The 227040-nt window shown below is 70.9% G+C and carries 213 protein-coding genes, 4 tRNA genes and 1 pseudogene (1 of these 218 running past the window's edge); 88 read left to right on the top strand and 130 right to left on the bottom strand.

All coding sequences use genetic code 11. From position 1 onward, the window contains the following. Positions 1 to 72: 72 nt before the first annotated feature. On the top strand, positions 73 to 621 hold the full coding sequence (locus tag DEJ20_RS06600) for an ArsR/SmtB family transcription factor (RefSeq protein WP_111236702.1): 549 nt from the start codon (positions 73 to 75) through the stop codon (positions 619 to 621). Next, positions 618 to 1847 carry an MFS transporter gene (locus DEJ20_RS06595; protein ID WP_111236703.1) on the top strand — a complete coding sequence of 410 codons (1230 nt, stop codon included), beginning with the start codon at positions 618 to 620 and terminating at the stop codon, positions 1845 to 1847. Before DEJ20_RS06600 ends, DEJ20_RS06595 begins: the two co-directional genes overlap by 4 nt. Here the strand turns inward: DEJ20_RS06595 and DEJ20_RS06590 are convergent, their stop codons facing one another. The 4 genes from DEJ20_RS06590 to DEJ20_RS06575 are packed head-to-tail and all read right to left on the bottom strand — an operon-like array spanning position 1848 to position 5704. Continuing rightward, on the bottom strand, positions 1848 to 2705 hold the full coding sequence (locus DEJ20_RS06590) for a hypothetical protein (RefSeq protein ID WP_111236704.1): 858 nt from the start codon (positions 2703 to 2705) through the stop codon (positions 1848 to 1850). It abuts the gene before it with no gap. A 27-nt stretch (positions 2706 to 2732) separates the two neighbouring features. Then, the gene (locus DEJ20_RS06585; RefSeq protein WP_111236705.1) at positions 2733 to 4481 is read right to left on the bottom strand and encodes an AMP-binding protein; all 1749 of its coding nucleotides are present in this window, start codon (positions 4479 to 4481) and stop codon (positions 2733 to 2735) included. Positions 4482 to 4511: 30 nt separating this feature from the next. Continuing rightward, the gene (locus tag DEJ20_RS06580; protein ID WP_111236706.1) at positions 4512 to 5192 is read right to left on the bottom strand and encodes an HAD-IA family hydrolase; all 681 of its coding nucleotides are present in this window, start codon (positions 5190 to 5192) and stop codon (positions 4512 to 4514) included. Beyond that, complete coding sequence (locus DEJ20_RS06575; RefSeq protein ID WP_111236707.1) at positions 5189 to 5704, bottom strand: GNAT family N-acetyltransferase; 516 nt, start codon at positions 5702 to 5704, stop codon at positions 5189 to 5191. The genes DEJ20_RS06580 and DEJ20_RS06575 overlap by 4 nt, the downstream gene beginning before the upstream one ends. Before the next feature lie 198 nt (positions 5705 to 5902). On the opposite strand from DEJ20_RS06575, the gene DEJ20_RS06570 reads away from it, so the two are divergent. The 5 genes from DEJ20_RS06570 (at position 5903) to DEJ20_RS06550 (ending at position 10089) form a co-directional block, all read left to right on the top strand. After that, positions 5903 to 6586 (top strand): hypothetical protein, encoded by a 684-nt coding sequence (locus tag DEJ20_RS06570; RefSeq protein ID WP_110858642.1) that lies wholly within the window; start codon positions 5903 to 5905, stop codon positions 6584 to 6586. 211 nt (positions 6587 to 6797) lie between these two features. Beyond that, positions 6798 to 7082 carry a hypothetical protein gene (locus DEJ20_RS06565; RefSeq protein WP_111235185.1) on the top strand — a complete coding sequence of 95 codons (285 nt, stop codon included), beginning with the start codon at positions 6798 to 6800 and terminating at the stop codon, positions 7080 to 7082. After that, a complete protein-coding gene (locus tag DEJ20_RS06560) occupies positions 7082 to 8839 on the top strand; it encodes a hypothetical protein (RefSeq protein WP_111235186.1) in 1758 nt (585 codons plus the stop codon). The genes DEJ20_RS06565 and DEJ20_RS06560 overlap by 1 nt, the downstream gene beginning before the upstream one ends. 77 nt (positions 8840 to 8916) lie before the next feature. Then, positions 8917 to 9345 (top strand): hypothetical protein, encoded by a 429-nt coding sequence (locus DEJ20_RS06555; RefSeq protein ID WP_111235187.1) that lies wholly within the window; start codon positions 8917 to 8919, stop codon positions 9343 to 9345. Positions 9346 to 9669: 324 nt separating this feature from the next. Beyond that, complete coding sequence (locus DEJ20_RS06550) at positions 9670 to 10089, top strand: hypothetical protein (protein WP_146245412.1); 420 nt, start codon at positions 9670 to 9672, stop codon at positions 10087 to 10089. Between the two features lie 175 nt (positions 10090 to 10264). On the opposite strand, the gene DEJ20_RS06545 is transcribed toward DEJ20_RS06550, so the two are convergent. The 4 genes from DEJ20_RS06545 to DEJ20_RS06530 form a co-directional block, all read right to left on the bottom strand. Next, a complete protein-coding gene (locus DEJ20_RS06545) occupies positions 10265 to 10486 on the bottom strand; it encodes a cold-shock protein (RefSeq protein WP_306789659.1) in 222 nt (73 codons plus the stop codon). Between the two features lie 4 nt (positions 10487 to 10490). After that, positions 10491 to 11600 carry a fatty acid desaturase family protein gene (locus tag DEJ20_RS06540; protein WP_111235189.1) on the bottom strand — a complete coding sequence of 370 codons (1110 nt, stop codon included), beginning with the start codon at positions 11598 to 11600 and terminating at the stop codon, positions 10491 to 10493. Between the two features lie 134 nt (positions 11601 to 11734). Beyond that, positions 11735 to 12778 (bottom strand): AraC family transcriptional regulator, encoded by a 1044-nt coding sequence (locus DEJ20_RS06535; RefSeq protein WP_111235190.1) that lies wholly within the window; start codon positions 12776 to 12778, stop codon positions 11735 to 11737. After that, positions 12772 to 13104 (bottom strand): hypothetical protein, encoded by a 333-nt coding sequence (locus tag DEJ20_RS06530; RefSeq protein WP_111235191.1) that lies wholly within the window; start codon positions 13102 to 13104, stop codon positions 12772 to 12774. Before DEJ20_RS06530 ends, DEJ20_RS06535 begins: the two co-directional genes overlap by 7 nt. A 185-nt stretch (positions 13105 to 13289) precedes the next feature. Here DEJ20_RS06530 and DEJ20_RS06525 point away from each other — a divergent pair, with 185 nt between their 5' ends. The 4 genes from DEJ20_RS06525 to DEJ20_RS06510 are packed head-to-tail and all read left to right on the top strand — an operon-like array spanning position 13290 to position 16595. After that, on the top strand, positions 13290 to 14078 hold the full coding sequence (locus tag DEJ20_RS06525) for a helix-turn-helix transcriptional regulator (RefSeq protein WP_111235192.1): 789 nt from the start codon (positions 13290 to 13292) through the stop codon (positions 14076 to 14078). Then, on the top strand, positions 14071 to 14784 hold the full coding sequence (locus DEJ20_RS06520; RefSeq protein WP_111235193.1) for a GAF and ANTAR domain-containing protein: 714 nt from the start codon (positions 14071 to 14073) through the stop codon (positions 14782 to 14784). The genes DEJ20_RS06525 and DEJ20_RS06520 overlap by 8 nt, the downstream gene beginning before the upstream one ends. Further along, on the top strand, positions 14781 to 15494 hold the full coding sequence (locus DEJ20_RS06515) for a GAF and ANTAR domain-containing protein (RefSeq protein ID WP_111235194.1): 714 nt from the start codon (positions 14781 to 14783) through the stop codon (positions 15492 to 15494). Before DEJ20_RS06520 ends, DEJ20_RS06515 begins: the two co-directional genes overlap by 4 nt. A gap of 54 nt (positions 15495 to 15548) precedes the next feature. Next, positions 15549 to 16595, top strand: coding sequence for a LacI family DNA-binding transcriptional regulator (locus tag DEJ20_RS06510; protein ID WP_111235195.1), 1047 nt, complete (start codon positions 15549 to 15551; stop codon positions 16593 to 16595). Positions 16596 to 16665: 70 nt separating this feature from the next. On the opposite strand, the gene DEJ20_RS06505 is transcribed toward DEJ20_RS06510, so the two are convergent. The 4 genes from DEJ20_RS06505 to DEJ20_RS06490 are packed head-to-tail and all read right to left on the bottom strand — an operon-like array spanning position 16666 to position 22366. After that, a complete protein-coding gene (locus tag DEJ20_RS06505; RefSeq protein WP_111235196.1) occupies positions 16666 to 19179 on the bottom strand; it encodes a glycoside hydrolase family 31 protein in 2514 nt (837 codons plus the stop codon). A gap of 10 nt (positions 19180 to 19189) precedes the next feature. After that, the gene (locus DEJ20_RS06500; protein WP_111235197.1) at positions 19190 to 20101 is read right to left on the bottom strand and encodes a carbohydrate ABC transporter permease; all 912 of its coding nucleotides are present in this window, start codon (positions 20099 to 20101) and stop codon (positions 19190 to 19192) included. After that, the gene (locus DEJ20_RS06495) at positions 20098 to 21069 is read right to left on the bottom strand and encodes a carbohydrate ABC transporter permease (RefSeq protein ID WP_071405804.1); all 972 of its coding nucleotides are present in this window, start codon (positions 21067 to 21069) and stop codon (positions 20098 to 20100) included. The genes DEJ20_RS06500 and DEJ20_RS06495 overlap by 4 nt, the downstream gene beginning before the upstream one ends. 25 nt (positions 21070 to 21094) lie before the next feature. Further along, positions 21095 to 22366, bottom strand: a complete 1272-nt coding sequence (locus DEJ20_RS06490) for an ABC transporter substrate-binding protein (RefSeq protein WP_111235198.1) — start codon at positions 22364 to 22366, stop codon at positions 21095 to 21097. A 364-nt stretch (positions 22367 to 22730) separates the two neighbouring features. On the opposite strand from DEJ20_RS06490, the gene DEJ20_RS06485 reads away from it, so the two are divergent. Beyond that, on the top strand, positions 22731 to 24560 hold the full coding sequence (locus tag DEJ20_RS06485) for a BCCT family transporter (protein WP_258377150.1): 1830 nt from the start codon (positions 22731 to 22733) through the stop codon (positions 24558 to 24560). A gap of 75 nt (positions 24561 to 24635) precedes the next feature. Here the strand turns inward: DEJ20_RS06485 and DEJ20_RS06480 are convergent, their stop codons facing one another. From DEJ20_RS06480 to DEJ20_RS06470, 3 genes are read right to left on the bottom strand one after another with little or no spacing between them, the layout of a single operon-like run. Next, positions 24636 to 25790: a low temperature requirement protein A gene (locus tag DEJ20_RS06480; protein WP_181431528.1), complete on the bottom strand. Its 1155-nt coding sequence runs from the start codon at positions 25788 to 25790 to the stop codon at positions 24636 to 24638. A 10-nt stretch (positions 25791 to 25800) separates the two neighbouring features. After that, a complete protein-coding gene (locus DEJ20_RS06475; RefSeq protein ID WP_111235199.1) occupies positions 25801 to 26472 on the bottom strand; it encodes a response regulator transcription factor in 672 nt (223 codons plus the stop codon). Beyond that, positions 26469 to 27857, bottom strand: a complete 1389-nt coding sequence (locus DEJ20_RS06470) for a sensor histidine kinase (protein ID WP_181431529.1) — start codon at positions 27855 to 27857, stop codon at positions 26469 to 26471. The genes DEJ20_RS06475 and DEJ20_RS06470 overlap by 4 nt, the downstream gene beginning before the upstream one ends. Here DEJ20_RS06470 and DEJ20_RS06465 point away from each other — a divergent pair. Continuing rightward, the gene (locus DEJ20_RS06465) at positions 27791 to 28657 is read left to right on the top strand and encodes an NADPH-dependent F420 reductase (RefSeq protein ID WP_111235352.1); all 867 of its coding nucleotides are present in this window, start codon (positions 27791 to 27793) and stop codon (positions 28655 to 28657) included. The genes DEJ20_RS06470 and DEJ20_RS06465 overlap by 67 nt on opposite strands. Here DEJ20_RS06465 and DEJ20_RS06460 read toward each other — a convergent pair. Further along, entirely contained in the window at positions 28654 to 29037 is a 384-nt protein-coding gene (locus tag DEJ20_RS06460) for an ArsR/SmtB family transcription factor (RefSeq protein ID WP_111235201.1), read from the bottom strand. The two genes, DEJ20_RS06465 and DEJ20_RS06460, sit on opposite strands and share 4 nt — an antisense overlap. 89 nt (positions 29038 to 29126) lie before the next feature. Here DEJ20_RS06460 and DEJ20_RS06455 point away from each other — a divergent pair, with 89 nt between their 5' ends. From DEJ20_RS06455 to DEJ20_RS06395, 13 genes are all read left to right on the top strand, one after another. Beyond that, a complete protein-coding gene (locus DEJ20_RS06455; RefSeq protein WP_181431530.1) occupies positions 29127 to 29726 on the top strand; it encodes a type 1 glutamine amidotransferase domain-containing protein in 600 nt (199 codons plus the stop codon). After that, positions 29719 to 30666, top strand: a complete 948-nt coding sequence (locus DEJ20_RS06450) for an SDR family NAD(P)-dependent oxidoreductase (RefSeq protein WP_111235203.1) — start codon at positions 29719 to 29721, stop codon at positions 30664 to 30666. Before DEJ20_RS06455 ends, DEJ20_RS06450 begins: the two co-directional genes overlap by 8 nt. Positions 30667 to 30748: 82 nt before the next feature. Further along, positions 30749 to 31708 (top strand): alpha/beta hydrolase, encoded by a 960-nt coding sequence (locus DEJ20_RS06445; RefSeq protein WP_111235204.1) that lies wholly within the window; start codon positions 30749 to 30751, stop codon positions 31706 to 31708. Further along, positions 31701 to 32192: a nuclear transport factor 2 family protein gene (locus tag DEJ20_RS06440; protein WP_181431531.1), complete on the top strand. Its 492-nt coding sequence runs from the start codon at positions 31701 to 31703 to the stop codon at positions 32190 to 32192. Before DEJ20_RS06445 ends, DEJ20_RS06440 begins: the two co-directional genes overlap by 8 nt. 60 nt (positions 32193 to 32252) lie before the next feature. After that, positions 32253 to 32609: a nuclear transport factor 2 family protein gene (locus tag DEJ20_RS06435; RefSeq protein ID WP_258377151.1), complete on the top strand. Its 357-nt coding sequence runs from the start codon at positions 32253 to 32255 to the stop codon at positions 32607 to 32609. Positions 32610 to 32703: 94 nt separating this feature from the next. After that, positions 32704 to 33219, top strand: coding sequence for a MarR family winged helix-turn-helix transcriptional regulator (locus DEJ20_RS06430; RefSeq protein ID WP_111235206.1), 516 nt, complete (start codon positions 32704 to 32706; stop codon positions 33217 to 33219). 54 nt (positions 33220 to 33273) lie between these two features. Continuing rightward, a complete protein-coding gene (locus DEJ20_RS06425) occupies positions 33274 to 36093 on the top strand; it encodes a helix-turn-helix transcriptional regulator (RefSeq protein ID WP_111235207.1) in 2820 nt (939 codons plus the stop codon). A gap of 129 nt (positions 36094 to 36222) precedes the next feature. Next, positions 36223 to 36927 (top strand): hypothetical protein, encoded by a 705-nt coding sequence (locus tag DEJ20_RS06420; protein WP_111235208.1) that lies wholly within the window; start codon positions 36223 to 36225, stop codon positions 36925 to 36927. 83 nt (positions 36928 to 37010) lie between these two features. Then, positions 37011 to 37745, top strand: coding sequence for an ABC transporter ATP-binding protein (locus tag DEJ20_RS06415; protein ID WP_111235209.1), 735 nt, complete (start codon positions 37011 to 37013; stop codon positions 37743 to 37745). 1 nt (position 37746) lies between these two features. Then, positions 37747 to 39114 carry an FtsX-like permease family protein gene (locus tag DEJ20_RS06410; RefSeq protein WP_111235210.1) on the top strand — a complete coding sequence of 456 codons (1368 nt, stop codon included), beginning with the start codon at positions 37747 to 37749 and terminating at the stop codon, positions 39112 to 39114. Between the two features lie 21 nt (positions 39115 to 39135). Next, on the top strand, positions 39136 to 40272 hold the full coding sequence (locus tag DEJ20_RS06405) for a glycosyltransferase (protein ID WP_111235211.1): 1137 nt from the start codon (positions 39136 to 39138) through the stop codon (positions 40270 to 40272). Positions 40273 to 40420: 148 nt separating this feature from the next. Continuing rightward, positions 40421 to 40666, top strand: coding sequence for a hypothetical protein (locus DEJ20_RS06400; RefSeq protein ID WP_146245414.1), 246 nt, complete (start codon positions 40421 to 40423; stop codon positions 40664 to 40666). Then, positions 40663 to 40980, top strand: coding sequence for a hypothetical protein (locus DEJ20_RS06395; RefSeq protein ID WP_146245415.1), 318 nt, complete (start codon positions 40663 to 40665; stop codon positions 40978 to 40980). Before DEJ20_RS06400 ends, DEJ20_RS06395 begins: the two co-directional genes overlap by 4 nt. On the opposite strand, the gene DEJ20_RS06390 is transcribed toward DEJ20_RS06395, so the two are convergent. Together DEJ20_RS06390 and DEJ20_RS06385 are read right to left on the bottom strand one after the other, a co-directional pair. Continuing rightward, a complete protein-coding gene (locus DEJ20_RS06390) occupies positions 40949 to 41869 on the bottom strand; it encodes an NmrA family NAD(P)-binding protein (RefSeq protein ID WP_111235213.1) in 921 nt (306 codons plus the stop codon). The two genes, DEJ20_RS06395 and DEJ20_RS06390, sit on opposite strands and share 32 nt — an antisense overlap. Then, positions 41866 to 42459: a MarR family winged helix-turn-helix transcriptional regulator gene (locus DEJ20_RS06385; protein ID WP_111235214.1), complete on the bottom strand. Its 594-nt coding sequence runs from the start codon at positions 42457 to 42459 to the stop codon at positions 41866 to 41868. The genes DEJ20_RS06390 and DEJ20_RS06385 overlap by 4 nt, the downstream gene beginning before the upstream one ends. Before the next feature lie 93 nt (positions 42460 to 42552). On the opposite strand from DEJ20_RS06385, the gene DEJ20_RS06380 reads away from it, so the two are divergent. From DEJ20_RS06380 to DEJ20_RS06360, 5 genes are all read left to right on the top strand, one after another. After that, positions 42553 to 43734, top strand: a complete 1182-nt coding sequence (locus DEJ20_RS06380; RefSeq protein ID WP_111235215.1) for an epoxide hydrolase family protein — start codon at positions 42553 to 42555, stop codon at positions 43732 to 43734. A 180-nt stretch (positions 43735 to 43914) separates the two neighbouring features. Further along, positions 43915 to 45012, top strand: coding sequence for an ROK family transcriptional regulator (locus tag DEJ20_RS06375; RefSeq protein ID WP_284183381.1), 1098 nt, complete (start codon positions 43915 to 43917; stop codon positions 45010 to 45012). 205 nt (positions 45013 to 45217) lie between these two features. Beyond that, positions 45218 to 46333 carry a sugar ABC transporter substrate-binding protein gene (locus DEJ20_RS06370; protein WP_110864793.1) on the top strand — a complete coding sequence of 372 codons (1116 nt, stop codon included), beginning with the start codon at positions 45218 to 45220 and terminating at the stop codon, positions 46331 to 46333. 129 nt (positions 46334 to 46462) lie between these two features. After that, positions 46463 to 47227 carry an ATP-binding cassette domain-containing protein gene (locus tag DEJ20_RS06365; protein ID WP_110864792.1) on the top strand — a complete coding sequence of 255 codons (765 nt, stop codon included), beginning with the start codon at positions 46463 to 46465 and terminating at the stop codon, positions 47225 to 47227. Next, positions 47224 to 48492 (top strand): sugar ABC transporter permease, encoded by a 1269-nt coding sequence (locus DEJ20_RS06360; RefSeq protein WP_071404281.1) that lies wholly within the window; start codon positions 47224 to 47226, stop codon positions 48490 to 48492. Before DEJ20_RS06365 ends, DEJ20_RS06360 begins: the two co-directional genes overlap by 4 nt. Before the next feature lie 186 nt (positions 48493 to 48678). On the opposite strand, the gene DEJ20_RS06355 is transcribed toward DEJ20_RS06360, so the two are convergent. The 3 genes from DEJ20_RS06355 to DEJ20_RS06345 form a co-directional block, all read right to left on the bottom strand. After that, on the bottom strand, positions 48679 to 49686 hold the full coding sequence (locus DEJ20_RS06355; RefSeq protein ID WP_152377666.1) for an SPFH domain-containing protein: 1008 nt from the start codon (positions 49684 to 49686) through the stop codon (positions 48679 to 48681). A 180-nt stretch (positions 49687 to 49866) separates the two neighbouring features. Beyond that, a complete protein-coding gene (locus tag DEJ20_RS06350) occupies positions 49867 to 50466 on the bottom strand; it encodes a hypothetical protein (RefSeq protein ID WP_146245416.1) in 600 nt (199 codons plus the stop codon). Further along, positions 50463 to 51329 carry an SMP-30/gluconolactonase/LRE family protein gene (locus tag DEJ20_RS06345; RefSeq protein WP_181431532.1) on the bottom strand — a complete coding sequence of 289 codons (867 nt, stop codon included), beginning with the start codon at positions 51327 to 51329 and terminating at the stop codon, positions 50463 to 50465. Before DEJ20_RS06345 ends, DEJ20_RS06350 begins: the two co-directional genes overlap by 4 nt. Before the next feature lie 70 nt (positions 51330 to 51399). On the opposite strand from DEJ20_RS06345, the gene DEJ20_RS06340 reads away from it, so the two are divergent. Together DEJ20_RS06340 and DEJ20_RS06335 are read left to right on the top strand one after the other, a co-directional pair. After that, a complete protein-coding gene (locus tag DEJ20_RS06340) occupies positions 51400 to 51792 on the top strand; it encodes a VOC family protein (RefSeq protein WP_111233756.1) in 393 nt (130 codons plus the stop codon). A 73-nt stretch (positions 51793 to 51865) separates the two neighbouring features. Further along, positions 51866 to 52897, top strand: coding sequence for an LLM class flavin-dependent oxidoreductase (locus DEJ20_RS06335; protein ID WP_111235219.1), 1032 nt, complete (start codon positions 51866 to 51868; stop codon positions 52895 to 52897). A 99-nt stretch (positions 52898 to 52996) separates the two neighbouring features. Here the strand turns inward: DEJ20_RS06335 and DEJ20_RS06330 are convergent, their stop codons facing one another. After that, on the bottom strand, positions 52997 to 54211 hold the full coding sequence (locus DEJ20_RS06330; RefSeq protein WP_027464806.1) for a glycosyltransferase family protein: 1215 nt from the start codon (positions 54209 to 54211) through the stop codon (positions 52997 to 52999). Further along, positions 54208 to 55020 carry an HAD-IIB family hydrolase gene (locus DEJ20_RS06325; RefSeq protein WP_146245417.1) on the bottom strand — a complete coding sequence of 271 codons (813 nt, stop codon included), beginning with the start codon at positions 55018 to 55020 and terminating at the stop codon, positions 54208 to 54210. The genes DEJ20_RS06330 and DEJ20_RS06325 overlap by 4 nt, the downstream gene beginning before the upstream one ends. Positions 55021 to 55221: 201 nt before the next feature. Between DEJ20_RS06325 and DEJ20_RS06320 the strand changes: the two genes are divergently transcribed. After that, positions 55222 to 55761: an RNA polymerase sigma factor gene (locus DEJ20_RS06320; RefSeq protein WP_111235354.1), complete on the top strand. Its 540-nt coding sequence runs from the start codon at positions 55222 to 55224 to the stop codon at positions 55759 to 55761. A 25-nt stretch (positions 55762 to 55786) separates the two neighbouring features. Then, positions 55787 to 56566, top strand: coding sequence for a hypothetical protein (locus DEJ20_RS06315; RefSeq protein WP_111235221.1), 780 nt, complete (start codon positions 55787 to 55789; stop codon positions 56564 to 56566). Between the two features lie 91 nt (positions 56567 to 56657). Here the strand turns inward: DEJ20_RS06315 and DEJ20_RS06310 are convergent. Together DEJ20_RS06310 and DEJ20_RS06305 are read right to left on the bottom strand one after the other, a co-directional pair. Continuing rightward, positions 56658 to 57697 (bottom strand): annotated as a pseudogene (locus DEJ20_RS06310) (magnesium and cobalt transport protein CorA). A gap of 240 nt (positions 57698 to 57937) precedes the next feature. Continuing rightward, positions 57938 to 58501: an SMI1/KNR4 family protein gene (locus DEJ20_RS06305; protein WP_111235222.1), complete on the bottom strand. Its 564-nt coding sequence runs from the start codon at positions 58499 to 58501 to the stop codon at positions 57938 to 57940. Between the two features lie 100 nt (positions 58502 to 58601). Here DEJ20_RS06305 and DEJ20_RS06300 point away from each other — a divergent pair, with 100 nt between their 5' ends. Together DEJ20_RS06300 and DEJ20_RS06295 are read left to right on the top strand one after the other, a co-directional pair. After that, on the top strand, positions 58602 to 59297 hold the full coding sequence (locus DEJ20_RS06300) for a helix-turn-helix transcriptional regulator (RefSeq protein ID WP_111235223.1): 696 nt from the start codon (positions 58602 to 58604) through the stop codon (positions 59295 to 59297). Between the two features lie 112 nt (positions 59298 to 59409). Next, positions 59410 to 59784, top strand: coding sequence for a VOC family protein (locus DEJ20_RS06295; RefSeq protein ID WP_111235224.1), 375 nt, complete (start codon positions 59410 to 59412; stop codon positions 59782 to 59784). Between the two features lie 10 nt (positions 59785 to 59794). Here the strand turns inward: DEJ20_RS06295 and DEJ20_RS06290 are convergent, their stop codons facing one another. Next, a complete protein-coding gene (locus tag DEJ20_RS06290) occupies positions 59795 to 60190 on the bottom strand; it encodes a MerR family transcriptional regulator (protein WP_111235225.1) in 396 nt (131 codons plus the stop codon). Between the two features lie 56 nt (positions 60191 to 60246). On the opposite strand from DEJ20_RS06290, the gene DEJ20_RS06285 reads away from it, so the two are divergent. Further along, positions 60247 to 60957 (top strand): SDR family oxidoreductase, encoded by a 711-nt coding sequence (locus DEJ20_RS06285; RefSeq protein WP_111235226.1) that lies wholly within the window; start codon positions 60247 to 60249, stop codon positions 60955 to 60957. 9 nt (positions 60958 to 60966) lie between these two features. Here DEJ20_RS06285 and DEJ20_RS06280 read toward each other — a convergent pair whose 3' ends face one another. Then, positions 60967 to 61620, bottom strand: coding sequence for an FMN-dependent NADH-azoreductase (locus DEJ20_RS06280; protein ID WP_111235227.1), 654 nt, complete (start codon positions 61618 to 61620; stop codon positions 60967 to 60969). 124 nt (positions 61621 to 61744) lie between these two features. Here DEJ20_RS06280 and DEJ20_RS06275 point away from each other — a divergent pair, with 124 nt between their 5' ends. The 7 genes from DEJ20_RS06275 (at position 61745) to DEJ20_RS06240 (ending at position 71328) form a co-directional block, all read left to right on the top strand. Next, positions 61745 to 62185 (top strand): winged helix-turn-helix transcriptional regulator, encoded by a 441-nt coding sequence (locus tag DEJ20_RS06275; RefSeq protein ID WP_349815000.1) that lies wholly within the window; start codon positions 61745 to 61747, stop codon positions 62183 to 62185. Between the two features lie 245 nt (positions 62186 to 62430). After that, positions 62431 to 63689 (top strand): IS3 family transposase gene (locus DEJ20_RS06265; protein WP_502866596.1). Its coding sequence is split into 2 segments (ribosomal slippage): positions 62431 to 62803 and positions 62803 to 63689, totalling 1260 coding nucleotides; the frame shifts between segments, so codons are not numbered across the junction. 276 nt (positions 63690 to 63965) lie between these two features. Continuing rightward, positions 63966 to 67823 carry a TIM-barrel domain-containing protein gene (locus DEJ20_RS06260; RefSeq protein ID WP_220034983.1) on the top strand — a complete coding sequence of 1286 codons (3858 nt, stop codon included), beginning with the start codon at positions 63966 to 63968 and terminating at the stop codon, positions 67821 to 67823. 220 nt (positions 67824 to 68043) lie between these two features. Continuing rightward, on the top strand, positions 68044 to 68487 hold the full coding sequence (locus DEJ20_RS06255; RefSeq protein WP_220034984.1) for a hypothetical protein: 444 nt from the start codon (positions 68044 to 68046) through the stop codon (positions 68485 to 68487). After that, on the top strand, positions 68484 to 69389 hold the full coding sequence (locus DEJ20_RS06250; protein ID WP_146245419.1) for a hypothetical protein: 906 nt from the start codon (positions 68484 to 68486) through the stop codon (positions 69387 to 69389). The genes DEJ20_RS06255 and DEJ20_RS06250 overlap by 4 nt, the downstream gene beginning before the upstream one ends. After that, on the top strand, positions 69377 to 70669 hold the full coding sequence (locus tag DEJ20_RS06245) for a hypothetical protein (RefSeq protein WP_111235231.1): 1293 nt from the start codon (positions 69377 to 69379) through the stop codon (positions 70667 to 70669). The genes DEJ20_RS06250 and DEJ20_RS06245 overlap by 13 nt, the downstream gene beginning before the upstream one ends. Further along, positions 70666 to 71328, top strand: a complete 663-nt coding sequence (locus DEJ20_RS06240) for an ABC transporter ATP-binding protein (RefSeq protein WP_111235232.1) — start codon at positions 70666 to 70668, stop codon at positions 71326 to 71328. Before DEJ20_RS06245 ends, DEJ20_RS06240 begins: the two co-directional genes overlap by 4 nt. A gap of 16 nt (positions 71329 to 71344) precedes the next feature. Here DEJ20_RS06240 and DEJ20_RS06235 read toward each other — a convergent pair whose 3' ends face one another. Continuing rightward, a complete protein-coding gene (locus DEJ20_RS06235; protein WP_111235233.1) occupies positions 71345 to 71728 on the bottom strand; it encodes a hypothetical protein in 384 nt (127 codons plus the stop codon). A 145-nt stretch (positions 71729 to 71873) separates the two neighbouring features. On the opposite strand from DEJ20_RS06235, the gene DEJ20_RS06230 reads away from it, so the two are divergent. After that, positions 71874 to 72116, top strand: a complete 243-nt coding sequence (locus DEJ20_RS06230) for a hypothetical protein (RefSeq protein WP_146245420.1) — start codon at positions 71874 to 71876, stop codon at positions 72114 to 72116. Between the two features lie 1220 nt (positions 72117 to 73336). Here the strand turns inward: DEJ20_RS06230 and DEJ20_RS06225 are convergent. Both DEJ20_RS06225 and DEJ20_RS06220 read right to left on the bottom strand, forming a co-directional pair. Then, positions 73337 to 73723 (bottom strand): hypothetical protein, encoded by a 387-nt coding sequence (locus DEJ20_RS06225; RefSeq protein ID WP_111235235.1) that lies wholly within the window; start codon positions 73721 to 73723, stop codon positions 73337 to 73339. Positions 73724 to 73878: 155 nt separating this feature from the next. Further along, positions 73879 to 75027, bottom strand: a complete 1149-nt coding sequence (locus tag DEJ20_RS06220; protein WP_146245421.1) for a hypothetical protein — start codon at positions 75025 to 75027, stop codon at positions 73879 to 73881. Positions 75028 to 75636: 609 nt separating this feature from the next. On the opposite strand from DEJ20_RS06220, the gene DEJ20_RS06215 reads away from it, so the two are divergent. After that, complete coding sequence (locus tag DEJ20_RS06215) at positions 75637 to 76068, top strand: hypothetical protein (RefSeq protein WP_146245422.1); 432 nt, start codon at positions 75637 to 75639, stop codon at positions 76066 to 76068. A gap of 596 nt (positions 76069 to 76664) precedes the next feature. Here the strand turns inward: DEJ20_RS06215 and DEJ20_RS06210 are convergent. After that, positions 76665 to 77126, bottom strand: a complete 462-nt coding sequence (locus DEJ20_RS06210; RefSeq protein ID WP_111100753.1) for a hypothetical protein — start codon at positions 77124 to 77126, stop codon at positions 76665 to 76667. A gap of 86 nt (positions 77127 to 77212) precedes the next feature. Then, positions 77213 to 80509, bottom strand: a complete 3297-nt coding sequence (locus DEJ20_RS06205) for an SGNH/GDSL hydrolase family protein (protein ID WP_181431533.1) — start codon at positions 80507 to 80509, stop codon at positions 77213 to 77215. Between the two features lie 1085 nt (positions 80510 to 81594). Between DEJ20_RS06205 and DEJ20_RS06200 the strand changes: the two genes are divergently transcribed. After that, positions 81595 to 82113, top strand: a complete 519-nt coding sequence (locus tag DEJ20_RS06200) for a GNAT family N-acetyltransferase (protein ID WP_111235239.1) — start codon at positions 81595 to 81597, stop codon at positions 82111 to 82113. A 113-nt stretch (positions 82114 to 82226) separates the two neighbouring features. Here DEJ20_RS06200 and DEJ20_RS06195 read toward each other — a convergent pair whose 3' ends face one another. From DEJ20_RS06195 to DEJ20_RS06175, 5 genes are all read right to left on the bottom strand, one after another. Next, positions 82227 to 82574: a hypothetical protein gene (locus DEJ20_RS06195; protein ID WP_181431534.1), complete on the bottom strand. Its 348-nt coding sequence runs from the start codon at positions 82572 to 82574 to the stop codon at positions 82227 to 82229. A gap of 664 nt (positions 82575 to 83238) precedes the next feature. Beyond that, on the bottom strand, positions 83239 to 83445 hold the full coding sequence (locus DEJ20_RS06190) for a hypothetical protein (protein WP_181431536.1): 207 nt from the start codon (positions 83443 to 83445) through the stop codon (positions 83239 to 83241). A gap of 292 nt (positions 83446 to 83737) precedes the next feature. Next, a tRNA-Pro gene (locus DEJ20_RS06185) sits at positions 83738 to 83811 on the bottom strand. Positions 83812 to 83948: 137 nt separating this feature from the next. Next, complete coding sequence (locus DEJ20_RS06180; protein WP_111235242.1) at positions 83949 to 84539, bottom strand: DUF2238 domain-containing protein; 591 nt, start codon at positions 84537 to 84539, stop codon at positions 83949 to 83951. Then, positions 84527 to 85357 (bottom strand): endonuclease/exonuclease/phosphatase family protein, encoded by an 831-nt coding sequence (locus tag DEJ20_RS06175; RefSeq protein WP_111235243.1) that lies wholly within the window; start codon positions 85355 to 85357, stop codon positions 84527 to 84529. The genes DEJ20_RS06180 and DEJ20_RS06175 overlap by 13 nt, the downstream gene beginning before the upstream one ends. Before the next feature lie 70 nt (positions 85358 to 85427). Between DEJ20_RS06175 and DEJ20_RS06170 the strand changes: the two genes are divergently transcribed. Together DEJ20_RS06170 and DEJ20_RS06165 are read left to right on the top strand one after the other, a co-directional pair. Further along, positions 85428 to 86903: a hypothetical protein gene (locus DEJ20_RS06170; RefSeq protein WP_111235244.1), complete on the top strand. Its 1476-nt coding sequence runs from the start codon at positions 85428 to 85430 to the stop codon at positions 86901 to 86903. 75 nt (positions 86904 to 86978) lie between these two features. Then, a complete protein-coding gene (locus DEJ20_RS06165) occupies positions 86979 to 89135 on the top strand; it encodes a RecQ family ATP-dependent DNA helicase (protein WP_258377152.1) in 2157 nt (718 codons plus the stop codon). A 98-nt stretch (positions 89136 to 89233) separates the two neighbouring features. Here DEJ20_RS06165 and DEJ20_RS06160 read toward each other — a convergent pair whose 3' ends face one another. From DEJ20_RS06160 to DEJ20_RS06090, 15 genes are all read right to left on the bottom strand, one after another. After that, a complete protein-coding gene (locus DEJ20_RS06160) occupies positions 89234 to 89755 on the bottom strand; it encodes a hypothetical protein (RefSeq protein WP_111235245.1) in 522 nt (173 codons plus the stop codon). Between the two features lie 141 nt (positions 89756 to 89896). Next, the gene (locus DEJ20_RS06155; protein WP_146245423.1) at positions 89897 to 90523 is read right to left on the bottom strand and encodes a hypothetical protein; all 627 of its coding nucleotides are present in this window, start codon (positions 90521 to 90523) and stop codon (positions 89897 to 89899) included. Positions 90524 to 90637: 114 nt separating this feature from the next. Beyond that, positions 90638 to 92158: a ribosome biogenesis GTPase Der gene (gene der / locus DEJ20_RS06150; RefSeq protein WP_071405612.1), complete on the bottom strand. Its 1521-nt coding sequence runs from the start codon at positions 92156 to 92158 to the stop codon at positions 90638 to 90640. A gap of 109 nt (positions 92159 to 92267) precedes the next feature. Beyond that, positions 92268 to 92963 (bottom strand): (d)CMP kinase, encoded by a 696-nt coding sequence (gene cmk, locus DEJ20_RS06145; protein ID WP_111235358.1) that lies wholly within the window; start codon positions 92961 to 92963, stop codon positions 92268 to 92270. Between the two features lie 209 nt (positions 92964 to 93172). Beyond that, positions 93173 to 94285, bottom strand: a complete 1113-nt coding sequence (locus tag DEJ20_RS06140; protein ID WP_111235247.1) for a prephenate dehydrogenase — start codon at positions 94283 to 94285, stop codon at positions 93173 to 93175. Between the two features lie 58 nt (positions 94286 to 94343). Then, positions 94344 to 95132, bottom strand: coding sequence for a pseudouridine synthase (locus DEJ20_RS06135; RefSeq protein WP_231495626.1), 789 nt, complete (start codon positions 95130 to 95132; stop codon positions 94344 to 94346). Positions 95133 to 96333: 1201 nt separating this feature from the next. Next, complete coding sequence (gene scpB, locus DEJ20_RS06130) at positions 96334 to 97023, bottom strand: SMC-Scp complex subunit ScpB (protein ID WP_181431537.1); 690 nt, start codon at positions 97021 to 97023, stop codon at positions 96334 to 96336. Then, on the bottom strand, positions 97013 to 97816 hold the full coding sequence (locus tag DEJ20_RS06125; RefSeq protein WP_171907825.1) for a segregation and condensation protein A: 804 nt from the start codon (positions 97814 to 97816) through the stop codon (positions 97013 to 97015). The genes scpB and DEJ20_RS06125 overlap by 11 nt, the downstream gene beginning before the upstream one ends. After that, entirely contained in the window at positions 97800 to 98675 is an 876-nt protein-coding gene (locus DEJ20_RS06120; RefSeq protein ID WP_111235249.1) for a ParA family protein, read from the bottom strand. Before DEJ20_RS06120 ends, DEJ20_RS06125 begins: the two co-directional genes overlap by 17 nt. A gap of 126 nt (positions 98676 to 98801) precedes the next feature. Beyond that, positions 98802 to 99617: an SseB family protein gene (locus tag DEJ20_RS06115; RefSeq protein ID WP_111235250.1), complete on the bottom strand. Its 816-nt coding sequence runs from the start codon at positions 99615 to 99617 to the stop codon at positions 98802 to 98804. Between the two features lie 4 nt (positions 99618 to 99621). Beyond that, on the bottom strand, positions 99622 to 100368 hold the full coding sequence (gene priA, locus DEJ20_RS06110) for a bifunctional 1-(5-phosphoribosyl)-5-((5-phosphoribosylamino)methylideneamino)imidazole-4-carboxamide isomerase/phosphoribosylanthranilate isomerase PriA (protein ID WP_017885902.1): 747 nt from the start codon (positions 100366 to 100368) through the stop codon (positions 99622 to 99624). A gap of 97 nt (positions 100369 to 100465) precedes the next feature. After that, positions 100466 to 101104: an imidazole glycerol phosphate synthase subunit HisH gene (gene hisH, locus DEJ20_RS06105; protein ID WP_111030465.1), complete on the bottom strand. Its 639-nt coding sequence runs from the start codon at positions 101102 to 101104 to the stop codon at positions 100466 to 100468. Next, positions 101101 to 101703, bottom strand: a complete 603-nt coding sequence (gene hisB, locus DEJ20_RS06100) for an imidazoleglycerol-phosphate dehydratase HisB (RefSeq protein WP_111235251.1) — start codon at positions 101701 to 101703, stop codon at positions 101101 to 101103. Before hisB ends, hisH begins: the two co-directional genes overlap by 4 nt. Beyond that, a complete protein-coding gene (locus tag DEJ20_RS06095) occupies positions 101700 to 102806 on the bottom strand; it encodes a histidinol-phosphate transaminase (protein WP_111235252.1) in 1107 nt (368 codons plus the stop codon). Before DEJ20_RS06095 ends, hisB begins: the two co-directional genes overlap by 4 nt. Before the next feature lie 64 nt (positions 102807 to 102870). Continuing rightward, positions 102871 to 103248: a LysM peptidoglycan-binding domain-containing protein gene (locus DEJ20_RS06090; protein WP_111235253.1), complete on the bottom strand. Its 378-nt coding sequence runs from the start codon at positions 103246 to 103248 to the stop codon at positions 102871 to 102873. Between the two features lie 236 nt (positions 103249 to 103484). Between DEJ20_RS06090 and lexA the strand changes: the two genes are divergently transcribed. Then, positions 103485 to 104129 carry a transcriptional repressor LexA gene (lexA, locus tag DEJ20_RS06085; protein WP_027464773.1) on the top strand — a complete coding sequence of 215 codons (645 nt, stop codon included), beginning with the start codon at positions 103485 to 103487 and terminating at the stop codon, positions 104127 to 104129. A 221-nt stretch (positions 104130 to 104350) separates the two neighbouring features. Here the strand turns inward: lexA and hflX are convergent, their stop codons facing one another. After that, positions 104351 to 105892, bottom strand: a complete 1542-nt coding sequence (gene hflX, locus DEJ20_RS06080) for a GTPase HflX (RefSeq protein ID WP_111235254.1) — start codon at positions 105890 to 105892, stop codon at positions 104351 to 104353. 61 nt (positions 105893 to 105953) lie between these two features. Between hflX and DEJ20_RS06075 the strand changes: the two genes are divergently transcribed. Next, entirely contained in the window at positions 105954 to 106565 is a 612-nt protein-coding gene (locus DEJ20_RS06075; RefSeq protein WP_111235255.1) for a class I SAM-dependent methyltransferase, read from the top strand. Between the two features lie 101 nt (positions 106566 to 106666). Here DEJ20_RS06075 and dapF read toward each other — a convergent pair whose 3' ends face one another. The 14 genes from dapF to DEJ20_RS06005 form a co-directional block, all read right to left on the bottom strand. Further along, positions 106667 to 107557 carry a diaminopimelate epimerase gene (gene dapF / locus DEJ20_RS06070; protein WP_027464770.1) on the bottom strand — a complete coding sequence of 297 codons (891 nt, stop codon included), beginning with the start codon at positions 107555 to 107557 and terminating at the stop codon, positions 106667 to 106669. Continuing rightward, positions 107554 to 108501 (bottom strand): tRNA (adenosine(37)-N6)-dimethylallyltransferase MiaA, encoded by a 948-nt coding sequence (miaA, locus tag DEJ20_RS06065; protein ID WP_258377164.1) that lies wholly within the window; start codon positions 108499 to 108501, stop codon positions 107554 to 107556. Before miaA ends, dapF begins: the two co-directional genes overlap by 4 nt. Before the next feature lie 22 nt (positions 108502 to 108523). Then, on the bottom strand, positions 108524 to 110023 hold the full coding sequence (miaB, locus tag DEJ20_RS06060) for a tRNA (N6-isopentenyl adenosine(37)-C2)-methylthiotransferase MiaB (RefSeq protein WP_111235256.1): 1500 nt from the start codon (positions 110021 to 110023) through the stop codon (positions 108524 to 108526). A gap of 26 nt (positions 110024 to 110049) precedes the next feature. Then, complete coding sequence (locus DEJ20_RS06055; RefSeq protein WP_111235257.1) at positions 110050 to 110964, bottom strand: regulatory protein RecX; 915 nt, start codon at positions 110962 to 110964, stop codon at positions 110050 to 110052. Next, entirely contained in the window at positions 110961 to 112022 is a 1062-nt protein-coding gene (recA, locus tag DEJ20_RS06050) for a recombinase RecA (protein ID WP_027464767.1), read from the bottom strand. The genes DEJ20_RS06055 and recA overlap by 4 nt, the downstream gene beginning before the upstream one ends. 272 nt (positions 112023 to 112294) lie before the next feature. After that, positions 112295 to 112519 (bottom strand): DUF3046 domain-containing protein, encoded by a 225-nt coding sequence (locus DEJ20_RS06045; RefSeq protein WP_071405602.1) that lies wholly within the window; start codon positions 112517 to 112519, stop codon positions 112295 to 112297. A gap of 86 nt (positions 112520 to 112605) precedes the next feature. Then, positions 112606 to 112914, bottom strand: a complete 309-nt coding sequence (locus DEJ20_RS06040; RefSeq protein ID WP_027464765.1) for a helix-turn-helix domain-containing protein — start codon at positions 112912 to 112914, stop codon at positions 112606 to 112608. Positions 112915 to 113068: 154 nt separating this feature from the next. Then, entirely contained in the window at positions 113069 to 113596 is a 528-nt protein-coding gene (locus DEJ20_RS06035; protein ID WP_111235258.1) for a CinA family protein, read from the bottom strand. After that, positions 113593 to 114237 (bottom strand): CDP-diacylglycerol--glycerol-3-phosphate 3-phosphatidyltransferase, encoded by a 645-nt coding sequence (gene pgsA / locus DEJ20_RS06030; RefSeq protein WP_035807862.1) that lies wholly within the window; start codon positions 114235 to 114237, stop codon positions 113593 to 113595. The genes DEJ20_RS06035 and pgsA overlap by 4 nt, the downstream gene beginning before the upstream one ends. A gap of 5 nt (positions 114238 to 114242) precedes the next feature. Then, positions 114243 to 117170 (bottom strand): FtsK/SpoIIIE family DNA translocase, encoded by a 2928-nt coding sequence (locus tag DEJ20_RS06025; protein WP_111235259.1) that lies wholly within the window; start codon positions 117168 to 117170, stop codon positions 114243 to 114245. A gap of 129 nt (positions 117171 to 117299) precedes the next feature. Then, complete coding sequence (locus DEJ20_RS06020) at positions 117300 to 118976, bottom strand: ribonuclease J (protein ID WP_110859274.1); 1677 nt, start codon at positions 118974 to 118976, stop codon at positions 117300 to 117302. Positions 118977 to 119025: 49 nt separating this feature from the next. Continuing rightward, positions 119026 to 120003: a 4-hydroxy-tetrahydrodipicolinate synthase gene (gene dapA, locus DEJ20_RS06015; protein ID WP_017885921.1), complete on the bottom strand. Its 978-nt coding sequence runs from the start codon at positions 120001 to 120003 to the stop codon at positions 119026 to 119028. Positions 120004 to 120128: 125 nt separating this feature from the next. Further along, complete coding sequence (locus DEJ20_RS06010; protein WP_111235260.1) at positions 120129 to 120629, bottom strand: dihydrofolate reductase; 501 nt, start codon at positions 120627 to 120629, stop codon at positions 120129 to 120131. Next, on the bottom strand, positions 120629 to 121459 hold the full coding sequence (locus tag DEJ20_RS06005) for a thymidylate synthase (protein ID WP_111235261.1): 831 nt from the start codon (positions 121457 to 121459) through the stop codon (positions 120629 to 120631). Before DEJ20_RS06005 ends, DEJ20_RS06010 begins: the two co-directional genes overlap by 1 nt. 38 nt (positions 121460 to 121497) lie before the next feature. On the opposite strand from DEJ20_RS06005, the gene DEJ20_RS06000 reads away from it, so the two are divergent. After that, positions 121498 to 122412, top strand: a complete 915-nt coding sequence (locus DEJ20_RS06000) for a TIGR01777 family oxidoreductase (RefSeq protein WP_111235262.1) — start codon at positions 121498 to 121500, stop codon at positions 122410 to 122412. Between the two features lie 19 nt (positions 122413 to 122431). On the opposite strand, the gene DEJ20_RS05995 is transcribed toward DEJ20_RS06000, so the two are convergent. Together DEJ20_RS05995 and DEJ20_RS05990 are read right to left on the bottom strand one after the other, a co-directional pair. Continuing rightward, on the bottom strand, positions 122432 to 122896 hold the full coding sequence (locus DEJ20_RS05995) for a tetratricopeptide repeat protein (protein ID WP_111235263.1): 465 nt from the start codon (positions 122894 to 122896) through the stop codon (positions 122432 to 122434). Between the two features lie 14 nt (positions 122897 to 122910). After that, positions 122911 to 123657 carry a 4-hydroxy-tetrahydrodipicolinate reductase gene (locus DEJ20_RS05990; RefSeq protein ID WP_258377153.1) on the bottom strand — a complete coding sequence of 249 codons (747 nt, stop codon included), beginning with the start codon at positions 123655 to 123657 and terminating at the stop codon, positions 122911 to 122913. A gap of 23 nt (positions 123658 to 123680) precedes the next feature. Between DEJ20_RS05990 and DEJ20_RS05985 the strand changes: the two genes are divergently transcribed. Next, positions 123681 to 124172, top strand: a complete 492-nt coding sequence (locus tag DEJ20_RS05985; protein WP_111235265.1) for a GNAT family N-acetyltransferase — start codon at positions 123681 to 123683, stop codon at positions 124170 to 124172. Between the two features lie 49 nt (positions 124173 to 124221). Here DEJ20_RS05985 and DEJ20_RS05980 read toward each other — a convergent pair whose 3' ends face one another. Both DEJ20_RS05980 and DEJ20_RS05975 read right to left on the bottom strand, forming a co-directional pair. After that, positions 124222 to 124824: a histidine phosphatase family protein gene (locus DEJ20_RS05980; RefSeq protein WP_027464756.1), complete on the bottom strand. Its 603-nt coding sequence runs from the start codon at positions 124822 to 124824 to the stop codon at positions 124222 to 124224. An 8-nt stretch (positions 124825 to 124832) separates the two neighbouring features. Continuing rightward, a complete protein-coding gene (locus DEJ20_RS05975) occupies positions 124833 to 126167 on the bottom strand; it encodes a M16 family metallopeptidase (protein WP_111235266.1) in 1335 nt (444 codons plus the stop codon). Between the two features lie 251 nt (positions 126168 to 126418). Between DEJ20_RS05975 and DEJ20_RS05970 the strand changes: the two genes are divergently transcribed. Together DEJ20_RS05970 and DEJ20_RS05965 are read left to right on the top strand one after the other, a co-directional pair. Further along, a complete protein-coding gene (locus tag DEJ20_RS05970) occupies positions 126419 to 127066 on the top strand; it encodes a TetR/AcrR family transcriptional regulator (RefSeq protein ID WP_110891918.1) in 648 nt (215 codons plus the stop codon). 159 nt (positions 127067 to 127225) lie between these two features. Further along, a complete protein-coding gene (locus tag DEJ20_RS05965) occupies positions 127226 to 127753 on the top strand; it encodes a YbhB/YbcL family Raf kinase inhibitor-like protein (protein ID WP_111235267.1) in 528 nt (175 codons plus the stop codon). Positions 127754 to 127936: 183 nt separating this feature from the next. On the opposite strand, the gene DEJ20_RS05960 is transcribed toward DEJ20_RS05965, so the two are convergent. Further along, the gene (locus DEJ20_RS05960) at positions 127937 to 130216 is read right to left on the bottom strand and encodes a polyribonucleotide nucleotidyltransferase (RefSeq protein ID WP_110864729.1); all 2280 of its coding nucleotides are present in this window, start codon (positions 130214 to 130216) and stop codon (positions 127937 to 127939) included. A 281-nt stretch (positions 130217 to 130497) separates the two neighbouring features. Here DEJ20_RS05960 and DEJ20_RS05955 point away from each other — a divergent pair, with 281 nt between their 5' ends. Beyond that, on the top strand, positions 130498 to 131715 hold the full coding sequence (locus DEJ20_RS05955) for a coiled-coil domain-containing protein (RefSeq protein ID WP_111235268.1): 1218 nt from the start codon (positions 130498 to 130500) through the stop codon (positions 131713 to 131715). A gap of 34 nt (positions 131716 to 131749) precedes the next feature. Here DEJ20_RS05955 and DEJ20_RS05950 read toward each other — a convergent pair whose 3' ends face one another. The 8 genes from DEJ20_RS05950 to DEJ20_RS05915 form a co-directional block, all read right to left on the bottom strand. Continuing rightward, positions 131750 to 132112, bottom strand: a complete 363-nt coding sequence (locus DEJ20_RS05950) for a ferredoxin (protein WP_502866593.1) — start codon at positions 132110 to 132112, stop codon at positions 131750 to 131752. Then, the gene (locus DEJ20_RS05945) at positions 132109 to 133404 is read right to left on the bottom strand and encodes an NADH-ubiquinone oxidoreductase-F iron-sulfur binding region domain-containing protein (protein WP_111235269.1); all 1296 of its coding nucleotides are present in this window, start codon (positions 133402 to 133404) and stop codon (positions 132109 to 132111) included. The genes DEJ20_RS05950 and DEJ20_RS05945 overlap by 4 nt, the downstream gene beginning before the upstream one ends. Then, on the bottom strand, positions 133401 to 133958 hold the full coding sequence (locus DEJ20_RS05940) for a ferric reductase-like transmembrane domain-containing protein (RefSeq protein ID WP_111235270.1): 558 nt from the start codon (positions 133956 to 133958) through the stop codon (positions 133401 to 133403). The genes DEJ20_RS05945 and DEJ20_RS05940 overlap by 4 nt, the downstream gene beginning before the upstream one ends. Next, the gene (locus DEJ20_RS05935) at positions 133958 to 134932 is read right to left on the bottom strand and encodes an FAD:protein FMN transferase (protein ID WP_111235271.1); all 975 of its coding nucleotides are present in this window, start codon (positions 134930 to 134932) and stop codon (positions 133958 to 133960) included. The genes DEJ20_RS05940 and DEJ20_RS05935 overlap by 1 nt, the downstream gene beginning before the upstream one ends. Then, on the bottom strand, positions 134929 to 135279 hold the full coding sequence (locus tag DEJ20_RS05930) for a hypothetical protein (protein WP_146245425.1): 351 nt from the start codon (positions 135277 to 135279) through the stop codon (positions 134929 to 134931). Before DEJ20_RS05930 ends, DEJ20_RS05935 begins: the two co-directional genes overlap by 4 nt. A 135-nt stretch (positions 135280 to 135414) precedes the next feature. Further along, a complete protein-coding gene (locus tag DEJ20_RS05925) occupies positions 135415 to 136032 on the bottom strand; it encodes a CE1759 family FMN reductase (RefSeq protein ID WP_111235273.1) in 618 nt (205 codons plus the stop codon). A 323-nt stretch (positions 136033 to 136355) separates the two neighbouring features. After that, positions 136356 to 136625, bottom strand: coding sequence for a 30S ribosomal protein S15 (gene rpsO / locus DEJ20_RS05920; RefSeq protein ID WP_017885935.1), 270 nt, complete (start codon positions 136623 to 136625; stop codon positions 136356 to 136358). Positions 136626 to 136725: 100 nt separating this feature from the next. Beyond that, on the bottom strand, positions 136726 to 137175 hold the full coding sequence (locus DEJ20_RS05915; RefSeq protein WP_084741173.1) for a VanZ family protein: 450 nt from the start codon (positions 137173 to 137175) through the stop codon (positions 136726 to 136728). A 182-nt stretch (positions 137176 to 137357) separates the two neighbouring features. Between DEJ20_RS05915 and DEJ20_RS05910 the strand changes: the two genes are divergently transcribed. Genes DEJ20_RS05910 through DEJ20_RS05900 form a run of 3 tightly spaced genes read left to right on the top strand, consistent with a single transcriptional unit; the run spans position 137358 to position 139841 of the window. Beyond that, positions 137358 to 138434 (top strand): glycoside hydrolase family 6 protein, encoded by a 1077-nt coding sequence (locus DEJ20_RS05910; protein ID WP_146245426.1) that lies wholly within the window; start codon positions 137358 to 137360, stop codon positions 138432 to 138434. Positions 138435 to 138492: 58 nt separating this feature from the next. After that, complete coding sequence (locus DEJ20_RS05905) at positions 138493 to 139542, top strand: M4 family metallopeptidase (RefSeq protein ID WP_111235275.1); 1050 nt, start codon at positions 138493 to 138495, stop codon at positions 139540 to 139542. A 29-nt stretch (positions 139543 to 139571) separates the two neighbouring features. Next, the gene (locus tag DEJ20_RS05900) at positions 139572 to 139841 is read left to right on the top strand and encodes a protealysin inhibitor emfourin (protein WP_071405582.1); all 270 of its coding nucleotides are present in this window, start codon (positions 139572 to 139574) and stop codon (positions 139839 to 139841) included. 96 nt (positions 139842 to 139937) lie between these two features. Here the strand turns inward: DEJ20_RS05900 and DEJ20_RS05895 are convergent, their stop codons facing one another. The 3 genes from DEJ20_RS05895 to DEJ20_RS05885 form a co-directional block, all read right to left on the bottom strand. Continuing rightward, complete coding sequence (locus tag DEJ20_RS05895) at positions 139938 to 142181, bottom strand: HelD family protein (RefSeq protein WP_258377154.1); 2244 nt, start codon at positions 142179 to 142181, stop codon at positions 139938 to 139940. A 78-nt stretch (positions 142182 to 142259) separates the two neighbouring features. Further along, positions 142260 to 143096 (bottom strand): aldo/keto reductase, encoded by an 837-nt coding sequence (locus DEJ20_RS05890; RefSeq protein ID WP_111235277.1) that lies wholly within the window; start codon positions 143094 to 143096, stop codon positions 142260 to 142262. Further along, positions 143096 to 143467 (bottom strand): FKBP-type peptidyl-prolyl cis-trans isomerase, encoded by a 372-nt coding sequence (locus DEJ20_RS05885; protein ID WP_173035534.1) that lies wholly within the window; start codon positions 143465 to 143467, stop codon positions 143096 to 143098. Before DEJ20_RS05885 ends, DEJ20_RS05890 begins: the two co-directional genes overlap by 1 nt. Positions 143468 to 143536: 69 nt before the next feature. Here DEJ20_RS05885 and DEJ20_RS05880 point away from each other — a divergent pair, with 69 nt between their 5' ends. Together DEJ20_RS05880 and DEJ20_RS05875 are read left to right on the top strand one after the other, a co-directional pair. Then, positions 143537 to 144856 carry an MFS transporter gene (locus DEJ20_RS05880; RefSeq protein ID WP_111094701.1) on the top strand — a complete coding sequence of 440 codons (1320 nt, stop codon included), beginning with the start codon at positions 143537 to 143539 and terminating at the stop codon, positions 144854 to 144856. 196 nt (positions 144857 to 145052) lie between these two features. Continuing rightward, complete coding sequence (locus DEJ20_RS05875) at positions 145053 to 146138, top strand: YihY/virulence factor BrkB family protein (protein WP_051596533.1); 1086 nt, start codon at positions 145053 to 145055, stop codon at positions 146136 to 146138. Between the two features lie 43 nt (positions 146139 to 146181). On the opposite strand, the gene DEJ20_RS05870 is transcribed toward DEJ20_RS05875, so the two are convergent. The 3 genes from DEJ20_RS05870 to DEJ20_RS05860 form a co-directional block, all read right to left on the bottom strand. Then, positions 146182 to 147642, bottom strand: a complete 1461-nt coding sequence (locus DEJ20_RS05870; protein ID WP_258367025.1) for an aspartate ammonia-lyase — start codon at positions 147640 to 147642, stop codon at positions 146182 to 146184. Positions 147643 to 148116: 474 nt separating this feature from the next. After that, a complete protein-coding gene (locus tag DEJ20_RS05865; RefSeq protein ID WP_111235278.1) occupies positions 148117 to 148413 on the bottom strand; it encodes a hypothetical protein in 297 nt (98 codons plus the stop codon). Continuing rightward, the gene (locus DEJ20_RS05860; protein WP_111023186.1) at positions 148413 to 149669 is read right to left on the bottom strand and encodes an inorganic phosphate transporter; all 1257 of its coding nucleotides are present in this window, start codon (positions 149667 to 149669) and stop codon (positions 148413 to 148415) included. Before DEJ20_RS05860 ends, DEJ20_RS05865 begins: the two co-directional genes overlap by 1 nt. 115 nt (positions 149670 to 149784) lie before the next feature. Here DEJ20_RS05860 and DEJ20_RS05855 point away from each other — a divergent pair, with 115 nt between their 5' ends. The 3 genes from DEJ20_RS05855 (at position 149785) to DEJ20_RS05845 (ending at position 153308) form a co-directional block, all read left to right on the top strand. Continuing rightward, the gene (locus tag DEJ20_RS05855; protein ID WP_110859250.1) at positions 149785 to 151473 is read left to right on the top strand and encodes a cation:proton antiporter; all 1689 of its coding nucleotides are present in this window, start codon (positions 149785 to 149787) and stop codon (positions 151471 to 151473) included. Between the two features lie 229 nt (positions 151474 to 151702). Continuing rightward, positions 151703 to 153004: an ABC transporter permease gene (locus tag DEJ20_RS05850; protein ID WP_111033196.1), complete on the top strand. Its 1302-nt coding sequence runs from the start codon at positions 151703 to 151705 to the stop codon at positions 153002 to 153004. Positions 153005 to 153020: 16 nt separating this feature from the next. Then, positions 153021 to 153308: a hypothetical protein gene (locus DEJ20_RS05845; RefSeq protein WP_027464737.1), complete on the top strand. Its 288-nt coding sequence runs from the start codon at positions 153021 to 153023 to the stop codon at positions 153306 to 153308. Here DEJ20_RS05845 and DEJ20_RS05840 read toward each other — a convergent pair. Further along, a complete protein-coding gene (locus DEJ20_RS05840; RefSeq protein WP_181431539.1) occupies positions 153305 to 153823 on the bottom strand; it encodes an 8-oxo-dGTP diphosphatase in 519 nt (172 codons plus the stop codon). The genes DEJ20_RS05845 and DEJ20_RS05840 overlap by 4 nt on opposite strands. A gap of 64 nt (positions 153824 to 153887) precedes the next feature. Here DEJ20_RS05840 and DEJ20_RS05835 point away from each other — a divergent pair, with 64 nt between their 5' ends. Further along, the gene (locus tag DEJ20_RS05835) at positions 153888 to 154238 is read left to right on the top strand and encodes a tryptophan synthase subunit alpha (RefSeq protein ID WP_111235280.1); all 351 of its coding nucleotides are present in this window, start codon (positions 153888 to 153890) and stop codon (positions 154236 to 154238) included. A 19-nt stretch (positions 154239 to 154257) separates the two neighbouring features. After that, the gene (locus DEJ20_RS05830) at positions 154258 to 155148 is read left to right on the top strand and encodes an aminodeoxychorismate lyase (RefSeq protein ID WP_027464735.1); all 891 of its coding nucleotides are present in this window, start codon (positions 154258 to 154260) and stop codon (positions 155146 to 155148) included. 165 nt (positions 155149 to 155313) lie between these two features. Here the strand turns inward: DEJ20_RS05830 and DEJ20_RS05825 are convergent, their stop codons facing one another. Continuing rightward, positions 155314 to 156513 (bottom strand): amidohydrolase, encoded by a 1200-nt coding sequence (locus DEJ20_RS05825; protein WP_111235281.1) that lies wholly within the window; start codon positions 156511 to 156513, stop codon positions 155314 to 155316. Positions 156514 to 156657: 144 nt separating this feature from the next. On the opposite strand from DEJ20_RS05825, the gene DEJ20_RS05820 reads away from it, so the two are divergent. Then, the gene (locus tag DEJ20_RS05820; protein WP_111235282.1) at positions 156658 to 157857 is read left to right on the top strand and encodes a Fic family protein; all 1200 of its coding nucleotides are present in this window, start codon (positions 156658 to 156660) and stop codon (positions 157855 to 157857) included. Between the two features lie 29 nt (positions 157858 to 157886). Then, on the top strand, positions 157887 to 160058 hold the full coding sequence (locus DEJ20_RS05815; protein ID WP_111235283.1) for a S9 family peptidase: 2172 nt from the start codon (positions 157887 to 157889) through the stop codon (positions 160056 to 160058). A gap of 120 nt (positions 160059 to 160178) precedes the next feature. Here DEJ20_RS05815 and DEJ20_RS05810 read toward each other — a convergent pair whose 3' ends face one another. Then, entirely contained in the window at positions 160179 to 161708 is a 1530-nt protein-coding gene (locus DEJ20_RS05810; RefSeq protein ID WP_181431540.1) for a CYTH domain-containing protein, read from the bottom strand. 58 nt (positions 161709 to 161766) lie between these two features. On the opposite strand from DEJ20_RS05810, the gene DEJ20_RS05805 reads away from it, so the two are divergent. After that, a complete protein-coding gene (locus tag DEJ20_RS05805; RefSeq protein WP_071405571.1) occupies positions 161767 to 162039 on the top strand; it encodes a mycoredoxin in 273 nt (90 codons plus the stop codon). A gap of 27 nt (positions 162040 to 162066) precedes the next feature. Here the strand turns inward: DEJ20_RS05805 and DEJ20_RS05800 are convergent, their stop codons facing one another. Both DEJ20_RS05800 and DEJ20_RS05795 read right to left on the bottom strand, forming a co-directional pair. After that, positions 162067 to 164193 carry a DEAD/DEAH box helicase gene (locus DEJ20_RS05800; RefSeq protein ID WP_071245021.1) on the bottom strand — a complete coding sequence of 709 codons (2127 nt, stop codon included), beginning with the start codon at positions 164191 to 164193 and terminating at the stop codon, positions 162067 to 162069. A 452-nt stretch (positions 164194 to 164645) separates the two neighbouring features. Next, entirely contained in the window at positions 164646 to 165890 is a 1245-nt protein-coding gene (locus DEJ20_RS05795; protein ID WP_071405569.1) for a phosphotransferase enzyme family protein, read from the bottom strand. An 80-nt stretch (positions 165891 to 165970) separates the two neighbouring features. Here DEJ20_RS05795 and DEJ20_RS05790 point away from each other — a divergent pair, with 80 nt between their 5' ends. Further along, entirely contained in the window at positions 165971 to 167065 is a 1095-nt protein-coding gene (locus tag DEJ20_RS05790) for an FUSC family protein (RefSeq protein ID WP_111235362.1), read from the top strand. A gap of 41 nt (positions 167066 to 167106) precedes the next feature. Here DEJ20_RS05790 and DEJ20_RS05785 read toward each other — a convergent pair whose 3' ends face one another. Beyond that, on the bottom strand, positions 167107 to 167421 hold the full coding sequence (locus DEJ20_RS05785; RefSeq protein WP_110864838.1) for a hypothetical protein: 315 nt from the start codon (positions 167419 to 167421) through the stop codon (positions 167107 to 167109). 195 nt (positions 167422 to 167616) lie between these two features. Between DEJ20_RS05785 and DEJ20_RS05780 the strand changes: the two genes are divergently transcribed. Beyond that, positions 167617 to 168294 (top strand): response regulator transcription factor, encoded by a 678-nt coding sequence (locus DEJ20_RS05780; RefSeq protein ID WP_017885962.1) that lies wholly within the window; start codon positions 167617 to 167619, stop codon positions 168292 to 168294. Then, on the top strand, positions 168291 to 169802 hold the full coding sequence (locus DEJ20_RS05775; protein WP_111235285.1) for a sensor histidine kinase: 1512 nt from the start codon (positions 168291 to 168293) through the stop codon (positions 169800 to 169802). The genes DEJ20_RS05780 and DEJ20_RS05775 overlap by 4 nt, the downstream gene beginning before the upstream one ends. A 63-nt stretch (positions 169803 to 169865) precedes the next feature. Here DEJ20_RS05775 and DEJ20_RS05770 read toward each other — a convergent pair whose 3' ends face one another. From DEJ20_RS05770 to rplU, 15 genes are all read right to left on the bottom strand, one after another. Further along, entirely contained in the window at positions 169866 to 173276 is a 3411-nt protein-coding gene (locus DEJ20_RS05770) for an error-prone DNA polymerase (RefSeq protein ID WP_111235286.1), read from the bottom strand. 33 nt (positions 173277 to 173309) lie between these two features. Then, positions 173310 to 174938 carry a DNA polymerase Y family protein gene (locus DEJ20_RS05765; RefSeq protein WP_081827190.1) on the bottom strand — a complete coding sequence of 543 codons (1629 nt, stop codon included), beginning with the start codon at positions 174936 to 174938 and terminating at the stop codon, positions 173310 to 173312. After that, positions 174935 to 175774 carry a DnaE2-dependent mutagenesis accessory factor ImuA' gene (imuA', locus tag DEJ20_RS05760; protein ID WP_258377156.1) on the bottom strand — a complete coding sequence of 280 codons (840 nt, stop codon included), beginning with the start codon at positions 175772 to 175774 and terminating at the stop codon, positions 174935 to 174937. Before imuA' ends, DEJ20_RS05765 begins: the two co-directional genes overlap by 4 nt. Before the next feature lie 76 nt (positions 175775 to 175850). Further along, a complete protein-coding gene (locus tag DEJ20_RS05755) occupies positions 175851 to 177368 on the bottom strand; it encodes an anthranilate synthase component I family protein (RefSeq protein ID WP_111235287.1) in 1518 nt (505 codons plus the stop codon). Beyond that, positions 177347 to 178270, bottom strand: a complete 924-nt coding sequence (locus DEJ20_RS05750) for an aldose 1-epimerase family protein (RefSeq protein ID WP_111235288.1) — start codon at positions 178268 to 178270, stop codon at positions 177347 to 177349. Before DEJ20_RS05750 ends, DEJ20_RS05755 begins: the two co-directional genes overlap by 22 nt. 81 nt (positions 178271 to 178351) lie before the next feature. Beyond that, positions 178352 to 178424, bottom strand: a tRNA-Ala gene (locus tag DEJ20_RS05745). 108 nt (positions 178425 to 178532) lie between these two features. Then, a complete protein-coding gene (rsfS, locus tag DEJ20_RS05740) occupies positions 178533 to 178907 on the bottom strand; it encodes a ribosome silencing factor (protein ID WP_027464721.1) in 375 nt (124 codons plus the stop codon). A gap of 132 nt (positions 178908 to 179039) precedes the next feature. Next, positions 179040 to 180533 carry a hypothetical protein gene (locus tag DEJ20_RS05735; RefSeq protein WP_111235289.1) on the bottom strand — a complete coding sequence of 498 codons (1494 nt, stop codon included), beginning with the start codon at positions 180531 to 180533 and terminating at the stop codon, positions 179040 to 179042. Beyond that, complete coding sequence (gene nadD, locus DEJ20_RS05730; RefSeq protein WP_027464719.1) at positions 180530 to 181129, bottom strand: nicotinate-nucleotide adenylyltransferase; 600 nt, start codon at positions 181127 to 181129, stop codon at positions 180530 to 180532. Before nadD ends, DEJ20_RS05735 begins: the two co-directional genes overlap by 4 nt. A gap of 11 nt (positions 181130 to 181140) precedes the next feature. After that, entirely contained in the window at positions 181141 to 181341 is a 201-nt protein-coding gene (locus tag DEJ20_RS05725) for a hypothetical protein (protein ID WP_035807661.1), read from the bottom strand. Positions 181342 to 181381: 40 nt separating this feature from the next. After that, positions 181382 to 182647 (bottom strand): glutamate-5-semialdehyde dehydrogenase, encoded by a 1266-nt coding sequence (locus DEJ20_RS05720; protein ID WP_111235290.1) that lies wholly within the window; start codon positions 182645 to 182647, stop codon positions 181382 to 181384. Positions 182648 to 183047: 400 nt separating this feature from the next. Further along, positions 183048 to 183866 carry a glutamate 5-kinase gene (proB, locus tag DEJ20_RS05715; RefSeq protein WP_258377157.1) on the bottom strand — a complete coding sequence of 273 codons (819 nt, stop codon included), beginning with the start codon at positions 183864 to 183866 and terminating at the stop codon, positions 183048 to 183050. Positions 183867 to 183873: 7 nt separating this feature from the next. After that, positions 183874 to 185451, bottom strand: coding sequence for a GTPase ObgE (obgE, locus tag DEJ20_RS05710; RefSeq protein WP_110864846.1), 1578 nt, complete (start codon positions 185449 to 185451; stop codon positions 183874 to 183876). Between the two features lie 104 nt (positions 185452 to 185555). Next, positions 185556 to 185807 (bottom strand): 50S ribosomal protein L27, encoded by a 252-nt coding sequence (gene rpmA, locus DEJ20_RS05705; protein WP_017885976.1) that lies wholly within the window; start codon positions 185805 to 185807, stop codon positions 185556 to 185558. A 12-nt stretch (positions 185808 to 185819) separates the two neighbouring features. Next, entirely contained in the window at positions 185820 to 186128 is a 309-nt protein-coding gene (rplU, locus tag DEJ20_RS05700) for a 50S ribosomal protein L21 (protein WP_027464715.1), read from the bottom strand. Between the two features lie 179 nt (positions 186129 to 186307). Here rplU and DEJ20_RS05695 point away from each other — a divergent pair, with 179 nt between their 5' ends. After that, positions 186308 to 186580: a DUF4031 domain-containing protein gene (locus tag DEJ20_RS05695; protein ID WP_110859229.1), complete on the top strand. Its 273-nt coding sequence runs from the start codon at positions 186308 to 186310 to the stop codon at positions 186578 to 186580. Between the two features lie 216 nt (positions 186581 to 186796). Here the strand turns inward: DEJ20_RS05695 and DEJ20_RS05690 are convergent, their stop codons facing one another. Further along, entirely contained in the window at positions 186797 to 187720 is a 924-nt protein-coding gene (locus DEJ20_RS05690) for a hypothetical protein (RefSeq protein ID WP_111235291.1), read from the bottom strand. A 1-nt stretch (position 187721) separates the two neighbouring features. Next, positions 187722 to 190748, bottom strand: coding sequence for an Rne/Rng family ribonuclease (locus DEJ20_RS05685; protein WP_111235292.1), 3027 nt, complete (start codon positions 190746 to 190748; stop codon positions 187722 to 187724). A gap of 347 nt (positions 190749 to 191095) precedes the next feature. Here DEJ20_RS05685 and DEJ20_RS05680 point away from each other — a divergent pair, with 347 nt between their 5' ends. Together DEJ20_RS05680 and DEJ20_RS05675 are read left to right on the top strand one after the other, a co-directional pair. Continuing rightward, entirely contained in the window at positions 191096 to 191698 is a 603-nt protein-coding gene (locus tag DEJ20_RS05680; protein ID WP_258376257.1) for a vitamin K epoxide reductase family protein, read from the top strand. Positions 191699 to 191729: 31 nt separating this feature from the next. After that, on the top strand, positions 191730 to 192593 hold the full coding sequence (locus tag DEJ20_RS05675; protein ID WP_111235293.1) for a DsbA family protein: 864 nt from the start codon (positions 191730 to 191732) through the stop codon (positions 192591 to 192593). A 67-nt stretch (positions 192594 to 192660) separates the two neighbouring features. On the opposite strand, the gene DEJ20_RS05670 is transcribed toward DEJ20_RS05675, so the two are convergent. The 5 genes from DEJ20_RS05670 to ileS are packed head-to-tail and all read right to left on the bottom strand — an operon-like array spanning position 192661 to position 199214. Beyond that, complete coding sequence (locus DEJ20_RS05670; protein WP_111057898.1) at positions 192661 to 193509, bottom strand: DsbA family protein; 849 nt, start codon at positions 193507 to 193509, stop codon at positions 192661 to 192663. A gap of 14 nt (positions 193510 to 193523) precedes the next feature. After that, on the bottom strand, positions 193524 to 193943 hold the full coding sequence (ndk, locus tag DEJ20_RS05665) for a nucleoside-diphosphate kinase (RefSeq protein ID WP_111235294.1): 420 nt from the start codon (positions 193941 to 193943) through the stop codon (positions 193524 to 193526). A 35-nt stretch (positions 193944 to 193978) separates the two neighbouring features. Beyond that, entirely contained in the window at positions 193979 to 194395 is a 417-nt protein-coding gene (locus DEJ20_RS05660; RefSeq protein WP_111234005.1) for a DUF4233 domain-containing protein, read from the bottom strand. After that, positions 194392 to 195960 (bottom strand): bifunctional folylpolyglutamate synthase/dihydrofolate synthase, encoded by a 1569-nt coding sequence (locus DEJ20_RS05655; RefSeq protein ID WP_181431541.1) that lies wholly within the window; start codon positions 195958 to 195960, stop codon positions 194392 to 194394. Before DEJ20_RS05655 ends, DEJ20_RS05660 begins: the two co-directional genes overlap by 4 nt. Then, positions 195957 to 199214 (bottom strand): isoleucine--tRNA ligase, encoded by a 3258-nt coding sequence (gene ileS, locus DEJ20_RS05650; RefSeq protein WP_111235295.1) that lies wholly within the window; start codon positions 199212 to 199214, stop codon positions 195957 to 195959. Before ileS ends, DEJ20_RS05655 begins: the two co-directional genes overlap by 4 nt. A gap of 244 nt (positions 199215 to 199458) precedes the next feature. On the opposite strand from ileS, the gene DEJ20_RS05645 reads away from it, so the two are divergent. Beyond that, positions 199459 to 200481 carry a cation diffusion facilitator family transporter gene (locus tag DEJ20_RS05645; protein ID WP_111235296.1) on the top strand — a complete coding sequence of 341 codons (1023 nt, stop codon included), beginning with the start codon at positions 199459 to 199461 and terminating at the stop codon, positions 200479 to 200481. Between the two features lie 249 nt (positions 200482 to 200730). On the opposite strand, the gene DEJ20_RS05640 is transcribed toward DEJ20_RS05645, so the two are convergent. Beyond that, the gene (locus DEJ20_RS05640; RefSeq protein WP_111235297.1) at positions 200731 to 201330 is read right to left on the bottom strand and encodes an acyl-CoA-like ligand-binding transcription factor; all 600 of its coding nucleotides are present in this window, start codon (positions 201328 to 201330) and stop codon (positions 200731 to 200733) included. Between the two features lie 32 nt (positions 201331 to 201362). On the opposite strand from DEJ20_RS05640, the gene DEJ20_RS05635 reads away from it, so the two are divergent. The 4 genes from DEJ20_RS05635 to DEJ20_RS05620 are packed head-to-tail and all read left to right on the top strand — an operon-like array spanning position 201363 to position 206612. Then, positions 201363 to 202982, top strand: a complete 1620-nt coding sequence (locus tag DEJ20_RS05635) for an ABC transporter substrate-binding protein (RefSeq protein WP_111235298.1) — start codon at positions 201363 to 201365, stop codon at positions 202980 to 202982. Positions 202983 to 202987: 5 nt separating this feature from the next. After that, positions 202988 to 203983, top strand: coding sequence for an ABC transporter permease (locus DEJ20_RS05630; RefSeq protein WP_111235299.1), 996 nt, complete (start codon positions 202988 to 202990; stop codon positions 203981 to 203983). Next, positions 203980 to 204879 carry an ABC transporter permease gene (locus DEJ20_RS05625; RefSeq protein WP_111224125.1) on the top strand — a complete coding sequence of 300 codons (900 nt, stop codon included), beginning with the start codon at positions 203980 to 203982 and terminating at the stop codon, positions 204877 to 204879. The genes DEJ20_RS05630 and DEJ20_RS05625 overlap by 4 nt, the downstream gene beginning before the upstream one ends. After that, positions 204876 to 206612 carry an ATP-binding cassette domain-containing protein gene (locus DEJ20_RS05620; protein ID WP_111235300.1) on the top strand — a complete coding sequence of 579 codons (1737 nt, stop codon included), beginning with the start codon at positions 204876 to 204878 and terminating at the stop codon, positions 206610 to 206612. The genes DEJ20_RS05625 and DEJ20_RS05620 overlap by 4 nt, the downstream gene beginning before the upstream one ends. Positions 206613 to 206762: 150 nt before the next feature. Here DEJ20_RS05620 and proP read toward each other — a convergent pair whose 3' ends face one another. Then, the gene (gene proP, locus DEJ20_RS05615; RefSeq protein ID WP_246552629.1) at positions 206763 to 208325 is read right to left on the bottom strand and encodes a glycine betaine/L-proline transporter ProP; all 1563 of its coding nucleotides are present in this window, start codon (positions 208323 to 208325) and stop codon (positions 206763 to 206765) included. Between the two features lie 287 nt (positions 208326 to 208612). Between proP and valS the strand changes: the two genes are divergently transcribed. Both valS and DEJ20_RS05605 read left to right on the top strand, forming a co-directional pair. After that, entirely contained in the window at positions 208613 to 211207 is a 2595-nt protein-coding gene (gene valS, locus DEJ20_RS05610) for a valine--tRNA ligase (protein ID WP_258377158.1), read from the top strand. Between the two features lie 65 nt (positions 211208 to 211272). Next, positions 211273 to 211524, top strand: coding sequence for a hypothetical protein (locus DEJ20_RS05605; protein ID WP_027464702.1), 252 nt, complete (start codon positions 211273 to 211275; stop codon positions 211522 to 211524). A gap of 146 nt (positions 211525 to 211670) precedes the next feature. Here the strand turns inward: DEJ20_RS05605 and DEJ20_RS05600 are convergent, their stop codons facing one another. Further along, the gene (locus tag DEJ20_RS05600) at positions 211671 to 212510 is read right to left on the bottom strand and encodes an alpha/beta fold hydrolase (protein ID WP_111235301.1); all 840 of its coding nucleotides are present in this window, start codon (positions 212508 to 212510) and stop codon (positions 211671 to 211673) included. Positions 212511 to 212632: 122 nt separating this feature from the next. Here DEJ20_RS05600 and DEJ20_RS05595 point away from each other — a divergent pair, with 122 nt between their 5' ends. Together DEJ20_RS05595 and DEJ20_RS05590 are read left to right on the top strand one after the other, a co-directional pair. Beyond that, positions 212633 to 213214 (top strand): TetR/AcrR family transcriptional regulator, encoded by a 582-nt coding sequence (locus tag DEJ20_RS05595; RefSeq protein ID WP_071245042.1) that lies wholly within the window; start codon positions 212633 to 212635, stop codon positions 213212 to 213214. A 226-nt stretch (positions 213215 to 213440) separates the two neighbouring features. Continuing rightward, positions 213441 to 215465: a M3 family metallopeptidase gene (locus DEJ20_RS05590; RefSeq protein WP_111235302.1), complete on the top strand. Its 2025-nt coding sequence runs from the start codon at positions 213441 to 213443 to the stop codon at positions 215463 to 215465. Between the two features lie 84 nt (positions 215466 to 215549). Here the strand turns inward: DEJ20_RS05590 and clpX are convergent, their stop codons facing one another. Then, complete coding sequence (clpX, locus tag DEJ20_RS05585) at positions 215550 to 216830, bottom strand: ATP-dependent Clp protease ATP-binding subunit ClpX (RefSeq protein WP_017886000.1); 1281 nt, start codon at positions 216828 to 216830, stop codon at positions 215550 to 215552. A 236-nt stretch (positions 216831 to 217066) separates the two neighbouring features. Here clpX and DEJ20_RS05580 point away from each other — a divergent pair, with 236 nt between their 5' ends. Together DEJ20_RS05580 and DEJ20_RS05575 are read left to right on the top strand one after the other, a co-directional pair. After that, positions 217067 to 217795, top strand: a complete 729-nt coding sequence (locus DEJ20_RS05580; protein WP_181431542.1) for a YcnI family copper-binding membrane protein — start codon at positions 217067 to 217069, stop codon at positions 217793 to 217795. Between the two features lie 50 nt (positions 217796 to 217845). Further along, positions 217846 to 218454 carry a copper resistance CopC family protein gene (locus tag DEJ20_RS05575; protein ID WP_181431543.1) on the top strand — a complete coding sequence of 203 codons (609 nt, stop codon included), beginning with the start codon at positions 217846 to 217848 and terminating at the stop codon, positions 218452 to 218454. A 63-nt stretch (positions 218455 to 218517) separates the two neighbouring features. Here the strand turns inward: DEJ20_RS05575 and DEJ20_RS05570 are convergent, their stop codons facing one another. From DEJ20_RS05570 to DEJ20_RS05550, 5 genes are all read right to left on the bottom strand, one after another. Then, positions 218518 to 219177 carry an ATP-dependent Clp protease proteolytic subunit gene (locus DEJ20_RS05570; RefSeq protein WP_027464696.1) on the bottom strand — a complete coding sequence of 220 codons (660 nt, stop codon included), beginning with the start codon at positions 219175 to 219177 and terminating at the stop codon, positions 218518 to 218520. Positions 219178 to 219203: 26 nt separating this feature from the next. After that, positions 219204 to 219833, bottom strand: coding sequence for an ATP-dependent Clp protease proteolytic subunit (locus tag DEJ20_RS05565; RefSeq protein WP_071405541.1), 630 nt, complete (start codon positions 219831 to 219833; stop codon positions 219204 to 219206). Positions 219834 to 220000: 167 nt separating this feature from the next. Continuing rightward, the gene (tig, locus tag DEJ20_RS05560) at positions 220001 to 221308 is read right to left on the bottom strand and encodes a trigger factor (RefSeq protein WP_111235305.1); all 1308 of its coding nucleotides are present in this window, start codon (positions 221306 to 221308) and stop codon (positions 220001 to 220003) included. A gap of 53 nt (positions 221309 to 221361) precedes the next feature. Beyond that, positions 221362 to 221438: transfer RNA gene (locus DEJ20_RS05555), tRNA-Pro, on the bottom strand. 94 nt (positions 221439 to 221532) lie between these two features. Continuing rightward, positions 221533 to 221808: a hypothetical protein gene (locus DEJ20_RS05550; protein WP_111235306.1), complete on the bottom strand. Its 276-nt coding sequence runs from the start codon at positions 221806 to 221808 to the stop codon at positions 221533 to 221535. Positions 221809 to 221862: 54 nt separating this feature from the next. On the opposite strand from DEJ20_RS05550, the gene DEJ20_RS05545 reads away from it, so the two are divergent. Beyond that, a tRNA-Gly gene (locus DEJ20_RS05545) sits at positions 221863 to 221933 on the top strand. An 82-nt stretch (positions 221934 to 222015) separates the two neighbouring features. Here DEJ20_RS05545 and DEJ20_RS05540 read toward each other — a convergent pair. From DEJ20_RS05540 to DEJ20_RS05510, 7 genes are all read right to left on the bottom strand, one after another. After that, positions 222016 to 222699 (bottom strand): DCL family protein, encoded by a 684-nt coding sequence (locus tag DEJ20_RS05540; RefSeq protein ID WP_111235307.1) that lies wholly within the window; start codon positions 222697 to 222699, stop codon positions 222016 to 222018. Between the two features lie 7 nt (positions 222700 to 222706). Continuing rightward, positions 222707 to 223780 (bottom strand): XRE family transcriptional regulator, encoded by a 1074-nt coding sequence (locus tag DEJ20_RS05535; RefSeq protein ID WP_111235308.1) that lies wholly within the window; start codon positions 223778 to 223780, stop codon positions 222707 to 222709. A gap of 5 nt (positions 223781 to 223785) precedes the next feature. Continuing rightward, a complete protein-coding gene (locus DEJ20_RS05530; RefSeq protein ID WP_111235309.1) occupies positions 223786 to 224376 on the bottom strand; it encodes a hypothetical protein in 591 nt (196 codons plus the stop codon). Positions 224377 to 224422: 46 nt separating this feature from the next. Then, entirely contained in the window at positions 224423 to 225577 is a 1155-nt protein-coding gene (locus DEJ20_RS05525) for a tyrosine-type recombinase/integrase (protein ID WP_111235310.1), read from the bottom strand. Beyond that, the gene (locus DEJ20_RS05520) at positions 225577 to 226221 is read right to left on the bottom strand and encodes a recombinase family protein (RefSeq protein WP_111235311.1); all 645 of its coding nucleotides are present in this window, start codon (positions 226219 to 226221) and stop codon (positions 225577 to 225579) included. Before DEJ20_RS05520 ends, DEJ20_RS05525 begins: the two co-directional genes overlap by 1 nt. Further along, the gene (locus DEJ20_RS05515) at positions 226221 to 226373 is read right to left on the bottom strand and encodes a hypothetical protein (RefSeq protein WP_181422708.1); all 153 of its coding nucleotides are present in this window, start codon (positions 226371 to 226373) and stop codon (positions 226221 to 226223) included. The genes DEJ20_RS05520 and DEJ20_RS05515 overlap by 1 nt, the downstream gene beginning before the upstream one ends. A 206-nt stretch (positions 226374 to 226579) precedes the next feature. Continuing rightward, on the bottom strand, positions 226580 to 227040 hold the 3' portion of the coding sequence (locus DEJ20_RS05510; RefSeq protein ID WP_111235312.1) for an HGGxSTG domain-containing protein. Its footprint extends 124 nt past the window's final position; 461 of the gene's 585 nt are visible here — the last part of the coding sequence; the start codon falls outside the window, past its right edge; it ends in the stop codon at positions 226580 to 226582.

Below are 227040 nucleotides of genomic sequence, written 5' to 3'. Positions count from 1 at the left end.
GCGTGGGATTGGTCCGGACAACCCCCAAAGAGCCATTTGACGGTGCCGGGTGTCGCGACGAAGGATGGGCGCATGTCCAGCCTCCAGTCCCTCCGGGCGACCGCCCACCCGATCCGGCTCCGCCTGCTGTCGCTGGTGACGAGCACCGCGATGAGCGCCGCCGAGGCCGCGCGGGAGCTCGGTCTGTCCCAGGCCACCGCGAGCTACCACCTGCGCGTGCTCGAACGGGCCGGGCTGGTCGCCGTCGTCGAGGTCGTCCGGCTCCGGGGCGGCGAGGCGAAGCGGTACCGGCACGAGTCGTCGTCGCAACCGTTCGACCCCGACGGCCGATCCGGCGGTGGTGGCGACGACGGTGGCGCGGACGAGGTCTCGGTCGAGGACCAGCTCGTGTACGTCGAGGCCCAGGTCGAGGAGCTCCGGCGCCGGGTGCGACAGCGGACCACGGGGCCCGGCGTCTCCACCGACGCCGAACTGTGGGTCGGCCCCGAGACGTGGCGCCGGGTGGTGCACCACGTCGGCCAGGCCTCCGCCCTGCTCCACGCCGCAGCGCAGCGCCCCCGCACCCCGGGCACCGTTCCGGTGTCGATGACCGTCTCGATGTTCCCGATGCGGCGACCGTGAGCACGCCGACCACGGGCGTCCTCGGCCACGCACCGTTCCGCTGGCTGCTCGCCGCCCGCACGGTGAGCATCCTCGGCAACGCCGTCGCCCCGATCGCGTTGGCGTTCGCCGTCCTCGACCTCACCGGCTCGCCCGTCGACCTCGGCCTCGTCGTGGCCGCACGCTCGGTCGCGAACGTCGCCGTCCTGCTGTTCGGCGGGGTCATCGCCGACCGTCTCCCCCGTGACGTCGTGCTCGTCGTCACGTCGCTCGGTGCCGCACTGACGCAGGGCGCCGTCGCCGGGCTGGTCCTGACGGGTACCGCGACGGTCCCGCTCCTCGTCGTCCTGAGCATCCTGAACGGTGCCGTTGCCGCGGTGAGCCTGCCGACGACCGCGGCCATGGTCCCCGAGACGGTGCCCGAGGCACTGCTCCGTCCGGCGAACGCCGTGATCCGGTTGAGCATCAACGCCGGCACCATCCTCGGGGCCTCCGCCGGCGCCGGCATGGTGGCGCTCGTCGGCGCCGGGTGGGGGTTGGCGGTGGACGCCGCCGGCTTCGCCGTCGCTGCAGCCCTGTACGCACGGATCCGACTGCCACGTCGCCCGTCCGTCGCACCGGCCGACCGCCCGTCGGTGATCGCAGACATCCGGGAGGGATGGGTTGAGTTCTCGGGACGACGCTGGGTCTGGACGGTGGTCGCACAGTTCGCGGTGCTCAACGCCGCCTTCGTCGGTGCCACCACCGTGCTGGGGCCGGTGGTCGCGGACGGTTCGTTCGGCAGGGCGGGTTGGGGACTCGTCGTCGCGGCGCAGACCGTCGGTCTGGCGCTCGGAGCGCTGATCGCACTGCGGTGGCGGCCACGGCACGCCCTCGGCATCGGCGTCGCCCTGATGGCCGTGACCGCGCTCCCCGTCCTGGCGCTCGCCGGCGCACCGGCCCTGCCGACCCTGCTCGTCGCGTTCGCCCTGGGCGGGATGGCCATCGAGCTGTTCGCGATCGCCTGGGACCACGCACTGCAGTCGAACGTGCCCCGGGCCGTGCTGTCGCGGGTCTACTCGTACGACATGGTCGGGTCGTTCGTCGCCGTCCCGCTCGGCGAGGCCCTGGTGGGGCCGCTGGCGCACGCGGTCGGCACGCCCGCGACCCTGGTCGGTTGCGCCGTCGTCATCGTCGTCGCCACCGTGGTCGCCGCGTCCACCCGGAGTGTCCGGCGCGTGACCACCGAGGTGGCCCTGCCGGTCTGATCAACCCGGGGAAGCGTGCGCGTCGACCTCGTACGCCTCGAACCGGTCGTCGGCGAGGACCGCATCGACCAGCGACCGTGAGCCGGCGACGATCGTCGAGTCCCAGTCGATCTCGGTGGCGAGCACCCACTCGTGCCCCTCGGGCCAGAGCATCTGCGGGGTGTGCCCGAAGTCGACGTACCTGCCCACGCGGGCGTCGTCCGTCCAGGACGGGTCACTGAGCTGCGACAGGGACATGGAGAGCAGGAAGCACTCGCGGGCGGGCCACAGGAAGCGCGGACCCGCGAGCGACTCCCGGAGCGCAGCCTGCTCCCGCCCGTGCTGCGCCTGCGTCCGGGCGATGTGCGCCCGCATCTCCACGCGGTCGGCCGCTGTCGGCTCGCCGCTCCCCTGCCACCCGAAGGCCAACGTCGACGTCCCGTTCAGGTCGCCCCACCCGTCCCAGATCGCCCCGACCAGGTCGTCCGGCGTGGACGTCGCCTCGGCGAGGAGCTCGGTGAGTGCGGCGAGTTGCGTCGGCTCGTACCAGCCCTCTTCGGGTGGATGGACGACCCAGCCGTCCTCGAAGGGCAGGTCTGACTCGTCGTCCCGACCGCTGAGCGTCTGCCACGACACGAGCGGGTCGATCGTCCGACGGGTGCGCTCGGCGACGTCGGCCCAGCGCCACTCGGCCGATTCGAGGACCGGGTGCTCGTCGCACTCGTCCACGGTCGTACGGTCTTCGCGATCCGCTCGGAGCGGGTGCAGGATCCGGACGTACGCCTCGAACCCCGTGCCCGCGACGCCGCCGAACGAGGCGAACGCGCCGGCCCGGGCCAGCAGCCAGTCGCCGCGTGAGACGTCCTTGATCAGTTCCACGTGCCGACCCCTCGGCGCCCGTGCGGGTCAGCTCGCCTGCGGGCGGGGTGCACGGAGGCCGGGGAACTCGTCGTCGCGCCACTCCGCCTCGGCGCGCGTGCCGTTGGTCACCGACTGTTCCTCGCGCTCCCGCAGCTCCACGCGGCGGATCTTGCCCGAGATGGTCTTCGGGAGCTCCGCGAACTCGACGCGGCGGACGCGCGCGTAGGCGGGGAGAGCCGTGCGTGCGTACTCCAGGACCTGCCTGGCGGTCTCGGCCGACGCCTCCCATCCAGTGGCCAACGTGACGTACGCCTTGACGACGTTGAGACGGGCGTCGTCAGGGGCCGGGACGACCGCGCTCTCGGCCACGGCCGGGTGCTGCAGCAGGGCGCTCTCCACCTCGAACGGCGACACCTTGTAGTCGGAGGACTTGAACACGTCGTCGGTGCGGCCGATGAACGTCAGCTCGCCGTCGGCGTCGCGGACGGCGATGTCGCCGGTGTGGAAGAAGCCGTCGCGCATCGACGATGCCGTGCGGTCGGGGTCGCCGAGGTACTCGGCCATCAGGTTGACGGGCCGCTCGGTGAGGTCGAGGCAGACCTCGCCCTCGTCGCCCGGTTCGCCGGTCACGGGGTCGAGCAGCGTCACGGTCACGCCGGGGAGCGGCTTGCCCATCGCGCCGGGCGTGACGGCGGCGCCCGGGGCGTTGCCGATGATCGCCGTGGTCTCGGTCTGCCCGTAGCCGTCGCGGATGGTGAGCCCCCACGCCGCTTCGACCCGGCCGATGACCTCGGGGTTGAGCGGCTCGCCGGCCGAGATGAGCTCGCGGAGCGCGCGCGGCTTCACGCCGAGGTCGGACTGCAGCATCATCCGCCACGCGGTCGGCGGCGCGCAGAACGAGTTGACCTCGGCCTGCTCGAGCTGCGCGAGGAGTGCATCGGGGTCGAAGCGCGCGGTGTTGTGGATGAACACGGTGGCCTCGGCGATCCACGGCGCGAAGAAGCAGCTCCAGGCGTGCTTGCCCCACCCGGGCGAGCTGATGGTCAGGTGCACGTCACCGGGCCGGACGCCGAGCCAGTACATCGTGCTGAGGTGCCCGACCGGGTACGACGTCTGGGTGTGCACGACCATCTTCGGCTTCGACGTCGTGCCGGACGTGAAGTAGACCAGGCACGGGTCCGTCGTGCGGGTGACGACGTGGGGGCGGACCTCGTCGGTGGCAACGGGCTCGCCCAGATCGCTCGGGTACTCCGTCCATCCGTCAGCGGGACCGCCGATGACGATGCGCGTGAAGGACCCGCGGACGTCGTCGTACTTGTGCGTCTCGCCGTGGTTCGTGACGACGTGCGCCACCGAGCCCCGGTCGACGCGGTCCTGCAGGTCGGCGGTGTCGAGCATGGTCGACGTCGGAAGGATGACCGCACCGAGCTTGATCACGGCGAGCATGGTCTCCCAGAGCTCGAGCTGGTTGCCGAGCATGACGAGGACGTTGTCGCCCTGCTGCACACCGAAGCGGTGCAGGCGCGCTGCGAGCCGATCGGACCGTGCGGCCATCTCGGCGTAGCTGAGCCGCTGCTCACGGCCGTCCTCCTCGACGATCCAGAGCGCGGTGCGGCTGTTGTCGGTCGCGATGACGTCGAACCAGTCGGTCGCCCAGTTGAACGTGTCGCCGACGTCCGGCCAGCGGAACCGGGCGCGTGCCGCTTCGGGAGAGTCCGCGGCGAGGAGCTGGTCGCGGGCGGCACGGTACGCGTCGGTCGGGTTCACAGAAGACACGGACCGATCATGCCGCATCGGGCTCGGCACACCCACGAAGACCGGGCGTCAGCGCCCGGTTGCCCGACCGCTCCCCCGCACGACCGCCTCGAGCACCCGGATCGTCTCGTCGGTGTCGACGTGCAGGTGCGCCCCGATGCCGAGCGCACGTGCGGCCTCGATGTTCTCGGGCACGTCGTCCACGAAGAACACCTCGTCCGGGTCCGCCCCCAAGCGCTCGAGCGTGATGCGGAAGGCCTCCGCATCGGGCTTGTTCACACCGATCTCGTGGGAGTAGCAGATCGGGTCGAACACCGCCGAGAACCGGAAGCGCCGCTCCTCTTCCTCTCGAGCACCATCGCCCGAGTTCGACAGGATCGCGAGGCCGATCGTGCCGCGGAGTCTGGCAAGGAAGTCGTACAACGGCTGGTTCAGGGTTCCGCAGTACGCATCCCAGAAGTCGGCCCGCATGACGGCGAGCTGGTCGGCCTCCAGCCCGAGCGCCGAGCCGATCGCGCCCCAGTACCGGTCGACGACGCCGGTCTGACGGGAGGCGTCGGGCAGGTCCGCTGCGACGAGGCGTGCGGAGAAGTCGTCCGTCGTCATCCCGAGACGCTCGGCCCACCGCGCCCGGAAGCGTCCGGGCCAGGCGGCGTCGTCGACGAGCTCGAGGACGCCGCCCACGTCGGACAGCAGCCACCGCACGACGGGCCCGGCAGCCCCGGCAGCTCCGGCCGTCCCGTCGCTCACAGCGATCTCCGTAGCTGCCGGATCATCTCGACCTCGAGTTCGCTCGGATCGAGGACGTACGCCTCGGTCGCACCCGTCGGCTCGTAGCCGCGTCGGGTGTAGAAGGCCTGCGCGCGGGTGTTCCCCTGGTGCACGTGCAGCCGAAGGGCCGATCCGTGCGCCGCCGCCCACACCTCGATCTCGTCGAGCAACGCATCGGCGACGCCGGCGGAACGACCACGGTGCGACGGTGCGACGTAGACGCCGACCAGGAGCGGCCCGACCCGGGGGCCGGGGACGAACACCCCCATCGTCCCGAGCCACCGGCCGTCGGCACCGATCGCGGCGAGGGTCGTCCCGCCGACGTCGTGCTCACGGCGGCCGCGTCGCCGCCAGTCACGCTCCTGCAGCCGCTCCGCGTCGGCGAGCCGTTCCCCGTACGCCTTCGGGGTGTCCCGGAGCATCTCGAGCCGCAGTGCCCGCACGGACTCCCAGTCGTCCTCCGTGGTCGGTCGGATCGTCGTTCCCCGCATGACCCGAGCCTAGGGGTGGCAGGCCCGGAGAACTCGTTCCAATCCGACTGGCGGACGACGCCGAATCACCTGCAACGACCGGGAAACACCCGGAGCGCTCACCAGCCGCACATCGCTGGTTCTCCACCCCACCAAGGGTGTGTTCGGCGCGCACACAGCAGCCGCGCCGAGCGCGACAACAGCAAAGGACTGATCACGATGCGTAAGAGCCTCAAGACCTCTATCACCCTCGCCACGACCGGCGCCCTCGTCCTCGGCGGTGCCGCGTTCGGGATCTCCTCCGCCCAGGCCGCGACCCCGAACGTGCACACGGTGTCCTCGTCGTCCGAGTCGAAGATCCCCGCACCCGTCGCCTCGGTCCCCGAGGTCCTCGGTGGCTCCACCGCCGTGAAGCTCGACTCCGGCTTCACCGACGCCCTCACCGCCCTGAAGCTCACCCCCGGCGTCTCCGGAGATGCGACCCTGGCTGACGGGTCGGTGTCGTTCCCGATCACCGCCGGGTCGGTCACCTACTGGTCGCCGGACGGCAACTACCGCCCGTACGTGCAGGGCCTGCTGAACCACGACGACTCGGGTCTGACCCTGAAGGCCGGCGACACCACCGTCACGCTGGAGAACTTCGTCGTGAACCCCGGCTCGTCCAAGCTCTACGGCGACGTCCTCGTCAACGGCAAGGTCGCCGCGGCCAACGCGTTCCTGTTCGAGCTGCACGGCGGCTCCCTCAAGCCCCTCCAGCTCGAGGGCGACAACGCCATCCTCACCGGCACCACCGTCCACGTCTCCGAAGACGCCGCCGGCCTGCTGAACAAGACCTTCGGCACCGACGCCGTCAAGCGCGGCCTGCTCGTCGGCACCGCCACCATCACCGCACAGATCAAGTAACACCTCCCGCACCACCCCAGTCGGCCCGGACCACGCAGCAGCGTGGCCCGGGCCGACTTGCGTCGGTTGCGGTGGACGTGAGGGACGACGGACTGGAGGCGCGGTGCCAGACCGCACCGCGCCTCCAGTCCGCCTCGTCGGCGCTTCCACGGCCCGACCGTGTGCGGGAGAACGCTGCTAGGGTCGTGGCAGGCCACGGGAGGGGTGACCGATGGGGGATCTGCAGGTCGTCGAGTCGACGCTCGATGCGCTGACGAACGCCCTGACACCGGTACCGCAGGCGGTCCGGCTCGACCGGGCCTTCAGCGACCCGCGAGAGGACGCACTCGGGTCTGCCGAGGTCGCAGACGCGCTGGGGACGGCGGGCACCGCCATCACCGACCGCGCTGAGGTGCTCGCGCAGTCGCTCAGTGCCATCGGGCAGTACCCGCGCGAGGTGGCAACCAAGATCTCCGCGGTCGAGGATGACCTCGCGGGCCAGTCTGGCGGTCGCTGATGTCCTGGACGACCACCGACCCCGGGGCTGGCGACACCGCCGCCGTCGCGGCGCTGGCGACTGCGCGACGCACCAAAGCTGATGACCTCCAGGACGTCGAGCGGGCCCTGCGTGACATCGCGAGCGATGGCCAGAGCGCCGACTGGAAGGGACGCGCGAAGGAACCGTTCCTGTCCAACATCGGCGACTTCAGCGCGGACACGATGATGCTCCGGACTGCGCTCGTCGAGCAGGCGTCCGCTCTGGAGCGGTACGCGATGGACCTCGAGGCGGTGCAGCAGGAGCAACTGCGGCTCGAGACCGCCCGGGCTGCGGCCGCAGCGACTCTCGCGTCCGCCCGGACTGCGTCCGAGACGGCTCGCGACGAAGCACGCTCGGCTGCGAAGGACGCCACCACGACACCGGAGGCGGGCGCTGCACTGCAGTCCACCGCGAACCGGGCCGACGACCAGCTGTCCCACGCAGTCGCGACGAGCCGGTCCCTCGACATGGAGTGGGACGCGCTCGTCGAGCAGCGTCGTGCGGCCGACCGGCGGTGCATCGACGCGCTCTCGGCCCGCCGGGCGAACGGACTCCCCCAGAAGCTGAGCGGGTCCGACATCGCGAGTGCGACCCCGTTGACGCTGCTCGCCCTGCTCCAGGGCATGAGCGCCGACGAGGCAGCAGCGTTCCTGAAGGCCCACCCCGAAGTCGTCGAGACCATCCAGCAGGCCGACCCCGGCGCGGTGCGCGCGTGGTGGCAGTCGCTCGGGAGCGGCGACGACGGAACCCTGTCCCCCGAGCAGCAGGCACTCATCGCAGCAGTGCCGTCGGTGCTCGGCGGACTGAACGGCCTCCCGCCCGCGGCGCGCGTCGCGGCGAACAAGAACCTCGCGGGGAACCGCCTCTCAGCCGTGCAGTCTCGGCTCCAGGCGCTCCGACTGGCTCTGGCCTGGTCCGAGGCGCTCTCCGGTCGGACCGACAAGTCGACCAAGGACGAGATCGACCGGCTGGCGCTCGAGGAGAAGTACCTGCTCCGGGTCACGGCCGAGCCGCCGAAGACCCAGCTGTACCTGTACGACCCGAAGGACCATCGGATCATCGAGATGATCGGCACGCCGTCACCGGACACAGAGCACGTGATCACGTACGTGCCCGGGACCTTCAGCAATGTCGAGTCCTTCTACAACGGCAGCGTGCAACAGGTGCCCGAATACCTCCAGGGGTACTCCCCCGACGACACGGTCGTCTTCGTCGCGAAGGACGGCGTCTTCCCTGGCGAGGAGACCGCGGGCCCCGCTGGGGTCGCGGAAGCCAACGACCCCGACTTCGCTCTCGCTCCCGCAGAACGACTCCGGCAGTTGTCGGCCGGGCTCGACGTGGACCCCAACCTGACGGACGCGCAGACGACGGCCATCGGGCACAGCTGGGGCCTGGCGAACATCGCGACCTCTGAGACCCTCGGCACGCAGTACGACCAGGTCGCGTCGCTTTCCGGAGCCGGGATGCCTGAGACGTGGCAGCCCAACCGACAGACCACCTACACGGACTACTCCTACGTCGACATCCTGCAGGTAGGTCAAGCGACGGGCGGGGTGTGGGACGGGAACAATCCTCGCCGGAACCCTGCGTTCGGCCACGGCGAGTACTACGGGCCACCGCCCGAGGACGTGAACCCGTACGATTTCGGGAACCTCATGGACCAGCACAACAAGGTTGCTCGGATCGAAGGAAACCAGGACGTCCTCGACGACCTCGTGGAGGAGATCTTCCCGTGACCAGACACCCGGCCACATCATCCGCCATCGGGGCGATCATCGCCCTTGCACTGACCGCATGCGCTGGAGGACAACCCATGACGGCAACACCGACGACCTCATCGGGTTCCGATCAAGCGGAGGCCCGCGCTGCGGCCGAGGAGCGCACGGGTGCCGTGCAACGAAAGATCGCCGAAACGTTCGACTCCGAGAAGGTCTCGTCTGATACGACTCGGAAGTGGGTACTGCTCGCATGTTCTGACTCAGAGGTGCAGTCTGCCGGCGGCGTCACCCTGCGGCTGACGGAGTCAGAAGCAGTGGATCCCGCGTACGGCAAGATCCGGTCCGAGTTCTCAACGGACCCCTCGTTCACTGCCGAGACGGACCGGACCGGCAAAGGCCTCGAACGGCTCGCGCTCAGCCGCGGCACCGGCGAGCGATACCTGATCACTGTCGACAACGAGTCGCTGACCGTCCGGATCGCCTCGTTCTCGCCCTGCTATCCGGGCTCCTTGTCCGACCGTTGAGCACACAGATACGCTGGAGGACCGTGGTGCCGGGACCGCAGGTCTCGACGAGGCCTGTGTCGATCTGAGCAAGTGAACGCTCAGCTCGTTCCGGGCTGAGCGGCACCTCACGGGGCCCGAGGGGCGTGAGCTGTCGCTGGTCGCAAGCCCATGACCCGAGACCGTGGGCGAGACGGACAAGGTCGCACGCATCGAGGGCAATCGTGCCGTCCTCGACCAACTCACCGAGGAGATCTTCGAGTGACCACCCGCTCCGCCTGGTTCGTCGCGGGTCTCGTGACGACGATCGCATTGTCCATCACTGCCTGCGCTGGAGGACCGTCGATGAGGGAACAACCCGAGCCGGGCGCAACCGCCTCGGTGTCCCGGACAACTGCTGAACGACGCACGACGGAGGTCCAGGACCGGCTGATCGGTGCGATCCCGCACGACGCGGTCGCCAGCAGCCGCACGATCGACTGGACGCTGCTGGCCTGCTCGGACACCGCTGTCTCGGCAGCGGGCGGCGCCGCCATCACCCTGGCGCGCCCAGTGGACGTCGGTGAGACCTACGACGCGATCACCGCCGCTGTGCGGGACGACGGGTACACGGCCGCCACTGACATGACCGACAAGGGCGCGAAGCGACTGACGCTCACCGGGACGAACGACGACCAGTACCTCATCACGATCTACAACGACATCAAGAAGGTCCGGTTGTCGTCGTTCTCGCAGTGTTTCCCGGGTTCGTTGAACGACGACTGAGTGAACGCCCGCCTCGTTCCACGCTCAGCGACACCTTGCGCGGACGAGCCGCCGTGAACTGTCGCTCGGCGCGGGATCGTGGTGGGCGAGACTCGGCCGCGGCCACGGCCACGCACGCGCGAAACGAGCAACGCCCCGACCGGATCGGTCGGGGCGTTGCTCGTGGTGGTGCCGATCAGCGGATGATCGAGATGTTGTCCGCCTGCGGGCCCTTCTTGCCGGGCCCGATCTCGTACTGCACGTGGTCGTCCTGGGCGAGCGGCCGGGAGCCGGTCGCCGCGACGATGCTGGAGAAGTGCGCGAACAGGTCCTGGGACCCGTCGTCGGGGTGGATGAAGCCGAATCCCTTGCTGTGGTCGAACCACTTGACGGTGCCCGTGGGCATGGCGGTCAGCACGGCATCAGTGGATGCGCAGCTGCGCGACCATGGGGCACGCGAAGGGGTCGCGGGCGGCGAGGCCGACGCGGTTGAGGTACCGGACGACGATGCCGTAGGAACGCAACAGCGTGGTCTCGGTGTACGGCACGTCGAGGGTGTCGCAGTGGTCACGGACGAGCAGGCGGGCCTGCTTCAGCGCCGGACGCGGCATCGACGGGAACAGGTGGTGCTCGACCTGGTAGTTCAGGCCACCCATCAGGAACGACACCCACCAGCCGCCACGGATGTTGCGCGACGTGCGCACCTGGCGGGAGAAGAAGTCGACCTTCGCGTCGTGCGCGATCGTCGGCATGCCCTTGTGGTTCGGGGCGAACGAGGCGCCCATCATCACGCCGAACACGGCCAGCTGCACCCCGAGGAACGCGCACGCCATGCCGAACGGCAGGAACCAGAACACGACCGTCAGGTAGATCGCGAAGCGAGCCACGAGCAGGGCACCCTCGATCAGGCGGTGCTTCTTGTCGGCCTTGGTGCCGTTGCCGGTGACGATCGACATCACGGCGTAACGGTGCAGGTTCAGTCCCTCGAGCGTGAGCAAGGGGAAGAAGAGCCATCCCTGGAAGCGCATGAAGGTCTTCATCGCGCCACCCTTGACGGCGGCGGCGTCCTCCGGCAGGAACCGGATGCCGTCGGGGGCGATGTCCGGGTCCTTGCCGACGGTGTTCGGGTTGCCGTGGTGGCGGGTGTGCTTGTTCATCCACCACGAGTAGCTGAGTCCCACGAGGAACGTGCCGAGCCAGCGGCCCGCGCGGTCGTTCCACTTCTGGGACTCGAACACCTGACGGTGCGCGGCTTCGTGCGACAGGAACGCGAACTGCGTGAACAGCACGCCCAGCGCACCGGCCACGATGAGCTGGAACCACGAGTCGCCGAGGAACGCGAACGCGACCCAGGCGAGGGCGAGGCTGCCGACGAGTGCGCCGAACAGTGCCCAGTAGAAACCGGTACGACGGCGCAGGAGGCCGTTCTCCTTCACCTGCGCCAGGAGCGCGGAGTAGGTCGAGGTTCCCTTGCGGGCCCCCGTAGCGGGACGAGTGCGGGTGTAACCCGGAGCGAGCGGAGTGGTGGTCATGTGGACCGCCTTCCGGTACGGATCGGTCCTTCAACCGGTTCGAGGGAGTTCACGCGATTGCGCTTGCGGCGACCCTAGGGGCCGAAGTTGCGTGTTCACCGTGGTGTCCGGAACACGTTGCGCAGTGCACGAAATCAGCCCGCGTGGCGCTCCGGACCGTCTGCGCACCGACCGGACGATGCACGCAACGTCTGCCCCGGGTACTCCCCGAACCGACGGAAGTACGTGCCCGAGAACCGACCCAGGTGCCGGAAGCCCCAGGCCATCGCGGCCTCGCTCACACTGGTCTCGTGCCGGCTGCTGGATTCCAGCGCGGCGTGCACCCGGTCGAGCCGCATCCGGAGCAGGAACGTCATCGGCGAGACACCGTGTTCCCGCATGAAGGCGGTCTGCAGGGTCCGTGGGCTCACGCCCACGGCGTCGCAGATGTCGGCCAGGCACAACGTCCGCTCGCAGTGTCCGTCGAGGTAGGCCTCGGCGAGCTCGACCGTCGAGGGCGCCACCGCACGGCGGAGGACCGCCGGCGGCCGCACCCCGAAGGCTCCGAGCACGGCTTCGACCAGTGCGACCTGCGCACCGGTCCGGGCACCGGAGGTGAACCCGTCGCGCGTCGCGGTGACGGCCACCTGCTCGACGCACCGGCGCAGGTGTTCGAGGGCCGCGACTGCTGGCTCGGCGCCCCGGGCCGGCAGGTCGGGCGCTGCTGCTCCCAGCGACGAGCACACCTGGTCGAGGAGCGACCGGTCGATGCTCACGAGCTGCAGCGTGCCCTTCGGGCCGCGCACGGAGAACTCCCCGGACGTCGGCATCAGGACGGGGGTGCCCGGGCGGGTCTCGAGGACGACGCCGTCCTCGACGGCGATGCGGACACCGCCGGTGCTCGACCAGCCGACGACGATGCGGTCGATGGGCTCGAAGACCCCGGAGAAGCCGGAGGTCGCCGACGCCGTGACGAGGCTCACGCAACCGTCCCGTCGGGTCCGGTACCGGAACCGGAACGGCAGCCGGAAGGCGTCGTCCTCGACGTCGAAGCGCACGTCACGGCCGTGCCCGGCCTGGGCGAGCACGCGTGCGGCGAAGGCCCGGTCGGTGCCGGATCGTTCGGTGCGGCGGCGCTGGGCGTCGATCCTCGCGGTGACGGTCCGGGCAGCGTCGGTCCCGTGGACCGCGGTCAGCACGGTGCCTCGTCGAAGTGCTGTCCGCAGCGGTTTTCGAACCAGGCGCGGGCGTCCTGCAGGCTCGCTCGCCGGTCGTGCTCGTGCAGCGCCGCCATGAGCGTGCAGTCGAAACCGTCCACCGTGCGCTCGATGAAGCCGAGGAGCATGTCGGGGTCCCCCCATGCAGCTGCGGCGTCGACGACCCGCCAGCACCCGGAGTCGACCGGCTGGACGCGGATGTCCGTCGGGTCCGTCGCGGCGAGCGCACGGATCCGATCGGTGTGGACGACCTGCTGCCAGACGGCGGCCTCGGTCATCACGGTCGTGGATCCCTGGCGGTGTCCCATCGCGCCCTCCCTGTCGGTTCGATGTGGCGCACCGATTTCGACGGCGGTGCACGAGACAGATTCAGTATTGGCAGGACGATTCCGGTCATGTCAGGGGTTGACTTCGGACCGCGCAAGGTGGATCATCCGTGGCCTCGATCGGGGCCCTGGGAGCGCGCCATCGGCGGGTCCCGTACGGTCGGCACATGAGCGACGGGAGCAGCGCGACCCAGGACGGCCCGCCCCGACTCTCGCGTGCGGTCCGGGATGCGATGCGGTTCGTCCACGAGCACGCGACGACCCACATCACCGTGGCCGACGTCGCCGCAGCCGTGCAGCTGTCGCCGCGGAGCCTGCAGAAGCGGTTCCAGGCCGAGATCGGGCAGTCCCCGGGAACCTTCCTGCGCGCCGTGCGCCTCGAGGGGGTCCGTCGCGACCTGCAGGAAGCCTCCGGTGCGCCGGACCGGCGGACCATCGCGGAGATCGCCGAACGCTGGCAGTTCAGCAACGCGGGCCGGATGGCTGCGGCGTTCCGTGCTGCGTACGGCATCGCGCCGTCGTCGGCACTGCGGTCCTTCGTTCCCGAGGACGACGAGGACGGTGCACCCAGCCTGTCGGACCGGAACCAGCGGCGCTTCCGCCTGGTGCTCGACTGCGAGGTCGACGTCGACGACGCGAAAGCGGTGCTCGCCGGTGCCCTGCAACGCGCGGGGGCCGGTCCGTGGCGGGACTACCGGCCGGACGGCGGCAGCGAGGACCTGATGGCGTTCCTGCTCGGCAACGCGGTGCGGACGGTGGTGCGTGAGACCCCGGGCGTGAGCCTCGTCGCCCTCGACGCGATGCTCCGGGTGCAGGACGAGCAGGGGTCGTACCCGCCCGCAGAACTCCCCGCCTGGCGCGCCGGCCCACCGCCGAACATGCCTGCGTCGTCCGGACCGTCCGACACCGCACAGCGCGTAGGATCGGGATCCGGCAGGGAAGGCGCCCATGGATGACGCATTCGAGCGTGCACTCCGTGCGCTCCGGTCGGCGGAGATCGCCGACGACGAACTCAGTCGGCCGTTCGCGCTCGCACTGCCGATGGGCGGAGTCTCGATCTCGACCTTCGGTGACCTGTGCCCGAGCGAGACCGTGTCCGCGACGGACGAGGTCGCCACCCGTGTCGACGAGATCCAGTTCGACCTGTCCGAGGGGCCCTGCTGGACCGCGCTGGCGAACGACGCCCCGGTGCTGGAGACGGATCTCGTGCAGCGTCCGAACTCCGCGTGGCCAGCCTTCAACGAGGCCGTCCGGAGCGAGCCCGTCGGCGCGGTCTTCGCGTTCCCGGTCGCGTTCGGACCGTTCCCGCTCGGCGCCGTCGACGTGTACGTGCCGCAGCCCGCGACGATCGAGGACGACACCGTCCGGCAGGCCATGACCCTCGCCTCGGCCGTCAGCCGCCGGGTCCTGCGCCGCGCGCTCCGCTCCATCGCGGACGAGGACGACGCCCTGCTCGACCGGAGCCCGTCGTCGCGGCGCGTGGTGCACCAGGCCACCGGGGTCGTGCTCGCGCAGCTCGACATCAGCCCCGAGGACGCCTACCTGCTGCTGCAGGGCCACGCCTTCGCCCGTCGGACGACGATGCGACGGGTGGCGGAGGAGATCCTCGACGGCACGGTCCGGTTCGAGAAGCGAGGCGATCTGATCGAGGAGGTCAAGTGACGACGGCAGGCAGAGAAGCCCGGATCCTCGAGACGTTCACGTCACTCGCCGACACCCTGGTCGACGCCTACGACGTCGTGGAACTGCTGCAGACCCTGGTCGAGACCTGCGCCGACGTGCTCGGCATCGACGCCGCGGGCATCCTGCTGGCGAACGACGACCAGGAGCTCGAGGTCGTGGCCTCGACCTCCGAGGCGACCCGGCTCGTCGAGGTCCTGCAGCTCGACGCCGAGGCCGGCCCCTGCATGACCTCGTTCGCGACCGGACGGGTCGTGACGTGCCCGGACATCGAGGCCGCCCCGGCGGAGTGGGCGATGTTCCGCACCGGTGCGCTCGCGCTCGGGTTCCGGTCGGTACACGCCGTCCCGCTCCGGCTGGGGAACAACGTCATCGGCACGCTCAACCTGTTCGGGGCCGGCGTCGGTGACCTCGCGGAGGCGGACCTGCGCGTCGCCCGCGCCCTGGCGGACGTGGCGACGATCGGCATCCTGCACGAACGTTCCCTGCGCGAGCACGAGGTCGTCCGGGCGCAGCTGCAGCGGACCATCGGGTCACGCGAGGTCATCGAGCAGGCCAAGGGCGTCGTGTCGTACCTGCGCGGCGTCTCGATCGAGGACGCCTTCACGGTGATCCGCGGGTACGCGCTCGAGCACCACGAGCCGCTCTCCGAGGTCGCCCGCGCGATCGTGCAGCGCCGACTCGTCCCCTGACGACCGCGGCCGGTCCGCCGGGTCCGGTGACCCTTCGCCCGCTACGGTGAGCGGATGGGCAAGGTCACGCTGCAGGACGTCGCCGCGCACGCCGGCGTCTCGATGAAGACCGTGTCGAACGTCGTCCGCGGCTACCAGCACGTCAGCGACCCGATGCGCAGCCGGGTGCAGGCCGCGATCGACGAGCTCGGGTACCGCCCGAACGTCTCGGGCCGGTCCCTGGCGACCGGACGCTCGAACATGCTCGCCTTCGCGTTCCCCGACCTGCGGCGTCCGTACTTCGCCGAACTGGCCCACGTGTTCTCCCGGGTGTGCGCCGACCGCGGCTACCAGCTCCTGCTCGAGGAGACCGGCGGCGACCCCGACGGTGAAAGCTCGGCGGTGCGGGGACGCGAGGCCGGCGTGGTCGACGGGGTCGTGATCCACCCGCAGGTGCTCACGCCCGAGACGATCGACCGGATCCGCGGCGACACCGCCGTGGTGTTCCTCGGCGAGGACGTCCGGCCCCCGCACGCCGACCAGGTCGTCATCGACAACGCCGGGGCCGCCTCCGAGGCCGTCGCACACCTCGTGGCGCTCGGCTGCCGCCGCATCGGGTTCTTCGGGCACGAGACCGGCCCCTCGTCGCGCACGTCCGGACTGCGCCTGGACGGCTACCGCGCCGGACTCGTCGCCGCGGGTCTGCCGCTCGACGACGCGTTGCTGGTCCCCCGAGAGGTCGGTGACGCCGCCGGTGCCGAGGTCGCCTTCGGCGCCGCGCTCGACGCCGGACTCCGGGTCGACGGTCTGCTCTGCCGCGACGACCTGGCCGCGCTCGGGGCGCTCCGGGCGATGCGCCTGCGCGGCCTAGACGCCCCTGGTGACGTCGCGGTCGTCGGGTGGGACGCGGTCGGACTCGGGTCGAGCCTGGTGCCGAGCCTGACCTCCGTCGCGCCCGACACGGTTGCCCTCGCCGACACCGCGCTCGACCTGCTGGTCGAGCGGATGGACGGCTCCGACGTGCCCGGCCGGCTGGTCACGGTCGGCCACCACCTGCTCGTCGGCGAGAGCGCGCCGTACGCGGACGGCACGTCCGACCGGGCGGCGCACCAGCGCGCGTGAACGGCGGACTGGAGGCCCGTGGCGGTGCCGCCACGCGCCTCCAGTCCCTATTTCCCCCCATCGCGTGCCGTCAGCGGCCTGCGGGAGCCGGCTCCCCCGGGTGCACGCTGCCGAGCAGCTCGACGACGACGTCCCGCAGGGCGTCGGGCAGGCCGACGGTGCCGAGCTCGACGATGCGGTCCGCACGCGGCAGGTCCTTCACCACGACCTCCCACGCCTCGAGTTTCTCCGGGTTGCCGGCCTGCGCGCCCTCGAGGACCCGCCGCACGGCCTCCCGCGCGTCGACCCCGACGACCGGAGCGCCGACCAGTGCGACCGATCCGCCCGACGCCGAGTCGACGGACAGCTCGACCGAGAACCGCTCGGCCGAGCGTGCCGACGTCGGTTGCCCGTCGGCTGGCGCAGCGAGGAACGTGATCCGCCAGTCGCGGTGGGCGGGGACGACGTCGAGGGCCCCGGTGGTGGCGTGCACCCGGAACTCGGCGTGCTCTGGGTCCCAGGTCAGGCGGGTCCGGGCGGTGCGGCTGCCCTCGCCCTCGTGGTCCTCGACCAGGGTGAACTCGCCGGGCGCACCCGGTCCGACGAGGACCTCGAACGCCGTCGGGTTGACGGTGGCGTCGAGCTGGTCGGCCGCCGCGAGCGGCAGGATCCCACCGGCGCGCAGCAGGACCGGCACCGTGTCGAGCGCGCGGTGCAGGTCGACGAACCGGTCGCCCGCGTACACCGTGCCGGTGAAGACGTCGGTCCAGGCGCCCGGCGGCAGCCAGGCCCGGGCGACCCCGTGCCGGCTGACCGGGTCGCGCGGCGCGACGATCGGGGCGACGAGCAGCTCCGAACCGAACGCGTAGGTGTTCGGCACCCGGTACGCCTCGTCGCGGCGCGGCTCCAGGTGGTAGAGCGGCCGGACCAGCGCGGTGCCCTCGGCGGTGCCGTGGTTCATCGTGTGCAGGTACGGCACCAGGCGGTGGCGGAAGCGGAGTGCCTCGCCCATCGCGGCGCGGGCCTCGGCGGGGAACACCCACGGCTCCTTGCGGATGAACGGGTTGTTCGCGGAGTGCAGGCGCATGATCGGCGAGAACACCCCGAACTGCACCCATCGGGTGGCGAGCTCGTCGTCGCGGACGCCGCGGGTGTGGCCGCCGATGTCGTGGCTCCACCAGGGGTAGCCGATGTTCGCGGCGGTGGCGGTGAACTCGGGCTGGAACGCCAGGGACGCCCACGACACGACGGCGTCGCCGGAGAACCCGACGGCGTACCGGTGGCTGCCGGGGCCGGCGTAGCGCGAGAAGGTCATGCCGTCGACGGGGGCTGCGGTTGCTCCGGCGGCGGCGGTGTCTGCGTCCGCGGTCGTGTCGGCGGTTGCGTCTCCGCCCGACGCCGTGTGTCGCGCCGAATCGAGCAGGTGGAAGTGGTTGAGCAGCCACAGCGGGTCCACGCCGGGCAGCCCGGTCTCACGACCCTGCTGCCAGTCGATCCACCAGAAGTCGACGCCCTGCTCCTCGAGCGGGCGGTGCAGCTGCTCGAAGTAGGCCTGCAGGAACCGGCGGTCCGTCGGGTCGAACGGGATCGGCTGCTCGGTCTCCGGGTCGACGCCCATCGCCCGCGCGACCGCGGGGTAGGCGTCCTCGAACGCCCGCACGCCGTCGGCCGGGTGCAGGTTCAGCGTCGTGCGCATCCCCCGGCGGTGCAGCTCGGCGAGGAACGCCCGCGGGTCCGGGAACAGCGACGGCTCCCACGAGTACCCCGTCCAGCCGTTGCCGAAGCGCGGCGGGACCGAGTCCACCCGGTGCCAGTCCATGTCGATGACGGCGACTGAGAACGGCAGGTGTTCGTCGGCGAAGCGGTCCAGCAGCTCGAGGTACGAGGTGTCGCTGTACGGGTGGTACCGGCTCCACCAGTTGCCGAGTGCCCACCGCGGCATCCGCGACGGCGGTCCGGAGACGGCGTGGTACGTGCGGAGCGCAGCGTCGTAGTCGCGGCCGTACGCGAAGACCGTGACGTCGCGGCGCCCGGGCACCCGCGTGCCGATCCAGCCGTCCTCTGCGAACAGGAACGACTCGCTGTCGTCGAGCGCGGTGATGCCGTCGCGGGCCAGGATCCCCGGTTCGAGCGGCATCCGGCCGTCGACGTCGTCGAGGGTGCGGCCGGTGCCGCCGAGGTCGCGCGGCTCCTGCCCCCAGCGCCAGCGGTTGGCGTCCGGGCCGGTGGTCTCGACGACCAGGCCGCTCGGGCTGAACGGGCGGCCGTCGTAGCGCAGGCGAGCACGGTCGGTGGTGACGACGACGCCGCCGACGATGCCGCCGGTGCCGTCGGTGCCGTCGGCGGCGGCCGTCCGCTCCACGGTGAACGCCGGCGCGGGCAGGCGGCGGCGCATCGCGAAGGTCGATGCGCGGTCCTCGAACCCGCCGTCGTCGCTCCACTCGATGCGGAACGCCCCGGCGTCGAGCACGGTGATGCGCCAGTGGTCGCCGGTGACGACGGCTGCGGGGTCGGCGACCGGGTCCGAACCCGGGAACGGACGGATGGTGGGGAGGACGGCGCCGGCGGTGCCGGTGGTGCTGGTGCCGGTGGTGCTGCTGCTCACGTGGTGCCTCTCAGCTCTTGACCGCGCCCTGCGTCACGCCGCTGATGACCCAGCGCTGCGCGAACAGGTAGACGATGATCGTGGGCGCCATCGCCATCAGGTACGAGGCGAAGGCGACGTTGTAGTCGGTGCCGAACTGACTCTGGAAGATGTTCTGCACCACGGGCAGGGTCTGCAACCCCGGATCCGCCGTGATGAGCGACGGCATCATGAAGTCGTTCCACGATGCCAGGAACGCGAAGATGCCGACCGTCGCGTTCATCGGGCCGAGGAGCGGCAGGATGATCCGCCAGAAGATCTGCCACGTGGACGCCCCGTCGATGCGGGCGCTCTCCTCGAGTTCGACCGGGATCGACCGCAGGTACGCCGAGTAGAGCAGCACGCTGAACGACAGTTGGAACATGGCGTGCAGGATCCCGACGCCGATCGGGTTGTCGAGGCCGATCTCGGCGGTCAGCTTGATCTGCGGCAGCGCCACCACCGGGAACGGCAGGAACATCGCCGCGAGCAGGTAGACGAACGAGTACCGGAAGAACCGCTTGTGCCAGTTCCGGACGATCGCGTACGAGGCGAACGAGCTGAGGAGCAGCGTGGCGACGACGGTGAGCGCCGCGACGCCCAGCGACACCGAGAAGGACACCGGGAACCGGGTCAGCTGCCAGGCCTCGGCGAACGAGCCCGGGTTGAACGGGAACGGCAGCGAGAGTGCATTGCCGTCGACGGACTGCTCGGTCGTCTTGAACGCCATCGAGAGCGTCACGTACAGCGGGATGAGCACGGTCAGCGACGCGAGGCCGAGGACCACGGTCAGCGTCCAGTTCGTGCCGCCCAGTCGTCGGCGGGGGCCGCGGCCGGAGCGACCGATTCCGCCGGTGGTCACGGCGCGGGTGTCGGTCGGGGGTCGTGTGTCGATGGCGGTCATGCGAGTCGCAGGTTCCTTCCGCGGGTCGCCGCGAGCTGCAGCACGGAGATGAGGACGGTGATGATGAAGAACACGGTCGCGTTCGCCATCTGGTAGGCGTAGTCGCCGCCGGTGAAGCCGCCGAAGATGGTCATCGCGACGCTGCTCGTCGCGCTGCCGGGGCCGCCGTTGGTCAGACCGACGATCACGTCGTAGGCGCCGAGGTAGCCCTTCACACCGAGCACGGTGTTGATGACGATGAAGCCGCCGAGCAGCGGGAGCGTGATCGAGCGGAGCTGCTTCCAGCCGGTCGCGCCGTCGAGCGCACTGGCCTCGTACAGCTCTTCGGGGATGGACGTCAGGCCCGCCGTGTAGATGAGGAGCGCGCCGGGCACGGTCTGCCAGGCGGACACGATCACGATCGCGAGCCAGGCGAGGTTCGGGTCGCCGAGGATGCTCTGCTCGAGCGGGCCGAAACCGACGCTCGTGGCCAGGGCCGGCACGGTGTTCGAGAACAGGAAGTTGAACACGTAGGCGACGATGATCCCCGAGATCACCATCGGGATGACGAACACCGACCGCAGCCCGGCGGCGAACCGGATCTTCTTCGCCAGGGCGATCGCCAGGGACAGCGCGACGACCTGCGTGACGACGACGGTGACGGCCGCGAAGCCGAGCGTGAAGCCGTACGACGCCAGGATCGCCGGGTCGGAGACGAGCGCCTTGTAGTTCTCGACGCCGATGAAGTCCCACTGCCCGAACCCCAGGTAGTCGGTGAAGCTGTAGAAGACGCCGACGCAGGCGGGGGCGACGACGAACGCCGTGAACAGCACGAGGGCCGGCACGAGGAACAGGTAGTACATGCCCTCGGTGCGGCTGAGTGAACCGACACCGCGGGAACCCACACGCCGGTGCGTGCGGGCTGCGTCGGTCGCCGGTCCGGAGGTCGCCGGGTCGGTGTCGCGGGAGAGCGGGGTCTGCATGGTCATGGTGGCTCCTGTGTCCTGGTCCGGCTCAGACCGTCGCGGAACGGCCGGCGAGCCGCCGCCAGTCCGAGTCGAGCCGCTGCAGCATCGAGGTGAAGTCCCCGCTCCGGATCGCCGACTGCAGGTAGTTGCCGAGCGGGATCGACGTGGGGATGAAGGTGCCGGCGCCCTGGTAGAACGCGGCGTCGTCGACGTACTGCTGCAGGCCGGCGAGGCGCTCGTCCTGCTGCGGGGGTGCGTCGATGCGGGGCGAGTACGCCAGGTTGTCGCGGTTGTAGGCGTCGATGACGTCGGGCTGCATGAGGAACTCGACGAGCTCCTTCGCCTGCTCCGGGTGCTCGGACGCCGTGGGGATCCAGAGCCCGAGGTCGATGTTGACCCGGGCCTTGCGGTCGGCCGGGTCGTTCGACACCGGCAGGGCGAAGGTGCCGACGGGCAGCTTGTCGTCGATCAGCGCGATCTGCCCGAGCGCCCACGGGCCCTGCAGGTACATCGCGGCCTCGCCCTTGCCGAACGCCAGGTTGCCGTCGGCGTAGGCCCGGGTGGCGTGGTCGCGGTTGAAGAACGACGAGATGGTCTTCGCGCGCTCCATCGGCACCGCGAAGTCCTTCTCGAACGACACCTCGGAGTCGGGGCCGACGTCGGCGCCGAGGGCCTTCATCTTGCGGAAGAACGAGCCGGTGTCGACGAGGCTGCCCACCGAGTAGTCGAACAGGCCCTGCCAGAGCGTCCAAGTGTCCCGGTCGGTGGCGTAGATGGGGGTGACGCCGGCCTGCTGCAGGGTCCGGCAGACCTCGACGAACTCGTCCCACGTCGTCGGGACCGGCAGGTCGTGGTCGGCGAAGATCCGCTTGTTGTAGATCACCCCGGCCGCGGCGAGCGAGTACGGCAGCACGCTCGTGCGGTCCTCGAACTTCGCGTACTGGTTCGTCAGGGTGTCGATGTCGGGGCGGACCCGCGCTGCCGACGGCAGGTCGCTGAGGTCGCTGAGCACGCCGCGCGAGATGTACCGGGCGAGCTCGAGGTTGTCGTTGAAACACCCGACGTCCGCCGGTTCACCGCGCACGAACTGCGGGGCGATGGCCGCCGTGCTGTCGTGCACGACCGACATGCCGGCGTGCTCCCCCTCGAACTTCCGCAGCAGCTTGTCGAAGTACGCGATGACCTCCTGCTTCTGCTCGTAGAAGCGGAGCGTCGTGGCACCACCGGCGGCACGCCCCGGGGTCGCGCACCCGGCGAGCGCCATCGTGCCGAGTGCGATGCCGCCGGCCGCGCCCGCGAGGAACCCCCGCCGGCTCACCGCCGCCTGGAGTGTTGCGGTCCTGCTTCCCACCATCGGGTCTCTCCCTCGTCGCGCATCGTCGCGCAGGCTCCTGTTTACAGCGCTGTAAAGCGTACGTCAACGTTGTAATCGCATGTGGCAGTGGTCGGTGCGCCCCACGGACGGGAGGCACGGTGCCAGCCCGCCCCGCGCCTCCCGTCCGCCGCGCAGCGTGTCCACCGCCGCGCGCCGCCACTTGGTGCGAGGTTGCGCACTCCGTGCGAGGGCCGGAGCGCCGCACCGAGTGCGGAACCTCGCACGGAGCGCGCCGGGGGCGGACCACGGCAGCGCCCACGACACGCCTGGGCGAACACACAGGAACGCGAGCAGGCACCATGGAGGGATGGCAAGCACCACTCCTCCCCTGCCCGGACCCGTGACCACGACGCCGCAGTTGCGGCGGTGGGTGTTCTGGCCCGCCGCCGTCATCGTGCTGGGGTTCGTGGCCTTCACCCTGATCTCCCCCTCCACCGCCGAGGCGCTGTTCCTCGGTCTGCAGGACGGCATCGTCAAGAACTTCAGCTGGTACTACGTGCTGATCGCCGCGTTCTTCGTCGGCTTCTCGCTGTTCGTCGGCTTCAGCCGCTTCGGTGACATCAAGCTCGGCAAGGACCAGGACGAGCCCGAGTTCTCGACCGGTTCCTGGTTCGCACTGCTCTTCGCCGCCGGCATGGGCATCGGCCTCGTCTTCTACGGCGTCTCCGAGCCGCTCAGCCACTTCGCCTCCCCGCGCCCCGGCGTCACCGGGAACGAGAAGGAGCTCGCGCAGCAGGCACTGACCCAGACGTTCCTGCACTGGGGCCTGCACGCGTGGGCGATCTACGTCGTCCTCGGCCTGGCCCTGGCGTACGCGATCCACCGCCGGGGACGCCCGGTGTCGATCCGCTGGGCCCTCGAACCGCTGCTCGGCAACCGCGTGCGCGGAGGCTGGGGCAACCTGATCGACGTGATCGCCCTGGTCGGCACGCTGTTCGGCGTCGCGACCTCGCTCGGCCTCGGGGTCATCCAGATCGGCGCCGGACTCGAGAGCGCCGGCATCGCCGACAGCAGCATCGTCAGCCAGATCGCGATCATCGCGGTGATCACCGCCGTCACGATCGTCTCGCTCGTCACCGGTGTGACCAAGGGCATGAAGATCCTGTCGAACTTCAACCTGCTGCTCGCCGCCGCACTGCTGTTGTTCGTGCTCATCGTCGGCCCGACGCAGTTCCTGCTGCGGGACTTCGTGCAGTCGATCGGCTCCTACCTGCAGAACATCGTCGGCCTGTCGTTCAACGTCACCGCGCAGCAGGGCGCCGAGGGCGAGGCCTGGCAGGGCGCCTGGACCACCTTCTACTGGGGCTGGTGGATGTCGTGGGCGCCGTTCGTCGGTGTCTTCATCGCCCGCATCTCCAAGGGCCGCACCGTTCGCCAGTTCGTGTTCGGTGTCCTCCTGGTGCCGACCGCGCTCACGTTCCTGTGGTTCGCCGTCCTGGGCGGCACCGCGATCCACCGCCAGACCGACGGCTCGGGCGGCCTGATCGGCTCGGACGGCTCGGTCGACATCGAGGGGTCGCTGTTCGCGGTCCTCGGCGACCTGCCCGCCGGCGTGGTGCTGACCTACGGCGCGATCCTGCTCATCGGCGTGTTCTTCGTGACCTCGTCGGACTCCGGGTCGCTCGTGATGGCGATGATCGCGTCGGGCGGTGACATCGAGCCGAAGAACTGGCTGCGGGTCTTCTTCGCCGGTGTCGCTGCACTGCTCGCCGTCGCCCTGCTGCTCAGCGGTGGACTGAACGCCCTGAAGACGGCGGCGATCACGACCGCGTTGCCGTTCAGCATCGTCCTGCTGCTCACCTGTTGGTCGACGATCATCGCCTTCACCCGCGAGCGCCGTGCCTACGACAAGGCCGAGCGCGAGGTCCTGCTCGAGCACGTCGGCGCCTACTACGGTCTCGAGGTCGAGGCGCCGACCGAGCGTCCGGCACGGTCCGGCCTCGGCCGCCCCTGGGCCGCGGTGAAGAACCGCGTGCGCGGGGGCCGCGGAACCGCGGCCCCCGCGGTGGGCGCGGGTGCGCTCGACGACTTCCCGGTGCGGCCCGAGTCGATCTCGGCCGACCCGGCGGTCGACCCGAGCCTGGACGCACGTCCGGCACCGGACGACACGTCGGCGACGGAGCAGCCCGAGCGCTGACGGGCGGTCGACGCGACCACCTGACGGACTGGAGGCACGGTGCCAGCTGGCACCGTGCCTCCAGTCCGTCGTCCGTCAGGTGTCGGTCTGTGCGGACGCGACCTCGAGGGTCACGACGACCGCCACCACGGCGAGCGCCGTGACCGGCAGCGACACCGCCGGCACCGCGATCGACGCGAGGACCACGAGCACCAGGGCCACCACGACGGCGTTGGCCCGTGCCGACAGCGACGGCCGGATCGCGAGCGCCCAGATCGACAGCACGAACACGGCGACCGGCACCGCGACGGTCGCGGCGATCGAGGCGGACGACAGCTCGACGTGTCCGGCGTCGGCGCTGACCGCGACCTCGATGCCGGCCGGCAGGGCTCCGGCGGCGGCGAAGACGAAGTAGTGGCCGTAGCCGAACACGAGCGCGGTGGGCAGCGAGCGGATGTGCGCGTGCTGCTCGCGGGAGAAGTAGATCCACCACATGCCGACGGTGATCACCAGCCCGCAGCCGGCGAGCGCCAGCAGGGCTCCGAGGTGCTCGGTGTGCGAGAGGGCGTCGATCACCGCGCCGGCCGAGGCCACCAGCCCCTCGCCCAGGACGATGAGGGTGAACAGGGAGAACCGCTCGGCCAGGTGCCGGGTGTGCCACGGGGCCGTCCCCGTCGAGGTCTGCGCCCAGATCGGCACGGACAGCTCGGCGAGCACGAGGAACGGTGCCGCGTAGGACCAGACGTCGTCGGGCAGAGCCAGGGAGACCACCCAGAGCAGCTGCACGACCGTGATGCCGACGGCGTGCAGGGTGGCGGTCCGGCGGTAGCGGGTGGAGGACGCGGCGGCGCGGATCCACTGCCCGACCAGGGCCAGCCGCATGACGACGTAGCCGATGATGCCGATCGTGAAGTCGTTCTCGACCATGGCCGCGTGCACCCCGGCGGCGAGGACGAGCACCCCGGCCATCTGCACGAAGGTCATCACGCGGTAGAGCCAGTCGTCCGTGTCGAACGACGTGGCGAACCAGGTGAAGTTCATCCAGGCCCACCAGATCGAGAAGAACACCAGCCCGTAGGCCAGCACGGCGGAGGCGACGTGTCCCTCGAGCTCGATCTCGTGCAGGTTCGTCGCGGCGAAGCCCACCGCGACGACGAACACCAGGTCGAACAGGAGCTCCAGGGGGCTCGCCGCCCGGTGTCGCTGGTCGGGGTCGCGCGGCACCATCCGGCGCAGTCCGATGGTCGTCATCGTCGGCTCCTCAGCGCTGTTCGCGCAGGTAGGTGAGCACCGCACGGACACGACGGTTGGCGTCGTCCGGTGTCAGGTCGAGCTTCGTGAACACGTTGCCGACGTGCTTGGCGACGGCTGCGTCCGACAGGTGGAGCACCGCGGCGATCTCGGCGTTCGAGGCGCCCTCGGCCATGTGGGTCAGCACGGTCCGTTCGCGGTCGGTCAGGCGGGAAAGCGGGCTGGGTGCGGCGCGGCCCCCGGTGAGGTGTCGCACCACCTCGGGGTCGACCACGACGCCGCCGTCCGCCACCGTCTCGAGCGACCGGAGGAACGCCGGCACCTTGCCGACGCGGTCCTTCAGCAGGTAGCCGACACCGCCGTTGCCGTCGTCGAGCAGGTCCTGCACGGAGGCGTCCGCCACGTACTGGGACAGCACCACCACGGGTAGCCCGACGTGCTCCCGGCGCAGGGCGACCGCGGCGCGCAGCCCGTCATCGGTGCCGCCCGGGGGCATCCGGACGTCGGTGAGCACGAGGCCGGGGGCCTCCCCCGCCGCGACGAGGGCGGTCACGCCGGACACCAGGCCGACGGCGTCCTCGGCCGTCCCGACGACGGTGTGCCCGAAGCGTTCGAGCAGGCTGACCAGGCCGGCACGCAGGAGGACGGAGTCCTCGGCCACGAAGATCTTCACGAGCGTCATTGGATCACGGGTCGGCGCGGTCCCGCTCGCGCGGCGGCACGGCCGCGTCGGGCAGCGGCCCCGTCGCGTCGGGCAGCGGCCCCGTCGCGTCGCGCAGCGGCACCGTCGCGTCGCGCAGTGACCCCCGCCGCGTCGCACAGCGGCACCGTGAACCGGAGCGCCGTCGGGCCGCCTGCCGGGCTGTCGACCACGAGCGTCCCGCCGAGCACTGCCGCACGTTCACGCAGACCGTCGAGCCCACCGCCGGGCGTGGGCACCGCACCGCCCGTCCCGTCGTCCACGACCTCGAGCCGGAACCACGCGTCCGTTGCCCCAGCGGTCACCGAGACGGCGTGGGCGGCACCGTGCCGGACGGCGTTCGTGAGCGCCTCGCTCACGACGAAGTACGCCGCCTTCTCGATCCGCGCCGGCAGCCGCTCCGGCAGGCGGACGTCGACGCGGACGGGCAGCGGCGAGCGCGCTGTCAGCTCGTCGACCGCGGCGCCGAACCCGTGGTCGACGAGCACCCGCGGATGGATGCCGCGCACGCTGTCCCGCAGCGCCCGGACGGCGTCGTCGACGTTGTCGGTGATCCGGTCGGCCGTGGTGCGCAGTGCGTCGAGGTCGGGTCGGTCCCGCTCCGCTGCCGCGGCGACGGCCGCGTCGAGTTCGACGACGAGCAGGCCGACGTTCATCGCGAGCACCGTGAGCTGCTGCTGGGCGCCGTCGTGCAGGTCGCGCTCGATGCGCCGGCGTTCGGCGTCGAACCCGTCGAGCAACGCCTGCCGGGAGTACGTGAGCTCCTCGACACGCTGCTCGAGCACCTCGGCCCGGCCGGAGAGCAGCGTGCGGGCGATAGATACCTCGGCGAGCGCCAGGGCGGCGAACCCGTAGAGCGCGCCGACGAGTGCCGCCATCGACCCGGCCAGCACGACCGGGGTGGCGAGGTGCAGCCCGGCGACCGCGTTCCCGATGACGTCGTCCGGCCGCGGAGCGCTGCCGATCGACGTGCGCACGGCGAGCACGAAGGCGACCAGCGTCAGCACCAGGAGCGCGAACCCGGCTGCGGCGAAGGCGGCGAACACGACCAGGTGCCCGAGTTCGCGCCAGACCACCGGGTCGCGCAGTCGGTCGCGGAGCGTGCCGGGGCGGTTGCGGCGGACAGCACGGGGGTCGGCGATGCGCGGCTCGCCGATCACGACCGGGTGCCACCGCTCGAAGCGAGCCACCAGCACGGCCCAGAAGGGGGCGACGAACCAGGTGGCCACCACCGGCGCCGCGAGGACGAGCCCGACTGCGGCGGTCAGGGCGACGAACACCACCGACCGCCACGGGGTCGATGAGAGGAGGAACCTCCACGGCGCGATGCGCCAGTGCGGCTGGTCGGGGCGGGTCGCGCTCGGCACGTGCCCACGGTAGGGGGCTGCGCGGGTCGGCACCACCGGCCGTGCCGAGACCCGTCGGGGATACGTCGAGTGACGGATGCCGCCGTCGGCGTCGACGAGCGACCGTTGCTCGGAACCCATCCGGATCGAGGAACAGGAAGCACATGACCACCACCCCCATCGAGACCCTCGGCATCATCGGCGCCGGCAACGTCGGCGCGCAGATCGCCCGCCGCGCGATCGCCGTCGGTCTCGACGTCGTCCTCGCGAACTCCCGCGGGCCCGAGACGCTCGAGTCCCTGATCGACGAGCTCTCCCCCGGTGCCGGAGCAGCCACCGTCGCCGACGCCGCCCGGGCCGGTGACGTCGTCGTCGTCTCGATCCCGATCAACGGCTACCGGGACCTGCCGGCCGAGGCGTTCGCGGGCAAGGTCGTCGTCGACACCGGCAACTACTACCCGGAGTTCTTCGGACCCGTGGACGAGCTCGAGCAGGGCGCGGTGCCGACCACCTCCGAGCTGCTCCAGCGGTCGCTGCCGGACGCCCGGGTCGTCAAGGCGTTCAACAACCTCGGTGCCGCCGACGTCACCACGGACGGATCCCCCGCTGGCACGCCGGGGCGCCGAGCCCTGACCGTCGCCGGGGACGACGCGGACGCGAAGGCCGTCGTCACCGAGCTGCTCGACCGCTTCGGGTTCGACGTGGTCGACGTCGGGTCGCTCAGCGAGGGCTGGCGGTACGAACGCGACCAGCCGGCGTACGGGGTCCGGCACGACCGGGCCGGCATGACCGCCGCACTGGCGGCAGCGGCTCGCCACTAGCCCGCTGGCGACACCTCGGGCGCCGCCTGCGCCTCGGGGTCGTCCCGCACCGCAGCCGCGACGAGCGTGTCGAGCAGCCCTGGCCAGCGCGCGTCGAGCGCGTCCCGGCGCAGCTGCACGGCGTGCTCGCGTCCCGTCACACGCGTCCGGGTCAGCCCCGACTCGCGCAGCACCTTGAAGTGGTGCGAGAGCGTCGTCTTGTGCATGTCCAGCCGGTAGTCGGTGAGGTTGCACGGGTGGTAGTCGCCGTCCGACAGCCGCTCGATGATCACGAGTCGCGCCGGGTCGCCGGCCGCCCGGAGCACCCGGACGAGTTCCAGGTCGTCCACGGCGGGCAGCGGGAAGGGGTCGTGCCCGACCTTCGGCTCTTCGTTTGACATGCATCAAACCTATCAGGCATGATCGCAATGGTTTGATGCTTGTCAAACGATACCGAGGCAACGACCTCGGAACCGAAGGAGTGCCCACCGTGCCCACCACCACCGATCCCCGCGTCACCGACAACCGCGCCGCGATCCGCGCCGACCGACCGCCCGTCGGCCGGATCGCGATCGTCACCGCGGACCGCGTCGAGGACGTCGAGTTCTTCTACCCCTACTACCGGTTCGTCGAGGCCGGCTACGACGTCGACGTCCTGACGCCCGACGACGGGACCGTCACCGGGTACGTCGGCCTGTCGCTGCGGACCGGGCTGCAGCGCGTCGCGGACGCCACCGCCGAGCACTACGACGCGGTCTTCATCCCCGGCGGCCTGGCCCCGGCCGAGGTCCGGACCGTCCCCGAGGCCCTGGCGTTCGTCCGGGACTTCGCCGCCACGGGCCGACTCATCGGCGCCGTGTGCCACGGACCGCAGGTCCTGGCCTCCGCCGGGCTGGTCGACGGGCGCAGCCTGACGTCCTGGCACGAGGTCGCCGACGAGGTCCGTGCGGCCGGCGGCACCTGGATCGACGAGCCGGTCGTCGAGGACGGCCAGCTCGTCACCGCCCGGAAGCCCGGGGACATGCCGCAGCAGCTGGCGCGGATCCTCGAGCGGCTCGCCACGGCACGGACGGAGCGCGACGATGTCTGACCCCGTCCGCACCCCCTTCTCCGCATCCGCCACCGCGGCGGACGTCCTCGCCGACGTGGACCTGCACGGCCGCCGGTACCTGGTCACCGGAGGCGCCTCCGGCATCGGCGCGGAGACCGTCCGCGCCCTCGCCGGCGCCGGAGCCGAGGTCGTCGTCGGGGTGCGCGACACCGCCCGCGCCGACGCGGCGTTCGCCGGCCTGGAGGCCCGTGGCCGGGTCGTGCCGCGAGCACTCGACCTCAGCGACCTCGGTTCCGTGCGCCGCTTCACCGACGCGTGGCAGGGCGCGGTCGACGGGGTGGTCGCCAACGCCGGCGTGATGGCCCTGCCCGAGAAGCAGCTCACCGCATCGGGCTGGGAGATGCAGCTCGCGACGAACCACCTCGGCCACTTCGCCCTGCTGCTCGGCCTGCGGGAGCACCTGTTCGCCGCAGGGTCCGCCCGGGTGGTGACGGTGAGCTCGACCGCGCACCTGCGCTCCCCGTTCCACTTCGAGGACCCGCACTTCGCCGTGCGTCCGTACGACCGGTGGGCCGCCTACGCGCAGTCGAAGACGGCCGACGTGCTCCTCGCGGTGGGCGTTGCCGACCGCTGGGCGGACCACGGCGTCACCGCGAACGCCCTCATGCCCGGCTGGATCACGACCCGGCTGCAGCGCCACCTCGACGACGCGACGCTCCGGGCGATGGGTGCGCTCGACGACGACGGCAACCGGATCGAACAGCCGTTCTTCAAGACCCCGGCGCAGGGCGCGGCGACGTCGGCGCTGCTGGTCGCCTCCCCGCTGGTCGCCGGCGTGACCGGGCGGTACTTCGAGGACAACCAGGAGTCACCCGTGCTCGAGGACGGCACCGGCCACGACCGCGGGGTGGCACGGTACGCGCTGGACCACGGCGACGCGGAGCGGCTCTGGACGCTGGGTGCCGGATACGTCACCTGACGGATGCTGCCGGGACGGGCCTCCTGTCAGCGTGGAGCACGCCACGCACCATCCGTCACCCGCGACCCACGAGGAGCCCACCATGACCGGAAACCCGAAGCACATCGCCCTGGAGCCCGCCGCCCAGGAGTTCGTCGACGCCACGTCGAACCCGCCGTTCCTGAACGACCTGCCGCCCGCCGAGGGACGCAAGGCGGTCGACTCCGTGCAGGACTCCCCCATCTTCAAGCCCGAGGTCGACGAGGAGTGGCTGGAGATCGAGGGCGGTCCCACCGGCACCGTGAAGATCCGCCTGGTCAAGCCAGCCGGCACCACCGCGAACCTGCCCGTGATCCTGTACGTGCACGGTGCTGGCTGGGTCTTCGGCGACGCCCACACCCACGACCGCCTGGTGCGCGACCTCGCCATCGGGTCGAACGCCGCCGTCGTGTTCCCGGAGTACGACCGCTCCCCCGAGGTCGCCCACCCGGTCGCGCTCGAGCAGTCGTACGCCGCGGCCCAGTGGGTCGTCAAGGAGGGCGGCGACAAGGGGCTCGACGCCTCGTGCTTCGCGGTCTCGGGCGACTCGGTCGGCGGCAACATGGCGATCGCCCTGGCGCTCCTCGCCGCCGAGCGCGGGGACGTCGAGTTCGTGAAGCTCGTCGCCTTCTACCCGGTGACGAACGCCGCGTTCGACACCGCCTCGTACGAGGAGTTCGCGGAGGGCTACTTCCTCACCCGCGCCGGCATGCAGTGGTACTGGGACCAGTACACGACCGACGAGGCCGTGCGCGCCCTGCCCACGGTGTCGCCGCTCCGTGCGCCGCTCGAGGTGCTCGCGACCCTGCCGGAGACCCTCGTCATCACCGGTGAGGCCGACGTGCTCCGCGACGAGGGCGAGGCCTTCGCGGCACGCCTGCGCGAAGCCGGCGTCAAGGCGACGAACGCCCGCTTCGGCGGCATCGTCCACGACTTCGTGATGGTGAACGCACTGCACGACACCGAGGCCGCGAAGCACGCGCTGATGCTCGCCACCGCGTCGCTCCGTGCCGCCCTTGCCTGAGCAGGAGCGTGCCCGCGCGGGCACCCCGGAGACGCTCGAGACGCTCGTCGCGCGTGAGGAGATCCGGACCCTGCTGGCGACCTACGCCCGCGGGGCCGACCGACGCGACGCGGTGCTCGAGGCGTCCGTGTTCACCGAGGACGGGGTCGTCGTGCTGTACGACGGCGACCCCTCCTCGCACGATCCGGTCGACACGGTCCACGGCCGTGAGCACCTGGCCGAGACGTTCGCCGCACTGATCGCCCAGTACGAGGTGACGACGTACCTCAACGGCCAGTCCACGATCCGGTTCACGGGGCCCGACACCGCCGACGGCGAGACGTACTGCGTCGCGTTCCACGTCCTGCACGACGGCGGCGAGCGGGTGCTCCTGACGATGTCCATCCGCTACCTCGACCGGTTCGTCCGGGTCAAGGGCGCGTGGGCGATCGCCCACCGGGACCTCGTCTTCGACTGGACCGACCGGTCCCCGTCGCACACGTGACCGAGACCACCACCGCACACCGACACCGACCACCGACCACCGACCACCGACGGAGACACCATGTCGCAACCGCTCGAATCGCTCATGCACGCCAACCTGTTCGAGGTGTTCGGGGAACGCGACCCGGGCCGCCGCCGCGCCGCCATCGAGCGGACCTACGCCCCCGACGTCGAGTTCCTGGACCCCGACGAGGTCGTCACCGGCCACGACGCCCTGCACACCAAGGCGCAGCGCCTGCTCGACGAGGCTCCCGGGTTCGTGTTCTCGCCGGCCGGCCCGGTCTACGAGAACCACGGGATGGGGTACCTCGCCTGGCACTTCGGACCGGAGGGAGCGCCGCCCGTCGTGTCCGGGATGGACATCTGCTTCGTCGAGGGTGACCGCATCGCGAAGGTCTACACGCTGCTGACCAGCTGAACCCACCCGCAGACGCCCGACCCGCCGCAATGTCACGCACCCTGCGATGATGGTCGGGCGTCTGGACGGTGGGCGAGGCAGGAGGACACGGGCGATGTCGATGCAGCACGAGGTGCCCCCGGAGTCCCCGTACGCCTACATGAGCGCCGAGCAGGTGCGCACCTGGTACGCCTACATGAAGCTCCAGCTGCGCCTGCGGTACGAGATGAACCGGCAGTTGCGCGCCGACAGCGACATCTCGCTCGCCGACTACGACGTCCTCGTCGCCCTCACGAGCGAGCCGGGCGGCGAGATGACGATGTCGGCGCTGGCGACCCGCATCGGGTGGGAGCGCAGCCGTGCCTCGCACCACGCGAAGCGCATGGCCGACCGCGGGTTCCTCGAACTCCGTCGGAGCGAGCACGACCGGCGCACCACCGCCGTCGCCCTGACCGACACGGGCTGGCGGACGCTCCGCAAAGCCACACCGAGCCACACCGAGCTCGTCAAGGACATGTTCTTCAGCGACCTGCGCGACGACGAGCTGGCGGGCTTCGCCGACGTGCTCGAGCGCGTGTACGAGTCGGTGCTCGAGCACGGCACCCTTCCCCGACCGGCCGACCACCCCTAGCTGCGCTTGCCCTCGCTCACCACCGCGTCGTAACTTAGGTGAAAGATCACCTAAATGAGCAAAGGACAGCGTGTGGACGCCGAACGAGCTGTGTCGCCGCCGGCCCAGGACCGTGCACTGTTCGGCCGCGCAGACGAACTCGCGGCCCTCACGCGCATGCTCGACGATGCCGCGACGGCACCTGCGGACGGAGCGCCGGAGCGTGGCTCCGCGATCCTGGTAGAGGGCGAGGCGGGCATCGGCAAGACGACCCTGCTCGCCGCCGTCGAGCAGCACGCGCGGCGCGCCGGCTTCCGCGTGCTGACCTGTACCGGCATCCAGGGTGCGAACAGCGTGGGCTTCGACGGCCTGCACGAGCTCCTCCACCCGCTGCTGCCCTTCGCCTCCGCCCTGCCGCCCCGGCAGCGGACCGCACTGCTCACGGCCCTCGCGGTCGAGGACGGCCCGAGTCCGGACCGTCTGCTGGTGAGCACCGCGACGCTCGGGCTGCTCGAGGAAGCCGCGTCGCACCGGCCGGTGTTCGTCCGTGCCGAGGACCTGCAGTGGCTCGACCGGTCCACCACGGAGGTGCTCGACTTCGTGGGGCGCAGACTCTCCAACGCCCCGGTCGTCGTCATCGCGGCGGCCCGGACCGGTCACGCCCCGAACGCCGTCCCCCCGTGCAGCTTCCCGCGGTTCGAGCTCGGGCCGCTCCCCGACGACGACGCCGAGGCCCTGCTCGACGCACACGCCGGCACCCTGTCCGCCTCGGTCCGTCGACGGGTGCTGGCCGAGGCCGGTGGGAACCCCCTCGCCCTGCACGAACTCCCCGTCACCTGGACCACGGGCAGCCCGGCCACCATCGCGTCCCGACTCCCCACCACGCGGCGGCTCGAGCAGGCGTTCCTCGAGCAGGTCGCCGCGGTCCCGTCCGGCAGCCGTTCGTTCCTGCTGCTCGCCGCGGCGGCGGACGACGCGGGCCTGCAGGACGTCATGGCGGCGGCCCGGACGATGGACCTCGGGGTCGACGACCTCGAACCGCTCGAGGAACTCGGGCTCCTCCGCACCGACCTCGTCTCCCTGCGCTTCCGCCACCCGCTCCTGCGTTCGGCGGTGATCGGCAACGCCTCGGCCGCCGCCCGGTCCGCGGCGCACCGGGCGCTCGCGTCGGTGGTCACCGACGGCATGCGCGCCGCCTGGCACCGGGCCTCGGCGACGTTCGAGCGGGACGAGTCCATCGCCGCCGACCTCGAGACCGCCGCCGACCGCGCGGCACAGCGGGGTGCCCGCCCCGAGGCGGTCCGGGCCTACGAGCGTGCGGCCACACTGTCGCAGGGCGTCACCGGCCGGGCACGTCGGCTGGGCCGCGCCGCCGAGACCGCTCGGGCCGCCGGCATGACGGCCGAGGCGATCGAGCTCCTGGAGCTGGTCGACTCCCTCGCTGCCGACCCCGAGACGGTCACCGAGACCGCCGTCACCCGGACGGTGCTGAGCCTGACCACGGGTGCTGCCGGCCGACCGCGCATCGAACTCCGCCGGATCCGGCCCGTGCTCGCCGGCCCGGAGCACGCGGACCGGCTCGTTCGGGTGCTCTGGGCGGCCGCCCTCAACGCCCGCGGCCGCAACCTGCCGCGGTCGGAGTGGCAGGACATCGAGGCGGCGCTGCTCGCGGTGCGGTCCGCGAGCCCGCTGAAGCCGGTGGCCCTCGCCGTGCTCGCGCCGCTCGGCTCCGCCCACCACCTGCGCGCCGAACTCGCACACCTGGTGCCGCAGCTCACCGAGCAGCCGCTCGCGATGGCGTCCCTCGCGATCGCCGCCGAGTCCCAGCAGGACCTCGAGACCGCGCTGACGTGCTGGGAGCTGGCGTACGAGCGCGCCCACCAGCTCGGCGCCGTCGCCGACGAGACCCAGGCGCTGCGGGGCCGGGCGACGGTGCTCATGCTGCGCGGGCGGGTGCGGGACGGCCTGGCCGACGCCGAGTACGCCGTCCGCATCGCCCGCGACGTGCAGCTCCCGCTCATCGCCGGGATGGCCTACGCCACGCTCGCCCGCGGCCACGCCCTGCTCGGCGACGACGAGGCAGCGCTGGTCGCCCTGCGCGAGGGCTCGGAGTTCGCGCACGGCGGGCGGCTCGCCCTCGCCAGCGCCGACGCGCGGTGGGCAGCGGGACTCGTCGCCCTCGGTCAGCGGCGCCACCGCGACGCCCAGATCGAGTTCACGCACATGACCGTCCACGCGACCCGGTCCCTGTGGGCGATCGCCGACCGCACCGAGGCCGCGGTCCGGGGTGGGCGACCCGAGTCGGTCGTCGAGAACCTCACCGAGGCCGAGGCGGTCGCCCGCACCACCGGTTCGGCGCACCTGACCGCACTCGTCGTCCGGAGCCGGGCGCTGCTCGCCGAGGGCACGGACGCGGCGGGAACGGACACGGACGGCGCGGACCCGGAGCCCCTCTACGCCCGCGCGATCGATGTCGGCCGTCTCGCCGACGCCCCGGTCGAACTGGCGAGGACCCAGCTGCTGTTCGGCGAGTGGCTCCGCCGCGAGCGCCGTGTGGTCGAGGCGCGGCTGCACCTGCGCGAGGCGCTCCACGCGTTCGACGCCGCCGGCACCGCGGGCTTCGCCGCCCGCGCCGCGGCGGAACTCCGCGCAGCCGGCGAGGCCCCGGAGCGGGCCGACAGCACGACGACGCCGACGCGCGAACAGCTCACGCCCCAGGAGCTGCAGATCGCGCGGCTCGCCGCCGCCGGCATGACGAACCGCGAGATCGCGGACCGCATCTACCTGTCGCACCGCACGGTCAGCACACACCTGTACAAGGTGTTCCCGAAGCTCGGCGTGACGAGTCGGACCGAGCTGGCGGCCGCGCTGGCAGCGTCCGGTCCGACGGACTGACGCACCGGGTCACGGCCTGGAGGCTCGGGTTACGTCACGCAACGGATGCACCGTCGGCGGACCAGCTGCGAGCCTCGTGGCGGCGACCCGGCACCGGGTCGCGACCACGACGACCACCGGGAGGCGCCCATGCCGGAAGGCTCCGCCGACGACACGGCGAGCGGCATGGCCGACGACACGGGCGGTGACGCCGACCACGCGGCCGCGCGGCTGCCGGACGCGCCGAGCGCGTTCTTCACGGCGCTCGTCACCGAGCACTTCGTGCTCCAGACCGCGCGCGGCATCACCGTCTCGGAGTCGTCGACCCGGGCCGCGATCTACCTGACGACGTTGTCGAGCGCCCTGGTGGCGTTCGGGTTCCTGGCCGACACCGACTTCGCCACGGGCTACCTCGCCGTGGTGATCCCGGTCGTCGTGCTGCTCGGCGTCTTCACCTACGAGCGACTCGTCCAGACCTCGCTCGAGGACGTGGTCGCCCTCGCCGCGATGCAGCGGATCCGCCGCTGGTACGGCACGATCCTGCCGGGCGCCCCGCGGTACTTCCCGGTGCCCGCGGACCGGATCGCCCCGAACGAGCTGCTCGACATCGGGCTCCGGCTGTCCTGGCGCGGGGTGTTCTTCACGCTGTCGAGCGCGATCGCGGTGGTGAACTGCATCGTCGCCGGTGCCGGGGCGGCCCTGCTGACCGCGAGCACGTGGGCGCCGTCCGGGGCACTGGCCGCCGGGGTGGTCACGGCCGTCCTGCTCGCCGGGGTGCACGGCGTCTACCAGGAGCGTCGGTACGCGCGAGTCCTCGGCATCCTGCGGTCGGCCGCCCCCGCGACGGACGTCTGACCCTGCCGTGGTGGAGCTGGCTCCACCACGGCCCTCTTGTCCGCACCAGTGACCGGCCGCCGAGAACGAGATGGACTGACACCATGACCGAACCCCTCCTGCAGGCACACGACCTGACGAAGTCGTTCCCCGGGCCGGAACAGTCGAGGGTCCCGGTGCTCCGGGGTGTCTCGCTGTCCGTGCTGCCGGGCGAGTTCGTCGCCGTCGTCGGCCCCAGCGGCTCCGGCAAGTCGACGCTGCTGTACTGCCTGTCCGCCCTCGAGCCCTACGACAGCGGATCGGTGTCGATCGCCGGGCAACGCCTCGAGACCCTCCGACCGAAGCAACTGCAGGCGCTCCGTCGTTCGACGGTCGGCTTCGTGTTCCAGTCGTTCAACCTCATCCCGTCGCTGACCGCGCGGCAGAACATCGCGCTGCCCGCCAGCCTCGCCCACCGGCCGGTCTCCGCGGCCCAGATCGACGCCGCGCTCGCCTCGGTCGGACTCGCCGACCGCGGAGACCACCGCCCGGGCGCGCTGTCCGGCGGGCAGCAGCAGCGGGTCGCGATCGCACGGGTCCTGGCGTCCGAACCACACGTCGTGTTCGCCGACGAGCCGACCGGCGCCCTCGACACCACCGCCGGTGACGCGGTCCTCGACCTGCTGCGCCGGGTGGCCGACGGTGAGCGGTCGGTGGTGATGGTCACGCACGACCTCGAAGCGGCCGCGCGTGCCGACCGTGTGCTCGTCCTGCGCGACGGCACCGTGCACCGCGAGCTGACGCACCCGGACGCCGCCGAGGTCCTCGAGGCCCTGACCGCCGCCGCGCAGGAGGTCTGACGTGCTCCGACTCGTCATGAGTGACCTGCGGCAGAACGCCGGCATCTGGATCGGCGCCCTCGTCGTCAGCGCGGCCACCGCAGCGGCCGCCGCCATCGCCGCCGGGATGCTCGAGACCGGCTTCGCGGTCATCGGGTCCGGCAGACCGACGGACCTGCTCCGAGCCGGCGGCCTCACCACGCTCGCCTCGCTCGTCGTCGTGCTGACGATCGTCGCCGTCACCGCGGTCCTCGGCAGCGTCACCCGCCTGACGATCGACCTGCAGCGTCGCGGTTACGCGCTCTGGCAGCTGGTGGGGGTGCCGTCCCGCACGGTGACGGTGGTCGTCCGGCTGCAGCTCGCGGTCGTGGCGCTGGTCGGCAGCACGATCGGCTGCGTCGTCGTGGCCCCGTTCGTCCCGGCGTTCCTGCACTTCGGCTTGTCGCAGTCCGACGGGCTCCGGGGCCTCGACGAACGGTTCGGTCCGACCAGCGCCGTCGCGGTCGTGCTCGCCGTGACGGTCGTGGTCGTCCTGAGCAGTCTCCGGCCGTCGCGCCGAGCCGGCCTCGTCCGCCCGATCGAGGTCCTGCGGGAGCCCGAGTCCGTCCGCATCCGGACGACCTGGACCCGGTGGGCCGCGGGGGCCGTGGCGCTGCTGCTCGCCGGGCTGCTGACCAGCTCGATCGTCGACGCCGGCGTCCGGACCGGTGGGCAGGTGCTGCTCATCGGGCCGCTCCTGACGGCGGCCTGCACCGCGATCGGCCCCGTGGTGTTCCCGGCCGCCCTCCGGGCCTGGACGTCGGTGGTGCCCGCGCACCGATCGGCATCGTGGTTCCTCGCGCGCAACGCCGCCGCGTTCTCCGTCGACCGGAGCAGCGCCACGGTGAGCGCGCTCGTCATCACGATCGCGCTGCCCGGCAGCCTCTTCGCCGGCTTCGACACCCTGGGTGACGCCGTGCAACAGACCACGGGGTCGTCGGGTGGCGGACTCGACGTGCAGAGCGTCCTGCTCATGCTCGGCGGGCCGCTGCTCGTGTCGCTCTTCGGCGCGGCCGCCACCGTCCTGATGGCCGGACGCAGCCGCGAGCAGGAGGCCGCGCTGGTCGAGGCCGCCGGCGGGTCGCGCGCCACCGTGCTCGCCCGTGCCGCCTGGGAGTCCGTCATCCTCGTCGGCACCGCGGTCCTCGTGTCCGCCGTGGTCCTCGTGCTCACCGCCTCCGGACAAGCCGTCGCGCTCGCGGTCACCGTCCCCGGCACGCAGCCCCACCTGGGGTTGCAGGCCGCACTCCCGGCCGCCCTCGTGAGCCTCGTGCTCATGGTGGCCGCCGGCACGATCCCCCTCGTCACCGGACGCCGACGCAGCATCCCGCTCGTCCTCGCCGCCGACTGAACCGAACCAGGAAGACCCCTCTTGCGCATCCTCTTCTCCGGCGTGCCCGCACTCGGACACCTCCTGCCCCTCGTCCCGCTCGCCCGTGCCGCCCAGGCGGCCGGACACGACGTCGCCCTGCTCACCAGTGGTGGGATGCGCGAGCCCATGGCGACCGAACTGCCCACGGTGCCGGTCCTGGCGGCCGGCCCCATGCCTCCCGGCCTGTTCGCCGAGGTGGCCCGACGCATCCCCGGCAGCGACCCCGCGAACCGCCCCGAGCCGGCGGCCGTCGCCGAGTTCTTCGCCGGCACCCGCGTCGACCTGACCGTCGACGACGCCGTCCGCGCAGCGCGCGGGTGGGCCCCCGACGTGGTCGTCGCCGACGCCGTCGATCTGGTCGGGCCGCTCGTCGCCGCGGAGCTCGGCGTGCCGTACGCGATCGTCGCCTTCGGCCCCGAGGTCCCCGAGGAGTTCCGCCGCCCGATGGCCGAACTCGTGCTCCCCCGCTACGCACAGCGCGGAGTGGCGCCGACCCCGCCGATCGCGCTGCTCGACCCGACGCCGGTGTCGCTGCAGGCACCCGGATGGGCGCAGCCGCTCGTCACGATCCCGTTCCGCTCCGAGCCGCACAGCCGACCAGACGCCGCCTCCGAGCAGTCGCTCGCACCGTTCCCGGTGAGCGAGTGGCGACCGCGGGTGCTCGTCACCCTCGGTACGGTCTTCGGCGACGCGGCGCTGCTGACGGCGATCCTCGACGGGTTCCACCCCGACGAGGCTGACCTGGTGGTGACCGTCGGCGTCATCGGCGAGCGCCTCGATGACACCGAGCACGTCCACTTCGTGCCGTTCCGCCCGATGCGCGAGCTGCTCGAGGGCGTGGACCTGGTCGTCGCCGCGGCCGGTGCCGGCACGGTGCTCGCCGCGGCCAGCGTGGGTGTGCCGATGGTGCTGCTCCCGCAGGGCGCGGACCAGTTCGTCAACGCGGCCCGTGCCGCCGGTGCCGGTGTCGCGGTCGTGGTCGACGAGCCGTCGGCGGTCGGTCCGGCGGTGCACCGGATGCTCGCGGAGCGCAGCCACTTCGCCGCGGCACGGCGACTGGGCGAGGAGACCGCGCAGCGCCCGAGTGCGACGGACGCCGTCCGGGAGCTCGTCGAGCGGCTCGAGCGAGTCGCCTGACGACGGCGCTCGTCAGCGGTCGGTCGGCCCGGGTCCTGCGTGAGCGATGCGGTCACCGCGAGCGGCTGACGTTGCAGGATCGAGACACCGGTCCGGCCCGTCATGCGGGATGGTTGAGTCACCGATCGAGGACAGGACGGAGCGCACGGTGGAACGAGTGGTGGGGTGGGCCACGGTCGCGGTGGTCGTCACCGTGACGGTGTCGATGTTGCTGCTGGTCCAGACGACCACCTGTCTCGACGCCGTCCCCGGAGCGGGCACGAGCTCCTGCACGACGACGCCGATGGTCGGAGTCGCCGGCACGTGGGTCGCGGCTGTCACCGGCGCCCTCGTGCTCGCGGTCTGCGTGTGGCAGATCGTCCGGGCGGTCCGGTCGGACAGGGCCGTCCGATGACGCGCACGGGCCCTGCGGCGAGTCAGCGGCCGTGGACACTGATCGCCGTCCTGGTGCTGGTGGGCTGGGCGGTCGTGACGGCACTGCTGTTCCCGGTCACGGGGATGGACGAGCACGAGGGGCCCGGCGACCAGGTCTGGCGGACCTCGTCGAGCACGCTCGGCGTGCCGCTCTCACCCGAGTGGGACGTCCTGGTCTGGCTCGCCGCGCTCGCGCTGGTGCCGGTCGTCGTCGTCGGTCTCGCGTTCCTGCTCCGCCGCCGACGACCGCACACCGCGCCCGTCAGTCCGTCGCCGGGTGGCCCTGTCCGCTGAGGTACGCGCGAAGCACGTCACGGACACTCGTCCACGACTGCACGCCGTAGCGGTCGTTGTCGACGTGGTGCAGCTGCGCCTGCCCGCTGAACATGCTCACGAAGTACTGCATCCCCTGCCACGCCGGGAACGTCTCGTCGGGGTCCTTCGACAGGCGCCTGCCGACGGCGCTCATCGCGGACAGGGTCCCGGTCGTGCCGGCCCACTGCAGCCGGAAGCGCTCCCCCGTCAGCTCACTCATGGTGCGTGCGACGTCACGCGCGGTGACCTGGTCGCCCGCCATCTCGATCACCCGCGGAGCATCGTCGTCCAGGGCGGCGAGGGCCGTGACCCGGGCCACGTCGTCCTTCGTGGTGAAGTCGAGCACCTGGTCCGCGGACGACCAGAACAGCACGAGCCGGCGGCCGGACAGGATCATCGGCGCCTCGCCGGTCAGCAGGTCGGTGAACATGCCAGTCAGGATCGAGGTCGCCTGCACCGGGGCCGCGTCGAGGTCGGCCGCGAACTCCCGCCGCAGCTCGAAGTTGCGGTTGGTGCCGGGTGCGATCCGCCGGTAGTCGGCCGAGTAGTCGGACGGGATGAACCGCCGGACGCCCGCCGCCACGGTCGCCGCGAGCAGCGCACGCTGGGCGTCGACGATCACCGGACGGGTCCCGCTCACCGCGGAGACCACGACGTCGGCCCCGCTCACGGCCCGGCTCAGGGCGTCGTGGTCGCCGTACTCGGCGGCGACGACGTCGACACGGGGGTCGCCGCCGAAGCGCTCATCAGCGGTCCTGCTGCCGGGCCGGGTGAGGACCCGCACCCGCACGTCGTGCTGGGTGAGCTCGCGGACGATGCGGTGCCCGAGGTCGCCGGTGGCGCCGGCGACGAGGATGGTGGTGGTCATGGGCGGGGCCTCACTGCAGTGGTGGTCGACGTGGTCGTCGCGGTGCGCCGTCGGGATCGCTCCGGGACGGCGAGGGGGTGTTGGAACGTGGGGTCCGCCTGATCTGGTCCGGCTGTGCCCAGCCCGGCGGTGAGCGCGACGCGGGCCAGCAGCCGGCGCAGCGTCGTCTGTTCGTCGTCGTCGAGGTGCCGCATGAGCACGCCCTCCGCGCCGCGAAGGGCGGACCGCGTCCGGGCGAGCAGGGCACGCCCGGCGTCGGTGGGGTGGACCTGCCGCACCCGCCGGTCCGTCGGGGCGGGGCGGCGTTCGACGAACCCGCCCGCCTCGAGCGCGTCGACGATGTAGGTCATTTGGGTCTTGTCGATCCCGAGGCGCTGCGCGAGCCCGAGCTGCGACGACGGCTCCTCGGTGGTGGTCGCGACGAGCACCTGGTAGCCACGGGGTCCTCCCGGCACGTCGGCGACCGCCTCGCTGCCCAGCCGCGTGAAGCCCTGGAGCGCCAGCGGCAGCGCCCACCCGAGTTCGGATTCGATGCCCTCGGCACCCCAGTCGATCTCGGGGAGTGCGTCGGTCGGCGTCGGGGTGTCCATACCGGAGACCGTACCCGAACAAGAACGTCTTGTGCAAAGATCATCTGCGATCAAGACGGACAGCCGTCACGACACCGAACACCCGAGGACCCCATGTCGGACACCGCAGCCATCACCCCGTTCACCCTCGACGTCCCCCACGCGGAACTCGACGACCTGCGCCGCCGTCTCCTGACCACCCGCTGGCCCGATGCCGAGACCGTCGAGGACACCTCGCAGGGACCCCGACTCGAGAAGGTCCGCGCCCTCGTCGAACACTGGGCGACGGAGTACGACTGGCGCCGGACCGAGGCGCTGCTGAACGGCTGGGGCCAGCACACGACCCACATCGACGGGCTCGAGGTCCACTTCCTGCACGTCCGGTCCGCCGTCCCCGGCGCCCGCCCGCTCCTGCTCACCCACGGCTGGCCCGGTTCCGTCCTGGAGTACCGCCACGCGATCGACCCGCTCACCGACCCGGTGGCACACGGCGGCGACGCGGCGGACGCCTTCCACGTCGTGATCCCGAGCCTGCCCGGCTTCGGCTTCTCCGGGAAGCCGACGACGACCGGGTGGAACACCGCCCGGACCGCGAGGGCCTGGTCGGTGCTGATGTCCCGGCTCGGGTACCGGGACTGGTTCGCCCAGGGCGGTGACCTCGGCGCCACCGTCACCGCGGAGCTCGCAGCCCTGCAGGCCGCCGGGGACATCGGGCTCGCCGGGATCCACCTCAACATGGCCCTGTTCATGCCGACGGACGACGAGGCCCGGAACGCCTCCCCCGACGAGCAGGTCATGCTGCAGGAGAGCGGCCAGTACTGGCGGGAGCTGTCGGCCTACTCGCAGCAGATGTCGACCCGCCCGCAGACCATCGGGTACTCGCTGGCGGATTCCCCCGTCGGGCTGGCGTCGTGGATCTACGCGATGTTCCAGGACGTCGGCGGCTCGCACGACGAACACGGCGATGCCGAGCGGCTCTTCCCGCTCGACGAGATCCTCGACGACGTCATGCTGTACTGGCTGCCGAACACCGCCGCGTCCGCGGCGCGGATCTACTGGGAGGCGACCCGCACCGGCTGGGCCACCCCGGGCACCGTCGAGGAACCACTGACCCTGCCCGTCGGCCTGAGCATCATGCCGGGCGAGTACGTCCGCCGGTCGCGCCGCTGGGCAGCGCGCCGGTACACCGACCTGGTGTTCTTCAACGAGGTGGCGCGCGGCGGGCACTTCGCGATGCTCGAACAGCCGGAGCTGCTCGTCGACGACGTCCGTGCGACGTTCCGGAGCCTGCGCTGAGGCACTGCACGCACACCGGGGCGGACGGGAGGCCCGGTGCCAGCTGGCACCGGGCCTCCCGTCCGTCACGGCGAGCGTTCCGGACCCGCCCGTTACGCTGTCCCCGTGTCAGAGCCGCGCCGCAGTCCGGGGAACCAAGCTTCACTGCGTGAAGCCAACCGGGGTCGGGTCGTCAGTGCGGTGAAGCGGCACGGCGGACTGACGCAGGTCGAGCTCGCCGGGGTCACCGGGCTCTCCCCCGCGACCGTCTCGAACATCGTCAAGGAACTCGTCGCGACCGGTGCCCTGCACGCGACGCCGAGTACCTCGAGTGGCCGCCGGGCGCTCCGCGTGACCCTGCCGCACGGCCTCGGGCTGGTCGCCGGGGTACACGTCTCGCCGCGGCACCTGCGGCTGGCGCTGTCGGACCTGAACGGCGCCGTCCTGGCCGAGCGACACATGCCCCTGGCCCGTGACCACCGGGCGGACGCCGAACTCGACAAGACCGCGCTGCTGGTGCTGGACATGGTGGAGTCCATCGAGTCGTCGATGGACGAGGTGCTCGCCGTCGGCCTCGCCGTGGCCGCCCCGATCGACGCCCGCACCGGCATGACGGCGCGCGGCGGGATCCTGCGCGGATGGGACGGCGTCGCGCTCGGCCAGTCGCTCGCCCGACGGATGGACAAGCCCGTGCAGGTCGACAACTCGGCCAACCTCGCCGCCCTGGCGGAACACCGGAGCGGTGCCGCCCGTGGCCGGGACACCGTGGTGACGCTCGACGTCGGCAACGGCATCGGTGCCGGACTCGTGCTCGGCGGGCACCTGTTCCGCGGGCACCACGGCATCGCCGGTGAGTTCGGGCACACCCCCGTCCTGCCGAACGGCCCCCTGTGCCGGTGCGGGAACCGCGGGTGCCTCGAGGCGATCGCCGGCGCACCCGCCGTGCTCGAGGGCGTCCGCGACGAGGTCGGCACCCTCAAGCTGGCGGACCTGATCCTGCGCGCGATGGGCGGCGACCAGGTCTGCATGCGCGCCGTGGCCGACGCCGGGCGGGCGATCGGTTCGGCGGCGGTGGGGCTCTGCAACGTCCTCGACCCGGAGCGGGTGGTGGTCACGGGCGAGTTCGCGCGTGCCGGAGAACTCCTGCTCGGCCCGATGCGGCACGCCCTCGAGTCGTCGTTGATCGTCGACGTGGACGGCACGCCGGACGTGGTGCAGGGGCAGCTCGGCGAGAAGGCCGCGGTGACCGGCGCGCTGGCCCTGGCGATCGAAGCCGTGGACGTGACGCGCGCACGCTAGGCGGAGACGCGCCGGGCGTGCCGGCCAGGGCACCCCGTGCAGGCCGGGGCGCTCCGCGCTGCGCCGGCCGTGCCGCTCCGCGCCCTCCGGATAACGTTTTCGTCACGGCGCGCGGTCCTTGCGTTCAACTCTTGCAGCCAAGAACGCTCGCTGTCACACTCAGGGCACCGCCGATGGGGGCGGTCCACTGTTGGAGGACGTTTCAATGAAGAAATCCACCACACGAGCGATGCTGGGCGTCAGCGCCCTGCTGCTCGCGATCACCACCCTGGCGGGCTGTTCCAACGGCGCGGACGCCGGGACCGGTTCCGGCGGAGGCGGCGGCGACGCGTCGAAGGCCAAGATCGGCCTGCTCCTGCCCGACTCCGTCACCGCCCGCTACGCCAGCGCCGACCGCCCGCTCTTCACCGCCGAGGTGAAGAAGCAGTGCAGCGGCTGCTCGGTCATCTACGCGAACGCCGACGGCGACGCGTCGAAGCAGCTGCAGCAGGCCCAGTCGATGCTCACGCAGGGCGTCAAGGTCCTGGTCCTCGACCCGTTCGACGGCGAGGCCGCAGCGTCCATCGTCCAGCAGGCGAAGGCCAAGAAGGTGCCGGTGATCTCCTACGACCGGCTCATCAACAGCCCCGACCTGAGCTACTACATCTCGTTCGACAACGAGAAGGTCGGTGAGCTGCAGGGCCAGGCACTCGTCGACGCCCTCAAGGCGAAGAAGGTCCCGGAGGGCTCGGGCATCATCATGGTGAACGGCTCCCCCACCGACAACAACGCCTCGCAGTTCAAGAAGGGCGCGCACTCGGTCATCGACGACAGCGGCTACAAGGTGCTCGCCGAGTACGACACCCCCGGGTGGGACCCCGCCAAGGCGCAGGACTGGGCAGCCGGCCAGATCAGCAAGCTCGGCAAGGACAAGATCACCGGCGTCTACGCAGCGAACGACGACACCGGCGGCGGCGTCATCGCGGCCCTGAAGTCGGCCGGCGTCACCGAGCTCCCGCCCGTCACCGGGCAGGACGCCTCGCTCGCGGGGATCCAGCGGATCCTCGCCGGTGAGCAGTACATGACCGTCTACAAGGCCTTCAAGCCCGAGGCGTCGAAGGCCGCCGACCTGGCGATCCAGTTCGCGAAGGGTGAGACCCCGAAGGGCGACACCACCGTCGACACCGCCGGGGGCGCCAGCGTCCAGTCGACGCTGCTCGACCCGGTCGCCGTCACCACGGACAACGTCCAGTCGACGGTGGTCAAGGACGGCCTGTACGAGGTGTCGAAGATCTGCACCGCGCAGTACAAGTCGGCCTGCGACAGCGCCGGCATCAAGTAGGTCCGACCCCCTCTGCCCGCCCGGTCCGACTGCGGACCGGGCGGGCCTCACCGATCGAGGACGACACCCGTGAGCACGACACCCGTGAGCAACGCGTCACCAGCAGCACACCCCTCCGCCGACCCGGTGATGTCCCTGCGCGGGATCACCAAGCGGTTCGGCGCCGTCCAGGCCCTCAGCGACATCGACTTCGACGTCTACCCGGGCGAGGTGGTCGCCATCGTCGGCGACAACGGCGCCGGCAAGTCGACGTTCGTGAAGATCCTCGCCGGGGTCTACACGCCGGACGGTGGCACGATCACCTTCGGCGGCGACGAGGTCAGCGTCCCGAACCCCGCGGCGGCCCAGACCCTCGGCATCGCCACGGTGTTCCAGGACCTCGCCCTCGCCGACAACCTCGACGTGGTCTCGAACCTGTTCCTCGGGCGCGAGATCGCCCACCCGTTCCTCGACGAAGAGGAGATGGAGCGCCGATCGTGGGAGCTCCTCCAGCAGCTCGCCGCGCGGATCCCCTCGGTGCGGATCCCGATCGCGTCGCTGTCCGGTGGCCAGCGGCAGACCGTGGCGATCGCCCGCTCGCTGATCGGTGATCCCCAGGTGGTCGTCCTTGACGAGCCCACCGCAGCACTCGGCGTCGCGCAGACCGCCGAGGTCCTGAACCTCGTCGAACGCCTGCGCGAGCGCGGACTCGGCGTCGTCCTCATCAGCCACAACCTCGCAGACGTGCAGGCCGTCGCCGACCGGGTCGCGGTCCTGCGACTCGGGCGGAACAACGGCACGTTCCGCATCGACGACGTCTCCTACGAGGAGATCATCGCGGCCATCACCGGCGCCACCGACAACGCCGTCACCCGTCGCGCCGCCGCCCGCACCGAGCAGGAGACCAGCGCATGAGCAAGACCGACGAGACCCTCACCGCAGCGACCCCGACGCCCTCGGCCGCGGACCTGCAGGACGAGCGGCTCCTGCGCGACCAGGGGATCGGCGGCGCGGCGAAGGCCTTCGTCCGCCGGGTGCGCGGCGGTGACATCGGTTCGCTGCCGGTGGTCGTCGGGCTCATCGTCATCTGGGCGGTGTTCCAGGCGCTCTCCCCCGACTTCCTGTCCCCGGGCAACCTGGTCAACCTCGCCCTGCAGTGCGCCGCGGTCGGCACGATCGCGATCGGCATCGTCCTCGTGCTGCTGCTCGGCGAGATCGACCTGTCCGTCGGCAGCGTCAGCGGGCTCTCCGCCGCGATCCTCGGCCAGGGCCTCACGACGCTCGGCTGGCCGCTGTGGCTCGTGCTCACCGTCGCCCTGGCCGTCGGTGCCGCCGCCGGTCTGCTCTACGGCCTGCTGTTCACCCGCTTCGGGGTGCCGAGCTTCGTCATCACGCTCGCCGGTCTGCTCGGGTTCCTCGGGCTGCAGCTGCTCATCCTCGGCCCGAACGGCTCGATCAACCTGCCGTACGACTCACCGATCGTGCAGTTCGCGTCGGCGTCGTACCTGCCGCCGTGGCTCGCCTACCTGCTCGCCGTCCTGGCCGCCGGAGGACTCTTCTTCACCGAGATCCGACGCGCTGCCCGCCGCCGCCGTGCCGGGCTGTCGACCGGGGCGATGTCGCTGACCATCGTGAAGGCCGTCGCCCTGTTCCTCGGCCTCGCGCTGATGGTCTGGTACCTGTCGCGCGACTTCGGCACCGGCACCTCGTTCGTGTTCTTCATCGTGCTGGTCGTGCTGATGAACTTCGTACTGAAGCGCACCCGTTGGGGCCGCTCGGTCTTCGCGGTCGGCGGCAACGTCGAAGCCGCACGGCGCTCCGGCATCCGGGTGAACCGCATCTACATCTCGGTGTTCATGCTGACCTCGCTCTTCGCCACCGTCGGCGGCATCCTCGCCGCAGCCCGCCTCAACTCGGCGAGCCTGTCGTCCGGCGCCGGTGACACGAACCTCAACGCGATCGCCGCAGCCGTCATCGGCGGGACCAGCCTGTTCGGTGGCCGAGGCAGCGCCTGGTCAGCGCTGCTCGGCATCATCGTGATCCAGTCGATCTCGAACGGGCTCACCCTGCTGAGCCTCGACTCGTCGATCCGCTACATGATCACCGGCGCGGTCCTGCTGCTCGCCGTCATCATCGACTCGCTCTCGCGGCGCAGCCGCGCCAGTCACGGCGCGGCCTGAGCGGGGCCCTGGACCCCGCCACGTCGACGGACGGGAGGCACGGTGCCAGCTGGCACTGTGCCTCCCGTCCGTCTCGGCGCGCGTCTCGGATCCGGAAGACGCCGTCGTGTTCCCCCGACGCCGCCCGGTGCGCGAGACGCCTCCGAAAACGGAGGCGTCTCGGCGACTGGGCGGCGTCTCGGCGCGCTACTTGCTCTTCGAACCCGAGGTCCCCGGCAGGCTGAGGATGTTGTCGGTGCCCTGCGGCACGACGATCAGGGAGCCGTTGTCGCCGGCGCTCTTGAGCGCCTCGATCTCGCGCTGCTTGAGCGCGGCGTCGGACAGCGGGTGCTCGTTGAGGACCTCGTTGGCGTCGGCCTGACCCTGCGCCTCGGCGACCTGCTGCTGCGCCTGCACCTTCTTGGCGTCCAGGAGCGCGCGCTCCTTCGTGACCTGGATCTGCGCCTGCTGCGCCGTGGCGTAGGCGTCGATGACCGACTTCGGCGGGGTGATCTCCTGCAGGGCGAAGTTGTCGACGTGCACGCCCGAGCCCTTCCACCGCGTCTCGAGCGCCTGGATCATCGCCTTCTCGACGGTCCCGCGCTTGGTGATGAGCTCGATGGTGGTGAAGTCATTCGGCACCTGGCGGACGACGCTGCGCACCGAGTTGCCGATGAACTGCGTCTTGAAGTTCTCCTCGGTCTTGTACGACCGGTAGATGTCGGTGACCGACTTCGCGTCGATGCTGTACTGCAGGTTGAGGCTGACGTTCGACGAGACGCCGTCCTGGTCCTGCACGGTGACGTACGGGCCCGAGCGGACGTTGCCGTTGTTGTCCGAGTCGGAGCCGTTGACCGCGTTGATGTACGTGACGGTCTGGTTCCGGATGTTGAACGTGTGGAGCGTGGCCCACGGTGCCTTGAAGTGGAACCCGGAGTCCGTGGTCTGTCCGACGATGTTGCCGGAGATGTCCACCTGGACCTTCGACTCGCCCGTGTCCTGCGCGTACAGGGTGCTGCCGAGCGTGAGCCCGACGAACAGGACGCCGGCGGCGGCCGCGGTCCACGTCGCGATGAGGTTCGGGCGGCGGGTCGGGACGGCGGGGCGTGCCTCGCGACCGGGTGTGGCCGGTCGTGCGGGGGTGGAGTAGGTGCGTGTTCGGAAGAAGAGCGCGACGAGCGCGATGACGAGGAAGACGATGGCGGCGACGAACATGACGATCACTCCTGGATGTTTGTCCGTGCAGTCTGCCGTACCCGGAGGGGTGCGGGTGACGCGGGAGCGCGCGGTGGAGGTCGGAGGCCCTGTCGCCTGGTGCGAGGTTGTACGCCTGGTGCGCCCCTGCCACCTCGCACCACGTGTGCAACCTCGCACCGCGCGACGGCCTCCCTTCGCTCAGGAGACGGGCACCCCTGCCCGATCGATCTCGGCCAGGACTCGGCGGCTTCGACGCACGCCGATCACCGTCGCGACCGTGACGAACACCACGACGACGGCGACGAACACCAGGAACGCCCAACCCCAACCGAACGTCGCGGCCGAGGCGCCGCCGAGTCCCATCAGGCTGAGCCCGGTGCCGATCAGGGTCGGCACCGAGGTTCGGGTGGACCGCCGCTGCCACGCGAGCATCGCCCGCACGAGCGGCACGGCCTCGTGCGCCACCGGTGCCCGTCCGCTGACCTGTCGGGTCACGGACTTGCGGTCCGCCGGGGTGAGCGCGCCGAGCGGCTGTTCCGGCGTCTCGACGAGGTAGGGCAGCAGCCTGCGGTGGCGTCGAGCACGGACCCATGCGGTCACCGCCACGACCGTTCCGGCGACGGCGAGGAGGAACCAGACCAGCGTTGTGAGCCGGAAGGCGGCGGGGGCAGTGGCGGCCACCCAGAGAACCGACATTGCGGCGAGCCCCGCCTGCTGCGACATGATGACCACCGTCGGCCCGTGCTCGACCAGGTACTCGGCACGACGCGTCGCCTCGGCGAGGTCGCTCGGGTTCACCACCCGGGGACCTCGACCCGCACCGAACTGATCCGACCGGCGCGCGTCGTCGCCGTCACGGCCGGGTCGTAGCTGTCGGCGGTCGCCAGGTAGAGGGTGCGCCCGTCCTCGCCACCGAGCGCACAGTCGATCGCGCAGTCCCCGGGTGCGTCGATGCGGTCGGTCACCTCGCCGCCCTCGACGACCCGCAGGAACTCCCCCGTGTCGACCGAGCAGACCCAGATCGCGCCGTCACGGTCGACGGTGCTGCCGTCCGGGGTCACGCCGCCGGGCAGCGCTGCCCACTCGCGACGCCCGGTCAGCGAACCGTCGTCCTCGATGTCGAAGGCGGTGAGGCGGCCGCCCCACGTCTCGCTCACCACCAGGGTGCGGGTACCGGGCAGGATGTTGGCGCTGTTCGGGAACACCAGGCCCTCGGCGGCCAGGCGGACGGAGCCGTCGGGGTCGATCACGTAGAGCGGGCCGGGGCGCAGTTCCTCGCCCGCGTACAGGTCGTAGCCGAAGGCGCCGATGTAGGTCCTGCCGGTCGGGGCGTCGACGACCAGGTCGTTCACGAGCGAGGACTCGATGGTGGACAGGTCGGCGAACACCGAGGTGCTGCCGTCCGGGTCGACGGCGACGACCGTGCGGGACTCCATCGAGCTGATGATGAGCCGCCTGTCGGCGAGCCACCCGAGCCCCGACGACTGCCCGTCGACGGTGGCCTCGAGCCGGGGGCCGTCGGTCGAGGACGGGTCGACCGAGAACACCTCGCCGGTGTGCATGTCCGAGTACCAGAGCCGTCCGTCGTGCCAGCGGTTGCCCTCCGGGAACCGGATGCCGGAGATGACGATGTCGGTCGCGGAGTCCAGGGTGATGTGCACGGCTCCAGCCTGCCAGCAGCACCGGGAAGCTGCCCGGACGGATGCCCTCACGGCGGCCTAGGGTCGTCCCATGCCGGGTCGTCACCTCATCCACCACCTGGGCGTCTTCGCCAGCGACTTCGCCGCGAGCGACGCGTTCTACACCGCCGCCCTCGCGCCCCTCGGCATCGGAGCGGGCTACCGCACCGACTCCGTCGCCGAGTTCTGGCAGCACGGGGACGACACCCCGAGCGTCTCGCTCGAGACCGCCCGGACCCCCGAGGCGACGACGCGCGGACTCCACCTGGCGTTCGAGGCCGGATCGCGGAGCGAGGTCGACGCCTTCCACCGAGAGGCCGTGGCCGCCGGCGGGGTGTCCCGGCACGAGCCGCGCTACTGGCCGGAGTACCACGCGTACACCGCGTTCGTGTCCGACCCGGACGGCAACAACGTCGAAGCGCTGATCAAGGAGACCCGACCCTGACCCACAGGACCGAGGTCTGCGCGACGCACCGGGCACGACGGACCCGGCACCACGCATCTGGCACGATCGACCCATGCCCCTCGACGGAACTCCCCTGCACCGGCTCGGCTTCCTGACGATCGGGTCGTTCGACCCCGCCCGACCGTCCGAGGGCCACGAGGACACCCTGCGCGTGATCGAGCGCGCCGAGACCCTGGGCCTCGACAGCGCCTGGCTGCGCCACCGGCACCTGCAGCACGGCATCTCCTCCCCCGTCGCGGTGATGGCGGCGGCCTCGCAGCGCACCGCGCGCATCGACCTCGGCACCGCGGTCACCCCGATCGGCGCGGAGAACCCGTTCCGCCTGGCGGAGGACCTCAGCACGGTCGACGTCCTGCTCGGCGGCCGCCTGAACCCCGGGTTCTCGGTCGGCACCCCGATGAACTTCGACCTGTACCGCGACGCGATCTACCCCGACACCCTGGAGCACGAGGACCTCGGCAACGACCGGCTCCTGCGCTTCCGTGACCTGGTGCGCGGTGACCCCCTGACGGCGACCGAGAGCGTCGAACGCCGCGGCATCGAGGAGTTCGCGAGCACCGTCCAGCCGCACAGCGCCGGCCTGTCCGACCGGATCTGGTACGGCACCGGCAGCACGAAGTCGGCCGTGTGGGCGGGCGAGAACGGCTTCCACCTGCTCACCTCGAGCGTCACCCGCAGCGAGGTCGGCACGGACTTCGCCACGAATCAGCGCGCCCAGATCGAGGCCTACCTCGACGTCCACCCCGACCCCGCTGCCGCCCGCGTCTCGCAGGGCCTGGTCGTCATCCCGACCGACACCGCGACCACCGAGCAAGCGGCCCGCTACCGTGCCTACGTCGACAGCCGCTCGGGTCGCGTCGGCGTGCCGCAGGGCCCCGCCGGGATGCTCTTCGCCGCCGACCTGGTGGGCACGTCCGCCGAGATCGCCGACCGGCTCCGTGCCGACGTCGGCTACCAGGCGGTCACCGAGGTCGCCTTCGCGCTCCCCTTCTCGTTCGAGCCCGACGACTACGCGCAGATCATCACGGACATCGCCGAACGGCTGGGTCCGGAACTCGGCTGGGCGCCGAAGCGCGCGGCCTGAGAACGGCGCCAGACCGACGGACGGGAGGCACGGGGCCAGCTGGCACCGTGCCTCCCGTCCGCCGTTGACTCGCGCCCAGGGCGCGCTCTGGGCGCCGGATCAGTCCTGCTGGTCTGCCTCCACCGCGTCACGCAGCCGGTCGAGCACGTCCGGCACCGCTGAGCGCACCCGGCTCCAGCTCGGGATGAACGGCTTGTCGTTCGGCCGCGCCGTGAAGGCGCCGCCGGCGTCGAGGATCGCCTTGGTGAAGAGCTCCACGGCGGCTTCCTCGGCGTGCTGGTCGAACGCGAGCCCGCTCATCTCGGCTTCGTGCCGGTAGACCTCGACGATGTCGAGTGCGTTCCGGTAGTACGTCGCCTTGAGCACGCGGAACGAGTCGGACGTGAGCGGGACGCCCATCGTCGCGAGCTTCCGGAGCAGCGACTGCACGATGTCGTTGCCCATCCGGGCGAGGCCTCCGGTGCCGTCGGCCTCGGCGAGGGGCTGGTGCTTGTGGTCGTACGCGTCGGCGATCTCCACCTGGCACACCTGCCGCGTCGCGTAGTCGCGGTAGACCTCGGAGAGCATGCCGATCTCGAGTCCCCAGTCGCCGGGGATCTTCAGGCCGTTCAGCACGTGAGCGCGCATCGCGAACTCGCCGGACAGCGGGTAGCGGAAGCTGCTCAGGTACTCCAGGTACTCGGACTCCCCGTAGACCTGGCGGAGCGAGCGGAGCAGCGGCCCGACGAGCAGCCGCGCGGCGCGGCCGTTGATCCGACCGTCGGCGACGCGGGCGTAGTAGCCCTTCGAGAACTCGTAGTCGAACGCGGGGTTCGCGACCGGGTAGAACAGCCGCGCGAGCATGCCCCGCTCGTAGGTGGTGATGTCGCAGTCGTGCAGGGCGATGCAGTCCGCCCGCTCCGACGCCAGGGCGTACCCGGTGCAGTACCAGACGTTCCGGCCCTTGCCGGGCTCCCCCGGTGCCAGTCCCGCGCGCTCCAGTTCGGCGTCGAGCTCGCGCAGTCGGGGCCCGTCGTTCCACAGGATCCGGTGCCGCTGCGGCAGCCGCGAGAAGAACTCGCGGGCGTGCTCGAACTGCGACCGGTCGGCCCGGTCGAGCCCGATCACGATCTCGCTGAGCCAGTCGGCCTCGGCCAGCTCGTCGACGATCCGCGACAGGGCCGGACGCTCGAGCTCGGAGTACAGCGCCGGCAGGATCAGGCTCATCGGGCGCTTCTCGGCGAAGCCCCGCAGGTCCTCTTCGAGGCTCGCGGTGCTGCGGCGACCGAGGTCGTGGAACGTCGTGATGACGCCGTTCTGGTGGAAGTCGCTCATCGGTGGCTCCTGACGGACGGGGTGGTGAACCGGGTGAGCCCCTCGGTCCAGCCCTGCGGGCCGGGGGCGGTCGTGCGGTGGACGCGCTCGGGGCGGTCGTCGGCGAGTGGTCCGGGTGCCGGGCCGTGCCCGCGGACCACGACGGCGAAGTCGACCGCGTCGAGCAACGCCGTGTCGTTCGGGCCGTCGCCGAGTCCGATCGTGCGCGGGACCGTCCCCGTCCGACGCTCGTGGTCGGCGATTAGCGTCCGGACCGCCGCGCCCTTGTCGCGGCCGGCCGGCAGCACGTGCCAGAACCGGCCGCCGCGCACCAGGTCGAGGCCGACCGCGGCGAGCGCCGCGCGGAACGCGTCCGCCCGGTCGTCGTCCTCGGCGTGCCAGAGCAGCACCTCGGACGCCTCGCGCTGCTGCGCTCGTCCGGCCGCTTCGAGGTCGAGGCCGGTCCACGCGGCGACGACCGCGTCGGTCACGCCGCCGAAGGTCTCGAACCGCAGATGCAGTGCCCGGCGGACGTGGTCGAGTTCTCCGTGCAGCCGCTCGAGCTCGCCGTCGACCGGTCCGACCAGTACGTCGCCCGCCGGTCCGACCACGACCGCACCGTTCTCCGCCACGAACGCGTGCCCGTCGAGCCCGGTGCGTGCCTGCAGCGTCGTGATCTCGGCACGCGTCTTGCTGCTGCAGAACACCACGGGGACGTCGTCCGCCCGCAGCTGTTCCAGCATCGGCAGGGCCGCGTCGAACGAGTAGTCGTGGTGGTCGAGGAACGTCCCGTCGAGGTCCGTGACGATCATCATGTCGGGTGTTGGCATCGTGCTCCGCTGGCGGCTGGCTGGGCTGCGGGCGACGATGCCCCGGACCACCCTGCCACGCGCATGCGTCGGTTGGGTGAACAAGCCGGCGTCGGTCGCGCGACGCGACCAGTGGACGGTGCATTCGCACGACACGCCCGGTGACCACCGATCTGTGAGGATGTCCCCTTCGTGCACACTGCGCAAGTGAAGGGGGTGGACATGAACCGATCAGCCGAGCCGGACAGCGCGCTCGTGGCGGCAGCAGCGCGCGGCGACCGCAACGCGGTCACCGCGTTGTTCGACCGTCACGCCGAGACCATGACCCGGTACACGTGGGCACTGGTCACGCGGCGCATGGACGTCGAGGAGATCGTGCAGGACGCGTTCCTGACCCTGTGGCAGAAGGCCGACAGCGTGGAGGTCCCCTGGGAGTCACTCCTGCCGTGGCTGCTCGTCGTGTGCCGGAACCACGCCGCGAACCTGCGGCGACAGCAGCGGCGGCACGAGGGTCTCGACCTGCCCGACGAACTCGCAGCGCCCGAACCGGACGACGACGCCCGCGAGCGACTGCGGTGGGTCCGCGCCGAGATCGACGCGCTCGCACCACTCGATCGCCAGGTGTGCGAGCTCTGCCTCATCGAGGGCCGCTCCTACGCCGAGGCCGCCGACCTGCTCGGCATGAGCGTCGGCGCCGTCACCCAGTGCGTGTGGCGGTCCCGTGCACGGATCAAGAAGGCGGTGACGAACGATGAACGATGAACGACGAACCGACCACGGGTCCCCGATGAGCAACGAGCCGCCCGGTGGCGACGAGATGCAGCGGATGCTCGCCGGCATGCGGCAACAGGTCGTCCGGGGCATGCACGACAAGCCACGCCCGGCCTCCGCACGCCGTCGCGTCGGCCTCATCGTGGCGTTGATCGGCGTGCTCGGCATCGGCACTGCGAGCGGTTCGGTGGCGCTCGGACTCGTTCCGACGCCCTTCGCCGCAGCACCGGCACCCGCGCCGTCCTCTGTGCCGCCGACACCGGCACCGACCGGGTCACCGTCACCGTCCGCGGCCCGCATCACGCCGACCCCCGCGCCGGCCGACACAACGGCGACGATCCCCGGAGCGTGCACCGACTCCGTGCCGGCCGCTGATGCTCCGCGCTTGTTCGGTTCGCTGGAGATCACCCAGTTCCGCCCCCAGGTACCGGGCGGCAGGACCGATTACTACGTCGACCCCGAGACCCCGTTCAAGGAGGACGCGGAGCTGGTCTGTTCCTGGTCGCCCGGCGGCACCTCGGAGGGCGACGAGGGGCTGTTCCTCGAGATGGGCACGGCAGACCGTGACGTCCTGCAGCTTCGCCTCCGCGCCGACGCCGACGAGGACTGGACCTGCACTGACACGCTCGGGGGACGTTCCTGCCAGCACACCGAGACGTCGATGTACTACTCGGATCAGGTGGAGACGACGCACACGTTCTTCGTGCGCGGCGACACCTGGATCTCGATCACGCAGTCGAACGTCCCGACCGACGGCCTCCTGAGAGCGCTCGTCCAGCAGACCTGGACGGACTGACCGGCGGACTGGAGGCACGGCGCCAGCTGGCACCGCGCCTCCAGTCCGTCATCACGCACGTTCAGAGCCAGTGCTTCCGTTTGAACACCGCTCACAGCACGACCGCCAGCAGCACCATCGCGACGATCGCCGCCGGGTACCCCCACACCCACCGCAGCTCGGGCATGTGCTCGAAGTTCATGCCGTAGATCGACGCCACCAACGTCGGGGCGAACAGGATGGCCGCCCACGACGAGATCTTCTTCACCTCTTCGCCCTGCTCCATCGACGCCCGCGCCAGCCGCCGGCTCTCCTCCCCCTGTGCCAGGCTCGCGCTGGTCATCCGGCGCATCGCGTCGTTCTGCTCCTGCGTCACCAGGGTCGAGTGCAGCGTGAGGGCGTTCTCGAGCAGCGTCCGGAACGTGTCGACCCGCTCGGTGACACGGATCGCGTGGTCGAGCACGTTCCGCAGCTGGTTCTGCACCTCGGTGTCCGTGCCGTACTTCTCGGCACCGCGCAGCAACGCGTTGAGCATCCCGGGCAGCGGGCCGATGGCGCGCTGGAACCCGATGACCTCGCTGAGCAGCTGGTAGATCCGCCGCGAGGACGCCGGGTCGACGTCCCCGTCGAACAGGTCGTCCTCGATGTCGTCGATGTCGTCCTGCAGCCCGGCGACGACCGGGGCGTAGCTGTCGATGACCTCGTCGAGGACGGCGCAGAGCACGCCTCGGACCCGCGCCCCAGGGCTTCCGGATCGGCTTCGAGTCGCTTCCGCACGTCGGCGAGGTTCGGCTGCTCCGCATGCCGGACGGTCACGACGAAGTCGCGCCCGGTGAACAGGTGCACCTCACCGAACTCGACGGTCTCCTCGTCCTCGTCGTACCAGGCGGGTCGCAGCACCACGAACAGGGTGTCGCCGTAGCGCTCGAGCTTCGCCCGCTGGTGTCCCTTGTGCGCGTCCTCGACGGCGAGCGGGTGCAGCCCGAACTCGTCCGCGACCGAGGCCAGCTCGGTGGCCGTCGGTCGGAACAGCCCGATCCAGGCCATCGCACCGCTTCCGGCAGCGTCGAGCGCCTCGTCGGTCAGGCTGAGGTCCTGCGGCGACTCCGTTCGGATTCCGTTGACGTAGATGCCGTTGTCGATGAGGGCCACCGGTGTCCTCCTGGTTCCGTGGTGCATGCGGGCAACCTGCCGAGAATGCCGGACCGCCGACGGCGGGCGCGCTTCCCTGACGGAGCCCTCAAGCTTCGCGCCGGATTCCTGTCGGAGTCCTGACACGCCCTGGGCGCGACCCCGGGACGGACTGGAGGCACGGTGCCAGCTGGCACCGTGCCTCCAGTCCGTCAGCTCGTTGCGTTCAGGACCGCCGGCAGTCCGACCCGCTCGTTGCGTTCAGGGCACGTCCTCGCCGAAGGCGAGCAGCGTCCACGGCTCCAGGTCGTGCATCCCGACGCTGGTCTCCCACTCGGTACGATCCGGCCGGAACTCCCGCTTGACGTAGTCGACGAGATCATCGCCGTAGATGACCACGTCCGTCTGGTGCACCGAGAAGACGGGCGCCCGGCTACCGAGCGGCGCGGCAGGCAGGTAGCGGTGCGAGTACAACGGCACCAGCTGCGGCCACTGCAGCAGGTGCCGCTCGGCCACCTCGAGACGCTGCGACTCATCGCCGGGTCGCTCGCCCCACGACCCGGGCCAGAAGGCGTCCTGACGGACGTCGAACAGGACACCCTCGACCGGCCACCGGATCGCCCGTCGCAGCCGTTCGTCGTTCCGAGCGCGCCAGTCGAACCAGCCGTCCCCGCTCGGCACTGCGAGGGAGAGCAGAGCACGGTGGTCCGCGCCGAACCGGACGCCGTACCGACGCTCGGCCCGGGCCAGTTCCCGTTCGGACAACCCGGGTTCGAGAGCAACACCGAACGTCCGGAGGAGTTCGACGGTCAGGGCTGCGGACACCCCCGCAGCCTAGGCCGACGGACGCGAGCTCCACGAGCACGTGGCAGACGAGACGGCGTGGATCTGACGGAACCCTCGGCACGACAGCGAAGATGGCGAGGTGAACCGCACCGACCGGCTCTACGGCCTCGTGGAGGAGTTGCGCGCCGTCTCCCCGCAACCGCGGAGCGCGCGTCGTCTCGCGGAGCGGTTCGAGGTGTCGGTCCGGACCATCGAACGGGACATCTCCGCGTTGCAGCAGTCGGGTGTGCCCATCTGGGCGGAGCGCGGCCGGACGGGTGGGTACGTGATCGACGCGTCCGCGACGCTCGGCCCGGCGGGCTTCACGCCGGATGAGGCCCTCGCGGTGCTGATCGGGCTCGGGTCGCTGGGGCGGAGTCCGTTCCGGCACGCCGCGCACACCGCGGCCAGGAAGACGCTCGCGGTGATGCCCGCCGGGGATGCCGCACGAGCCAGTGCGCTGGCCTCGCGGGTGCACTTCCTGGAGGACGAGGAGGACACGGTCGCCCCGGCCGAGTTCGCGGCTGCCCTGCGTGCGGATCGAGTGGTGCGGCTCCGGTACCGGGATGCCGGCGGAGCGGAGTCCGTCCGCGACGTCGAACCGCTGGGGTCGATCGGGAAGGACGGTCAGTGGTACCTGATCGCCTGGTGCAGGACCCGCGACGGGGTGCGGGCGTTCCGCGGCGACCGGATGTTGTCAGTCGAGGTCACCGACGAGCGGCCGGCCCAGCGCGTCCTGCGATCCGAGGACCTCGCGATCCAGTACGGACGGCTCCGGCCGGTCCTCGACGACTAGCGCGGTCGGTTTCCGGAAACGCGGTCGGTTTCCGGAAACACCGACAGGACGGTGTCGCGGCGGCCGGTGAAGCTGGTCGCTCCGAGTCAGCAGCACCACCGTGAGGAACCCCATGTCGTTCGCATCCGTCCGCATCATCACCGACGACCTCGAAGGGATGGTCGCCTTCTACGAGCGGGTCACCGGCCAGCCGGCCGAGCGCCCTGCACCGGTCTTCGCGCAGTTCACCAGCCCGGGTGGGACCCTCGCGATCGCCAGCACCGCCACGGTCGCCATGCTCAGCGGCGCGCTGACGCCGGCCACGAACCGTTCCGTGCTCATCGAGTTCGAGGTCGCCGACGTCGACGGCGACTTCGCTGGACTGCAGCTCGGCAGCGACGACGTCGTCCTGGAGCCGACCACGATGCCGTGGGGCAACCGCTCCGCACTGGTCCGCGACCCGGACGGCAACGTCGTCAACCTGTTCAGCAGGCCCGTCGCCAGCTAGTCGCGGGTGCTCACGCGGCGGCGGCGTTCGCCGACGAGCGGCACTCCTCCGGCGGCCGCCCCGCGATGGACTCCGCCGCGATGTCGCGGAGCCGCGCGAGGCGGTCGTGGGTGGCGCCGAGGGCCTCGATCTGGCGTCGGATGCGATCGCTCTCCTCGTCGAAGTGGTCGAGCATCGTCCGCGTCGCGACCCCGGTGTCGAGGAAGGGCAGGAGTTCGATGATCCGACGACTCGGCATCCCCGCCGCGTAGAGCATCTGCATGAAGCGCACCCGCGCGACATCGGGCTCGCGGTACTCCCGGTGGCCGCCCGTGGTCCGCTCCGACTCGAGGAGCCCCTGCTCCTCGTAGTACCGCAGTGACCGGACGCTGACGCCGGCGCGTTCTGCGAGTTCACCGATCCGCATCGTTCCGTCCCTCGGGCTTGATTCTCACGTTGACGTCAGGTTCTACCGTAGCGGGCATGAACCTCTCTCGAGCCACTGCCCTCGTCACCGGCACGAACCGCGGTATCGGACGCCACCTCGCCGCACAGCTGATCGCCCGCGGGGCGAAGGTCTACGCCACCGCCCGACGCCCTGAACTGATCGACCTCGAGGGCGTCGAGCGTCTCGCCCTCGACATCACCTCCCCCGCGTCCGTCGCAGCGGCCGCCGCGGTCGCGACCGACGTCGATCTCCTGATCAACAACGCCGGGATCGCGACCACGGCGACCCTGTTGGGCGATCTGGACGCAGCGCACGCCGACATGGACACGAACGTCTGGGGCACCCTGTCCGTGATCCGCGCGTTCGCACCCGCCCTGGCGGCGAACGGCGGTGGGAGCATCGTGAACATCGCCTCGGGTGCCTCGTGGCTCGCCATGCCCGGAGCCTCCGCCTACGCAGTGTCGAAGGCCGCCCTGTGGAACATGGGCAACGCGTTGCGGCACGAGCTGGCCGGCCAAGGGACCGCGGTGATGTCCGTGCACCTCGGAGTGGCCGACACCGACATGACCGCGGGGATCTCGATGCCCAAGACCGACCCGGCGGACGTGGCGCGCGCGACCCTGGACGGGGTCGAGCGCGACGACTACGAGGTCGTGGTGGACGAGCAGACCGCGTTGATCAAGCAGATGCTCGCCGGGGACCCCAAGGAGCTGTACGCGGTGGTGGCGCAGATGCTCGCGTCGTAGGAGCCGGCTTCACGCAGCCTTCGGCACGGCCGCCAACGTGCGGCCGTGCCGGGCCGCCTGCTCTTCGGCGCGGACCCGCAGTTCGTCGGCCAGCTCCGTGAACTGATCGAGGGCGGGGTTCACCCCGACGAGCGTGAACTCGCGCGTCACCACGTCGAGGTCGAGCTGCCAGACGTCCTCCAGGATGCGGCGCATCCAAGCCGTGGCGTGGTCCCAGCCCTCCCGGGGTGTGCCGGCGGAGTAGTTGCCGCCCTGCACCGTCACGAGGACGGCCGGCTTGCCCACGGTCGCGGGCACGGCGCCGGGTGCCATGCGCGGGTCGGTCAGCACGAGGTCGACGTAGGACTTGAAGTGCTGCGAGACGCCGAAGTTGTAGAGCGGCACGGCGAACAGCAGGGCGTCGGCACCGGCGAGCTCATCGGTCAGCTCGGCGGCCAGGGCGACCGCGGCGACCTGGGCCGCCGTGCGCTCGGACTCGGGCGTCGCGGATGCGGCGACGGCGTCGGCCCAGCTGTCGGCGGGCACGGGGTCGGTGCCGACGTGACGGCGGGTCACCTCGGAGCCCGCGTGCACGGCACTCCACTCGCTTTCGACGATGTCGCCGAGTGCTCGGCTGGTGGAGCCCTCGGTGCGGATGCTGGCGTCCAGGCGGAACAATGTCATGACACTCCTTCGATCGTTCCCGAGTCGACGACCCGGGCTTCGGTTACGATGAGTAACCCTGCCCGCCGGGTTCCCGTTACCGCAAACGATCCCCTGTTACCCGGCAGTAACCACGGGAGACCTCATGACCGACCAGACCGCGCTCGAGACGTTGCAGGCCCGGCTCCACCAGTCGATGCCCACGATGGCCGAGCTGTGCACGAGCGAGGACCCGGAACTCTTCCGGTCACTGCTGTCCCGGATGGGCGACAAGTGGACGCTGTTGGTGATCGGGGTGCTCGGCGACGAGCGGCGGCGGTTCACCGAGCTCTCCGAGGTCATCCCCGGCATCTCACGCCGGATGCTGACCGTGACGCTGCGCGCACTCGAGCGCGACGGGCTCGTCTCGCGGACGGTCCACGCCGAGGTGCCGCCCCGCGTCGAGTACGAGCTCACCGACCTCGGACGGTCGCTGCAGTACGTGGCGCTCGCCCTCGCCGACTGGATACGGGAACACCAGCAGGTGATCGCCGGCAACCGCCAGGTCTTCGACGGTGACGGTGACGGTGACGCCCGAGATCGATGACGACGGCGACGCGCGCGCGCGCGACAGCCAACCGACTACCGAGACGGCCTGGTCGTGAGTCCGGCCACCTCGACCGCCGCCAGCGGAGTGGCGGCCGAGCCTGGAGGCACGTTGCCAGTGGACTGGTCCCCGGTTCTTGGACTGATTAGTTGGTTCGAGATCCGGGGATGGTTCGTGTGGGTGGTACCGCGTCGTCGTTGACGAGTGCGCAGCGGGTGGCTGCGGTGGAGTGGTTCGGTCGGGGGTTGAGTGATTGGGCGACGGCTCGTCGGCTAGGAGTGACACGGAAACCGGTGCGACGCTTGCATCAACGGTGGTTGCTGCATGGTCCGGAGGTGCTCGTGGATTCCCCCAGACGCTCGTACTCGTTCGAGGTCAAACGTGACCTCGTGCGCCGCTTCCTTGCCGGGGAACCAGCCGATGCGCTCGCCTCCGAGGGAGGGCTCTCCTCAGCGCTGCTGCTGCGCAAATGGGTGAACCAGGTTCGCAAGGACGGCGAGGACGCCCTCCGGCCGCGCCCAACGGGGCGCCCGAAAGCGAAGCCGGACACCGATCTCAGCGAGCTGGAACGACTCCGGCGGGAGAACGAGTACTTGCGGGCAGAGAACGCGTACTTGGGAAAATTGCGGGCCTTGCAGGCGCAGCAACGGCGTCGGTGAAGACCGCAGCCGTTGCCGCTGGCAAGGCCGAACACGCACTACAGACGCTGCTGCGAATCGCGGGTCTTGCCCGCTCCACGTTCTTCTACCAGCAAGCCCGCTCGCGCGAACCTGACCGGCACGCTGACACCGCGGACGCGATCCGCGCGATCTTCGTCCGCACCAACGGCCGCTATGGGCACCGGCGGATCCACGCCGAGCTCCGCCGCACCGGGCCAGTGGCGAAGAAAACGGTCCTGGCGTTGATGCGACGCCAGGACCTGGTCTGCCTGGTGCGTCGTCGACGCCGATACTCGTCCTACGGCGGCGAGGTCGGCAAGGTCGCACCGAACCTGCTGAACCGGGACTTCACCTCGACCGCGCCGAACCAGAAATGGGTCACGGACGTGACGGAGTTCCGGGTCGGTGAACACAAGCTCTACTTGTCACCGGTGATGGACCTCTTCGACCGGCAGATCATCGCTTATCGAACCGGAACGTCCCCAACCCTGGAACTCACCCACGGCTCGCTCCGCGACGCACTCCACAGCGCACTCGGGGCGGCACCGCTGGTGCACTCGGACCAGGGCATCCACTACCAGCACCGGTCCTGGCGGTCACTGCTGGCAGCTGCCGGCGCGTCCCAGTCGATGTCGCGGAAGGGCAACTGCCACGACAACGCGATCATCGAGAACTTCTTCGGCCATCTGAAAGCCGAGATGTTCCACCCGACCCGTTTCGACAGCATCACCACGCTCGACACCGCGATCCAGGACTACATCACCTGGTGGAACACCGACCGCTCCCAGGAACGACTCGAGGGCATGAGCCCGGTTCAATACCGAGCCCACGCCCTCGCGGCCTAATCTGAGTTCACGGTCCAACAAACCGGGACCAGTTCACAGCTGGCACCGCGCCTCCAGTCCGTCAGCGTCTCGAGTCCAGGGCCACGGACGACGCGACCACCCCGCTCACCAAGGCGGCGCAAGCCGCGAAACGAGCCGACCCCCGGCTGCCCCTTCCTCGGGAGCCCTCCTGGTCGTATGGTTTACAGCGTTGTAAACGGGCCGCCGCAGGGACGGCCCGCAGGTCACGGCCGTTGCACGGCCCGATGGACGACGACGTCCACGAGGAGCACCCACTTGCGCCCCATCTCCTTCCGATCCCGAGGGCTGCGCCGTGCGCTGTCGTCGGGCATCGTCGCTGCGACCGCCCTCGGCATGCTCGGGATCGCCGCGATCCCGGCCGCCGCGGACCCCGCAGCCGACCGCACCGTCGTCTCGGGCCAGGCCCGGTTCGAGGTGCTCTCCCCCACCCTGATCCGCACCGAGTACGCCGGTGACTCGCAGTTCACCGACGGCAGCACCTTCAACGTCATCGGCCGCGACGACTTCGCACCCACGAAGTTCACGAAGACCGAGCGGGACGGCTGGCTGACCCTCGACACGGGCGCGATGACCGTCCGGTACAAGGAGGGCTCGGGGGCCTTCACGCAGGACACCCTGCAGACCACCGTGACCACGGCCTCCGGCCAGCGGGTCACCGGCACGCCGTGGGTGTCGACGCCCACCCCCTCGTGCACGATCGGGTCGCTCTGCGAGGCCGAGACGCTCGGGCTCACCGGCCTGTCCCTCGCGACGGACCACACGGGCTTCACCGGAGCCGGGTTCGCCGCGGGCTTCGAGTCCGTCGGCAACGCGATGACCTTCACGACCACGGCGGAACGTGCCGGCTCGTACGACCTCGCCCTGCGCTACGCGAACTCGCAGGGCGGCGACGGCCAGGTCGCCACCCGCACCCTCAGCGTGAGGGTCGACGGCGGTGCCGCGAAGACGATCCGGCTCGCTCCCGGCGCGAACTGGGACGACTGGAAGACCACCGCTGTCACGACCCTCGACCTGACGGCGGGCGAGCACCGCGTGCGCATCGAACGCACCGCGGACGACTCCGGCCGGGTGAACGTCGACAGCCTGGCCCTGGTCGGCACGGGTGCCGCCTACCCGGCACCGTCGACCACGGTCACCGGCGAGGACTGCGCGTTCGGCACCGTGTGCCAGGCCGAGGACTCGGCACGCACCGCTCCGGCGACGACCGCCACGAACCACAACGGCTTCGCCGGGGACGGCTTCGTCGCCGGGTTCGAGCGTGCCGGGGCGCAGCTGACGACCCACGTCACCGGGGTGCCGGCCGCGGGCGACTACGCCCTGCAGGTCCGCTACGCCAACGGCTCCGCCGGGACGCCGATGCTCACCGCGGCCCCGACCGGTCAGCAGTCGACCACTGCACCGCTCCCGAAGACGAGCGGCTGGGACTACTGGAACACCGCCACCGTGCCGGTGCACCTGGCCGCCGGCACGAACGACGTCGTGATCGGGTGCCCGACCGTGGCGAACAACTGCAACGTGAACTTCGACACCCTCGCCGTGGTCGACACCGCGTCGCCGGTCCTCGCCGCACATGCACCGCTCGGCGGGTACCGACGCGACCTCGACACCGCCAACGGATCGGTGAAGACGAACCCGGGGCTGCTCTACCAGGACGGCTGGTCGCTCCTCGACGACAGCGCCTCGGCGCTGTACGACCAGGCGACCGACACCGTCACCCCCGCCGGCGACCACGGCGGCGAGCGCTACCAGGACGGCTACGTCTTCGGGTACGGCAGCGACTACCGTCACGCCCTGCAGGAGCTCGCCGTCCTGACCGGTCCGACGAAGCTGCTCCCCCGCTGGGCGTACGGCGTCTGGTACTCCGAGTACTACGACCGCTCGCAGGCCGACTACCTGGCGATCGCGAAGCAGTTCGACGACGAAGGCGTCCCCGTCGACGTCATGGCGATCGACACCGACTACAAGATCGGCAGCCCCACCAACCAGGGCGACAGCAAGTGGAACGGCTGGTCGGTCGACCCGTCCCGGATCCCGGACATGACCGGCCTGCTCGCCGACTGGCACGCCGAGGGCATCCACAACACCCTCAACATCCACCCGTCGATCTCGAGCCAGGACCCGCAGTTCGCGAAGGCCCAGGCCACCGCGAAGGGCAAGCTCACCAAGGGCGACGGCGACCGGTACCTGTTCGACTGGTCCGACCCCGACCAGCTCAAGGCGTACTTCGACCTGCACACCTCGCTGCAGCCGAAGGGCGTCGACATGTGGTGGCTCGACTGGTGCTGCAGCGAGAACTCGAAGTACTCCGCGAACGGCGTCACCCCCGACGCGTTCATCAACCAGCAGTACGCGGAGTACACGGACCAGGCACTCGGCGGCCGGGGGCTCGCGTTCTCGCGGGCGTACGGCTCGCTGACGGCCGGTGGCTACGGCAACCCGCAGGCGGTCCCGACCGGCCCGTGGGCGGACAAGCGCACGACCGTGCACTTCACCGGCGACACTACGTCGTCGTGGGACATGCTGCTCGCCGAGGTCGGCTACACCCCCGGTGAGTCCGCCGCGACCGGTCTGGCCTCGGTCAGCCACGACATCGGTGGCCACAACGGGGCGCAGTACGGCATCGAGGGCGCCGAAGAGGGCACGACCCAGCTGCCCGAGGACCTCTACGCCCGCTGGGTACAGCTCGGCACCTTCCAGCCGATCGACCGCCTGCACAGCAACCACAGCGACCGACTGCCGTGGCAGTACCCGGCCGCTGCCGAGGCATCGGCGAAGCGGTTCCTGAACCTCCGCGAGGCCCTGGTCCCCCTGACCTACACGCTCGCCGCCCAGGCGACCGAGACGGGCACCCCGATCCTGCAGCCGCTCTACCTGCAGTACCCCGAGGCGCAGGAGTCCTACGCCCAGGCCGGCTCGGAGTACCTGTACGGCCCGGACGTCCTCGTCGCCCCGGTCACCACCGCGAACGACGATTCCGGCACGGCGACCCGCTCCGTCTGGTTCCCGGCCGGCAGCTCGTGGACCGACTGGTTCACCGGCAAGACGTACGCCGGAGGCACCACCGCCGACGTGACGACCGACCTGAACAGCATGCCGGTGTTCGTGAAGAGCGGCGGCATCGTCCCCACCCGCTCGGAGCAGGTCAAGAACGACGCCGCCCCGCTCGACGCCGTCACCCTGACGGTGGCGACCGGATCGAACGGCTCGTTCGACCTGCACGAGGACGCCGGCGAGGACAGCGCTGCGGACAGCACTGCGGGAGCCGCCGCGAAGTCGAGCGCGATGACCACGGCCGCCGCGTCCGCGAAGGCCGCGGCGGGCAGCGCCTCCACCACCGTCCGCTACACGCAGCAGGCGACCGGCGGCTCGCTCGCCATCGCCCCCGCCGACGGCTCCTTCGCCGGCCAGGTGCAGGACCGATCGTGGACGGCGACGTTCACGAACGCGGACCGCCCCCGCACCGTCACCATCGACGACCGGGTGATCGCGGACACCGCCTGGACGTACGACGCCGACACCCGCACCATCAGCGTGCCGGTCGACGAACGGTCCGTGACGAAGCGCACGGTCGTCGCCTTCAGCAGCAAGGCCGCGGCGACCCCGGTCCTGCGGGTCGAGTCGCCTCGGGTGGACGCGGGCGACACGCAGACCGTGACCGGCGCCGGGTTCCCGGCGGACACCGACGTGGCGCTGGCGACCGCGCCACGCATCGGTGGTGCCACCGCGCACACCGACGCGAGTGGTGCGTTCTCGGCCGACCTGCGGGTGCCGGGCACCGCGTCCGGTCGGGTGACCGTCACCGCATCGGTCGACGGTGTGGCCCTGGCTCGGACCGCCTTCACCGTGGTGGCTGCGGCTGCTCCGGCGCCGACCACCTCGCCGGGTGCGGGCACGCCGGGCAGCGGCGTTCCGACGCCGGGTGACAGCGGATCCGGTACACCGGGCGCGGCAGCGCCGGACAACGGTGGCGCGGATGCGGGCAGCGACCCTGGCGGCGCACTGGCCTGGACGGGCGCGAACCTGCTTCCCCTCGGGCTGTTGGCGGCGGCACTGCTCGCGGCTGGTGGACTCGTGTGGACGCTGCGCAGTCGGCGACGCCGCGCGCGTGCCTGAGCCCGCCTGAGCGGTCACCCGTCACGGGCGGATGACGGACGGACGGGAGGCCCGGTGCCAGCTGGCACCGGGCCTCCCGTCCGTTCGTGGTCGCGCTGCCCCCCCCCCCCCCGTCACGCGTCCGGAGGAGGGTTGCGGCCGGAGACACCCTTCCTAGACAAAACGTTCTAGGTTTGACATGTTAACGGCTGGACGTCAGAGTCAGGAGAAGGAGTAGTCGATGAGCAAGATCGGTCAACAGGCTCGGCGGGTTGCCGCAGGCTTCGCCGCAGTAGCTGTCGGGGGAACGGTGTTCCTCGGCGCGATCCCCGCGCATGCGCAGGGCGATGCCCAGAAACAGGGAGTCGTCGGCGGATGGTCCGAGAGCACCGGGACCGTCAATGGCGCAGCAACCGGGATGTCGGTGTTCGCGGTGAACCACCGCGGCGCAGCGGAACGGAAGACGATCAACGGGACGACGCACAAGCGCGCGCATGGTTGGGCGACCTGGGTCGGCGTGCAGCACTACACGCGTGCGCGGCTCGAGCACGGCAGCAGGGTCATCGCGGACTCTGGGCGGAAGTGGGGCAGGTCCGGCACCGAAGCGGTGACCGTGTGGAAGCCGTACCGGCCGAACCAGCCCGGCAACGGGGTCGGCACTGCGAAGACCTACTACGGCAGGTGACGCATCGACAGCTCACGGCGACCGCGGGCATGCTCCTGCTGGCCATGCTCCTGACGGTGCTGATCGGGGCGTTCGACGCTCGCCGACGCGTCATCGCCGCGGAGGGCAACGATCTTCGCTCCGGCCAGAGCGCGTGGGTGACCGCGACGATCGACGAACTCATGCGTGCTCGGAGCGCGTTCGAACCGGGGACGAAGGTGTTCGTGGGTCTGGAAGGTGACGTCCGCGCCGTCGTGGCCCTGTCCGGACAGTGGACGGACGTTCCGCTGCACGACGGGCACGCTCTGACCGGGCGTCCCGGCGAAGCCCTCGTCGGCGCTGCCGTCGACGTCCGCGACGAGGAAATCACCGTCGGTGCCACGACGTACGAGGTGGTGGGGCGTCTCGGTGTGCGGGCCGACAGCCTGCTGTCCGATGACGTGGTCCTCGCCGATCCGACGCAGTTCTCGGCGTCACCGCAACGGCTGCTCCTGGACGGCCCGAGCAGTGTCCGCCACTACAACGCAGAGTTCCCCGGCAGGAGCGTCGAGATCATCGACGACGGCACGAACCGCAGGACGAACGTCGACGCGGTGTCGCCGGTCCTGGTCACGCTCGGCGTGCTCGTCATCATGCTCATCGCCGTGGTCGCAGGTCTTCAGGCCGGACGATGGGAACTCTGCACCGCCGCCGTCCGCTTCACCACGGGGATCCGACCGCTGACCACCCTTCGCAGCGCTGCCATCCGAGTCGGCGTGATCAGCATCGCCGCCAGTACGACCGCGCTCGCGGGCGCGGCAGTCGTGAGGCAGACCACCATCCTCGACCTCGACGTCACCACGGCAGTCGTCGCGATCGGAACCGTCGTGCTCGCTGTCTCCGTCGCTTCGTTCTGGCAGGGAGCCCGACGATGGAACTGCTGAACGACCTCCGGTCGAACTGGACGATCATCGTCGCCAAGATCATCCTGCTCGTGCTGCTAACACTCTGCTGGTACAACGTGGCGTCGTTCACCCAGTCCACATCGCAGGCCGTGGCCCAAGGACTGTCCGCTGATGCCGACGTCGACCTCTACACGGTGATCGACGATCTCGACCCGGACGCTTTCGAAGCGATCCGGCGGGACCAGCACGCGCTCGACGCAGTCGCCTCGTTCGTCGATCGCATCGACGACGAGCCCGGATTCGACTTCATCTCCTCGTACGACCAGCCCGTCACCGTCCCCGACTTCCGCGGTGACGACCGGTTCGACGTCGGGTACGGCACCGAGTACACGCTCAAGGGGAAGTACCAGGACGAGTCCGGACGGAGCGTTCAGGACATCAAGTCGATCCAGCTCAACGAGACCGCGTACGAGTTCGCGGGGCTCTCCGTGCAGGACGGCAAGCCGATCGAGTGGAGCGCTGTCGACTGGGGATCCGGCCGGATCCCGGTGCTGCTCGGCAACGAGTACCGCGGCGTGTACGCGCTCGGAGAGCGACTCACCGGAGCGGTCATCCTGCAGGAGCAGGAGCTCGAAGTCGTCGGTTTCCTCGAACCGGACAGCGCCATGTACTTCCGCGGCGAAGCCAACCACTACCTCGATGACGCCGTCATCGTGCCCTACCCGCCGACACTCGCCGGACTCGACCGAGCAGCACTCGACCGGCTGGATTCCGAGCTGTTCGGACGCCTGGTGTTCCAGGTGCTCAACGCCGATCTCGCCGTCGATCACAGCCTCGATTTCGGGGACGTCGTCGCGCGTCTCGACGCGATCGGAGACGACACCGACTTCCGGTCGTACACGTTGCTCGGAGTACCGACCTATCTCGTGCAGCTCTCCCTGGTCCGCCAGCTCGTCCAGGACAACCTGGTGCTCGTCACCGCGCTGCTCGTCGTCCTCACCGCGAGCGTGGGCATCATCACGGCGTTCCTCAACCGGCTCCTGCATCACTGTCGAGCGCCAGTGGCGCGGGTGCACCATCTCCTCGGGAGGAGCCCGGATGCCACGAACCGACTGTTCCGTGCGAGCCGCCTGACCGAGTACACCGCCGTGCTCGGGCTGTTCCTCGCGATCAGCGCGTTGCTCCCCAACGACAGTGCAACGGCTCGACTCAGCGCCGGCACCGCCCTGCTCCTCTGGTGCGTAGTGGACGGCGCACGCGGTCGACGAGCCGTTCGCATCGAACTGACCACCCAACGCCGAAGAGGTACCCCACGATGATCGTGCTGCGCGACGTCTCGAAGACCATCACCGAGCCCGACGGATCGACCCGAGCACTGTTCGACCGACTCGACTTCGACCTTCGTGACGACGATCACTCGGTCGCGATCACCGGGCGGAGCGGATCCGGCAAGAGCACGCTGCTCCGGATCCTCGCCGGCCTCGACATCGATTTCGACGGTACTTACGAGCACGACGGGCACGTGCTCGAGCGCACCGCACGGAGGATGGCGGCACACCGACTGCGACACATCGGCATCGTCGCCCAGGACCACAGCCTCCTCGGCGACCGCAGCGTGCTCGACAACGTCCGGCTCGGAGTTCCTGCTCGCGCTGACTCCGCTGACCGAGCACATGAGGCCCTTGAGGCGGTCGGCATCAGTCACCTCCCCAGCAAGCGCCCACGACGGCTGTCAGGAGGAGAAGCGCAGCGCGTCGCGATCGCTCGAGCCATCGCGAAGCGCCCTGCGGTCGTCCTCGCCGATGAGCCCACCGGCGCACTGGACGAGACGACCGAAGACGAAGTGCTCGCCCTCTTCGACCGGCTGCAGCAAGCGGGAACCAAGTTCGTGATCGTCACCCACAGTGAGCGCGTTGCACAGCGGTGCGGACGTCGACTGCAGCTCCATCACGAGCAGCTCCTCGCGCGCGGCGCGTGATGGGCTGGAGGCCCGATCACGCGCGCGCAGCACGGTCCCGGCTGAAGAACTCGGCGAACATCTCCCGTTTCGCCGCGTGTGAATCGGGCTCGAGCTCGAGTCCCTCCATGTTGAGGTCTGTCCCGAACAGTCGCAGGATTCCCGGGCCGTTCGGCCCCGCGGTCTCGAGGGACACCGAGAACAGTGTCGGCGACATCTCGCCTGCAGCAATCCGTCTGGCCTCTGCAAACGCCGCACGGTACGTCGCGTCGGTGACGCGGATCACTCTGACCGCCCAACTCGTGGCGTCCCAGTCGGGCGCGACCATCTCGCCGCTCGGGCCATGAAAGAAGTGCACGACGAACGCGTCGCGCTCGCCTTCGGTGCCGTAGTGCCGCTCGTCCACGTCTTCGATCTGCACGAACTCATCCTGTCAGCGTCAGCCGGGGCGTTCGAGGCTGCGGACCAGCCGAAGCATGCACCTTTCGCCGGTACCATCTCGCCATGGCTGAAGCAGGTCTGTTCGCAGCGAGCATCGCCGTCCTGGTGGGTACGGTGCGATCCTCGTGCATCGTGTGCGGACCCCGGCCTGGGTGCGTGACGTGCAGCTCACCTTGAACGCCAGCCCCGTGACCAGCCTGCTGCTGCTCCTGGTCGGTGCGCTCCTGGTCGCCCTCGTCCTCGCCTTCGGGATCTTCTTGCTCGCCACCGGGCACAGCGTCGTCGGGTGGGCCATGATCTGTCTCGCTGCGACCGGCATCGCTCACCTCGGGGTGACCGAGTGGATTCGACGACAGCCACTCTCGTGATCAGATACGGAGCTGGCCGGTGGAGAAGAACCGATCGAAGCACTCGTGAACGAGGACACGCACCACAAGCACACCTCGGGAAGGGAATGCTGCTCGCGGCGACCTGGTCATGAACTGGGCATTCGTCGTGGTCGGAAATCGTGGCCGTGGTCATCTCAACCGGCTACGTGTTCAACGAGAACCTGTACGCCTACGGGCTCTGCTCAAAACCTCCACACACCGGGTGCTCGGACGCGCCCTGGTTCAGCAGCATGAGCCTTTCGTTCTTCGGAGGCATTGCTGCGGTGGGTGTCGGCGCATTCCTGGGCCTGCGCCGGTCAGGCAGTGGCCAGTGTGGGTGTTGCCCGGGAGGGCTCCCAGCCGTTCGCGATCTGCAAGGCTCGGGAGGGACCGGAGGCGACCGAGCGCTCTCGGTGGCGATGGGCAGTTGACACGGATCTCAGTCGACGGACACTTCGACGCTCTCGCAGATCTGTTCCGCAGCGAACCTGCGAACGGAGCGCACGAACCCGGTCTGTGGATCGTAAGACACATCTAGCTGCTCGCCGCCCTCGACAAGCGCCAGAGCGCGAGTCAGCGTGCCCAACGTCTTCGGGTCGGTGTAGGTGACATCGGCTACGGGCCCGTCGAAGCGTTGGCATGCCGCGTGGCCAGCGCGCGCGAGGAGTGGTCGGATGTCGAGATAGGTGAAGACGGCACTGATCTCATGCCCATCGAGTTCGAGCAGCTCACCCTCGTACTCAGCGACCTATCCGTTTCCGTTGATCGCCGCGTAGCGCAGAACCACCGATGCAGCTGCGTCGCTGATCAGGATCGTTGCAGCCCAGTAGCCGAGGTTCTTCATCCCACTCCCAACAGGTGCCATTGGTCCCTTTCCCACCGCGCACCCCTGTCGGGCGGTAGCAAGCGTTCCCTCCCCTGCGCACCAGGACCGCGGCATCCGGTCACTCGACCCAATCACCGTCATCGCCGGCCACGAAAGTCAACGCCCCTTGGCCAGCTGCCTGGTACAGCTGCTCATCGACGGCCTTTCTCCTGCAGCTGGGAAGGATCGCATCTAGCCACGGCGGCATCCGCCAGGCCCGACTCCGACCCTTGAGCAATCAGCTATCGGGCAGCGTCATCGGCTTCGACGGGCCAGTCCGTTGCGGCGGTAGAAGGTCTTCAAGGCAGCGCGGTCCGACAGGAACACCTTCGGCCCCTCGAATTCGCTTCGAAAGCTAGGAGAGGTCGAGGGGGCGAAGGACGTACCCGTCGGGAACGGTGCCGCGGTGCTCGTAGTAGTAAAAGAACAGTTCGGTGGCCTCGTCGGCGTCGAACACCTCGGCGGGGTGGCGTGCGTGTTCGGTGCCCGCAATAGTCACCGGCTCCGTCAGCGGCTCGTCGACGTCGTGGTCGCGACCCACGATGAAGTGACGCATCTGCCCACCGTCGACGATCTGCAAATCGACGCTCATCCGCTCAGCGGTGCCGCCTGCCTGGAGGTAGTTCAGGTCGTACTCGCCGGCCTCGTAGTCAGGAGCATCCGGCCAACCAGCGTCGTCCGGCAGCCACCAAATAGCGTACGCGAATCGACCATCGCTCTGCCCGTCCAGCAAACCGAGCATCCGCCGGAGCTGGTCCCTGATCGGTCGGAAGTCCGCCGTGAGCTGAGATTCTCGCTCACTGTTGGTGGTGTTGATGAACAGGTGTGGCCTCCGCCGTTGTCACGTTCTGTATGCGCGGAAGTCGCGCAGATCCGGCCGCGCTGCCCGCAACCGAGTCAGGGTACTTTCTTGAGGATGACGGATGTGCTCTTCACGAGCTTCCCGTCAATCGTGGCGTATGCCGGGTTGTCGTAGCTGACCAGACCATCGAAGGATCGCTGCTCGGCGTTGCGCGTCGCACCGCCACTCTTCACCTCGATCCCTGCCCACGTCCCGTCCGGCTTCTCCATCAGCCCGTCGAAGAACCGGCCGTTCGGGGCGCCATCAACTCGCGCTTTGACCTGGTCGGTTCGGTAGGGCAGGCCAGCGTCCTCAGCGACCTCCTCGACACCCTGTCGCTCCTTAGCTTTGACGTCCGCGTGAGCCTGCTTGTTCCCCTCGGACCGGTACGTACCGTCCTTGTTCCGCTCCGGGTGCTTCTCGTTCTGCTCCTTCTTCCAGGCGTCCACGTGATCGGTGCGGTTCGGCGTGAGCCGATCATCGGTCATCGCGTGCACGCCGAGCGGAATCCCGCCCGAAGCAGCCAACCCCGCCCCTGCAGCCATCACCGCAGCACCGGCAACGTTCAACGGGACCCCAGCCACAGCCCCGACGCCGGTGAGGTCGAGGGCGACACCACCACCCTCGACCGCCGCCCCACCGGCCAGCAATGCCAGACCGCCGAGAAGCTCGACGACTTCGTCTGGATGGTTCACCATCGCGTTCCCCATCGACGCAAAGATGTTCCCCGCCACTCCGGCAGCGTCCTGCACGTACGGCCAGGCCGCATCCGCTTCCGCACCGAGAACAGCGCCGCCGATGCCGACCGCTGCTTTCGTGGTGTTCCAGGCGTCCTCGAACCAGTTGCCACTGCCGTCGGATGCGTCCTTCGAGGAGGTCGTCGATGCGAGATGAACCGGATGCGCGTTCGCAGTCGATGGGGTGATGCCGTCGAACTCAGAGGCGATGCTTGCGAGGGTCGTCGTGACGTTGTCATTGTGCGCCTGCACCTGCCGGCGGAGCGCATACTCCTGCCCGACGAGTTCTGGGACCTGTTGCCAGTTCGTGATGACTGTGCCGATGGCGCCGAGAATGTCCCCCTTCTCGGCTTCCTTAGATGCTTCGGCGGCGACCTGAACGCCACAATGTGTCTCACGCCAGTGTCTCGGAAACCTATAGGTAAATGAGACCGGGAAACATCGCGCCGAGCAGGCCAGGGGCGGCATCGAACACACCAACGTGAGAGCGGAACACTCGAGCGTGCGGTCGCTCTTCCGGGGCTGCGCGTCGCAGAGGCGGCGTCGACAGTACGCGTAGACGCGAGGAGTCTCCGCCCCGGCAGTACCCTCACGGGATGAAGACCAGGCGCACAATCATCCGGTATCTCCGTCTGTCGAGCTGATGACCCGGCACGTTGAAGGGGCAGAACGCTCCGACATCGGCTAGCAATGATGGCGATCACACTCGACGGTGCCGACACTCCCCCACGAGCTCGCCTGGTGTGGTCACTCGTCGAGCACGGCGGACAACCCGTCGACCCCGACGCTGCCGCCTACGCGACCGGCGTCGACCGCATCGCCCCGGAGACCCTCGCCGCGATCACGGACCTCTACGGGGTCCCCCGCAGCTATCTCACCGCACCGGGCCAGGACCCAGGACGTGACCTCGCAATCGACGAGGACCTCACACGGATCCGCTCCACGACTCCCCTTCGACGGACTGCAACCACCTACGAACCCATCAGCCGCGCTCCCGTCCCGAAACCAGCAGCATCAGAAGTCACCGCGATCGCCGACACCGCCCGTAGCATCGCGCACGCTGCAACACGATCCGACGTGCCATGGATCCTCGCCACGCTGATCAGCGGCGTGATCATCACAGTTGGGCTCGCTGCCGTCGGCACGACCGCCACCTGGGTCCTGGCGGGCCTTGCTGCGGCCGCAACGTTCGCACGCACTGTCTATGCCACCCGCCGAACCTACCGACAGGCCGGCTGGGTACACGCCGACGACGCCACCTTCACCAAGGAGCTCCAACAGCATCTCCGCGACGGTATCGCCCGCCACTTGCACACCCTCCACAACCGTAGCCAGCTCCCCCTCGAGCAGCTCGTCGCGATCCTTGACAGCACCACGCCGATCGGCACCGTGCAACTCAACGCCCTCACCGCCGGCGACAACACCGAGCAGCGCAAGCTGATCACCACCGCCGTCGAAGCCGCCATGCGCGCACACGGATACCGAGTCGGCGCGGCCCGGTTCCGATAATGCTGCTTCTCGGAGCATGTCAGCGGGGCTGGAAGTGATGCAAGACGTCGTCCACCGGGCGGCGAGTCGCCCTGTCGAAGGCGCGCCTTATGCTGGGTCCACTGAGCTAAGGGGGCAGAGTGAATCGAGTGACTACGGCAGTGGTCGTTGCTGTTGTAAGCGGGGTCCTGTTGACCGGTTGCACCACGCATCGAGAGTCGCCACTCCCATCGGCGTCGCCAACGGCTACGCCGTCCGCCTCGTCGACTCCCGTGGGGGTTGTCTCTGCGGATCCCTCTGATCTGGGATCTCGTGCCGGCGCCGCGGGATCGAGCACCGCTGACGGGAACGGGTACAGGTACCGGGTTGCACAAGGAGACGCGGTGATAGCGATCGCGCAGCGGTTTGGCATCTGCACTGCGGACATCTACCTGAGCAATGACGACGTCCTAGGGCAGGAACTCTCGGTCGGGCAACGACTGGATATCCGTCATGTGAAGGGTCCGGGTCATCAGGTGGATCAGTGCCATGCATCGTTCCCCGAGGGTGTCGGATGAAGCGCTGAACGGGCCCTGAGATAGGACGCCTCAAAGCCCGTTCAGTCGTAAGTGGTCGAACTACCGTGCTTCCTGGTAGATCGACTTCCACCCTCCCGTGCGGTTGGCGACACCACCGGACTTGTTCTTGTAGACCAACCGAGCCTGGCTGTAACCGGTGTAGTACGGGCTCACCCAGGACGGGCTGGCACTGAGGACGTCCTTCGTGTATACCGACGAGACGGTCCCGGTGCGGGACTTGAGCTGGAGCGTGACTTCGCCGTTGCCTTGGATGCCGCCGCCGTTGTAGTTGATGCGGAACCAGGCGGTGCCTCCGCACTTGGCGCTGCGGCGAAGTTCAACGTACATGTTGTACGCGACGAAGTTGTCCGCTGTCTCGCCTCCGTCGGTGCACGCAGCGGCGGTGGTGGCCGCGGCAGCCGGGCTGGCGCCGGCGGTCTGGCTTCCCCCGACGAGGGCGCCGGCGGCGAGTCCGAACGCGAGCAGTGTCGCGACGATGCGGCGGTTGCTGGTCAGTTCCATAGTTATCCCCTTGTGACAGCAGCATTCTGTGACGGCCGTCCACCCGTGCTGCGGCGAGTGGCGCCTGGTCTGAAAGCGGCGGGCTGCTATTTGAGGGCTGCCTCGAGCAGCTTCGCTTCGTAGCCAGTACCGAGAACCTTCGGGTGGAAGCTCTGCTGCGACACCGCGAAGATCGCGTCTGCGCCCTCGGTAACGGGGATGTTGAACCAGGCCTTCTCGCCGCTGCGCCGGGCACCGTAAAGGTTCGTGACGATCGGCAGAGTTGTGTGGATGGCTGGGTCTGCGCTGCAGACGTTGTGCCCCTTGAACACCGGCGCCGGGTCCATGAACACCATCTTCGCGCCCGCGTTCTGCGCCGTGATGCGATCCTTGATCGTTTGGTTCAGGTCGACGCCGAGCTGTACGAGCCACGCCTGGTCGGCTTCCTTCATCCCCGCGACGCATTTGACGCCGTCCTCGAAAATGTTCGGATAGCCCATCACCGCGATCTTGGCGTTTGGTGCTTGCCGCCTGATCTCGGTGTAGGTGGCGTCGAGGCGGCCCTTGAGAATGTCGAGTGCCGCGTATGCGGAAGGCTTCTGCTTGTCTTCGCAGACACCCTTGAAGATGCAACCGCGGATGATGTCGCCAAACCCGATGTCGTTCCCCCCGATGGACATCGTCACCAGGGTGGTGTTCTCATCGAGGTACCCCTGCGACAGCTGCGGTGGTTCCCATTGCTTCGTCGTCAGCAGATTCGTCGCTTGCGCGCCCGAGCACGCCACGGAGTGGTAGTCCAGCGTGGCGTCGCGTGTGCTGTCGCGGCTGGCCACAGTGGCTGTCGCTCCGGGCAAGACGGCCCGGTTGGTCCAGGAGTTCACCGAGCGGTGGCATGCGTTTTGGTAGTAGGTATCATCACCGTTGGTGTCGCTGACCGGGATGTAGCCGCCAGGGGTGTCACCTGGCGCTCCCTCGCCCGAGGAGTACGAGTCGCCGATGTTGACCACGATGTCCTTCGGTTTCGCGGACAGCGGCTCGAATGCGACGGCGTCCCACGCGACGTCGTCTCGTGCGGCGTTGTCGTCGGCGTCGTTCGTAATGTTCGACAGCGATACCGACGGTGTGCCATTGAACTGGAACACCCCAACGGATGACCACTTGTTGGACCAGTTGCGTTGTGGGAGCACACGGGTTTTGGTGCGTCCGTCGCCAAGATTGATGTCGTAGCGGGCGTCTTTCGCCCATGCCCCGTTGTCCGGGGTGTGGATCCAGACTCTTCCCCACTGTTTGAGACTGCCGCCGAGCGTCCACGTGCCAGTCACGGAAGAGGCCGGGGTGTTGTTGGATGCCCACGTGTGGGTGAAGTAGAAGTGATCGTTGAAGCCGCCGCCGAGCTGATGCGTGTCGATCTTCGACGGGTACGAACCGGATGCACCGGCAGCACCGAAGTCGAATCGGAATGACCCCTCTGTGGCTACTCGAGAGCATCCAGCTCTCGTCGGGTTGGCGGTGAGGGTTCCCGCGTCCGTCGTGATCGGGACGTCGTCAATGACTCGCGCGGTACTCGGCAGACCGGTACGGGTGCAGGCAGGCGGGAAGCTTTCCCCGTTGGGCTGTTCGGTCATGTAGTCGGCAGCGGGGGCGAACCGGTAGAGCTCGTTGCCGCAGGTGGTGTCGCAGTCCTTCTTCCAGGTCGCGTTTCCATGCCACCAGCAGTGCAGGTCGGAGCGGGAGCAGTAGCCGGTGTAGATCGGTGCGCACTCGTTTACGCCCTGCTGGCAGAAGGTTGTCAGCGGGGGCTTCACCGCCGTGCGGTTCTTCGGAGCGGTCTCGTCGGTGCCGTTCCACCAGGCGGTGCGGTACCCGCCCACTTCGGTCGGCGGTGCGTCGGCGGTCTGCTTCTCGGTTAAGGTCAGCGAGTTCGCCGCGAACCCCATGATCTTCTCTGGGTAGGGCCAGTCCTGTGGGTGTGCGGCGTCCGCCGCGTTGCCATCGAGGAAGGCCTTCCGGTTTGCCGGGTAGGCCGGATTGACCGGGTTGTTCAGCCAGCCAAGCCCCCACGCGCCGTTCGACTCGGGCTCTCCCTTCGCGTGGTAGCCGGAGTTGTACGCCCAGGCCGCTGCAAACCAGTTCTCGATCTTCGTCGGGTCGCCGTTGTTGATGGTGGTGCCGTCGGCGCGGCTCTGGTTCCACTTGTCCGTCAGGATCTGCGCCGCAGCAGCGATGTTCACCGTGTAGTCGAGGGCGATGGCTTGCTGCTTCGCGACCGGAAGTGCGGTAACGCGGCCTTGCTCGCGGCCGGCGAGACGCATCCCGTCGGTGACCTGCCCGACTCCATAGCCGCAGTCGGCGTTCGAGAAGTCCACCGCCCAGAACGCGTTGTCATTCACACCTGCGGCCTGCGGGTTGCCGTAGAACACGCCAATCTGCGGGTTCCCGGTCGCTCCAGGCTTCGTGTAGCGGGACGCTTGCCACAAATTAGACTCCTGCGCGAGGATCCCGAGGAGCACCTGCGAGGGGATGCGTCCGCCGCCGGAGAGCGCCTTCGTCGGGAACAGGTCTGCTGGCTTGTACGCGGCCATGCCGGTGCTGTTCCAGTTCGCGGGGCGAGAGATGGTCAGCTGGCCGGAGACGATCCGGTTGACGGCCCACTCGACCTGCCGCGGCTTGGGCTGCAGCGCCTGTGCGCGCGGGTCGTTGCGGGGCACCGCGCACGTGCGCTCCGTTTCGGATGGATTCGACTTCGAGCCCACCGCAGCTGCGGCGACCCGAGACCGTGATGCGGCAGGAGAACCGACTGGCGAAGAAGTCACGTCCCCGCCCGCCGGAGGGACTTCGAGCGTTGTGGCTTTCCCCGTCTCGAGAGACTGCACCCCGATCGTTGCGTCACCAGCGGCGCTACCACCAAGGGTGGACGGGGATGCCGCGTCGCTTGTCGCCACTAGCCCCGTCGTCGAGATGTCCGCACCCGGCTGCACCTCTGGTGCCGTACGGATCCCATCCGGGACCGAACCAGCTGCCTTGAGGTCGCCGAGGACGTAGGTGTGGCCGCGGGAATCCGCTGCAACCCCGACCTGTTCAAGTTTCCCGGAGCCAAGTGAGCGGAGCGCAGCCGTCCCCGTCGCGGGCACTGTCCCCGTCTTCACCGTGGCGGTCGCACCCTTGTACTCGGCATACGTCAGCCGACTTCCGGCGACGACCAAATCAAAGGCGGTACCGGTTGTCTTGGCGACCATTTCCACCGCACCACCGTCACGGACTCGAACAATCTTCCCAGCAGTGGCGCCGAGCACTGACCCGTCGGCAAGTGGCACGGGGGATGTCAGCTGCCGCGGGATGTCAGCCGTCCACTGGCTCGATTTGTCCACCGCGTCAAAGCTCGCAATTGACGTCGCATCGTCCACGGACCGCATCAAAGCGACTCGTTGCCCTGCTCCACAGCCCGGATTGGAATACGAGATGCTGTACCCCCGGCCGAGAGAGGACTGCTCCCCCGTCTTCGTGTCCACGACACTTGCCCAGGCACCCTCCCCGAACCCCTGCTCCGAGTTCGTCGTCGTCCGCGGGGCATAAACCACAACCATGCGCGACGCATCAGCGGTCAGGCAGAAGTTCCCAATCCACCGGTCCGTCTCAACACCCGGAACGGTGATCTGCGCCAACGTCTCCCAGCGGTACCCCGCCTTCGCGGTGCCGCGCACCACCGCGAGACCGTCAGCCGTCCCCACCAGCTGATACGCGGCATCCCCCGAGGACGCCCACTCAGATCCAAGAGCCTGACGCCGGTCGCCTTCCGGAACCTGCTGCGATGCATCCCCCTGGCTCTGAACCGGCGGCAACGAGGCGTCCGGGTCCGCAGCAGGCGGCGCGGCAGCCAGTGCTGGACCTCCCGCAAACACTGCCACGCACGCCAGAACCGCCACTGCGGTGGTACGGAACGAACGTCGACGCAACCACAACTCAGCCATCTCTCCCCCAAATGACGCCCACACGGCCCTGCCCATGCTGGACGTGCCTCAGATCTCTACTAACCGGCCCAATGACTCATGGCCGCACGCACAACGTGCGACAACACGAAGTTCCAAACGGCAATCAACCCCACGGCCACAACAACACCGATACCCGCAAGCAAGCCCACCGCACCGAGGACTCGACGAGAGGTTTGCGCCTGCTCCGGCGCAGAAACCACTGACCCGGGCGACTCAGCAACGAGGCGCTCAAGCCGTTCCGCGGGCTGGTCCTCAGCGCCAGCCCCCCGATCCGTCCCCATGACAGTCACCTTCGACCCCAACCTGTGGATCTGTCAAGAGACGAGCAAGAAAGGCGATGCGGAGACCAGGGCGACAGGCGTGCGTCGTCCCACCCGCGCAAGCGGATAGGGCAAATCCCTCAGCTCAAGGGGAGGAAGAAGAAGTCCGGTAGCCGATCCCGATCCGGGCGTCGGCGGGCGGGACCGGCTTACCGTGAGGCAGCCTCCTAGGCTTGCAGGGTGACTACCAACGTCGAGCCGCGTCCTTTCCGTCCTGAGGACGCAGTGGAGCTGACGGCTCTTCTGAACTCGGCCTACCGAGAGCTTCAAGATGCGGGATTGAACTGCACCTCAGCGACCCAGGACGTCGAGACGACCCGTCAGCGGGTGGCAGGGGGCGTCTGCTGGATTGTGGAGAACGACGGCCGTGTCGCAGCGAGCATGACGATGTCCGCGCCTCCACCAGACGACGTCCGTTCACTGTCGGAGCATGCTCAGAAGCCAGGCACCGGATGGCTGTGCCAAGTGGCGGTCGGGCCGGAACTGCGCGGTCGCGCCGTCGCCAGAACGCTGTTCGACGTCGCGTGCGCGTGGGCCGTGAGGAACGGTATCACGCGGATTGGACTCGACACTGCGGCACCGGCCGAGCACCTTGTCGCCATGTACGCGCGTTGGGGCTTCGAGCACGTCGACGACGTGCGCTTCCCCGGTAAGCGCTACGGCAGCATCGTTATGACACGAAGTGTGACCGGCTCATAGAACCGGCCCAAATGTCTCAGTAGCCGATCCGCTACTGGACGCCGGAACTCATCTAGCCTCGTCGGCCCACACGTGTCGAGGGACCTCAGCATCATGTTGCGCGCCGGTAGCGGCTACGGGGCGTATGACCCACTCACTGGAGTGAGCAGCTGCCCGCCGTTCAGGATCAATACGAACGCGATCCCAGCCGCGGAGGCGACAGCAACTGCAACCAGGGTTGCGATCATCCCCGTCCACCGGTGGCACCGTCCCTTGACTGCTACCACGCCAAGGACGACCAGTCCCAGTACATGGGTGAGCGCCAGCGGGATGCCGCCCACGAGCAGCGTCGTGCCAGCCATCGTGGTGCCCGCAGCAACGGCCTTCGGCTGTTCTGTAGCTTCCTCTAACGAGGCAAGACTGAGCCACAACCACGCGCCGGCCATGATGGGCAGCCCGACCACCGCGAGTACCCAGAACAACACCAAACTTCGTGTTGACTTCCAGCCGTGCTGGGTAGGCGGACCCTGCAAGTCTCGCTCTCGCATGGTCAGTACACGCCGTCTGGGTAGGGCTGGTCGCACTGCTCCGTTGTATGACCCGGTCCGACCATCCGGCGAATAGTGAGCTGCTGGCCGACCGCAAGCTCGTGCCCATATACCTCCGGGTCTTCATTGGCCAGGTAAATGTCGGCAGTGCAGAGACCGAAACGCGCAGCAATTCCTGTCACGGCGTCCCCCGATGCCACGGTGTAGACGAATGATGAGGGACCGCCGGTGACGCTTCCATTCGCCGTCACGGTCCTCCCGTGATCTTCGGCCGGAGCACTCTCGGAGACCGCAGATGCCGAAGCCAACGGTTGGTCGGAGGATGGGGCCGGAGTGACGTCAGGCTTGGAACTGTCAGTGCAACCGACAACGGTGCAAGCGAGAACGGCCATCACTGCAACCGACACGATCCTGCGCATCGAGATCCCCCATCTCGTCGACTTCGGCGTTCGCACCGACTCTACCGGGGCCGCCGAGTGACGGCAGGTGAGGCCGGATCGGCTGCCGATAGGGATCCAAAACCGGGCGGGGCTACAGCCCTGACCGTGTCCTGCATGACGAGCGCTCAACGGTCCGGCAGGAGTGACATGTGTCGTGGCTACTTCTTCTCGTACTTGCTCCAGTAGCGGGCGAGCGCCGCTTGGCCCGGTCGAGCCGTGGTGAACACGACTAGAGCGAACCCGGCAAAGATGACGAGAAAAGCCATCAGACGGTCGAGCCTGCCGTCCGAGTGGGCCATCAACACGAAGCCGATGATGATGACCAGTGCACCCAGCGTCACGAGTACAACGCGTCGAGGGGTCATGCCGCGAATCTATCGTCGCCGTCATGAGGTGGTGTCCGACTCGCCTCGATGGACAAAGGCACACGTTCGGTGACGAGCCCCGGCAGGAACGTCTCGTAAGCCGGTCCCGTCGCGCAACGCGGTGTCTGAATCGACCGGGCCGCAGGGGTGGAAGACTCATGTCGCACACGGGTGGTCCGCTGAACGTCGCAGTGAGGCAGCCCCATGCGTACGACCCAACGACAGCCATGAGAACGAAGAAGCCCACCGGGATCCTCGGTGGGCTTCTGTCGTCGTGTCCGACACGTTTCGGTCGGGCTGACAGGATTTGAACCTGCGACCCCTTGACCCCCAGTCAAGTGCGCTACCAAGCTGCGCCACAGCCCGCGAGTTCCGGAGAACTCAGGATCCCGGAGGATCCTCGCCCGCGTCCGACCGGAGCGCGAGCGACCGGTCCAGCATAGCGGACGTCAGACCCCCTCCGTGCCACGGCGAGTCGGAGCAACGCGACCCGAACGACACGCTCAGCCCGGCCGCACCACCTCGCGCCGCGCCGCCAACCACGGCAACCCGAGCCCGACGAGCAACCCGCCGGACCCGTCCGCCGCCAGGTCCCCGATCGTGTCGTCGTACCCGACGAAGATCTTCGAGTCGACGAAGTTGTGCCCCAGCCACTCCCCCATCTCCCACACGGCCCCGACCGCGAGTCCCGCACACAGCGCGAGCACCGCGACGACCACCCGGCGCTCGGCGTGCGGGGCCGGTACCGCCCGCAGATCGGCACCGATGACGTAGAGCACCGCCGCGAGCAGCCCGGTCAGCACGACGTGCATGAACTTGTCCCACAGGAAGACGGTCGTGTACCACTCGAGCACGCTCGACCACCCGGCGAGGAGCACGAGCACGCACACCGCCACGTCGAAGGCCGGCCGCAGCCCGAGCATCCGCGGCACCACGACACCGAGCAGCGCCAGCGCCATGACCGGGAACGCCGTCCCGCCCCAGCCGACAGTCGCCACGACGACGCTCACGACCGTCAGCGCCCGCACCACGTCAGCCACCAGGAACCGCGGCCGCAGGAACGTCGGTCCGAGCGTGGCGATCACGACGCCCACCGCACGACCGTGTGCACGGCGGCGTGGTCGGACGGCCAGACGCCGCCCGGCCGCCGCACGTCGACCGCGACGCGGCCCACCTCCGCCTCGGACGTCACGAGCACCCCGTCGATCCGCCGGCCACCGACGCGCGGACTCCCGTAGTGCGGGTACGTCCCGTAGGGCTCACCCACCTGACTGGAGGCCCGCCCCCAGCTGTCCTCGACCCCCGCCTCCGCCAGGGCTCGCCATGGTGCGGAACCGGCGGGGCTGTTCCAGTCGGCCATGACCACGGCGGGCAGGCCGCGCTGCCGGACGATCCGGCCGAGCAGTTCGGCGGACCGCAGTCGGGCCCACGGCGAGGCGACGTCGAGGTGGGTGGCGACGGCCAGGAACCGGATGCCGGTCGCGCGGTCGTCGACGACGGCTCCGACGGCGTGCCGGGGGAAGGACGTGGCCCACGACCGCGAGCCGGGGCGGTGGGGTGTGCGGGAGAGCGCCCAGGTGCGGCGCTCGACGACGTCGAGGCGGGAGCGGTCGAGGAACAGGCCGACCTGTTCACCACCGCCGCGTGCTCCGCGTCCGGCCAGGACGGGCTCCCAACCCGACCCGAGGCCGGACGTCAGGTCGTCTGCCTGCGTGGGCAGGGCCTCCTGGACGGCGAGGACGGTGGGCGCTTCGGACGTGACGAGCGCGAGCACGGCCTCTCGGCGACGCTCCCAGGCGTCGGGGTGGGTCGGCTGTCGCGGCACGCGGCGACGCACGTTGAGCGTCATGCAGTGCACCTCGGGCGACCGGACCGGTCCGATGAGCGGGCGGTCGTCGGGGTGGTGGGGCATGCCTCCCTTCTACGAGACGACACCCGTCGGATTCCCAGGGACCTCTCCGTCTGGCTCGTATGGTGGCTCGATGCGTTCTCGTTCCACCCCTCGTCTCCTGGTCGCGATCGCGGTCTCCGGCCTGCTGCTCGGAGCCGCCGGGTGCACGTCGAGCGGACCGGACACGAGCCGCCCGACGTTGGCGAAGGCCTCGGCTGACACCGTCACGGTGGCCGATGCCTCGGACGCCGCCGCCCGGTCGGTCCGCGTCAGCAAGGCGCTGTTCGCGAGTGCTCCCGGAGCGGTCGTCGCCCGGGCCGGCGACACCGACGGCATCCGCGATGGGGCCGAGGCTGCGGCGAGCGCCCACGTCCCGGTGCTGCTGACGACCAAGAACACGAGCGCCGCCGTCGCCCGCGAGCTCGACCGGCTCGGCGCCGACTGGTACCAGGCCGAGGGCGACCTGTCGCTCGACACGGACGTCGAACAGCGGCAGGCGCCGGACGGCGGTGACGCGCCGGAGTCGACCCGGGCCTCCCGGCAGGCGACGGTGGTGGTGGCGAACGCGAGTGCGGACGCTGCTGCCGTGGCGACCGCGAAGGCCGCCGGCGCTCGCGTCGTGACCATGCCGAAGGGCGTGACCGACCCGGCTGCTGCGCCCGACGTGGTGACCGCGCTGCACGAGCGGGCGAAGCACCCGACCGTCCTGGTCGGTGCGGCGTTCGAGGCCCTGCCGGATCCGGAGTGGACGGTGCGGGCGGCCGAGGGCGGGTTCCAGCTGCGGAACGGCGGCCAGCGGCCGTTCGACGGGCACCGGTACGTCGCGCTGTACGGGGCTCCCGGGGCGCCGGCGCTGGGCGTGCTCGGCGAGCAGGGGCCGAAGGAGACCGTGCAGCGTGCCGAGCAGGTCGCGAAGCCGTACCGGGCCGAGTCCGACGAGCTCGTGACGCCGGCGATGGAGGTCATCGCGACCGTCGCCGCCGGGGACGCCGGAGCCGACGGCGACTACTCGACGGAGCTGCCGGTGTCGACGCTCGAGCCCTACGTCGAGGCCGCGCACGATGCGGACATGCCGGTCATCATCGACCTGCAGCCGGGTCGGACGGACTTCCTGTCGCAGGCGAAGAAGTACGAGTCGCTGCTGAAGAAGCCCGGGGTGTGGCTGGCGCTCGACCCGGAGTGGCGGCTGACGAAGGACCAGGTGCCCCTCAAGCAGATCGGGAGTGTCTCGGCGTCCGAGGTGAACGAGGTCTCCTCGTGGCTGGCTGGACTCGTGCGCGACGAGGGGCTGCCGCCGAAGGCCCTGGTGCTGCACCAGTTCCGGCTGTCGATGATCCAGGACCGCTCCGCACTGCAGACCCACCCGGAGCTCGACATGCTCGTGCACGTCGACGGGCAGGGGTCACAGCCGGACAAGCAGGCGACGTGGAAGGCACTGCACCAGGGCGCACCGGAGGGGCTGCACTGGGGCTGGAAGAACTTTTACGACGAGGACACGCCCATGCTGACGCCCGCGCAGACCATGCAGCAGGTGCAGCCGACGCCGTCGTTGGTCACCTACCAGTAGGCGCGCGCCGTCGCGTTGTCCACAGTCTGGAGGCGCGGGTCGGGTTTCGTCGGTTGCTCCTGACAGCATGGGGGCATGTCTGGTCTTGGTGTCGGGTCCACCGCGTCGTCTTCCGTGTCCCCCTCTGCGGACATCGCCGCCGAGGCGCAGCAGGCGCTCGCTGCGCTCACGGGGCGCCCCGACGCGGTGTTCCACCCCGGCCAGCTCGAGGCGATCTCGGCGCTGGTCGAGCACCGGCAGCGCGCCCTGGTCGTGCAGCGCACCGGGTGGGGCAAGTCCGCGGTGTACTTCCTCGCGACACTGCTGCTGCGCCGACGCGGGGGCGGCCCGACGGTGCTGGTGTCGCCGCTGCTCGCCCTGATGCGCGACCAGGTCGCCGCTGCCGCGCGGGCCGGTGTCCGTGCGGTGTCGATCAACTCCGCGAACGCCCACGAGTGGGGCGAGACCCAGGCGGCCCTCGCCCGCGACGAGGTCGACGTGCTCCTCGTCTCCCCCGAGCGCCTGAACAACCCGAAGTTCCGCGACGAGCAGATGCCGACCCTGATCGCCCGGATGGGCATGCTCGTGGTCGACGAAGCGCACTGCATCTCGGACTGGGGCCACGACTTCCGGCCGGACTACCGCCGTCTGGCCGAGCTCATCCGGTCGCTCCCCCACGGCGTCCCCGTCCTGGCCACCACCGCGACGGCGAACGAGCGCGTGGTCGAGGACGTCGCCGAGCAGCTCACCGCTGGTCCGGCCGACCCGGTGTTCACCATCCGCGGGTCCCTCGCCCGCAAGTCCCTCCGCCTCGGCGTGCTGACGCTGCCCGAAGCCCGTCAGCGGCTCGGGTGGCTCCTCGCGCACCTCGGCGATCTGCCCGGCAGCGGCATCATCTACACGCTGACCGTCTCGGCGGCCGAGGACATCGCACGGCTGCTGCGCGACAACGGGTACGCCGTCCGTGCCTACACCGGGCGCACCGACACCGACGAGCGCGAACAGCTCGAGCAGCAGCTCAAGGGCAACGAGCTGAAGGCCCTGGTCGCCACGAGCGCGCTCGGCATGGGGTTCGACAAGCCCGACCTCGGGTTCGTCGTGCACGTCGGGGCGCCCTCGTCTCCAGTCGCCTACTACCAGCAGATCGGCCGTGCGGGTCGTGCGACCGACAACGCCGACGTCCTGCTCCTGCCGGGGCGTGAGGACCGCGAGATCTGGCAGTACTTCGCCAGCGCCTCGATGCCGACCGAGGCCCGTGCCGCTGCTGTGCTCGGCGCCCTGTCCACCGACACCGCGATGTCGACCGTGGCGCTCGAGGGCCTGGTCGACATCAAGCGCTCCACCCTCGAACTCCTGCTCAAGGTGCTCGACGTCGACGGAGCCGTCCGACGCGTCACCGGCGGCTGGGTGTCGACCGGGCAGCCGTGGGAGTACGACGCGCCCCGGTACGAGCGGGTCGCAGCGGCCCGTGCTGCGGAGGCCGCGTCGATGCTCGACTACGAGTCCACCTCGGCCTGCCGCATGCAGCTGCTGCAGCAGGACCTCGACGACCCCTCGGCCGAGCCCTGCGGCCGGTGCGACAACTGCGCCGGGGAATGGTTCCCGACCGCCGTGTCCGACACCGACTCGTCCGGGGCAGCGGCCGCGCTCGACAAGGTCGGCGTCGAGATCGCCCCGCGTGCCCAGTGGCCCTCGGGGATGTCGTCGCTCGGGGTCTCGGTGCGGGGCAAGATCGGCGCGGACGAGCTCGTGCAGCCCGGCCGTGCGGTGGCGCGTCTGACCGACCTGGGCTGGGGCGGTCCCCTGCGTGCGCTGTTCTCGCCGTCCACCCCCGATGCCCCGATCTCGCGCGAGCTCGTCGACGGCTGTGTCCGGGCGCTCAAGGACTGGCCGTGGGAGGCCCGGCCGACCGGCGTCGTGGCGATGTCCTCGCGGTCACGGCCCGAATTGGTGGGGTCCCTCGCCCAGGCACTGTCCACCATCGGGCGGCTGCAGTTCCTCGGCACGCTCGGCCGTGCCGGCGGGACCCCTCGCGGCGACGGTGCGACGAACAGCGCCTACCGACTGTCCGGCGTGTGGGACACCTTCGTGGTCGATCCGTCGCTCGCCGCAGCCCTGCAGGCGCACGAGGGCCCGGTGCTGCTCGTCGACGACCTGGTCGACAGCCGGTGGACGATGACCGTCGCCGGTCGGGAGCTCCGGCGCGCAGGGGCCTCCGCCGTGCTCCCGTTCGCGCTGGCGACGGTCGCGTAGCCCGGGTCGCGCCGGTCGCGCACCACCGTTGCGACATTCCACCTGTCGATCGACTCGTGTTCTGTCGCAGATCCGGTCCGCCCCCGCCGACCGGAGCCCTACTGCCGCGCGGGCTTCGGGAACGTGGTCCGCATGTGGTCGCTCGTCAGCACGTCGCCGATGCCGACCATGAGCACCGAGAACAGGATCTGCTCGATGACCATCCAGAACGGGTAGAGCCCGGGGATCGCCGCGACGATCAGCGTCACGATCGGGAAGATCCGGCTGAACAACCGCAGCCGCTGGTACGCCCAGTAGTACCCGAGCTGCGCCCGCCAGGCGAACACGTAGAGCGTCAGGGTGATGAGCAGCACCACGGTGGACCGGAACCACACCGCCCATGACAGGGACTCCCCCGCGCGGGTCAGCAGCACGGCGACCACGATGGCGGTGAGCCCGACGACGGTCTCGGCGACGAGCAGCCACCGGATCCACCGGAACGAGCGGACGGTGTCGGGGTGTCCGAGCATGTCCTCGCGGATGACGTACCCGGACTGCCGGCCTCCGGCCAACCGGTCGAGCCGCAGACGGCACCACACGCGGTCGGCGAGCACACCGAGTCCGTCGTTCTGCTGCGTCACCAGTACATCGTGCCCCATCCCGGCGATGGCGGCAGACGCGGCACAGCCACGAGCACCGATGCGGAACGACACTGTCGAGGTCGGACGACCACGACAGTGTCGTTCGGCGTCGGCACAGCAAGGCCCCCGCCCCGGCCCCGCTCAGTCGGACGGGACGAGTGCCGCGCCGCCCAGCACGGTGCCGGTGTCGGCGTCCAGCAGGACCAGGGAACGGACCTCGTCCGGCAGTGACCACGGATCGCTGAGCACGACGGTCAGTCCCTGTTCGACCCCGGCGGCCTGGAACAGGTCGTAGGACTCCCCGGCCGGCGTCCACACCGGCTTCGAACCGCCGCGCACCGTCCCCGCGGACAGCACGACGTCGACCGGGCCGTCCCCGCCGGTCTCCAGGTGGTCGATCTGCACCGCGAGGGTCTCGTCATCCGTGTTCCCGGCGATCCGCACGTGCCCGGAGGCCGCAGCCCCGATGCCGACGATGTCACCGGACACCGGCGGGACGCGGCGCCACCACGGGTCGATGGGCGAACCGTCGACCGGGCGGACGGGTTCGGGCTCGATCGGTTCCTCGAGGCCGTTGGTCGGCGGCAGTCGGACGTCGGGCGACTGCGCCGGCTCGGAGGGCACGGAGTCGGCACGGGTGAGCGAGTCGCCGTCGTCCGGTGCGTGCGAGATCGTCCACAGGGACACCGAACCCACGACGACCACACCGACGAGGACGCCCACCAGGGCGAGCCGGCGTCGGTCCGCTGCCCACGGCCCGCTACCCACGCCCCCATGATGCCGCACCGGCGCGCCGGACCGGCTCCGGGCCTCCAGGCCGGACGCGAACGCAGAACGCGCCCCGACGGATCGAGGCGCGTTCTGCGTGACGGGTGGGAGCGCTCAGCGCTTCCGGCGCTCGCGCACCCGCATGTTGACGTTGATCGGCGTGCCGGAGAAGCCCCAGACCTCGCGGAGGCGACGCGTGATGAAGCGTCGGTACTGCGGGTCGAGGAACGCCGACGTGAAGAGCACGAAGGTCGGCGGCTGGCTCGACGCCTGGGTCCCGAACAGGATGCGGGGCTGCTTGCCGCCGCGCACGGGGTGGGGGTGTTCCTGCACGAGCTCGGCGATGAAGGCGTTGACCTTGCCGGTCGGGATGCGGGTGTCCCACGACTCGAGGGCGGTCTCGAGCGCCGGCACGAGCTTCTCGAGGTGGCGGCCGGTGCGGGCGGAGATGTTCACGCGCGGGGCCCAGGCGACGTGCGCCAGGTCCTGCTCGATCTCGCGCTCCAGGTAGCGGCGGCGCTCGTCGTCGAGCAGGTCCCACTTGTTGTACGCCAGCACGAGGGCACGGCCGGACTCGAGGACGAGGTCGATGATGCGGAGGTCCTGCACGGAGACCGGCTCGGTGACGTCGAGGACGACGACGGCGACCTCGGCCTTCTCGAGCGCGGCGGTGGTGCGGAGCGACGCGTAGAAGTCGGCGCCCTGCTGCATGTGGACGCGCTTCCGGATGCCGGCGGTGTCGACGAAGCGCCACACCTTGCCACCGAGCTCGATCTGCTCGTCCACCGGGTCGCGGGTGGTGCCGGCGATGTCGTTCACGACGACCCGCTCCTCACCGGCGGCCTTGTTGAGCAGCGAGCTCTTGCCGACGTTCGGGCGGCCGAGGATGGCCACGCGGCGGGGGCCGCCGACCTCCTGCTTGGCGACGGCCGAGGTGTCGGGCAGTGTCTTGATGATCAGGTCGAGCAGGTCCGCGACGCCGCGGCCGTGCAGGGCCGACACCGGATGCGGCTCGCCGAGCCCCAGGTTCCAGAGTTCGTAGGCGTCGAGTTCACGGCGCTCGTCGTCGGCCTTGTTCGCGACGACGATGACGGGGCGGTCGGTGCCGCGGAGCATCTTGACGACGTGCTCGTCGGTGGCGGTGATCCCGACCGTGACGTCCACGACGAACAGCACGGCGTCGGCGAGGTCGATCGCGACCTCGGCCTGCGCGGCGACGGAGGCGTTGATGCCCTCGGCGCCGGGCTCCCAGCCGCCGGTGTCGACGAGCGTGAAGCGCTTGTCGTTCCAGTCGGCCTTGTAGCTGACACGGTCGCGGGTGACGCCGGGGACGTCCTGCACGACGGCCTCACGACGACCGAGGATGCGGTTCACGAGCGCGGACTTGCCGACGTTCGGGCGGCCGACGATCGCGAGCACCGGGTAGGCGGGCAGGTAGTGGACGCCGTCCTCGCCGACCTGACCGGCCTCGAGCAGGGCGAGGTCCTCGTCCTCGAGGTCGTACTCCTCGAGTCCGGCGCGGAGCGCGGTCGCGCGCTGCTCGGCCTCGGCCTCGTCGAGTCCGGCGAGCCGCTCGCCGAGGGCGTCGTCGTACCGGGGGAAGTCGTCGTTGTCCGGGTTGTCCAGCTGAGCCATCTTGGGTTCCTCGCGAGCGGCCGGGGCCGCGGTGTCGGTGGCCGTTGCCGGCCGGGGCCGGGGGTCCGGCCGTGGTGTGACCAGGCGGCCGAGGCCGTCCGGTCGTGCGTCAGTGCGTGGCCGCGCGGGCCAGGTCGACGACCGCCTGCACGGTCTGGTCGAAGTCGAGGTCGGTGGAGTCGAGCGTCGTGACGCCGTCGGCGGCGTTCATGAAGTCGACGACCTTCGCGTCCGCCGCGTCGCGACGAGCGAGTGCTGCGGAGGTCTCGGCGGCCGACTGGGTCGTGACCTCTGCCGAGCGTCGGGCCATTCTAACGGACTCGTCGGCCGTCAGCAGGATCCGGACCTCGGCATCGGGTGCGACGACCGTGGTGATGTCCCGGCCCTCGGTGATGATGCCCGGGGCGTCGGTCTTCCGCATGACGTTGCGGAACAGCTGGACCAGGCGCTTCCGGACGTCCGGGAGCTTCGCGATGTGGGCGACCGCGCCGGTGACGCCGGGGGTGCGGATGGCCTCGGTCACGTCGGTCTCCCCCACCTTGACGTAGTAGTCGTCGGGGTCGGTGCCGATGGCGTAGTCGAAGGTGTCCCAGCTCGCCAGGACCGCCGCGGCGTCGTCGAGGTCGACCTGCCGCTGCAGGGCGTGCCACGCGAGTGCACGGTAGGCGGCGCCGGTGTCCTGGTATCCGAAGCCCAGAGCGCGTGCGGCCGCGCGGGAGACGCTCGACTTGCCGCTGCCGGCGGGACCGTCGACCGCGATGACGATCTTCGCCACGTAGGCGCCGTCGGCCAGGCCGGACGGCATCGGGGCGCTGGTCGAACCGGGCTCCCCGCCGGGCTCACCGAGGCCGCCGGCCGGACCGCCGAGCGGACCGCCGTCGCCGCCGTCACCGGGGCCGCCGAGCGGCCCGCCGGCACCACCGGTACCGGGCGTCGGGAGGCCGGAGTCGGGCCCGTCGGTCCCACCGGCCGGAGCGCGTCCACCGATCACGCCGGAGTCGTTCGTGTCGTCGTTCAGGCCCATGCTGCTGCGATCCTCCATCCGCGCCCCTCGAGTTCCTCGACGAGTCGCTGTTCCTGCTCGGGCAGCACCGACACCTCGACGATGCCGATCTGTGCGCCCGGTGAGTGCTCGAGGCGCATGTCCTCGAGGTTGATGCCGATCTCCCCGATGAACGTCAGGAGTGCGGCGATCTGCCCGGGGGTGTCGTCGACCAGGACGACCACCTGGGCGAAGCGCTTGGTGGTGCCGTGCTTGCCCGGCAGCCGTTCGACCCCGCGGTTGCCGTCGGCGATCGTCTCGGCGATGGTGCGCGGCGATCCAGCACCGTCCGGGTCGCCGAGCGCGTCGATCACGCGGGACAGGTCGTCGCGCAGGTCGGTGAGCACCGGCCGGATGTGCCCGGCGTTCGCCCCGATGATCTGCACCCAGAGCCCGGGGTCGCTCGCGGCGATCCGGGTGACGTCGCGCACGCCGCCGCCGGCCAGGCCGAGCGACCCGTCGGGGGCGTCCCGCAGGCGCGAGGCCATCAGCGTCGACACGAGCTGCGGCGCGTGCGAGACGTACGCCACGGCGAGGTCGTGCGACTCGGGGTCCATCGGCACGACGGTGGCGCCGACGTCGAGCGCGAGGTCCTCGACCACCGCGGCACGCTGGTACGTGATGCCGTCGTGCCCGGCGATGACCCAGGGGCGGCCGACGAACAGGTCGGCGCGGGCGGCGGTCGGACCGCTGCGCTCGCGTCCGGCCATCGGGTGCGACCCGATGTAGCGGGAGACGTCGGCCCCGGCCGCCACCAGGGCGGCGAGCGGCCCGGACTTCACGCTGGCGACGTCCGTCACGACAGCGTCCGGGTGGGCGGCGAGCTCGCGCTCCACCACCGTCGCGACGACGTCCGGCGGCACCGCGACGATGATGAGTTCCGGCTGGTCGCCGGCAGCCGGTCGACGCCCGGCGCCGTAGTCCACGGCGAGCGCCAGCGCCGCGGGCGAGACGTCGTCGAGGACGACGTCCACGCCCTTCTCGCGCAGGGCGAGACCGATCGAGGCGCCGAGCAACCCGGCTCCGACGACCCGGACCGGGCCGCGCAGACGGCGGTCGATGTCGGTCGGGGTCACGTCGGTCACCGTGCAAGCCTACCGATCGAGGCTCGGGCATCGGTCGATGCCCGAGCCTCGGGGTCGGTCAGTCCGCCGACTCGTCCTCGTACTCGTCGTCGTCCTGGTCGAGCGCGACGTCGCGGTCGTCACGAGCGGACGGCTTCGCGTCACGGACGGTGCTGAGCAGCTTGCCGACCTCGACCGTGCCGAGCTCGCGCATCTTGCCCGGCGGCAGGCTGCCCAGGTGCAGCGGTCCGAACGACCGGCGGACGAGTTCGAGGACCGGGTGGTCGACGGCCTCGAGCATGCGACGGACGATGCGGTTGCGGCCGGAGTGCAGCGTGATCTCGACGAGCGACTCACCCCGCGAGGACTCGAGCAACCGCACCTTGTCGGCCTTGATCGGACCGTCCTCGAGCTCGACGCCCTCGGTCAGGCGCTGCACCACGGCGGGGTTCACGTTGCCGTGGACCTTCGCGATGTACGTCTTCTGCACGCCGAACGACGGGTGCGCGAGCACGTGTGCCAGGTCGCCGTCGTTCGTCAGGACGAGCAGCCCGGAGGTCTCGGTGTCGAGACGGCCGACGTTGAACAGGCGCTCCTCGTAGCGGTCCACGAACTCGGTCAGGTCGCGGCGACCGCGCTCGTCCTGCAGGCTCGAGACGACACCGGTCGGCTTGTTCAGCACGATGTAGCGCCGCGACGAGTCGATCTGCACGGGCACGCCGTCGACGCTGATCGCGTCCTTCTCGGGGTCGACGCGACGCCCGAGGGCGTCCACGACCTCGCCGTTGACCGTCACGCGGCCCTCGACGATCAGGTTCTCCGCGACCCGGCGGGATGCGACGCCGGCAGCGGCGATCACCTTCTGCAGGCGCTCACCCTCTGCCTGGAGGCTCGGCTCGGCCCCGGCAGGCGCCGTTCCGTCCGCCGCGTCCCAGTCCTCGATGATCGGCCGTTCGGGCGTGCCCTCGGCCGGGTTGCCCCGGTCGTCGCGCTGCCCGCTCGGCTTCGGCGTGGTGCGGTCGCTGTTGCGGACGCTCGTGGTGCCGCCGACGTAGCGGCGGCCGTTGTGCCAGACGCGGCTCTGCTGGCCGTCGGGAGTCCGGCGGTCGTCGCGGCCGCGGTCGTCGCGCCGGTCGTCGCGGGGAGCGGAGCTGCCACGGTCGTCGCGACCCCGGTACCCACCGCGGTCGTCGCGGGGAGCGGAGCTGCCACGGTCGTCGCGGCCGCGGTACCCACCACGGTCGTCGCGGGGGGCCGAAGCACCACGGTCGTCACGTCCGCGGTAGCCACCACGGTCGTCACGCGGAACCGAAGCCCCACGGTCGTCACGTCCGCGGTAGCCACCGCGGTCGTCACGCGGAGCGGAGTTGCCGCGGTAGCCACCACGGTCGCCGCCACCGGAACGGTCATCGCGACCCCGGTAACCGCCACGGTCGTCACGCGGTGCCGAGCTCCCGCGGTCGTCACGGCCGCGGTACCCACCACGGTCGTCGCGCGGCGCCGAGCTTCCGCGGTCGTCGCGGCCCCGGTAGCCACCACGGTCGTCACGCGGAGCGGAGCCCCGGTACCCACCACGGTCGCCGCCACCGGCACGGTCGTCCCGGCCGCGGTAGCCACCACGGTCATCACGCGGAGCCGAGTTGCCGCGGTAGCCACCACGGTCGCCACCGCGGTCTTCGCGCGGCGCGGAAGCCCCACGGTCGTCACGACCCCGGTAGCCACCACGGTCGTCACGCGGCGCGGAGTTGCCACGGTAGCCACCACGGTCGCCGCCACCGGCACGGTCGTCGCGACCCCGGTAGCCACCACGGTCGTCACGCGAAGCCGAAGCCCCGCGGTACCCGCCGCGGTCGCCGCCGCGGTCGTCACGCGACGGGTACCCGCCACGGCGGTCGTCGTCACGCGGCGGGCGTGCGCCCCCGCGGTCGTCGCGACCGTACCCGCCGGAGCGGCCACCGGCACTGGAACCGGCCCCACCGCGTCCGCCGGCCGGGCGGCCGGAGCGATCCGGGCCTCCCGAGCGTCCGTTGCGGTCGTCTCGGTCTCGGGGCGCGCCGCGCCCCCGGTCGTCAAACCCTGCCATCGGGGATCCCTTCGTTCTGCTCGAAGCCGTCCGCACCGTCGTCCAGGAGGGGCGAGATGAGCGGCAGCTCGTCGAGCGAGTTGATGCCGAGCTGCTGCAGGAGCAGGTCGGACGTGACGTAGTTGATGGCGCCGGTCTCGGCGTCGGTGAACGACTCCTCGATGAGGCCGCGTGCCACCAGGGTTCGGACGACGCCGTCGACGTTGACGGCGCGGATCGCAGCGATCTGCGAGCGGGTGATCGGCTGCTTGTAGGCGACGACCGCCAGGGTCTCGAGTGCGGCCTGCGACAGCCGCGAGGGTCGCTCGGCCTCGACGAACTGCTCGACCACGGGGTCCAGGTCGGCGCGGACGTAGAAGCGCCAGCCGCCACCGACCTCGCGCAGTTCGAAGCCACGGCGGATCGTGCCGTCGACGCCGTCGAAGTCCGCGACCAGGCGTTCGATCGCCTGGCGGACGGCGGGGACGGGCGAACCGACCGCAGCACCGAGGGCGACGAGTGACTGCGGCTGGTCGGCGATCATCAGGATGGCCTCGAGCTGGCGGTCGATGGGGACGGTCGGGTGGACCTGCGATGCGGTGCGCTCGTGGATCTCGCGCTCGATCGCGCGGGCGTCGGCCATCTCGTCAGCGCCGCCGGGTTCGGCGCTGGACGTGTCGTGCACGTCATCCGTCATAGTCGGCTCCCAGGTTCGCGAGGCTCTCGTCGGACCAGTCCTCGGCGGTCCACCGCAGTGTCAGCTCCCCGAGCGGCTCGAGCTGCTCGAACGAGATCGACGCGTTCCGGTACAGCTCGAGGATCGCGAGGAAGCGAGCCACCACGATACCCGTCTGGTCGACGCCCGCGACCAGTTCACGGAACGAGACGCCCTCACCATCGCGGGTGCGGAGGATCGAGACGACGATCGCGGCCTGTTCGCGGATGCTGATGAGCGGGGCGTGCAGGTGGTCGAGGCCGACGGTCGGGATCTCCCGCGGGGCGAAGGCCAGCGCGGCCAGTGCGGCGAAGTCCTGCACCGACAGGGTCCAGACGAGCTCCGGCGTCCGCGCGCGGAACCGCTCCTCGAGCCGGACGCTGCGGACGTGTCGGCGCGATTCGACGCCCCAGCGCTCCCCGAACCAGTCGGCTGCCTGCTTGAACGCCCGGTACTGCAGCAGTCGGGCGAACAGCAGGTCGCGGGCCTCGAGCAGGGCGACGTCCTCGGCGTCCACGAGCTCGCCCTGGGGCAGCAGCCCGACGATCTTCAGGTCGAGCAGGGTCGCCGCGACGACCAGGAACTCGCTGGCCTCGTCGAGCTCGTCGGCGGACTCGGCCTGCCGGACGTACTGGATGAACTCCCCCGTCACGGCACCGAGCGACACCTCGGTGATGTCGAGCTCGTGCTTCGTGATGAGCGACAGCAGGAGGTCGAACGGTCCGTCGAAGTTGGCGAGCCGGACCCGGAACCCCGCGTCAGGCGACGGCGCCACGCTGGACGAGCTCTCGTGCGAGCTGCCGGTAGGCGTGGGCGGCAGGGTGATCCGGCGCGGTCTGCGTGATCGGGCGTGCGGACACCGTGGCGTCCGGGAACTTCACGGTGCGGCCGATGACGGTGTCGAGCACACTGTCGTCGAAGGTGTCGACGACCCGCTCCATGACCTCGCGCGAGTGCAGCGTGCGCGAGTCGTACATGGTCGCCAGGATGCCGTCGAGCTTGAGCGCCGGGTTGAGGCGGTCGCGCACCTTGTCGATCGTCTCGATGAGCAGGGCGACACCGCGGAGCGCGAAGAACTCGCACTCGAGCGGGATGAGCACGCCGTGCGCCGCGGTGAGGGCGTTCACGGTGAGCAGGCCGAGCGACGGCTGGCAGTCGACCAGGATCACGTCGTAGTCGTTGGCGACCTTGCGCAGCACGCTCGCCAGGATCTGCTCGCGGGCGACCTCGTTGACCAGGTGCACCTCGGCCGCGGAGAGGTCGATGTTCGCCGGGATGACGTCGAGGCCGGGGGTGTTCGTCGGCTGGATGACCTGGTTCGGGTCCTTCACGGCGCCCATGAGCAGGTCGTAGACGGTGTGGATGTCGTGCGTCCGGACGCCGAGGCCCGCGGACAGCGCACCCTGCGGGTCGAAGTCGACGGCGAGGACCTTGCGGCCGTACTCGGCGAGTGCAGCACCCAGGTTGATGGCCGTCGTGGTCTTGCCGACGCCACCCTTCTGGTTGCAGAGCGCGATGATGCGGGCGGGTCCGGTGCCGTCGAGCTCCTCGGGCACGGGGAAGTCCCGGACGGGACGCCCCGTCGGACCGTGGGTGGTCGCGCCGGTGGGGTTGGTCGTCGGGTTCGGGCTCACCCCGTCATCGTACCGGCGACCTCGGGCTGGGCCGGGTCGCACCGCCGCGGGACCGCCGCGCTGCTGGCTGGCAGCCTGGCCGCGGGCGCTGCTGGCTGGCAGCCCGGCCCCGGGCGCTGCTGCTCGTCAGGCGACGCGCAGGGCGACGCGCATGCTGTCGACCCGCTCGGCGATCACGGGGTCGGTCGACCACCGCTGCTGCAGCCGACCGACGAGCTCGCCGACCTGCTCGCGGTCGAGCCCCGGGTGCAGCGCCAGTCCCACCGTCAGCTCCGGCCCGGCGAACCGGCCGACCGGGTCGCCCGGCGCGAGTTCGACACGGGCGACGCTGGGCTCCCCCTCGACCGAGGCCGCGAAGGCCCGGGCCACCTCGGGGTCCTCGAAGCACGGGGTCCACGGCAGGTCCTGCCCGAGCGCCCACACCGCCGGACGACGCAGCACAAACTCGGTCGACGACTTCGGGTCGAGCACGACGAGCTGGGTGTCCTCGCTCGCCGCGGCCATCGCCACACGGCGGGACTCCACCGGCACCGGGCGCGCGTCCGGGTCCCATGCGTGCATGGCGTCCACCGAGGTGAACGCCGGCATCACGCTGCGACCGTCCGGACCGGCGACCGTCACGATCGAGAGTTCCTGGGTCTTGTCGACGAGCTTGCCCTCGTCGGTCTCCCCCACGTCACCGGCCTCGGCGATGAGTGGGATGAGCAGCCGGGCGGTCCGGAGCGCCTCGACGATCGCCGCCTGGGACGCACCGTCGGCGATCGCACCGATGGCCGCGACCACCGCGGGATCGGCGAGTCCGTCGTCGTCCGCGAACGCGGTGTCGTGGTGGTCGAACGTGCGGCCTTCCCACGAGAAGCCCGCCGAGTCCGCCGCCCCGCCGGGGGTGTGCGCGTCGTCGGCTTCGGGCCCGGTGCCGCGGCCGTTCGAGATGCCCGCCACGGGGTTACTCGGAGGCGATGTCGAGTGCGGCCGGCAGCGTGAACGCCCCGGAGTACAGCGCCTTGCCGATGATCGCGCCCTCGAGCCCGTACGGCACGAGTTCGCGGAGCGCACGGAGGTCGTCGAGCGTGGAGATCCCGCCCGAGGCCACCACGGGCTGGTCGGTCCGGTCGCACACCTGGCGGAGCAGTTCGACGTTCGGCCCCTGCAGCGTGCCGTCCTTCGTGACGTCGGTCACCACGTAGCGGGCGCACCCGGCGGCTTCCAGCCGGTCGAGCACCTCCCACAGGTCGCCGGCGTCCTCGGTCCAGCCACGGCTCGACAGTGTGGTGCCGCGGACGTCCAGCCCGACGGCGATCTGCTCGCCGTACTCACCGATCACACGAGCGGCCCAATCCGGGTTCTCGAGGGCCGCGGTGCCGAGGTTCACGCGCGCCGCACCGGTCGCCAGTGCCGCTTCGAGCGAGGCGTCGTCGCGGATGCCGCCGGACAGCTCGACGGAGACACCCTCGACCTCGCGGACGGCGTGTGCGATCACCCGGCGGTTGTCGCCACGACCGAAGGCCGCGTCGAGGTCGACGAGGTGGATCCACTCGGCACCCTGGTCGCGCCAGGTCCGGGCAGCGGCGACGGGGTCGCCGTAGCCGGTCTCGCTCCCCGCCTCGCCCTGGGTGAGTCGCACGGCCTGTCCGTCGACGACGTCGACAGCCGGCAGCAGGACGAGGGGCGGGGTGTCGGTGAGGTCGGTCATGGTCCTGTCGGTTTCGTTGCGGTGGAGAAGGGGCTGCGGACGGCCGGGAGGCCCGGTGCGCGTCCGGCACGGCCGTCGCGCCCGGCGCCGGCCGGGTTCAGAGCGAACGCACCCAGTTGGAGAGCAGGCGGATGCCCGGCTCGCCGGACTTCTCGGGGTGGAACTGCGTGGCGGTGAGCGGCCCGTTCTCGACCGCTGCGATGAACGGCTGCCCGTGCTCGGCCCACGTCAGACGGGGCGCACGGAACGGCCCGTACGCCTCGAGCGGGAAGTCGGTCACGCCGTAGGAGTGCACGAAGTAGAAGCGCTCGTCGTGCAGCCCGTCGAACAGCACGGAGTCCTCGGGCGCCTGCACGGTGTTCCAGCCCATGTGCGGCAGCACCTCGGCCTGGATCTCCTGCACGGTACCGGGCCACTGGCCGAGCCCTTCGACGTCGGCACCACGCTCGATGCCCCGCGAGAACAAGACCTGCATGCCGACGCAGATGCCGAGCACGGGTCGCCCGCCGGCCAGACGGTGGTCGACGATCTCGCCGCCCTGCACGCCCTCGAGCTGGTCGATCACGGCGGCGAACGCCCCGACGCCGGGGACGAGCAGGCCGTCGGCCTTCAACGCCGCCTGCTTGTCCGAGGTCAGGGTGACCTCGGCACCGGCGCGCTCGAGTGCCTTGGCGGCAGAGTGGACGTTCCCCGACCCGTAGTCGAGGACGACGACGTTCGGCTTGGCGGTTGTCACAGGGCGCCCTTCGTGGAGGGGATGCCGTCGACGCGCGGGTCCAGCTCGACCGCCTTGCGCATGGCTCGGGCGAACGCCTTGAACTCGGCTTCGGCGATGTGGTGGGGGTCGCGGCCCTCGAGCACGCGGACGTGGACGGTGATGCCGGCGTTGAACGTGATCGCCTCGAACACGTGGCGGACCATCGAGCCGGTGAAGTGGCCGCCGATGCGGTGGAACTCGAAGCCCGCGGGCTCGCCGGAGTGCACCAGGAACGGACGCCCGGAGACGTCGACGACGGCCTGGGCCAGCGCTTCGTCCAACGGGACCAGGGCGTCGCCGTACCGGCCGATGCCGGAGCGCTCGCCGAGGGCCTGCTTGATCCCCTGTCCGAGCACGATGCCGGTGTCCTCGACCGTGTGGTGCACGTCGATGTCGGTGTCACCCGTCGAGCGCACCCGCAGGTCGATCAGGGAGTGCTTGCTGAACGCGGTCAGCATGTGGTCGAAGAACGGGACGGAGGTCGAGATCGACGAGGTCCCGGTGCCGTCCAGGTCGAGCTCGAGTTCGACACTCGATTCGCTCGTCGAACGGCTGATCGAGGCGGTGCGGGCGGTCATGCCTCAACCCTAACCGGCGGCTGCTCGGCGGCGACCTGCCGCATCGCGTCGAGGAACGCGGTCGTCTCGGCTTCGGTCCCCGCACTCACCCGCAGGTGGTTCGGGATCCCGAGGTCGCGTACGATCACGTCGCGCTCGAGCAGCGACTCGAACGCGGCGTTCGGGTCGGCGACACCACCGAACAGGACGAAGTTCGACCAGGTCTCGTAGGTGCGGTACCCCATGGCCTGGAGCTCGGTGACCATGCGGTCACGCTGCCCCTTGATGTCGTCGACCATCGCCAGCATCTCGGGGGCGTGCCGGAGTGCCGCGATCGCCGCCGCCTGGGTGAGCGCGGACAGGTGGTAGGGCAGCCGGACCAGCCGGACGGCGTCGACGACGGCGGGGTGTGCGGCCATGTACCCGACCCGGGCACCGGCGAACGCGAACGCCTTGCTCATCGTGCGGGAGACCACCAGGCGCTCACGACCGGGCAGCAGCGTGAGGGCGCTCGGGGCGTCGGACGGCATGAACTCGGCGTACGCCTCGTCCACCATCACGATGCCGTCGGTCGCGTCGTAGGCGGCCGCGATCGTCTCGATGTCGAGCGGAGTACCCGTCGGGTTGTTCGGCCCGCAGAGGAACACGATGTCGGGCTGGTGTTCACGGATCGCCGCCACGACGGTCTCGGGCGAGATGCGGAACTCGTCGTCCCGCTGGGCCGGGATCCACGTGGTGCCGGTGCCCGACGCGAGGATCGAGTGCATCGAGTAGGTGGGCGGGAACCCGAGCACCGAGCGACCGGGTCCGCCGAACGCCTGGAGGAGCTGCTGCAACACCTCGTTCGACCCGTTCGCCGCCCAGAGCTGCTCGGCGGTCAGGTCGTGCCCGAGGTAGTCGGCAAGTGACTGCCGGAGCTCGGTGAACTCGCGGTCCGGGTACCGGTTGACCGTCAGCAGGGCCTGCCGGATCGACTCGACGATGTCGGCAGCGACGTCGTCCGGAACGGGATGCGTGTTCTCGTTGACGTTGAGCTGCACGCGGACGTGCTTCTGCGGGGCGCCGTACGGGCTCTGCCCGCGCAGGTCGTCTCGGATCGGGAGGTCTTCGAGCGTGAATGCCACCGATCCATCGTAGGCCGCTGTCACCGTGCGGCGACCAGCCGTCCGGACGGCGCTGCCCGAGTGACTACTCGCTGTCCGTGTACTTGGTGGGGATGGCGATCTCTTCGCCGGCCTGCAGCGCGGAGCCGTCGAGCGCGTTGAGGCTCACGACGTCCTGCACGAAGTCACGCGGGTCCGAGTTCGGCGCCGTCTGCTCGGCGAGCTGCCAGAGCGTCTCGCCCGGCTGGATCGTCACGGTCTCGAACTGGGTGCGGGCGCCGCCGGCGGTGGCGTCTCCGGCGGAGGCCTGCCCGCCGTTCAGCACGCCGAGGGCGACGACGATGAGGAGCGGGAGCGCGGCGAGCGTCGTGAAGACGATGCGGCCGCGACGCGTCAGACGCAGGCGGGTACGCACGGCGGGCGCCGCGGTGCGCTGGATGTCAGCGATGGCGATGGTGCTCATGTCGTTCTTGCCTTCCCGTTCGGTGGAACCGAAGTCGTGTACCGAACATAGTTTCGAATCAGACGACGCACAAGTCCTGGGAGTGGATTTCTGCGGGGTTTTCTTGCGACACGCTCGAACAGGTGTTTGTCCGGCCCTGGCTGGTCGGATACTGTTTCGATCGACTGGGACAAGCCTGACGGGGACCACCGACATTCCCGCCGCGGCCGGACCGGCACCGACGAAAGCGAGACGACGTGGTGGACGAACTGCGGGGCCAGAAGCCGCTGACGCCGAAGCAGCAGGCGATCTTCGATGCGATCCGCGCGTCGATCGCATCGCGGGGCTACCCGCCGAGCATGCGCGAGATCGGCGACGCTGCCGGGCTCTCCTCGCTCTCCAGCGTCTCCCACCAGCTCGGCCAGCTCGAGCTCGGGGGATGGATCCGCCGCGACCCGAACCGCCCGCGCGCGCTCGAGGTCCTGGTCGACGAGCCGTCGTCCGACGTCGGCGGCCCGGACATCGACGCCACCACGCTCGTGCCGCTCGTCGGTCGGATCGCCGCCGGCGTCCCGATCACCGCCGAGCAGCACGTCGACGAGATCATCCCGCTCCCCCGACAGCTCGTCGGCACCGGCGAGCTCTTCATGCTCAAGGTCGTCGGTGAGTCGATGATCGACGCCGCGATCTGCGACGGCGACTGGGTCGTCGTCCGCTCACAGCAGACTGCCGAGAACGGTGACATCGTCGCGGCCATGCTCGACGAAGAGGCGACGGTCAAGGTCTTCCGCCAGCGCGACGGTCACACGTGGCTGCTGCCGCGCAACTCCGCCTTCGAGCCGATCCTCGGCGACGCCGCCTCGGTCCTCGGCAAGGTCGTCGCGGTCCTCCGCTCCCTCTGACAGTGAATCGCGACTCGCGACTCGCGCTGCACCGGCGCGAGACGCCGTCGTCAGTGCACGTCAGCCCTGTGGACGACACCCCTCGCACGACGAAACGCCGCCGGATCCGGCGGCGTTTCGTGTGTTCCGGGGCGTCTCGATGACGCGACGGCGTCCGGCGGACCCGTGACGGGCCTCCAGGCCGCGCGGCAGCGCTCTCCAGCGCCCGCCGGAGTCGAGCGTCAGACGGTCGGGACCGGCGTGACCACGTAGGGCTCGAGCTCGGCGACCTGCCGCTGGAAGACGCGCACCCGCAGGCGCGTGCCGTCCTGGACGTAGTCGACCGACTCGACCGAGCCGGTGTCGTGCAGCGACGACACCAGGTCGCCGCGGTCGTACGGCACCACGATCGTCAGGTCGACGTCGGGCTCCGGCAGGCGGTCCTCGATGACGCTGAGGAGCTCGGGGATGCCCTCGCCGGTGCGCGCCGACACGAACACCGCGTCCGGCACGAGTCCGATGAGCACGAGGCGCTGCGCGTCGTCGATCAGGTCGGCCTTGTTGAAGACGACGATCTCCGGGATGTCACCCGCACCGACGTCGCCGATGACCTCGCGCACGGTGGACAGCTGCGCCCCGGGGTCGGGGTGCGAGCCGTCGACCACGTGCACGATGACGTCGGCGTCACCGACTTCTTCGAGGGTGGAACGGAAGGCCTCGACGAGCTGGTGCGGCAGGTTGCGCACGAAGCCGACCGTGTCGACGAACGTGAACTCCCGGCCCTTGGCGCTCTCGGTCCGACGGACGGTGGCGTCCAGCGTCGCGAACAGCTGGTTCTGCACCAGCACACCCGCGCTCGTGAGCCGGTTCAACAGCGACGACTTGCCGGCGTTGGTGTAGCCCGCGATCGCGACGCTCGGCACCTCGTTGCGGTTGCGCTCGGCACGCTTGGCCTCACGGGCCGGGGTGAACCCGGCGATCTGCCGGCGGAGCTTCGCCATCCGCGTGTGGATCTTGCGGCGGTCGAGCTCCATCTTCGTCTCACCGGGGCCACGAGAGCCCATGCCAGCGCCTCCGGAGACCTGGCCACCGGCCTGCCGGGACATCGAGTCACCCCAACCGCGCAGTCGAGGCAGCAGGTACTGCAGCTGAGCGAGTTCGACCTGCGCCTTCCCCTCGCGGGTCTTCGCGTGCTGGCTGAAGATGTCGAGGATCACGGCCGTGCGGTCGATGACCTTCACCTTCACGACGTCCTCGAGCGCACGACGCTGCGAGGGTGCGAGTTCGGTGTCGGCGATGACCGTGTCGGCGCCGGTGGCCTTGACGACCATCGCGAGCTCCTGGGCCTTGCCCTTGCCCAGGTAGGTGGCCGGGTCCGGGTTGGGCCGGCGCTGGAGGAGCCCGTCGAGCACCACGGCGCCCGCGGTTTCGGCGAGTGCCGCGAGCTCGCGGAGGGAGTTCTCGGCGTCCGAGGCGTCGCCCTGGGGGTACACGCCGATGAGGACGACCTGCTCGAGCCGCAGCTGGCGGTACTCGACCTCGGTGACGTCCTCGAGTTCGGTGGAGAGACCGGCGACACGGCGCAGCGCCGCACGGTCCTCACGGTCGTACTGGTCGCCGTCGCCGGTCCAGCTGCGGTCGTCGACCGACTGCGTCTGGATGGCCTGGGCGGGTGCGAAGATGGACGATGCTGCGCGGTGGTCTGCGTTGCGCAACACCCTCTCGACGACACCGTCTGCGCTGTCGTCGTTGGTCTGGTGGTTCTGCTGATGGGTATCCGTCATCCTGTGCACAGGCTACCTCTGGAGGCCCTCCGACACACTCGGTTGCCGGTACGGTTCATCCATGGCGAACGACCACTACTTCTCGGCCAGCCCCGAGAGCGAACTCCGGCCGCGCCAGGTGCACGTCACGCTCGCCGGTCAGTCCCTCACCCTGTCGACCGCGGCGGGGGTCTTCAGCCCCGACGGCGTCGACCGCGGCACGAAGGTCCTGCTCGGTTCGGTGCCGGCACCCGCTGCCGACGGAGCGCTGCTCGACATCGGCTGCGGCTGGGGCCCGATCGCGATCACGATGGCCCTGCAGTCCCCCGACGCCCACGTGTGGGGCGTCGACGTCAACGAGCGGGTGCTCGGGCTCGCGCGCACCAACGCGGCTGCTGCCGGGGCGTCGAACGTCACGATCGCGCTGCCCGACGACGTGCCGGCCGACCTGCGCTTCCGCACGATCTGGTCGAACCCGCCGATCCGTGTCGGCAAGGACGAGCTGCACCAGATCCTGCTGACGTGGCTGCCCCGGCTCGAGGTCGGGGGCGACGCCTGGCTCGTCGTGTCGAAGGACCTCGGAGGTGACTCCTTGCAGAAGTGGCTCGTCGGGGCGCTCGGCTCGGAGTTCGCGGTCACGCGCGAGTCGACGGCGAAGGGGTTCCGCGTCATCCGGGTGCAGCGCAGCGCGTAGGGCGCGTGCGCGAGCGCTCACATCGTGAGCACAAACGGTCGGGTCGCCGCTGGGCACCCGACCATTTCTGCTCACGAAGCGGCAACGAGGCTCCGCGTCGGTCAGACGGTCAGGTCGCCGGAGAACACGAGCTCGGCGGGACCGGACAACGAGACGTGCTCGCCGTCCTCGGTCGCCGTCATCCGCACCGTCAGCAGCCCGCCCGGCACCCGCACGCGCCAGGTGTCCGGCGCCCCGGCACCGACCCAGTAGCGCGTGGCGAGGGCCGCCGCGACGGCCCCGGTGCCGCACGAGAGCGTCTCACCGCTCCCCCGCTCGTGCACCCGCATCGTGATCTCGCCGACGCCGTCCTTGATGAGGGGGTCGCCGGGCAGCACGAACTCGACGTTCGCACCGTGCTCCGGCGCGGGGTCGAGCACCGGCAGGAAGGTCAGGTCGAGGTCGGCCAGTTCGTCCTCGGTCTCGACGGCGACGACCACGTGCGGATTGCCCACGTCGATGCCGATGCCGGGCCGCGCCCCGTCGAGGTTCTTCGCCCGGACGAGCACGTCGTCGGAACCACCGCCCTCGATGCCCAGGCCCCAGCGTCCGAGGTCGGCGGCGAACCCGTTCGTGGTGCGCTGGATGTCGACCAGCCCCTTGCGGCTGCCGACGGTGAGCGTCTCGCCGGGAGCGAGCTCGACCAGGCCGGACTCGGTCAGGTACCGGGCGAACACGCGGATGCCGTTGCCGCACATCTCCGCGACCGTGCCGTCGGCGTTGTGGTAGTCCATGAACCACGTCGCCTCGGGCTCGACGGCCACGAGCGCACGCCCCTCCGGGATGGCCTCGGACCGCACTGCGCGGATCACGCCGTCGCCGCCCACGCCGAAGCGTCGGTCCGCGATGGCACGGATCCGCTCGGGGGTCAGGTCGACGGTGGCGTCGGGGTCGGCGAACAGGACGAAGTCGTTGCCGGTCCCCTGGCCCTTGGTGAAGTGCAGCTCGGTCACGGCACGATCCTACGGGCCAGTTGCGACAGGTCGCTGCGGTCCGCCCCCGTGACGTCGAGCGTCTCGGCTTCGGCGTACCGACGGAACCACGACACCTGCCGCCGGGCGTACTTCCGGGTCGCGATGCCGGTCGCCTCGACCGCCTGCTCGCGGGTCGCCGTGCCGGCGAGCACCTCGAGCGCCTGCGAGTACCCGATCGCGCCGCGCGCGGTCCTGCCCTGCTCGAGGCCCTGCTCGCGGAGCGCCGCGACCTCGTCGACGAGGCCGGCCTCGAACATCCGCGCCGCCCGCTCGTGCAGCGCCGACACGAGCTGCTCGCGGTCGCGCCGCAGGTGCAGGATCCGGGACGGTCGCCAGGCGCGGGGCGCGGCCGGGAGGCTCGGGGTCACGACCTCGGATCGGCTCGCGATCTCGAGTGCACGGATCAACCGCCGTGGGTTGCGCGCGTCGATCGTCGCGGCGGCCGCCGGGTCGAGAGCGCGGAGTCGCTCGAGCAGGATGCCCGGGCCGAGCTCCTCGTGCTCGCGCTCGAGCTGCGCACGGAGCGCAGGGTCGGTGCCCGGGAACGCCAGGTCGAACAGCACCGCGGAGACGTAGAGGCCGCTGCCGCCGACGAGGACGGCCACGCCACCGTCGGCCTGGATCCGGTCGACGTCGGCTCTGGCGGCGACCTGGTACGCGGCGACGCTCGCCTCGTCGGTGACGTCGAGCACGTCGAGCTCGTGGTGCGGGATGCCGTGCCGTTCGGCCGGCGGGAGCTTCGCGGTGCCGATGTCCATGCCCCGGTACAGCTGCATGGCGTCCGCGTTGATGATCTCCGCGGGGCGGCCGGCAGCACGCAGCCGCTCTGCGATCGCGATGCCGAGGTCGGACTTCCCGGTGCCCGTCGCCCCGACCACCGCGATCAGGTCCGCGGCGTCACCGGATGCGGGCGACGCGGCGATCGTCGGCGCAACCCCGGGGAGCTCAGCGTCCGACACGGAGCGTGGGCAGCCCGAGCGAGACCGGACGAGGCCCGTCGCCCGTGGCGGCAGCGGGTGTGGGCACGCCGCAGCTCTCGGCCTGCGCGCGGTCCCAGGCGTCCCCGGCACGGGTGCGTCGGATGCGCAGCGGCGCGTCGTCGTCGTCGGCGAGCAGGAAGTGCGGAGCGGCACGAGTGATGTCCACGGTGACCACGTCGCCCGGGCGCGGGACCTCGGACCCGGAGGGCACGGTGAAGTGCACGAGCCGGGAGTCCTCCGCCCGACCGGAGAGCCGGCGGTTGGCGTCGTCCTTGCGGCCCTCACCGGAGGCGACGAGCACCTCGACGCTCCGGCCGACCTGCAGCGCGTTCTCTTCCGCGGTGATGCGTTCCTGCAGGGCGACGAGTCGCTCGTAGCGGTCCTGCACGATGTGCTTCGGCAGCTGGTCGTCCATCGTCGCGGCCGGCGTGCCCGGACGGATCGAGTACTGGAACGTGAACGCCGACGCGAACCGCGCCTGCTCGACGACGCGCAGGGTGTCCTCGAAGTCGGCGTCGGTCTCGCCGGGGAACCCGACGATGATGTCGGTGGAGATCGCCGCGTGCGGGATCTTCGCGCGGACGCGGTCGAGGATGCCGAGGAACCGCTCGCTGCGGTAGCTCCGGCGCATGGCCTTGAGCACCCGGTCGGAACCCGACTGCAACGGCATGTGCAGCTGGGGCATCACGTTCGGGGTCTCGGCCATCGCGTCGATGACGTCATCGGTGAACGCCGCCGGGTGCGGGCTCGTGAAGCGGACGCGCTCGAGCCCCTCGATGGCACCGGTGGCCCGCAGCAGCTTGCCGAACGCCTGTCGGTCGCCGAACTCGACCCCGTAGGAGTTCACGTTCTGCCCGAGCAGCGTGACCTCGATCGCGCCGTCGTCGACCAGCGCCTGGATCTCGGCCAGGACGTCACCCGGACGGCGGTCCTTCTCCTTGCCGCGGAGCGAGGGGACGATGCAGAACGTGCAGGTGTTGTTGCAGCCGACCGAGATGGAGACCCAGCCGCTGTGCGTCGAGTCGCGCTTGGTGGGCAGCGTCGACGGGAAGACGTCGAGTGCCTCGAGGATCTCGATCTGCGCCTCGTCGTTGTGCCGCGCCCGCTCGAGCAGGGTCGGCAGCGACCCCATGTTGTGCGTGCCGAAGACGACGTCGACCCACGGCGCCTTCTCGAGGATGACGTTCTTGTCCTTCTGCGCCAGGCACCCGCCGACGGCGATCTGCATGCCGGGGTGCTCGCGCTTGATCCCCGCGAGCTGCCCGAGGTTGCCGTACAGGCGGTTGTCCGCGTTCTCGCGCACCGCGCAGGTGTTGATGACCACGACGTCGGCCTGCGCACCGTCCGCCGCGGTGTAGCCCGCGGCCTGCAGTGACCCGCTCAACCGCTCGGAGTCGTGCACGTTCATCTGGCACCCGTAGGTGCGGACTTCGTAGGTGCGGGGGCGCGCTTCGACGGTGGCCATGGTCGTCCCAGTGTAGGTCGGAGCGACTACTCGAACCGGACGGTCCCGCGGCCGGGTTGCGGTCGCTTTCCGCCACCGTCGAGGGCACGCGCAACAGCGATCCGGACGACGCCGGAGCTGTAGCCCTTGCGCATCAGGAAGCCGGACAGACGGCGTTCCGCGGTGGCCCGGTCGAGCCCGCGCATCTGCGGCGCCCGCTTGTCGGCGAGTTCCTGCGCGCGGAGGAACTCGTCGTCCTCGTCATCGGCGGCGTCGTCGAGCGCGGTGTCGATCGCCACCTGGTCGATGCCCCGGCGACGGAGCTCCGTCACGACACCCTGTCGGCCGAGGCCCTTGCGGGCGTGCAGTCGATCCACCAGGTCGGTGGCGAGGGCGACGTCGTCGAGGAGGCCGACACGGGTCAACCGTTCGATCTCGTGCTCGACCACGTCGGGGTCGAGGTCCTGCTGCAGCAGCAGGGTCCGCATCTCGGACTCGCTCACGCCCTTGCGCCCGAGGGCCCGCATGCTGATCCGTTCGGCATCCGCCCGCTGTTCGTCGAGCGGACGGGGTGCGTCGGCCGGGTCGATCTCCTCGCCACCGGCGATGGAGAACACCGACGCCGTGGTGGCGTCAGCGGTCTCGGAGTCGTAGCCGTCCTGCTCGGCACGGATCGAGCGCCCGCTGCCGTCTCCGATGACGGGCGACACCCACGCTGCCGGCCCCCGGGCACCGTGCAGGGGCACCGGCGAATCGGCGTCGAACGATGCGGGGATCTCGTCCGGCCGGCCTTCGTCCGACTCGGGCAGCGCCCAGCCGTCGGTGTCGCGCGGTTCGTCCGGTGACACCGGAGGCTCGGGGATCGCCGGCGTCACCGGGGTGACGGGGGCACGGCGACGCGACCTCGCACCGAACAGGTCGGTGACCGGTGCGAGGCCGTCGTCGTCGTGGTCGGTGCTCACGCGCCCTTGCGCTCCGCGAGCTTCGGCGCGATCGACTCGACCGGGGCGTCCTCGGCCTTGGCGCCCCCGACCCCGAGCTTGGCGAGGATCTTGCCTTCGATGTCGGCAGCGATCTCGGGGTTCTGGATCAGGAAGGAACGCGAGTTCTCCTTGCCCTGCCCGAGCTGGTCGCCGTCGTAGGTGTACCAGGCGCCCGACTTCTTGACGATGCCGTGGTCGACACCGAAGTCGAGCAGCGAGCCTTCGCGCGAGATGCCGACGCCGTACAGGATGTCGAACTCGGCCTGCTTGAAGGGCGGCGCCATCTTGTTCTTGACGACCTTGACACGCGTGCGGTTGCCCACCGCATCGGTGCCGCTCTTGAGCGTCTCGATGCGACGGATGTCGAGGCGGACGGACGCGTAGAACTTCAGCGCCTTACCGCCCGAGGTGGTCTCGGGCGAACCGAAGAACACGCCGATCTTCTCGCGCAGCTGGTTGATGAAGATCATCGTGGTCTGCGTCTGGTTCAGGCCACCGGCGAGCTTTCGCAGGGCCTGGGACATGAGGCGGGCCTGCAGACCGACGTGCGAGTCACCCATCTCGCCCTCGATCTCGGCACGGGGCACGAGGGCCGCGACGGAGTCGATGACGATCAGGTCGATGGAGCCGGAGCGGACCAGCATGTCCGCGATCTCGAGCGCCTGCTCGGCGGTGTCGGGCTGCGACACGAGCAGGGCGTCGATGTCGACACCGAGCTTCTTGGCGTACTCGGGGTCGAGCGCGTGCTCGGCGTCGATGAAGGCCGCGATGCCACCGGCGCGCTGGGCGTTGGCGATGGCGTGGATGGTGAGGGTCGTCTTACCCGACGACTCCGGGCCGTAGATCTCGACGATGCGGCCACGGGGCAGGCCACCGATGCCGAGCGCGACGTCCAGCGCCACCGACCCGGTCTGGATGACGTTGACGGGGGCGCGTTCGTCCGAACCGAGGCGCATGATCGCACCCTTGCCGAACTGCCTGTCGATCTGTGCGAGTGCGGTCTCGAGGGCCTTCTCGCGGTCTGCCGGTGATGGCATGGGGTGCTCCTTCGTGCTCGTGTTCGGCCGCCTGTAGGCTGTCGCGTCCACGCCGGCCGATGGTGCAAGGCCGATGGTTCTGCGACAAGGCTTCGGGCTGTTCCCGATGTCCATCAACCTATGGCGAGCCACCGACATCACTGCCGACGGTCACGCGATCTGTGGATGGAACATCCGGGCGACGCCGCTGTGGAGGAAGTTACCACCGATCGAACACGCGTTCGAGCAACACGCCGAACACAGTTTCGGGTGCGCGGCCCCGCGAACCCCGCTCAGTCCTGGGGTTCGGCGAGGCCCTTGCCGTGCCGCCGGTCCATCGGGACGTCCTGCGAGTCGCACAGGGCGTCCCACACCCGGCGGGCCTCGATGCCTGCGGCGAGGGCGTCCACGGCGGAGCGACCGCCCAGCCCCTCGAGCACGACGTCGCGGGTGACCACGGAACCGTAGGCCTCACCGAACACCTGGTCGACGGCTCGCCAGAACTCACTCACGCGCATCCGACCAGCCTAGGCGCGTGGTCGTGGGCCGGAACGCAGAACGCCCCCGCCGGGAAGGACCGGCGAGGGCGTTCGGTGCGATGCGCTCAGCGCACCGCGAGGTCGTTGTCGAACTCGGCGACGAGGTCGTCCGGGAGCGTGTCGGGGACGGGGGTCAGCCCCTCGACGATCGCGAGGCGGTCACCCACTTCGCGCATGATGGTCGAGATTGGCGTGTCCAGAGCATCCGCGACGGACGCGAGGATCTCCGAGCTGGCTTCCTTCTGCCCGCGCTCGACCTCACTGAGGTACCCGAGCGCGACACTGGCCTTGGACGCGACCTGACGGAGGGTCCGGCCCTTCTGCAAGCGGAAGTCCCGGAGCACATCGCCGATTTCCTGACGAACGAGAACCATGAGAACTCCTCCTCTCTGTCGTCTCCGCGCCCGCTCGGTCCGGTGGATCGAGTTCGGGTTCAGCAACAATAGCGTTGCCGGTTGCAGCATGGTAGCCAGGCTGGCTGCCGTACTGCTGGAGATTTCGTGAGATGTAACCCAGTGGAAACGGGACCTATTCCCGGCCCCGGACCTCGGACGACATCCGTGCAAGGAGTTCGGAGACGGTGGCGTGCCGGATTGCTCCCCGGTCACCGTCGAGGTGCAGCTCGAAGGCCTCAGCCCCCGCGGCGGAGGCGATCCCCACGTACACGGTACCGACGGGCTTGCCGTCCTGCGGATCCGGGCCGGCGACACCCGTCGTGCTGATCCCCCACGTCGCGGGTTCCCCGTCGACGGACAGCGCGATCCGGACACCGGCGGCCATCTGCCGGGCGACCTCGGGGTGCACGGCACCCTCGGCCCCGAGCAGCTCCGCCGAGACCCCGAGGACGGAGTGCTTCACGGGCGTCGCGTAGGCCACGACGCCGCCGCGGACGACGGCGCTCGCGCCCGGCACGTCGACGAGGGTGGCGACCACGAGGCCGCCGGTCAGCGACTCCGCCACGGCGAGCGTCTCGCCCCGCGCCGTCAGTTCGGCGATGAGTCCCGGTGCGACCGGGACGGGAGGCGCGGCCTGCGTCGAGCGCTCGGGTCCGGTCATGCGGTGGTGCGGTTGTGCTTCCATGCCTGCCAGAGGTAGTCGATCCCGCTCAGGATCGTTGCCAGGAACGCGGCCGTCATCAGGATGCCGTTGACCCAGTGCGCCCAGTCGCCGACCAGGTTCCACCACGGGAACAGCGCCGCCGTCAGGGCGACGGCCTGCAGCACGGTCTTGATCTTGCCGCCGCGGCTCGCCGGGATCACCCGGTCGGAGAGCACCGCGAACCGGAAGACCGTGATGCCGATCTCGCGCACCATGATCAGCACGGTCACGTACCAGGGCAGCTCGGCCAGGATCGACAGCGCGACGAGCGCACCACCGATGAGCACCTTGTCGGCGATCGGGTCGACGAGCTTGCCGAAGTCCGTGACCAGGTTCTGCCGACGGGCGATGATGCCGTCGGCGCTGTCCGTGACGATCGCCACGACGAAGACGACCGCGGCCCAGATCCGCAGGGGCCCGTCGTTGCCGGCGTCGGCGAGCAGCAGGACGAAGAACAGCGGCGCCATCAGGATGCGCACCACCGTGATGATGTTCGCGACGTTCGCGGTCGACGCCGGGCCGGGGCCCTTGCGCAGCAGCCGCCCGCGCCACGGGAACCGTGCGCCGTGCGTGGTGTTCGTGCTGTCCGAGGCGGTCATCGCCGTCACTCCCTGCCCGTCAGTCCCCACGCGTCCTCATCGGGCTCGTCGTGGACTTCATCGTACCCGCGGGTCATGTCCCCGACGGGGTCGGCGCCGTAGCGGTCACCGTCGCCGGACGGCGTCGGGGCCGGCGCTGCCGGAGCGGCCGCGGCGGGCGGCTCCTCGCCGCGGAGCTTCGCGAGCACCGCGGGCAGCTGGTCGGCGGTCACCAGGACGTCGCGGGCCTTCGAACCCTCGGACGGCCCGACGATGTCGCGCGACTCCATCAGGTCCATCAGACGACCGGCCTTGGCGAAGCCGACGCGGAGCTTCCGCTGCAGCATCGACGTGGAACCGAACTGGGTCGACACGACCTGCTCGACGGCCGCGAGCAGCAGTTCGAGGTCGTCGCCGATGTCGGCGTCGATCTCCTTGCGCTCGACCACGGCCTGGACGTCCTGGCGGTACTCGGGCTGCGCCTGACGCGTGACGTGCTGGACGACCTCGGCGACCTCGCCCTCCTGCACCCAGGCACCCTGCACACGGAGCGACTTGGACGAGCCCATCGGCAGGAAGAGCGCGTCGCCCTGACCGATGAGCTTGTCGGCGCCGGGCTGGTCGAGGATGACGCGGGAGTCCGTGACGCTCGTCACCGCGAAGGCGATGCGCGACGGCACGTTCGCCTTGATCAGGCCGGTGATGACGTCGACCGAGGGGCGCTGCGTCGCGAGCACCAGGTGGATGCCGGCGGCACGGGCGAGCTGGGTGATGCGGACGATCGACTCCTCGACGTCACGCGGCGCCACGAGCATGAGGTCGGCGAGCTCGTCGACGACGACGAGCAGGTACGGGTACGGCTTGAGCTTCCGCTCGCTCCCCGCCGGCAGGACGATCTCGTTGTTCTCGATCGCCTTGTTGAAGTCGTCGACGTGGCGGAACCCGAACGACGCCAGGTCGTCGTACCGCATGTCCATCTCCTTCACGACCCACTGCAGCGCTTCGGCCGCCTTCTTCGGGTTCGTGATGATGGGCGTGATGAGGTGCGGGACACCGGCGTAGATGGAGAGCTCGACGCGCTTCGGGTCGACCAGGACCATGCGGACCTCGGACGGCTTCGCGCGCATCAGCAGCGACGTGATCATCGAGTTGATGAACACCGACTTGCCGGACCCGGTGGAGCCGGCGACGAGTAGGTGCGGCATCTTCGCCAGGTTCGCGACGACGAAGCCGCCCTCGACGTCCTTGCCGACGCCGATCGTCATCGGGTGCTTCGACTTGCGGGCGGCGTTCGAGCGCAGCACGTCACCGAGCGAGACGATCTCGCGGTCGGTGTTCGGGATCTCGACGCCGATGGCGCTCTTGCCCGGGATCGGCGACAGGATCCGGACCTCGTTCGAGGCGACCGCGTACGACAGGTTCTTCGACAGCGCCGTGACGCGCTCGACCTTCACGCCCGGGCCGAGCTCGATCTCGTACCGCGTGACCGTCGGGCCGCGGGAGAACCCGGTGACCTTCGCGTCGACCTTGAACTCGGTGAGCACCCCGGTGATCGCGGCGACGATGTCGTCGTTCGCCTGGCTCCGCGCCACCGAGGGCGTTCCGGAACTCAGCGTCGTGGCGGCGGGCAGTCGGTAGGGCTTCGACGGGTCCTCGTCGGAACCGGCGGCGGCCGCGCTGAGCTCGGCGGCGGCGTCGATGTCCTCCGGCTCGTCGACGATCTCGGGCTCGGACAGCACCTCGGGCACCGCGGGACGGATGTCGGCCGTCGGCTCCGGCCGCGCGGGGACGTCGGTGCCGAACGCGCGGAGCGCCTGCTCGGCGTCCTGCAGGTCCTGCTCGACCGAGTCGTTGAGGTTGACCGACGCGGGCTCGGCCGGCGTGAGGTCGACGAGCCCGGCGGCGGCACCGGCGTTCGGGCTCACGGCGGGCACAGCGGGCACGACGGGGGCAGCTGGTGCGACGGCAGCGGCAGCCGGGGCGACCCCGCTGGCCGGGGGCAGCACGGGGCTGTCGTACGCCGGGTCCTCTTCACGCCCGGACTTGTTCCGGCGCCACCACGGCACGTTGTCGCCACCGGGTTCGGCGTCGGCAGCGGCCTGCTCGTCACCGAACCCGAGGTCGTCGAACAGCTGGAAGTCGGTGTCGCCCTTCTTGCCGCGCTTCGACGTGCGGGCGCGGGGGGCGGGCTCCGCCACGGCGTCGGCCTCGGGTTCTGCTGCGGGGGCCGGGGCGCCGAACAGGTAGGCGTAGAGCTCGTGCAGGCGTCGCCCGAGCTTGTTCGGCGGCGTCTTGGTGATGATGAAGAGCGAGAGCACCAGCAGCACGATCGCCACGGGGACGGCCACCCAGGCGGTCGCGATCGTGACGAGCCAGCCGATGACCACCCAGCCGAGCACCCCACCGGCGGCGGCCAGCGCGGGCATGCCGTCGGCCGCGCTCGGACGGCCGCCGAAGACGTGGCAGAGCGAGGCGATCGACACGATCAGGATGCCCAGGCCGATGCCGATCCGGGTGTTGTCGTGCACCGAGGCCGGGTGCCGGAACAGCCACCCGGCGAACACGATCATGATGACGGGCAGGGCGAACGCCAGGCGACCGAACAGCCCACCGAACGTGTACGCGTCGAGTGCGACGGAGACGCTGTTGGTCGGGTTGAGCCACTCCACGACGCCGCCGGTGATGGCCAGCAGGAACAGCAGGAACGGGAACCCGTCGCGCCGCTGGTCCTTCTCGAGGGTCTCCTTGCCGAGCAGCCGGAACATCGCGCCGACGCCGTGCGCCATCGCGAGCCAGAAGGTCACGAGCGGGTTCTGCTCGCGGAACACCGGCGTGGGTGCGGCCTGCGGCAGCTTCTTCGTCGTGGCCTGGGTGCGCGACGAACCGCGCGTCCCGTTGCCACGGGACGACGTGGACGCGCGCGAGCGCGTGGTCGACTTGGTGCCTCCGGCCATGGGCAGAACCCTAACGCCCGCTCAGGACAAACGCAGGAAGGCCCGCCGCAGCGTCCGTGACGGACGCTGGACGGGCCTCCCGGGCCGGACGGACGCGAACGCGAACGCGCGCCCACCCGCGGACGGGCCCTACGCCTCGATGACCACCGGGACGATCATCGGACGACGACGGTGCTTCGTGTTCACCCAGCGGCCGACCGTGCGACGGACGACCTGCGCGAAGGCGTGCGAGTCACGCGTGCCGTTGGCGGCGGCCTCGGAGATCGCCTTGGCGATCTGCGGGCGGACGTCGTCGAAGACGGAGTCGTCCTCGGCGAACCCACGCGACTGGATCTCCGGGCCGATCACGCACTGCCCGGTGGTGAAGTCCACTGCGGCGAAGATGGAGATGAAGCCCTCTTCCGCCAGGACGCGGCGGTCCTTCAGGTCGGCGTCAGTGATCTCACCGACGGTGGAGCCGTCGACGTAGACGTAGCCGATGTCCAACTGGCCGGCGACCGTCGCGACGCCGTCCTTCAGGTCGACGACGATGCCGTCCTGCCCGAGGATCACGTTGCGCGGCGGGACACCCGTCTGGATCGCCAGGTCGGCGTTCGCGTACAGGTGGCGGTGCTCGCCGTGGACGGGGAGCACGTTGCGCGGCCGCAGGATGTTGTAGCAGTAGAGCAGCTCGCCGGCGGAGGCGTGCCCGGAGACGTGCACCTTCGCGTTGCCCTTGTGCACGACCTTCGCACCGAGCTTGGTCAGCCCGTCGATGACGCGGTACACGGCGTTCTCGTTGCCCGGGATGAGCGACGACGCGAGGATGACGGTGTCGCCCTCGCCGATCTCGATCTGGTGTTCGAGGTTCGCCATGCGGGCCAGGACGGCCATCGGCTCACCCTGCGACCCGGTCGACATGTAGACGATCTGGTCGTCGGGGACGTTCTTCGCCTTCTTCGTGTCGATGAGCACGTTCTCCGGCACCCGCAGGTACCCGAGGTCGGCGGCGATCGTCATGTTGCGGATCATCGAGCGCCCCATGAACGCGACCTTGCGGTTCGCGGCTGCGGCGGCGTCGAGGACCTGCTGCACGCGGTGCACGTGCGACGAGAAGCTCGCCACGACGACCTTCTTGCGGGCGCGCATGATGATGTTCTCGAGCACCGGGCCGATGTCGCGCTCCGGAGCGGTGAAGCCCGGCACGTCGGCGTTCGTGGAGTCCGGCAGGAACAGGTCCACGCCGGCCTCGCCCAGACGGGCGAACGCACGGAGGTCGGTGATGCGGTCGTCCAGCGGGAGCTGGTCCATCTTGAAGTCACCCGTGTGCAGCACACGACCGGCGGGGGTCGTGATCGCGACGGCGAGGGCGTCCGGGATGGAGTGGTTCACGGCGACGAACTCGAGGTGGAACGGGCCGATCTGCTCGGTCTGGTCCTCGGCCACGACGAGCGTGTACGGCTTGATCCGGTGTTCCTTGAGCTTCGCCTCGACCAGCGCGAGGGTCAGCGTGGAGCCGATCAGCGGGATGTCGTCGCGGAGCTTGAGCAGGTACGGGACGGCGCCGATGTGGTCTTCGTGGCCGTGCGTGAGCACGACACCGAGGACGTCGTCGAGGCGGTCACGGATCGGCGAGAAGTCCGGCAGGATCAGGTCGACACCGGGCTGGTGCTCCTCGGGGAACAGCACGCCGGCGTCGACGATGAGCAGCTTGCCCTCGTACTCGTAGACGGTCATGTTGCGACCGATCTCGCCGAGGCCCCCGATGGGGACGACGCGGAGGGTGCCGGCTTCGAGCGGCTGCGGTTCGGAGATCTGTGTGGGCATTCGGTCCTACGGATTCGGGCGACGCGCGTGCTGCGCGCCGCGGTGTTCGCTAGCGGGTGGTGCCTGGCACCTTCGGTAGTGCACCGCCGGCCGCCGCGTTGCGGTCGGGGCGGAAGTTCGAGAAGTCGGCGCCGGGCACGTCGCGCACGGCTTCGAGGGAGGTCTCGATGGCGTACGCCTCGGAGTCCTCGGGGCCGACGAGCGGCAGTCGGACGCGCGGGCTGCCGATGCGGCCGAGCCCGTGCAGGATGTACTTGGCGGCCACGGTACCGGGAACGTGCGTCATCACGGCGCGGACGAGCGGCTCGAGTCGCTTGTGCTCGGCCGTCGCGGTGGCCAGGTCGCCCCGGTTCACGGCGTCGACGATGGTGCGGTACGGCGCGCTCGTGATGTTCGCGGTCACGCCGATCAGGCCGGTGGCGCCGATCGACAGGTGCGGGAGCACGTTCGTGTCGTCGCCGGAGAAGTACATGAGGTCGGTGTTGTTCAGCACCCGCGAGACCTCGGCGAAGTCGCCCTTGGCGTCCTTCACGGCGAGGATGTTCGGGTGCTTCGACGCACGCAGGATCGTGTCGTACGTGATCGGGATGCCGGTGCGGCCCGGGATGTCGTACAGGATCACCGGCAGGTCGGTGGCGTCGGCGATCATCCGGAAGTGGGTGAGGACACCCGACTGCGTCGGCTTGTTGTAGTACGGCGTGACGATCATGACGCCGTCCGCGCCGGCCTTCTCGCTCTGCTTGTACAGGTGGATCGCGTGCGCGGTCTCGTTCGAGCCGCCGCCCGTGATGATCTTCGCGCGGCCGGCGGCGACGGACTTGCCGACCTCGACCAGACGGAGCTTCTCCGGGTCGGTCAGCGTCGACGTCTCACCGGTCGTGCCGGTGACGACGATGCCGTCGGCGCCGGCGGTGATGCAGTCGTCGATGTGCTGCTCGACGCCGGGCCAGTCGACCTCGCCGTCGGCCGTGAACGGGGTCACGAGGGCGACGAGGACCTGACCGAAGGGATTCTCACGCGGGGACACGGGCACCAGCGTACCGGGGATGCGCGCGAGGACCGCCGTCCGTGTGGACGGTGGACCGCCTGCGGCGCGGCCGGGAGGCCCGGATCACCTCCGTCCTGCCGGTCACGCCCGGCGCGTGCGGGCGCTCAGGCGCGGCGCTGCCACTCCAGGAACCGGTAGCGGGTGCCGCCGTTGCGGGACTCCTGCCACGGGCCCTCGTCGGTGAGCGTCCAGCCGGCCGCCTCGCCGAGCGTCGGTGCGACGGTGTCGCCGGGCACGTCGACGTCGATCAGCGTCTCGGAGACGTGGTCGGCCGCGTCGAGTGCGGCGGCGTAGACCTGACCGCCGCCGATCACCCACACGGTCTCGTCGGCGCCGTCGGCACGCTCGAGTTCGGCCTGCAGGTCGTGCACGACCTCGGCGCCGTCGGCCGTCCACGTCGTGTCCCGGGTGAGCACGACGTTGCGCCGACCGGGCAGCGGCCGGAAGCGCTCGGGCAGGGACTCCCAGGTGCGCCGGCCCATCAGCACGGTCGCGTCGCCGGTCACCTGCTTGAAGTGCGCCAGGTCCTCGGGCACGTGCCAGGGCATGCCGCCGTCGGCGCCGATGACGCCGGTGGTCGAGCGGGCCCAGACCATGCCGATCATCAGACGGCGACCGCGGCCTTGATCGCCGGGTGGTGCTCGTAGCCGACGACGGTGAAGTCCTCGTACTCGTAGTCGTCGATCGAGTCGCGCGGACCGAGTTCGAGCGTCGGCATCGGGTACGCCGTGCGGGACAGCTGCTCCTCGACCTGTTCGACGTGGTTGTCGTAGATGTGGCAGTCGCCGCCGGTCCAGACGAAGTCGCCGACCTCGAGCCCGGTCTGCGCCGCGATCATGTGGGTCAGCAGCGCGTACGAGGCGATGTTGAACGGGACGCCGAGGAACATGTCGGCGCTCCGCTGGTAGAGCTGGCACGAGAGCTTGCCGTCGTTGACGTAGAACTGGAAGAACGCGTGGCACGGGGCGAGCGCCATGTCCGGCACGTCGGCGACGTTCCACGCCGAGACGATGAGCCGGCGGCTGTCCGGGTTGGTCGTGATCTGGTCGATGACCTGGGCGATCTGGTCGACGTGCTCACCCGAGGGGGTCGGCCACGAGCGCCACTGCACGCCGTACACCGGGCCGAGGTCGCCGTCGGCGTCCGCCCACTCGTTCCAGATGCGGACGCCGTGCTCCTGCAGCCAGGTCGCGTTGCCCTCGCCGCGCAGGAACCAGAGGAGCTCGTACGCGACCGACTTGAAGTGCACACGCTTCGTGCTGACGAGGGGGAACCCCTTCGACAGGTCGTAGCGGAGCTGCGCGCCGAACAGGCTGCGGGTGCCGGTGCCGGTGCGGTCGCCCTTCGGCGAGCCCTCCGTCAGGACCCGGCGGAGCAGGTCTTCGTAGGGGGTCGGGACGGAGGCGTCGGGCTGTACGGTCTCGCTGTCGGTCACACACAGAAGCCTACGTCGGTGTGAGTACCGTTGCGGGCATGCCCGACACGACGGAACAACCGCTCTCGATCCTGGTGGCCGGCTCGTCCGGGTTCATCGGGACGCCCCTCGTCCGCGCCCTGCGCGAGGCGGGGCACCACGTCACCACACTCGTCCGCCGCGAAGCGCGCACTGCGACCGAGTTCTGCTGGGCACCGGGGCGGCGTCCGCTCGACCCGGCGATCCTCGACGGTGCCGACGTGGTGATCAACCTTGCCGGCGCGAACATCGGCAAGCTGCCGTGGACGGACGCGTACCGCGGGGAGATCCGCAGCTCGCGCATCGACGCCACGGACACCCTGGTCGAGGCGATGCGGCACGCCGCCACTCCCCCGGCACTGTTCCTGTCGGGCTCGGCCTCCGGCGTGTACGGCGACCGGCCGGCCGACGTGCTGCAGGACGACGCCGCACCGGGCACGGGCTTCCTCGCCGACGTCTGCACCGCGTGGGAAGCCGCCGCGAACGCCGCTCCCGCCGGGGTCCGGGTGGTCACGCTCCGCACCGGCATCGTCATCGGCAAGGGCGGCGGTGCACTCGCGCCGCTCGTCCCGCTGACGAAGCTCGGCGTCGGCAGCCGGCTCGGCACCGGCGGCCAGCACTGGCCCTGGATCGCACTCGAGGACGAGGTCGGCGCGATCGTGCACCTGGCGACCGCGGCACCGGACGTGTCCGGTCCGGTGAACCTGGCGGGCCCCGAGCCCGTCGTGGCCGATCGCATCACGAAGCACGTCGCCGAGGTCCTGCACCGCCCGTACCTCTTCCGGATCCCCGAGTTCGCCCTGCGCCTGGCGCTGCGGCACGCCGCCGACGACATGCTCCTGTCGAGCCAGCGGATGGTCCCCACGAAGCTGCTCGAGTCCGGCTACACGTTCCGGTACACGCAGGCGGCGGACGCGATCGACGCCGTCTTCTGATCCGCGGATCAGCTCGCGGTCAGCGGTCGGTGGCGCGCGCCAGGGCGGTGCGCATCGCCGACCGTGCGCGCTTGCGGTCACCGGCGGCGTCGTAGACCACACCGAGCCGGTACCAGGCACGCCAGTCGGCCGGGTCCTGCTCGACCGCGTCGCGGTACCGCGGGAACAGCTCGTCGGCGGCGTCGCGGATCGGCCTGCCCGACGGCCGCACCGGGACGACGTCGTCCGGGGTGCCGCCCTCGGCCTCGAGCCGCGCGCCGAGCCGGGTGATGCGGACGCCGAAGCGGAACTCCAGCACGAGCAGGAGCGCTCCGATCGCGGCGACGACGAACAGTGCGACGCCGATGCCGATGCCGATCGGGATCCCGGTCGCGATGAAGGCGACGGCGCGCTGCCCGACGAGCACGATGTACAGGGCGAGCAGCACCGCCATCAACGCTGCACCCCAGAACGGCGAGCGGATCGTGCGTCCGGCCCGCTCCATCCGACCCACGGCGGTCAGCCGATGCCGAGGACGCTGCCGAGACCCACGGTGAGGCCCCGCGCCGACACCACGTTCGCCAGCGCCGCACGGATGCCCGCGACGTAGGCGACGTCGTCGTTGGTGTCGTGCCGGATCGTCAGCGTCTCGCCGGGGCCGCTCAGCACGACGTCCTGCACGGCCTTCACCCCGGGGAGCCGGAGCGAGTGGACGGGCACGCTGGCGACCTGCTGGCCGCGGGCGCGCTGGTCGACGTGCGGGGCGTCCACGGGACCGACCTCGCGCCGGGCGTCGGCCATCAGCTCGGCGGTGCGCACCGCGGTGCCCGAGGGCGAGTCGATCTTGCCGGCGTGGTGGGTCTCGACGATCTCGGCGGCCGGGAACCACGGTGCCGCGATCGTCGCCAGGTGCGTGCCGAGCACGGAGCCGATCGAGAAGTTCGGGACCACGAGCACCCCCTGGTCCGGACGTTCCTGCAGGCCGGTGCGGAGCTTCGCGAGCCGGTCGAGCGACCAACCGGAGGTGCCGACGAGCACGTTCGCGCCGCTCGACAGCGCGTTCTCCACGATCGCCGGGCTGAGCGACGGCACCGTCACGTCGACCACCAGGGCCGCGCCGCCGAACACCGACGGCGGCGCCTCGTGCGCGCCGTCCTTCGACGACAGGCGGGCGACGAGCTCGAACTCCGGGAGTTCCTCGACGACGGACGCCACGAGGCCCCCGAGACGACCGGTGGCGCCGACGACGGCGACGGGAGTGACCATGCGGTCCATCCTAGGATCGACGCATGTCAGTCGAGGTCAGGACCGTGCCGGCCGATCTACCCGAGGTCGACGCGCTGCTCGACGCGTACCTGGACGAGCGCGAGGCGACCTTCCCGAGCGCGCAGGGCACGTACTCGCGGAAGCGCACGCCCGCGGCCGAGTTCACGCCGCCGAACGGGGTGTTCGCAGTGGCGTACGACGACGGCGTCGCGGTCGGCTGCGGCGGCCTCCGTCGGATCGCGGACGGGGTCGACGCGACCGGTGCCGTCGACGTCCGGTTCGAGGTCAAGCACGTCTTCGTGGCGCCGGCCGGGCGCGGCACGGGCGTGGCGACGGCCGTGATGGACCTGCTCGAGCGGACCGGGGCCGACCTCGGTGCGACGAGCATCGTCCTCGACACGAACGACTCGCTCGTGGCGGCCGGCGCGATGTACCGCGGCCGTGGGTACCAGCGGGTCGAGCCGTTCAACGACAACCCGAACGCGACCGCCTGGTACCGCAAGCCGATCGCCTGACCCGCCACGGGCCTCCCGGCCGCACCGCCGCGGACCGGACGGGCAGCCGCTAGACGGGCTGGTCGACCGGCAGGCCGGTGCGCAGCTCCACCGGCAGGTGGGCCAGGTCGTTCAGCGTGACGACCTCGGCGGGTTTCGCCGACCGGATCCGGATGATCGTGAGGGCGGTGTGGGCGACGTTCGTGCCCATCCAGCGCCACTCGGGGGCCTGGAACGCCTCGCGCACGAACCAGCCGATCACGGCGTTGTGGGTGATCAGCAGGTCGTGCCGGTCCTCGCGCGCCGGGGTGAACCACTCCGACACCGCGTCGCCCATCTGGGCCTGCCCGGCGACGATCTCCTCTTCGGTGATGCCGCCGTACCAGCCCTGGTAGGCGTGCGGCATGTCCGGGGTCGGGCCCGAGGGGATGCAGTCGAACAGCAGTGTCGAGGGCTCGGGCTGGATCGACGGCAGGCGCTGCGACAGGAACGCGGCGGTCTCGCTCGGGGCCTCGAGCGGCGAGTGGTACACGCCGTCGAAGGGCACGCCGCCGAGGCGGTCCGCGATCAGGGTCGCCTGGCGCTTGCCGCGTTCGGACAGCTTGCCGTCCCGCAGGCCGTGTTCGGCGTCCTGGTGTTCGCCGTGCCGGACGAGGTACAGGTAGTGCGACATGTCCGTGCTCAGCTGCCGATCCCGATGGCCGCGGCGAGTTCGTCCTGCTGCACGGCACCGACGACCGAGGTGATCGTCGGACGGGTGAGCAGGTCGCGCGCGAGTTCGAGCACGCCGTCGGTCGTGACACCGTCGACCCGCTCGAGCGCCGTCGACAGGTCGGTGTACTCGCCGGTGCCGAGCTCGGAACGGCCGAGCCGGGTCATGCGGGCGTCGGAGTCCTCGAGCGAGAGTGTCAGCGCACCCTCGATCTGGCCCTTGGCACGCCGGAGCTCGTCGTCGGTGATGCCGTGGTCGACCATCCGGCGGAACTCGGCGTCGACGATGTCGATGACACCGGCGACGTTGTCCGGCGCGCAGCCCGCGTAGACACCGAAGGCACCGTTGTCCAGGTACGCGGGGGCGAACGACGACACCGCGTAGGCCAGGCCGCGGCGCTCGCGGACCTCTTGGAACAGGCGCGAACTCATGCCCCCACCGAGTACGGCGTTCAAGACGCTGAGCGAGGGACGGCGGTCGTCGCGCAGGTCGAGGCCCTGCGAGCCGCGGAGCATGCTGACCTGCTCGGTCGGGCGGTGCACCACGGTCAGCTTCGCCTCGACCGGGTCGGCCACGGTGTCGGGCGTGCGGCGCGGCAGCGGCTCGGCGTCGGGGGCGTCGTGGAAGACGCCGGCGACGAGTTCGCAGAACCGGTCGTGGTCGACGGCACCGGCGGCGGTGACGACGATGCCGTTCGGCGCGTAGTGCTCGCGGTAGTGAGCGAGCACCTCGTCGCGCTGGACCGCACGGATGCTGTCCGGGGTCCCGCCGATCGGACGGCCGAGGGGGTGTCCACCGAAGGCCGCGGCGAAGAACGCCTCGCCGGCGACGTCCGCCGGGTCGTCGGCAGCCATCGCGAGTTCTTCGAGGATGACCCCGCGCTCGACGGCGAAGGCGTCCGGTTCGAGCACCGAGCCGGTGACCATGTCACCGATGACGTTCACGGCCATCGGGACGTCGGTGTCCCGGACCCGTGCGTAGTAGCAGGTGTACTCCTTGGCGGTCGCAGCGTTGTGCTCACCGCCGACCGAGTCGAACGCGATGGCGATGTCGAGCGCCGATCGGGTCTCGGTGCCCTTGAAGAGCAGGTGTTCGAGGAAGTGGGTCGACCCGAACTGCCCGTCGCGCTCGTCACGCGAACCGACGCCGACCCAGAACCCGATGCTCGTCGACGCGGCACCCGGCACCGCCTCGGTCAGCACACGGACCCCTGAGGGCAGCACGGTGCGACGGACGAAGGCCCCGCCGGACGTCAGGAACGACGTGTCCGGGGCCCCGAGCGGCAGTGGCACTGGCTGGTTCATCGCAGACGAGCCTACTGATCCGTCGATGCCTCCCGCCCAGTTTCCCGGTCTCGGTCGCGTGCCACTCGAAGTGGGGTACAGAAAGTGTGGACAGACCGACTCGTCTGTCTGTCCTCCTTGTGCTACTGTTGGCCACGCCGGATCGAAAGCCCCCCTAAGTTCCGATCCGGCGGCTCGGGACATCAGTCCTGCGCGACCACCGAGTCCCCCCACTCCGGTCGCGGAGCCGATGAGTCCGAGGAGTACACGCTGTGACGGTCGATTCCCCCCAACCGGCCGTCCAGCGTCTCCCCGGCCCGAGCACGAACCTCGCGTCGCCGGACGGGTCGAGCGTCCCCCCGACTCCCCGTTCCGGCGGCGCGAAGGTCCGTGTCCTCGAGACCGCCACGCGGCTCTTCTACGAAGAGGGCATCCACAGCGTCGGCGTCGACCGTCTCATCTCCGAGGCGAGCGTCACGAAGGCGACGTTCTACAAGCACTACGGGTCGAAGGACAACCTGATCCTCGCCTACATCCGCACCCAGCACGAGCGCGTGCAGGAGCGGATGGAGCAGCTCATCGCCGACGCCGGCTCCCCCGAGCGGGCCGTCCGTGCGTGGGTCGCCGCGCTGGCCGACGACGTCAACGACCCGGCCTTCCGCGGCTGTGCGTTCCTGCACGCCGCCGCCGAGTACCACGACCCGCGCGACCCGGTCCGCCAGGTCGTCGCCGTGCACCGTGACTGGTACACCGAGCGACTCGCGACCCTGCTGCAGGAGGCCGGACACCCCCTGCCCGGCGACGGTGCCGACGAGCTCATGCTCGCGCGCGACGGTGCGATGGCCGGGGCGTACGCCGGTGACGCGATCGCCGCCACCGCTGCGCTCAACCGCGTGGTCGACCGGGTGCTCGCGGGCTGACGCCAGATCCGTCGCTTCCGCAGGGCGGTCGAGGCGACCGCGGTCGGCCGGGAGGCCCGTGGCGGGCCCGCACCGCGCCTCCAGGCCGTCACGTGCGAACTCCCACAGCCCCGCGCGCGCACCGAGCGCAGCCCGAGCCGGCGGGTGTTGGCTTGGGGCATGGCCAACGACCCCAACTGGAACCTGCCCGACGTCCCGTCCTTCACCCTGACGAGCCCCGACTTCACCGACGGAGGCGAGCTGCCCACCTCGGCACGCGGCTCCGACGTCGGCGGTGAGGACCGCTCCCCCGCACTCGAGTGGTCGGACGCACCCGAGGCCACGAAGAGCTTCGTCCTGACCGTCTACGACCCCGATGCCCCGACCGGCTCCGGCTTCTGGCACTGGAGCCTCACGGACATCCCGGGCTCGGCGACCTCGCTCCCCGCAGGTGCCGGCACCGACGACGCACTGCTGCCCGCCGAGGCGCTCCGCCGCCGCAACGAGTTCGGCTCGGACACGTTCCTCGGGGCCGCTCCGCCCGCGGGCCACGGTGTCCACCGGTACTTCTTCACGCTGAGCGCCCTCGACGTCCCCGTGCTCGAGGTCCCCGCCGACGCGACCCCCGCGGTCGTGGGCTTCATGCTCCGTGGGCACCTGCTCGGGCGCGCGCAGCTCATGGGCACGCAGGAGACCCCCACGGCCTGACCGGCACGCGGCACCGCGCGGCGATCCTTCGCGCACAGCGACAGTTCACGCGGCGCCGTGCCCGTGAGGTGTCGCTGACCGCGAAAGCACGCGTGGCCAACGCGTGGCACCTGCCCCGCAACGGCGAACGGCCGCCGCCCCGGAAGGGACGGCGGCCGTTCGTGCGTCAGGACGCGGCGAGGATCAGCCCTCGGCCGGGTCCTCGGCGTGGGCGCGGACCGTCTCGGCCGAGGTGGAGTCACCCTCGGTCTCGTCGGCCACGACCGGCGCGAGCGACAGCTTGCCGCGGTCGTCCACCTTGGTGACCTCGACCAGGACCTTCTGGCCGACGCCGAGCACGTCCTCGACGTTCTCCACACGCTTGCCACCGGCGAGCTTGCGGACCTCGGAGACGTGGAGCAGACCGTCACGGCCCGGGAGCAGCGACACGAAGGCGCCGAAGGTGGCGATCTTCACGACGGTGCCGAGGAACTGGTCCCCGATCTCCGGGTTGGTCGGGTTCGCGATCGCGTTGACCTGGGCACGAGCGGCCTCGGCCGACGGACCGTCGACGGCGCCGATGTAGACGGTGCCGTTGTCCTCGATCGAGATGTCGGCGCCCGTGGTGTCCTGGATGCCGTTGATCGTCTTGCCCTTCGGGCCGATCAGCTCGCCGATCTTGTCGACGGGGATCTGCACCGAGATGACGCGAGGAGCGGTGTCCGCCATCTCGTCGGGGGCGTCGATGGCCTCGTTCAGCACACCGAGGATGGCCGAGCGGGCCTCCTTGGCCTGCTTGAGCGCCGCGTCGAGCACCGTCGACGGGATGCCGTCGAGCTTGGTGTCGAGCTGGATCGCGGTCACGAACTCCGAGGTACCGGCGACCTTGAAGTCCATGTCGCCGAGGGCGTCTTCCGCACCGAGGATGTCGGTCAGGGCCGCGTAGCGGGTCTGGCCGTCGACGGTGTCGGAAACCAGGCCCATCGCGATGCCGGCGACCGGGGCCTTGAGGGGCACACCGGCGTTGAGCAGCGAGAGGGTCGAGGCGCAGACGGAACCCATCGAGGTCGAGCCGTTGGAGCTGAGCGCCTCGGAGACCTGACGGATGGCGTAGGGGAACTCGTCACGCGACGGCAGCACCGGCACGAGGGCGCGCTCGGCGAGGAAGCCGTGCCCGATCTCGCGACGCTTCGGCGAACCCACGCGGCCGGTCTCACCGGTCGAGTAGGGCGGGAAGTTGTAGTGGTGCAGGTAGCGCTTCTTCGTGACCGGCGACAGCGAGTCGATCTGCTGCTCCATCTTGAGCATGTTCAGCGTGGTGACGCCGAGGATCTGCGTCTCGCCGCGCTGGAAGATCGCCGAACCGTGGACGCGCGGGATCACGGCGACCTCGGCGTCGAGCGGACGGATGTCGGCGAGGCCGCGGCCGTCCATGCGGATCTGCTCGGTCAGGATGCGGCCGCGGACGACCTTCTTCGTGACCGACTTGTACGCGGCGCCGACCTGCGAGTTGGCGACCTCGGGCAGCGAGCCCGCGGTGACCTGCTCCGCGATGGCGGCCTTGACGCGCGACTTGAGCGCGTCGTCGGCGTCCTGACGCTCGGTCTTGGCGGCGATCTTGTAGACGTCACCGAGCTCGGAGAGCGCGAGGGCCTCGACAGCCGAGTAGACCTCGGGCGCGTACGGCGGGAAGACCGGGAAGTCCTGGATCTCCTTGGCCGACTGCGCGGCGAGCTTGGCCTGCGCGTCGACGAGGGACTTGAGGAACGGCTTCGCCGCCTCGAGGCCCTGGGCGACGATGGCCTCGTCGGGCTTGGTGGCCCCGCCCTGGATGAGGTCCCAGGCGTGTTCGGTGGCTTCCGCCTCGACCATCATGATCGCGACGTCCTCGTTGCCGGCTTCGTCCGTGACGACACGGCCGGCGACGGTCAGGTCGAACACGGCGTCGGCGAGCTGCGAGGCCTTCGGGAACGCGACCCACTGGTCACCGATCAGCGCGAGGCGCACACCGGCGATCGGGCCGGAGAACGGCAGACCGGAGATCTGCGTCGACGCGGACGCGGCGTTGATCGCCAGCGCGTCGTAGAACTCGTCCGGAGCGATGCTCAGGACGGTGATGACGATCTGCACCTCGTTGCGAAGGCCGTCGACGAACGACGGACGCAGCGGCCGGTCGATCAGACGGCAGACGAGGATGGCCTCGGTCGACGGACGGCCTTCACGACGGAAGAACGAACCGGGGATCTTGCCGGCGGCGTAGGAACGCTCCTCGACGTCGACGGTCAGCGGGAAGAAGTCGAAGCCCTCACGCGGGTGCTTGCCGGCGCTGGTGGCCGAGAGGAGCATCGTTTCCTCGTCCAGGTACGCGGCGACCGCGCCCTGGGCCTGCTGTGCGAGCCGACCGGTCTCGAACCGGACGGTGCGCTTGCCGTACTTGCCGTTGTCGATGACGGCTTCGGCGAACTTGATCTCGGGACCCTCCAAAAGGGCGCCTCCTTGATGTGTGTTCGGCAGGCCATGGCGACGGCACTCGATGGTGCGTGCGCGCCGATCGTTCCGGACGCATGTCTGGCCAGCAGTAGAAGCACTCGGGAAACCGTTCCGGCCCGCGAGCCACCACCGATGACCAGCTCCGTGCCCGGCCTGCGCAGTGTTGTGTGTGACGTCCGGGGAATGAGTCCTCGGACACGATGGACTTTACCAGTCCACGGGCTGTCAGCGGCGCGGCTCGCAGGACTCCTGGTGAACATCGGTAGCCTGCCGACATGCGCCTCACCCCCTCGCGGGGCGTGCTCGTCGCGGCCGCCGTGGTCGTCGGCGCGCTCGTCGCCCCGGCCCTGACCGCCGTCCCCGCGAACGCCACCGAGTACCCCACGTGGCAGGACGTCCAGCGTGCCAAGGGCAACGAGACCGCGAAGCGCGCCGAGGTGCAGAAGGTGCAGGCTGCGCTGCAGTCGGCGCAGGACGAAGCAGCCGCGAAGTCGCAGGCCGCCCTGGTGGCCTCGTCGAAGGCGGACGCGGCCGAGGCGGAGTTGGCGTCGGCCACCCAGGCCGCCACGAGCCTCCAGGCCCAGGCGCAGCACGCGAGCGAGACGGCGGACCGGGCCCAGCAGCGGGCCGGCCAACTGGCCGCGAACCTGTACCGCGACGGCAGCACGAACCAGATGACCACCCGCATCGCGACCGCGAAGGACCCGGACCAGCTGCTCTACCAGCTCGGCGCGCTCGACCAGCTGTCGGAGACCTGGTCCGGCGTCATGGACGAGGCGTCCGTCGCGGCCGGCACGGCATCGTCGCTGCACGAGCAGGCCGAGCGGGCCGAGACGGAGCGGGCGACACGCGCGCAGGCGGCCGAGGAACGCTCGGCCGCGGCGAAGGCGGCGGAACAGGCGGCGGACGCCGCCGTCGAGTCGACGGAGCAGCACAGCGACGAGCTGTACGCGCAGCTCGCGTCGCTCAAGGACAGCACCGCGAAGCAGGAGGCCGGGTACGAGCTCGGCCAGCGGGTCGCCGCGCAGAAGGCGGAGCAGCAGCGCAAGCGGGCCGCAGCAGCGGCGGCCGAGGCGGCGGCGAACGCAGCCGCGGCGAACGCCGGCAGCAGCGCGCCCAGCGGCGGTGCGACCAGCGGCGGCACCGGCTCGTCCTACCCGAGCACCGGGGGCGTCGCCGTGGACCCCGCAGCCGCACAGGCCTACGCACGGAGCGCGCTCGGGTCGTACGGGTGGGGATCCGACCAGTTCTCGTGCCTGGTGTCGCTCTGGACGCAGGAGTCCGGGTGGCGGGCGAACGCCCTGAACGCCTCGAGCGGTGCCTACGGCATCCCGCAGTCGCTGCCGGCCGAGAAGATGGCGGTCGCCGGAGCCGACTGGCGCACCAACGCGAACACGCAGATCGACTGGGGGCTCGCGTACATCAAGAGCGCCTACGGCTCACCCTGCGGGGCGTGGGGCCACGAGATGAGCGTCAACCCGCACTGGTACTGAGCGCTGGGCCGGCCGGGCGCCGGTCGCCGGCTGCTCACCGCTCCACCAGTCGGAGCGCCTGCAGGGGGCACATCGCGACGGCGTCGGCCGCAGCGGCCCGCTCGTGCGGACGGACCGGGACGTCGCGGGTGCCGGGGTCGCCGGCGTCGCCGGGCTCACCGGCGCGGGAACCGGGGTCGCCCGGGTTGCCGGCCCGGGCACCGGGGTCGCCCGGGTTGTCGGCCCGGGCACCGGGGTCGCCGGGGTCGCCGGCCCGGGCGATCGGGTAGCCCCACTCGTCGCGCTCGAGCCGGTCGGCGAACAGTTCGGTGCACAACCCCCGGCCCCGGCAGCGCGTCCAGTCGACGTGCAGCGCAACATCGCCCGCGCCCGCGCCAGCGCCCGCGCCCCCGCTCACCGCGCACCGCCGGGTCGCAGCAGGCACCCGCCACCGAGGTGCGCCTGCACGTCGTCGTGGAACACGTCGAGCGCGCTCCGCACCATCCGCGCCACCCCGTCCGGGTGGTGACACGCCCCGCGACCGTCCACCAGCGCGGCGACCCGACGCATCTCGCCCGCCAGGTCACCGGCGGCTCGCCCCGAAGCGACGCTCCCGACGCCGGCTCGCCCCGACGCCAGGTCCCCGACGACGCCGGCGATCCGCGGCAGCCCGTTCACGCACGGTCCGCACCGTCCGGCCGAGGCTCCGGCGAGCGCCGTCGCCAGCCGTGCCGTCACCGCGATCGGGCAGGTTCGGTCATCGAGCACGGCGAGCACGCCGGCCCCGGGCGCTGCGCCCCACCGAGCCAGCCCCTCGGGGTCGAACGACGCGTCGAGGGCCGCGGCCGGCAGCCACGTCCCGCCCCATCCGCCGACCAGCACGGCGCGTGTGTGCGCCGGATCGGTCACCGGCAGCCGGGAGGCCCGCAGCAGTTCCCCGAGCGGCGCACCCCCGGCGGTCTCCAGCACCACCGCGGTGGTCGGGTCCGTCACGTCGCTCACCGTGACCAGCCGGGTGCCGGGGGCACTCGGGCTGCCGACCCCCCGCGCCCACGACGCCCCGAAGCGCACGACGAGTGCTGCCTGGGCGAGGGTCTCGACGTTCGACACCAGGGTCGGCCGCCCACTCGGCCCGCGTTCGGCGAGCCGCACCACGCGGTCCTCGGGCACACCCCGGCCACCGGCGACGGCCGAGGCGAGGGCGCTGGCCTCCCCGGACACGAAGGAGGCGTGGGGCAGGACCCGCAGGCTGATCGGCACAGGGTCGCCCCCGCGGTCGGCGCGTTCCGCGAGTGCCCGGCGGACAGGACCGGCGAGTCGGTCGCTCGTGGCGAGCACTGCCTCGGAGGCACCGATCGCGGCGGCCGCGACGACGAGGCCGTCGAGCACCAGGTGCGGTGCGCGCTCGAGCAGGACGGCGTCCTTGCGGCTGGCGGGTTCGCCCTCGGCGGCGTTCGCGACCACGAGGGGCGCACCCCGTCCCCGACGGCGACCGCGGGCGGTCACGGCGGCGAGCTTCCGGGCGAGCGGGAACCCGGCTCCGCCGCGGCCGTCGACGCCGGCGCGGCCGAGTTCGTCGACCACCCACGGGCCGAGCTGCGGGAGCGGGCCGAGGGTGTCCTGGTGGTCGGTGCGCGTCGGACCGGGTGCGGCCAGGAGCCGTCGGGTGCCGGCGGGCGGGACGACGGTGCGGGGGTGGGTCAGGGTCATCGGACGACCTCCAGCTTCGCGGAACGGAACTCGGTGACACGGGCGGTGCAGCGCCAGACGACGGCGGCGACGACCGCCGCGGTGCAGACGCCGGCGAGCACGAGGAACCACACGGAGGTGCCGTCGGTCCCCGTGCCGACCGCGTGGGCCAGGGCGATCGGCCACATGGCGTAGGCCGCCCAGTGCACGGCGCGGAAGACCCGCGGGCCGATCGCACGGCGGAGCAGTGCGGTGACGACGAGCACGACGAGCAGGTCGACGGCCAGGGTGCCGAGCCCCAGCCAGAACCACCGGTAGGCGCCGACGAACGGCACGACCGTGTCGAGGAGGCGCAGCTCGGCCTCGGTGTCGAGCAGCAGCGAACCCACGTGCACCGCGACGAACACCGTGGCGGCGAGGGCGACGTCCCGGTGCACGAGCTGCACGGCGAACCGGGGCAGTCCGGGCAGCGGTCGTCCGCCCCTGGTGACGATGCCGAGGAGCACCGTGAGGGTGAGGAGCAGGACGGCGGTGACCCCGGTCCCCCGGCCGATCACCCAGAGCGCGGTGTCCATCAGGCGACCGCCGATCGGTCGTCGTCGGGCTGCTCGTCGGTGCGCTGGACGTCCGCGCCCTGGTCGTCGGGCCAGCCGCCGAGCCGCACGACCGTGCCGTCGGCGGCGACGAGCCGGGCGGCGCGTCCGCTCTGCCGGAGCCACTCGGCGGCGGTGCGACCGCGCACCACGGCGGCCGTCGTCATCGTGTTGGCGGTGGTGCACGACGGGGCGACGACGGTCACCGTGCGCCAGACCGGCTCGGCGGGCAGGCCCCACCGAGGGTCGAGGATGTGGTGCCGGGCGGTGCCGTCCTGCTCCCAGCGGCGCTTCTGCGTGCTCGAGGTCGCCACGGACCACCCCGAGGCGATCCGGACGTGGTCGACCGGGTCGCCCTCGAGGTCCTGCACCCGCACCTGCCAACCGCCGGACGGATCCGGGCCGGCGGTCGCGACGTCACCGCCGAGGGACACCAGCGCGCCGATGCCGAGCCGTGCGGTGATGCTCGCCGCGGCCATGTCGGCGGCAGCGGCCTTCGCCGTGGCACCGAGGTCGAGGGTGACGCCCTCGGGGATGCGCAGGAACGTGCCCGACAGCAGGATGCGCTGCCACGCCGGACGGTCGTCGAGTGCACGCGACAGGGCCTCGGGCGACGGGACCGGCCGGGCGTCGGCGAAGGCGGCGTCGTACCCGAGGGACACCATCCGGCGCCCGAGGGTGGGGTCGACGTCGCCGTCGGAGAGCCGGGCTGCGTCGAGGGCCTGATGCACCAGTGCGGCGAGGAGCGGCGACACCTCGGTGCCACGCACCAGGTCGTCGGCGCGTGCGGTGAGTTCGGAGTCGTCGCGGAAGCGGCTGCACGCGGCGTCGACGGCGGAGGTGACCTGCCGGACGCAGGACTCCGCGGCCGCGAGGTGCCGACGATCCCGGTGGTCGAGGACGACCCGGGCGGTCGTGGTCCAGAGGTCCCACTCGGTGGCGGCGCGCACGGTCACGACCCCGTCGTCGTGGTGTCGGAGGTCCCGCCGGTGGTGCCCTGCGAGACGCCGGTGTCCGAGTCGGTCGTGTCCGAGTCGGTCGTGTCCGAGTCGGTCGTGCCGGAGCCGCTCGCCGAGTCGGTCGTGGCGTCGGTCGGCTGGGTCGACGAGTCGGTGCTCGTGTCGGCACTGCTGCTGGAGTCGCTGCTGCTGGAGCTGCTCGTGCTCGTGTCACTGCTCGTGCTCGCCTGCTCGTGCCCGAGCCAGAGCCCCGCTCCGGTGACCATCGCCACCACGAGCCCACCCACGCTGACGAGCGCACTCGTGATCCGTGCGGATCGCCTGCCGCTGCCTCTGGTGTCCATCGGTCCTCCTCGTCGTCATGACGAGGTTCCCGAGGGCACCGATGAGCGAGCCGCACACCCGCCGCGCACCGACCGTACGAACCCTGTGGTCCGCCTAAGAGCACGCGCCCCCGATGACGGCGGCGGGACCGCGGGTCAGTGGCCGAGGCCGCCGAGCAGGCTCGCGAAGTCCGGGGTCGCGGGGAGCGCGTCGGCTTCCTGCGGCGCCCGCCTGGAGGCCCGGATCGCCCAGGCCAGGTCGGCTCCGGCCCGGCGGATGCGACCGTCCAGGGCGGCCGCGTCACCGTCGGTCCCCCAGTCGTCGGTCGCGGCGAACACCCCGGTTGGCACGATCGCCGCGCGCAGGTACGCGAAGACCGGCCGCAGGGCGTGGTCGATCGCAAGGGAGTGCCGCGAGGTCCCGCCGGTGGCACCGAGCAGGACGGGCATGTCGGCCATCGAGTCCTTGTCGAGCACGTCCAGGAACGACTTCGCCAGCCCGCTGACGCCCGCGGTGAAGATCGGCGTGACGAACACGACGGCGTCGGCCTCGACCACGGCGGCCATCGCTGCCGAGAGCGCCGGGGCCGCGAAGCCGGTGAGCATCGCGTCGGTGATCTCGTGTGCGAGCGGCCGGAGTTCGACGTGCACGACGTGTGCCTGGGTGCCCTCGGCAACGAGCGACGCGACGGCGGCCTCCCCCAGACGGTCGGCGAGCAGGCGGGTGGAGCTGGGCTCGGAGAGTCCGGCGGAGACGACGGCGATGGTGGTCATGATGCTTCCCGACTTTAGATGCGTTTGCATGAACATAGCATCCAACCGGGTCGCCGTCGCAACCATTCCCGCCGTCGAGCAGCGTGCCGATCGGTCACGACTCCCCGCGCGCTGACTGCGGAGCGGCCACGATGTGTCGCGTGAGACCGCGGTGTCCGACGAACTGTGACCGCCGCACGAGCGCGGGCGACGTGTCGCGACCGACCGAGGACGGAGCGCGGACGGAGCAGGGCCGCCGCCGAGCGTCGAACGTCCCGGGAACGAAGAACGCCCCGGTCCTCACGAAGAGGTCCGGGGCGTTCGGTCAAGCGTGTGTCGGTCGACTAGCGACGCAGGCCGAGGCGCTCGATGAGCGTACGGTAGCGGGCGATGTCGACGTCGGAGAGGTAGCCGAGGAGACGGCGACGCTGACCGACCATGAGGAGCAGGCCACGACGCGAGTGGTGGTCGTGCTTGTGCTCCTTGAGGTGCTCGTTCAGGTCGTTGATACGACGCGTCAGAACGGCGACCTGGACCTCGGGGGATCCGGTGTCGCCCGGGTGGGTCGCGTACTCTTCGATGATCTCCTGCTTGACCTGTGCGTCAAGTGCCATGGTGATCCCCTTCCTGTCCGTTGCGCGGTGCCCGTGCCTGATGCACGAGCGCTCTTTGTCCGCGGCCGTTCGACGGCAACCGCACAAGACTACCAGAGTCCTAGGCGGTCCTGGGGTGCAGACGGCGTCGGCGGCGACGCTCCGGCAGCAGACTGCGGACGAGTCCGACCAGCGTCGCGCCGAGCAGACCACCGAGGCCGTTCGACAGCACGTCGCGCGGGTCCGCGACGCGGTACGGCAGGTAGGTGGCCTGCGCGAACTCGATGCCGGTCGACAGGGCGACCGCGACGAGCGCGCCGAGGATCCACCAGCGACGGGGCAACCACAGCGCCGCGAGCATCCCCACGGGCACGAACATCGCGATGTTGGCGAGGAACTCGGTGCGCTCGTACGTGAACCAGGCACCGTGCGGCAGCTGCTGCACCCAGGCGATCGCGTGCAGCACGAGGGAGTTCTGGGCCGAGGTGAAGACCTGCGGGGTCAGCGTCATCCGCCAGATCACCCAGGCGTAGCCCGCGGTCAGGGCGAGGAGGAGGAGTCGACGGAACATCCGCACAGTGTGCTGCACGGTCCTGCGCGGTCGCTGGAGCGCTCCTGTCAGCCGTCGGTGCGACACCTGGGCGATCGCGGATCGGCGCTGGTCAGGACTCCCCCGCACCTGTCAGCATGGGTCCGGGCGCGATCGGTGCCCGCACCACCGACACCGCACGGTCAGATCAGGAGCACCGCAGCATGCCGGAGCACGAGGCACACAGCACCCCACGCCGCAACCGCACCGGCGGCCTGCGGCAGTGGGGGTGGATCGCCGCTGCGGCCGTCGTCGTCGCCGCGGTCGTCGCGACGCTCGTGGTCGTCGGCCCGTGGAACGGCGGCCAGCCGGACGGCGACGGCACCCCGAGCGGGCGCACCGTCGCCGAGCGGAAGTCCGCGGCAGAGGCGTTCCCGGGCGGGCTCGCACGCCAGCCGACCGCGGTGAACCAGGCCGGCATCCGCGAGCGCCAGGCCCGTGCCGACGGTGACACCCGGACCGCCGAGCAGATCGCCGTGATCGCCGACCAGCCGATCGCGACCTGGCTGACGAACACCTCGCGGGCCGAGACCCGCTCGACGATCCGGTCGGTGGTCAGCACGGCGGAGGAACGTGGCGCCACCCCCGTGTTCGTCCTCTACAACATCCCGGACCGCGACTGCGGGAGCTACTCGAAGGGCGGCACCGAGGACGACGCCTACCTGCCGTGGGTCCGGTCCGCCGTCCGGGCGATGGCCGGTTCGCACGCCGTCGTGCTCGTCGAACCCGACTCGATCGCCCAGATCCAGAACTGCGAGCGGCTGCGCGACGAACGCCTGCCCCTGCTGCGGAAGGCCGTCGACGCGCTGACCGGCCACGGCCTCACCGTGTACCTGGACGGCGGCAACGAGAACCGCGTGCCGACCGCCACCATGGCGGACTGGCTGCGGCAGGCCGGCGTCGACGAGGTGCAGGGCTTCTTCACGAACGTGTCGAACTTCTACCGCGTCGACCAGGAGCGCGCGTACGCCGACGAGCTCGCCGACGCGATCGGGGGCGACCCGCACTTCGTCATCGACGTCTCCCGCAACGGACAGGGGTGGCGGGGAACCTGGTGCAACCCCGAGGGCGCCGGCCTCGGCCAGGAGCCGCACGTCACAGGCGGCAGCACGCGGCTCGACGCCCTGCTCTGGGTGAAGACGCCGGGGCTCAGCGACGGCACCTGCAACGGCGGCCCCGCGGCCGGCCAGTGGTGGGAGTCGTACGCGCTGGCCCTCGTCGAGCACCGCAAACGCGACTGACCCTGCCACGGGACGGCCCGCGCAGGGCCGTGTCGGTGCCCGGTGGTTGCATGTGCGCATGACCGCGACCGACCGCATCCGCTCCGTCGTCCCGCCCTACCTGCTCCGCGCCGTCGCCGGTGCCGACGCCTTCCCCCGGGCGGCCTCGGCGGCACGCACCGCGCTGGCCTCCCTCGACGCCGTGCAGGCGCCGAAGCACGCGCACCTGGTCGCACCGCGCAGCGTCAGCGGTGCCGTCGACCGCTCCCCACAGCGGACGATCACCGACGCGCACGGCACCACGACGCTGCCGGGCACCGTCGTCCGGCGCGAGGGCGACGCCGACTCCGGAGACGCTGCGGTCGACGAGGCGTACGCGGGCCTCGGCGCCACGCACGCCTTCTGGCTCGAGGTGTTCGACCGGGTGTCGATCGACGGCGCCGGACTCCCCCTCGACGCGACCGTGCACTACGGCCAGGACTACGACAACGCCTACTGGGACGGCAGCCGGATGGTGTTCGGCGACGGCGACGACGAGGTGTTCCGCCGCTTCACCGTCGCGCTCGACGTCATCGGCCACGAGCTCGCGCACGGCGTCACGCAGTACACCGCCGACCTGACCTACCAGGGCCAGTCGGGCGCCCTCAACGAGTCGATCAGCGACGTCTTCGGCTCCCTGGTCGCCCAGTACGCGGCGGGGCAGACGGCGGAGCAGGCGAGCTGGCTCATCGGCGAGGGGCTGTTCACCGACGCCGTGCAGGGCGACGCGCTCCGGTCGATGCGGGCTCCCGGCACCGCGTACGACGACCCGGTGCTCGGGAAGGACCCGCAGCCGGCGACCATGGCCGGCTTCGTCGTCACCACCGACGACGCCGGCGGGGTCCACACGAACTCCGGCATCCCGAACCACGCCTTCTTCCTGGCGGCCACGGCCATCGGCGGCCCCGCGTGGCTGGGCGCCGGCGCCGTGTGGTGGGACGCCCTGACGTCGCCCGAGGTGGCCGCCTCGATCGACTTCGCGGGCTTCGCCACCGTCACCGTCGACGCGGCCGGGCGACGGTTCGGGGACGGATCCGCCGAGCAGACCGCGGTGCGTCAGGCCTGGCAGCAGGTGGGCGTGCTCGACTGATCGCGCCACCCGGGCGTAGCGTCGAGGGCATGCGCATCGAGGTCCGCCGCTCCGGGGGCTTCGCCGGCACCACACGGCGCTGGCGGGTCGACACCGACACGAGCAGCGACCCCACGGCATGGTCCGACGTCGTCGACGCGCTGCGGCGCACCCCGGCGCCGACCGCGGCGCCCGTCCCCGACGACTTCAGCTGGACGATCACCGTCGAGCGCACCACCGTGACGATCCCGGGTCGCCGCCTCGACGGCCCGTGGGCCGACCTGGTCGCGCGGGTACGGTCCGAGGGCGACCCGACCTGAGCCGGGAGGCCCCTGGCGGGCCCGCACCGGGCCTCCCGTCCGCACCGCGGTGACGCCACCACCCACCGACCGTGCGCAGGGACGCGCGCGCGACGGTCAGTCGACGTCGATGACCGTCAGGCGACGGGTCGGACGCGTCATCGCGACGTACACCGCGGCGGCGGCACGGGCGGCGTCGGCACCCACGCCGTCCGGGTCGACGAGCAGCACGCCGTCGAACTCCAGGCCCTTGGCGTCCGCACCAGTCAGCACCGTGAGCGAGCCGGCGTTCGGCGAGGCGAGCCCGCGGACGTCCGCCTCGGTGCGGGCGAGCCGCTGCCGGATCGTGTCGGCCTGGGCCTCGGGGACGATGACGCCGATGGTGCCGGAGCCGATCCGGGCGCGCTCGGCGTCGGCGACCGCCACGACGGCGTCGAGCAGGTCGGCCCGGGCGACGCGGACGCGCTCGACGGGGTCGCCGTCGCGCACGGCCTCGTTGCGGGTGGCGGTGAGGCCGGCGCTGTCCGCGAAGGCCCCGGCCGCCTCGACGATGGAGCGCGGGGTGCGGTAGTTGACCGTGAGCTGCTCGATGCGGTGGTCGAGCGGCACCTGCGGCGCACGGCCGCGTCGGCGACGCGCGAGCGCCCCGATGACGTCGTCCCAGGTGCGTGCGGCACCCGGCGAGGAACCCTGCGCCATGTCGCCGACGATCGTGAACGAGCGCAGCGGGTTGCGACGGGCGAGCACGCGCCACTGCATCGGCGAGAGCTCCTGCGCCTCGTCGACGACGATGTGCCCGTAGGTCCACTCGCGGTCGTCGGCGGCGCGCTCGGCCGTGGAGCGGGGGTCGCCGCCCTCGGCGAACGAGCCGGCGACCTGCTCGGCGCTGACGATGCCCTCGACACCCATGTTCTCGATGGCCTGTCGGGCGTTCTCGATGTCACGGTTCCGGCTGGCCTTCGCCGCGCGCTTGGCGGCACCGCCGGTCGGGTCGAACGGGCCGAGCAGTTCGGCGGCCTCGTCGAGCAGGGGGACGTCCTCGACGGTCCAGGCTGCGCCTCGGGCACGCTGCAGCAGGGCTCGGCGCTCCGGGGTCCAGTCGGGGGTGAGCGAGGCGAGCCAGTTCGGACGGGCGTAGAGGTCCTCGAGGAACTTCTCCGGCGGCAGCGGCAACCACGCGGTGTTGAGCAGCACGCGGGCGTCGTACGAGCTCCGGATGTCCTCGCGCAGGACCTTCTCGTCGGCCTCGTCCACCGTGGTGCCGCGCTCCCGCAGCTGCTCGGCGAGCAGGCGGGTCATCGCGTCGAGGGCGGTCTTGTTGAACGTGACGCGGGCGGCGTTGTGCGGCTTGCCGCGGTCCTGCGCACGCTTCATGGCGTCGGCGACGAGCTGCGGCGGGACGACGAGCCGCTCGCCCTCGATGTCGAGCGTGACCGACTCGGTCGGCACGACCTGGCGCGAGCGCACGGCCCGCCGGAGGAGTGACGCCATCTGCGCGGCGCCCTTCACGGCGGCGACGTCGCGGGTGTCGTGCGTCGTCGCGTGCACGCCCGGGTAGAGCGAGCCGAGCGACGCCATCACGACGCCGGTCTCGCCGAGCGACGGGAGCACCTGCTCGATGTACGTCAGGAACGCCGGCGACGGGCCGACCATGAGCACGCCGGAGCCCCGCAGCCGCTCGCGGTACGAGTACAGCAGGTACGCGGCTCGGTGCAGCGCCACGGCGGTCTTGCCGGTGCCGGGGCCGCCCTGCACGATGAGCACGCCCTCGAGCGGGGAGCGGATGATGCGGTCCTGCTCGCCCTGGATCGTCGCGACGATGTCGGTCATCCGGCCGGTGCGTTCGGCGGTCACCGCGGCGAGCAGCGCCCCTTCACCCTGCAGGTGGGTGCGCTCGTCGTCGTACAGCGAGGCGTCGAACACCTCGTCCTCGACGCCGACCACACGACGACCCTGCAGGGACAGGTGCCGGCGGGACCGCATGCCCATCGGGTGCGCGGCCGTGGCCTGGTAGAAGGCGCTCGCACCGGGGACGCGCCAGTCGAGCAGCAGCGGCCGGTGCTCGGCGTCGCGCAGCCCCACACGGCCGATGTACCGGAAGGTGTCGTCGGGGTTGTCGGGCTCGGCGACCTCGAGCCGGCCGAAGACCAGACGGTCCCCCACCCGCTCGAGCGTCGCGACGGTGTCCTCGTAGAGCCGCGCGTACGCGTCGCGCTCGCTGCGGCTCTGGTGGTTCCCGCCGACCGCCTGTCGGCGGGTCTCGGCGAGGCGCTGTTCGGCCTCGGCGGTCAACTCGTCGAGACGACGGAAGAGGCCGTCGACGTAGCCGCGTTCACGGTCGATCTCGGTCGGTTCGGACACACGCAACCCTTCGGGAAGAGGGGGAACCAGTGTACTGCCCACCGGGAGCCCCGCTGTCCCCGAAGGGTCGCGTCGGAGTCACATCTCTTCGTGCGTGTCCGGGTCGCCGTCCCACAGACGACCGCGCTCGAGCGCGGAGATCGCCTGCACCTCGTCGCCGGTCAGCTCGAAGCCGAAGACGTCGAGGTTCTCCTTCTGGCGGGCGGCGTCGCCCGACTTCGGCACCGGCACCGCACCGAGCTGGACGTGCCAGCGCAGCACGACCTGGCCGGGGGCCACACCGTGCGCGGCGGCGGCGTCGACGATCGGCTGTTCGGTGAGCAGTTCCGACCGCTTCGCGAGCGGGCTCCAGCTCTCGGTCACGATGCCGAGCTCCTGGTGCACCTTCCGCAGTTCCGCCTGGGGGAAGTACGGGTGCAGCTCCACCTGGTTGACGGCCGGGGCGACCCCGGTGGCGTCGACGATCCGGCGGAGGTGCTCGGGCGTGAAGTTCGAGACGCCGATCGAGCGGACCTTGCCGCTGTCACGGAGGTCGACGAACGCCTTCCAGGTGTCGACGAACTTGTCCACCGACGGGTTCGGCCAGTGGATCAGGTACAGGTCGACGTGGTCGAGCCCCAGGTTGCCGAGGGTCTCGTCGATCGAGCGGTGCGCCTCGTCGTAGCCGTGGTGCCGGCCGGGGAGCTTCGACGTGACGACGAGGTCCTCGCGCGCCACCTCGGACTCACGGACGGCCTTGCCGACGGCGTCCTCGTTGCCGTAGTTCAGCGCCGTGTCGAGCAGCCGGTAGCCGCTCGCGATCGCGGTGCCGACCGCCGCAGCGCCCTCGTCGCCGTTCAGGCCGTAGGTGCCGAGGCCGAGCTCCGGGAACCGGTGGCCGTCGTTCAGCTCGATCGTCGGGGCACCGACCTGCATCAGCGGACCCCGAGCAGGTCGATCACGAAGATGAGGGTCTTGCCGGACAGGAAGTGGCCACCACCGGCGGGGCCGTAGGCGAGCTCCGGTGGGACGACGAGCTTGCGGCGACCGCCGACCTTCATGCCGGGGATGCCCTCCTGCCAGCCGCGCACCAGGGCCGCGAGCGGGAAGTCGATGGGCTCGCCGCGGTTCCAGGAGCTGTCGAACTCCTCGCCGGTCTCGTACTCGACGCCGGCGTAGTGGACCTTGACGGTCGAGCCGGCGGACGCTTCCTCGCCGGAGCCCTCGACGATGTCGGTGATGACGAGCTCGGTGGGGGCGGGGCCCTCGGGGGCGTCGAACTCGGGCTTGCTGTTCAGGTCAGTCATGCCGATCAGTCAACCAGAGCGCGCACCGGGCACGCGCAACGAGCGTCCAGCCCGCAGAATGGTTCCACCGTGACACCATCGACTCCCGCACCGCCGCGCCGCCGCCTGCTCGCCGACCTCACCCCGCTCCGCCGCTCCCCCGCCTTCGCACGGCTCTGGGCCGGCACCGCGATCGCCGGCATCGGCACCCAGATGACCACCGTCGCCGTCGGGCTCGAGGTCTACGAGATCACCCGCTCGACCTTCGCCGTGGCCCTGGTGGGTGTCATCGCGCTCGTGCCGATGATCGTCGCCGGCCTGTACGGCGGCATGCTCGCGGACGCCTTCGACCGACGCCTCGTCGCGCTCGTGTCGTCGATCATCGCGTGGGTCGCCGTCGCCCTGATCGCCACGCACGCCTGGCTCGACCTGCACAGCGTCGCGCTGCTCTACGTGCTCGCGACGGTGAACGCCGTGGCCGCCACCGTCAGCAACGCCTCCCGCTCGGCCATCGTCCCGCGGCTCGTCGGCACCGACCTGCTGCCCGCGGCGAGCGCCCTGGGCGGGATCGCGTCGGGGTTCCAGGTCACCGTGGGCCCGGCGATCGCCGGTGTGCTCATCGCGAGCGTCGGGTTCGCGCCGACCTACACGATCGACGTCGTGCTGTTCACGTTCGCGTTCCTCGGGGTGTTCACGCTGCCGCGGATGGCCGCCGACCACGACGCACTGCGACCGGGGCTCGGCTCGCTCATCGAGGGCGCGAAGTTCCTGCGGCGGTCGCGCAACATCACGATGACGTTCGTGCTCGACATCATCGCGATGACCTTCGGGCAGCCGCGTGTGCTGTTCCCCGCGATCGGCGCGCTCGTCATCGGCGGCGGGTCGATCACCGTCGGCACCCTGACCGCCGCGTACGCGATCGGGGCGCTGCTGTCGAGCGTGTTCTCCGGGCCGCTCGGGCACGTCCGACGCCAGGGTGAGGCCGTCGGCTGGGCCATCACGGCGTACGGCGGGGCGATCGCGGCGTTCGGAGTGGTCATCGCGCTGGCGCACGTGCTCGGCGGCCGCTCGGGCGAGGCGTTCGGCGTCGAGATCCTGCCGGCGCTCGGGCTCGCGGCGCTGTTCCTGGCCATGGCCGGCGGTGCGGACAACGTCAGCTCGGTGTTCCGGAACACGATCCTGCAGGCGGCGTCGCCGGACGGCATGCGCGGTCGGCTGCAGGGCATCTTCATCGTCGTGGTCACGGGCGGCCCGCGGCTCGGCGACCTGTACGCCGGCCTGGTCGTCGCGGCCGGCATCGCGTACCCACCGGTCATCGGCGGGGTGCTCATCATCGGACTCGTCGCACTGCTCCTCCGGATGGTCCCGTCGTTCCGCCGCTACGACGCCCTGCACCCCCACGCCAACTGACGGCGGGGCGGTCGGGTCGCCGCACCGAGACTCGGCTGCGCGGACAGTTCCGCGGCCGAACGCGCGGGAGACTGTCCGCCGCGCCGAGACTCGGCTGCGCGGGCTGCGGGTGGGACGCGACCACCGCAGGACTGGAGGCGCGGGGCGGGCCCGCCACGGGCCTCCAGGCCGTCACGTGTCGGGTACCGTACGACACATGCCGGACAGCGCATCGCGCGACCTCCAGCGGACGGGAGTCCGCGCCGTCGTCCGGCGCACCTACCACTCGGTCATCCGGCACCGCGTCGTCGACGCGGCCGCGTCGCTGACGTTCTTCGCGCTGCTGACGGTGTTCCCGACCGCGCTGGCGGTCGTGTCGGCGCTGTCGATCGTCGACCGCAAGGGCGACAGCCTGACCGACATCGTCGAGGTCCTCGGGTTCATCGTCCGGCCGGAGACCGCCGAGCACCTCGAGGGGCCGCTCCGGCAGCTCCTGACCCTGGACAACCCGTGGCTCGGGTTCACGATCGGCGTCGTGCTGACGCTCTGGTCGCTGTCCGGCTACGCGACGGCGTTCGGACGGGCGATGAACACCGCCTACGAGGTCGAGGAGGGCCGGCGGATCTGGAAGTTCCGCAGCATGATGCTCCTCGTCACGCTGCTCGTCATGGTCGGCGGCGCCGTCGCCATCGTCATCCTGCTCGGCACACCGACGATCTCCGAGGCCGTCATCCGACAGCTCGGGTGGGCGCCCTGGATCGACGACGTGTGGAATGTGGTGAAGTGGCCGGTGCTGGCGGCCGACCTCGTCGTGATGGTGGCGGTGCTCTACTACGCGACGCCGAACGTGAAGACCCCGCAGCTGCGGTGGGTGTCGGCCGGTGCCGCGTTCGCGATCGTGACCTGGGCCATCGCCACCGTGGGGTTCGCGCTCTACGTGGAGACCCTCGGCGGCGGGAACCGCGCCTACGGGTGGCTCGGTGGCGCGATCCTGCTGCTCGTGTACCTGTACATCTCGAACTTCGTGCTCGTGGTCGGCGGGGAGCTCGACTCCGAGGTGATCCGGATGCGGCAGCTGCTCGCCGGCATCGAGGCGGACGAGTCGATCCGGCTGCCGCTGCGCGACGTCACGCGGAACTTCACGCTCGCGCGGTGGCGGGACCAGGACATCGCGGCCGCCCAGCACGTCCGGGCCGAGGCCGCGCGGGTGGCCGAGGAAGAGGACGCCGAGCTGACCCCGGGCGAAGAGCACCTGCGGGCGATGGCGCAGCAGGTGCGGGTGGGCGAGCGGCCGCTGCCCTGACGGGCTGCGCGTGCGCGCGTTCTTGTGGCGCGGACGCCCCGCGTCAGCGCTTGCGCGCCTCGGCGTCCAGCATCTCCTCGGTGATGATCGGGATCGCACCCGTCGCCAGCTCGATGCCCGACAGCCGTGCCGGGCTGAGCACCCGCATGACCTGGTCCTCCTCCATCAGCCCCGCGGCCACGACGAGCGTCGAGATCGGCGTCGAGGTTGTCAGCGCCGTGTGCGCGATCGACGCCGCGGCGGCGTACCCGATGTACGGCGTGAGCGCGGTGACGACGCCGACGTTCGTGTCGACCTGGGCAGCGAGCTTCGCCTCGTTCGCCTCGATGCCGACGACGCAGTGCTCGCGCAGCGTTGCGCAGCCGCGGGACATCCACTGCAGCGACTGCAGGATCGAGTGGGCGATGATCGGCTCGAAGGCGTTGAGCTGCAGCTGCCCGCTCTCCGCCGCCATCGTCACGGTGGTGTCCGCCCCCGCGACCGCGTAGGCGATCTGGTTCACGACCTCGGGGATCACCGGGTTGACCTTGCCCGGCATGATCGACGAGCCGGCCTGGCGAGCGGGCAGCGTGATCTCGCCGAGACCCGCCTGCGGACCGGACGACAGCAACCGCAGGTCGTTGCAGATCTTCGAGAGCTTCGCGGCGCTGCGCTTCACGGTGCCGGACAGGGTCATGAACGCTCCGGCGTCGCTCGTCGCCTCGATGAGGTCGGGGGCGGTGACGACGTCGATGCCGCTCGCCTCTTGCAGCTGCCGACGGACCTCGTCGCGGTAGAGCGGGTCCGCGGTGATCCCGGTGCCGATCGCCGTGGCGCCGAGGTTCATCTCGGCGAGCAGCGGCATCACCTTGCGGAGCAGGTCTGCATCCTCTTGGATCGTGTGCGAGAACCCGGTGAACTCCTGCCCGAGGGTCATCGGCACCGCGTCCTGCAGCTGCGTCCGGCCCACCTTCAGCACGTCGGCGAAGGCGCGGCCCCGCTCGGCGAACGCCGCGGAGAGCTCCTCGAGCTGCACGATCAGACGACGGACCCCGAAGATCATCGCGATCTTGATGCTCGTCGGGTACGTGTCGTTCGTGGACTGGCTGCGGTTCACGTGGTCGATCGGGTGCAGGTACGCGTAGTCGCCCCGCTCCCGGCCGAGGAGTTCGAGTGCCCGGTTCGCGAGCACCTCGTTCGTGTTCATGTTCGTGCTCGTCCCCGCGCCGCCCTGCACGACGTCGACGACGAACTGCTCGCGGAGCGCCCCGTCGCGGACTTCCTGCGCTGCACGGTCGATCGCGTCGGCGCGCTCCTCGTCGAGGACACCGATCGCCCGGTTCGCCCGCGCCGCCGCCTGCTTCACGGTGACGAGCGCCTCGATGAGGTCCGGGTACACGGCGATCGGCACGGAGGTGATCGGGAAGTTCTCCAGTGCCCGCAACGTGTTGATGCCCCAGTACGCGTCGTTCGGGACCTCCCGTGATCCCAGCGAGTCGCTCTCGGTCCGCGTCGTCGTCGTCACAGGTGCCTCCTCGTTGCCGGTCACATGTTGAGGCTAGTCCCGTCCGTCCGGCCGGTCCGGGAACGCGCCGGGGCTGGGCGGACCGGCGGCGTTCCTGCGCGAGCGGGCGAAATGCCGCGGTCGCCTCAGCAACGCACGCCGGCATTTCGCCCGCTCGCCACCGGCCTGGAGGTTCGGTGCCAGGCCGCCACGGGCCTCCCGTTCGACCCGCAGTCACACCCCGGACGCGAGCGGGCGGAATGGCGGGGTAGGCGCGAGCGCGGACGCGGGTATTTCGCCCGCTCGCGCCGCGCGCGCCCGCCCGCGCACTTCGTGAGCAGAAGGGGTCGGGTCCCACACGGCGACGCGACATCTTCTGCTCACCAAGCGCGCCGCCCGCGTGCGCGGGCGCGGCGAACGCACGACGAGCGAGCAGAAGACGCCGGGTCGCGAGGGGCGACCCGGCGTCTTCTGCTCACTCGGTGAGCGTGCCCGTCAGTGGAACTGCGGGACGATGAGGTAGACGCCGTAGAGCACGACGGCGCCGCACACGACGAAGCACGCGATGGCCGCCGCACGGAGCGCACGTGCGGCCGCCGAGACTCCGGCGGGGTTCGGGAAGCCGGCGGTGGCCGGGCCGATCGTGCCGTCGTCCTTCACGGTGAACTTGCCTTCGCGGGTGTCGGCGGCGCTCCAGAAACGGAGGCCGACCGAGTACACGGCGACGACGAAGCACGATGAGACCACGGCGACGAGCGCCACGGTGAGGAACGCGAACCAGTCGATGCCCATCAGCGACGGCCTCCCTTGCGGGCCGCCATGCGACGGAGCGTGCGCTCGCGGCTCAGTTCGGCGCGACGCTGGGCGACCGCGTCGGCACGCTTCTTGCGCTGCATGTCACGCAGCTCCTTGCGGGTCAGGACCGCGTTCGCGGCGACGTCGACCTCGATCGCGGAGGCCTGCTCGTGCGGCTTGCGGAGCGACCACAGGTACAGGCCGAGGATGACGACGGCACCGATCACGGCGTCGAGCACGAGCCCGACGACGCCGAGGCGGGCGATGCCCGAGGCGACCGCACCGACCGCGGCGGCCGCGGGCAGGGTGATGAACCAGGCGATGACGATCTTGCCGGCGGTCGACCACTGGATCTTCGAACCGCGGCGGCCGAGCCCTGCACCGATGATGGAGCCCGAGGACACCTGGGTGGTCGACAGCGCGAAGCCGAGGTGGCTGGAGGCGAGGATCGTCGCGGCGGTCGAGGCCTCGGCGGCGAAGCCCTGCGTCGCACGGATCTCAGTGATGCCCGAGCCGAGGGTGCGGATGATCCGCCAGCCGCCGGTGTAGGTACCGAGGGCGATTGCGAGGGCACAGGCGACGACGACCCAGAACTGCACGCCCTGGTTCGACGACTGCGCACCCGAGGCGATGAGGGTCAGCGTGATGACACCCATCGTCTTCTGCGCGTCGTTGGTGCCGTGCGCCAGGGACACCATCGAGCTGGTGAAGACCTGCCCGATGCGGAACCCGCCGCGCTCGTTCGGGAACACCGGACGCTTCGTGATCCGGTACGCGATGCGCGTCGACAGGAACGACACGAGCGCGGCGATCACGGGCGAGGCGAACGCCGGGATGATCACCACCGTCAGCAGCGCGACGTAGTTGACCGACTGGAACCCGGCGCCGACGATCGCGGCACCGATCAGCCCGCCGAACAGTGCGTGCGACGACGACGACGGCAGCCCGCGGAGCCACGTGATCATGTTCCAGACGACTGCCCCGATCAGGCCCGCGAAGATCATCTCGGGGCTGATGGCCACGCCACCGGGCCCCTCGTTGATCAACCCGTGCGAGATCGACGTCGCCACGGCGGTGCTGAGGAACGCACCGACCAGGTTGAGCACCGCAGCGACGGTGACCGCCACCTTGGGCTTCATGGCGCCGGTCGCGATCGGGGTCGCCATCGCGTTGGCGGTGTCGTGAAAACCGTTTGTGAAGTCGAAGAAGAGGGCCAACGCGATGACCAGGACGACTATGAGTGTGATGTCCACCGCGGGCAAGTGTCCCAGGCGTCGGCCCTTCGAGCAAACCTGATCGGCAACCTGTTGTTCACCGCAGCTTCACACTCGTTCAGCTTCGGAACCATGCCGATGGGAGAATGTGTCCATGGACACCGCTGAGCTCCTCATCCTGCTGATCGGATCGCTCGCGGTGACGGGGTTCGCCCGGGCCAAGGGACTCCCCGCTCCACTGCTCGTCACGGCGGTCGCCCTGGCCGCCTCGTTCCTGCCCGGGCTGCCGCCGATGGAGATCGACTCCGAGGTCATCCTCACGGTGATCCTGCCGCCGCTGCTCTACTCGGCGGCCCTCGACGTGTCGTGGCAGAGCTTCCGTGGCTCGATCAAGCAGATCCGACGGCTCGGCATCTTCCTGGTGATCGTCACCGCCCTGGTCGTCGGCGGGGTGGCGTACCTGCTCATCCCGGACATGACGCTGCCGGCGGCGATCCTGCTCGGCGCGATCGTCGCCCCGCCGGACGCGGTGTCCGCCGCCGCGATCGGCCGGAAGCTCGGACTCCCCCGCCGGGTGATGACCGTGCTGTCGGGCGAGAGCCTGATCAACGACGCGGCCTCGCTGACCCTGGTGCGGGTGTTCACGCTCATCATCGCGGGCACGTCACTGACGATCTGGCAGGACCTCGGCATCTTCGGCCTGGCGATCGGCGTCGGCCTGGTCGTCGGCATCGTGCTCGGCGTCGTCGTGCACTGGATCCGGATGCGCATCAACGACCCCGTGGTCGAGACGATCATGAGCATCCTGCTGCCCTTCGTCGCCTACATCCTCGCCGAGGACCTGTCCGGCTCCGGGGTCATCGCGGTCGTCACGGCCGGCCTGTACATCGGCTACAACTCGCCGAAGGAGGGCTACGCCACCCGCCTGCAGGAGCGCCCGCTCTGGACGAGCATCGACGTCATCCTCGAGGGCTTCGTGTTCGCGCTCATCGGCCTGCAGCTCAACACCGTGGTGCAGGACCTGGTCGAGAGCGAGCGGAGCCTCGGGCAGACGCTCACCGCCGCGGCCGTCGTGCTCGTCGTCGTGATCCTGGTGCGGCCGCTGTTCGTGTTCGAGTCCTACGCGCGCAACCGCATCAACGGGAAGTGGCTCCGGCCACTGCGGATCAAGCTGTCCCGCGGGCACCCCTCGCTGCGGTGGATGCGCGGTTCCGCCGAGCCGAAGCTCAACTGGCGGGAGCTCACCGTCATCTCGTGGACGGGCATGCGCGGCGTGGTGACCCTGGCCGCAGCGGTGTCGGTCGTGGCGAGCCCCACGCAGATCCCGGCGCAGGACACGATCTTCATCATCGCCTTCTTCGTGACCGTCGGCACCCTGCTGCTGCAGGGACTCACCCTGCCGTTCGTCATCCGCGCGCTCAAGGTGCAGGACCCGGCCGAGGGCGAGGAGGACGTCCGCAGCGAGATGCGACTCAACCAGCGCACCACCGAGGCCGCGATCGAGCTGCTCGAGAAGCGGCGTCCGGCGTGGGCGAAGCAGTACGGCTCGGAGGCCGTCGACTCGGTGGTGAACCGGCTGAAGGCGCGACTCGAGCGTCAGGCCGAGACGTTCCGTCAGGACGCCGAGGAAGAAGAGGACGAGGGGCGGAACGTCGCACTGCGCCTCCGTGGCTCGCAGATCCAGGACATCCGCCGCGAGCTCCTCGACCGCCGCCGCGAGATCGTGCTCGAGGAGCGGGAGAAGGGGAACCTCGACGAGGAGGTCATGCGCCGCGTGCTCGTGACCCTCGACGCGGAAGAACTCGCGATGGACTCGGCGCAGGCGTCGCGCAGTCGCTCCTGAGCACCCCGGGCGTATCCTGGCGCTCCGATCGAGAGCAGGAGCAGAGCGCCGAGTGAGCACGCCGCGGAACGACGTCCCCAGGAACGACGACGGACCGGAGCGCCCCGGCGGTTCCCGTCCCAGCCCGCCGAAGCCGCGCGGGACCCGGCCCTCCGCACGTGGGACCAAGCCGCGTCGTGGGGGCAAGGTCGCCGGGCACACGCGGTCAGCACCCAGGCGACAGGCTCCGGTGCCCGCGCCCCAGCAGCACGGTGCCTACCGCCGGTGGTACTCGACCCTGCACCCGTCGCTGCAGCTGATCGGCCTGCAGCTCTGGATGCCGCTGTTCTTCATCGTCGGGTTCTGCCTGTGCTACGTCTTCGCGTTCCACGCCCCGCACCCGCACGACGTCCCGATCGCCCTGATCGGCAGCGACCCGGCGTTCGTGCAGGCGGTGCAGCAGGCGTTGCCCGGCGAGTTCGTGTTCCACACGTACGACTCGCTCGCGCAGGCGAAGCGCGACGTGGTGGGTGGCTCGATGGCGGTCGCGTACGACCCGGCCGCGAACGAGTTCTTCAAGGCGAGCGCGCACCAGTTCCAGGTCGCGAGCCTCGTCCCGGCCACCCTCACCGCGGTGCTGACCGGCCTGGGCGTGGCGACCCCGAAGGTCACCGAGCTCGCACCCCTGCCGGCGTGGGACGAGTACGGCACCGTCGCGATGTACGTCATGCTCGCGTGGTGCATCGGCGGCTACATGGTCGCGATGTTCATCGGCATCATGGGCGGCCCGCTCCGGCACCGCACCCGGATGACGGTGATCGTGGTCGGCGGCCTCGTCATCTCGCTCATCACGAACACGCTCGCCGGGCCGGTGCTCGGCGCCATCCACGGGCACTGGATCCAGCTCGTGCTCATCGCCTGGGGCTGGATCGTGGCGATCGGTCTGGCGGTCAACGGCCTGAGCTACTTCGTCGGCCGGTTCATCGCCGCACCCGCGATGATCTGCTTCGTCTTCCTGTCCATGCCGTCGTCCGGCGGCGCCTACCCGAAGTGGTTCATGCCCGAGCCATTCGCCTGGCTGAACAACGTCGTCGTCGGCTCGAGCATGGTCGACATGATCAAGCACCAGGTCTACGGCGTCGGCCCCGGCCCGGCCCGCGGCCTGATCACGATGGCCTGCTACGCCACGGCCGGCCTCGTGCTGATGTACTTCGGCAAGAAGTGGTGGGAGCGCCGACGGATCCGGGCGATCGTCACCGGGCGGACCACGATGTTCCAGGACGCCAACACCGCCAACCGCGAGTTCCTCGGCCGGCAGCGCGACGCCGAGCTCGAGCGCCACGGCCTGACCTCCACCGAGACCGGCACCCTGAGCGTGCTGCGGGACGACGACTGGGAGGACGACCGCACCGGCGGTGACGTCTTCACCGGCGGTCGCGACGGCCTCGAGCCGGACGCGACACCGACCGGGCGGATCGCCGTGCAGCGCCCCGCGAACCGGAAGGAACCGCGACCAGCGGCGGCTCCGCACGGCAAGCACGCCGACCGCTGACGCGTATCCTGATCGGATGAACCCGCGCATCACCTGGCACCGCGTCCTCATCACCGTCGTCGTCGTGTTCCTCGTGCTGACGGTCGGTTTCTACGCTGCGAGCGTCCTGCTCGCACCCGCCGACGGCCGCGGTACCGCCGGGCTGTTCGTCGGGTGGGCGATGTTCTCGATGATCGGCGCGATCGTCGTCGGCATCATCGACTTCTTCGTGCGTCCCCTGGGTGGCCGGAGCGGCGACGCCGACGTCATGGCCGCCGCCGAGGAAGCGCGCACCGGCAGCACCCGCACCCAGCAGCCGCGCTAGCCGCCCACGCCGACGCCCGTCCCGGTGAACCCGGCGACCGTCGCGTCGTCCTCGGCGAACGTGAACCGCGCGCGGACGCTGCCGCCCGCGAGCACCCCCGGCAGCCAGTACCGGGCGTCGTCCCACATCGCGTCGTAGGGCACGGTGTCGACGGGGATCCACCTCGGCTCGAGTTCGTCCGAGCCCGACGGGTCTCCCTGCCAGCGGCGGCAGACGAAGACGTCCGAGACCTGGGACCAGGACGGTCGGTACGGGAACCGGTAGTCCAACGTGCCACGGGCCTCCAGGTCGACCGCGTCGAGCCGCAGGCCGACCTCCTCACGCACCTCGCGCACGGCGGTCTCGACCGCCGACTCACCGGGCTCGCGCTTGCCGCCGGGGCCGACCAGACGGCCCGTGCCGAGGCCACGGCGCTTCTCCCCCAGCAGCACCTCGGGGCCTGCCTCGCCGTCGCGCAGCAGGTACACGACCACCACCCGGGGATGCTGGGACTTGCTCTCGTCGCGAAGGGTCACGCGTCCAGTGTGACCGATGGAGTGTCGTACGCTCTTCCCATGGCAGGCGTGCTGCGGGGGCACCATGGCTGAGCCCCGCAGGACCGGGCGCAGCCTCGAAGTGCTGCGCGCCGAGGCCGCCGAGGAGATCTCGATGCTCGTCGAGCACCGGAGCCGTCAGGGCGAGGACCCGTGGGAGTTCATGCCGACGCTCCCCACCGTCGACGAGCAGGTCGTGCTGATCCTGCGTGCGGACGCCGTCGACCTGGACGAGGCGATCGGCAAGCGGCACGCGCAGTGGGCGAGCCACCCGGCGTCCGGGCAGGGCACCAGGCTGGGCGAGGAGTACCACCGGCTGCGCCGGATCGCGCTGCAGCACCCCGAACTGACGCCCGCCGTGTGGAAGCTGCTGGGCGCGCTGCCCGAAGCCGGCTGAGCTGCGGTTGGATGGACGCATGACCGAAACCGTGCTCGCCGTCCTCAACCAGCCCTCCCGCGACGCTGCGCCGCACGACCCCGCGGCGGACGCCTTCACCTGGGCGAAGCCGCTCGAGGAGCACGTGCAGGTGCAGGACCTCGGCGTCACGCGCGGCGACGGCGTGTTCGAGACGATCACGGTGATCGACGGTCGGCCCCAGGCCCTCGAGGCGCACCTCGCCCGCTTCGGCCGCTCCGCCGCGATGCTCGACCTGCCCGCCCCGGACCCGGAGGCCTGGCGCCAGGCCATCGAGGCCGTCTGCGCCCGCCTCGACCCGGTGCGCGAGGCCTTCGCCAAGACCGTCCTGACCCGCGGCGTCGAGGGCACCGACCGCCCGACCGGGTGGGTCTACGCCGCGCCGTCGGGTGACTCCACGGCCGCCCGCACCGAGGGCATCTCCGTCGTCGTCCTGGACCGCGGGTACCGGCACGACGTCGAGCGCACCTCACCGTGGCTGCTGCAGGGCGCGAAGACGCTGTCGTACGGCGTCAACATGGCCGCCCTGCGCGAGGCCGTCCGCCGCGGCGCCGACGACGCCCTGTTCGTCTCGAGCGACGGCTACGTGCTCGAGGGCACGCGCGCCAACCTGATCATGAAGGTCGGCGACCGGCTCGTCACGCCCCGCACCGACATCGGGATCCTGGCCGGCACGACGCAGGCCGACGTGTTCCGCTTCGCTGAGCAGGAGGGCATCGAGACCGCCTACGAACTCGTCACCCTCGCCGACCTGGCGGCGGCGGACGCGCTCTGGCTCGTGTCGAGCGTGCGGCAGGCTGCGCCGATCCGTTCGGTGAACGGCGACGCGCGGCCCATCGACGCCGAGCTCACGACGCGCATCAACGACTTCCTGCTGGCGCGCGAGGTCTGAGCACGCGGCGCCCGGCGCGTGCGCCGTGCGCGTTTCGCGCTGAGCGACACGTCACGGGGCGGCACCCGCGTGAGGTGTCGCGCACCGCGAAATGCGGCGTGGTTCCACGACGGACTGGAGGCGCGGTGCCAGCTGGCACCGCGCCTCCAGTCCGTCTCGTGATCGCTACCAGCGCGGCGTGGTGACGCCGGCTCCGTCGGCCCACGTGAAGACGGGCTTGCCCTCGATCCAGACGCGCGTCGCGCGCCTGGTCGCGTCGAGCGGGTCGCCGTCCCAGAGCACGAGGTCGGCGTCGTAGCCCTCGGCCAGCCGACCGACGCGGTCCCCGAACCCGAGGAACTCGGCCGGGTTGACCGTGAGCGCCTCGAGTGCGGTCTGGGCGGGCAGGCCCTCCTTCACTGCGGCGGTCGCCTGGTCGACGAGCATGTTGATCGGCACGACGGGCGCGTCCGTCGTGATGGCGACCCGCACCCCGGCAGCCGCGATCGTGGCGAGGTTCGGGATGCCGCGGTCGCGGAGCTCGACCTTCGAGCGACTGGTGAAGAGCGGGCCGTAGATGACCGGGATGTCCTTGGCGGCCAGCACGTCGGCGATCTTGTGCGCCTCGGTGCCGTGGTTCACGACGAGCCGGTAGCCGAACTCCTCGGACAGGCGGATCGCGGTGGCGATGTCGTCGTGGCGGTGGGTGTGCTGGTCCCAGACGAGCTCGCCGTCGAGCACCCGGACGAGCGTCTCCTTCGTCAGGTCGCGGGCGAACGGCTCGTCCTTCGCCGCGGCGGCGTCGCGGGCGGCCTTGTAGTTCTGCGCCTCGACGAAGGCGTCACGGATGATCTTCGCGACACCGAGCCGGGTCGAGGGCGTCTGGCCCTTGCCGCCGTAGACGCGCTTCGGGTTCTCGCCGAGGGCGCTCTTCACGCTCACCGAGTCGGAGATGAGCTGCTCGTCGATCGTCCGGCCACCCCAGGTCTTGATGGCGACGCTCTGACCGCCGATCGGGTTGCCGGAGCCGGGCTTGACGACGATGCTCGTGATGCCGCCGGCGAGCGCATCCCGGAAGCCCTCGTCGTCGATGTCGATCGCGTCGATCGCCCGGACGCCGGCCATGTTCGGCGCGGTCATCTCGTTCGTGTCGTTGCCGGCCTCGCCGTTGGCCTCCTCGTGGATGCCGACGTGGCCGTGTGCCTCGACGAAGCCGGGGACGAGCCACGAACCCGCGGCGTCGATGACCGTCATCCCCTCGGGCGGGGAGACGTCCGGACCGATCGCGGTGATCCGGCCGTCCTCGACGACGACCGCGCCGCCGTCGAAGGCTGGAGCGGAGACGGGGACGACGTGGGCACCGGTGATCGCGAAGGAGTTGCTCATGGCACCAACGGTACGCGGGAGGATGCGGGCGCGGGTGGGGCCGGAGGTCGGGCGGGCCCGCGGCGGCGGGCGGGCTGCGGCGGCGGCGGCGGGCGAAATACCGATTCCTGGCGTCGAGCGTCCGGGTGGCTCTACCGTCGCGGGATGGCACACCGGAGCGACACCTGGCCCACGCACGAACGCAGCGAGCGACCGTGGCGGAGCGCCGTCCGCGGGTGCCGTGACGACCGGCTGGTGACCACCGTGCGGGTGTCGCTGCCCCCGTCCATCGCGAGGGCCCGGTGGACGCCCGACGACGACACCGTCGCGCTGCTCGACCGGAGCGCCACGGCCCTGCGCGCCCTCGACGTCCACCACGGCTCCCGGCTCGCGCCGCTCGGGTCCGTGCTCGGCCGGACCGAAGCCGTGGCGTCGTCGCGGATCGAGGACGAGTCCGCGTCGATCGACGACCTGGCACGGGCCCTCGTCGGCATCCGGGCGAACGCCGGTGCCACCGCGGTCGTCCGGGCCGGCGGCGCCGTCGAGCACTTGGTGTCCGGAGCGGACTCGGGCACCGTCACCGAGGCCTCCCTGCTCGAGGCACACCGCCTGCTGATGCGCGACGACCCGGTGGACGGACGGTACGCCGGCCGGTACCGCGACGTGCAGAACTGGATCGGCGGCGGTGCCACGCCCCGCGATGCCGTGTACGTGCCACCACCGCCCGAGCTCGTGGCACCGCTGATGGCCGACCTGTTCGCGTTCGTGCACCGTGTGGACCTGCACCCGATCGCCCAGGCCGCGATCGCCCACGCCCAGTTCGAGTCGATCCACCCGTTCACCGACGGCAACGGTCGGATCGGGCGCGCGCTGATCGGTGCCGTGCTCCGGCGTCGCGGGGTGACGACCACGGTCACGGCACCGGTGGCCACCGCGCTCGCGGCGGATCGGCGGCGGTACTTCCGGCACCTCGAGCAGTACCGCGACGGCAAGGTCACCGGGTTCGTGGTCGACCTGGCCCTCGCGATCGGGACGGTCTGTGATGAGGCGACCCTGAGCGCCCTGCTGCTCGCCGAGCACGACGCCGATCGGTCCGTCGGCCCCTGCGCCTCGGGCCCGCACGCCGTCGTCGGCCGTGCGCTCGCCGACGACCCCGTCCTGACCGAAGCGCACCTGGACACCCTGCTCACCACCGACGAGGTCGAGCGCGTCACCCACGACCTGGTGTCGGCGGGAGTGCTCCGTCCGGTCACCGATCGTCTCCGAGACCGGGCGTGGGTCGCACCGGCCGTGGTCGACGAGCTCGAGGCGTTCGAGCAGCGGGTGCAGGCGGCGGTGGGCGGGCGCGAGCGCACGGCGGCCTGACCGGGGGTGCGGGCGAATAGGGTGGGACGGTGAGCAACGAGCACACCGCATCCACCCCGCCCAGCGCCGCCAAGCGGCCCGTGACACGGACCCACCACGGCATCGACTTCGTCGACGACTACGAGTGGCTGCGGGACAAGGAATCCCCCGACACCCTGGCGTACCTCGAAGCCGAGAACGCCCACACCGACGCCGCCACCGCGCACCTCGCGCCGCTGCGGGACCGCATCTTCGCCGAGGTGAAGAGCCGCGTGCAGGAGACCGACCTCTCGGTACCGGTCGGCATGGGCGGCTGGTGGTACTTCACCCGCACCGCCGAGGGCAGCCAGTACGGCGTGCACTGCCGCGTGCCCGTCGCCGGCCCCGACGACTGGACACCGCCCGCCGTCGTCGAGGGCGAGTCGACGCTCCCCGACGAGCAGGTGGTCCTCGACGGCAACGCCCTGGCCGACGGCCACGAGTTCTTCTCCCTCGGCACCTACGACATCAGCGACGACGGCACCCGCCTGGTCTACGGCATCGACGTCGAGGGTGACGAGCGGTACACCCTGCACGTGCGCGACCTGGCCACGGGGACCGACCTCGGCGACGCCATCCCGAACACCGGGGCCGGCGCCACCTTCGACCCGGCCGGACGCTACGTGTTCTACCCCACGGTCGACGAGTCCTGGCGTCCGGACAAGATCTGGCGGCACACGGTCGGCACCGCGGCGTCGGAGGACGTCCTGGTGTTCGAGGAGCCGGACGACCGCTACTGGGTCGGCGTCGGTGTCACCCGCTCCTCGCAGTACATCGTCATCGAGCTCGGCTCGAAGATCACGTCCGAGGCGCACGTCCTCGACGCCGCGGACCCGACCGGTGAGTTCCAGGTCGTCTGGCCCCGGCGCGAGGGCGTCGAGTACGAGATCGAGCACGCCATCGTCGGCGGCAGCGACCGGTTCCTGGTGCTGCACAACGACGGCGCCGAGAACTTCGAGCTGGTCGACGTCCCCGCCGACGACCCGACGTCCGAGCGTGACCGCCGCGTCGTCGTGGCGCACCACACCGAGCGCCGCATCGAGTCGGTCGACGCCTTCGCCGGACACCTCGCCCTGGAGTACCGCTCCGAGGCGCTCCCCCGCGTCGCGATCATCCCGATCGAGGGCGACGGCTACGGCGACGCGCACGAGGTCCCCTTCGACGAAGCACTGTTCTCGGCGGGTCTCGGCGGCAACCCGGAGTGGGATCAGCCGACGCTCCGCATCGGGTACACGTCGTTCGTGACCCCCTCCGAGGTCAGCGACCTCGACCTGGCCACCGGCGAGGTCACCGTCCTGAAGCGCCAGCCCGTGCTCGGCGGCTACGACCCGGCCGACTACGTGCAGGAGCGCGACTGGGCGACCGCCTCGGACGGCACCCGTGTGCCGATCTCGCTCGTCTGGCGTCGTGACGCCGTCGAGGACGGCACCCCGGCACCGCTGCACCTGTACGGCTACGGCTCGTACGAGCACTCGATCGACCCCGGCTTCAGCGTCATGCGCCTGTCGATGCTCGACCGCGGGGTCGTCTTCGCCGTCGCGCACGTCCGTGGTGGCGGTGAGCTCGGCCGGCACTGGTACGAGAACGGCAAGACCCTGACGAAGAAGAACACGTTCACCGACTTCGTCGCGGTCGCCGAGCACCTGATCGAGTCCGGCCGGACGAGCGCCGACCGGCTCGTGGCCGAGGGCGGCAGCGCGGGCGGGCTCCTGATGGGTGCGGTCGCCAACCTCGCACCCGAGCGGTTCGCCGGCATCCTGGCCGCCGTGCCGTTCGTCGACGCGCTGACGAGCATCCTCGACCCGGACCTGCCCCTCACCGTCATCGAGTGGGACGAGTGGGGCGACCCGCTGCACGACGCCGAGGTCTACCGCTACATGAGCGAGTACACCCCGTACGAGAACGTCCGCGACGACGTGCAGTACCCGCAGATCCTCGCCGTGACCTCGATCAACGACACCCGCGTGCTGTACGTCGAGCCCGCGAAGTGGACCGCGAAGCTCCGCGAGGTCGGCGCCCCCGTGCTGCTGAAGACCGAGATGTCCGCCGGCCACGGTGGTGTCAGCGGTCGCTACGCGTCGTGGAAGGAGCGGGCGTTCGAACTCGCCTGGCTGCTCGACGTGCTCGGGCTCGCCGACGAGACGCCCGCCGCGGCCACCGCCAACCCGATCGCCGCGGGCTGAGCAACGCTTCGCACTTCGTGAGCAGAAGAGGTCGGGTCCGAACGCGGGACCCGACCTCTTCTGCTCACCAAGCGAACGAAGCGCACCAAGCGCACGCAGCGCACGCAGCGCGCACACCGCTCACACGCGGTTGAGCGCGTGCACCGCCTCGTCGTAGGACTCCTCGGCCAGGCGCACCCGGTCCCCCGCGAGCACCCCGTACCCGAACGTGCCCTCACCCCCGCGCTCCGCGATCGCCGCGTTCGCCCGCAGGATGTCGAGGGCGTGCAGGGACCGCACCCGTTCGGTCAGCACGTCGGCAGCGGTGCCGATCCGCTTCCACAGCGCGTGCGGGAACGCGTCGTCGCCGAGCACGTCCATCGCCATCCGGGCGCGCATCGTCTCCTGCCACGCGGCCTCGGTGGTGGCCCGGTCGGCGGCCTCGCGCTCGGCAGCGGTGTCCGATGTGTCGTCGGCGACGGCGGCCCGGACGAGTTCGCGCACACGCGGCTTCACGTCGGCGCCGACGTCCTGCGCGACCTGCTTCGGTGCGCGGAGCGACCACGCTGTCGGCGCCGGGCGCTCGGCGGCGTCGTCGAGGGCGTCGAGCAGTTCGAGGAACGGCTCGCCGTGCAGGAACGCGACGACGTCCCGCACCGCCTGGTCGCGACGTTCCCGGGTCGAGGCGAGGATGCGCTCGCGGGTCATCGCGTCGACCAGGTCGTCCTGTGCCGGCGACGACGCCCGCGGCAGCCGGTCGATGAGGTACGCGGCCAGCGCCGCACGCGCGGTGACGCCCGCCAGGCCGTCCGCCGCCTCGGCGGCGCGGTCGACGGCCTCGCCGTCGGGGAACGCCGGGCGGTAGGCGCCCAGGATCGCGGCGATCTCGAGGGTGGTGTCGGCCGCCTGCCGGAGGTCGGCCGTGTCGCCGGAGCGGAGCCGGGCCTCCTGGCCGAGCAGCGCGACGCGCAGCTTGCGCACCCGCTTCGCCAGGATCCGTGCGGTCGTGCCCTTGGCCGGCTTCTCCTCGGTCTGGAGGCGCGGTGCCGGTGCTCCTGCCAGCCCGCGTGCCAGCTTGGACGCGACGGCGGCGGGGCCGGCGCCGACGGCCGCGAAGCGTCCGTCGAGGGCCGCGAACAGCTCGTGGGCGATCTGCGGGTCGACGCCGTCGACGGTCTCGACCTCGACCTCGCGCCAGGTGCGCGGGGTCTCCGGAGCGTCGTCGTCGAGGCGCTGGGCGGTGACCTGGTCGTCGGCGAGCTCGGCGATCTGGTCGCCGTCCTCGTCGAGCAGTCGGGTGACGGTGCGGGTGGTGGTGATCCGGACGACGGGACGCAGCCCGCGGCCACGGCGCTCCGTGAAGAGCGCGGCGAGGACCTCGTCGGGCACGGTGTCGGCGTCGTCGGTCAGGGGGAACTGCTGCTCGTGGCGGACCGTGTCCGACTCCGAGCGCTTGATGTGCCAGCCGGCGTCGGGGCCGCCCGTGCGACGGCGGACCGTCACCCGCGCGGCCACCAGGTCGTACCGCTCGGTGTCCCAGTAGGTCGCGTCCAGTTCGAACGGCTCCTGGTGCTCGGTGCGGAGGATGCCGCCCGCGCCGACGAGGTCGGGGAGGGCACCGCCCTCGGGCAGGTCGTAGGTGCGCTCGATCTCGAGGTGCGTGTGGCTCACACGCTCTTGTCTACCAGGCACTGCGAGGTTTCCCCGCACCCGGGGTTAGCCTGCAGGGATGAGCGACACGATCACCCGCGAGCAGTTCACGCCCGAAGCCGGCGGCGTCACGATGTTCACCACCACGTGGTGCGGCTACTGCGCCCGGCTGAAGAACCAGATGTCGAAGGCCGGGGTGCCCTTCACCGAGGTCGACATCGAGCAGACCCCCGGTACCGCCGAACTCGTCGCCGAGGTCAACGGTGGCAACCAGACCGTGCCGACGCTGGTGTTCCCCGACGGCTCGACGGCGACCAACCCGTCCCTGGCCGAGGTGCAGTCCCGCATCTGAGCGGCGGCCCTCCGCAATGCGCCCGCGCTAGCCGCCGAGCGCCTCGGTCAGCAGCGCGGCCATCGCGTCGAGCTGGATGTCACCGGAGTCGACGACCTCTTCGTCCGAACCGTCGAGCGCGCGGGCGGCCAGGGACGCCTTCGAGTCGATGAGCTCGGCGATCTTCGTGTCGATCGTCTGCGCGGCGATGATGCGCCACGCGGTGACGGGCTCTTCCTGTCCGATGCGGTGCACCCGGTCGATCGCCTGGGTCTGCTCGGCGCTCGTCCACGACAGCTCGGCGAGCACGACGTTCGACGACACCTGCAGGTTCAGGCCGACACCGGCGGCGGTCAGCGAGCAGACGATGACGGCGACGTCGGGGTCGTTCACGAACGAGTCGATCTCGGCCGTGCGCTGCGTCGGGGTCTGGTCGCCACGGATCGTGGCGGTGCGCAGCCCGCGACGGGCGAACACCTCTTCCGCCTGGTCCATCACGTCGAGGTGCTTCGCGAAGAACACGACCTTGCCGACGTTCGAGGCGAGCTGTGCCGCGTAGTCGGCCGCGAGCTGGGCCTTGGCCCGGCCGATGCGGCGGACCATCGAGAACACGTTCTCGCCGGTCGACGAGGCGTCCTGGTCCTCGAGCTCCCAGCGCGCGACCTGGCGGACCAGCTTGTGGTCGATGCCGACGACCGGGTCCTGCCCGGTGCGGGCGTCGAGCGCCTGGTGGTAGCGGCGGACGAGCTTCGCGGTGAGCTCGCGCTCGGCGTCGCGGATGGAGCGACCCTCGTCACCGTCGAGCTCGACGGGGATGTCGGCGATCCGGCGGGCGGGGATGTCCGCGGCGACGTCGACCTTGCGGCGTCGGACGATGCCCTGGTCGATGACGGCACGGCGGGCCTCGACGAAGAACCCGGGGTCGGCCGGCGTCAGGCCGATCTCCTCGAGCTCGTTCATGAGCTTCGCGCGCGGCTTCTTGTCGTCGATCCAGCCGAGGTACTCCCAGATGGTGCGGAAGTCCTCGACCGAGTTGATCAGGGGGGTACCGGTCAGCGCCATGAGCAGCGGTGCGGCGGTGCGCTGCCGGATACGCTCGGCGATCTGCAGCACGAACCGGGCGCGCTGGGAGTCCTTGTTCTTGATGAAGTGCGCCTCGTCGACGACCATCCCCTTGAACCCGAAGTTGCCGAGCCACCCGGCGTGCCGGTCGAGGATCTCGTAGTTCACGATGACGATGTCGGCGAATCCGTCGAGGTCGTTGCCGTCCCCGTGGATCACCGTGGCGCGGTGGTTCGGCACCCAGCGCTCTGCTTCACGCGCCCAGTTCGTCTTGACGACGTTCGGCACGACGACGAGCAGCGGGAACGCGTTCGCGGCGTCGGCGGCGAGCAGCGACTGTGCGGTCTTGCCGAGGCCGGGTTCGTCGGCGAGCAGGAACGTGCGGTGCCCCTGCGCCGCGGCGGCGACGAGTTCCGCCTGGTGCTTCATGAGCGTGGTGCCGGAGCGCGAGTGCAGCGTCGTGGGCTCCGGCAGCGGCATCGACGCCGCTCCCCCGCCCGCGCCGTACTCGAACGACTTGAACAGCGGTCCGAACAGTTCCCAGTTCGCCAGGCGACGCGGGTGTGCGACGGGCTGGTCGGCGAGGGCGAAGTCCGGCGGCATGAACGGGTTCGCGAGCTGGCGCTGCACGACCGCCTGCGGCACGACGGCCCGCACCGGGGTCTCGACCACCGCGGCGGGCTCGGACGCGATGACGAGGTCCTCCGGCTGCAGTTCCATGCCACCGGCGATCATCATGTCGCGCTTGACCGCACGCGTCGCCTCGGACACCTGGACCTCTTCGGCGAGGAGCTGGATGACGCTGGTGTCGCGCGCCGCCGTCTTCGCCAGGATCGTGGCCACGCCGTCGAGCCGCTTGAGCTGCTCGGCGCGCTGTGCGTCGGTGAGCTCCGTGTCGGCCTTCACCCGCGCGCGCTCTTCGCGCATGAGCAGGGCGACCGCCTGGAACTTCGTCCGGTTCGATGCCTTGAGCGGTCCGCGCTGTGCCGCGGCCTCGACCTCGCGCACAGCGCGGGCGAGGACGGGGATGACGCCGTCGTTGTCCAGCGGCCTGGTGCGACGTGACGCGGTCCGCGTCCCGCCGGCAGCACGCCGGGTGCCTGATCGAGCCAACGCTCCTCCTGTTCCGCCCACACGTCGGGGCGATCCGCCCGTGGGGCGGGAAGTCCTGCACCGGCGCCTGGCGCGGCTCCGGTTCAGCTGCGGGCCACCGTGGCCCACCGCATCGCCGGTCCCCGCATCGGGACGTCCGGTGGACTCCCGCGAGCCGTTCCACACGAGCACCTGCCGGGAGCAGGTTCGGACGGTCCGCGCCGGGATCCGGCGTCGTCACACGCACGTGATGCCCCCTCGGGGCGGTCACGGCCCGGTCCCCGCGTCGATCAAGTGATCGACGGCTGCGTCCGGAATCGACGCGGCACGCGGGAACGCGGTGCGTGCGCGCTCAGTTTACTCCCGGACCACCGACGGAGGCGACCGGCGCGTTGCCCGCGCGCGTCGCGACGGCGGACGGGAGGCCCGTGGCAGGCCCGACCCGTGCCTCCAGTCCGTCCTCCGGTCGCGTCTCAGACCTGCGGTGCGGACCGCGGGCGGGTCGAACCACCGGTCGGGAGGCTCGGGGCCGCGTCCGCCAGGGCGGCCTGCGTCGCGGCGAGGAGCTGCTGGGCCGTCTGGATCCCGTTGGCGGAGCCGGTGGTCGCCTGGCCGCCGGCGTGGGCGAGCAGCTGGGCGCCGATGGCGGGTCCGATGCGGTCGGCCTCGCGCGGGTTGCGCGCGACCCAGTCGCGGGCGATCGCGTCGGCGAGGCGCTCGGCGGCGGCACCGCGCTCGGCGTCGCCTCGGGACCGGTGCCAGAGCCCGGTGACCACGAGGTGGGCGACGACGGCACCGACGTCTCGGACCGGGAAACCCCAGCCCGCGGTGTCGATGTCGAGCAGGCCGGAGATGCGCCACGGCTCGTCCTCGTCGACGAAGACCTGCTCCAGGTGGAGGTCGCCGTGCACGACCTGCTTGGTCGAGCTCGACCAGCCGATGGAGCGGCGGCCGATGGCGTCGTACAGGCGGTCGATCTCCTCGGCGTCGCGCGGAAGAGCCGCGATGAGCGTGCGACGGTGCCAGTCGGCGTGGTCCATCGCGTCGGCGCGCGCCTGCTGGGTCATCGGGACGGTGGCGACCCGACCGCTCAGCGCGGCGAGCGACGCCACGAAGCGCGGGTCGTCGGCGATGTCGAGGATGCGGCTGCCGGCGGGTACGCCGCGGATGCGTTCGAGCACGAGCAGGCCGTCGCCACGGCTGGACAGCACGCGCGGCACCGGCAGACCGGCCGCGACGAACTGCTCGTGCGACTGCACGATCGGCGCGACCCGGTGCGGACGGACGATCTTCAGGAACAGGGTGCGCTCGGGGGCGTCGACGCGCACGACCGCGCGCTTGCCGGGCCGGTACGCCGCCACGGTGAGCACCGGGTCGGTGACGGGCATGCCCAGCGTGGTCAGGAGCTCGGCGACGGCGTCGCGGTAGGTCACCTGCGGCAGCACCGGCAGGCCGGGGTCGTTCGGGTACGCCCACACCGACACCGGGTCGCCCGTCGCCGGATCGGTGACGATCGCGCTGTTCTGGTCGTGGGTGCCGCCGGTGTCGACGTAGGTCAGGACCGTGGCGCGCTGGCCGTTGCGGTCCACCGTGTCGACCTCGTAGCCGTACAGGTAGCCGTTGCCCGAGGGTTCGACGGAGTGCGCCCGCGCGGCCACCACGGAGGTCCCGGAGCCGGCGAAGGCCTGCGGGATGACGCGCTCATGGTTGGGCCACACGACATCAGTCAACCGTGTCGCGCGGGTTTCGTCGCGTTCGTGCACGGCTCGGCGCGCGGCCGGTGGCTACCGTGGTCGGTGTGAACCCGGTCGCGCGCCTCCGCAGCTCCAGTCGCACGCCGTTCCTGCAGGTCGTGAAGACCGCCGTCGCGGTGGTCGCGGCCGTACTCCTCTGCCGCCTGGTCATCCAGGGGCCGTTCCCCACCTTCGCGGCGATCGCCGCGCTGCTCGTGGTGCAGCCGAGCATCAACCAGTCGTTCGTGAAGGGGCTCGAGCGGAGTGCGGGCGTCGTGATCGGCGTCGTGCTGGCCACCGGGTTCCACCTGCTGCTCGGCGACGGCGTGTTCGTCGTGCTGCTCGTCATCGTGCTCGCGATCCTCATCGCGTGGGCGCTCCGGCTCACACCGACCTCGGCCACCCAGGTGGGGATCAGCGGGATGCTCGTGCTCACCGCCGGGGTCGTGACGCCGAACTACTCCGCCGACCGGATCCTCGAGACCGTGATCGGTGCGATCGTCGCCCTGGTCGTGAACGCGCTCATCGTGCCGCCCGTGCTGCTCGAACCGGCGCACCTCGCCGTCGCCCGGCTCGCCCGTGACACCGCGGTGGCGTTCGAGCGGATCGCGATCGGCCTGACCGAAGGGTGGGACCGCGAGCGATGGGACGAGGCGCTCGTCGCCGCCCGGGCACTGCGGCAGCAGCACGCCAAGGCCGAGGCGTCCCTGGGGTCGGCGCGCGAGTCCCTGACGATGAACCCGCGCGGCGGCCGGCACCGGACGATCCTCGACCACGACGTGGTGACCACCGACCACCTGCGCGTCCTGGTGACACGGGTCACCGGGATGACCCGGGCGATCCGCGACAACACCGCACCGGACCTGCGCGACGACCCGGTGGTGCACGGCATCGCGACCGAGGTGGCACGGATCGGTGCGGACGTCCGGGCGCTCAGTGCGCGGGTCGAGTCGACACGACTCGACCCGGTGGACGGGGTCGGCCGGGCGGACGCGGCAGCCTTCGGACCGGACGCCGCGCCGTGGGCGGAGACCTCGGAGCCGGCGCTCACCGCGCCGCTCGAGGTGGTGCGGCCGAACTCCCGGCACTGGGTGCTCATCGGGGCGCTGCTCGAGGACATCCGACGGGTGCGTGGCGAACTGCTCGGCGAGGACGACTAGTCAGGCCGCTTCAGCGCGCTGCGCAGGCCGCTCGGTCCGGTTCAGCGCGCTGCGCAGGCCGCTTCCGACGCCGTCCGGACGACGTCCGACCAGATCACCGCGGTCGGCACGACGTCGGTCGCGGTCGCACCCGGGATGCCGGCGTCGGCGTACCGGCTGATCTCGGCGACGACGGCCTCGGTGCCGACCTCGCGTGCAGCACGGCTCGCCACGTCCGGCACCGCCGTCCGCAGTTCCGCGACCACGCGGTCGCGTGGTGCGTCCTCCAGCTGCGCGAGCGCGCCGATGCCCTTCCACGCGGCGTCCAGTTCGGCGCGCAGGCGCACGATGGCCGGGTGGTCGATCGAGTCGTTCATGATCCCCCAGTGCGGGCGGCGCATCGGGTCGCGCTGTCCGCTGCCGGAGCCTAGCAACGAAGCAAGCGGCGCTCACGTCCCTAGAACGTGGGACAGACCGTTCTGCCTCGTCCTGTGACGAGATTCAGCGAGTCGGGCCCGGAGAACGGCCCTCCGCGCCGGTTCGATGCCACGATGGGTCCGAGGAGGTCCACTATGCGGCTGTTGGTGGTCGAGGACGACGACGAGATGCGTGCCCTGATGGAACGCGGACTCGCGGCCGAGGGGTACCGGGTCACGGCCGTCGAGAACGGCGTCGAGGCGCTCATCGCCCTCGGCGAGCAGGCGTTCGACCTGGCGGTCGTGGACGTGATGATGCCCGGCATGTCCGGCTTCGAGCTCGCCCGGCGGATCCGTGAGCGCGAGGACCCCGTGCGGATCCTGCTCGTGACCGCGCGCGACGCCGTCGACGACCGCGTGTTCGGGCTCGACGCCGGCGCGGACGACTACCTCACCAAGCCCTTCGCCTTCGCCGAGCTCACCGCTCGGCTGCGTGCGCTCGGCCGTCGCGAGTCCGCCGGGGCTCCCCGCACGATCGAGGTCGGGGACGTGTCGATCGACTCGGAGGCCCGCCGTATCTCGATCAAGGGGCAGCGCGTCGCCGTGAGCCCCACCGAGTTCGCCCTGCTCCGCCTGCTCGCCCGGTCCGCCGGCAGTGTCGTGGACCGCCCGAAGATCCTCGAAGAGGTCTGGGACGGTTCGCAGCACGTCGACCCGAACGTGGTCGAGCAGTACATCTCGTACCTCCGCAAGAAGCTCACCGCGCACGAGGCCACCGTCGCCATCGCCACGGTCCGCGGTCGCGGGTACCGCCTGGATCTGCTCGGGGCGTGAACGGGGCCGACGACGCCCCACGATCGGACCGCCGACGCGGCGGCCCGATCCGGCCGCTGCGTCTGCTGTCCCTGCGTGCCCGGATCACGATCGGCTCGACGGCGATCGCCGCGATCGTCATCCTGCTGCTCGTCCTGGTGATGCGGTTCCAGGTGGTGAGCGTCGTCGCGAGTGCGACGCGCACGCTGCTCGATGCCGATGCCGACCCCTACGTCGCCACGCTCGAGGTCGACAGCGACCCCGACCTGTCGCCGCCGGGCAACGCGCAGCTCGTCGCCGTCGTGTCCCCGTCCGGCGAGATCGTGCTGTCGACGATGCCCGACCGTGTCGAGCAGGCGCTCGGCAGTCTGCGTTCCACCGCTGCCGGCACCTCGATCATCCGCGTCTCCGGTGCGGAGTACCGCGTCGTGGTGGAGCACCCCGTCAACGAGGCCGGCCGCTGGACCGTCGTCGCCGCCCGCAACTCGCAGGCCGAGGCCATCGTCGTCGACGACCTCACGACGACCCTGTCGCTGACCGGCCTGGCCATCCTGCTCGCCTTCGGCGTGGCGTCCTGGGTGCTCGCGACCACCGCGCTGCGCCCGGTGAACCGGATGCGCCGCGAGGCCGAACGGCTCTCCGTGGCTCCGGAGCGCGCCGAACTGCCGGTGGGCCCCGCCCAGGACGAGCTGGCATCCCTGGCGACCACGCTCAACGCCTTCCTCGCCCGGACCCGGCAGGCGACCGAGCGCGAACGCCAGATGGTGTCGGACGCCAGCCACGAGCTCCGGACGCCCCTGGCGATCCTGACGACCCAGCTCGACCTCGCCTCGCTCGACGGTGACGACGCCGCCGCCCTCGCCGCCCACATCGAACGCGCCAAGCACAGCGTCGCGCGGTTGTCGCGGCTGGCGAACGACCTGCTCGCCCTGTCGCGGATCGAGGAGTCGGAGCGCCGTGAACAGGACGGCGATCGGCGCCCCGAGACCGCGTGGTCGGACCTCGGCGACGAGGTGATGGCCGCGGTCGACCGCGTCCGGCTCATCGCCTCGGCGAAGGACGTCACCGTCGACTTCGACCTCGAGCCGCCCGTCGCCGTCGGCGGTTCCGGCCCGGGCATCGGCGGCGGCACCGTCGAACCGCGCTACCGGATCGACACCGGCGGGATGGCCCAGCTCGTCACGAACATCGCGGGCAACGCCGTGGCCGCACTCCCCCGCGGCGGCGGCATCTTCGTGTCCTGGCGCAGCACCGGCGGCGAGGGCGTGCTGCAGATCACCGACGACGGCCCCGGCGTGCCCGAGTCCTTCATCCCGGTGGCGTTCGACCGCTTCACCCGTCCGGACGAGGCCCGGACGTCCCGCCCGAACCCGGACCCGTCGACCGGTGCCGGCACCCTGCCCGGCGGCTCGGGGCTGGGACTCGCGATCGTGCGCGCGGTGGCGGAACGGGCGGGAGGCACGGCGTCGCTCCGCAACGTGCCCGCCGGTGGACTCGAGGTCACGATCCGCCTGCCCGAGGTGCGCTGAGCACGACCGCTCGCCTGGGCACGACCGCTCACTCGGGCACGCCCGCTCACTCGAGCAGACCGCTCACTGGAAGTCCCGCGAGCGGGTGCGGACGGACAGCGACAGGTGCTCGATGCGGTCCGCCACCAGGTTGACCACCCCGTCGGGCGAGCGCTCGAGGATGCCCCGGACGATCACCGCCGGGGACTCCCGCGCCACCCGGCGGAAGCGCCCCCAGACCCCGACGCTGCAGATGACGTTGACCAGCCCGGTCTCGTCCTCGACGTTCAGGAACGTGATGCCGGAGGCCGTCGCCGGACGCTGCCGGTGCGTCACGATCCCGCCGACCTCGACCCGTCGTCCGGTCTCGGCGGTCGCGGTGTCCTGCACGCTGAGCACCCGGCGGGCGGCGAGCCGGTCGCGCACGTGCCGGACGGGGTGATCGTCGGTCGTCATGCCCGTCGACCACATGTCGGCGATGAGCACGTCCCCGCTCGTCATCTGCCCGAACAACGGCGGCTGCACGAACACCTGCGTGTCCGGCAACTGGTCCGGACGCTCGGCGGCCGCCTGGGCAGCCGACCACATCGCACCGCGGCGGTCGATGTCGAAGGGGGCGAAGGCATCGGCAGCGGCGAGTGCCTCGAGCTGCGGCGTGGTGAGCCCGACCCGTCGGGCCAGGTCCGACATGTCGCGGAAGGGACCGTTGGCGTCCCGCTCCGCGACGATCTTCTCGGCGCTCTTCCGGCTGAGCGACGCGACCTCGGCGAGCCCGAGCCGCACGGCGAAGGCACCGTCGCGTCGGTGGCTCGCGGTGTCGTCGGGGAGCGCCTTGTCGAAGGGCAGCACCGGTGGCTGCTCGGTGGCCAGGCACGCGTCGTCACCGGCAGGGGCGTCCCCGTCCGGCAGCGGTTCGAGCGTGGCGTCGACCCCGGACCGCAGGATGTCCGGTCGCAGCACGCGGACGCCGTGCCGTCGGGCGTCGGCGACCAGGGTCTGCGGTGAGTAGAACCCCATCGGCTGCGCCCGGAGCAGTGCCGCCAGGAACGCCCCCGGGTAGTGCAGCCGCATCCACGCGCTCGCGTAGACGATGAGGGCGAAGCTGATCGAGTGGCTCTCCGCGAAGCCGAAGTTCGCGAAGGCCTGGATCTTCGCGTAGATCGCGTCGGCGTCCGCGCCGTGGATGCCGTTGTCCGCCATCCCCGTGTAGAGCTTGTCGCGCAGCCGGTCGATCTTCTCGTGCCCGCGCTTCGACCCCATCGCCCGTCGCAGCAGGTCGGCGTCGTCACCGGAGCAGTTGCCGACCGCGATCGCCATCTGCATGAGCTGTTCCTGGAACAGCGGGACCCCGAGGGTGCGTTCGAGCACGGGTTCGAGCGCCGGGTGCATGTACGTGATCGGTTCCTCGCCCGTGCGCCGGCGGATATACGGGTGCACCGCGCCGCCCTGGATCGGCCCGGGTCGGACGAGTGCGACCTCGATCACCAGGTCGTAGAACCGCCGCGGGAGCAGTCGGGGCAGGGTGCCCATCTGCGCACGGGACTCCACCTGGAACACCCCGATCGTGTCCGCGCGGCAGAGCTGGTCGTAGACCCCCTGTTCCTCCTTCGGGATGGAGTGCATCTCCCAGCGCTCCCCGCAGTGCTCTGCCGCCAGGTCGAACGAGTACTGCAGCGCCGCGAGCATGCCGAGCCCGAGCATGTCGAACTTCACGAGCCCCATGTACGCGCAGTCGTCCTTGTCCCACTGCAGCACGGTGCGGCCGTCCATCCGGGCGTGCTCGATCGGCACGACCTCGCCCACCGGGCGGTCGGTCAGCACCATGCCGCCGGAGTGGATGCCGAGGTGCCGCGGGAACCCGAGGACGTCGCTCGCGAGCCCGACGACCGCGGGCGGGATGTCGTGGTCCTGGCTCTCGGTCACCGAGCCCCACCGCTCGACCTGCTTCGACCAGGCGTCCTGCTGCCCGGGGCTGTGGCCGAGCGCCTTCGCCATGTCGCGCACCGCGCCCTTGGGGCGGTAGGTGATGACGTTCGCGACCTGGGCGGCGTTGTGCCGGCCGTACTTGGCGTACACGTACTGGATCACCTCTTCGCGGCGGTCCGAATCGAAGTCGACGTCGATGTCGGGTTCCTCGTCGCGCATCGCCGACAGGAACCGCTCGAACGGCAGCCCGTACCGGATCGAGTCCACCGCGGTGATCTCGAGCAGGTAGCAGACCGCCGAGTTCGCCGCCGAGCCACGCCCCTGGCAGAGGATGCCCCGACCGCGGGCGTACTGCACCATGTCGCGCACGATCAGGAAGTACCCCGGGAAGTTCTTCTCCTCGATCACGGACAGCTCACGCTCGATGCGCTCCCGCTTGCGGGGGTCGACGCCGTCGGCGCTGCCGGGGTAGAACCGCCGGGCACCCGTCCATGTCAGCTCGCGCAGCCACGACATCGCGGTGTGCCCGTCCGGGACGTCGAGGTCGGGCAACCCGGGCTGCACGGTCTTCAGTCGGAACCCGAGCTCGTCGGCGAGCTCCACGGTCCGCTCGATCGCGCCGGGGTAGCGCCCGAACCGTCTGGCCATCTCGGCGCCGGAGCGCAGGTGGGCGGTGTCGGCGGCCGGCAGCCAGCCGTCGATCTCGTCGAGGCTGCGGCGGGCACGCACCGCCGCGAGTGCGGTCGCCACCGGGAACCGGTCGGGGGTGGCGTAGTGCACGTTGCCGGTGGCGACCAGGGGCAGCGCGTGCTTCGCGGCGAGGACAGCCAGGGCGTCGTTGCGGGCGCTGTCGAGCGGGTCGCCGTGGTCGAGCAGCTCCACGACGACGTTGCGGCTGCCGAACCGGTCGAGCAGCACCCGGAGCGCGGTCTCGGCGGCGGACTCGCCACCCTGCTCGAGGGCCTGCCGCACGGAGCCCTTCCGGCAGCCGGTGAGGACCCGCCAGTGCCCCTCCGCCCGCGCGGCGAGGTCGTCGAGGTCGTACTGCGGGCTGCCCTTCTCGGACCCGGCGGCCAGGTGTGCGCTCGTCACCGCGCCGGCGAGGCGGTGGTAGCCGCCCTGGCCGTCGGCGAGCAGGAGCAGGTGCGAGCCCTCGGGGTCGGGCACACCGTTCTGCGGTTCGGTCAGCCCCAGGGACAGCTCGGTACCGAAGACGGTGCCGACCTGCGGGTACGACTCGGCGACCTCGGCCATCCGGGCGGCCCCGTAGAAGCCGTCGTGGTCGGTGAGCGCGAGGGCGTGCAATCGGAGCCGAGCAGCTTCTTCGAACAGGTGCTCGGGCTGACTGGCGCCGTCGAGGAAGCTGAAGGCCGAGTGCGCGTGCAGCTCGGCGTACGGCACCACGGGCCCGCCGTCGGTGTCGAGCGGTGACGGGACGTACGGCTCGCGCTTCCGCGACCACGCCGGGCTGTCGCCGCCGTCGCCATCGTGCGCCGTGCCTGGGCTCCGCTTGTCGGACAGGGCACGCTCGAACTGCGACCACGGGATGGGTGGGTTGCTGTAGCCCATCAGGTCACGCTCCTGTCGGTGGTGGGGTCGGGGTCACGTCGCAATCGCCTCGGCCCACCAGCGGTGGTCCGCCAGCACCAGGTACCAGGCACGCCCCTCGGCGTCGACGAGCTGCAGCCGGTGCAGGCGTCGGCCGCCGGACTCCCACCACCGGACGACGAGCGGCCAGGGACCCGCCCAGGCCGTCACGGCCGAGAAGCCGCCGCCCCGGTCGCCCTCGGCACGGAACCGTTCGGGTGCGCCGGACAGCACGCCACGCTCGTCGACGTCGACGCTCGCACCACCGACGGCGACGACGTCGACCGGTCGGGGGCGCTCGAGCACGGTGGCGGGGGGCGGGCCGGGCAGCTTGCCGGGCCACGGGCGGTCGCGGACGGTCGCCAGGGCTCGCTCACCGCCGGCGGGCGCGTCGCCCCACGGCACGAGCACCACGCGCTCGGACAGGGTGCGGCCACCACCGATGCGCGGACTCACCACACCGTCGTGGCCGACCATGCCCTGGATCCGGGCGAGGCCGTGGTGCACGCGCTCGTCCGGGCCGGAGCCCCACAGCCCGCGCTCGTGGTTCGCCATGTCGTCGACGGCGACCGGCTCGAGCACGACCGAGGTGACCGGCGCCTCGAGCCCGCTGGGGTCCACCCCGCCGGCGAGCTGCCACCGCACCCGGTCGACCACGTCGGCGGCGTCGAACCAGCGCGGGTGCGCCCAGGTCCGTTCGAGCAGGATGTCGCGCTCGTCGACGATCCCCACGCGGATGGTCGTCGCCACGAGCCCCGCGGCCCGGAGTCGCTCGGCGAAGTCGTCGGCGGAACGCCGGAACGCGAACGCGATCTGGTCGGCACGGTCCAGCGGGGGCTCGAACGACGCCTCGACCCGGAGTTCCGGCGGGATCTCCCGCGCCGCGATCTCTCGGGGGTCACGGCCCCCGGCCAACCGGTGCAGGAACGCCCCGGCCACGCCGAAGCGGTCCCGCACCTGTTCGTCGCCGAGTGCCGCGAAGTCGCCGAGCGTGGTGATGCCGAGCCGGTCGAGCACCGTCGTGAGGTCGGGGTCGCCGAGCACGCCGAGCGGCAGGTGCGCGAGGAAGTCCGCCGATCCCCCGACGGGCACGAGCCGCACCCGTTCACCGGGACGCACCGGACGGGCACGGGCGGCCTGGTCCGCCGCGAACGGGGTGTCGGCCACCCCGGCCCGGACCGCGGGGGCGCCGTGGTCGGCCGCGATGCCAGCGAGGGTCGCCGCCGCCGCGCGCTCACCGCCGTAGTACCGGGCCGGCCCGCGGGCGCGGAGCGCGAGGGTGCCCGGCCGCAGCACCTCGACCCCGGGGACCGCCGCCTCGACCGCACGGATGACGGGCTCGAAGGCGCGGTGGTCGAGGGCGTCGTCGTAGGGCTGCACGAGGAGCTCGGGGCACCGCGCCTGCGCCTCACGCACACGGAGCCCCCGCACGACACCCTGCTCACGCGCGGACGCGGAGCTCGCGAACACGAGCCCCTTGGCGGTCAGGGCGAGGGGCTGCTCCGGCGGGGTGCCACCGGCCCGAGCCGCCGCGATGACCGGCCAGTCCGGGCACCAGAGCACGATCGTCCGGGTCGGGGGTGGTTCGGGCAGTGCCGCTCCCCGCGTGATCGCGTCGGTCCGGACGCGCCCGGAGGCGATCACGACGCCACCGCCACGGGCCGCAGCACGCGGGTGTCGCCGGAGCCCACCGTCGGCACCGGTGTGGCGGCCCGGACCGCACCGTCGGCCGCGGGCAGGAGCAGCTCGGCGGTCGCCGGACGCACCGCGCCGGCACGCCCGATCGCGGTCACGGTGGCCCGGCGCTCCGTCAGGTGGCCGTGGCCCTGACCGATGCCGCTCCACGTCGAGGACGTGACCCGCAGCGTGACGTCCGCCCCGGGCCAGGAGCCGAGCGCGACGAGTGCGCCACCGCGCTGTCGCAGCCGAGCCGACAGCCGTGCCACGTCGCCCGGCACGACCCGGCCGAGCGGTCGGGTGAGGACGATCTGGGCGACGTCGGCCATCGCCGCCGTCACGGCGAGCCACTGGTCACCCGGGTCGGGGACGAGCACGAGCCGTTCGAGGTCGATCCCCGCGGCGGCGGCGGCTTCGATCCCGAAGGACGGCACCCCGACGACCGCACACCACGCCCCGGCCGCCGAGGCCGCCTGCAGCATCGTGATCGCGAGCAGCACCGACTCGGGGACGGCGTAGGTACCACCGACCCGGATCGCGCCGCCGGGCAGCAGGGGTTCGAGTGCCGACGCGGTGGGGAGCCCGGCGGTGTCGACCCGGGTGGACTCCATGTCGGCCACCCGGGAGCGCAGCGACGTGATGCGGTCGAGCGCGGCCCGGGCATCGCTCAGGTGGTCCGTCCCACGGCGCGCACCACCACTGCCCGCACCGCTGCCGCCGCGTGCAGCACCGCTCCGCCCGCCCCGGTCCGGGGTGGGCGACCGGAGTGCCGCCGCCGTCTGCATGCCCTCATATTCGAACATGTGTTCGATGATGTCAATCGCGTCCGACATCTGTGGACAGTCCAGGTCGAACACGTGTTCGTATCAGGGCATCAGCTCACCAGCTGGCGACCGTCCCGACTCCGCCGAGCACCGACCGCGTCTTGGTCTCGACCTCGTCCGCCTCGTCTGCTGGCACCGACGACCAGGTCACCGCTCCCCCGGCTCCGAGGGTCCGGGAACGCACCGCACCCGACTCGTCGAGCACGGTCACGAGGCTACGGATCGCCACCGACAGGTCGGCCGCCCCGCTCGCCGAGAAGTACCCGATCGCGCCCGAGTACACCCCGCGCGGCGCCCCCTCGAGCCGGTCCGCGATCGCCGTGGCACTGCTCTTCGGCGCCCCGGTCATCGACCCCGGCGGGAACGCCGCGTGCACCACGTCGGCCCGCGACGTCCCCGGCGGCAGCACCGCCCCGATCGTCGAGACCAGCTGGTGCACGCTGGCGTACGTCTCGACGGCGCACAGCCGCTCGACGCGCACCGACCCGGGCACCGCGGTCCGCAGCAGGTCGTTCCGCAGCAGGTCGACGATCATCACGTTCTCGGCGCGGTCCTTCGGGCTCGCCGCCAGGTCGTCCCGCGCAGCCGCGTCCGCCACCGCGTCGGCGAGCCGCCGCCGCGTGCCCTTGATCGGCTCCGCGAGCACCGCTCCGGCCGCGTCGATCCGCAGGAACCGCTCCGGTGACCGGCTCGCCACGCGCAGCGAGCCGAGCCGCAGGAACGCGCCGAACGGGACGGGATCGGCCGCCCGCATCCGCAGGTACTCGTCCAGGTGCGGGTCCGTACCGGGGCCGCCACGGGCCTCCAGTCCGACCGCGAAGGCGGTGGTGAGGCAGACCTGGAACGCGTTCCCCTCGCGGATCTCCGCGCGGCACACGTCGACCGCCCGTTCGTAGGCGGCACGCGTCACGCGTCCGGTCGCCGCGGACACCCCGGCCGGGAGGCCCGTGGCCGCGTCCACGACGCCGACCGGCGTCGCGGGGGTGGGCACCTCCTCGAGCCACGCGCGGTTCCGCGCGCTGGCCGCCGGTTCCGGGTCGGCGACGAGCGCGAGCGCCCAGGCGCCACCGGTGTGGTCGACGACGACGGCTCGGTCGACGAACCGCAGGTCGGCGTCGGCGTGCCCGTCGGCGGTGCGGTCCGGGCCGCCGGACTCACGGCCGAGCTCGTAGCCGAGGAACCCGACCCAGCCCAGCGCGAACCCGCACCCGGCGACCGGCTCGGGCAGGCGGGGCGTGCGTCGGAGCAGGTCCGCCAGCACCGCGAAGGCCGGACGCTCCTCGGACCGGGCAGGCCCGAACCACTCCTCGGCGGGCGCGGCGACCGTCAGGTGCGCACGACGGTCCTGGTGCCGGAACCGGGCGGCGAACGGCCCGTCCGTCCACGCCAGCACGGACCAGCGCGCCCGGGGCCGAGCCGTGGCGGGAGCACCGTCGGGCAGGCCGGAGTCGAGCCACACCAGGTCCCCCGTGACCTGCGCCGCCAGGGCCGCGAGGTCGGGGACCGGGTCGAGTCGGCGGACCTCGACGCGGACGCCGGGGTCGGGGGTGCTCAGATCGCGGCGATCGTCCATGCGGCGGCGTGCGAGGCGCTGGGCGCGAGCACCACGAGGCCGCGGTCCTCGCCGTCGTTGAAGGCGTCCGGGGCGCACGTCATCGGCTCGACGGCGAGACCGGCGCGGTGGTACTCGGGGACGACGTGGTCGGCGGTGTGCACCTGGGCCCAGCCGCACTCCGGCCCGAAGGTCGCACGGACTCCGCGACCGTCCGCCGCCGTGACCGCGATGGTGGCGAGGCCGGCGGCGTCGCGGTCGAAGCCGGTGAAGGCGTGGTCGATGAACCGGTCGCCGATCAGCGTGGGCGTGCGCAGGTCGAACTCGTCGTGCACGGGGACCAGGTCGGTCGGGACGAGCCGGTCTGACGTCACCTCGAGCACCTCGGCGGCGGGGAGCGTCAGGGTCCAGTCGTCGACGGTGCCGGCACCCGCGACGAGGTACGGGTGCGGGCCGGTCCCCCACGGTGCGTCTTCGGCCCCGGTGTTCGTCCCGGTGATCGTGGTGTGCAGCCCCTCGGCGTCGAGCCGGTACTCCACGGTGACCTCGACGCGGTACGGGTAGCCCTGCTGCGCCTGCACGGTCGTGGCGAGCACCACGCGGTCGTCCGCCTGCTCCTGCACGCGGAAGTCCGTCCACGCGACGAGTCCGTGGAGGGCGTGGTGCCGTGCGGGCTCGGTGAGGGCGAGCTCGTGGTCGACGCCGCCGAAGGAGTACTCGCCGTCGACGATCCGGTTCGGCCACGGGGCCAGGACGGCACCGCGGAAGACGGGGCGGACCTCGTCGGCATCGAACGGGACGACCAGGTCTCGGCCCTCGTACCGCATGGTCCGCAGTGTCGCTCCGACGGTGGCGATGTCGGCCGTGTACCCGGCGGAGGCGATCGTCAGCGGGGACCCGGACAGCGGCGCGTCGTTGCTCATGCGCTCAGCGTATCGGGCCACCGAGTCCCGCCGGGCGCACGAAGAACCCCCGCCGTTCCGAGGAACGACGGGGGTTGAGGGTGGATCTGAGGGGACTCGAACCCCTGACCCCCTGCATGCCATGCAGGTGCGCTACCAGCTGCGCCACAGACCCAGATCGTGCTGCTTCCGTACCAACCGGTTCCCCGGAGGCACCATAGAAGCGTACACCATGCGAACGCCGGGCAACGAAATCGAAGCCGTCACCCGGGCGCGTCGCTGATCAGGCGGTGTGGTCCACCGGGAGCTCGAGCGGGATCGTCGGGCAGTCGGCCCAGAGACGCTCGAGCGAGTAGTACTGGCGGTCTTCGTCGTGGAAGACGTGCACGATGATCTCGCCGAAGTCGATGAGGACCCAGCGGCCCTCGGTACGGCCTTCGCGGCGGAGCGTCTTGGCACCGAGCTCGAGGAGGCGTTCCTCGACGGCATCGGCGATGGACTGCACGTTGCGCTCGTTCCGACCGGTTGCGAGCAGGAACACGTCCGTGAGCTGCAACGGCCCGGTCACGTCGAGAGCGACGAGGTCCTCGGCCTGCTTGGCGTCGGCCGCGAGTGCTGCGGCCTGCACGAGTTCCAGTGCGCGAGTGGAGGCGGTCACGGATTCCTTCCGGTCGTCGAACCGACGGACAGCCGGTTCGCTTGATGGGTCACGATCATAAGCCACCCCGCCGACAGCGGCCAGGCCAGGGTCGGCGGGGTGGTGGAGAACGGACGTCGAGGACGGCAGCGGTCAGCCGCCGAACGCGTGGGTGGTGAGCAGTGCGGTGATGATGACGCCGGCCGCAGCCAGCCCGACCGCGCCGACCGTCACACCGAGGATCAGCGGCGTGCGCGACTCCTTCGGCTTGGCGGCGGCGAGCACGACCTGACGGGTCGAGGTGTGGCTGGACACCGCGCGGCTGGCCCGCACCGGGCTGGCGTCGGTTTCGGGCTGCTCGTCCTGCTGCTCGAGCAGGCGGTCGACCTCGGCGCCGTCGATCGGCCGGTGCGACCCCGTCGACGACAGCGATGCCGGCAGGTCGATCGACCCCGTCAGGATCACCTCGCCCGTCGCGTTGAGCGCGCCCGTGGGGTCGGCCAGCGCCGAGTTCGGCAGGATGATCGCGTTCGTGTTCGTCACCGCGACGCGGCGGGTGCCGGTCTCGGCGTCGTGCACCTCGGAGTCGTTCGAGTCGTGCGCCTGCTGGGACCAGTGGCCGGCGGGCGGCGCGAAGGCGGTGGTCACCGGCTTCGGCTCGGTCGGACGCTGGAACGCGGCGGGGACCTTCGGGGCCTCGGCTGTGGGCTCGGGCAGCGGCACCTCGTTGGTGTCGTCGTCCTCGGCGTCGAGCGAGAGCGGGAACACCGCGGGGGTCGCCGCGGCGGCGTTCGTCGGGATCGGTACCGGCGTGACGGCGGGCTGCGAACCGGCAGCGGGAGCGGGAGCGGGGACGTCGTCGGCCGAGGGGGCCGGAACATCCTCGGACGACTCGTCCGCCGGGGCGACGTCGGTCGTCTCGTCCGCAGGGGCGTCGGTCACCGGCGCATCGGACTCGGGGACGACGGTCGCCGACGCGTCGGACTCGGTGACGTCGGCGGGCGGCGACCACGTCGACCGGTGACGGCGGGGCTCCTCGGCGTGCGCGGCGGCCTCGTCGAGGGGCTCGAGCGCGTCCGGGGACCCGTCGGCCTCGGTGGCCTGGGCGACCGCGGCCTGGTCGAGGACCGTCGGGGCAGCGGGCTGCTCGTCGTGCGTGGCCTCGGCGTCCGGGGCGCTCTGCGGCTCGGCGGTGGGGTCGATCGTGTCCACCGACCCGAGGACGTCCTCGACGGTGCGGTCGGACGACTGGGGCGAGGGGTCCTGCAGCGGGACCGGCTGCACCGCCTGGCGCTCGGCGGCGCGGAGCTGCCGGATCTGCCGACGGGTGAGCCCACCGCTGCCGGGGACGATCTCGGTCGCGGAGGCCGGCGGGAACGGCGGCACACCGGCCGCGGGCGCCGACACCGGGACGGACTGGGCAGACCCCGGCGCGGCCTGTGCCGATGCCGGCACGGACGACTGGGCGGGCCCACCGGGCGCCGGGGCGACGTGCGACCCGGGGCGGCGACGGGACTCGGGGGTCTCGGCGGCGGGTGCGGCGACGGTCGGGGGCGGCGTCGCGGGCTGCGAACCGGCCGCGGCGGCACGCTCCCGCTCGCGCGCCTGGCGCCGCGACAGGGGCGGCTGCGCGTCGGACGAACTCATGCAACGCTCCGATACAGATGGTGCTTGGAGATGTACTGGACGACACCGTCGGGAACCAAGTACCAGACGGGGAACCCCCGTCGAACCCGGTCACGGCAATCCGTCGAGGATATGGCCAGTGCAGGGACTTCGAGCAAGCTTACGTCCCGCTCGGGCAATCCGGTGAGGCTCAAGGCGTGTCCCGGACGCGTCACGGCCACGAAGTGCGCGAGGTCCCAGAGACCATCATGGTCTTTCCAGTCGACGATCTGCTGAACGGCGTCTGCGCCCGAGATGAAGACGAGCTGGGCATCCGGTCGCTGTTCGTGCAGGTCCCGCAGGGTGTCGACGGTGTACGTCGGCCCCGGGCGGTCGATGTCCACGCGGCTGACGGTGAACATCGGGTTCGACGCGGTGGCGATCACGGTCATCAGGTACCGGTGCTCGGCGTCGGTGACGTCGGACTTCATGTACGGCTGTCCGGTGGGGACGAAGACGACCTCGTCGAGGTCGAACGCCCGCGCCACCTCGGACGCCGCGACCAGGTGCCCGTGGTGGATGGGGTCGAACGTGCCACCCATCACGCCGATGCGTGGCCGTCCGGTGGTCTCGAGCATCGAGTGGTCGGTCAGATCTTGGTGTGACCGAACTCGTCGACACCCGTCTCGTGGTGGCGGGTGGCCTCGAACTTCTGGGAGTGACGGTAGGCCACGTCGCGGAAGCTCCAGGTCACGAAGCCGAGGAAGATGAAGAAGAGGGCGCCGACCATGGGGAACACGAACGCGGGCGCCCCGGAGGCGTGCTCAGCAGCTTCTGCGAGGAGGGTCATCGTTCGTGCTCCGTTCGGTCGGGGAAAGACGCCGTTCAGTCTAGCCGCGGATCTGCCCGGAGCCGCGCACGATCCACTTCGTGCTCGTGAGCTCCGGCAGGCCCATCGGACCGCGCGCGTGCAGCTTCTGCGTCGAGATGCCGACCTCTGCACCGAAACCGAACTCGCCGCCGTCGGTGAACCGGGTGGAGGCGTTCACCATCACGACCGCCGAGTCGACGGTCGCCAGGAACCGTTCGGCGGTGTCGACGTCGTTCGTCACGATCGACTCCGTGTGGTGCGTCGACCACCGGGCGATGTGCGCCATCGCCGCGTCGACGTCGGGCACGACACGGATCGACAGGTCGAGGTCCATCGACTCGGTCGCCCAGTCGTCGTCGGTGGCGCGGAGCACCCCGGGCACGATCGCCCGCGTGGCGTCGTCGCCGCGCAGCGTCACGCCGGACGCCCGCAGCCGGTCGGCCAGCAGTGGCAGGAGCCGTTCGGCCGCGGCCTCGTGCACCAGGAGGGTCTCGAGGGCGTTGCACACGCTCGGCCGCTGCACCTTGCTGTTCAGGACGATGTCGACCGCACGCTGCTCCGGCGCGGAGGCGTCGAGGAACACGTGCACGACGCCCGCACCGGTCTCGATGACCGGTACCTGCGACTCGGTGACGACGGTCTGGATGAGCGCAGCGCTCCCCCGCGGGATCAGCACGTCGACCAGGCCCCGTGCCCGCATGAGCTCGGTGGCACCGGCGCGGCCGAACTCGTCGATGGTCTGCACCAGGTCGCGGGGCAGGCCGACCGACTCGACCGCGTCCTGGATCCGGGCGACGAGCACGGCGTTCGTGTACTGGGCCGCCGACCCGCCACGGAGCACGACGGCGTTGCCCGACTTGAGCGCGAGCGAGGCGATGTCGACGGTGACGTTCGGGCGTGCCTCGTAGATGGCCCCGACGACACCGAACGGCACGCGCACCTGGGTGAGCTGGAGTCCGTTCGGCAGCTGCGACCCGCGCACGTGCTCGCCCACGGGGTCGGTCAGCCCGACGACGTGCTCGACCGCGGCGGCGAGGGCCTCGATCCGGACGGGGTCGAGTCGCAGCCGGTCGAGCAGCCCGGACGAGAGCCCGCCGTCCTCGCCGGCGACGAGGTCGTCGTGGTTCGCGGCGACGATCTCGTCGGTCGCGGCACGCACCGCCGAGGCGATCGCACCGAGGGCGGCGTCCTTGACGGCGGTCGTCGCGGTCGCGAGCGCCGACGAGGCGGCCCGTGCCGCCACGAGCTTGTCGGTGAGGGTCGGGGCGGGCGCGATCGACGACATGGACCGATTGTAGGTCCGCCCCTCGGTTCGTGACGGGCGTGCCGGACGCTCGCCGTGCCTCCAGGCCAGGTACCCCGCTCCGAGCGGGCACGACACGTCGTGCCCCTCCGCCGAGCGGTCACAGATCGTCGCTCCGCGATGCCCACACCGACAGTCCCCGACCAGTCGGCGCAGTCCCGACGGGGAGTCGTGGCCGCCTGGAGGCCCGCCACCGGTCCCGGGACCCGCGCCGGGCCTCCAGGCGGTCGCGTCCACACCGCCGAGCGGTCACGACACGTCGTCCCGCGCCACGCGAGCGGTCACAGACCGTCGCCCCGCGACGCCTGCGCCGACGGTCTCCGACCAGTCGGCGCCGTGCCGACGGCGCGTCGTGACCGTTCCGGGCGCGGTGCGGGCTGCGTCAGGGACGCGGCGCGGCGTGGAACCAGGTGCCGAGGTGTTCGCCCGCTAACGCGCGGTCGACCAGCGCCGTGTCGGTCACGAGCACCGCGGTCCCGGCCTCGGCCGCGAGCCGCGCGGCGGCAACCTTGGTCCCCGCTCCCCCGGTGCCGACGCCGGCGGTGCCGATCGAGCCGAAGGTGACCCCGGCCAGCTCGTCGCCGAACGGCACCTCGTCGATGCGGGTCGCGCCGGGCTGCTCCGGCGGTGCCGTGTAGAGCGCCTCGACGTCGGAGAGCAGCACGAGGGCATCGGCCCCGAGCAGCCGGGCCACCAGTGCCGCGAGCCGGTCGTTGTCGCCGAAGCGGATCTCGTGCGTGGCGACGGTGTCGTTCTCGTTCACGATCGGGAGCACCCGCAGCGCGAGCAAGCGGTCGATGGCGCGCTGGGCGTTCACCCGGTGCGTGGGGTTCTGCAGGTCACCGGCGGTGAGCAGGATCTGTGCCGCGACGACACCGTGCCGGTCGAGTTCCTTCTGGTACCGGAACATCAGGACGTTCTGTCCGGTGGCGGCCGCCGCCTGCTGCGTGGCGAGGTCGTCCGGCCGGCCCTCGAGTCCGAGGAACGGGAACCCGGTCGCGATCGCACCGGACGACACGAGCACGACCTCGGTCCCCCGGTTGTAGGCGGCGGCCAGGGCGTCCACCAGGGGGCCGATCTGGCCGGCGGCGTCACCGCTGACCGAGGACGAGCCGACCTTGACCACGATCCGCCGCGCACGCGGGATGTCCTCGCGCCGTGTGACGGGTCCGAGGTCGGTGCGGGCGGTCGTGTCGGTCATGCCGCGGTCAGTCCTTCTGGTCGCTGGTCTCGACCTGGTCGGCGTCGAACTGGTCGCCGGTGCCGAGCTGGTCGCTGGTCACCACGTCGTCGTCCACCCAGAGCCCGGAGACGCGCTCCTGCTCGAGCTCGGCACGGGCGGCCGCCTTGGCGTCCATCCGCTCGAAGTACTCCTCGCGCCGCTCGTTGCGGGTCGGACGCGAGGTCGCACCGATGCGCGCGTCGGTGCCACGGGCACTCGTGATGAGCTCCGCAGTCGACGTGAGCGTGGGCTCCCAGTCGAACACCATGCCGCCGTCGCCACCGATGACGACGGTCGAGCCGGCGACGGCTCCGGCCTTGAACAGGCCGTCCTCGACGCCGAGCTTCGCGAGCCGGTCGGCCAGGTAGCCGATCGCCTCTTCGTTGGTGAAGTCGGTCTGCTGGACCCAGCGCTCGGGCTTCGCGCCGCGGACGCGGTAGAAGCGGTGCTCCTCGCCACCCTCGGCGCGCACGGTGAACGGCTTCTCGTTGACCGAGCGGGGACGGAGCACGATGCGCTCCGGGACCGGCTCGGCAGCACGGGCGGCGCGGGCCTGCTCGACGATGTCGGCCAGGGCGAACGTCAGCTCGCGGAGCCCCTTGCGGGACGCCGTGGAGATCGGGAAGACGCGGTAGCCGCGGCCCTCGAGCTCGGCGGTGACGAACTCGGCGAGCTCCTGCGCCTCGGGCACGTCGATCTTGTTCAGGGCGATGAGCTGCGGGCGCTCGAGCAGCGGCACCTGGCCCTCGGGGACCGGGTAGCGCTCGAGCTCGCCGAGGATCACGTCGAGGTCGCTGATCGGGTCGCGGCCCGGGTCGAGCGTGGCGCAGTCGATGACGTGGAGCAGCGCCTCGCACCGCTCGACGTGGCGCAGGAACTCGAGGCCCAGGCCCTTGCCCTCGGACGCGCCCTCGATCAGACCGGGGACGTCGGCGACGGTGAAGCGGGTGTCACCGGACTCGACGACGCCGAGGTTCGGCGTGAGGGTCGTGAACGGGTAGTCCGCGATCTTCGGCTTGGCGGCGGAGACGGCCGCGATCAGCGAGGACTTGCCGGCGCTCGGGAACCCGACGAGGGCCACGTCGGCGATGGTCTTCAGCTCGAGGCTGATGTCCCCGGCCCAGCCCTCGGTGCCGAGCAGCGCGAAGCCGGGGGCCTTGCGCTTCGTGGTGGAGAGCGCCGCGTTGCCGAGGCCGCCCTGTCCGCCGGGGGCCACGACGACGCGCATGCCGGGCTCGGTGAGGTCGGCGATGACCTCGCCGGACTCGTCGTACACCACGGTGCCGACGGGCATCGGGAGCTCGAGGACCTCGCCGCTGACACCGCTGCGGTGGTCGCCCATGCCGGGCTGCCCGTTCTTCGACGAGCGGTGCGGCGAACGGTGGTAGCCGAGCAGCGTCGTCACCTGCGGGTCGGCCACGAGCACGATGTCGCCGCCGTCACCGCCGTTGCCGCCGTCGGGCCCGGCGAGGGGCTTGAACTTCTCACGGCGGACCGACACGCAGCCGTTGCCGCCGTGCCCCGCGCTGAGGTGCAGGGTCACGCGGTCGACGAAGGTCGCCATGGGTCCACTCCAGGTGTTTCGTTGTGCCGACGGGATCGTCGGCGGGAAAAGCGAAGGAGGGGCGGGCACTCGGCCCGCCCCTCCAGCTGCAGTCGTTCGAACGACTACGCGTTGACGATGTTGATGACCTTGCGGCCACCCTTGGTGCCGAACTCGACCGAACCGGACGAGAGGGCGAACAGCGTGTCGTCGCCACCGCGGCCGACGTTGGCGCCCGGGTGGAAGTGCGTGCCGCGCTGGCGGACGATGATCTCGCCGGCGTTGACGACCTCTCCACCGAAGCGCTTCACGCCGAGGCGCTGTGCGTTCGAGTCACGACCGTTGCGAGTGGAACTCGCACCCTTCTTGTGTGCCATGAGTTGACTCCCTTACGCGATCTTGGTGATCTTGACGCGGGTCAGCTCAGCGCGGAAACCCTGGCGCTTCTTGTACCCGGTCTTGTTCTTGAACTTCTGGATGATGACCTTGGGACCACGGAGGTCGTCGAGCACCTCGGCGGTGACGGTCACGTTCGCGAGCTCGGAAGCCGCCGACGTGATCTTGTCACCGTCCACGAGGAGCACGGGGGCGAGGTCGATGTTGCCCTTGTCGTCCGCCTTGGCACGGTCGATGGTCAGGATGGTGCCGACCTCGACCTTCTCCTGACGGCCGCCGGCGCGCACTACTGCGTAAACCACGTGGAAATCCTTACGTAACTCTGCTTGAGGGAAGTCTCGGGTGCCCACTTCTGCACGAGCGGCTCCCGGAAGGCCGGGCCCGATCGGCGACGCAGGCAGAACGGCCCGCTGACACCAGGGACCGAGAATACTCGATCACCCTGGGTCCGGTCAAACGGCGACACCCGTACGATTGCACGGTGACCGTGTTGATCGACCCACCGACGTGGCCCGCCCACGACACACTGTGGTCGCACCTCGTCAGTGATGAATCCTACGCGGAACTCCACGCGTTCGCTGCGCGGGCCGGTGTGCCGCGCCGTGCGTTCGACCACGACCACTACGACGTCCCGCTCGCGCGGTACGACGAACTGGTGGCCGCTGGCGCCTCGGCCGTGACCGGTCGCGAGCTCGTGCTGCGGTTGATCCGCAGTGGGCTGCGCGTGGCGCAGCGGGACAAGCGCGGTCTCTGACAGCGCGTCCGGACGGCCGGGAGGCCCGGTGCGTGTCCGCCCCGCCCGGCGCCGCACACGGTGCGCCGCCGGCTCGCAGGGCCGCGCGAACGGTGCGAGGTTCCGTGTTCGGTGCGACGCGGAGACGGGCGCACCGAACACGGAACCTCGCACGGCTCGAAGGGGGCGGCGTTGACGCGGCGGGGCGTCGCACCGTGCGAGGGGCCGCGAGCACGCTCAGCGGGGCGCTGGACCGCCCCAGGGGTTCGCCGGGGGCTGCTGCTGGTCTGGGCGTGGCCCGGCGCCGTACTGCCCGCCGTACTGGCCGTGGGGGTCGGGCTGCACGCGCCCCTGCCCGTACGGTGCCGGCTGCTGCTGCTGCTGCGGTGCCTGCGGCTGGATCGTCGACGGCGGGACCGCGTCGGCGGGTCGGACGGTGCCCGGCCTGCCCGGGGTCGTCGACGTGCCTCGTCCGCGGCGCGGCCGACCGAGCCAGAGCCAAGCCGCCGTGGCGGTCGCCAGGAGCATCACGGTGAACGGCAGGCCGTTCTGCAGCGGTCGCGTGAGCACGTCGATGACGAGCTGGGAACCGCCGGCGGTGGCCGCTCCGAACGAGCCGGTGAAGACCCCGACGAGCATCAGGGCGACCGTGCCCGCGGCGCCGGCGAGGACGACCCGGAGCAGGAGCCTCGGCAGCGGGCTGCGGCGGTCGATCGGCGTCAGGAACGCCAGGGCCAGGAACGCGCCCACGTAGTACGGGAACGGAGCCACGAAGACCCCGGTCGTGAAGCTCCCGAGCAGGCTCGTGCCGGCGCCGTAGTGCCGGAACGGACTGACCACGAGCGAGGTGCCGAGCAGCCCGAAGAGCCCGGACACGAACTCGACGAGCACCAGGGCCACCACGGCGATGAGCGCACCGGCGGTGTTCGTCACCGAGGCGCCGGGCGCGAAGGCCCGACGGGGGTCGGCCGGGGCACGAGGCGGCCGCGGCGGAGCGTACGGCGCACCGGCCCCGGGCTGACGGCCGTACTGCGGCACACCGCCCTGCTGCGGCGGCACCGGGCCGCCGGGCTGCTGGGCACCCGGGCCAGGCGGTGCGGGCTGGGACCAGCCCGCACCGTAGTACCCACGCTGCTGCTGCGGGTCGCCCGGGTTCGTCACGTCAGTTCCCCAGGATCACTGCGCCGTCGGAGCCGTCGGCGTCGGCGGTCGACTCCTCCGTCGGCGTGGCGGGAGCGCTGATGCTCGGCGACGAGACCCGGCGGGAGCGCGAGCGCCCCTGTCCGGGCTGCTTCGGCTCCGGGAGCGCCTGGAGCACCGAGTCGAGCAGGGACTCGGCGTCCGGGGCGACCGCGCGGGGCTCGCGCTTGGGCGCCGCGGCGATCGGGATGTCCAGGATCGCCACGGTGTTGTCGGTCGGCGTCACGGTGGCGCTCGAACTCACGCGACGGCGGGCCGGGGCCTTCGCCTTCGGTGCGGCTGCGGGCTCGGTGACGGCCGGAGCAGCACCCTTCGGCGCGCGCGCCTCGGGCTCGACGATCACGGCCGGCTCGGCGGTGGCCGACGACTCCGGTGCGTCCGACTGCTCGGCGGCCGGTGCCTGCGGTGCATCGGTGGCCGGAGCGTCGGCAACGGCCTGCTGGTCTCCGCTCTGCTGCTCTGCCCCGCGGCCGCCACGGCCGCGGCGGCGACGCTTCGAACCGGTCGGCTGGTCGCCACCCGTGCTGTCCGTGCCGGTCGACGCATCGGCCGACGACGGTGCCGTCGCCTCCGTCGCGGTCACGGCAGCGGCTGCCGCCTCTTGTTCGTCGTGCGACAGGGTCGAGGCGGCGATCCGCGACAGCGCGTTCTTCACGTCGTCGGTGATCTGGTGCGCCTGGCTGGACGCCCCGTTCGACGACCCCGACGAACCGGAGTTGCCGTTGCCGTTGCCGCCGTTGCCGGACCGGCCGTTCTCGTTGCCGTTCCCGCCGCGACCCTTGCGACGGCCCTTGCTCGGGCCCGGGTCGGCGTTGTTGTCGTTGATCTTGGCGTTGACCTCGTCGAGGGACTCGCGCAGACCGACACCGATCTTCTTGCGGGTCATCTGCACGAGGCCGAGCGAGGTGATCTCGGCGACCTGGTGCTTCGTGCGGTCCCGGCTCAGGCACTCGACCAGACGGCGGAGCACGAGGTCGCGGTTCTCCTCGAGCACCATGTCGATGAAGTCGACGACGATGATGCCGCCGATGTCCCGCAGGCGGAGCTGCCGGACGATCTCCTCGGCGGCCTCGAGGTTGTTCTTCGTGACCGTCTCCTCGAGGTTGCCGCCGGAGCCGACGAACTTGCCCGTGTTGACGTCGACGACCGTCATGGCCTCGGTGCGGTCGATGACGAGCGAACCACCGGAGGGCAGCCAGACCTTGCGGTCGAGCGCCTTGTCGATCTGCTCGTTGAGGCGGAACTCCTCGAAGGAGTCGGGGCCCTCGTACCGGACGACGCGGTCCTTGAGGTCCGGGGCGACGGCCGACAGGTACTCGTCGATGGTCCCGCCGGCGGCCTCGCCGTCGATGATCAGCTTCGTGAAGTCCTCGTTGAAGACATCGCGGACGATCTTGATGAGCAGGTCGGGCTCGGAGTGCAGCATCACCGGGGCGTGGCCACCGGCGACCTTCTTCTGGATGGCCTCCCACTGGCTGGTCAGGCGCTGCACGTCGCGGGTGAGCTGCTCCTCGGTCGCACCCTCGGCAGCGGTGCGCACGATGACGCCCGCGTGCTCCGGCAGGACCTCCTTCAGGATCTTCTTCAGTCGGGCACGCTCGGTGTCCGGCAGCTTGCGCGAGATCCCGTTCATCGAGCCGTTCGGCACGTAGACCAGGTAGCGACCCGGCAGCGAGATCTGACTGGTGAGGCGGGCACCCTTGTGGCCGACCGGGTCCTTCGTGACCTGCACGAGGACCTTGTCGCCCGGCTTGAGTGCCGCTTCGATGCGGCGACCGTGGTTACCGGTCTCGACGGAGTTCCAGTCGACCTCACCGGCGTAGAGCACGGCGTTCCGGCCACGACCGATGTCGACGAACGCCGCCTCCATCGAGGGCAGGACGTTCTGCACCTTGCCGAGGTAGACGTTGCCGATGAGCGACACGTTCTCGGACTTGGTGATGTAGTGCTCGGCGAGGATGCCGTCCTCGAGCACGCCGATCTCGATCGTCGACGAGCTGGAGCGGACGATCATCTGGCGGTCGACGCTCTCGCGGCGGGCGAGGAACTCGTCCTCGCTGACCACCTGGCGGCGACGTCCGGCGTCGCGGCCGTCACGACGGCGCTGCTTCTTCGCCTCGAGACGGGTGGAGCCCTTGATGCGCTGCGGCTCGGTGATGAGCTCCGGCTCGCGGCGGCGCGGCTCCTGGTGGTCGCGCGGCTCGCGGGCCTCGCGGTCGGCGCTCGAACCACGGCGACGCGAGCGACGGCGCGAGCCGCCCTGGTCGTCGCGGTCGTCACGGTCGCGGTCGAAGCGGTCCTCGCGGTCGTAGCGGTCGTCCTCGTCACGGTCGCGGTCGCGGTCACGATCGCGGTCGCGCTCGAACCGGGGCGCGCGCTGCGGTAGCTCCGGCAGCACCGGCGCGTGGAAGATCAGGCTGAGCGTGCTCGTGGCCTTCGGCACGAACGGCTCGTCGGCGGGTGCGGCGTCGTCGCTCGCCTCGGCCGTCGGTGCGGCGTCGGCCGGACGGGAGGCGCGGTCCGCGTCCGCCCCGTCGGTCGCGGTGCCCGACTGGTCGCCCGTCACGACCGGCAGGTCACCGGTCAGCGTGCTCACGTCGTGCGGCTCGGCACCGCTGTCGGCGACGGCCTCGACCGCGACGGAGACCGCCCCGGTGTCGGTCGGCTCCACGGGCGACACCGGCGAGGCCGGGGAGTCGGGCGAGTCCGGCGAATCGGGAGAGTCCGGCGAACCGGCCGACGCGACGCTGGCCGCGGGACGGGCGTCAGCGCCGCCCGTCAGCGCGAGGGTGTCGTCGGCGTGGGGTGCTTGCTCGGCGCCACTCCCCACGAGCTCGGCCGCCACGTCGCTTCGCGACGCGTCGGAACCGGCTCGCGTGGGCCCAGCCTCCTGGCCGGACGACCGGGCGCGGCGACCGCCGAACAGGCGGCTCCGGCGCTTCGGCGCGTTCTCGTCGTTGGTCGTGTTGTCGTTGTTCTGCTCCACCATGGACTGGTGCACTCCTCGGCCCCACTCGCACCCTTTCGGGTGGCGGGAATTCTGTGTCGTGGCGGGCGGCGTCGACGCCCCCGCGCTCGCTGTCTCGTGATCGGTCCGCGTCAACTTCTCGTTGCGTCCGCGCCCGTTCCGGTCCGGGCACCCGGCCCGGTCCGGCTCGGCGTCGGAGTGACGCTGCCCGACCACAGTGCGCTCTCACCGCACCGGATCGTCCGGGTTCGGCCCGGTGGGGCGTCACTCGGAAAGCTCTCTTCGGTGTGCGGTTGGCCGCACGACCTCCAGGCATTATCGCATGCCGCACCCGGAAAGCACCGGAACCCGCATGCGATGATGACCGCGTGACCGCGTCTGCACCTGCCCCCCGTCGTCCGATCGCGATGGCGGTCTTCCTGCTCGTCACCGGGATCGTCGGCCTGTTCGGCTCGTTCCGGCTCGTCCTCGACGAGTTCACGAAGTACCAGAACCCCAAGGCCGTCCTGAGCTGTGACGTGAACCCGTTCATCAACTGCTCCGACGTGATGGCCAGCTGGCAGGGGCACCTGTTCGGGTTCCCGAACCCGCTGCTCGGCGTCATGGGGTTCGTCGCCCCGATCGCCGTCGCCGTGCTGCTGCTCGCCGGGTTCCGGAACGGTTCGCGCTGGTTCTGGATCGCGTTCAACGCCGGGGTCTTCCTGGCGTGGGTGTTCGTGACCTGGCTGTTCACGCAGACCGTCTTCGTCATCGGCGCGCTGTGCCCGTGGTGCATGCTCGTCTGGTCGATGACGATCCCGATGTTCTGGGTGTTCACGATCTGGAACGCCGCCCAGGGGCGCTTCGGCGCCGGAGCGCAGCGTGTCGGGCGGTCGCTCCTGCCCTTCAGCTGGGCGTTCGCGCTGGCGAACTACCTGGTCATCATCGTCACGATCATCATCAAGTTCCCCGCGGTCCTCACCAGCTTCTGAGCCGCCCTCGCTGCCCCTACGCTCGGGATCGATGAGCGAGAACGAGAGCAGCAGGGCGCGCCGGGACGCCGCACGTGAACGCGCACGAGCGACCCGGGCGGCGGAGCAGTCGCGCCGACGCCGCCGCCGCACACTCGGCATCAGCGGGATCATCGTCGGCGGCCTCGCGGTCGTCGCGGTGGTCGTCCTGGTGATCGCAAACTCCGTGCAGCCCGCCGGGCCGGGTCCGCGGAACGCGGCGAGCGACGGCGTCCTGCTCACCGGGGTGCACGGCAGGATCGTGCCCGTCGAGACGCGGGCGGTGCCCGACGGTGGGACCCCGACGCCGACCGAGCAGGACCGCACCACGACCGCGATCACGATCTACGCGGACTACATGTGCCCGTACTGCAACCAGTTCGAGACGGCCCAGATGCCCCGGATCCGACAGTGGGTCGAGGACGGCACCGCGACCCTCGAGCTGCATCCGCTCGGGCTGCTCGACCGCGTGTCGCTCGGATCGCGGTACTCCACCCGGTCGGCTGCGGCTGCCGCCTGCGTGGCGGACCACGACCCGGACGCGTTCCTGGCGTTCAACAGCGCGCTCTACGAACACCAGCCCTCGGAGAGCACGCGCGGGCTCACGAACGACGAGCTGGCGTCCCTCGCGCGCGAAGCCGGCGCGACGGATCCGGCCGTGGCACCGTGCATCACTCGGCAGGACTTCGCCGGGTGGGTCGCCGACGCCACGAACCGGGCGATGAACGACCCGGTGCCGAACTCGTCGCTCGACGGGATCACGAGCACGCCGACGATCATCGTCGACGGCGAGCAGTACAACGCCGACGGCGCGGCGTCCCTCGCCGACGTCGACGCGTTCGCGGCCTTCGTCCGGGAGCACGGCAGGGCGTCCTAGCCCCCCCTCACGACGAACGGCCCCCGCTCCGGGATGGGAGCGAGGGCCGTCGGTCGTTCGGGGAGTGCTACTTCGCCGCGGCGTCGATCGCGGTGATGACGGTGCTCAGGTCGTCCAGGCGCTTGCCGTCGACGACGATCGTCGGCGTGCCGAAGCCCTGCGTGCCCGCGAGCGCCTCGTTCGTGGTGACGGCCTGCGTCGACTTCGTCACCCAGCCCTTGAACTGCTCGGACGACAGGCACTCGGACAGGTCCGAACCGGTCGCGCCGCCCGCCTTGACGAGCTTCGCGATCTCCGAGTTGGTCAGGCCCTTGGTGCCCTCGGCCGGCTGGTTCTCGAAGAACTGCGTCTGCACGTCGAGGAACTTGTCCGGCGCGTAGTTCGCCACGCACATGGCGGCGTTCGCGGCACGGCTGGCGTAGCGGGAGCCCGCGTAGCTGCGGTCGAGGATCGACACCGGCTGGATCGCCAGGGTCGCGTCGCCCGACTTCACCTTGTCGAGGATCTGGTCGGAGTATGCCGCCTCGAACTGCTTGCAGACCGGGCAGGCCCAGTCGACGTACTCGGTGACCGTCACGGCACCGTCGCTGTTCGCCGTCGGGACCGGCGAGGCCGAGCCCGTCGCGGAGACGGCCGGCGTGGTCACCGGGGTGACCTTGCCGTCCTGGCCGGTGAACTGGATCGCGCCGGTGGCCATGTTCTTCGGCCCCGCTGCGGACACCACGGGCGCGTTGTTCACGTTCACCACGACGATCGCGATGATCGCGGCGATCGCCACGATGCCCAGGCCGATGCCGCCCTGCAGGAACCACTTGTTGCGGCGCTTGCGGCGCTTCTCGGCGTCGGCTCGCTGGCGTGCGACCTCTCGGGCGTGCTGACGCCGCTCGTTCTTGGTGGGTCGGTCGTTGTTCGTCACGTCGTCCCCGCCGCTCAGGCGAACCAGAGCGCGAGCTCGCGCGCGGCCGACTCGAGGCTGTCCGAACCGTGGACCAGGTTCTGCTGCACCTTGAGGCCCCAGTCGCGGCCCAGGTCACCACGGATGGTGCCGGGCGCGGCGGAGGTCGGGTCGGTGGTGCCGGCGAGCGAGCGGAAGCCCGCGATCGCACCGTTGCCGGCGACGCGCACGGCGACGACGGGACCGGACTGCATGAACTCGACGAGCGGCTCGAAGAACGGCTTGCCCTGGTGCTCCTCGTAGTGCGCGTCGAGCAGGTCACGCGGCGCGGTGAGCATCTTCAGGTCGACGAGCTCGTAGCCCTTCGCCTCGATCCGGCGGAGGATCTCACCGGTCAGCTGGCGGGCGACGCCGTCGGGCTTGACGAGGACGAGGGTCTCTTCGAAGTCGGACACGCAGTACTCCCTGTGTTCGGGGTCGAATGTGGTGGTCAGTCCTCGCCCATGGCCGCTCGGCGCGCGGCGTTCTGACGGTCCAGTTGACCGCCCTTGACGAAGCAGAAGACCCACAGCGCCAGGAACACCACGGCGACCGCGAACATGAACGGTTCGATGAACCCGGTGGCGAGGATGGCCGCCTGCAGCAGCCACCCGAACCATACACCGGCCCGGTTGCCCGTCAGACGTGAGGCAGCTGCGAGGACGATGATCGCGCCGATGCCGCCACCGAAGGCCGCGGCGGGCGGCAGCGTGCCCTTGCCGAAGACGACGAGCATGGGGAAGAAGAACATGATCGCCTCGAGCACCAGCGTGATCGAGAGCAGGCTCTCCTGCGCCCCGCGTTCGCGGCGCGGCTTCCGGGTGCGCGGTGCGCGGCCCGGCCGGGAGGCCCCTGGTGCGTCCGTCACTTCGCCTCGCCTTCGCGGTGCACGAGGTCCATGACCGCGCCCACCATCACGATGGAGCCCGCGACGAGCACGAGGGCGTCCTCGGCGTCCGCCTCGTCGGCCAGACTGCGCGCTTCCTGCAGTGCGGATGCCAGGGACGGCTCGACGACGACGCGGTCCTCGCCGACCTCGTCGACGACGACACGGGCGAACTCGTCCGCGTCGAGCGCACGCTCCCCCGGCGGCTGCGTCACGACGAACGTGGCGACGGTGTCCTTGAGCGCGCGGACGAACCCGCGGGCGTCCTTGTCGCCGAGGATCCCGACGACGCCGACGACGTGCTCGGAGGGGAACGCCACCGGCAGCGCCTCGGCCAGGGCCTTCGCACCGTGCGGGTTGTGCGCGGCGTCGACGACGACGGTCGGGTCGGTCGCGATGGGCTGCAGGCGACCGGGGCTGGTCGTGCCGGCGATGCCCTCGGACAGGACGTCCTCGTCGAGGGCCTGGGCCCCGCGGCCGAGGAACGACTCGACCGCCGCGATCGCCACGGCGGCGTTCTCGGCCTGGTGCCGACCGAACAGCGGCAGGAACAGGTCGTCGTAGCGGCCGGCGATGCCCTGCACGGTGATGAGCTGTCCGCCCACGGCCGGGGTGACGTCGACGACGCTGAACCCTCCCTGCAAGCTCGGACTGCCCGCCGCTCCGCGACGGTCAGTGACCGGCTCGAAGGGGCCCATGCCCTCGACGGCCAGGGTGGACTCGGTGAGCTCGGCGGCGCGCTCGAGTTCGGCGAGGGCCTCGGGGACCTGCCGGCTCGACACCACGGCGGACGACGGCTTGACGATGCCCGACTTGGTGCGGGCGATCTCGGCCACGGTGGCGCCGAGCTGCTTCGCGTGGTCGATGGCGATCGGCGTGAACACCGAGACCTGGCTCTGCACGACGTTGGTGGAGTCCCACTCGCCGCCCATCCCGACCTCGATCACGGCGACGTCCACCGGCGCCTCGGCGAAGCACGCCAGGGCGAGCACGGTGAGCGCCTCGAAGAAGGTCAGCGGGAGTTCGCCCTTGTCGGCGAGCTCACGGTCGGTGATCTCGAGCACCGGGGCGATGTCGTCCCAGTTCTCGACGAACCGGTCCGCCGCGATGGGCTGGCCGTCGACCACGATGCGTTCCCGGATCGACACCAGGTGCGGGCTCGTCATCAGACCGGTGCGCAGACCGTGGGCCCGGACGATGCTCTCGATGGTGCGCGCGGTCGACGTCTTGCCGTTCGTGCCCGTCACGTGGATCACCGGGTACGCCAGGTGCGGGTCGCCGAGCAGCTCGACGGCGCGGCGGGTGGCGGTCAGTCGACGCTCGGGGGCCTGTTCGCCGATGCGGGCGTACAGGGCGGCCTCGACGCGCCGGACCTCGTCGTCGTCGCCGCCGTAGGGCACGGCGTCGGTCGGAGCGTCACCGGAGGGGCCGACCGGGATCCGGATGCCGTCCTCGTCGCGCCCATCAACACCGTGACCGTCGAGCTCGTCGTGTCCGACGAACTCCTCGTTCACCTCGTGGTCGTCGTACTGGTCGTGGTCACTCATGCGCGTGCTACCTCCACGGATACCTTCGCACCGTCACCGACGTCGGTGGTGGTGTCGTCCGCCCCGAGGGGCTCGATCTCGACGCTCGTCGCCAGGGTCTCCCCCGCGATGAGCTCCTGGTGCGTGCGGACCGCGCCGTCGGCCGTGTCGTCCACCCGCAGGGTCAGGGCGATGCGGTCGCTGACGTCGAGGTCGGCGTCGCGGCGGGCCTGCTGGACGGCGCGGACGACGTCGCGGGCCAGCCCTTCGGCCTCGAGCTCGGGCGTGGTCACGGTGTCGAGCACCACGAAACCGCCCTCGTCGAGGAACGCCACGGCCACCGAGGCGTCGGCCACGGTGAGGTCGAGCGAGTACTCGCCCTCGATCAGGTCGACGCCACCGACGGTCACGCCGGAGTCGGTCGCGGTCCAGTCGCCCTTCTTGGCGGCCGGGATCACCTGCTGCACCTGCTTGCCGATGCGGGGCCCGGCGACGCGGGCGTTCACGGTGAGCTTCCGCTCGATGCCGTACTGCGCCAGCGACTCTTCCGCCTGGGCCTCGAGCACCACGCGCTTGACGTTGAGCTCGTCGCGCAGGATGTCGGCGAACGGTTCGACCGCGGCCGGGTCCGGCACCACCAGGGTCAGCGTGGCGAGGGGCAGGCGGACGCGCTTGGCGGTGGCCTTGCGGAGCGCCAGACCCTTCGAGGCGACGTCGCGCACGCGGTCCATCGCGTCGACGAGGGCGTCGTCGGCGGGGAACTCGTCGGGGTCCGGGAAGTCCGTCAGGTGAACGCTGCGTCCGCCGGTCAGGCCCTTCCAGATCTCCTCGGTGACGAGCGGCGCGAGCGGGGCCGCCACACGGGTCAGGGTCTCCAGCACGGTGTACAGCGTGTCGAACGCCGCACGGGTCTCGGCCCCGGCGTCCGCGTCGGCCCCGGTCCAGAACTTGTCACGCGAGCGGCGGACGTACCAGTTCGTCAGCACGTCGGCGAAGTCGCGGACGGCCTGGGCCGCGAGCGGGGTGTCGAGCGCGTCGAGGTGCGTCCGGACGTCGGTGACGAGGACCCGGGTCTTCGCGAGCAGGTACCGGTCGAGCACATCGGTCGAGTCGGTCCGGCGCTGGGCCCGGTAGCCGTCGGGACCCGAGGCGTTCGCGTACAGGGTGAAGAAGTAGTACGTCGACCACAGCGGCAGCATGAACTCGCGGACGCCCTGGCGGATGCCCTCTTCGGTGACGACGAGGTTGCCGCCGCGGATCACCGACGAGGACATCAGGAACCAGCGCATGGCGTCGGCGCCGTCGCGGTCGAAGACCTCGGAGACGTCCGGGTAGTTCCGGAGCGACTTCGACATCTTCTGGCCGTCCGAGCCGAGGACGATGCCGTGGCTGATGACGTTCTGGAACGCCGGCCGGTCGAACAGCGCGGTGGAGAGCACGTGCATGACGTAGAACCAACCGCGCGTCTGCCCGATGTACTCGACGATGAAGTCGGCCGGGCTGTGCGACTCGAACCACGCAGCGTTCTCGAACGGGTAGTGCACCTGGGCGTACGGCATCGACCCGGAGTCGAACCACACGTCGAACACGTCGGTGATCCGGCGCATCGTCGAGTTGCCCGTGGGGTCGTCGGGGTTCGGCCGCGTCAGGTCGTCGATGAACGGCCGGTGCAGGTCCACTTCGCCCTCGGCGTTCACCGGCAGTCGACCGAAGTCGCGCTCGATGTCGGCGAGCGAGCCGTACACGTCGGTGCGCGGGTACTCGGGGTCGTCGGACTGCCACACCGGGATCGGCGTGCCGAAGTAGCGGTTGCGCGAGACCGACCAGTCGATGGCGTTGCCCACCCACTTGCCGAACTGGCCGTCCTTGACGTTGTCCGGCACCCAGTTGATGTCCTGGTTGAGCTGGCCCATGCGGTCACGGAGCTCGGTGACGCGGACGAACCACGACGAGACGGCCTTGTAGATGAGGGGCTTCCGGCACCGCCAGCAGTGCGGGTAGCTGTGCTCGTAGGACGCCTGGCGGAGCAGTCGCCCGGCGTCGCGGACGGCCTTGGTCAGTGGCTTGTTCGCGTCCGACCAGAGCATGCCGGCGACCTCGCCGAACTGCGACGTGAAGACGCCGCCCTCGTCGAGGGACAGCACCACGGGGATGCCGGCGGCAGCGCAGACCTCTTGGTCGTCGGCACCGTAGGCCGGGGCCTGGTGCACGATGCCGGTGCCCTCACCGGTCTCGACGTACTCGGCGACCAGCACACGCCACGCGTTCTCGTAGCCTTCCTGGTCGGCCAGGTGGTCGAACAGACGCTCGTACTCGACGCCGTCGAGCTCGGCGCCCGACAGCGTGCGCGCGACGGCGGCGAGCGCCTCGTCACCCGAGGCGTAGCCGAGCTCCTTCGCGTGCGCGGCCACGGTGTCGGACGCGAGGAGGTACGAGGCGGAACCGGCGTCGCCACCGTCAGCGGCGCCTCCAGGCCCTGCCGGGACGACCGCGTACGCGATCTCCGGACCGACCGCGAGGGCGGCGTTCGTCGGGAGGGTCCAGGGGGTCGTCGTCCAGGCGAGTGCCCGCACACCGGTCAGGTCGAGCGCGGAAGCGCGGTCGCCGTGCAGCGGGAAGGAGACGGTGACGGACTGGTCCTGGCGCATCTTGTAGACGTCGTCGTCCATGCGGAGCTCGTGGTTGGACAGCGGCGTCTGGTCGTTCCAGCAGTACGGCAGGACCCGGAAGCCCTCGTAGGCGAGGCCCTTGTCCCAGAGCTGCTTCCACGCCCAGAGCACGCTCTCCATGAAGGTGACGTCGAGGGTCTTGTAGTCGTCCTCGAAGTCGACCCAGCGCGCCTGGCGGGTGACGTACTCCTGCCACTCGTCGGTGTACTGCAGCACGGACTTCTTGGCGGCGGCGTTGAAGACGTCGATGCCCATGGCGTCGATCTCGTGCTTCTCGGTGATGCCGAGCTGGCGCATCGCCTCGAGCTCGGCGGGCAGGCCGTGGGTGTCCCAGCCGAAGCGGCGGTGCACCTGCTTGCCGCGCATGGTCTGGTAGCGCGGGAAGACGTCCTTGGCGTAGCCGGTCAGCAGGTGCCCGTAGTGCGGCAGGCCGTTGGCGAAGGGCGGGCCGTCGTAGAAGGTCCACTCCGGGCAGCCCTGTCGCGCGTCGATGGACGCCTGGAACGTGTCGTCGCGCTTCCAGAAGGCGAGGATGCCCCGCTCGACGGCGGGGAAGCTCGGCGAGGGGACGACGCCATCGGCATCGGCGTTCAACGGGTACGGCACCGGGACTCCTTGTGGGTTCGCTCGATCTCCACGAGGACGGAAACAGGTTCCGCGGTACCACCTCGTTTGCCGCCCAACGTGCGCTGTGCGACCACTCTGTGTCGGGGGTGGTGACGGTCCCGAACCCGCCCGGTTCTACTGACGGAGCCGCTGGTGCGCTCCGCGTTCTTCCGGAAGCTCCCCGGTGATGGCCGGATCGACGCTCTTGGAACACGACTTTACCGGACGGGAGCATGCTTGAGTGATGCCCGCAGAAGAACGCCCCGAGTCACTCGTCACCGTCCTGATCGCGTTCGGGGCGAACCTGCTCGTCGCGATCGCGAAGACCGTCGCCTCGCTCGTCTCGGGTTCGGCCTCGATGGTGGCCGAGGCGGCGCACTCCTGGGCGGACACCGGCAACGAGGTCTTCCTGCTCGTCGCGGAACGACGGGGCGGCAAGAAGCGGGACACCGCGCACCCGCTCGGGTACGGACGCGAGACGTACATCTGGTCGATGTTCGCCGCGTTCGGCCTGTTCACGGCCGGTGCGATCGTGTCGATCTACCACGGCATCTCGGAGTTCGGGGACACCGGGCCGGCCGAGGACGTCGTCCTCAACTACGTCGTGCTCGGGGTCGCGTTCCTGCTCGAGGGCACGAGCTTCCTGCAGGCGTACCGGCAGGCGCACGGTGCCGCGACCAAGCGCAAGGTACCGGTGCTGCGGCACGTGCTGCAGTCGTCGAACCCGACGCTCCGTGCGGTGTTCGCCGAGGACGCGGCGGCGCTGATCGGCCTGGTCGTGGCGTTCCTCGGGGTGTTCCTGCACCAGGTCACCGGGCTGGCGGTCTTCGACGCACTCGGCTCCATCGCGATCGGCGTGCTGCTCGGGGTCGTCGCGATCGTCCTGATCGACCGCAACCGCCGGTTCCTGCTCGGCGAGAGCACGTCCCCCGAGCTCGAGAACGCCGTGCTCGTCGAGCTGCTGGGCCGGTCGCAGGTCGAGCGGGTCACCTACCTGCACCTGGAGTTCGTGGGGCCGTCGCGGGTGTACCTCGTCGCGGCCGTCGACCTGACGGGCAACGAGACCGAGGAGCACGTGGCGGTCCGGTTGCGCGACGTGGAGAAGTCGCTCGAGGACAGCCCGTACATCGAGGAGGCCGTCCTCACCCTGAGCTACCCGGGCGACGAGTCGCTGGTGCCGACCGACGGCGACGTGCCCGAGGTCGTGCGGGACGGCACGGCTTCGGATGTGGCATCCGGTGGGGCGGGGACCCTGCGCACGGAGTGAGCGCTCGCCGTGTCGTTGCCGCGTGGCTTGTCTGAGACACGCCGTCGTGTTCCGAAGACGCCGCCAGGTTGCCAACACACCGCCGAATGTGGCGGCGTCTCGCGAGCTGCGCGGCGTCTTGCAAGGACGCCGGCGTGTTCTGTGAGCGACCGACCGGCGGACGGGAGGCGCGGTGCCAGACCGCCACGAGCCTCCAGACCCACCGTCGGTCACGACCACCTCCCCGGGCACGACCGCAGGACGACGGCGTCAGCGGGCGTCGAGGCCCGCGACCACCGGGGTGAGCGCCGCCGCGACGTACTCGACGAGCGCACGGCGGCCGACCCCGTCGGTGACCCACACCCCGAACGCCGCGGCGGCGGCCCCGAGCATCGCGCCGGACACCGTCTGCGGCCAGAGCGAGCGCGGCTGCTCCCCCGTGCGGCCCGCGACGAAGGCGGCGACGGCCTCGTGCTGCGCCGTCACCCGGACCGCGACGCCCGCCACCAGCTCGGGCCCGATGCCCATCACCTCGGCCTGCGCGACGGCCCACGGCACCCGCTCGGGGTCGTGGGCACGGGCTGCCGCGAGGAGCGCCTGTTCGACGGCCCGGACGACGCTCGGCTCGGTCGAGGCGGCGAGGTATCCGGGCAGCCGGGCGACGGCGGCGTCGAGTTCGAGCCACATCACGTCGGCCTTCGCCGGGAAGTAGTTGAAGAACGTCGCGCGGCTGACCCCGGCGCGGGCGGCGATCTGGTCGACCGTGGTGCGTCCGTACCCCTGCTCGAGGAAGAGCTCGGCGGCGGCGTCCGCGAGCACCTCGGCGCTCGAGCGTCGGGGTCGGCCACCGCGGCGGATCGGTTCGTCCATGGGCCCCAGTAAACCGCTAGACTCGGTCAGCCATGATCTTGGACTCAGTACAGAAAACCCTCGCCGCCGTCGCGGGCGCCTCGGCGGTCCTGCTCGTCCTGGCTGCCTGCAGCGGACCGGGCCCGAGCACCGGGAGCAGCACCCCGGTCGCGGGCGGCACGCTCACCTACGCCTCCGGCGACGCCGAACCGACCTGCCTCGACCCGCACGTCGGCGGCAACTACCCGCAGGCACTCCTGGCGACGCAGTACATCGAGGAGCTCGTCGGGCTCGAGGACGGCAAGCCCACGCCGGAGCTCGCGACGAAGTGGACCACGAGCGACGACGGGATGACCCTGACGTTCACCCTGCGCGACGACGTCTCCTTCACCGACGGCACCCCGTTCGACGCCGCCGCGGTCGTCGCGAACATCGAGCACGTGCAGGACCCGGCCACCGCCTCGAGCACCGGCTACCTGGCGCTGCAGTCCATCACGAAGGCGACCGCCACCGACGAGCACACCGTCACGCTGACGCTGAGCCGGCCGGACAGCGCGCTGCTCGAGTCCTTCTCGCAGCCCTGGGTGGGCATGGAGTCCCCGAAGGCACTCGAACGGAAGCAGGCGACGAACTGCGAGTCCCCCGTCGGCACCGGCCCCTTCGAGGTCACCGGCTGGAAGCACGGCGACCGCGTCACCCTGACGAAGAACACCGACTACTGGGGGAAGACGAAGCCGCGCCTGTCCGGCATCACGTGGCGGTTCCTGCCGGACTCGACCTCGCGCTACGCCGCGCTGCAGTCCGGTCAGGTCGACGTGATCGACAACGCCCAGCCCGACCAGCTCAAGGCCGCGTCGGCGAAGGGCGCCATCCGCGACCTCGACGCCCCGCGCCCCGGCGCCTCGAACCGGCTCGAGCTGAACTCCGGGCACGGGGTGTTCCGCGACGAAGCGGTGCGCCAGGCCTTCATCGCCGGCGCCGAGATCGACCCCGGCCTGCAGTCGTTGTTCCTCGGCACTGCGAAGCGCTCGTACTCGGTGCTCTCGAGCGCTGAGCCGCTCGCGTACTCCGAGAAGAGCCGGTTCGACTACTCGCCGTCCAGGGCGAAGCAGCTCCTCGACGACGCCGGGTGGAAGGTCGGGTCGGACGGCATCCGCGAGAAGGACGGTCAGCAGCTCACCGTGACGTTCCCCGTCTCGACGAACCAGTCGGTGCCGGCCGAGCGCAGCCTGTTCCAGCAGATCCAGGCGTCCGAGAAAGCCGTCGGGTTCAAGGTCGTCCTCGACGAACTCGATCTGTCCAGCTGGTACGCCGCCCTCGCCGCGAACGAGTACGACGTCGTCAGCGCCCCGTACACGAAGGTCGGCCCCGACGTCCTGCGCATCCTGTACGACAGCGCGAGCATCGAACCGGCACCGTCCGGCTACTTCGCGAACCTCGCCCAGCTCGACGACCCCGCCGTCGACCGGCTGCTCGAGCAGGCCGCCGGCACCTCGGACGCCGACGAGCGCGCCGACCTGTACGAGCAGGCCCAGAAAGCGATCCTGGCGAGCGACACCGTGCTCCCCCTGTACGACCAGCAGAACCACTTCCTGGTGCGCTCGGCCGTGCACGGCATCCGGACGACCCCGGTCTCGACGCCCTGGTTCGGCACCGCCTGGATCGACCGCTGACACGGATGCGGTGGGTCTGGTGGGCCCTCCGGCGGTTCGCCGGGGGCATCGGCGTGCTCTGGGCCGTCGCGACGATCGTCTTCGTCGCGATCCGGCTCATTCCCGGTGACCCGGCGCTCGCGATCCTCGGCGGACCGGGCTCGCAGGCCTCGGCCGAGGCCGTCGCCCAGGTCCGCCACGAGTACGGCCTCGACCAGCCGGTCCTGGTGCAGTACGCGGTGTTCCTCGGACGTTTGGCGACCGGCCAGCTCGGGGACTCGTACGCCTTCCGCACCCCGGTCGCGACGCTCCTCGCCCAGCAGCTGCCCGTCACGCTGACGCTCGCGGTCGCCGGCCTCGTCGTCGCCTGGGTGCTGGCGATCGTCGCCGCGTGGGCCTCGACGCAGCGCGGCCGGATCGCCGCCGGGCTCACCAGCGCCCTGAGCGTCACCGCGAGCGTGATGCCGCACTTCTGGCTCGGCAGCGTGCTCATCGTGGTGTTCGCCACGTCCCTGGGGTGGGTGCCGGCGGTCAGTGACGGCACCGCGCGCGGCTGGGTGCTCCCGGTGCTGACCGTGGCCGTGCCGGTCGCCGGGTACCTGGCCGAGACCGTGCGCGACGGCGTGGTCGACGCGCAGCGCTCCGCCTTCGCACTCGCCGCCCGGGGCCGGGGCGAGACCCGCCTCGGGCTGTTCGGACGGCACCTGCTCCGGCACGCCGCCCTGCCCGGGATCGCGCTGTCCGCGTGGGCCTTCGGGTCGCTCGTCTCCGGAGCCGTGGTCGTGGAGTCCGTGTTCGCCCTGCCCGGCATCGGCCGTGCCCTGGTCACCGCCGTCACCCAGCGGGACATGCCGCTCGTCGCCGGCATCGCGATGGTGTCGGCGGCCGCGTACGTCGTCGTGCTGGCCGTGGCCGACCTGGTCGAGCGTGCCGTCGACCCGCGCAGCACCGCACGGAACGCGGCCGCCCGCCCCGGTGATGCGCGACGTCGTGGGCCCGGCCGTCCGGCGGGCGCGCGGTGAGCGGGATCGCCGACCCGGGCCTCCAGACCGGAGCGCCCGGCCACCAGACCGCTGCCGGCACCGAGCGTGTCCGTGGGGGGACGCTCGGCGCCGGCGGCATCGCCGCGGGGGTGGTCGTCCTGGTCGCCGTCGTGGCGGCGGCCTGGCCCGCCCTGCTCGGCGGCGGGGACCCGCTCGCGGTGCACCCCGCAGATGCCCTGGCCGCGCCGAGCGGCGCGCACCCGTTCGGCACCGACGAGTCCGGCCGCGACGTCCTGGCGCGCGTGGTCGCGGGGACCCGGGCATCGCTCGTCGTCGGCGTCGCCGCGACCCTGATCGGCGGCGGCGTCGGCGTCCTGCTCGGCGTCGTCGCCGGGCTCGGTGCCGGCGCCGGAAGACTCGGACGCCTGCTCGACGCCGTCATCGGCCGCGTCACCGAGGTCGCGTTCGCCCTGCCGCTGCTGCTCGTCGCGCTCGTCGTCATCGCCGTGACCGGTCCGGGTCCGGTGCCGGCGGTGCTCGCGGTCGGGTTCGCGACCGCTCCCGGCTACGCCCGGATCGTGCGCGGCCTGGTCCGGGCCGCCCGGAGTTCGCAGGTGGTCGAGACGGCGGTGCTGCTCGGCCGCTCCCCCGCCCGCACCGTGGTCCGGCACGTGCTGCCGACGGCGCTGTGGCCCGTCGTCGCCGTCGCCACGCTCGGGGTCGGGCAGGCGGTCGTGTGGGCCTCGGCGCTGAGCTACCTCGGCGTCGGCACGCCCCCGCCCGCGCCGGAGTGGGGCGCGATGCTCGCCGACGGTCGCACCTACCTGCAGACCGCGCCCTGGATGAGCACCTTCCCCGGACTCGCGATCGTGGTGCTCGCGACCGCCGTCACCGTGCTCGGCCGGGCGATCCGACGGACCGGGGCCGCGCGGTGAGCGCCGTCCTCGACGTCCGCGGGCTCACCGTCGCCATCGGCGGCACCCCGATCGTGCACGGTGTCGACCTGCGCGTCGACGCCGGCGAGTGCGTCGCCCTGGTCGGGGCGTCCGGCTCCGGCAAGACCGTCACCGCCCGCGCCGTGCTCGGCCTGTCCGCGCCCGGCGCCGCCGTGCACGCCGACGTGTTCGCGGTCGACGGCGTCGACGTCGGCGGGTACACGGACCGGCGGTGGCGCCGGCTGCGGGGGTCGCGGGTCGGCTACGTCGGCCAGGAGGCCCTGGGCGCGTTGGACCCGCTGCGCCCCGTCGGGCGCGAGGTCGCCGACAGCCTCCGCCTGCACACCGGGATGCGTGCGGCCGAGCGCGTGGACGCCGTGCGCGGCGCCCTGGCCGCGGTGGGCCTCGACCCGGACGTCGCGACCGACGGCCGGCTCGCCGGAACACTGTCGGGCGGGATGCGACAGCGGGCCCTCATCGCCGCGGCCACCGTCGGGTCCCCCGCGCTGCTGGTCGCCGACGAACCGACGACGGCGCTCGACGCCGGGGTCGCCGTCACCGTGATGCAACAGCTGCGGGCGGCGCAGACACGGGGTGCCGGACTGCTCGTCATCACGCACGACCTGGGGCTCGTCGCGGGGTGGGCCGACCGGGTCGCCGTCGTGCACGAGGGCCGGATCGTCGAGCAGGGTGCGGTCGCCGAGGTCTTCGCGGCGCCGCAGCACCCCGCGACCCGGGCACTGGTGCGCGCGGCCGGTGCTGCCGCGGCTGCGCCCGCGCCGGCGCACGGTGCCGATCTTGCCGATCGGTGCGAGGTCGATGGCTCCGTGCAGCCCTCTGACGATGCACCGAGCGGCCAACCTCGCACCGACCGCACGACTCCGCACCGTGCGCCGATCGGCAGCCGCGGCACCGAGCGGGCAACTTCGCACGGTGCGAGGGGGGTGCTCGCGGCGCATGGGCTCTCACGCGGCTACGGCGGGGTGCTCGCGGTGGACGACGTGTCGTTCGCGCTCGAGCGCGGCCGGGTGCTCGGGGTGATCGGCGCCTCGGGCTCGGGCAAGACGACGCTCGCGCGGATGCTCCTCGGGCTCGAGACGCCCGACGCCGGCACGGTCACGCTCGACGACGAACCCTGGGTCCCGCTGCCCGAACGCGAGCGACGCCCCCGACGGCACCGGCTCGCGGCCGTCGTGCAGGACCCCGGCGCGACGTTCGACGAACGGTGGAACGTCGAGCGGGTCCTCGCCGACGCGTTCTCGCGCGGTGACGAACGGCGGGCACGCGGTGCGCTCGGCGAACGGGTCGACGCGGCACTGCGGCAGGTCGACCTCGACCCCGTGCTGCGCTCCCGCTCCCCCCGCACCCTGTCCGGCGGGCAACGCCAGCGGCTCGCGATCGCCCGTGCGCTGGCGACCGACCCCGAGGTGATCGTGCTCGACGAGCCGGTGACCGCCCTCGACGCCACGGTGCAGGACGCCGTGCTGCGGCTGCTCGAACGACTCCGCGACGAGACCGGCGTGGCGATGGTGTTCGTGTCGCACGACCTCCGGGCGGTGGGGCGGATGGCGGACGACGTCCTCGTGGTGCACCGCGGCGCGGTCGTCGAGCACGGCCCCGCCGCCGAGGTCTTCGCGCGCCCGGCGCACCCCGTGACCGCGCGGCTGCTGCACGCCGCGGAGCGGCTGGCAGCGGGCCCCGCCGCCGACGCGACGGCCGACCTCACGGGCTGAGCGACAGTCCATGCGCGCTCGTGCCCGTGGACTGTCGCTGGGCGCGTGCCGTCACCGACGGACCTGGAACGGCCAGGAGGCCCGGTGCGCGTTCCGTGACGGAACGTGCACTGGGCCTCCTGGCCGGGTTGCCGCGGGGCGGCCCCGTGGTCAGGAACCGGAGGGTTCCTTCTGGGCGTCGGCCGAGATGATCGGGATCTCGCTCGTCGAGAAGTCCTTCGCCCAGTCGGACTGCGCGAGCTCCGACGTCGGGTCGTTGTAGTCCTCGATGACGCCGGCGATCTCGTCCTCGGAGCCGACCGTCGGGCCCGAGCCCATGAGCGGGCTCGCGGCGGTCTCCTTGGTGAAGTACACCGCGACCAGGCCGATCACGGCGGCGAGCATCAGGTAGAACGCGGGGATGTCCTCGGCCCAGCCGTACCCGGCGTCCTTCGCGGCGTTGATGAGCGCGGCGGTCGCGAGCGGGGTGGTGCCGCCGAAGAGCGACACCGACACGTTGAACGCGATCGCCAGGGCGCCGTAACGGATGATCGTCGGGAACAGCGCGGGCAGCGTCGACGGCATGGTCGAGGTGAACGTGACCAGCACGACGCCGAGGATCAGCAGGCCGGCGAAGACGCCGACACCGGTGCCGGTCTGGACCAGCTTGAGGGCCGGCCAGGACAGCAGGATGAAGCCGATGCAGCCGGCGGCGAGCACCGGACGACGCCCGAACTTGTCGGACAGTCGACCGCCGAACGTGATGACGACCATCATGAGCAGCATCACGATGACGATGAGGATCAGGCCGAACGTGGCGTTCTGGCCGAGGTTCTGCTCGAGGTAGGTCGGCATGTACGACAGCAGCATGTAGTCGGTCACGTTGAAGACCAGGACCAGGCCGATGCAGATGATGAGCGAGCGCCAGTTCTCGGCGAAGAGCTTGAGGAACGGGGTCTTCTGGCCCTCGCGCTCGGCGGCCTGCTCCTGCTGCTTCTGGAACGCCGGGGTCTCCTCGAGCTTGAGGCGCAGGTAGAGGCCGATCAGGCCGAGGGGGCCCGCGATGATGAACGGGATGCGCCAGCCCCAGCTGAGCAGGGCGTCCTCGGAGAGGCCGAACTGCAGGCCGGTGACGATCGAGGCGCCGAGCACGTAGCCGGCGAGGGTGCCGAACTCGAGCCACGAGCCCATGAAGCCGCGGCGCTTGTCGGGCGAGTACTCGGCGATGAAGGTCGCGGCGCCGCCGTACTCACCACCGGTCGAGAAGCCCTGCACGAAGCGGGCGACGAGCAGCAGGACCGGGGCCCAGAAGCCGATGGTGTCGTACGACGGGATCAGGCCGATCATGAGCGTGCCTGCGGCCATCAGGATCATCGTCAGCGCGAGGACCTTCTGGCGGCCGATCTTGTCGCCGATCGGGCCGAACACGGCACCGCCGATGGGGCGCACGATGAACGCGGCGGCGAAGAAGCCGAACGTGGCGACGATGTTCGCGGCCGGGTCGCCCTGCGGCAGGAACACCTGCGAGATGGTGACCGTCAGGTACGCGAAGATGCCGAAGTCGAACCACTCCATGGCGTTGCCGAGCGCGGCAGCCGCGACGGCACGCTTGAGCAGCGACTCCTCGACGACGGTGACGTCGTCCTTCGTCAGATCGCGACGAGCGCGCTTCGCGGCGCCCTTCGTGCGCAACGGCCGATCGCCGTGCGGGTGGGGTGCGTTGTTCGGTGCCAAGTCGTTCCTCCGGGGTGCGGTGCTTCCTTCGGGCGTCCGGCGGACGGCGACGTTGCAGCTCCTGCGAACCCTGCGCTCGCCGGACAAACCCAGGAAGACTAGCAGGCTCCGGGCGTGTCCGACAGTTCGGTGTGCTAGGCGCCGATCGGCGATGGCCGTGAGCGGCCGGTCGTCCGCCTGCGCGCCCGCGCGCGGCCGCTACGATTGGGGCACCGCGCGTCAGGCGCGGAACACTCAGGCACCTCATCACGGACTCGGTGCCGCACACACGTACGGAAGGCACACCCATGACCAAGCCCATGCCCGAGAAGCCGAGCGTCGACGGACTGGAGCAGGTCTGGGGGCCGGTCTGGGAACAGGACGGCACCTACCGCTTCGACCGCGACGCCGCCGGTCACCGCGACGCCGTCTGGTCGATCGACACCCCGCCGCCCACCGCCTCCGGCTCGCTGCACATCGGGCACGTGTTCTCGTACACGCACACCGACCTCAAGGCCCGGTTCGAGCGCATGCGCGGCAAGCACGTCTTCTACCCGATGGGCTGGGACGACAACGGTCTGCCCACCGAGCGCCGTGTGCAGAACTACTACGGCGTCCGCTGCGACCCGACGCTGCCGTACGACCCCGAGTTCACGCCGCCGTTCGAGGGCGGGGACGGCAAGTCCTCGAAGGCCGCCGACCAGCTGCCCGTGTCGCGCCGCAACTTCATCGAGCTGTGCGAGCGCCTGACCGTGCAGGACGAGCAGCAGTTCGAGGAGCTCTTCCGCACGCTCGGCCTGTCGGTCGACTGGACCCAGTCGTACCGCACCATCGACGACACCTCGCGGGCGAGCGCCCAGCGCGCGTTCCTGCGCAACCTCGAGCGCGGCGAGGCCTACCAGGCCGACGCCCCGACCCTGTGGGACGTCACGTTCCGCACCGCGGTCGCGCAGGCCGAGCTCGAGGACAAGGAGATGCCCGGCGCGTACCACGGCATCGCCTTCCACCGCACCGACGGCGGCGACGACGTCGTCATCCAGACCACCCGCCCCGAGCTCCTGCCCGCCTGCGTCGCCCTGGTCGCCCACCCGGACGACGAGCGGTTCCAGGACCTCTTCGGCACCACGGTCCGCTCCCCCCTGTTCGACGTCGAGGTCCCGGTGCTCGCACACCACCTGGCGCAGAAGGACAAGGGCGCCGGCATCGCGATGGTCTGCACCTTCGGTGACACCACCGACGTCGTGTGGTGGCGCGAGCTGCAGCTGCCGAACCGCGCGATCATCGGCTTCGACGGACGCGTGCGTTCCGACGAGCCCGCCTGGATCGAGTCGGTGACGGGCCAGGAGCTCTACGCCGAGATGGCCGGCAAGACCGTGTTCTCGGCCAAGAAGGTCGTCGTCGACGCCCTGACCGAGTCCGGCGAGCTGATCGGTGACGTCAAGACCATCCAGCACCCGGTGAAGTTCTTCGAGAAGGGCGACAAGCCCCTCGAGATCGTGTCGACCCGCCAGTGGTACATCGTCAACGGTGCCCGCGACGAGCAGCTGAAGAGCACGCTCCGCCAGCGCGGCGAGGAGATCGCGTTCCACCCGGACTTCATGCGGGTCCGCTACGACAACTGGGTCGGTGGCCTGTCCGGCGACTGGCTCATCTCGCGCCAGCGCTTCTTCGGCGTGCCGCTGCCCGTCTGGTACCCGCTCGACGCCGACGGCAACCCGGTGTTCGACCAGCCGATCGTGCCGACCGAGGCGCAGCTGCCCGTCGACCCGGCCTCCGAGCCCGCCCCCGGCTTCACCGAGGACCAGCGCGGCGTGCCCGGCGGGTTCCAGGGCGAGCTCGACGTCATGGACACCTGGGCCACCTCGTCGCTCACCCCGCAGCTCGCGGGCAAGTGGGAGACCGACCCGGCGCTCTACGACCTGGTGTACCCGTACGACGTCCGCCCGCAGGCGCAGGACATCATCCGCACGTGGCTGTTCACGACCGTGCTCCGCAGCCAGCTCGAGGCCGACGTGGTGCCGTGGAAGCACGCCTCCATCTCCGGCTTCATCGTCGACCCCGACCGCAAGAAGATGTCGAAGTCGAAGGGCAACGTCGTCACGCCGCTGTCCATCCTCGAGCAGCACGGCGCCGACGCGGTCCGCTACTGGGCGGCCTCGTCCAAGCTCGGCACGGACGCGGCGTTCGACCCGCAGAACCCGAAGCAGATCAAGGTCGGCCGTCGTCTGGCGATCAAGGTGCTCAACGCGGCGAAGTTCGTCTACGGCTTCCCGCTGCCCGAGGGCGCCACGAGCGTCACCGAGGCGCTCGACGTCGACATGCTCGCCGAGCTCGGTGCGGTCGTCGAGCAGGCCACCGCGGCGTTCGACGGGTTCGACCACGCCCGTGCCCTCGAGATCACCGAGCGCTTCTTCTGGACGTTCTGCGACGACTACCTCGAGCTCGTGAAGGAGCGCGCCTACGGCACCGCGTCCGACGCGACGCACGAGACGCAGGCGAGCGCGGTCCTGGCGCTGCGCGGCGCGATCGACGTGCTGCTCCGACTGCTGGCACCGTTCCTCCCGTACGCGACGGAAGAGGTGTGGGCCTGGACCCACGACACCAGCGTGCACCGGGCCTCCTGGCCGACCGCTGCCGACCTGCCGACCGACGCGGCCCCCACCGGGCTGCTCGCGGCCGTCGGGCAGGCGCTCATCGGGATCCGCGGGGCGAAGACGGCGGCGAAGGCCTCGCAGAAGACGCCCGTGACGCGTGCGGTCGTCGCGGCACCCGCCGAGACGCGGGTGCTCATCGAGCGCGCGGCGGTCGACCTGGCGGCCGTCGGCCGCATCGAGAACCTGTCGTTCGTCGACGGCGACGAGCTCGCCGTCACCGAGATCGAGCTCGCGGAGCAGCAGGCGTAACGTCGCCTGTCCGGGCCGGGTCGCCTTGGTGACCCGGCCCGTCAACCACCGGACTGGAGGCACGGATGCAGTTGGGCACACGCTGGAACGTGGGTGGGGAGCCGCCTGCGCGACTGCCCGAGACGATGGTCGTCGCCGTGCGCGGGGTCGAGGACGAGCTCGCGGCGGAGTCCGTCGACACGGCGACGTGGGGCTGGACCCTGACGTTCCTCGAGGGCAAGCCGATCGTCGAGCTCGACGACGGCACCTCGATCCACCTCGACGCGCTCGGGCACGCCCAGGTGACGAACCCCGACGACGCGGGCGAAGAGGACTAGCGCGCTGCGCGGGGGCGCGCTGCGCGCTGCTCGCTGCGCGGCGCGCTTGGAGTGCAGAAATGGTCGGGTCCCCGGTGGGAACCCGACCATTTGTGCTCACGATGCGGGCGCCCCCGCCGGGGAGCGCCCGCGTGATCGCCGAGGGATCAGGACTCGGCGAGCCAGGTGCGCAGGACCTCGTTCACCTCGGCGGTGTGCGTGGTGAGCAGGCCGTGCGGGGCGCCCTCGATCTCGACGTACTCCGCCGCAGGCAGCGCCTCGGTGAAGCGTCGGCCGGTGGCGTCGATCGGGAGGATGTTGTCCGACGTGCCGTGCACGATCAGGGCGGGGACGGTGACCTTCGGGATGTCCTGGCGGAAGTCGGTCGGCCAGGTCAGGGGTGCTGCGGCGGACGCGATCGAGCCGGAGCCGGCCGCGATGTTCCAGGCGTTGCGGACCTGCTCCTCGGAGATGCGGGTGCCGAGGTTCTCCGACAGGTTGAAGAAGTCCTGGTAGAAGTTCGTGAAGTACGCGTAACGGTCCTTCGCCACGTCGGCGGCGATGCCCTCGAAGAACGACATCGGGCCGGCGCCGTCGGGGTTGTCGTCGGTGATGGCGAGGAACGGCTCGAGCGAGGCGAGGAACGCGACCTTCGCGATCCGGTCCTCACCGTGGCGGCCGATGTAGCGGGCGATCTCGCCGGTGCCCATCGAGAAGCCGACGAGGATCACGTCGCGCAGGTCGAGGGTCTCGAGGACCGTGTGCAGGTCGTCGGCGAAGGTGTCGTAGTCGTAGCCGGTGGACGGCTGCGAGGACTGGCCGAAGCCGCGGCGGTCGTACGTGATGACGCGGTAGCCGGCCTCGAGGAGCATCGGGACCTGCCCCTCCCACGAGTTGCCGTCGAGGGGGAAGCCGTGGATCAGCACGATCGGCTGCCCCTGGCCCTTGTCCTCGTAGTGGAGTTCGATGTCGACGCTGTTCTCGGTTCCGACGGTGATGGCACCCATGATCGTTCCTTCCCTGAGTATCGCGGAGAACGATCGTTCTCCGCCGATGTCGACTACAGTAGAGAACGCCCGTTCCCAGCGCAACTCGAGAACGGTGAACACTCAGGGAACGGGGTACACACATGGCCACCAGCACCGTCGAGCCGGACGTCCGAGCACACATCGTCGAGGTTGCGGACCAGCTGTTCTACACGCGCGGGATCCAGTCCGTGGGGATGGACGAGATCCGCACGGGCGCCGGGGTCTCCCTCAAGAAGCTGTACGCGGCGTTCCCCGGCAAGGAGCAGCTCATCGCCGCGGTGCTCGCCGGCCGCCACGACATGTGGGAGCAGGGTGTGCACGGCGCGGTCGAGGCTGCGACCAGCCCGCGCGACAAGCTGCTGGCGGTCTACGACTTCCTCGAGTCGTGGTTCGGCGACGACACGTTCCGCGGCTGCGGGTTCATCAACGCGTTCGGCGAGCTCGGCGCAACCTCGCCCGCGGTCGCCGAGATCGCGCGTGAGCACAAGGACTCGTTCCAGCAGTTCGTGCAGCGGCTCACCGCCGAGGTCGTCGCCGACCCCGAGCACGCCGAGGAACTCGCCGCACAGCTCGCACTGCTCGCCGAGGGCGCGCAGACCACCGCGGCCATCGCGGGCACCACGGCGCCGGCCGCGCACGCGCGCCGTGCCGCGGTGACCCTGATCGACGCCGCGATGCGCTGACACGCGACGCGGGGCGGTCGGGAGGCCCGTGGCGGCGCCGCCACGGGCCTCCAGTCCGCCTGTTGGTCGCGCCGGGCGCGGGTGCGCCTGCCGGGCCGTTCCGGGCGTACCTGGTCGTTCCGGGCGTACCGGGTCCGTTCTTTCGACCAGGTACGCCCCATTCCGCTTCCCAGTCCGGGTGTCATGGGAAGGAACGGACTCCAGCACCCGTGCATAGGGTGGGCAGATGGCAACCCCGTTCGACGTCCCGAGCACCCTCCCCTACGCCCTGCCGCCCTTCGGCGACGTGCGACTCGAGCACTACAGACCGGCGTTCGAGGCCGGCATGGCCGAGCAGCGCGCCGAGGTCGAGGCCATCGCCACCGACCCGCACGCCCCGACGGTCGAGAACACCCTGGTCGCACTCGAGCGATCCGGGCAGCTGCTGACCCGCGTCAGCCACGTGTTCTTCACGCTGTCGTCGGCCGACTCGACCCCGGAGCTGCACGACCTCGAGGCCGAGGTCTCCCCGCTCCTCGCCGCCCACCGCGACGCGATCACGCTCGACTCCCGCCTGTACGCCCGCGTGCAGGAGGTGCTCGACGGTGCCGAGGCCGCCGGGCTGACCGGTGAGGCGCTGCGCCTGGTCGAGCGGACCCACGCCGAGATGACCCTGGCGGGGGCAGGACTCGACGACGCGGGCAAGGAGCGTCTGACCGCGATCAACCAGGAGCTCTCGACCCTCACGACGACCTTCGAGCGGAACCTGCTCGAGGACACCAACGACTCCGCCGTGCACGTGACGAACGAGGACGAGCTCGAGGGGCTCGACGACGGGGCGAAGTCCGCCGCGGCCGCCGCTGCTGCCGACCGGGGCCTGGACGGCTGGCTCATCACGCTGCCGCTCTACACCGGACACCCGTGGCTGTCCTCGCTGGCGAACCGCGACCTGCGCGAGCGGATCATGCGCGCCTCGCTCGCCCGCGGTCGTCGCGGCAACGAGTACGACAACCGCGAGGTGCTCCTGCGCATCGTCCGGCTCCGCGCCGAGCGCGCCGAGCTGCTCGGGTTCCCGAACCACGCCGCCGTGGTCACCGCCGACGAGACGGCGAAGACCCCCGAGGCCGTCGACGGGCTGCTGTCCTCGCTCGTCGGCGCTGCGGCACGGAACGCCGACGACGAGCGCGCGGTCCGGTCGCGCACGGTCGGGTTCGACATCGAGTCGTGGGACTGGGCGTACGCCACCGAGATCCTCCGAGGCGAGCAGTTCGCGGCGGACAGCACCGCGCTCCGCCCGTACTTCGAGGCCGACCGGGTCCTGCTCGACGGGGTCTTCCACGCCGCCGGCGCCCTGTACGGTCTGACCTTCACCGAGCGCCCGGACCTGCACGGCTACAACGACGAGGTTCGGGTCTTCGAGGTCACCGGCGACGACGACGAACCCGTCGGGCTGTACCTGCTCGACCTCTACACGCGTGACGGCAAGCGCGGCGGCGCGTGGATGAACCCGGTCGTCGAGCAGTCCGAGCTGCTCGGCACCCTGCCCGTCGTGGTCAACAACCTCAACGTCGCGAAACCGTCCGCCGGCTCCCCCACCCTGCTCATCCAGGACGAGGTCGAGACGCTCTTCCACGAGTTCGGCCACGCCCTGCACGGCCTCATCGCCCGCACCACCTACCCGCGGTTCTCCGGCACGAACGTCGAGCGGGACTTCGTCGAGTTCCCGAGCCAGGTGAACGAGATGTGGCTGTCGTGGCCGTCCGTGCTGGCGAACTACGCGAAGCACCACGAGACCGGAGCACCCCTGCCGCCCGAGCTCGTCCTGGGGCTCAGCGAGTCCGAGGGGTTCAACGAGGGCTTCGGCACGACCGAGTACCTCGCCGCCGCACTGCTCGACCAGGCGTGGCACCGGCTCTCGGCTGCCGACGCCGCAGCGGTGACGTCCGTCGAGGACTTCGAGCGTTCGGCGTTGGAGTCGGCCGGCATCGCCGTCGAGGCCGTGCCGCCGCGCTACTCGTCGACGTACTTCGCGCACACGTTCTCGGGCGGGTACGACGCCGGGTACTACGGGTACATCTGGTCCGAGGTGCTCGACGCCGACACCGTGGAGTGGTTCCGCGACAACGGCGGGCTGGACCGTGCAGCTGGTCGACGCTTCGCGGAACGCCTGCTCGGGGTCGGCGGGGCGAAGGATCCGCTCGAGGCGTACCGGGACTTCCGCGGCCGCGACGCTGAGGTCGGCCCGCTGCTGCGGCGCCGCGGGCTCGAGTAGCCGCACGCCGTCGCACCGCACCACGAAAGGGACACAGCACCACGGAATCCCGTGGTGCTGTGTCCGTTCGCTGGTTCCGGAGGGCTACGCCGACTTCTCGACGCGCTTGGCCCGGGGCCGCGGCACGATCGTCGGCGCCGCGTTCTCGAGCACGGACTCGCGGGTGATCACCACGCGGGCGACGTCGTCGTCGGACGGGACGTCGAACATCACCGGGCCGAGGACCTCTTCGAGGATCGCCCGGAGCCCGCGGGCACCCGTCTGGCGCAGCACCGCGAGGTCCGCGATGGCCTCGAGCGCACCCTGGTCGAACTCGAGCTCGACGCCGTCGATCTGGAACATCCGCTGGTACTGCTTCACCAGCGCGTTCTTCGGCTCGGTCAGGATCTGCATGAGCGCCGCCTGGTCGAGCTGCGACACCGTGGTGACGACGGGCAGACGACCGATGAACTCGGGGATCAGACCGAACTTGTGCAGGTCTTCCGGCAGCACCTCGGAGTACAGGTCCTGGTGGTCGGTCGCGCTGTGCAAGGGCGCCCCGAAGCCGATCCCGCGCTTGCCGACGCGCGAGGACACGATGTCCTCGAGCCCGGCGAACGCGCCCGCCACGATGAACAGCACGTTCGTCGTGTCGATCTGGATGAACTCCTGGTGCGGGTGCTTGCGGCCGCCCTGCGGCGGGACTGAGGCGACCGTGCCCTCGAGGATCTTGAGCAGCGCCTGCTGCACGCCTTCACCCGAGACGTCGCGGGTGATCGACGGGTTCTCGGCCTTGCGGGCGATCTTGTCGACCTCGTCGATGTAGATGATGCCGGTCTCGGCGCGCTTCACGTCGTAGTCGGCGGCCTGGATGAGCTTGAGGAGGATGTTCTCGACGTCCTCGCCGACGTAGCCGGCCTCGGTCAGGGCGGTGGCGTCCGCGACGGCGAACGGCACGTTGAGGCGCTTGGCCAGGGTCTGCGCCAGGTACGTCTTGCCGCAACCGGTCGGGCCGATGAGCAGGATGTTCGACTTGGCGATCTCGATGTCGTCGCGGTCTTCGGCGGCGGTAATCTGCCCCTGCGCACGGATGCGCTTGTAGTGATTGTAGACGGCCACGGCGAGGGCGCGCTTCGCCGGGTCCTGCCCGATGACGTACTCCTGCAGGAAGTCGAAGATCTCCCGCGGCTTGGGCAGTTCGAAGTCCCCGCTCGAGGTGTCCTCGCCGGCTTCGGCCAGACGTTCCTCGATGATCTCGTTGCAGAGCTCGACGCACTCGTCGCAGATGTAGACGCCCGGTCCGGCGATGAGCTGCTGGACCTGCTTCTGGCTCTTGCCGCAGAACGAGCACTTGAGGAGATCGCCGCTCTCTCCGATGCGTGCCATTCCCGTGCCTCCCTGATTGGACATGCCGGCCGCGCTGTCGCACCACCGCTGGTGCACCGCTGCTGGTGGGCACCTCGTCGTGGACACGAGCCTAACCGCAACCGGTGACACCGACCGTGATGCCCCTCCGGAATCCGCCCGCGCGTTCGCCCAGGGCGTGCGAGCCTGCTACGGTGATCCGGACTTCTCTACATCTTGTAGAACAGCAGGTGCAGAACCACCCCGGAAGGAACCCCATGCAGAAGCGTCTCGCCGCCGGCGGCGCCGTCACCCTCGGTGTCGCAGCCGTCATCGTCCTCGGCAGCGCCACGGCGGCCAGCGCGCACGTGTCCGCCACGGCCACGTCGACCGCAGCGAACTCGTACACCACGGCGACCTTCTCGGTCCCGCACGGCTGCGACGGCTCCCCCACGACGAAGATCCAGTTCCAGGTGCCGGAGTCCGTCATCGAGGTCACGCCCACCGTGAACCCGAACTGGACGATCACGAAGGCGACCGAGCCCTACACCGACCCGTCGGCGTCGGCATCCGACGAGGACCACGCCGAGACGGCCGCCGAGCGCGTCACCAGCGTCACGTACACCGCGAAGACCCCCCTGCCCGCCGACGAGCGCGACACCTTCGCGCTCTCGTTCTCGCTGCCGGACGGCAAGGCCGGCGACCTGGTCGAGTTCCCCGCGATCCAGACCTGCGAGAAGGGCAGCGTCGAGTGGAACCAGGAGCAGAAGGCCGGCGAAGCCGAGCCCGAGCACCCGGCACCCTCGATCACGCTGACCGCCGCCGAGGCGACGAACGACGACGGTGACCCGATCGCCGCGACCCCGACGGCCGAGGCCGCCGGCTCGACCGCCTCGAGCGACCCCGACCTGGTCGGTCGCTTCCTCGGCCTCGGGGGCCTGGTGCTCGGCGCCGTCGCCCTGGTCGTCGCCGTCGCCGGCACGCGTCGTCGGAGCTCCGCCAAGTGACGCAGCGCGGCTCGCGTCGGTCCCGGCCTCGGTCCTCTGCCTGGAGGCTCGTGGCCGGGACCGCCGCGGCCGTCGCGATCGCCGGTGGCGCAGTCCTCGGGCTCGCCGGTCCGGCCAGCGCGCACAACTACCTGATCTCGTCCGACCCGGAGGTCGGCGGCACCCTGACCGAGCTGCCGGAGACGTTCGACATCACGACGAACGACAAGCTGCTCGACATCGGCGACTCTGGCTCCGGGTTCGCGTTCCGCATCGTCGGCCCCGACGGCAGGTACTACGAGGACGGCTGCGTCGACGTCGAGGGGCCGTCGATGACCACGGCCGCCGCACTCGGCGACTCCGGCAAGTACACAGTCGAGTGGCAGATCGTCTCCGCCGACGGGCACACCGTGTCCGACGAGTACCCCTTCACGTGGAAGGCGCCGTCGGGCTTCACCCCGGCCTCCGGCGCGGCGAAGCCCCCGACCTGCGCCACCGCCGGTGACGACGACGCCGGCTCGGACACCACCACCGGCACCGCCTCGGGATCGAGCGACTCGGCGGCGTCCGACGCGATCTGGATCGGCGCCGGTGGCGTCGTGCTGGTCGGGGTGGTCGTCGCGGTACTGCTGCTCCTGCGCCGCAAGCCGGCCCCGGAGTCCGACGACACCGAGGACTGACCACCGCGCAACGACGAAGGCCCCGCACCGTTCGGTGCGGGGCCTTCGTCGTTCCTGCTGGTGCTACTTGACGAGCGCCGGCAGGTTCTTGCGGCTGGTGAGGACCTGGTCGATCAGGCCGTACTCCACGGCTTCCTGCGCGGACATGATCTTGTCGCGCTCGATGTCGTGGTTGATCTCCTCCGGCGTCTTGTTGGAGTGCTTCGACAGCGTCTCCTCGAGCCAGGTGCGCATGCGGAGGATCTCCGCCGCCTGGATCTCGATGTCGGACGCCTGACCGCCACCCTGCTGGGTCGCGGGCTGGTGGATCAGCACGCGGGCGTTCGGCAGCGCGAGACGCTTGCCGGGGGTGCCACCGGCAAGGAGCACCGACGCGGCCGAGGCAGCCTGACCGAGGCAGACCGTCTGGATCTGCGGACGGATGTACTGCATCGTGTCGTAGATCGCCGTCATCGCGGTGAACGAGCCACCGGGCGAGTTGATGTACATCACGATGTCGCGGTCGGGGTCCATCGACTCGAGCACGAGCAGCTGGGCCATGACGTCGTCAGCTGACGCGTCGTCGACCTGCACGCCGAGGAACACGATGCGGTCCTCGAACAGCTTGGCGTACGGGTCCTGGCGCTTGTAGCCGTAGGCCGTGCGCTCTTCGAAGCTCGGCAGGATGTACCGATTGGACGGAGCCGGGACGTTCTGCGCGCCACCGAGCATGGGGAGATGCATTCTCGTTTCCTTTTCTTCGGTGGTGATCAGGACTGGGCGTCGGGCTCGGCTGCGCTGGTGGGCGTCTCGCCGTCGCCGACGGTGCCACCACCGCCGATGACCTCGGCACTCGAGGCGCGGAGGTGGTCGACGAAGCCGTACTCGAGCGCTTCCTGCGCCGTGAACCAGTTGTCGCGGTCGTTGTCCTTGAGGACCTGCTCGACCGACTTGCCGGTCTGCTCGGCCGTGAGCTCCGCCATGCGCTGCTTCATGTCGAGGATGACCTTGGCCTGCGTCTGGATGTCGGCAGCGGTGCCGCCGAAGCCACCGGACGGCTGGTGGAGCAGCACGCGCGCGTTCGGCGTGATGTAGCGCTTGCCGGGCGTGCCGGAGGACAGGAGGAACTGTCCCATCGACGCGGCGAGGCCGATGCCCACGGTGACGATGTCGTTCGGGACGAACTGCATCGTGTCGTAGATCGCCATGCCGGCGGTGATCGAACCACCGGGCGAGTTGATGTAGAGGTAGATGTCCTTCTCAGGGTCCTCGGCGGCGAGCAGCAGCAGCTTGGCTGCGATCTCGTTCGAGTTGTCGTCGCGGACCTCGGAGCCGAGCCACACGATCCGGTCTCTCAGAAGGCGGTCAAAAACACTGGGGTTCAGTGTTGCTTCGGCCATGGAAAAGCTCCCGTTCAGTTGTCGCTTGTTGTCGAACTTATCGGGTGCAACGCACCAGTTCTCGTCTGTTCGCCGACAGCAATGCGGTGGTGCGGAAATACGGACGGGAGGCGCGGTGCCAGCTGGCACCGCGCCTCCCGTCTGTCGTACTGGTGGCGTCGAGATCGTTACTCGGCGTCCCCTGCCGGCTCCTGCGCGACGCCCGCCGTGAAGGCGGACAGGTCGACGGCGTCGCCGTTGGTGTCCTTGACGGTCACCTTGGACAGGACTGTCGCGACCGCCTTCGAGCGGGCGACCTCGCCGACCATGCCGGGGATCTGGCCGTTCTGGTCGATGACCTTGATGAACTCGGCCGGCTCCATGCCGTACTGCGCGGCGGCCTGGATGAGGTACTGGGTCAGTTCCTCCTGCGAGACCTGGATCTCTTCCTTCTCGGCGATCGCGTCGAGGAGGATCTGCGAGCGGAAGGCGGTCTCGCTGGACTCGGAGACCTCCTTGCGGTGCTCCTCGTCCTCGAGGCGGTTCTCCTGCTCGAGGTGACGGTGCACCTCGTCGGCGATGAGCTGCTCCGAGATCGGGATGTTGACGTCCTCGGTGAGCTTCTCGACGAGCTTGTCGCGAGCCGCGGCGCCCTGACCGAAGGTCTTGGACTTCGCGATCTGCTCCTTGAGGTCAGCCTTGAGCTCGTCGATGGTGTCGAACTGGCTGGCGATCTGGGCGAACTCGTCGTCGGCCTCGGGGAGCTCGCGCTCCTTGACGGCGGTGACGGTGACGGCGATCTGGGCGGTCTCGCCCTCGCGGTCGCCACCGACGAGCTTCGACTCGAAGGTCGTCGACTCACCGGCGGTCAGGGACTCGAGCGCCTCGTCGATGCCCTCGAGCAGGTCGCCGGAGCCGATCTCGTAGGAGACGCCGGTGGCCGAGTCGACCTCGTCGTCGCCGATGCTGGCGGTGAGGTCGATCTGCGCGAAGTCGCCGGTCTTCACCGGACGGTCGACGGTCACGAGCGTGCCGAAGCGGGTGCGGAGGTTCTGCAGCTCCTCTTCGATCTCGTCGTCCGACACCTCGACGGCGTCGACGGTGAGCTCGTACGAGGAGTAGTCCGGCAGGTCGAACTCGGGGCGGACGTCGACCTCGAAGGTGAGGACGAGGTCACCGGTGAAGTCCGCGACGTTCGGCAGCTCGGCGACGTCGGCCTCGGCACGGCCGAGGATGCGCAGCTCCTGCTCTTCGACCGCCTGGCGGTAGAAGTTGTCGATGGCGTCACCGACGGCGTGGTTCAGGACCTCGCCGCGGCCGACGCGCTGGTCGACGATCGCCGGCGGGACCTTGCCCTTGCGGAAGCCGGGGATGTTGATCTGCTCGGCGATGTGCTTGTAGGCGTGGTCGATGCTCGGCTTGAGATCGTCCGGCGTCACGTTCACGGTGAGCTTGACGCGGGTGTCGCTCACCTTGTCGACGGTGCTGGTGGCCAAGGGATGTTCTCCTGTTGGTTGACGTTCGTGTGGTCGGTGGTGCTCGGAGGACCTGGTCGGGGCGACAGGATTTGAACCTGCGACCTCCCGCTCCCAAAGCGGGCGCTCTACCAAGCTGAGCTACGCCCCGTTGCTTCGTGCCAGGGATCAGCCGCGCACGCCGAGGGGCGCATGCGACCCCGGTGAGTCTAGCGGTCCGACGGCGCGCTGTTCCCGGGGGTTGCTCAGTCGTCCTCCGCGGCGCGTCGCAGACCCCGCCGCCACCGGATCCCGACGGCCACCTGGACCCCGAGGGCAGCCACCGCGAGCAGCAGTCCGACGACGATCCGCCAGACGTGCAGCAGTGCGTGCGCGGGCTGCGACTGCGGATCCCCGAACACGTCGGGACGCAGGGACAGCACCGCGGCGGCGAAGACCACCAGCACGTACGAGACCACCCGCGACCAGCGGATGGTGCGCTCGGCACCGGCGTCCGGCTTCGGGATGACGCGCGTCGGCATGTCGGTGCTCGTTCGTCCGCTACGATGGTCGGGCTGCGCCTGGTGCGCAGGCGCGGGGATGTAGCTCAATGGTAGAGCCCCAGTCTTCCAAACTGGCCACGCGGGTTCGATTCCCGTCATCCCCTCCCTTGTGGCTACTGGGAAGCAGGCCCGTCCGGGCAACGGACGCAAAGGCCGAACCCCTCCATAGCCACTCCCAGCGGGCAGTCACACGCGAGTGGGCTGCTCGTTCTTCACGTACACCGGATTGGCGCGCTGCTCGTAGTAAGCGAGCCACTCGTTGCGGAGCTCCTCATCCTCAACGTCCCGCCCGACGAATACGTAGCCGTTACCGCTGTGCGTGCTGATAGCTCCCCAACCACCGTGCTCGGCAGCGAACCCCTCGGTCAGCTCCGCCCAGGTGGGGCTGAGGTGGCGCGTGTCAGCCTGATGTTTCTGCTCGATCAGCTCGCCACTCAGCGCGCAGTAGACAGGTTCGCTACCAGACGCGAAGTCCTCGTCGCGTCGCCGGACGCGAGCATCGTCGATAGCGAAGGCGAGAGCACTCTTCACATTCGCGGCCTCCGTCGGGCTATCGATGACGTGGTGATAGCTCCAATCTCGCTCCGAACCGTCAGTGCGAACCACGATGATGGCACGCTGCTTCCGACCAACCGCCTCCTTGCCCGGCAGACGCCAGGTCTCCTGGACGTAGAAGTAATCGATTCCCTCACCGATCTTCTCGTCCGCGTCGGAGTGCAGCTCCAGAATCTCGCGGAGGATCTGCTCATGCGTCCCAACCGGAATTCGTTCACGCAGCGGGTACGCATGGAGGATCTCGTCTCGAACGAAATTCTTGGCCGCGGTGCGACTCTTGAACGTCCTGGACGGGATAACGAAGGGAATTGCCATTATATCCTCACTTCAGCGCTCGCAGATGGCCGCCGCTTGATTTTCGCGACTCAGGTGCTTCAACCTCAAACCTGGATCCGAACTCGCTGGGGTTCAGAGCAACGACCTGGGCGAGCTCGTGGAAAGAGTAACCATGATCCCGGAGGTGAACATCGATCAATGATGAAACGACCGTCGGGTGGTCGGGCTGAACTTCCACCGGCTCAGCCTTCCGCCAGCCTTTTTGAGACATCGACACAATCAGACTCTTGTACCGCGTTGCGTCAATCAGCCCAAGATCGCGGGCGCGTCGAATAAGGGCACTCATAGCGACCCGCCACACCACCTTGAGCTGAGCGGCACGGGCCAGCGTCATGCCCTTCAGCTGCGTGCGAATCTCTGCGGCCGGCATCAAGAACTCAGCTGCGAACTCGTCTGCCTCACGCTCGGCTTCATCCGACGTGACCAGAACCGAATGCATGACCAAGTGGCCAAGCTCGTGGGCCAAGGTGAAACGCTCCCGATCTGCCGACATACCCGCATTCAGAATAATGAGCGCCGGATACGTGCCAACGTTGTCGAGGCTGATGGCGGCAATCTTCGGAGATTCAAGATTGCTGCGCACGACAATGATGCCTGCCAATTCGAGGGTTGCTGCCATATCTCGCACTGGCCCCATGGGCATCCGCCAGTTGGCCCTGACCCCACGAGCAACTTCGGCAGGCGAGCCAAAATCCTCAATCGCCAGAACGGGGAGACTGTATTGGGTATCGATCTCGATCGAACGCAACAGCTTATCTAGTCGCATACGCGTGAGATTGACTTGCGCCTGGATTTTGCGTAGAACTGTTTGCGGAAGGCTTTGCTGCTTCCGATGATAGAAAGCTGCACTGCCAAAGCCGTACACAGGATCTGTCCAAGAAAACGCGTCCACGGGGTAGTCCAGCACATCGGCAACCTTCTGCAAACGCGCGTCATCCAAAGTGGCCAGGCCGTTTTCAGCTTTGGACAACGTTGGTTGCGGTATGCCCGCCAGCTTCGCGAGTTGCGCGCCGCTGTACCCTCGTGATTCGCGCAGAAGAGTTAGCATCTGCGGATTCATGTTGCTTATCCTTCGGCTTCTTCCCGCTCCGCGGGACGCGTGCTTCGTACCGGCGGCCCCTGAGGCGAGTCGACGGGCACAGGGAGAACAGGGGCGAGGCCCTGACCCGTGAGATCGATCTGCCAGATTACTCGACCGTCGAAGGGGCAAGCGATCGCAAGCACGTCGAGGTCGAGTCCGAGCTCGTCCGGCAGGTACCCCGCGACCACGTACGTCGCAGCGGTTCCGTCGAGGACGACCTGCTGGAACTCGAACTCCAGCCGCTGCTGCGTAGGGATTCCAGAGGTGCTGAGCTTCCGGCTTCTGAACTTCTTGAACCGCATGATCAGCCGACCGTCGTCGAACGAGACAGTAAGTATCTGACCCTTGCGGACGGCAGGGATCCCCTGAGTATCGAAGTACTCCTCAGCTCGTGCGGTGATCGTGTCGTACACGATGTTCGCCCTCGTGGTGGCGCGCGAGGTAGCGAGCTTCGGAGACTTGGCAACCATGTCGTGCCAATCGGCCCAACCTCCCTCCAGGAAGCCGCGCAGTGCGTCCAGGTGGGGTGCGAGGATCGCTTCTGCGTCCTGCTGCGAGATCAGATCGTCGAGCATGGATCCATGCTGACCTATAAATTTCTGGCTGTCAACTATTCGCGTTCTATTCGGCGCGTCGTCTCGCCGGCTCGGCGACGAACGCCTCGAAGCGCGCAATCTGGTCGTCGTAGTCGGTCGGGTACAGGTGTCCGTAGATGGTGTCCGTCGTGGAGACCGATGCGTGCCCCATCCAGCGGCTGACCTCGTACGGCTTGAACCCGGCAGCGAGCATGAGCGAGGCGTACGTGTGACGCAGGTCGTGGAAGCGCATGTGCTGCACCACGCGCGCCCGCTGGGCTGCTGGCACCAGGTAGTAGGCGCGCACTCCCCCGCAGTCGATGTTCCGGGACCAGTCGAGCCGGCGAGAGCCGTTGCTGCGGGCTGGCCAGAACAGCGCATCGGGGTCGCCGCTGTGCGGGTGCGCCAGCAGGTACTCGCGCAGGTCAGCGATGAGCGACCGCGAGAGCAGCGGTACGTTCCGGGTGGAGCGGGCGCTCTTGGGGGTACCGACCTGCCACTCGCCGTTCACGCGCCGGATGGACTGCCGAACCTCCACGTGCCCGGCAGCAAGGTTGAGGTCGCGGATACGCAGCCCTTGCAGCTCGGCGGCGCGCAGCCCGGTACCTGCGGCGAAGCGGATCAGCAGCCCGTACGGCGCGTACTCGTCCAGTTCCTTGGCGACCTGCTCCACCTGCGTCGCTGTGAGGAACACCGGAGCGAACCCCTCGGCGTTGGTGGCGCGAGGGATGTCCACGGCGTCGCACGGGTTGTGAGCGATCAGCCTGTGCCGCAGCGCGTACCGGAACACCTTGTTCAGCGCGATGAAGTGGTTGCGCACGGTGGAGGACGCGCGGCCGGTGGCGATGAGCTCAGCGACCCAGGCCTCCACCTCTTCCGAAGTGATGGTCGAGATACGCCGCTTGCCGAAGGTCGGCAGCACGCGCGCCTCGTATAGCTGCACGTACCCGGCGTAGGTGCTGGGCTTCAGCTTCGCGCGGGACGCCGCGAGCGACGCCTGCACGACTTCCTCGAAGCTCTTGCTGCGCCCGGCCAGCGGCTCGGTCGTCTGTCCGTGCGCCTTCTGGTTCTCCACCGTCAGGGCGAACCGCTCAGCCTCGCGCTTGACGGTGAACGACCGCTGCCGGAACTTCCCGCCATCGCGCCAACGGACCTCGTAGGCGCGCCCGGTCCTGCGCTCTACCTCTCTTACGTGCGCCATCAGACAGCCGCCCCGACTCGGGCGATGGAGTTGTATGCGCGCCGCACAACAGACTCGCTCCAGGTAGTCAGCCCGGTGGGCGTCAGGTACTTCTCGTCGGTGAGCTCAGCCGCGATGGACCGGAAGCTCGCTCCGGCGTCCCGCGACAGCACGATGCGGCGCATTAGTCCGGCTGGGATTGCCGACGGGCGTCCGTTGCGCTCACCGCGGCGGGCACGAGCTGCAAGCGCGTCTTTCGTGCGGACCGAGATCATCTCGCGCTCCAGCTCTGCGAACGTCGCCAGCATCTGCGCCATCGCTCGGCCCTGTGGCGTCGCCAGGTCCACCGCCAGGTCGAGAATCACGAGGTTCCAGTGCTGCTGCTGTGCCGCGACCAAGATCTCGCTCGCGTGCAGCACCGACCGCGCTAACCGGTCGATCTTCGCGACGACGAGGGCCTCTGCCTGCCCGGTGCGAAGCAGGTCCAGTGCGCGACGCAGCTCAGGGTTCACCGCTTTGCCGCTGCGTCCGAGGTCGGCGACGACCTCGACCGTCCACCCGCGGCGGCTGGCCTCAGCGTGGATGGCTTCGACCTGCGCCTCGACGCCGAGGCCGGAGCGTTCCTGTTCTTCCGTGCTGACGCGCACGTAACCGATCACGTGCATCAGACCGCGCCCTCTCGCGTCAGCCCGATGACGGGCGCGCCGTCCTCGTCGGTGAGCAACCCCGCCGACTCCTGGTCCGCGACGATCTGGAACTGCACCTGGCTCGTCGGGTCGTACTCGCCCAGAAGCTCGATTAGCTCTTGCACGGTCATGGTTCTGTCCTCTCGGTCTGCGGCGGAAACGTCCGGTTGCGCCTTCCGCCTCGACCTGAATCGAACCTCCGCATCTGAGATTTCACCAGCGCCGTCCGAATATCCGAGCGTGCGGCCCGAGTGCGTCCGAGGGGTCACCGGGGTACCCGGTCGGAGGCGTTCGGCCGACACAGTCCGATCGAAAGGACGCCTGGACCACTGCCGGTTCACCGGGTCCTCCGCCCCTTGCGGACCTGCGGCCCGGCTTGCACCGGCTTGGGCTGTTGTGCACCGCGTTCGGCCGCGGTGCGCGGGGCCGGGTTGCCGGTCTTCCGCTGGCGGCGGTCGCGGGCAGCTTGGCGTTCCTCCATGGCGGCGTCGGCCGCGGCTTCCTCGGCGGAGTAGTCGGGCGCGCCACCCGGTTCGTCCGGGAGCTCGGTGACGTCGGCGTCGTCCAGGTCGTACACGAAAGCCGCCTCGATGTTGGACTCCAGCAGGCTGACTGTCACACCCATCTCGATCTCCTGCTTCCCGGCCAGCTGGGCGCGATCCAGCAGGTCGCGGGCGGCGGCTAGCTGCACGGCGTAGGGCACCTTGGCGTCCTGCATCAGTTCCACCAGTCGCGCCGCCGCCTTGTCACTCGCTTCGAGGATGCGCTGCTGCGCCCGGCGCCGTACCTGCGGGGCAG

This window comes from Curtobacterium sp. MCSS17_005, assembly GCF_003234225.2.
In the GTDB taxonomy this organism is placed as follows: Bacteria; Actinomycetota; Actinomycetes; order Actinomycetales; family Microbacteriaceae; genus Curtobacterium; species Curtobacterium flaccumfaciens.
This window is presented reverse-complemented; position numbering and strand designations above follow the sequence as displayed.

What these genes read in the sequence shown, in the direction of transcription:
- DEJ20_RS06600 (WP_111236702.1), top strand. Translation starts at nt 73, where the DNA reads ATGTCCAGCCTCCAGTCCCTCCGGGCGACCGCCCACCCGATCCGGCTC.
- DEJ20_RS06585 (WP_111236705.1), bottom strand. Translation starts at nt 4,481, where the DNA reads ATGCGGCATGATCGGTCCGTGTCTTCTGTGAACCCGACCGACGCGTAC.
- DEJ20_RS06575 (WP_111236707.1), bottom strand. Translation starts at nt 5,704, where the DNA reads ATGCGGGGAACGACGATCCGACCGACCACGGAGGACGACTGGGAGTCC.
- DEJ20_RS06570 (WP_110858642.1), top strand. Translation starts at nt 5,903, where the DNA reads ATGCGTAAGAGCCTCAAGACCTCTATCACCCTCGCCACGACCGGCGCC.
- DEJ20_RS06565 (WP_111235185.1), top strand. Translation starts at nt 6,798, where the DNA reads ATGGGGGATCTGCAGGTCGTCGAGTCGACGCTCGATGCGCTGACGAAC.
- DEJ20_RS06560 (WP_111235186.1), top strand. Translation starts at nt 7,082, where the DNA reads ATGTCCTGGACGACCACCGACCCCGGGGCTGGCGACACCGCCGCCGTC.
- DEJ20_RS06555 (WP_111235187.1), top strand. Translation starts at nt 8,917, where the DNA reads ATGACGGCAACACCGACGACCTCATCGGGTTCCGATCAAGCGGAGGCC.
- DEJ20_RS06550 (WP_146245412.1), top strand. Translation starts at nt 9,670, where the DNA reads ATGAGGGAACAACCCGAGCCGGGCGCAACCGCCTCGGTGTCCCGGACA.
- DEJ20_RS06540 (WP_111235189.1), bottom strand. Translation starts at nt 11,600, where the DNA reads ATGACCACCACTCCGCTCGCTCCGGGTTACACCCGCACTCGTCCCGCT.
- DEJ20_RS06530 (WP_111235191.1), bottom strand. Translation starts at nt 13,104, where the DNA reads ATGGGACACCGCCAGGGATCCACGACCGTGATGACCGAGGCCGCCGTC.
- DEJ20_RS06525 (WP_111235192.1), top strand. Translation starts at nt 13,290, where the DNA reads ATGAGCGACGGGAGCAGCGCGACCCAGGACGGCCCGCCCCGACTCTCG.
- DEJ20_RS06520 (WP_111235193.1), top strand. Translation starts at nt 14,071, where the DNA reads ATGGATGACGCATTCGAGCGTGCACTCCGTGCGCTCCGGTCGGCGGAG.
- DEJ20_RS06510 (WP_111235195.1), top strand. Translation starts at nt 15,549, where the DNA reads ATGGGCAAGGTCACGCTGCAGGACGTCGCCGCGCACGCCGGCGTCTCG.
- DEJ20_RS06500 (WP_111235197.1), bottom strand. Translation starts at nt 20,101, where the DNA reads ATGACCGCCATCGACACACGACCCCCGACCGACACCCGCGCCGTGACC.
- DEJ20_RS06495 (WP_071405804.1), bottom strand. Translation starts at nt 21,069, where the DNA reads ATGACCATGCAGACCCCGCTCTCCCGCGACACCGACCCGGCGACCTCC.
- DEJ20_RS06485 (WP_258377150.1), top strand. Translation starts at nt 22,731, where the DNA reads ATGGCAAGCACCACTCCTCCCCTGCCCGGACCCGTGACCACGACGCCG.
- DEJ20_RS06480 (WP_181431528.1), bottom strand. Translation starts at nt 25,790, where the DNA reads ATGACGACCATCGGACTGCGCCGGATGGTGCCGCGCGACCCCGACCAG.
- DEJ20_RS06475 (WP_111235199.1), bottom strand. Translation starts at nt 26,472, where the DNA reads ATGACGCTCGTGAAGATCTTCGTGGCCGAGGACTCCGTCCTCCTGCGT.
- DEJ20_RS06465 (WP_111235352.1), top strand. Translation starts at nt 27,791, where the DNA reads ATGAGAGGAGGAACCTCCACGGCGCGATGCGCCAGTGCGGCTGGTCGG.
- DEJ20_RS06460 (WP_111235201.1), bottom strand. Translation starts at nt 29,037, where the DNA reads ATGTCAAACGAAGAGCCGAAGGTCGGGCACGACCCCTTCCCGCTGCCC.
- DEJ20_RS06450 (WP_111235203.1), top strand. Translation starts at nt 29,719, where the DNA reads ATGTCTGACCCCGTCCGCACCCCCTTCTCCGCATCCGCCACCGCGGCG.
- DEJ20_RS06445 (WP_111235204.1), top strand. Translation starts at nt 30,749, where the DNA reads ATGACCGGAAACCCGAAGCACATCGCCCTGGAGCCCGCCGCCCAGGAG.
- DEJ20_RS06435 (WP_258377151.1), top strand. Translation starts at nt 32,253, where the DNA reads ATGTCGCAACCGCTCGAATCGCTCATGCACGCCAACCTGTTCGAGGTG.
- DEJ20_RS06430 (WP_111235206.1), top strand. Translation starts at nt 32,704, where the DNA reads ATGTCGATGCAGCACGAGGTGCCCCCGGAGTCCCCGTACGCCTACATG.
- DEJ20_RS06425 (WP_111235207.1), top strand. Translation starts at nt 33,274, where the DNA reads ATGAGCAAAGGACAGCGTGTGGACGCCGAACGAGCTGTGTCGCCGCCG.
- DEJ20_RS06420 (WP_111235208.1), top strand. Translation starts at nt 36,223, where the DNA reads ATGCCGGAAGGCTCCGCCGACGACACGGCGAGCGGCATGGCCGACGAC.
- DEJ20_RS06415 (WP_111235209.1), top strand. Translation starts at nt 37,011, where the DNA reads ATGACCGAACCCCTCCTGCAGGCACACGACCTGACGAAGTCGTTCCCC.
- DEJ20_RS06395 (WP_146245415.1), top strand. Translation starts at nt 40,663, where the DNA reads ATGACGCGCACGGGCCCTGCGGCGAGTCAGCGGCCGTGGACACTGATC.
- DEJ20_RS06390 (WP_111235213.1), bottom strand. Translation starts at nt 41,869, where the DNA reads ATGACCACCACCATCCTCGTCGCCGGCGCCACCGGCGACCTCGGGCAC.
- DEJ20_RS06385 (WP_111235214.1), bottom strand. Translation starts at nt 42,459, where the DNA reads ATGGACACCCCGACGCCGACCGACGCACTCCCCGAGATCGACTGGGGT.
- DEJ20_RS06380 (WP_111235215.1), top strand. Translation starts at nt 42,553, where the DNA reads ATGTCGGACACCGCAGCCATCACCCCGTTCACCCTCGACGTCCCCCAC.
- DEJ20_RS06370 (WP_110864793.1), top strand. Translation starts at nt 45,218, where the DNA reads ATGAAGAAATCCACCACACGAGCGATGCTGGGCGTCAGCGCCCTGCTG.
- DEJ20_RS06365 (WP_110864792.1), top strand. Translation starts at nt 46,463, where the DNA reads ATGTCCCTGCGCGGGATCACCAAGCGGTTCGGCGCCGTCCAGGCCCTC.
- DEJ20_RS06360 (WP_071404281.1), top strand. Translation starts at nt 47,224, where the DNA reads ATGAGCAAGACCGACGAGACCCTCACCGCAGCGACCCCGACGCCCTCG.
- DEJ20_RS06355 (WP_152377666.1), bottom strand. Translation starts at nt 49,686, where the DNA reads ATGTTCGTCGCCGCCATCGTCTTCCTCGTCATCGCGCTCGTCGCGCTC.
- DEJ20_RS06340 (WP_111233756.1), top strand. Translation starts at nt 51,400, where the DNA reads ATGCCGGGTCGTCACCTCATCCACCACCTGGGCGTCTTCGCCAGCGAC.
- DEJ20_RS06335 (WP_111235219.1), top strand. Translation starts at nt 51,866, where the DNA reads ATGCCCCTCGACGGAACTCCCCTGCACCGGCTCGGCTTCCTGACGATC.
- DEJ20_RS06330 (WP_027464806.1), bottom strand. Translation starts at nt 54,211, where the DNA reads ATGAGCGACTTCCACCAGAACGGCGTCATCACGACGTTCCACGACCTC.
- DEJ20_RS06325 (WP_146245417.1), bottom strand. Translation starts at nt 55,020, where the DNA reads ATGCCAACACCCGACATGATGATCGTCACGGACCTCGACGGGACGTTC.
- DEJ20_RS06320 (WP_111235354.1), top strand. Translation starts at nt 55,222, where the DNA reads ATGAACCGATCAGCCGAGCCGGACAGCGCGCTCGTGGCGGCAGCAGCG.
- DEJ20_RS06315 (WP_111235221.1), top strand. Translation starts at nt 55,787, where the DNA reads ATGAGCAACGAGCCGCCCGGTGGCGACGAGATGCAGCGGATGCTCGCC.
- DEJ20_RS06295 (WP_111235224.1), top strand. Translation starts at nt 59,410, where the DNA reads ATGTCGTTCGCATCCGTCCGCATCATCACCGACGACCTCGAAGGGATG.
- DEJ20_RS06290 (WP_111235225.1), bottom strand. Translation starts at nt 60,190, where the DNA reads ATGCGGATCGGTGAACTCGCAGAACGCGCCGGCGTCAGCGTCCGGTCA.
- DEJ20_RS06285 (WP_111235226.1), top strand. Translation starts at nt 60,247, where the DNA reads ATGAACCTCTCTCGAGCCACTGCCCTCGTCACCGGCACGAACCGCGGT.
- DEJ20_RS06280 (WP_111235227.1), bottom strand. Translation starts at nt 61,620, where the DNA reads ATGACATTGTTCCGCCTGGACGCCAGCATCCGCACCGAGGGCTCCACC.
- DEJ20_RS06275 (WP_349815000.1), top strand. Translation starts at nt 61,745, where the DNA reads ATGACCGACCAGACCGCGCTCGAGACGTTGCAGGCCCGGCTCCACCAG.
- DEJ20_RS06255 (WP_220034984.1), top strand. Translation starts at nt 68,044, where the DNA reads ATGAGCAAGATCGGTCAACAGGCTCGGCGGGTTGCCGCAGGCTTCGCC.
- DEJ20_RS06245 (WP_111235231.1), top strand. Translation starts at nt 69,377, where the DNA reads ATGGAACTGCTGAACGACCTCCGGTCGAACTGGACGATCATCGTCGCC.
- DEJ20_RS06240 (WP_111235232.1), top strand. Translation starts at nt 70,666, where the DNA reads ATGATCGTGCTGCGCGACGTCTCGAAGACCATCACCGAGCCCGACGGA.
- DEJ20_RS06225 (WP_111235235.1), bottom strand. Translation starts at nt 73,723, where the DNA reads ATGCTCGGTTTGCTGGACGGGCAGAGCGATGGTCGATTCGCGTACGCT.
- DEJ20_RS06220 (WP_146245421.1), bottom strand. Translation starts at nt 75,027, where the DNA reads ATGCCGCCCCTGGCCTGCTCGGCGCGATGTTTCCCGGTCTCATTTACC.
- DEJ20_RS06210 (WP_111100753.1), bottom strand. Translation starts at nt 77,126, where the DNA reads ATGGAACTGACCAGCAACCGCCGCATCGTCGCGACACTGCTCGCGTTC.
- DEJ20_RS06190 (WP_181431536.1), bottom strand. Translation starts at nt 83,445, where the DNA reads ATGACCCCTCGACGCGTTGTACTCGTGACGCTGGGTGCACTGGTCATC.
- DEJ20_RS06175 (WP_111235243.1), bottom strand. Translation starts at nt 85,357, where the DNA reads ATGCCCCACCACCCCGACGACCGCCCGCTCATCGGACCGGTCCGGTCG.
- DEJ20_RS06170 (WP_111235244.1), top strand. Translation starts at nt 85,428, where the DNA reads ATGCGTTCTCGTTCCACCCCTCGTCTCCTGGTCGCGATCGCGGTCTCC.
- DEJ20_RS06165 (WP_258377152.1), top strand. Translation starts at nt 86,979, where the DNA reads ATGTCTGGTCTTGGTGTCGGGTCCACCGCGTCGTCTTCCGTGTCCCCC.
- der (WP_071405612.1), bottom strand. Translation starts at nt 92,158, where the DNA reads ATGGCTCAGCTGGACAACCCGGACAACGACGACTTCCCCCGGTACGAC.
- cmk (WP_111235358.1), bottom strand. Translation starts at nt 92,963, where the DNA reads ATGCCGTCCGGCCTGGCCGACGGCGCCTACGTGGCGAAGATCGTCATC.
- scpB (WP_181431537.1), bottom strand. Translation starts at nt 97,023, where the DNA reads ATGACGGATGACGTGCACGACACGTCCAGCGCCGAACCCGGCGGCGCT.
- priA (WP_017885902.1), bottom strand. Translation starts at nt 100,368, where the DNA reads ATGACCGACCTCACCGACACCCCGCCCCTCGTCCTGCTGCCGGCTGTC.
- hisB (WP_111235251.1), bottom strand. Translation starts at nt 101,703, where the DNA reads ATGACCGCCCGCACCGCCTCGATCAGCCGTTCGACGAGCGAATCGAGT.
- DEJ20_RS06090 (WP_111235253.1), bottom strand. Translation starts at nt 103,248, where the DNA reads ATGAGCACCATCGCCATCGCTGACATCCAGCGCACCGCGGCGCCCGCC.
- hflX (WP_111235254.1), bottom strand. Translation starts at nt 105,892, where the DNA reads ATGACGGATACCCATCAGCAGAACCACCAGACCAACGACGACAGCGCA.
- DEJ20_RS06075 (WP_111235255.1), top strand. Translation starts at nt 105,954, where the DNA reads ATGGCGAACGACCACTACTTCTCGGCCAGCCCCGAGAGCGAACTCCGG.
- miaB (WP_111235256.1), bottom strand. Translation starts at nt 110,023, where the DNA reads ATGGCCACCGTCGAAGCGCGCCCCCGCACCTACGAAGTCCGCACCTAC.
- recA (WP_027464767.1), bottom strand. Translation starts at nt 112,022, where the DNA reads ATGCCATCACCGGCAGACCGCGAGAAGGCCCTCGAGACCGCACTCGCA.
- DEJ20_RS06045 (WP_071405602.1), bottom strand. Translation starts at nt 112,519, where the DNA reads ATGCGCGTGAGTGAGTTCTGGCGAGCCGTCGACCAGGTGTTCGGTGAG.
- DEJ20_RS06040 (WP_027464765.1), bottom strand. Translation starts at nt 112,914, where the DNA reads ATGGTTCTCGTTCGTCAGGAAATCGGCGATGTGCTCCGGGACTTCCGC.
- DEJ20_RS06035 (WP_111235258.1), bottom strand. Translation starts at nt 113,596, where the DNA reads ATGACCGGACCCGAGCGCTCGACGCAGGCCGCGCCTCCCGTCCCGGTC.
- pgsA (WP_035807862.1), bottom strand. Translation starts at nt 114,237, where the DNA reads ATGACCGCCTCGGACAGCACGAACACCACGCACGGCGCACGGTTCCCG.
- DEJ20_RS06025 (WP_111235259.1), bottom strand. Translation starts at nt 117,170, where the DNA reads ATGGCCGGAGGCACCAAGTCGACCACGCGCTCGCGCGCGTCCACGTCG.
- DEJ20_RS06020 (WP_110859274.1), bottom strand. Translation starts at nt 118,976, where the DNA reads ATGCCCACACAGATCTCCGAACCGCAGCCGCTCGAAGCCGGCACCCTC.
- DEJ20_RS06010 (WP_111235260.1), bottom strand. Translation starts at nt 120,629, where the DNA reads ATGATCGGCATGGTCTGGGCCCGCTCGACCACCGGCGTCATCGGCGCC.
- DEJ20_RS06000 (WP_111235262.1), top strand. Translation starts at nt 121,498, where the DNA reads ATGCCCGACACGACGGAACAACCGCTCTCGATCCTGGTGGCCGGCTCG.
- DEJ20_RS05995 (WP_111235263.1), bottom strand. Translation starts at nt 122,896, where the DNA reads ATGGAGCGGGCCGGACGCACGATCCGCTCGCCGTTCTGGGGTGCAGCG.
- DEJ20_RS05990 (WP_258377153.1), bottom strand. Translation starts at nt 123,657, where the DNA reads ATGGTCACTCCCGTCGCCGTCGTCGGCGCCACCGGTCGTCTCGGGGGC.
- DEJ20_RS05985 (WP_111235265.1), top strand. Translation starts at nt 123,681, where the DNA reads ATGTCAGTCGAGGTCAGGACCGTGCCGGCCGATCTACCCGAGGTCGAC.
- DEJ20_RS05980 (WP_027464756.1), bottom strand. Translation starts at nt 124,824, where the DNA reads ATGTCGCACTACCTGTACCTCGTCCGGCACGGCGAACACCAGGACGCC.
- DEJ20_RS05975 (WP_111235266.1), bottom strand. Translation starts at nt 126,167, where the DNA reads ATGAACCAGCCAGTGCCACTGCCGCTCGGGGCCCCGGACACGTCGTTC.
- DEJ20_RS05965 (WP_111235267.1), top strand. Translation starts at nt 127,226, where the DNA reads ATGGCCAACGACCCCAACTGGAACCTGCCCGACGTCCCGTCCTTCACC.
- DEJ20_RS05955 (WP_111235268.1), top strand. Translation starts at nt 130,498, where the DNA reads ATGCGCCTCACCCCCTCGCGGGGCGTGCTCGTCGCGGCCGCCGTGGTC.
- DEJ20_RS05945 (WP_111235269.1), bottom strand. Translation starts at nt 133,404, where the DNA reads ATGACCCTGACCCACCCCCGCACCGTCGTCCCGCCCGCCGGCACCCGA.
- DEJ20_RS05940 (WP_111235270.1), bottom strand. Translation starts at nt 133,958, where the DNA reads ATGGACACCGCGCTCTGGGTGATCGGCCGGGGGACCGGGGTCACCGCC.
- DEJ20_RS05930 (WP_146245425.1), bottom strand. Translation starts at nt 135,279, where the DNA reads ATGGACACCAGAGGCAGCGGCAGGCGATCCGCACGGATCACGAGTGCG.
- DEJ20_RS05925 (WP_111235273.1), bottom strand. Translation starts at nt 136,032, where the DNA reads ATGACCACCATCGCCGTCGTCTCCGCCGGACTCTCCGAGCCCAGCTCC.
- rpsO (WP_017885935.1), bottom strand. Translation starts at nt 136,625, where the DNA reads ATGGCACTTGACGCACAGGTCAAGCAGGAGATCATCGAAGAGTACGCG.
- DEJ20_RS05915 (WP_084741173.1), bottom strand. Translation starts at nt 137,175, where the DNA reads ATGTTCCGTCGACTCCTCCTCCTCGCCCTGACCGCGGGCTACGCCTGG.
- DEJ20_RS05910 (WP_146245426.1), top strand. Translation starts at nt 137,358, where the DNA reads ATGCCGGAGCACGAGGCACACAGCACCCCACGCCGCAACCGCACCGGC.
- DEJ20_RS05905 (WP_111235275.1), top strand. Translation starts at nt 138,493, where the DNA reads ATGACCGCGACCGACCGCATCCGCTCCGTCGTCCCGCCCTACCTGCTC.
- DEJ20_RS05900 (WP_071405582.1), top strand. Translation starts at nt 139,572, where the DNA reads ATGCGCATCGAGGTCCGCCGCTCCGGGGGCTTCGCCGGCACCACACGG.
- DEJ20_RS05890 (WP_111235277.1), bottom strand. Translation starts at nt 143,096, where the DNA reads ATGCAGGTCGGTGCCCCGACGATCGAGCTGAACGACGGCCACCGGTTC.
- DEJ20_RS05885 (WP_173035534.1), bottom strand. Translation starts at nt 143,467, where the DNA reads ATGACTGACCTGAACAGCAAGCCCGAGTTCGACGCCCCCGAGGGCCCC.
- DEJ20_RS05875 (WP_051596533.1), top strand. Translation starts at nt 145,053, where the DNA reads ATGCCGGACAGCGCATCGCGCGACCTCCAGCGGACGGGAGTCCGCGCC.
- DEJ20_RS05865 (WP_111235278.1), bottom strand. Translation starts at nt 148,413, where the DNA reads ATGGGCATCGACTGGTTCGCGTTCCTCACCGTGGCGCTCGTCGCCGTG.
- DEJ20_RS05855 (WP_110859250.1), top strand. Translation starts at nt 149,785, where the DNA reads ATGGACACCGCTGAGCTCCTCATCCTGCTGATCGGATCGCTCGCGGTG.
- DEJ20_RS05845 (WP_027464737.1), top strand. Translation starts at nt 153,021, where the DNA reads ATGAACCCGCGCATCACCTGGCACCGCGTCCTCATCACCGTCGTCGTC.
- DEJ20_RS05835 (WP_111235280.1), top strand. Translation starts at nt 153,888, where the DNA reads ATGGCTGAGCCCCGCAGGACCGGGCGCAGCCTCGAAGTGCTGCGCGCC.
- DEJ20_RS05830 (WP_027464735.1), top strand. Translation starts at nt 154,258, where the DNA reads ATGACCGAAACCGTGCTCGCCGTCCTCAACCAGCCCTCCCGCGACGCT.
- DEJ20_RS05825 (WP_111235281.1), bottom strand. Translation starts at nt 156,513, where the DNA reads ATGAGCAACTCCTTCGCGATCACCGGTGCCCACGTCGTCCCCGTCTCC.
- DEJ20_RS05820 (WP_111235282.1), top strand. Translation starts at nt 156,658, where the DNA reads ATGGCACACCGGAGCGACACCTGGCCCACGCACGAACGCAGCGAGCGA.
- DEJ20_RS05805 (WP_071405571.1), top strand. Translation starts at nt 161,767, where the DNA reads ATGAGCGACACGATCACCCGCGAGCAGTTCACGCCCGAAGCCGGCGGC.
- DEJ20_RS05785 (WP_110864838.1), bottom strand. Translation starts at nt 167,421, where the DNA reads ATGAACGACTCGATCGACCACCCGGCCATCGTGCGCCTGCGCGCCGAA.
- DEJ20_RS05780 (WP_017885962.1), top strand. Translation starts at nt 167,617, where the DNA reads ATGCGGCTGTTGGTGGTCGAGGACGACGACGAGATGCGTGCCCTGATG.
- DEJ20_RS05770 (WP_111235286.1), bottom strand. Translation starts at nt 173,276, where the DNA reads ATGGGCTACAGCAACCCACCCATCCCGTGGTCGCAGTTCGAGCGTGCC.
- imuA' (WP_258377156.1), bottom strand. Translation starts at nt 175,774, where the DNA reads ATGTTCGAATATGAGGGCATGCAGACGGCGGCGGCACTCCGGTCGCCC.
- DEJ20_RS05755 (WP_111235287.1), bottom strand. Translation starts at nt 177,368, where the DNA reads ATGGACGATCGCCGCGATCTGAGCACCCCCGACCCCGGCGTCCGCGTC.
- DEJ20_RS05750 (WP_111235288.1), bottom strand. Translation starts at nt 178,270, where the DNA reads ATGAGCAACGACGCGCCGCTGTCCGGGTCCCCGCTGACGATCGCCTCC.
- DEJ20_RS05735 (WP_111235289.1), bottom strand. Translation starts at nt 180,533, where the DNA reads ATGAGTTCGTCCGACGCGCAGCCGCCCCTGTCGCGGCGCCAGGCGCGC.
- nadD (WP_027464719.1), bottom strand. Translation starts at nt 181,129, where the DNA reads ATGCTCGAGACCACCGGACGGCCACGCATCGGCGTGATGGGTGGCACG.
- DEJ20_RS05725 (WP_035807661.1), bottom strand. Translation starts at nt 181,341, where the DNA reads ATGACCCTCCTCGCAGAAGCTGCTGAGCACGCCTCCGGGGCGCCCGCG.
- DEJ20_RS05720 (WP_111235290.1), bottom strand. Translation starts at nt 182,647, where the DNA reads ATGTCGTCGATCGCGCCCGCCCCGACCCTCACCGACAAGCTCGTGGCG.
- proB (WP_258377157.1), bottom strand. Translation starts at nt 183,866, where the DNA reads ATGACCGACACGACCGCCCGCACCGACCTCGGACCCGTCACACGGCGC.
- obgE (WP_110864846.1), bottom strand. Translation starts at nt 185,451, where the DNA reads ATGGCGACCTTCGTCGACCGCGTGACCCTGCACCTCAGCGCGGGGCAC.
- rpmA (WP_017885976.1), bottom strand. Translation starts at nt 185,807, where the DNA reads ATGGCACACAAGAAGGGTGCGAGTTCCACTCGCAACGGTCGTGACTCG.
- DEJ20_RS05685 (WP_111235292.1), bottom strand. Translation starts at nt 190,748, where the DNA reads ATGGTGGAGCAGAACAACGACAACACGACCAACGACGAGAACGCGCCG.
- DEJ20_RS05675 (WP_111235293.1), top strand. Translation starts at nt 191,730, where the DNA reads ATGAGCGAGAACGAGAGCAGCAGGGCGCGCCGGGACGCCGCACGTGAA.
- DEJ20_RS05655 (WP_181431541.1), bottom strand. Translation starts at nt 195,960, where the DNA reads ATGAGTGACCACGACCAGTACGACGACCACGAGGTGAACGAGGAGTTC.
- DEJ20_RS05645 (WP_111235296.1), top strand. Translation starts at nt 199,459, where the DNA reads ATGCCCGCAGAAGAACGCCCCGAGTCACTCGTCACCGTCCTGATCGCG.
- DEJ20_RS05640 (WP_111235297.1), bottom strand. Translation starts at nt 201,330, where the DNA reads ATGGACGAACCGATCCGCCGCGGTGGCCGACCCCGACGCTCGAGCGCC.
- DEJ20_RS05635 (WP_111235298.1), top strand. Translation starts at nt 201,363, where the DNA reads ATGATCTTGGACTCAGTACAGAAAACCCTCGCCGCCGTCGCGGGCGCC.
- DEJ20_RS05630 (WP_111235299.1), top strand. Translation starts at nt 202,988, where the DNA reads ATGCGGTGGGTCTGGTGGGCCCTCCGGCGGTTCGCCGGGGGCATCGGC.
- valS (WP_258377158.1), top strand. Translation starts at nt 208,613, where the DNA reads ATGACCAAGCCCATGCCCGAGAAGCCGAGCGTCGACGGACTGGAGCAG.
- DEJ20_RS05605 (WP_027464702.1), top strand. Translation starts at nt 211,273, where the DNA reads ATGCAGTTGGGCACACGCTGGAACGTGGGTGGGGAGCCGCCTGCGCGA.
- DEJ20_RS05600 (WP_111235301.1), bottom strand. Translation starts at nt 212,510, where the DNA reads ATGGGTGCCATCACCGTCGGAACCGAGAACAGCGTCGACATCGAACTC.
- DEJ20_RS05595 (WP_071245042.1), top strand. Translation starts at nt 212,633, where the DNA reads ATGGCCACCAGCACCGTCGAGCCGGACGTCCGAGCACACATCGTCGAG.
- DEJ20_RS05590 (WP_111235302.1), top strand. Translation starts at nt 213,441, where the DNA reads ATGGCAACCCCGTTCGACGTCCCGAGCACCCTCCCCTACGCCCTGCCG.
- clpX (WP_017886000.1), bottom strand. Translation starts at nt 216,830, where the DNA reads ATGGCACGCATCGGAGAGAGCGGCGATCTCCTCAAGTGCTCGTTCTGC.
- DEJ20_RS05580 (WP_181431542.1), top strand. Translation starts at nt 217,067, where the DNA reads ATGCAGAAGCGTCTCGCCGCCGGCGGCGCCGTCACCCTCGGTGTCGCA.
- DEJ20_RS05570 (WP_027464696.1), bottom strand. Translation starts at nt 219,177, where the DNA reads ATGCATCTCCCCATGCTCGGTGGCGCGCAGAACGTCCCGGCTCCGTCC.
- DEJ20_RS05565 (WP_071405541.1), bottom strand. Translation starts at nt 219,833, where the DNA reads ATGGCCGAAGCAACACTGAACCCCAGTGTTTTTGACCGCCTTCTGAGA.
- DEJ20_RS05550 (WP_111235306.1), bottom strand. Translation starts at nt 221,808, where the DNA reads ATGCCGACGCGCGTCATCCCGAAGCCGGACGCCGGTGCCGAGCGCACC.
- DEJ20_RS05540 (WP_111235307.1), bottom strand. Translation starts at nt 222,699, where the DNA reads ATGGCAATTCCCTTCGTTATCCCGTCCAGGACGTTCAAGAGTCGCACC.
- DEJ20_RS05535 (WP_111235308.1), bottom strand. Translation starts at nt 223,780, where the DNA reads ATGAATCCGCAGATGCTAACTCTTCTGCGCGAATCACGAGGGTACAGC.
- DEJ20_RS05530 (WP_111235309.1), bottom strand. Translation starts at nt 224,376, where the DNA reads ATGCTCGACGATCTGATCTCGCAGCAGGACGCAGAAGCGATCCTCGCA.
- DEJ20_RS05525 (WP_111235310.1), bottom strand. Translation starts at nt 225,577, where the DNA reads ATGGCGCACGTAAGAGAGGTAGAGCGCAGGACCGGGCGCGCCTACGAG.
- DEJ20_RS05520 (WP_111235311.1), bottom strand. Translation starts at nt 226,221, where the DNA reads ATGCACGTGATCGGTTACGTGCGCGTCAGCACGGAAGAACAGGAACGC.
- DEJ20_RS05515 (WP_181422708.1), bottom strand. Translation starts at nt 226,373, where the DNA reads ATGACCGTGCAAGAGCTAATCGAGCTTCTGGGCGAGTACGACCCGACG.